Source organism: Prevotella communis, assembly GCF_022024175.1.
GTDB lineage: Bacteria > Bacteroidota > Bacteroidia > Bacteroidales > Bacteroidaceae > Prevotella > Prevotella communis.
The window spans coordinates 1,557,132-1,787,817 of the sequence record NZ_CP091794.1; the positions used below are offsets into that span (position 1 = coordinate 1,557,132).

Here is a 230,686-nt window from a genome sequence, read left to right on the forward strand (position 1 = left end):
TACCAGAACTGAAGCGTGAAGGCGTTTCCTACTATTCAGCCCTTCTCATGCTGGGCGGATGGCTGGAGAGAAATGGCGAGTATGCCAAGGTCCTCAGCCTGTGTGATGATATCATTGCCGACGTGGACAATGAGCGGAAGCAGGGTGGAGGAGAATCCGGCATCAGCGAGGAGGTGGCTTTGCGAGTGAAAAGTCGTGCGCTGACGCTCAAGGGCAGTTGTGAGCTGAGTATGGAGCATCCCGACAAAGCCGAGCAGTATTTCCTGGAGGCTATTGACATCATGATGGACGGTGTGAAGCATACTGACGACTACTGGGTGATGGACGCCATGATTATCGCCGTTGGAGAGGCTACAGAGTTCTATCTTGAGCAGGGGATGCCCCAAAAGGCCCTGTCTCTGGTGGCTAAAGGCGACACGGCCCTGGCCCGACTGGATCGCTGCGGTGAATTGCCCGACCTCGTTCGCCAGATCCGCCACAATAATATAATGATTGGCCAGGCCATGATCTATGCCGCCAACGGTCAGCACGACAAGGCCGAGGCCCTGTATCTGAAGCACCGTGAGGCTGAAAACCGCAAGGTCTATGACATTGGCGCTGATGCCCGCTATCTGTCTATGACTGGTCGCTACGACGAGGCTGTCCGCCTGTTCCGCCAGACCGACTCGCTCTATCTGGCCCAGGGTAGTGCTATCACTACCGAATACATCAAGCACTACATGATGAACCAGTATGAGACCCTGCAGAAAGCCGGACGTAAAGACGAGGCACAGGTTCTTTCAGACCGCATGCGCCAGTTGACCGACTCCATCCGCATACAGGAATGGAAGACAGACGTGGAGCAGCAGCAGGAAATCCGTCAGAAGGAGACCGAGATTGCCAGTCGCCGCCAGTCGCTCATCATCCACCGCATCATCCTCGTTGCCGCCATCCTCATCTGTCTGCTTATCATCTATTTCCTGTGGCGTTCTCATCAGCATAACAAGGCACTCCTTGAGAAAAACCGCCGCCTGCTGGCCGAGATAGAACAGCGTGAGCAGGAGCAGCAGCAGAGCATCGAGCAGTTGAAGGCCGAGCCCCAGGAAAACCTCACTTCCGAGCAGCAGCTCTTCCGTCGTATCTGTGACCTCATGGAGTCGCCGGACCGCATCTATACCGATGCCGACCTGGACCGTAGCCGTCTGGCCCAGCTTCTTGGCACCAACGAGCACTACGTGACCGATGCCATCAGTACCTGTACCAATGGTAAGAGCGTGAACATCTTCCTCAACGAGTACCGTCTGCGCTATGCTACCCGTTTGTTGGCAACCACGAAAGATTCCATTTCGCTGATTGCCGAACTCTCCGGCTTCTCCCGCAGTTCGTTCTTCCGCATCTTCAGCGATGCCTACGGTATGTCGCCCTCGGATTATCGTAAGGCAGCACGAAAATAACAATAATCGTATATATAGGAGTCTGGAAAAATAGAATTAGTCATTAACTGGAAATGAAGCATCGGATATCCCTCACACTTATATGTGCCGTGCTAGCCATGCTGGCATCTTGTTCTCATTGCGGCGATGCGAAGGACGACGCGAAGGCAAAAGCTATGTGGCAGCGGTATTCCGAAGCCTACGATGCCAAGAACCTGAACCGCGCCCTGGCCGTCATCGACAGCATGGAGACAGCGAAGATTGTCTGTACGCCCAAGGCCGATCACCTGCGTGGACTCGTCTACGACCAAGGCTGGCAGATGCGGATAGCGGAGCAATTCTACAGGAAGTCTTATCAAGGCTATGCCTCAGACCCCTCGCAGGATTGGCATACCTATACCGACGCGGGCTATCGCTGGGCATGTCTTCGCTTTCGCCGGGGCGACACAGAGGGAGCCATGGACGTCATCGCCAAGTTACTGCCATTGGCAAAGGAAAACGAGTCGTTCCCCAAACATACAGAGTCTGCTTTGCTGATGCTCATGGCTGAAATCCAACTACAGTTGCACCAGTTCCAGGAAGCACAACTCACGGCACAGAAAGCCTATGAGGCAAAACAAGAGGATACCCAAGATAAGAGCCGGACAGGGTGGGGTATGGCCTGGATCTGTATGAATATATCCACGATTTACCATACATCAGGTGACCTCGAAGGCGCATTGGCATGGCTTGACCGTAGCGCACATGGGCTCGAACGCGCTGAGCAAGAGCACGATGACTCGCTGCTGATTGAGGAATGGAAAGGCCATGTGGCACTGCAGCGTGCGCTGCTCCTACAAGAAACCGGTCATACTGCCGAGGCTTCCGCAACATATGCCGCCATCCCACGTAGCCGACTGATGGAGCCCAATGCCTACAGAGAGGCGGCCGAATATCTGATGGCAGCTGGTCGCTACGACGAGGCGGCCTACTGGTATGAACAACTCGACAGCACCTATCTGGCTACCGATGGCGCCAAGATGACCTTCGACAACATCGCCGACCGTCTTTCTCCCCGCTACACGGCCTACCGCAAGGCTGGTCGCAACGCCGACGCACTGATACTTGCTGACAGTGTCAGCGCTGCCATCGACTCTGCCCTTGTTTGGCAGAAGCAAAACAATGCGGCCGAACTGGCTGTTATCTACCAGAGCCATGAGAAAGAACTGGCCCTGAACGATGCTAAAAGTGAGACCCGCATCCATCGTGTACTGCTTGCCGCTGCCATCCTTGTCATCCTGCTCATTGGCTACTTTCTTGTGCGCGTACGTATATATAATAAGGAGCTCCTTGAGAAAAACCGCCGCCTGCTGACCGAGATAGAGCAGCGCGAACAGGAGGAGCAGCAGACCATCGTGCAGCTGAAAGCGGAACCCCAGGAAAACCTTTCAGCCAATCAGCAACTCTTCTGCCGCATCTGCGACCTCATGGAAGCTCCGGATCATATCTTTACCGATGCCGACCTGGACCGCAACCGCCTGGCTCAGCTCCTTGGTACCAACGAGCGCTATATCACCGATGCCATCCGTCATTGTACCAATGGCAAGAGTATAACTGCCTTCCTCAACGAGTATCGCGTGCGCCATGCCGCCCACCTGTTGGCCACCACAACAGATGCCGTAACTGTCATTGCCGAACTCTCCGGCTTCTCCCGCAGTTCGTTCTTCCGCATCTTCAGCGATGCCTATGGCATGTCGCCCTCGGATTATCGCAAGGTAGCAAGGAAATAACAAAAATTGCCCATTTTATAGGAAAAAGTAAGCCTGGCAGCTCTGTCGGGCTTACTTTTTCACGTTTTGAGACTTTTTTTTCCTTCCGTGGGACTATTGTTTTCTGAAGACAGCCTAATTTTGCAACCGAAATCAAACAAACAATGCGTATGGATATATCACTAATTCTCACAGTTGCCCTGGCCGCCTCCTTCATTGTGGTGGTGCTGGTGCTTGTGGCCATTATCATATACCAGCGTTGGCGTATCGGCGACCAGAACGTCTTCATTGAGCGCTTCATCCGTCAGAACGAAGAGCAGCGCCAGAAATTGAGGAAAGCAGGAATACTTTAACCAGATCAGGACAGTTCAATGATAACTTATTTCAATATCCCTATTCAATAACCATTTAACAAAAGAGAAATCATGCAAAAGATTTTCTACCTGATGGCCGTGGCCATCGTGGCTGTGAGTTTCACAGGCTGTACAGACAACAATGATGACATCAACCTAACACTGGGCCAGGACGGTGCTACAGAAGTAACAATTAATCGTCTCGGTGGCGTAATCGAGGTGCCCATCACCTGTAATGGAACTTGGAAAGCTTCACTACCCGAAGATTGTGATTGGGCAAGGGTTATCACCACAGAAGCTAAAGGATTGGGCAAAATCATAATAACATCCGATTATTATGCACCAGACAACACAGAAGACCGCAGCACGATGCTTACTGTTATTTCTGGAGACAAGACACAGACCATTCGCGTACGCCAGTATCTCGGATTGAAGGACGGTGAAAATGACGGTGCTACCATCCTAACCGATGCTTGGGGCGAAACAGTTCTAGGTTTGGGATGCAATATTATAGTTGACGAGGGGGCTTCAGAGGATAAACTCTTTAAGAAGAATGCCGTAGTTAGCCCTGAGAACGCCAAGTATATTGCTGCAAATAGCATGAAGTATAACCGCGTGTTCGTAAGCAGTTCCAATGCTGCCGATATAGGTGAGGAGGGCACAAAAAAAGAGAATAATGAAAAATGGGATACCCTTGGTATCCGTGCTAGTGTCAGCGTGACCTACGGTCTCTTTAAACTTAAGATTCAGGGACAGTATAAATCTAACGAGAAGGAGGTAAAAAACAAGTTAAACTATCAGACCGAATACCAAGCACCTCGTGCTGTTGCATGGGTGGGTGCTGCTGACTTGGCCTCTCTCGCAACAACAACTATCACACGTAAGAAATATCCTGATGAGGAAGAATATACTAAGATGAGACAACTGCAGGATATAGCTGTCTGCCCCGGATTTGACGATTTAAGAGTAACTATCATGGAACTGTTCGATGAAGAATATGCAGACTCTGACCTCCCTGCAGCTGACAGTACTTGGACAATACCTTCCAAAATCCGTACTAAGCTGGCAAGCCTTGATACTAAATACGGACCAGTGTATGTCTCGAGAGTTCTAATGGGTGGCTCAACTTTCCTGAATCTTGAGTACGACTCAGTGTATGTTGCTGACACACTACAGCTTAGTGGTTCTATTGACCTCGAAATTACCAGCGGTCTCTTGAATGTGAAGGCTGGTGTGCAAGCCGGATACGCCAAGGTTGCTAAAAACATCATGGAGAACTCTAAGTCTACCTTCACTGTTCGCGGAGGTGATAAAGATAAACGTTCTATATTAGCGAACTCGCTGACACTGAAGAGTACAGAGGTTAACAAACAGGTAACAAAGGATCTGGATATAAATGCTGTTCACAATGCACTGAAAGAATGGTCGGCCTCTATCCCTGACGGTGCACCCACTATGGCAAACAGGGATCTTTACGCTCCCATCTCCTACGGCTATAGCCCTGTTTGGGATCTCTTCGGCGATTATGCAGCCTTGGTCAAGGAGTATTTTGTAAGAAAATATAAGAATAAGAACACGATAGTAAATTTGGAAGACATGTAATCCAGTCAGGAGTATGAAACACCAAATGATTATTCTCTCACGGTTCATCGTTATTGTGGCAGTACTGCTCGTTGCAGTAGCCTGTCACGATGATGACGAACCGTCGTCTTGGTCTGGGGACAACGAGCTGAAGTTCAGCGAGACACAGGTTGTTGTCGGTTATAGGGGACGATATTGCACCTTGTCTGTTGCCGGGCTTGCAGAAGATGACAGTATTGTTACCGTCGCCCCATCAGCCGACTGGGTTGAGTATGAGGAGGTGTTTGGCAACAATCTGTTACTGTATATACAGCCCAACGAAACCATGCGCCGGCGTGAGGCTACTGTGACAGTGGTGTCTGCACGTGGGGTGAACAGCACCATCAGTGTGCTTCAGCACAGCAGTACAGAAGACGACACAAATGCTTTGGACGAAGACTCTCTTAGTAGAATAGCCCGTGTGGGATATGGTTATAACTTATTGTACGACTATGCCGACATGAAGAGTGTCAGTGCCGACCCCGTGTTCGACTATCAGGCACTGGTGGCTGCTGAGCGCGACTATGGCACCATCATTGGGCAGGAGCCCAATAATCATATAGACTATAAGTACTACACTTCTTACACCATCTATGAGATGGCTACCCGATTGATGAAGGAACAGACCAGTAGTACTTCGTTTCTGGGACTCAGTAAAAAGGTGAGCCGTTACACCAGTGTTAAGGAGTACGATTCCCAACAGCAGTGCTATGGCTATGCCAAGTTTACCAAGATTGTGGCCTCGCGCTATCTGGACATGGGCAAAGTCGATGAGTTGCTCCGTCAGCCTTCGCGCCTCAAGTTCTTTACGCCTGCCTTTGCTGAATGGGTGAAAAAACTGGAAGAGAATCCTTCAGACCGTGATGCCGTGGCAGCCTTCGTTTCCACATACGGTTCGCATGTCATCATCTATGCCGACCTGGGTGGTCGTTTGGACTATGAAGTGAACTTCATGAAGCATGAAGTGAACCGCGAGGAGATGGAACGCTATATGAAGACTGTATTGGGGCAGGAACGGGTCAGTGAGGCGACCGAAAACACATCCCATTCTGTTGAGAAGGCCGGAAACGTTCATGCTGATGTCTTTGGCGGTGATCCGGCTCTTGGCCAGATGGTGAAGAATCGTATCGTGACTTATGATGTGACCCACGAGCAATTAGATCCTGCAGGTATAGCCGAATGGTCGGCCTCTATCGACATCAACAGTCCGCAATACCTCACAATGGCCAATTGTCGTTTCATCCCCATCTGGCAACTCTTCTCTTCGTTTGCAGCTCAGGATGCCGTTCGCAGACGTATCCTTGATTTGGCCGAAGGTCTTACGAACCAGAAAAGGGAAGAACTGGGACTGAACAATTATATCGCCCTAGGCAACGTGCGGAATCTGCAGGGATTCGATGGCGCAAAGACGCTGGCAAGGGTTGGTTACAACAAGGGGATACCCAAGTTCGAGATTTGCAACGAGTATGTGCCAGAACTGCGGGCTGACCGTCGTGTCACCATCATCTATCCCATTTACAACAAATTGACCAACATCCGTCATGGTATTTTTCCTGGCGATGGAGAGAACACGCCTTCGGAGGTTAGCTTCGATGACAATGGTGGCATCTATGTGCAGCCACTTGAAGAGTGCAAGCCTGGTGATGTGTTGGACTCTCTGTTCTATATCGATGGAGCCATCTATGCCACAAGCTATGGCGTGACAACCAAACCATGTGAACTCACCGTACGTGATGAATGGTTAGAGATCCCCGGACACCCGAACTATCCTGTGGTAAAGATCGGTCCTACGTTTTGGATCCGTCAGAACGTTGCCGACGAGCTAGGCTTCGGCATACTGTATGATGACTACGGCTATGAAGAATGGGAATACCGCGAGTCGGTCTACGATGATTCTGGCAAGAGTGTGCTCTATGCCGAAATATTCAATCCGCTTGACGATAATAAAGTGAACACCTTAAAGGTAGGCAGTGAGGAGGACCGCTGGTATCTGCCTTCGGACGTTGAACTTGAGGCCATGACGCGTTACATCGGAAAGAATCCCAAGGCATTGTTCACTGGCCAGCAAACTGGCTTCGATGCCACTTTCGATGGCTGCGAGATGGATTATGACTTTGTAGACCGTCGCTGGCTGATAGGATTCACACTGCTCTATCGTGGCGAACGATGCTTCATAGCCTTCAAGAGAGACCGCTCGCGAACGGCTAAAGACGGCACCGCACTGATGCTGATGCCCGACTACTCGCTGACAGAGATTCCCATCAATCAGGAATACAACTGTCGCTACCCTGTTCGTTTCTGTCGTTCCTATTTATATAAACATGATAACCTATGATTAGGAGAATAAATTTTCTGATATCCGTCGGCATCATAGCCTTCTGTCTGACAGCCTGTAGCGATGATGACTTTGATCTGCAATCCCCTTCATTGCCGGCAGACAGCATGAATACAGACTATACACGCGCCGTTATGGAAGGCGAGCGGTTGATTTACACGCATGGTGTGGGTTTCAGTTATAACGGCCTTTATGGTGAGTACTGCAACGCGGCCGATGTGCGTTGTCAGGTCATCGACCTCGATTCGCTGCGCAAGTATGACCGCTCGAATATTTATCGTGTCATATACAACTCTGGCGAGCAGGAGGAATACAAGGATGGCTTCAGCCTTACTGAGTATGTGCAGAACACCTATGTTTCTGCCGATGCTGAGGCCGACGTAGCCATTGTCTTTGCCGGTAGTGTTCAGGCCAATTTCAACATCTGGCAACATGGACTCACAAATTCCTATTTCTGCAAGTCGACGGCATCAGTGGGGTTGAAGACGAGTTTTATTGACGAGGAGTCGCTTCCTGTGGTCATCAAACGGTACGACTACGGCGAGCGGTTGCTCACCCGCAACTTTCGCGAAGCACTGGCCAGACTGAAGAAACAACTGGAAGACCCCTCTGTAGACAAGCGCCGCATAGCCATCGACTCGCTGATTGCCCGCTACGGTACCCATGTAGTCACCAGTTCAACGATTGGCGGCAGCATTGAATTGGAAATGCGTATCAATACCGATACCCTGCGCACCATCTATGACAAGAAGCTGATAGCCGACATGACCTTGGCCGTATACAAGAACCGCCAAATGAGCGAAAATGAGCAGAAAACCTATCATGTGCTCAATAGTGCCGACTGCCGACTGACCGTTCGTGGAGGCAACACTTCGCTGATTGACAGCCATGTCATCGGCTTTAAGTGGGGCGAGAATCGACTCAAGGGAGCAGATGTCAGCCAGTGGAAGGAATCTGTTAACGAAAGCACAGCGGCCATGACCTCTATGTCCATGATTCCCATTTGGAAAGTGATTCCTGATCAGGACCTGGCCAAAAGGGTGGAGGCACACATCACTGGTGAGTCAGAACTGCTGCTCGAACTATATGGCTATCAGAACTTCGTCAGTACAAAGTTCCCTGCTCATCCCCAAACGGATAAGGGTGGCTATGGCTGCAACGTTCTGACAGCGGGACGCTATGTGGCAGCCGTCTATCAGGAACGGGTGAATGCTATCAGTCAGGACGAGGATGTCTGGGTAGCCTATCCTGTCTATAATCAGCAGGTGAACCTTGCCTCTGGCCTCTGCATCTATAATGGTGTGGCCTACCGTGTAGGCTGGCAGTTCAACAATTTGCATGTGGAACAACTGAACACCACGGATGTTCCTGCTGATACCATCTACATGAATGGCGGTGTGCTGGAGCCCTTCAGTAAAAAGGGACTGAAATACCTTGGCGGTAAGACTGTAGTGGCCTATGAGTGGCCATCGGCCATCAACACAACAGGAAATGTCAACATAGCGGTTCCTTGGTACTATGTCTATAAGCGGGGCAACTACTTCTATCTGCGCAGTCGCGACGGAATGGAACAGACCGGCATGTTAGGCGGACTACCTAACTGGAGTTATAATACGACCTGGCAGCGCATGGTGCGCAATGGTGATTATTATTATTATTACAACGAAAAAGAAGTTGAAAAACTGTGATAGTATTAAGTATTAAACGAAAATCATTTTTAATATCGAACAAAACAATGAAAACCAAAAGATTCTTTTCACTATTACTGATGGCAGTCGCGCTCTGTTGCTGGACAGGCTGTAGTGATGATAATGACACGGATTCGAAACTGGATAATGACATTAGCAATGCAGCGTCTCGAGCCACTCGCGAGGATTCCGTCCGCATAGCTACACAGCTCGTCTATCAGAGGCTGTGCGTCACAGACACAGCTATGCACATTAAACTGTCATCTGGAGTAGACGAGTTTCAGCCATGCTATGGCGCACAACTCTATGATGTGACCCCCACAGTGCGCTATGTCTCTGCAAACTCTCTGGCCGATGCACGGCAAATGTTTATCACAGAATTTCAGGGAGCCATCACGTACCTTAATGCCGACACCACGGCTGTCACCATCCGTCTGGACTTAGGTCAACAGGGCTACATCTGCTTTCTGCCAGAAGGCAGTGACGGCCATGTGGCAAAGATTGAAGTCAGTTTGAAACAGTTGGACCGTCTGACTGAGGTATGCTTCCTACAGGATGAGGCATGGCCACAGAATGCCGTTAATTCCATAGCTCAGGGAAACACATTCCTTAGTACAGACGGACACAACTTCATCTGCATCAAGAATGCAGAAAATCAGGCCGGTTTGATGGTCACTTTTGACCTCGGATGGGACCGCCTGTTGAACAATGACGGCTATATAGCGCAAAGGCATGACCCGACATTGGGAGAATGGCCTAACGCTCCAGATAACCTTCCGGGCAGGTATCCTTGGCATTCCTATATATTCTTCAGTCACGATGGTATGATTCGCTCCAATCAGTTGTATTATCTGCAGGGCTTTCTCTACGAAGAGGGCAGACAGAAAATCAATTCTAAGAATAGCTTAAAGCGCATCGCAACTGATAGGGTTGTAGACCTGCTTTATGGTGTAGGCAAGGTTTATCTTTGTTCGGATGGCTGTTGGCTTGATACAGGAACTAAACATGAATATGAAGACGTACTCTATTACAGCATGAGAAAAGAGAAGGTGCGCAGAGATGATATAAAAAGAGATTATATCTGGTTTTCTATGAGATTCTTTATTATGCATCCAACAATTGGCGAGTGTCGTTGCGAGGATTGGCAAGCCAATTCTTTTAATATTCGGAAAAACTGGATCACCCAAAGTAATTTTAGGAATGGCTCCACTCCTCAGCCATACAATTGCTTTAACCATGAAACTGAGTATTCATGGAATTACAGGTGTGGTTATGAACTGGACAATTTCATCCGTGTTCGCTGCTTTGAGTTTTATCAGTCATTTGACTACCAATCTGCAGGCCTTGTCAGGACTGATAGGTTTAACAGAAAAACTAACTTTTAAATAAACCTTTTTTATATCGTAAAAATGAAAACGAAGAGATTTCTTTCTTTATTGTTAATGCTCGTTGCACTTTGCTGTTGTTGGACAGCATGCAGCAGTGATGAAACAGGAAACTCTACCCTAGAGGATGGCAACGAATCGTTATCTTTCGTTCCCACCCATCAAGACTCTGTAAGCATTGCCACACAGCTTGTCTATCAGACCTTATGCGTTGCTGACACATCGATTAACACAAAACTGACTACGGGCGTTGGCGATTTCCAACCAAGTTATGGTTCACAACTCTATGATGTGACACCTACTGTACGCTATGTCTCTGCAAACTCTCTGGCCGATGCACGTCACATATTCATCTGCGATTTCCTCTGCCCAATCAACTTCCTCAACGCCGATACCACGGCTACTGTCATTCGCTTGGATTTCGGACAGCAGGGCTACGTCAGTTTTCTGCCAGAAACAGCCAATGGACATGTGGCCAAGATTGAAGTCAACCTGAAACAGTTGGGCGGTCTGACTGAGGTGCGCTTCCTTTTGCAGGAGGCATGGCCACAGAATGCCAGTTCGGTCATTAGGCAGGGCGATACATTTATCAGTCGTGATGGACACAACTTCATTTGTATCAAGGATGCAGAAAATCATGAAGGTATGTTGGTCACTTTCGACCTCGGGTGGGACTGTCTGTTGAACAATGACGGCAATATAGCACAAAGGCACGACCCGACACTGGGAGAATGGCCTAACGCTCCAGATAACCTTCCGGGCAGGTATCCTTGGCATTCCTATATATTCTTCAGTCACGATGGTATGATTCGCTCCAATCAGTTGTATTATCTGCAGGGCTTTCTCTACGAAGAGGGCAGACAAAATAAAAACTCTAAGGAAGCATTGAAGCGTATCGCCACTGATAGGGTCGTAGACTTACTTTATGGTGTAGGTAAGATTTATCTTTGTTCGGATGGCTGTTGGCTTGAAACAGAAACTAAACATAAATATGAAGACGTACTCTATTACAACATGAAAAAAGAGAAGGTGTGCAGAGATGATATAAAAAGAGATTATATCTGTTTTTCTATGAGATTCTTTATTATGCATCCAACAATTGGCGAGTGTCGTTGCGAGGATTGGCAAGCCAATTCTTTTAATATTCGGAAAAACTGGATCACCCAAAGTAATTTTAGGAATGGCTCGACTCCTCAGCCATACAATTGCTTTAACCATGAAACTGAGTATTCATGGAATTACAGGTGCGGTTACGAACTGGACAACTTCATCCGTGCACGTTGTTTTGAGTTCGGTAATGGATTCGATTATGCGACAGTTGGCCTGGTAAAAACTAATAGTTTTAGCAGAAAAACAAATTTTTAAGTATTCGCTAGTTACTTTGGCATAGACCATCCTACGTCGTTAATAGGCTAGCTTATATAACTCATAGGCTAGTCTACATTTTTTATTTTTTCTGAGTTTTTCCAATTATTGACGTATTTTGAATTATCTGTTGTATCTTTGCAGCAAGAAAGCATAATGATGAAGAAAGGACTAATATACACCATATTTGGTTTGCTGCTATTCACAGCATGTAGCAGCGATGATGACAGTACACAGGAGCCTGTTAAACGGCAGGCCACGGTGACTTATCTTGTCACGCCCAACGGCCTGGGTGACAATGGCTATAACGATGATGCCGCTGAGGGGATCTTTGCTTTTGCAAAGGAAACAGGTACAAGACTGCGCCTGATGCTACCAGAAAATGAGGCAGAGGCGGAACAGATGTATCGTCAGTGGCTTACGGATAATGCTGAAAACGACTCTGCCGTGCTCATTCTCGGTAGTTCCTCATACGAAAAGATGGCAAAGGAGCTTTCAAGTTCCAAGTTTCAAGATTCAAGTAAAAAGGGAACTCGTGTGCTTCTTTTCGAGAGTAATGCAGAGATTGACGGGGTGTCCACGGTGATGGTCTCGCACTATGGTGTGAGCTACCTTGCTGGGGTGATGTCGCAAGGATTCGATGCCCTAATCCTTGCAGCCGCAGAGGGAGTCCCTACCCTTGAGGAGTCAATAGCAGGATTTCAGGATGCACGCAACAAATACGCTGGTGAATACTTAGGATTTCCCTGCCAGACCACCCTGCACTACCTGGCAGACGGAGAGGAAGGCTTTGCCATGCCCAACTCAGCCTACCGATACATAACGGAGCGATCTGATAATGCTTTTGACTATAACGAGATGATATATCCGTTAATCGGTGGTTCAATAACGGGGGTGATACGCAGTCTGAACGACAACGATTTCACAACGGCACTGATGATAGGTATGGATGTAGATATGACGGGACGTAGCTCACGCATTCCATTCTCCGTAGTTATTCGTATTGGTGATGTAGTGAAACGATACCTGAACGACTGGATAGCAGGACGTGAGTGGCCAAAACACCAACGGTTTGGCATGAGAGAAGGTGCTACCGATATTGTTATCACCCCACATTTCCTTCAGAACCTGGACCTTTGGGACGAGCGTTATCGGGAACCCGATACGTTTCAGAAACTGTACGAACAATATAAAGAGGAAGCAATGACCTATGAGGACAAAAGATAAAAGAAAACGTGTAATTGTTTATTGGGTGGAACTACTCTTGCTGTTGTTATGCGTATCGTGTACCTCCGATGACTCATCATCTTTATCATCTGGTAATAAGCATATCTACAAAGTTGCTGTCATCATGGAAAGTGGCGAACAGACACGTTGGGAGCGCACAGCCAAGTGGGCAATGGAAAACATTGCAGAGGCACAACGTAACATGCAAGATAAGGTGGAACTGCAACTGACGTTCAAAAGTCAGGATGATGCAGATATCCATCAGTATATGCAACAGATAGCCGAAGACACGACCATCGTAGCCGTCATAGGTCCTACCACATCTGCCTGCGCCGAACAGATGGCTATACAGTTGGGCAAGCGCAAAGCATACAACAAACCAATGATTACACCGTCAGCCACCCAGGTGGAATACCAACGCCGTTTTGCCAACGTTCCCTACGTTTGGAATATGGCCGAGAGTGATATTGCACAATTAGAGGTACTCCTGTCGGACATTGCTAGCACGTTTTATAGTGTGAAGAGACCTGTGATGCTACTCTGTGCTGATGATGGTAATGGTGAGGCCCGCAATGCCTATGCGGAGTGGTTCGGTTTTATAGCCGAGGAATATGGTTTAAAAATAGGCGGCGTTTACCTTTACAAGAACGAGGACGAGTTGCGTCAACATGTACATCAGCTATGCGGCACCGACAGACAAATGAATAACCAATACCTGATTTTCAACCCCTCTTCAACAGGGATGGCCCTTGCCTTCGATGACGAGATAGAGCAGATAAAGAAAGATGTGTCTGCAGGCCAATATGTCTACTCGCCATCTGTTTTCTGTAGTGATGCTTTCGTTTCACAACAGGTAGCTTCAACGGTAAAGAACAATATATACGAGGGCGTTGACCTCTATGCATCTCCGGAATCAGGTTTCAACCAGGCCTATCGTCAGCGTTTTAACGAAGACATCACCAATGGTGAAGCCCAGTTCTACGATGCAATTTGTTTGGTTGCGTATGCAACTGTATTAAAGCAGCACACAGGACAGAGGATCAACGATGCCATTCTTTCCGTTGTAGATGGGCGTAATGGTAAGGGCGGATCATGGCTCCCTGCCGACATGACACAAAACTTCGAGCTATTGTCAAAAGGTTGTACACCTGACATTGACGGTGTTTCCAGCTCTTGGACCTTTGACGAGAAAACTCACGCCAGCATCTGTGGCAGTACCTTCCGTCGTTGGCGACTCTATGGCGGGCAATTTATAACCACCGAGTATATCAGTACCGAAGGCTCACGTCGCAGTTCTTCAACAAAGGCTATTTGGAACTGGACGGCTTCGCACATGCAGTCTTTCAGTGCCGAAGAGGGTAATGGTCTCAGCTACCCCGCCCTCGACGACCGTTGGGCACTGCTCATAGCCGCCTCGAAGGGCTGGGCCAACTACCGTTTCCAGAGTGATGTCTTCGCTATGTACCAGTTGCTGCGGCAGCATGGGTATGCAGACGACCACATCGTGCTTATCTGCGAGGACGATGTGGCCCACCATGCCAACAACCCGCATCCTGGCGAACTGCGCATCAGCGACACGGGGGCTAACGTCTATGACGCGGCAGCCATCGACTACCGTCTTAGCGACCTCAAGCCTGATGACATCGGCGACATCCTCGCTGGTCGCGCCTCCGACCGCCTGCCGCAGGTGCTCCATCCTGATGCTGATGACAACGTCTTCGTATTCTGGAGCAGCCACGGTTCGCCCGGATCGATGGACTTCGGCGGTTCGCAGCGAATGTTTTATCAGACGATGCGCGACATACTTGAGAGTACTCCCCACCGCAAACTGCTCTTCACTATCGAAGCCTGCTATAGCGGCGGTCTGGGTGACTATTGCCAGGGACTGCCAGGCACACTCTTCATCACAGCTGCCAATCCCTACGAGACCAGTCATGCCGATGTATGGAGTGAGGATGTCGGTGTCTATCTATCCAACGGTTTCACCCGTGGTTTCCAGGAAGCCATCGCCCAGAACCCCACCATTTCATTGCGCGACCTCTACTACACGCTGGCCGCCCACACCACAGGTTCCCATGTGAAGGTTTATAACGCTCTACTTTTTGGCAGCGTCTACAGCAACACCATGGCCGAGTATCTGACCACTCGTTGAAGAAAAATCACCCATTTCATCGATATTTTTAAGCCTGGCAGCTCTGTCAGGCTTACTTTTTCCCGTTTTGAGACTTATTTTTCCCACCGTGGGACTATTGTTTTCTGAAGACAGTCTAATTTTGCAACCGAAATCAAACAAACAATGCATATGGATATATCACTTATTTTTCCAGTTGCCTTTGTCGCCTCCTTCATCGTGGTGGTGCTGGTGCTTGTGACCATGATTATATACCAACGTTGGCGTATTGGTGACATCATTAATTCAAGAAAAAAGTATGAAAAGATATTTATGAAAAGAATAGTAAGATAACTAAATGACAAACAAGTAAATAAACCTGTAATTATGAAGCATCTCTGCAACTTTCGAATGGCGATGGCAGCCGCCCTTTGCTGCTGGATGACAACAACCGTATTCACTGCCTGCGGCAACAAAGACAACATTGCAACGGAGGAGGTTCCTGCTGACTCTGCGGCCTTAGTGATTAACCTTGACTCAATCGTCATTAAGCCTTACCTGGCCTTTGGCTCGTCGATAGATGGCGTAGAGAATTATCTCAAGGAGACTTATACCGATTTTGCCGAGTGGGAGACCACGGACTTGGAGCCTTTCGATCAGGACGAGGTTGACCGTTACTACTCAAAGGAGTATACCAAGGGCAACCGCAAGTTGGGCTTCTATTTTGCCAATATCGACGGAACTAGTCTCAGTCTTGTTTCATACGACTTCTTCTTTCCTATGCCGTTAGAACCAGTCATGGCCGAGTTGGAACGTCACGGTTTTGTGAACAAGGGCGAGATCCGCTTCGACGACTTCAACGCCGACATCACCTATATGTTTCTCTCTGCCGACGAGGCCATCGAGGTGCAGGTATCCTCTTGGAAGAAGGACGGTGGCAGCTGGGCCATCAGTTTCCAGCCGTTCGACCAGAACGACCTGAACCATCTTGTAAAGTAACAACATCAACCAATGTCTATAAAGTTATTAAAAATGAAAAAGATTCTATTGACGCTATTTGCCGTCTTTTTCTGCTGGGTGACGATCTACGCCCAACAGTTGACAGAGCAGGAAGCCATGGAGCGCGCCCTGCAGTACATCAACAGCAATAAGTCGTCGGCCAACGCCCGACGGATGGCTGCACCCGCCCTCAAGGGAAAGAAGAAGTTTACCCCTGCTAAAACCGAGGCCAGGAAAATCTATGCCTTCAACATGGAGGGTGGGGGCTACGTCATCGCCTCGGCCGACAGTCGCACCCTGCCTGTTTTGGGCTACAGTACCACTGGCACCATCGACTGGGATCAGATGCCTGAGAACATGCGCTCATGGCTGAAGCAATATGACGAGACTATCGCCACACTGGGCCACCGCATGGACTTTAAGGACGGTGAGATGCGTAAGGCGGATGGAGAGCAGGTCAACAGACGTGCCAGCCGTTCTGCCGTGGAGCCTCTCATCAAGACCCACTGGGATCAGACAGCCCCCTATTGGGACCAGGTGCCTACCTACCAGGGACCGGATTTGAGTCTGCGCGGCAAGCAGTGCTACACGGGCTGTGTGGCTACTGCCATGGCGCAGGTCATGAACTACTGGCAGTGGCCCAATGCGGTGCCCGACGGACTGCCAGACTACAACTATGTTATTAAATATAACAAACAAAAATACACGTGGCATCTCGATGCCCTGTCGCCAACAACGTTCAGATGGGACTTGATGCTCAACGATTACCGGGTGTGGAACGAAGAGACCCAGCAGTACGACCAGTTGGGCACTGACGAACAGCGCAAGGCCGTGGCCACGCTGATGCACTACTGCGGACAGTCTATCAAGATGATGTACAGTCCTGACGGCTCTGGTGCATATACCAGTGATGTTGCAAAGGCACTTTTCAATTACTTCGACTATAACACGCCCCAATACATCAGCCACGCGCGCTTCCCTAGTATTGATGAATGGGAGGAAATTATCTACAGCGAGTTGGCCGCAGGGCGTCCGATGGTCTATTGCGGCGCAAGCGATTTGGGCGGCCATTCCTTCGTGTGCGACGGCTACGACGGCAATGGCCTGTTCCATATCAACTGGGGCTGGGCCGGCCATGATGATGGCTATTTTTCGCTTGCCGTGCTCAATCCCTACAACAACACCAGTGCGGGCAGCGGCAGCAGCGGCATAGGATTCTGTATCGGTGAAGGCGCCGTCATCTATACCGACCCGCACATGGAGCAGCAGCCTTTGCTGCACCACGATTTCGGTAGCAGCTATTATCAGATTACGCCAATCCGTCTTCTCAAGAATAACATCGCAGTGTTTTACTATACATTCGATAAGACCTACAACGAGGTGGCCGACCACGCTTTAGGTGCCATCGACTCCGAAGGCAATCTCCACCCCTTGTTCATGGCCGATCCGAACGACAGCATCGTTTACTCATATATGGTTGAAGATTACAACTACTTCATGGTGGAAATAGACTCTACAATGTTTGCCCCAGGACAGGGCATAATCCTCCATCCCATGTTGCGCTTCCGCCATCCTGGTGAGCAGTGGCAGCTTATTCCCCCGACAGATCTGAGTATCACCGTGGGGCGCGATAAGGATGGGCGCTTCTTCATGCAGCCAAACGATAAAGAGTATAAGTTGCACCCCACTGATGCAGACATCACCAAGGGCACCGGCCGACTGGGTGAGCGCAGCGACCTCACCATCCGCGTCAATAACAACGAGGCATCGGACTACATCGGCAACCTCTATCTTGAACCTGTCTACCTCGGCCGCATTAATCCAGAGGAGTATGGCACCGCTCCCGTTCTCGCAAGGGGTGAGGAAATGACATGTGGTGCCTATATCCCAGCCAATGGCGAGGCCGACGTCACCTTCAGCTTCGTTCCCGAATACGGCGGCATGGTGGCCCTATGTGTTTACACCGATTCTCATTACATCGGCGAGTTGCCGCTCACACTCAACAATGACACGCTGGCCAACTACTTCCCCTATTTGGAGAACAAGAGCTATCTCTCGAAGGAGAACGGCCAGTGGTACTGGAACGTGGAGCTGGCCGACCGCACCGGTGTGAAAATGCCGCACTGGATTCCGTCACCGAATCTGCGCTTGTGTGTACGCCACTTTCTCAATGACAAACAAGTGAAGTTCGACAAAGTAACCGATGGCCTCTACGAATACCTCGCCGCCCTGCCAGACAACATCGGCACTGGCGACTATACCTTCACCTACCAGATGCCTGTTGAGGTAGACCAGCCAGGTGACTACTACTACGACTCCTACCTCGCCGAAGTGTTGAACAATGAGCTGGTCAGCTATTGCTGTGCCAAAGTTCACCGCTTCACCATCGACGATCCTACCAGCATTGAGGACGTGAAGAGCGAGGATGCCGCAGGCCCCGTGTTCGACCTTCAGGGACGTCTGCTCAGCGGTAAACCCACCCGCCGCGGTCTCTATATCCAGGGTAATAAGAAGATATTCGTCCGTTAAAAATAAGAATTTATGCAATCAATAAAAAATTTAAACCCGATGAAAAGAACCATTATTTTTCTGGCACTGATGCTGCCTTCGCTGGCCTTTGCCCAGTGGCGTGTGGGTGCCAACGTAGGAATGTCCTACAACCATCCTACCATTGACAAACAGTACATGACCGACCTGACCTTCAAGGACCGCAGTGGCGTGAACTTCGGTCTGATGGGGCAGTACGACTTCAACGACTGGCTGGGTGTGCGTGCCGAACTGGACTGGACGCAGAAAAACTATCGTCAGACGCGTGTGGTTTACGACCAGCAGGACTACAAGTACACTAACAACTATCTCCTGATGCCCGTCATGGCATCGTTTGGCTTCGGCGGCGAGAAGCTCCGTGGCTTCTGCAACGTGGGTGTGTATGGCGGCTACTGGCTCAACAGCCATCGCAAAGGTACGGATTTTAATAATGTGTCTGACTATACCTACGACTTTGATGAGGATGTGGACTTCGACAACGACCGCGACCAGCGCTGGGACTGCGGCTTCGTGGGCGGTCTGGGACTGGAGTACCATTTTGCCCGTCACTGGGGTGCCCAGGTTGAGGCCCGCTACTACTACAGCACCACCAGCTTCCGCAAGGAGCAGCCTCACTTCAATGACAAGCGCTACCACTCTACGCTGGGACTGCAAGCAGGAGTGATGTACTACTTTTAAGGGAATAGTGAAAAGTGAAAAATTTGCTTCCGCAATTATGAATTACAATATGAAAAACAAGATAATGATTTTAGGAGCTATGCTCCTGCTGGTGATGGTCACCAGCTGTCGCGAAGAGAGCGACGCCCTGCAGAATTATGCCTTCAACGACGGACTGGCATTTGAAAAGGCTCGAAAGAGTTTTGCCGGTAAGTTCAAGGTGCTATGGAAAGCCCTCGACCAGAACTATGGCATCTGGGACTATGAGCGTAGCCAGGGGGTTGACTGGGATGCCGTCTACGATGAGTACTTGCCTAAGTACGAGGCCCTCGACGAGCGTAACGACGTCACGGACGAGGAGCTCCGCAAACTGCTCGATGAGACTGTGGCACCCCTGCACGATGGCCATTTCGTGGCTCAGATGCAGAACCATCTCACGGGTACTTTCGTTGCGGCCAGTCCCAGCTACACACGCAGCAAAGAACGCGATGACTTTGAGGCTACGCAGAATACCACGCACAACCTGAGTGCCTATCTCCCTGCTGCGTTTGGCGGCACGGGCAACCAGATCCTGGACTACAAGGAGGCCGATACCCATACTGCTGATGCGGGTGATTTTGGCATTACCGTGAAGTATGCCCTCTTCAAGGAGAATATTGCCTACCTCTATTTCGACGGTTTCAATCTCTCGCCCTATGTCGTTGACGAGTATCTGCAGGAGTTGTTCGGCCAGAAAGATGCCATCACACAGTTTCTTGCCCTGGGCGTGCAGCAGACATGGAAGGCGTGGTATGACAAGGTGCAGCAGCTCCATGCCAGCGGCCAGCTCAAGGGTGTCATCATCGACCTGCGCAACAATGGCGGCGGCATGCTCAACGACTTCCAGTTCGTCCTGGGCAGCATGTTGCCCAGCGGAGGGTTCCAGGCAGGCTACTCGCGCTTCAAGCGTGGGGTGGGGCGCTACGACTACTCGCCGCTGTCGCCCTTCAAGCTGAAGACCCTTGAAACAGCCCACGAGACCATCACCGAACCGATTGTCGTGCTTGCCAACTGCGCCTCCGTCAGCATGGCCGAGATGACCACCTTGAGCTGTCAGAGCCTGCCCAACGGCACATTTATCGGCAAGCGCACCCATGGCGGCGTCTGCTCGCTCGTCACCGAGCCCTTCGTTTACTATCAGAACTATGCCGGTGTCATTGGCAAGATGAACGAGACTCCCGTCTTCCTCTACATCCCCCAGATGGTCACCTTGACCAAGGATAAGCAGATCCTTGAGGGTGTAGGTGTCACTCCCGACATCGAGGTCGATTTCAATGTCTCCCTCTACACCACCACTGGTCGTGACACGCAGCTGGAGCGTGCCCTCCAGTTCTGCACCACTGGCAACTGATTTTTCTGCATGTAGGTGAAATAAAATATTTAGAGAATGAAGAAGATTTCCTATCTGATGGCAATGGCCATCGTGGTGCTGGGCTTCACCGCCTGCACCGACGACGATACCACGCAGCAGGGGCAGCAGCCGTCGGGCATCGACCTGTCAAACCTCGACACGTCAGTACGTCCTGGCGATGATTTCTATCAGTATGCCTGTGGCGGGTGGATGAAAAATCATCCGCTGCCCGCAGCCTATTCGCGCTACGGCAACTTTGAAAAGTTGTCAGAGGATAACCAGGCACGTCTCAAGACTATCCTTGATGACCTGCAGACAGCTCACTTTGCCGAGGGCTCTACGGAGCAGAAACTGGCCGACCTCTACCGAATGGGCATGGACAGTCAGCGCCGCAACCAGCAGGGCGTGGAGCCGCTGATGGGCATTATCGGTCAGATGGAGCAGGCCACCACGGTGGAGCAGTTGTTCCAGATTCAGTTGCAACTGGTACCGGAGAACCTCTATGCATTCTTCTACACCAATTTTTCTGCCGACCCGAAGAATGCCACGCAGAATATACTGAAGGTGAAACAGGGTGGCATAGGGATGGGGCAGAAAGAGTACTACCTCAACACCGACGCCGCCACCACCGACATCCGCGAGGCCTACAAACAGACCATCGCCAAGATGTTCCAGCACTTCGGATTCACCGAACAGCAGGCTTCACAGAAGATGGAGAACGTGATGCATATGGAGACCGAACTGGCCAAGGTGAGCCGCTCTCAGACCGAACTGCGCGACCCCGAGGCCAACTACAACAAGATGTCGCTGGCTCAGTTTAACGCTGCCTATCCCCATATCCAGCTGGAGAAACTGATGAGAGCCATTGACGTGCCGTCGGCTTATATTCAGGAGCTTGTGGTGGAACAGCCCGACTTCTTTGCCGGTGCCGACCAACTTTTGGCTGCGATGACTGCCGACGAGTACCGCGACTACATGGAGTGGACGGAAATCAAAGACTACGCCCAATGCCTTGACGACACCGCGGAGGCCATCTACTTCGACTTCTTCGGACGTGTGCTCACGGGACGTCAGCAGGACTATCCCCTGTGGCAGCGCGTCTCTTCGCAAATGGATGGCCTGATGGGCGAGGCTATAGGCAAGTTGTTTGTCGAGAAGTTTTTTCCTGCCGCCGCCAAGGAGCGCATGCTTGAGTTGGTCAGCAACCTGCAGGTGGCCCTTGCCCAGCGCATCGACGCACAAGACTGGATGAGTGCTGCCACCAAGGCCGCTGCCAAGGAGAAACTCGCCGCCTTCATCGTGAAGGTGGGCTATCCCGACAAGTGGACCGACATGAGCGCCTTGCACATCGACAACAGCAAGTCGTACGCTGAGAACGTCATGCTGTGTAAACGCTACTGGAATGCGGAGAATGTCAGGCGTAAGGCCGGCAACCCTGTGGATCCCACTGTATGGCAGTTGACGCCACAGACCGTCAACGCCTACTATAACCCCACCACCAACGAGATATGTTTCCCTGCCGGCATCCTGCAGCCGCCCTTCTTCGATTTGGAAGCCGACGATGCTGTCAACTATGGTGCCATCGGCACGATTATCGGTCATGAGATGACCCATGGTTTCGACGACGAGGGACGCCTCTACGACAAGGACGGCAACTTGCGCGACTGGTGGGCACCCGAAGATGCCGCGAAGTTCCGTGAGAAGGCCGATATGTATGCCGACTTCTTCGATGCTATCGAGGTGCTGCCTGGTCTGCATGCCAACGGTCGCATGACGCTGGGTGAGAACCTGGCCGACCATGGTGGCCTGCAGGTGTCATGGACGGCCTACAAGAACGCCGTTAAGACGCTGCCCGCCATCGACGGATTCACTGCCGACCAGCGTTTCTTCTTGTCATACGCCAATGTCTGGGCGCAAAACATCACCGATGCCGGGTTGCGTCACCTCACCGTCATCGATGTTCACTCCCAGGGCCGCTGGCGCATCAATGGTGCCCTGCCTCATATCGACGCCTGGTACGAGGCCTTCGGCATCAAGGAGGGCGACAAGCTCTTCATCCCCAAGGAGAAGCGGTTGCAGTTATGGTAAGTCTATAAAAAAATAATGCATATGAAATTGAGAAAAGTTGGAATACTGTTGGTCACTATCTTCCTGTGCAGCCCTATGGCGATGGCACAGACATCCCAGGCCATCTCATGGAAGCATGCAGACCACTTTCCCAAGCTCCCGCCTTTGACCGTTGAATTTGACATAAGCCTGTATCACCGTTCCAAGCCGCATCTGATGCAGATGTCCTTAGACAGCAAGCAGGATAAGGACACCGCCAGTTGTCAGTCGGTTATTCTTCGTCACAAGGAACAGAAAATGGAGTCTCAATATCATTTCAAGTATCGTCCTGATTACTCGAAGATGGTTGATAACTTTAAGGGCGTGCGTGACAGGATTGTCAGGGAAAGAAGACAGAAAGAGGGGATACCCTTGCCGCCGCCGCATCCTTATCTTATGCGAAACAAATAACATAAATCTTTCATTATATATAACATTCACTGTGAGAGGTGTCTCACTCATTAGCTTAGAAAGAGCGTTCTTCGTGAGAAGGGCGCTCTTTGTTTGATTTTACTGCAGAAAAGAGGTTTAAAAAATGGGAAAAGTGTTAATAAAAAAATAGGGCTGTTACCCGGTTGGTAGCAGCCCTATTTTTTTTATTCATGCCACAGCATTTTTATGTGAGGAATGCCGTCGAGTATGAATGGCTCGATTACAGTTGTTTGAGCAACTCGCGCACAGCGGCTTCCAACTGCAGGTCAACACCCTTGACAACGGTCTCGGGCTTGTTGAGCACGGGCACGTCGGGCTCCAACTGGGTGTTCTCCAGATAGGTGCCGTCGGGCAGCTGATAGCCAATTACAGGCACACCGAAAATGAGCGTGGGGTCTTGCATGGTCTCCCAGTTGACCGAACTCATAGTGCCTGGCACGGGCGCACCCACCAGTTTGCCAATCTTCTGATGACTATATACCCAAGGTGTGCCATGGGCATTACTGTAGTTGCCCTCGGCCTGAAGCATGATGCTAGGGTGATTATAGCGACGGCTGGGCATGTCGCACACCTCACGACCTCTGATAACCTGCGTGAAGTACTTATGACCAGAGAACAGGATTTCGATGTCCTCGTGCAGACGGCCACCACCATTATGACGGGTGTCGATGACGATACCCTCCTTGAGGTTGTACTTGCCCAGAATGTCGGAATAGACATCACGGAAGCTGGCATCGTCCATACCCTCGATATGCACATAGCCCAGGCGACCGTTTGACAGGCGCTCTACCTCGGCAGCACGACTCTTGATCCAGCGCTTGTAGAGTAGGGCAGACTGTTCAGACTGGCTGATAGGCAGTACTACCTCGTCCCAGGTGCCGGCATTGCCCTTGAGACTCACGAGCGTCTTCTTGCCACGACAGAGGTTGAGCAGTTGGGCCAGATCGGTATCCTTGGTCAGAGGCTGTCCGTTGATGGCCGTGACGACATCGCCCACCTTCACCTTGCTGCTGGCCTTGCTGAAGGGACCACCTTCGAGAATGGCCGTAATCTTCAGACCGTCGGTAGCCTCGGTGAGGTCGTAGAGCAGACCCAACTGGGCTGTGGCGTCGCCATTGGCAGCAGGGCGGAAACGGCCACCTGTATGACTCACATTCAGTTCGCCAAGCAACTCGCTGAGCAGCTCGGCAAAGTCGTAGTTGTTAGCAATATGTGGCAAGAAGCGTGCATAGTTTTTCACCATGAGGTCCCAGTCGCAGCCATTATAGTCGGTGCGGAAAATCTTCTTGTTGATTTGCTTGGCCACATGGCGCAACAGATACTCGCGCTCGGCAGCGAGGTCGAGTTTCATCTGCGCATCGTAGGCAATAGTCGTCATCTTGTCGCCCTTCTCAATCTTCTTCATGCTGCTGCCCAAAGAATAGAGGTTGCCGTCCTTATCCATCTGCAGCTCTCCGCTGCCACCTTTGCTCAGCAGTTTTGTCTCGTGCTTTCTCAGGTCCATCTTCCAAAGGTCTGGTGCGCCCTCAAAAGCCGAGAAATAGTATAGGCTCTCGCCATCTTTGCTCACGATGGCATCGCCCAGGCGACTGCTGTTGGGCGTGAGGCGCACGATGCGGTCTTCGATGCCCTCGAACTCAATCTTGAGCGTCTTCACAGAGTCGGCATCAGCCTTCTTGTCGTCCTTCTTGTTCTTACTTTTCTTATCAACTTTCTTGTCGGCATCGGCCTTCTTCTCGGGCTTAGCCTTCTCCAGCTCCTTGAGCAGCGCATAGTCCTCGGGCGACAGGCGATAACGGTCGTAGGCATCCTGTGTGAGGAACGCCAGGAACACGTCCTCCTGACTGCCCCACGAGGCGTGGCTGCGCATGCCGTAGCGCTCGCTTTCGAACATGATAGCCTTGCCATCCATCACCCAACGGGGTCGACCACTCATATAGCCGCTCTGCGTGATGGGGTGGATCTCGCCACCCTCGGCACTCACAATGCCCTGGTCGGTATAGGGGTCGCGCTTGTTGGCTATATAGCTCAGCACGAACCACTTGCCGTCGGGGCTCCATTCGAAGTCGAATCCTCCATCTTGGCGGTACCACTTGCTGCCATCGGTGACCTGCGTCACCTTCTTGGTTTTCAGGTCGACCACCTTCAGTTTGATGCGGTCCTCGATGAATGCCAGTTTTGTGCCGTCGGGGCTATACTTAGGATACTGGCGCTCTACTTGCGAGAAGTCGAGCTTACCATTGAGTTGCAGGGCTGGCAGTTCGGGGAACACGCTCTCTTCTTTAATCAGCGTGGCATTGGCAAAGTTGAGGTCTTCCTTGCGCACGATGCTGGCCGTATAGAGTTGCCAGTTGCCATTGCGCTCGGATGCATAGGCGATGGTGCGTCCATCGGGGGCAAAGTCCACATCGGCCTCGGCTCCTGCTGTCTGCGAGATGCGGCGTGTGGTGGCATATTCGGTGCTAGTTACAAATACCTCGCCACGGGCTATAAAGGCCACCTGCTTACCATCACGGCTCACCACAGCCTGGCGCGCACCACTGGTGAAGGTGAGGTCGGAGATAACGGGTTCGTCGTCGCGTGTCAGCGTGATGCTGAGCTTCTGAGGCTGTGAGCCGTTCTTCTGCGTATAGATCTCACCATTATAGGTATAGCACAGCAATCCATTGCGGGCTGCACTGAGGAAACGCACGGGATGGGTCTTGAAAGTAGTGACGGCAACGGGCTGCTGACCGTTATTTGCACCAGTATTCAGGGCATACACATTCATGCTGCCACCATTGCGCTCGCTGAGAAAATAGAGCGTCTTGCCATCGGCACTGGCCACGGGGTTGCGGTCTTCACCGGCATGGGCCGTGATATTGGTGTGCTGACCGCTCTTGGCATCGTAGAACCACACATCGCGTGTAATAGAAGAGGTGTGGTGTTTGCGCCACTCGTCCTCGTAGCCCTTACGGTCCTGGTAATAGAAGCTCTTGCCATCGGCAGCGAAACTGAGCATCTCAGCAGGGGTGCCCAGCACCTGGAGGGTGCGACCGCCCTTCGCGGGTACCTTATATAATTCGGGCAGGGTGTTGTCGGGGAACATCACACTCGCTGCAGGGTCCTGAATGGCTGCTCCAAAGAGCACCCACTTGCCGTCGGGCGAGAAAGCCTGGGGCACCTCGGCCACACTGTTGTAGGTGAGACGGGTGGCCGAACCGCCATCGGCAGACATGGTGAAGATGTCGAGATTGCCGTGACGGTCGCTGGCAAAGGCTATCTGCTTGCCATCGGCACTCCATACGGGCGAGCATTCATAACTGTCGTGTGTGGTGAGTTGCACGGCTGTGCCACCTTTTGTAGATACTTTGTAGATGTCGCCCTTATAGCAGAACAGCACCTGCTGTCCGTCGGGGCTCACCATCACATCTCGCAACCATAGGGGCGTAAACGCCTGACTCGCACTGGCTTGTACCGACGAGCCTGCCATTACTGCCACCATCATGGCAGTACGCATCCATTTCTTCATTGTCTTTTTCATTTGTATATAGTCTTTTTCGTTTAGTCTCTAAAAAAACTCATCAATCAATGAGACTACAAAATTACATATAATCTGCGACTTTTCTACATGTTTATGCAATTTTTAACATCACAATAGACCACAAAAAAAAGAGCCTTCACCATGGCGGCCTGGCAACGAGGGAGTTGCAGCGCAGGTGAAGGCTCTATTGATAGGGTAATCAGATTAACGGAGTGCTTTGTTCAGCATGTAGTAAACCTCGTTGTTGCGGAGGGTCTGCTTGAAGTCGGCAATATTTGTCTGCTTATTGATTTTCACATACTCAATGCCAAGCATCTCGGCGAAGTCTTCCCAGTACTCCTCGTTGATATCGTAAGAGAAAGCACTGTGGTGAGTACCACCAGCCAGGATCCATGCGGCAGCGCCAACCTCGAAGCTGGGCTGGGGAATCCATAGGGCAGAAGCCACGGGGAGCTTAGGCATGGGCTTGGGCTCGATGCACTCTACCTCCTGAGAAATCAGGCGGAAGCGGTTGCCAAGGTCTACAACGGTGGCCTTGATACCTGCACCGGTCTTTGAGGTGAACACCAGACGGGCAGTCTGCTGCTTGCGGATACCGATGCCGAGGAAGTGAACCTCGAGCTTGGGCTTGTCGGTAGCGATGAGAGGACAAACCTCGAGCATGTGGCTCTGCAGGCATGAGCTCTTGTCGCCGGCGAAGTTGAGGGTGTAGTCCTCCAGGAATGAGCAGCCGGTAGGCATGCCCTGCTGGATGATGTAAAGGGTGCGATAGAGGCAGGCTGTCTTCCAGTCGCCCTCGGCACCAAAACCGATACCCTCGGCCATCAGGCGCTGTGAAGCCAGACCGGGAATCTGGTCGAAGCCGCAGAAGTTGGGATCGTCGATATTGGCATCACCCAGGTCGTCGAAGTTGGTGGTGAAGGCTGTAGCGCCCTCGTCCTTCAGTACGCGGCGCAGGGCAATCTCGGCCTTGGCAGCATTCTTCACCTTCTCCCAGTAAACCTGTTCACCGCTCTCGTCGATCTTGATGGTGTAGAGTTTCTTATACTCCTCAACAAGCTCGTCGGCCTCCTTGTCGGTAACTTGCTTGAAGTACTCCATCAGAGATGATACGGGGTAGTAGTCCACATGGTAGCCCAGGCGCTGCTCGAACTCTACGCGGTCGCCATCGGTCACGGCCACATTGTTCATGTTCATACCGAACATCAGACAGCGTACGTTGTGAGCATCAGCAACACCAGCTGCTACGCGAGCCCATACGGCAATCTGCTTCTGGGCCTTCTCATCCTTCCAGTAACCGCAAACCACCTTGCGGGCTACACGCATGCGAGTGCAGATATGTCCGAACTCGATGTCGCCGTGAGCACTCTGGTTGAGGTTCATGAAGTCCATGTCGATCTCGCTCCAGGGTATCTCGGCGTTATACTGTGTGTGGAAGTGGCACAGGGGCTTCTGCAGCTGCTGCAGACCCTTGATCCACATCTTGGCGGGAGAGAAGGTGTGCATCCATGTGATGATACCTACGCACTTGGCGTCGTTATTGGCAGCGAGCATGATCTGCTCCACCTCCTTAGAACTGTTGGCTGTGCCTTTATACACAATCTTCACGGGGATATTGCCGCTCTTGTTCAGACCGTCTACCATCTCCTTTGAGTGGCCGTCAACAGCTACAACGGCATCGCCTCCGTAGAGAAGCTGAGCACCTGTGACCCACCAAATTTCTAAATTTTCAAATGCTTTCATTTCTTAGTATTGATGTTAGTTATAATTAGTGTTTCTGTCCCTTCTGACCATAGTAGGCATTGGGACCGTGTTTACGCATATAGTGCTTCTCAACCAACAGAGGGTTCATGGTGAGGTTGGGATTCACGCTGAGGGCTACGAAAGCCATCTTGGCGCACTGCTCCATCACCTTGGCGTTGTAAACGGCATTGTCGGGAGAAGTACCCCATGAGAACGGACCGTGGTTCTTCACGAGCACAGCAGGTGTGTGGTCGGGATTAATCTTACGGATGTTCAGGATCTCGTCTACGATGACATTACCGGTCTCCAACTCGTACTGCCCCTTCACCTCGGCCTCGGTCATATCGCGGGTGCAGGGGATATCCTTGTAGAAATAGTCGGCATGGGTGGTGCCGATATTGGGGATGTCCTTACCTGCCTGAGCGAAGGCTGTGGCATAGGTAGAGTGGGTGTGAACCACGCCCTGGATGTTGGGGAATGCCTTATAGAGAACAAGGTGGGTAGGGGTGTCGCTTGAGGGGTTGAGGTCGCCTTCAACAACCTTGCCGCTCTCGAGGTCGACAACAACCATATCCTCTGCCTTCATCTCGTCGTAGCTCACGCCACTGGGTTTGATGACAACGAGACCTTTCTCGCGGTCGATACCAGAGACATTGCCCCAGGTAAAGATAACGAGGCCCTGCTTCACCAGGTCCAGATTGGCCTTGAATACTTTCTGTTTCAGTTCTTCTAACATAGTGATTATAATTTAAAATTAGAGTCTTCGTTGAACGCCTTATTATTAAAGCGGTATAAGGCGGCACCACGTTTCGATGATTTCTTATCAATCAGATTGGTCTTCTCGATGAAGTCCATTTCCTTGATACGCTTGCGGAAGTTGCGCTTGTCGACTTCCTCGCCAACCACAGCTTCATAAAGGGTTTGCAACTGCGTGAGGGTGAACAGCTGAGGCAGTAGACGGAAGCTGATAGGTGCCGTCTTGATCTTCTGACGCATGATGCGCAGAGCCTGGTCCACCATCAGGTTGTGGTCGGAATAGAGGGTGGGGATGCTATTGATGTCAATCCATTCCACACCGTGCTCCTTGCGCACCTTCTCGTCGTAGTCCTTCACGTTAATCAAGGCGTAGTACGCGATAGATATCACACGTTCTCCGGGGTCGCGATCTATACTACCAAAGGCGCCTACCTGACGCATGTACAGGTTGTCGAGGCCTGTGAGATCGCGAAGGGTGCGCTTAGCAGCTTCGTCGATGCTCTCGTCGGCAGAGACGAAGCCTCCGTAGAGGCTCCATTCTCCGCGTCCGGGATCCATCTGGCGACGGCCAACGAGCACCTTCAGCTTCTTCTCGTCGAAACCGAAGATGATGACGTCGACCGACACCCAGACTTTCGAATATTCTTTATAATAGGTCATAGCTAGTTTCTGATTACCACAGGGCAATGTAAAGAATGGTTAAGATAATGATCACACCGAATGCACCGATGTTGAAAGTGCGGTCGGTCTGGAAGATCTTGAGGTCGATAGCTACAAGTTTTGGATCCTGTACCTTGTCCAAAGCATTTGAACGGAGGTAGATACCGATGGTTGCAGTGATGGCTGCAAAGAAGATCATGGCACCCTCGAAGCCCAGCATGTGCATAGTCTCGTTGAAGAAACCACCGATGCAGAGAGCCAGTGAGATGGCTGCAACGATAAACATGACATGGCTCCAGAACAGCTGGGTCTTGACGGTGTGCTCGTCGAGTTCGTCAGCAGGTACAGACTTCTTGCTCTTCAGTGAAATCCATACGAAGAGGATAACCAGTGTGATGAACACAACACCTGAACGTACGAGGAACGGCATGTCGGGGAAGGCAAACTTGTAGATGATAGAGAAGGCGAAGGTTCCGATGGCGCAGACAACGGCAGCTGTACCGCTGGCACGCTTCCACAACAGACCCAAGCCGAAGATAACTACTACACCAGGATATACGAAGGCTGAATACTCCTGGATGAACTGGAAGGCCTGGTCGATACCACCCATCAGGGGATATACGGCAATCAGGGCGATGATCAGAGCGCATACAGAGGTGAGACGTCCAACGGTAACCAACTTCTTCTCAGAGGCAGTCTTGTTGATGAACTGCTTGTAGATATCCATCGTGAAGAGGGTAGAGGTAGAGTTGAACATTGAAGCCAGTGAAGAGATAACGGCTGCGGCAAGAGCTGCGAATGACAGACCCTTGACAACCGTAGGTGTGAAGTTACGGATCAGGAAGGGATATGCATCGTCTGAACGGCCGATAGAACCAGCCAGCGTAGCACGCAGGTCGGCACACTCAGGAGCGTTCATGATATAGAATGCACATACACCGGGGATACATACGATGAAGGGAATCAAAATCTTCAGGAAGGCAGCGAATACCATACCCTTCTTAGCCTCGTCGAGTGACTTGGCAGCCAGACCCTTCTGGATGATGTACTGGTTGAAACCCCAGTAACCCAGGTTGGTGAGCCACAGGGCACCGAAGATCAGCACGATACCAGGATTGGTGAAGAAGGGGTCGTCCTGAACCACAGGATAAGCCTCGGCATTACGCGTCACCACCAGGTTGAAGTGCGTATCTGCAGGATCCTGTGCCAGATAGTCCTTGATATGTACCAGTGTGTCCCAGGCACCACCGATACCCATCTCGCCACCGATGAATGAGAGGGCAGCATAGGCAGTAATCAGACCACCACCAACGAGGAAGGTCACCTGCATCACGTCGGTCCATGCCACAGAAGCCAGACCACCGTAGATAGAGTATACACCGGCAATGATAAACAGAGACAGGATGATGACCATACGAACCTGGTCGATCTCCATGCCTGCTACCATGATGGTCATGTCGGTAGGCAAGCCCAGGATCTGCTGGATAGCCAGTGCACCGAGCCATGCTACTGATGTGAGGTTAACGAATACATAGAGGAACAGCCACAGCAGGGAGAAGGCAAAGCCTACACCCCAGTTGTAGCGCTCGCGCAGGAACTGAGGAATGGTGAAAATCTTCTTCTCAATCATCAGTGGGAGCAGGTACTTACCCACAACGAGCAGTGTGGCAGCAGCCATCAGCTCGTAGGCAGCGGGAGCGATACCAGATGCAAAGGCAGAACCCGACATACCGATGAACTGTTCTGCAGAGATATTTGCTGCAATCAGTGATGCACCGACAGCCCACCATGTCAGGGTGTTACCTGCCAGGAAGTAGTCGGTTGATGATTTCTCTTCGCCTTTCTTGGTACGTGACAGGAACAGTCCCATACCAACAAGGATGATGATGTAGATGACGAAGACCATGTAGTCCTGCCATGCGAAGCCATTGTTGCTTAACGCCTGAATAATCTTATCCATTTGTTGAATGTGTTTTAATTTTTTTTGTTATTAATATGTATTGTTAGTTCTATTATTTCACAGAGAACTTATAGGCAGCGTGGCTGTAGTACTTCTCGCCGGGGTTCAGCACGGGACTGGGCCATTCAGGATGGTTGGGGCTGTCGGGGTACTTCTGGCTCTCCAAGCATACAGAGATGTACTGAGGATAGTGCTTGCCATGCTTGCGAACCACGTTCTCCTCGCCCTGGATGCCCTGGAAGTTGCCAGTGTAAACCTGTACGCCTGGCTCGTTGGTGAACATCTCCATGAAGATGCCGGTCTTAGGACTGTAGAGCGTGGCTGCAACCTTTGTGTCATCACCCTTGGTGTTCAGACACCAGTTGTGGTCGTAACCGCCATTGGCATTAGCCACCTGGTCGTACTCACGATCCAGACCGTCGATGATAGCATGTTCGGTGCGGAGGTCCATCGTGGTACCCTCTACGGCACGAATCTCACCTGTAGGCATGTAAGAGTCGTCGGCCACGGTGAACGAGTCGGCATTCACGCTCAACCACTGGTTCAAACCACCTGCAGGCTCCTCGAAGTCACCAGAGAGGTTGTAGTAGTTGTGGTTGGTCTGATTGATGATGGTGGGTTTGTCGGTGGTAGCCTCCCAAGTGATGTCGAGGGTGTTGCCATTGACAATCTTATAAGTGGTAGTTGCCGTTACGGTGCCGGGGAATCCGTTCTCGCCGTCCTCAGCAACGATGGTCAGCTTCAATGTCTGGTCGTCAATCTGCTCGGCCTTGTAGATCTGGTTCATCCAACCCGTATCACCGCCGCCATGCAGACAGTGGTCACGTCCGTCGTGCTTGTCGTTCTGCTTCAGCTGGATGGTGTCGCCATTGAGGACGAAACGACCCATGTTGATGCGGTTGGCATAGCGGCCAACGCTTGAACCGTAGTCGGTGGTCTTCTCCATGTACTGGGCAATGTTGTCGAAGCCAAGTACTACGTCAACGAGCGAGTCGTTCTTGTCGGGTACCATCATAGACACGATACGAGCACCATAGTTGGTGATGCATACCTCCATGCCCTTGTCGCCCTTGAGGGTGTAAAGACGCACGGTGTCGCCATTGACAACAGTGTCAAACTTAGCAGGGTTAAGGCCCGATGCTGTTAACTCTACAGGTGCTGTTTTGGGGTCACACGACATCATCGTGAGAGCCATGAGTGCACCAAATCCGAATAGTGAAGCCTTGAATGCTTTCATCGTTTTGTTGAATTAAAAAATTAAACTTTTAGTTATTGTTTCGAAATTTGGGTGTAAAGTTACAATATATTTTCTGAACCACCAAACATATTGGCGTGATTTTTTGTTGACAAGTCCTTTTTTTACAGATTTTCATACGTATTTGAAAAAAAAGACGTACCTTTGCACTCTATGAAACAGATTATTGTAAAAGACGCGGATTTAAGTAAAGCAGCAATGGAGGGCATGGATGCCTTCCTGCAAGTCTTTATTGATGCACTGAGAGAGGCCGTGGGAGGAGAGCCTACTGCGGAGAGTCTGCAGGAGTTGAATGCTGACCAGGTGACGCTGCTCTGTTGGGACACCCTTCACCAGGAAGTGATGGATGGCGGCTTCGTGCAACTGATCCATAACGGTTACGGTCCTTTTATCTTCAAGAACCCCTTCGCCAAGGCGCTGAATAAGATGTGGGGCATGCGCGACCTGTCGAAGATGCTGTATGAAGTGCACACGTTGTGGCTGGAGCATCGCGAGGCCCTGGAGGCTGAGTGTACCGATGAGGAGTTCATGGCGCTGTTTGAACAGCATCCGCAGTTTGATGATTATGACGATATGTTCATCGAGAACGAAGAGCGATGGACGGATGAGATTGCCCACTATGTGGACAGGAATATAGAGAAATTTGCTGTAGTAGAATGAATAAACAACAAGAGGAACTCCGTAAGAAGAGTCCTGTACAGATAAAGAACCGCAAGGCCTCATTCGAGTATTTCTTCATTGAGGAATTTACGGCGGGCATTGTGCTTACCGGTACCGAAATCAAGTCGATCAGGGCTGGTAAGGCAAGTCTCGTGGATACTTATTGCACCATCATCCATGGTGAGATGTGGGTGAAGGGCATGTCGATAAGTCCTTATTTCTATGGTTCTTATAATAATCACGAACAGAAGCGTGACCGTAAGTTGCTGCTGACCAGGCGTGAGATAGCCCGACTGGAGAGTGCTACGAAACAGACTGGATACACCATCGTACCAACACTCGTGTTTATCGACGAGAACGGCAGGGCTAAGATGGACCTCGCTCTTTGTAAAGGTAAAAAGGCTTTTGATAAGCGTCAGACGCTGAAGGAAAAAGAAGACCGCCGCGAGATGGATCGCGCCATGAAGGTTTACAAATGATACAACAGGAAATAACTAAACGCATCCTGATTCTCGACGGAGCCATGGGCTCTGTCATTCAGGAGTATGGACTTGATGAAAAAGACTTCCGTGGAGACCGTTTTCAGGATCTGCTAGGACTGATTAAGGGTAACAATGATATCCTGAATCTGACGCGTCCTGACGTGATTGGTGATATCTATGAAAGGTATCTGAAAGCTGGTGCCGACATTATTTCAACCAACACTTTCAATGCACAACGTATCTCACAGAGTGACTACGGGTTATGCGATTTTGTTAGAGAAATAAATGAAACCAGTGCACGACTCGCCAAGAAGGCGGCAGAGAAGTATTCCACACCAGGAAAACCCCGCTTTGTTGCAGGTTCTGTAGGACCTATGAACAAGACTTGTTCGATGTCGCCCGACGTGTCGAACCCGGCCTATCGTGAGCTGACTTACGACCAGGCTCTGGAGGCCTATATGGAGCAGATTGGCGGACTGGTAGACGGTGGTGCGGATGTCATCCTGATTGAGACGGTTTTTGACACGCTCAATGCCAAGGCTGCCATCGATGCGGCCGTGAGGGTCATTGACGGTCGTGACATTCCCATCATGGTGAGTGTGACGATCAGTGACGCTGCCGGACGAACGCTGAGTGGACAGACCTTGGATGCTTTCCTGGCGAGTGTGTCGTCATATCCTATTTTCAGTATTGGCCTGAACTGTTCGTTTGGTGCGCGTCAGATGAAGCCTTATCTCAAGGAACTGAGTCGTCGTGCACCTTATTATATTAGTTGTCATCCGAATGCCGGCTTGCCCAACTCGCTGGGCCTCTATGACGAGACGCCGGAGACGATGGCCCCGCAGATTGCCGAGTTTATCGATGAGAAACTCGTAAATATCGTGGGTGGCTGCTGTGGTACCACACCTGCCTTCATTGAGAAATATGCACCGTTGGTGGTGGGTAAGGAGCCCCATCAGCCTGTGGAGAAACCGACGTCTCTATGGCTGTCGGGCCTGGAACTCCTGAATACCGGCGAGGCTACGTTCGTCAATGTGGGCGAACGCTGTAACGTGGCCGGTTCCCGTAAGTTCTTGCGACTGATTAAGGAGAAGAGCTACGAGGAGGCTTTGCAGATAGCACGCAAACAGGTGGAGGATGGTGCCATGGTCATCGATGTCAATATGGATGACGGACTGCTGGATGCGAAGGCAGAGATGGTGCATTTCCTGAACCTGATAGCTTCTGAGCCTGATATTGCCCGTGTGCCTGTGATGATTGACTCCAGTAAGTGGGATGTGATTATGGCTGGCCTGAAGTGTGTGCAGGGCAAGAGCATCGTGAACTCCATCTCCCTGAAAGAGGGTGAGGAGGTGTTCCTGAGTCATGCACGCGACGTGAAGAGCATGGGTGCTGCCGTGGTGGTGATGTGCTTCGACGAACAGGGACAGGCTACCTCGTATGAGCGCAGGATTGAAATAGCAGAAAGGGCCTACCGACTGTTGGTTGACAAGGTGGGTTTCCTGCCTCAGGATATCATCTTCGACCCCAACGTGCTGGCTATTGCTACGGGTATGGAGGAGCATAATGCCTATGCGCTGGATTTTATCCGTGCTACGGAGTGGATTCATCAGAATCTGCCTGGAGCGCATGTCAGCGGCGGCGTCAGCAACCTGTCGTTCTCGTTCCGTGGCAACAACTACCTACGTGAGTCCATGCATGCCGTGTTCTTGTATCATGCCATACAGGTCGGTATGGACTTTGGTATCGTAAACCCTTCGGCCAAGGTGACTTACGATGACATCCCGCAAGATCACCTGACATTGATAGAGGATGTGGTGCTGAACAGGCATCCGGAGTCGGCGGAGCAACTGATGGAGCTGACGGGGGAGACGGGGAATACTAGTGAAACTAGTCAGACAAGTTCAACTAGTGCTAGCCTGAACCTCGAAGAGCGTCTTCAGGAGGCACTTATCAAGGGCAACGGCGAACATCTGGATGATGACCTGAAGGAGGCATTGGCGAAGTATCCGCGTGCCGTCGATATCATTGAGGGGCCTTTGATGGCTGGCATGAACGAGGTGGGACGCCGCTTCGGAGAAGGAAAGATGTTCCTGCCGCAGGTGGTGAAGACGGCTCGTACGATGAAGCGTGCGGTGGAGATCCTGCAGCCGTTTATTGACTCTGGAAAAACGGAAGGGACGGGAACAACCGGGAATCAGAGGAAGGTGCTTTTGGCTACCGTCAAGGGCGACGTTCATGATATTGGTAAGAATATCGTGGGGGTTATCATGGCTTGTAATGGTTACGAGGTGATTGACCTTGGCGTGATGGTGCCTGCCGACCAGATAGTGGCCCGTGCCAAGGAGGAACATGTGGATATGATTGGTCTCTCGGGATTGATCACGCCCAGTCTGGAAGAGATGGTCAATGTGGCCAGCGAACTGAAGAAGGCCGGACTGGATATACCCATCATGATTGGTGGTGCTACGACCAGCGAACTGCATGTGGCACTGAAGATTGCGCCGGTATATGGCGGTCCGGTGGTATGGCTGAAGGATGCCTCACAGAATCCCCTGGTGGCTCAGCGACTGATGGCGGATGCAGAGGGGTATAACGAGGAACTGAACAGAACTTATGCGCACCTGCGCGAACAATATATTCAAGAACAGCAGCAACTGCTCTCGCTCGACGAGGCACGTCGCCGCAAAACCAAACTATTCGAATGAAAAAACTACTTGTCTTTCTATTGGCTTTCTTGGCCATCAATGTAAGTGCCCAGAAAAAACGTGAGTTTCGTGGTGCTTGGATCCAGTGCGTGAACGGACAGTTCCAGGGCATGGGAACGCAGAAGATGCAGCAGACCCTGACGTATCAGTTGGATGAGCTCCAGAAGGATGGCGTCAATGCGATTATCTTCCAGGTGCGTCCGGAGTGTGATGCACTCTATCAGAGCAGTATCGAACCCTGGAGCCGTTTCCTGACAGGTCAGCAGGGTAAGGCACCATCACCTTATTGGGATCCCTTGCAGTGGATGATTGAACAGTGTCATCAGCGTGGCATGGAGCTGCATGCGTGGATCAATCCTTATCGTGCGAAGACAAAGGGTACAACGGCACTGGCTACCACTCATGTGGCTATTCAGCATCCTGAGAGATGTTTTGACTACGACGGACTGAAGATATTGAATCCTGGTATTCCTGAGAACCGTGACTATATCTGTGAGGTGGCCAAGGATATCGTGGCCCGTTACGATGTGGATGGTATTCATATGGATGACTATTTCTATCCTTATCCTGCAGCAGGACAGATTATTCCTGATGATGCGCAGTATCGTCTTCATAGTAATGGCATCAAGGATCGTGGCGACTGGCGCAGGTATAACGTAGACCTGTTTATCAAGCAGTTCTATGAGACGGTACATGCCGTGAAGCCTTGGGTAAAGGTGGGTATCTCTCCTTTTGGTATCTACCGTAACAAGAAGAATGCTGCTATCGGCAGTAATACCAACGGCTTGCAGAACTATGATGACTTGTATGCTGATGTGCTGATGTGGGTGAATAATGGCTGGCTTGACTATTGTGTGCCTCAGATTTACTGGGAGATTGGCAATAAGGCTGCCGATTACGAGACGCTGATCCGTTGGTGGAACCAGTACGCTGGCGCCCGTCCATTGTTTATCGGTGAGGATATCGAGCGTACGGTGAAGAACAAGGACCTGCAGAATCCCAACCAGCATCAGCAGGCGGCCAAGCATCGTCTGACCCAGCAGATGCAGAATGTGAAGGGTACCGTGCTCTGGTATGCCAAGGCTGCTGTGGATAATACGGGCAACTATGGTACGATGCTGCGTCAGAACTACTGGCGTCATCCTGCCTTGCAGCCTGAGATGTCGTTTATTGATAAAGTAAAGCCAGGGAAGCCCCGTAAGGTGAAGCCCGTATGGACCAGCGATGGCTATATCCTGTTCTGGACTGCTCCAAAGAGTAAGAAATGGAATGACGAAGCCACGAAATATGTGGTCTATCGTTTTGCAAAGGGTGAGAAGGTGAATGTTGAGGATCCTTCAAAGATTGTGACAATCACGTCGAACACCTTCTATAAACTCCCATATACGGATGGACGCACGAAGTATTATTATGTAGTGACAGCCCTGAACCGTTTGCAGAATGAGAGTAAACCCGCCAAGAAATCGGTGAAGCTCTAAGGGAAATCCCCTGGTACAGATAAAGCAGAAGCCCTGTCTCGAAAGACAGGGCTCTGTTGTTTGTTTGGAATAAGTGTTTTTGTTTGTAAGTTGTGTTATGCTTCAGCAGCTTCGGGTATTACTGAAACGATGCTCTTGTTGAACTTACCCTTGTGGAAGTTCACTGTGCCATCAATGAGGGCATAGAGGGTATCGTCTTTACCAATAGCAACACCGTTACCGGGGTTGTGCTTTGTACCACGCTGACGAACGATGATGTTGCCGGCGATACACTTCTGGCCACCCCAGATTTTCACACCAAGTCGCTGAGCTGCACTTTCGCGGCCGTTCTTAGAACTACCTACACCTTTCTTATGTGCCATACTGCTGTTCCTCCTTAAGCGATTACTTGTTTAACTTCTACCTGAGTGAACTGCTCACGATGACCGTTGCGCTTGCGAGAGTCCTTGCGACGCTTCATCTTGAAGACAATCACCTTGTCGCCCTTTACCAGCGGGTTCACTACTTCTACTACTACCTTTGCACCTTCTACGGTGGGTGCGCCAACCTTGACAGCGCCGTCGGCATCTACGAGCAGCACTTTGTCAAACTCAACAGTCTTGCCTGCCTCCACGTCCTTGATGTGGTGCACGAAGAGCTTCTTGCCCTCCTCAACCTTAAACTGCTGACCCTGAATTTCTACAATTGCGTACATTTGATTTTGTTTGTAAATAGGGTTTTTTCCGTAAGGCGGTGCACGTCCGTACACACTTAACCCTGCCTCCACGGACTCATTTCGGGGTGCAAAGGTACTAATTTTCTATTACATAGAACCTATTGCACCGGATATAATGCTAAACTTTTATGTTTTTTTAACCTGTAGGATAGACTTAGAGACCTGCTTTTGTCAGTTCCTCGTCCATCTCCTGTTGCAGTTCGCGGGCTTTGTTGCCTGCCACTTCTGCAAAGTGGTCGTCGTTAGAGGCATAGATAATGCCACGGCTGGAGTTGACCAGCAGACCGCAGTCTTTGTTCATGCCATATTTGCATACTTCCTGCAAAGAACCGCCCTGGGCACCTACGCCAGGCACAAGCAGGAAATGGTCGGGAGCCAGTTTGCGGATGTCCTCGAACATCTTGCCCTGAGTGGCACCTACGACATACATCATGTTGTCGGTGTTGCCCCATTCCTGACTCTTCTTCAGCACTTTCTCAAACAGACGCTCGCCCTGGGCATCCTCCGTGAGCTGGAAGTCGTGCGAACCCTTGTTGCTGGTCAGGGCCAGCAGGATAACCCACTTGCCTTCGTACTGCAGGAAGGGTGTCACGGAATCCTCACCCATATATGGTGCCACGGTCAGTGCGTCGATGTTGTATTCCTCGAAGAACGTGCGGGCATACATCTGACTGGTGTTACCGATATCACCACGCTTGGCATCTGCGATAATCAGATGGTTGGGGTGATTCTCCTTGATATATTCGCAGGTCTTCACGAAAGCTTCCATACCCTTGATACCATAGGCCTCGTAGAAAGCGAGGTTGGGCTTGTAAGCCACACAGTAGGGGGCAGTGGCATCGATGATGGCCTTGTTGAATTCGAAAATGGGGTCGTGCAGGTCGAAGACGCACTGGGGCATCTTCTTAGGGTCTGTATCCAAACCTACGCAGAGGAAACTGCGCTTCTGCTTAATCTGTTGAATGAGTTCTTGACGTGTCATATTCTTTATGGTTGTTTGTTGCTGTACCACAGTAACATACTCAACTGGTTATAATTCGTTTTCTTTCATTCGCTCGGCATTCTCGGCCACGGTGAGGGCGTCGATCATTGCCTGGATGTCACCACCAAGGAATCCCTGCAGGTCGTGAGTCGTATAGCCGATACGGTGGTCGGTCACACGTCCCTGGGGGAAGTTGTACGTGCGGATCTTAGCCGAACGGTCACCGGTAGAGACGAGCGTCTTACGGCGACTGGCTATATCGTCCATGTATTTCTGGTGTTCCTTATCATATATAAAAGTGTACAGGCGCGAGAGGGCACGCTCCTTGTTCTTTGGCTGGTCGCGCGTCTCGGTACACTCGATGAGGATTTCCTCGGTCTCTCCGGTATTGGGGTTCTTCCACATATAGCGCAGGCGAACACCAGACTCCACCTTGTTCACGTTCTGGCCACCGGCACCAGAAGAACGGAAGGTATCCCATTTGATTTCACCTTCGTTGATATGTACCTCGAACTTGTCGGCCTCGGGCAGGACGGCTACCGTTGCTGCTGATGTGTGCATACGGCCCTGGGTCTCCGTGGCAGGCACACGCTGAACGCGGTGTACACCACTCTCGTATTTCAACGTGCCGTATACATCGGCACCGCTCACGGCAAAGTCGATCTCCTTGTAGCCGCCTACAGCACCTTCGCTGACGCTGGTCACAGAGAGTGTCCAACCTTTTGAGTCGCAGAAACTCTTGTACATCTTAAACAAATCGCCGGCAAAGAGACAGGCTTCGTCACCACCTGTTCCGGCGCGAATCTCCATCTGTACATTCTTCGCATCTTCAGGATCTTTCGGAATGAGGGCTATCTTGATTTCCTCTTCCAACTGGGGCTGGAGGGCCTCGTTGGCAGCCAGTTCCTCACGGGCCATCTCCTTCATCTCGGGATCGTCCTCGTTGGCCAGGATATCTTTTGCTTCTTTAATGCTGTTCAGACAGTTGATGTATCGTTTACGTGCATCCATGATGTCGCCCAGGTCCTTGTATTCCTTCGTGAGTTTCACGAAACGGTTCTGGTCGGCAATCACAGCGGGGTCGGTGATGAGTGTTGAAACCTCTTCAAATCGGCTCTCTAATCCGTCAAGTTTCTGTAAAATACTGTTTGTTGTTTCTGCCATAAAAAGTTGTTAATCATAATTTGGGTGCAAAAGTACAAAAAATAATCGACTTTGAGGGCCTATAATAGAAATTTTATCTATCTTTGCACTCTGAAAGCGATATGAAAATGCAAAAAGAAGATTTAAGAATAGTATTTATGGGTACTCCGGAGTTTGCCGTCGAGACCCTGAAAGCACTTGTTGAAAACCATTATAATGTGGTGGCTGTTGTCACCCAGCCAGACAAACCCGTAGGCCGTCATCAGAATGAGCTCCAGCCTTCAGAGGTGAAGAAATACGCGTTGGAGCACAATCTGCCCGTGCTGCAGCCCGTGAAGATGAAAGACCCCGAGTTCGTGGAGACGCTTCGTTCGTATCAAGCCAACCTTCAGGTCGTGGTAGCATTCCGTATGCTGCCTGAGGTGGTATGGGCTATGCCTGAATACGGCACTTTCAATGTCCATGCCGCCTTGCTGCCTCAGTATCGTGGCGCGGCCCCCATTAACTGGGCAGTTATCAATGGTGAGACAGAGACGGGTGTGACAACCTTCTTCCTGGATCATGATATTGATACCGGACGTATTATCATGAAGAAGCATTTTCCTATTCCTGATGACGCCAATGTGGAGTATGTCTATGATGGCCTGATGCATCTGGGCGCAGAGATTTGTATGGAGACACTCGAGGCTATCGTTGCTGCCGACGGACATCCTGCAAGTATTCCCCAGGAAGAGTGTGCCGAGTTGAAAGCGGCTCCGAAGATTTTCAAGGAGACGTGTCAGATAGACTGGAACCAGCCCGCAAAGCGTATCTACGACTTTGTGCGTGGCTTGTCGCCTTATCCCGGTGCATGGACGGTCCTGAAAGACGAAAAGGGTGGGGATACGGTTCTGAAGATATTCCGTGCCACCAAGACAGATAAACAGGTAAATGACAGGGTAGGCACTTTGATGGCTGACAGAAAACATCTGTATATCGCATGTGCAGATGCCTGGCTGCAAATCGATGAGCTGCAGCTGGCTGGAAAAAAACGTATGGATGCGCAGGCTTTCCTCAACGGCATGAAGGAGATAGAAAAATATTCTGCTGTATGATATAATATTTTGCGAGGCATCACGTTACTAATAATGTAAACATATAAAAGGAGATGCCTATGCAGATATTTACTTATGATGAAACGCATCCGAGCGAGAAGACGCTCAAGCTGATTAAAGAAATAGCTTATACCTATCGGGTAGAAAATAAGCAGGCTTATTGCCTCAATTAATTAGGAAAAGAAAAAATGACTTTAGTTTCACCTTCTCTTCTAGCGGCCGATTTCTTGCATCTCGACCAAGATATTCAAATGATTAACCGTTCGGAGGCTGACTGGCTTCACCTGGACGTGATGGATGGTTCGTTTGTGCCCAACATATCGTTTGGCTTCCCCGTATTGGAAGCTGTGGCGAAAGCATGTAAGAAGCCGCTTGATGTTCATTTCATGATTGAGAAACCGGAGCGCTATATTCAGCAGACGGCAAAGCTTGGTGCTATGATGATGAATGTGCACCAGGAGGCCTGCCTGCACCTGCATCGTACTATCCAGGAGATTCATCAGGCTGGTATGAAGGCTGGTGTGACGCTGAATCCGGCAACGCCTGTCTCCGTGCTCGAGGATGTGATCTGTGATGTGGATATGGTGCTTCTGATGAGTGTGAATCCGGGCTTCGGTGGACAGAAGTTCATTGAGAATACGATTCAGAAAGTAAAACGACTGCGTCAGCTCATAAATGAGTCGGGCAGTCGTGCATTGATAGAAGTCGACGGTGGTGTGCAAGGTGAAACAGCACCACGTCTGGTTGCTGCGGGTGTCGACGTGCTTGTCAGTGGAAGCTATGTGTTCAAAGCTTCTAGTCCTGAAGACGTCATCCATCAGTTGAGGAGCCTGTAACCGCGGCTCCTTGCTGATAAGGATTTAGTATTCGCAGAGCGCCAGTTCTATTTTGTTGTCCTTGGCCATCTTCCTGAGATTAATCAGGGCGTAGCGCATACGTCCCAGTGATGTGTTGATGCTGACACCGGTCAGATCGGCAATCTCCTTGAAAGAAAGCTGTTGGAAGTATCGCATATAGACAACCTCACGCTGAGGAGCGGGCAGAGTGTTCATCATCTTCTTGATGTCGATGAGAATCTGCTCATTAATCATCTCGGCCTCCTTATTGGAGTCCATGACAGACGCATTTTTCAGGTTCTGCAGGTCGTTCTCTTCGTTGGCGTCAACGATATGGGCAGATTGCTGCTGGCGGTACCAGTCCATGATGCAGTTGTGCGCAATGCGTGTAATCCAAAACTGGAACTTGCCAGAGTCGGTATACAACCCTTGCTGCAGTTTGGTTATGACCTTGACGAATGTCTCTTGGAAGATGTCGTCAGCAATGTCATGATCGCGAACTACGAACATGATGTAAGTGAACAACTTTGTCTGGGTGCGACTGATTAACTCATCAAACGCACGGTTATCACCTTTTACGTAGAGTAGTGCCAACGCTTCGTCGGATACTCCTTCAAAATTCTTCATATGTCAAGTAATTTTTTATGAAGTAAATTTTGTTTCGATAGGCAATAAATTTTGTTTTTATGAGTTAATAATAAAGGTTTATCGGTGCAAAAGTAGGTAAAAAATATGTAACGACCAAATTTTTCGCATATTTTTTTGCCGTACGTGCTATTTTTTTTAGTACCTTTGCAGTCTCTTTTGGTGATATTTAAACTGAGAGGATTGATAGAAATGAGTGATATATATATATTAGGTATAGAGTCCAGTTGTGACGATACTTCGGCTGCAGTGCTGAAAAATGGCGTCTTACTTTCCAATGTTACTGCTTCGCAGGCGGTGCATGAAGCTTATGGTGGCGTTGTGCCGGAATTGGCTTCCCGTGCCCATCAGCAGAATGTGGTACCTGTTGTAGATCAGGCAATTAAGAAAGCTGGTATCACAAAGGAGCAGTTGACGGCTGTAGCCTTTACCCGTGGACCCGGTTTGATGGGTTCCCTTCTGGTAGGTGTCAGTTTCGCCAAGGGTTTCGCCCGCTCCTTGGGTATTCCCCTGATAGACGTAAACCATCTGCAAGGTCATGTCATGGCCCATTTCATCAAGGAGTCTGAAGATGACCAGCATTGTCCGCCATTACCTTTCATCTGTTTGCTGGTAAGTGGTGGTAATTCACAGATTGTGCTTGTACGTGCCTATAACGATATGGAGGTGCTTGGTCAGACTATCGATGATGCTGCAGGCGAGGCTATAGACAAATGTTCGAAGGTGATGGGACTCGGCTATCCCGGTGGTCCTATTATCGACCGTCTGGCCCGTCAGGGTAATCCAAAGGCCTATCAGTTCTCCGAACCTCAGATTCCTGGCTTCGACTACAGTTTCTCAGGTTTGAAGACCTCCTTCCTTTACAACTTGCGCAAATGGGTGGAGGAAGATCCTGATTTCGTGGAGCATCACAAGGAGGACCTGGCAGCTTCTCTGGAATGGACAATCGTGGATATCCTGATGAAGAAACTGCGTCTGGCTGTGAAGCAGACGGGTATCAAGCATGTTGCCGTTGCCGGCGGTGTCAGCGCAAATAATGGTTTGCGCAATGCTTTCCAGGATCACGCCCGCCGTTATGGCTGGACCATTTATATTCCTAAGTTCAGCTATACCACGGATAATGCAGCAATGATAGGTATCGTGGGTCATTATAAATATCTGGATGGTGAGTTCTGTCCGATAGATGCACCTGCTTTTTCAAAAGTAACATTTAAGTAAAAAGATATGGATTTCGAAGGAAAGATTATAAGCAGAGAGATTAGTCAGCTGCTTTGGGAAAGAGAAAAAACTGTTTCTACTGCAGAGAGTTGTACTGGTGGTCGTATTGCAGAAGCAATTATCTCTGTACCAGGTGCTTCTAAATATTTTAAGGGTGGTATCATCTGCTATGTGAATGAAGTGAAGGAAAACCTGTTGGGAGTTTCACATGATTTGATAGAAGAGAAAACCGCTGTATGTGAAGAGGTTGCTGTTGCGATGGTGAAGGGCGCATGCAAGGTGTTGAACACCGATTATGCTATCGCGGCGACGGGCTTAGCTGGTCCTGGAGGTGGTACAAAAGAAATTCCTGTTGGTACTATCTGGCTGGCATGTGGTACATCGGAAAAAGTGGTTACATGTAAGATAGAAGAAGACAATGGTCGAGACATGAATCTGACCTTTGCTACCAATAAAGCTGTACAGATGTTCTGCGACTTCTTGAAGGCCGAGGATGCAACCAGTGAAGGCGAGGAAAGTTAAAAAACTTTAAGAGTTTAATAATTGTCAATTCTCTATTTTTAATTTCCAATAAAAATTCGTACCTTTGCACCCTGTTTGGAGTAAGTTACTAAAAAGGAACACAATTAAAGTAGATAGCAATGTCTAAAATTTGTCAAATTACAGGAAAGAAGGCACAGATTGGTAATAATGTGTCTCACTCAAAGCACCGCACAAAGCGCAGCTTTGACGTAAACCTGTTCAGCAAGAAGTTCTACTATGTAGAGGAGAATTGCTGGATTCAGTTGAAGATCAGCGCTGCTGGCCTTCGTATGATTAATAAAGTAGGTCTTGACGCCGCTCTGAAGCAGGCTGTAGCCAAAGGCTTCGTGGATTGGAAAGACATTAAAGTAATAGGAGACTAATAGACCATGGCAAGCAAGAAAGCAAAAGGCAATCGCGTTCAGGTTATCCTGGAGTGCACCGAGATGAAGAATAGTGGTCTTCCCGGCACAAGCCGTTACATTACGACCAAGAATCGTAAGAACACAGCTGAGCGTCTGGAGTTGATGAAGTATAACCCCATCCTGAAGAAGATGACTCTTCATAAGGAGATTAAGTAATTGTAAGAAAGAATGGCAAAGAAAACCGTTGCTACCCTCCACGAAGGTTCGAAGGATGGTCGCGCTTACTCTAAGGTTATCAAGATGGTAAAGAGCCCCAAGACTGGTGCTTACATCTTCGATGAGCAGATGGTTCCCAACGAAGCCGTTAAGGACTTCTTCAAGAACTAATCTAGTTAGATTATATTTTTTATCTAAATAATTAAGGCTGTACGCAATCATGTGTACAGCCTTTTTTTTGTGTCTTGATAGTCTTTCTTTTTGGAAAGGGCTGCGTTCTATTTTTTTTTCTATTCAGAATAGATGCGCTCGTACTGCCGGGCCACTTTGATATAGTCGTGATGGCGGCGTACGTACTCTATGCTCTGGCGCTTCAGTTCAGGGATGCGCTCAGGGTGAAGGACGAACTGTTCCAGTTCATCGCGCACGCTCTCGTACGTAGGTTGTACGTTGATGATAGGGCGCAGTTCGTTCTCTCCCAGTATCTTGTAGTTCTCGGGTTCACCGCCACCTATGCAGATAATACCCTTTGACATAGCCAGCAGGGGATTCATGGATGGGGTGTAGCTGTAGAGCTGGTCCAGGATGGCGTCGCTACCGTCCATCAGTTTCTGGTATTCGTTGAACGGGATTCCCTCCGCCTTGATGAGTTTCATCTTATCAGGATGCGCACGCAATACATCCTCGGCAGCCCGTAGCATGATGTCGGTACCCTTGTAGGCGCTTCGTCCCTTGCTGATGCCGATGAAGATGGATGAGGGCTGATGGATGAGGGCTGATGGCTGAGGGATGAGGGATGATGGTTCTTGCGTCCCTTCGGTAGCAAGCGAGCGGAGCTCGAGCGGATGTAAGATGTCTGATTCTGGCATCTTGATGGGCAGGGGGATGAAGTGCGTCTTCTCTTTGAAGTAAGGCTCATAGCACACGTAGTTCTCGTAGAGACCGGCGATGATCTGGTCGCAGTCAACCGCAATAAACTTATTAAGTTTCTCCTTCGTCGTACCCAGCCAGTCGCGCTGTTCCTTCAATGCAGGTTCGTCGGTGCGAAGCTGGTCGCCTATGTTGAAGTCGCTATAGCGCAGAGGCTTCCTGTTCGTACATTCGTTTACCCAGTACCAGTCCATGCCCATGGCGCAGAGCACCACCTTCCTGTTATATCTTCTCAGGTATCTGTATATATGGAATATCCATTCCGCCTTCAGTTCCAGGAACATCGGGTTGATGAGTTGCACCACGTCATACCCCCTCCATCGTGGCAGTTGGCAACAGACCTTTGCCAAGAGCTTCAGTCCCCCCAGTTTTCCAGGTTGCCTGCTGAGGTTAATATCCCTTGGGTAGTTTTTCCAGAAGTCACCATTCGATGCCACTGTGACCTCATGTCCAAGCGTGCGCAGTCCCTCAGCCAGTGTGGCGTGTACGTTGCTATATTCTCCTAGTAGCAGTATCCTCATCTCTCTCTCTTGATTAATGGCAGCGTACGCATCAGGAAGGCCAGTCCTATCTTCGTGTTCGTCAGTCGGCGGAACCACTTGTATTTCTTCGTGTATTCCTTGTCGGCCAGCGGGAACAGTCCTTTCTTGCGCAGCTCCTCCAGTTGTCGGTCCAGGTAATGCCTGTTGCGCGTCTCCACAATCACCTTATAGATATAGTCCATTGTCAGCTGGTGGACCCGTCGCAGCAGCGCCATGCGGTCGCTTCCCGGTATGACGGCAGCAAACTGGTACAGCCGGTAGATAATCGCCTTGAAGTCGTTGAGCCGCTTCACCGTGTTGCGTGCATCCTGACTCGTTGTGATCGAGGCCTCCCTGCTCCTGTAGAAATACGCCTCCGCATCCGTCTGTATAATAGAACCGGCGCGCAGAATCAGCAGCGGCGTAAACTCCTCATCCTCATGATAGATACCCGTGGTGAAGCGCAGGTTACCCAGGATGGTAGCCTTGAACAGATATCCGCATGCCGTAGCCTTGATATTCTGGTGACGCAGCAGATAGCGTCCCGTGGCAGCCTTCTGGTCGGCATATACCTTCTGACTTTGATCCTGCCTGCTGAACTCAAACATCACCATGTCCGGTCCCTTGAAACGGGCGATGTCCAGACAATGCTCGTACTGATTGGTGATGAGCGCATCATCGGCATCCACAAACTGGATATACTGTCCCGTAGCATTCTGCAGACCCCTGTTGCGCGCACATCCCAGTCCGCCGTTCTTCTGACGGATATAGATGATATCGTCCAGGTAGTTGTTGAGCGCACCGAGGGGCGACACCTGCGAGCCATCATCAACGACGATGATTTCCCGTTCCGATTTCCTCAAGGAGAGTCGGATAATACTGTCCAGACATTCGCATAACATCTCCGTGGGGACGTTATAGACCGGTATGATGAAACTTATGAACGGGGTTTCTTCCATTGGTGTATCGCTTTATTGATTTTACAAATTCCGTTGATGCCGAATATATCCAGCAGCAATGCCTTGACACGCAGTCTTGCCGGCAGTCTCTTTGCCAAGGGATTGATGCGCATAAAGGGTAGGGTAGGTGCCTCGCCAGACAGTTCACAGACGTCCATCTGGATATTCAGCACATGCATATAATACAGGGTGTCGTTCCATTGGCGCATCGTATGGATATGACTGTCCAACAGGTTCTTTAACTCCTTCCCGTTTGCTGTGGCTGTGATACCCTTCTCGTTCAGCGTGTAGTAATACAGTCCCTGATTCACCGTGCAGATATTCCTTGCTGTCTGCAGTAATCGGGGCAGGGTTGCAGCATCCTCGAATACCTGACCCTCAGGAAAACGTATATTGTCAAATAGGCTCCGTTTGTATAGCTTATTACAAGCGTAGGTATGACTGTAGCCTTTCGCGTCCAGCCAGTAGCGCTTAGGGTCTGTATAGACCTTATCCGAGAAAGAAATAATCTGTTGACTGGAGGATTGGTGAAATCTGCATACTGGATATTCCACGATATCATGTCTCTCTGCCAGCGCTATGATGCCGCTGTATGTTCCCTCCTTCAGAAAATCGTCAGAGTCCACAAACGTAATCAGTTCGCCAGATGCCTTACAGATACCTGCATTGCGCGCAGCACTCAGTCCGCGGTTCTTCTGATGAATCACGAGGATATGCGCGTCTTTTGCCTGCCATTCATCACAGATTGCCGCACTCTTGTCCCTTGACCCGTCGTCCACCAGTATCACCTCGAAATCGCCGATGCCCTGATGGAGCACACTCTCGATACATCTGTCGAGCGTGTCCTCTACATTATATACAGGTATGACGATACTCAGTTTCATGATGCAAAGATACGAATAACTTTTCTAATCCTCCACCTTTTTGCATTTGTTTTTATACCGTCTGACGATAGCGCGCAGATCCATACGCTTGTTGAGCTGTATGATGCAGTAGCCGATGCAGACGGCGTTGATGATGCCCATGACCGCATATTTCTCCAGTGTGGAGGGAATCTGCGAGCCTGTCAGGCAGATGGCTGCCATCACCGTGGTGATGATTATCAGGTTGATGGTCTTGCGCGTGAAGCGGAAATGGTAGCGCCACGGAATCAGTATCAGACTGACGATGACCTCTACCACCGACACGCACAGCGCCCCATAGCCCAGTCCGTCTAGTCCGAGGAAATAATAGAACACAGCCATGATGACAAATGTCTTCGTACTGCCCCATACGGCCTCCACCCAGAAAATCATCTTGTTGTCCCCCTTGGCGTAGATGATATAGTCGCGCGCAAAACACAGCGCTTTCAGTACCGTGGCCATACCCATGAAGCACACCATCCGCTCAATGCTCAGGAATTCCTCTGTCAGCAGGATGCGTATAGCCAGCGGGGCCGTCAGCATCAGTATCATAGCCAGTGGCGTGATTATCAGCATCGTAATCTCCGTCTGTTGGTTCACCACCCTGAAAGTCTCCTGGATGTTCGTCTTTATCAGACTCGAGAGGTTAGGGTAGTAGTCGGTTGCCATCGCCGTGAATACCAGTCCTGTGTACTGCACCGTAATCACGTTGCAAGCCTGATAGAAACCCACGTCCTCCGTACTGCCTATATTATTGATAAACGCTACCAGTGCATACGTGGTCAGTGTGCCAATCAGCGACCCCAGGGTCATGACGGCGCCAAACTTGATGATGCCGCGTCCCTGTGTCCACATGGTCCTCAGCGAAATCCTCTCCTGCGGCATCTCCTTCTTATGGCGGTAGGACAACAGGCGTATCACGACGAAGTAGATGACGTTGCCCACGATCATGGCCGGCACGATACCCTCGATACCCCATACGAAGTAGATAGGCACGCTCAACATCAGTCCGCACATCGGCGGCACGATAGAGCAGAACGCCAGCATCTTGTATTTCCGCATACCCTGCATCACCGCCATTTCGCCCATGCCCATCACGTTGAAGAATACGGCAACGCTCAGCAGGAGGAAATACGGGATATGCTTCTGGTCGTTGAACGACGTGGCCGACAGCAATGGCGAGAACACCACCGTGATGACCAGACCCAGGAGTGAGGCCATCAGCACGATGCGCCTTACCAGCCTCACGGTGAAGGCCAGCACCTTCGGGTCAGCATCATTGCCGGCCTGCGAGATTGGCGGCACCGCCGACACGTTCAGTCCCATCAGGGAAAACTGCTGAATGGTGTTGGCCGCCGAGTTGAATACCGAGGAAATACCCATACCCGTAGAGTGCAGGATATGGGCCACCAGTTTGGCACGGATGATATTCACGAGAATATTCAGCACCTGAGCACTTCCAAAGATGGCCGTGCTCGACATGATTCTGCGGTATGCGCTGACTTTCCTCTCGTTGGTCATGTCCGTTTAGAATTGTATCGTTTTCAGTTCCTTTCCTCCCACCAGCGATGCCGCATACGGGAATCCGCTCATCATCATGTGCGGCCCCTTCAGCAGGTAGGTTGCGCTGGCCCCTTCGATGATGTAGAAGTCCAGGAAGGTCCTTTCGTAGTATTCGTAGTTGTGCACGCCGTCGTTCCCGATATGCGAGATAGTGCCAGGCGTCGTGTAGATATCGAAGTGCTTCCCTGCCTCTTCGATGAAGGTCGTGCTGTCCGAGCAGATCACCAGCTTGTCGTGTGGATGCTCATCCCTGACAGCCTGCAATCGGGCAATGCAACTATGGAGCAGTTGCTGACGCTCTGTGACCGACAGCGGTTCGCAGTACACCTCCTCGTTGAAATCGTCCAGACAGTTGCAGAAGCGGGCCGATACCGTGACGTAGCTCCCGCCAATCTCCGCCTTGATCTTGTCGATATGCTGCTGCAGCCGTGCCGAGGGCTTGAACAGTTCCCGGAACGACTGCGCAAAGCCGTTGTCATAGCAGAAGGCAGCATTCGTGTAGGCGTGCGTCTGCACGTCCCTGCTGCTGACGAGCGCCTGCTGTATCTGTTTCAGGTGCATCTGCCGTTCCCCTGGCGAGTCATAGACGCTGCTGGCTATCAGCGTGCGTGACTGCATCGGACTGAAGCTTACCTCGTCAGGACTCACGGTCCAGTCGTATGTACCCGGCACCAGATAGTCTGTCAGCAGGAACGGATGCGTGAAGTGCAACTTGAACGCGCGTCCTGTAGCCAGACATTCCTGATACACGCTCACGGCACCCCTCAGACGGTCTATCAGCCCGCCGCTGGGTGCGTTGCCGCAAAACATGCTGATGACGTATGGCTCGTAGCTGTTCAGCGTCTTTCCCTGCAGATAGCTCCTGGCTGTCTCCCTGCACACTTTCTCTTCCTCGCGCTTCCTGGTGTAGGTGTTGGCAAATCCCTCCGGATTCCTGCGCTGCATCACCTTCTCCTTGAGCAGCGCCCGGTTGTATCTCAGGCAGTATAGCGCCAGCACCAGCGGAAAACTCCTCAGGTTCAGGAACTGTATACGTTCTGCCTTGGTCAGCACACTGGCATCCAGACGCTTGAAACAGTCAGACAGGTTCCTTTGTATCTCAGCATCGGCATCCGTCAGTTCCTCGTGATGCTTCACGAACAGCATCATCTTCCAGCGCCAGTCGCAGAATGTGCGACGCATCGTCCTGCGGTATTCCTCGCTGTCCTTGCCGAATTCCCGCTCCATGATGTCGAGCAGTTGCAGGGCCGTCTTCTGCGTATGGAAAACCTTTGGTGAGATGCGTGTCGTGGTCGACGCCTCGTGGTTCTGGTAGTAGTAGCGCGCCTTGGCAAATGCCGCTTTCCCTGCGTGAATCAGGTACAGGCGCTCGTCCACCTCGTCGGAGTTCATCCAGATGGGTTCCTTCTTCTCCGGGTAGCTCATGTTGATCCAGGCACTCTTGCGATACAGTCCGCCGTTGCACCCGATGCGCCATTCCGGCACCGTCTCCTTCACCAGTTCCCTGGCCTCATACACCTTGTCCGTGTCAAATCCCTCTGCGGGCAGCGTCTGCGTGGTCTTTCCCGAGTCCAGGTCCACAAAGAGCATCTGGGGGTAGATGATGTCGGCATCCGTCTGTTGCTGACGCTCCGCCATCCGTTCCAGGTAGTCGTCTGAGAGCTGATCGTCTATGTCGAGGGGCAACACGAATCCGCCCTTCGCCTCATACACGGCATGGTCGCGGGGCTGCTTGGCCGTCCCGCTGTTTTTCTGCTGAAAGAACCGGATGCGCTCGTCTCCTGAGGCCAGGGTCTCCAGACACTTGGCCGTGCCGTCGGTAGAGCCGTCGTCTACCACCACCCATTCCCAGTCCGGGTAGGTCTGGCGGCACAGACAGTCGTAGGCGCTCTTCACAAAGTTCTCACCATTGTACACAGGCGTCACAACTGAAATCAGCATCTTTTCCTCAGGAGAATTTTTCATACTGAAAATATAACGTGAAAAAGTGGCTTTTATTTTATAAATAATGATTAACTTTGCAGACGAATTTTAACGATATGGACAACATACTTTCACAACTCAATGATAGTCAGCGCGAAGCGGTGGAATATTGCGATGGTGCCTCACTTGTAATTGCTGGTGCAGGCTCCGGAAAAACGCGTGTGCTGACCTATAAGATAGCCTATCTGATGGAGCAGGTAGGACTGAAACCCTGGAATATCCTGGCCCTGACGTTTACCAACAAGGCGGCGCGCGAGATGAAGGAGCGTATTGCCCGACTGGTAGGTCAGCATCAGGCCGTCTACCTGCAGATGGGCACGTTCCATTCCGTCTTCTCGCGTATCCTCAGGGCCGAGGCCGAGCGGATAGGGTATAGCTCCAACTTCACGATCTACGATCAGAGTGACGCCCGTTCGCTGGTGAAGAGTATCATCAAGGAGATGGGCCTCGACGACAAGGTATATAAGCCCTCCAGTGTGAGCGACCAGATATCCATGGCCAAGAACCATCTTATCCTGCCCAACGCTTTTGTGAAGTGCTCGCTTTTTGATTCTAAAAAGCCAAAGGTTGCTGAGATATACCTACACTATGCTGAGCGTTGCCGACAGGCCAACGCGATGGACTTCGACGATCTCCTTGTGCAGACCTACCTGCTCTTCGAGAACCACGAGGATGTACGTCGTAAATATGTGGAGCGTTTTCAGTATGTGCTGGTCGATGAGTATCAGGATACCAACTTTGCCCAACAGAAAATTGTGCTTCAACTGACGCGTGAACGACAGCGTGTCTGCGTGGTGGGTGATGATGCTCAAAGTATTTATAGTTTCCGTGGAGCCAATATAGATAATATATTGAGTTTCAGGGAATCATACGATAATGCTATGCTTTTTAAACTGGAGCAGAACTACCGTTCTACGCAACTCATCGTGCGCGCTGCCAACAGTTTGATTCGCAAGAATGAGCGTCAGATTCCCAAGGATGTTTTTAGTCGGAACGACGAAGGCGAGAAACTCCAGTTGAAACCCGCTTATAGCGACAAGGAAGAGGCCATCATCGTGTGCAAGGATATTCGTCGTATCCGTCGTGAGGATGGATGCGAATACAGCGATTTTGCCATCCTCTACCGCACCAATGCCCAGAGCCGTTCCTTTGAGGAACAGATGCGCAAGGACGGTATCCCGTATCGCATCTATGGCGGCCTGAGCTTCTACCAGCGCAAGGAGATCAAGGACGTGATTGCCTATTTCCGTGTGGTGGTCAATCCCAATGATGAGGAGGCCCTGAAGCGTATCATCAACTATCCCACGCGCGGTATTGGTGACACCACGCTTTCCAGGATTGTGGATACGGCTTCTAAGGAAGGCAAGTCGCTCTGGGAGGTGATGACCCAGCCGGCACATCTCGAAGTCAGCAAGGGCACCCTCACCAAGATCAATAATTTCTGTCAGCTGATCGACGGCTGGCGCATGCGCCTCGATGGCGAGGATGCCTACCAGTTGGGCCACGCCATCATCATGGAGAGCGGCATATCTAAAGAAATTTATTCCAGTCGCAACCCCGAGGACCTCTCCCGTCAGGAGAACCTGGAGGAGTTCCTCGCCGCCATGCAGGACTTCGTGGAGAGCCGTCGTGAGGAGGACCAGGGCGACCAGATTGCCCTGAGCGACTTCCTGCAGGAGGTGGCACTGCTCACCGACCTCGACAGCGAGGGCGATGCCGACCAGCCCAAGGTGTCGCTGATGACCATCCATTCCGCCAAGGGACTGGAGTTCCCCACGGTCTTTGTCGTGGGCCTTGAGGAGAATATCTTCCCGTCGCCCATGTGCACCAACAGCATGCGCGAGCTCGAGGAGGAGCGCCGCCTGCTCTATGTGGCCATCACCCGTGCCGAGCGCCATTGCATCCTGACCTGTGCGCAAAACCGTTTCCGCTACGGACGCATGGAGTACGACACGCCCTCACGTTTTATCAAGGATATCGACCCCTCATTGCTGCATGTCGAAGGCTCTATGGGCGCTTTTGATAAGTCTGCCCAGCGCCTGCCTTGGCAGCGCGCCTCCGAGGGTCCTGAGTGGATGCAGAATCCCCGCCCCGTGGCCACTCAGTTCCGTGCCGATCCCAAGCCCCGTCAAGTGGCTCCCCGTCGCCCGGAACCTAAGGTGGACCCCTTCAGTGAGGGCTTCAAGCGCCAGTTAGATATTGCCAGCGGCGGACGCTTCAAACCCGTGGCCAGCACCCGCCAGACCTCAGCCGTCAGCGCTCAGCCCTCATCCGCGCCCCATAGCCTCCACGAGGGGGCTGTCATTGAGCATCAGCGCTTTGGAGTTGGTACGGTGGTGAAGCTCGAAGGTGCCGGCGACAACGAGAAAGCCACGGTCGAGTTCCGTAATGTGGGCACCAAACAGCTGCTCCTGAAGTTCGCCAAGTTCACTATAGTGAAATAGGGCCTGAGGAACATTGATGAATACAAATGATATAAACTACTACAGGATGAAAATGATTCTTGAAGCTTCAGAAAAAGTCTTCCTCTTAGGGATTTGCGCTTTTAGTCTGACGAATTGTTTTAACGGTCATGTAAGAAAAGCTCAGGATGCTAATGCCTCTGTATCGTATATTCCTGAGGCTCCAGATTATGATGACTCTATCATGTGGATTACGGCAGATGGCGACCAGCACGGAACGGGAGCCGATGTGTTTTATGTAGTGTCAACATGGGAAGAGGATTGGATGACGGCTGATAGTATCGTTTGTCACTATGCTGACGTATGGAATCCAAAGCATCGTGAGCGCATGGCTATTGAAATGAATAAGGCTGCTGGTTATATGTCTCCAGGTAACCGATTCTATGCACCTTTCTACCGTCATACAACGATTGATGCGTTTATGATGGAGAGTGAGGATAGTGTGTTGAATCGTGCCCGCATGGCTATGGATGATGTCTGTGCGGCTTTTGATTACTTCCAAGCTCAGCGTGACCAGAGTCGTCCGCTGATTATTGCAGGGTTCAGTCAAGGTGGCATGGCGGTGGTGGAACTGCTGAAGCACATGAGTGACGAGACCTACGGACAGTTGGCTGCTGCTTACGTACTGGGTTATAAGGTGACACCAGAGGATACGTTGCAAACAAAACATATCAAGGCTGCGCAAGGGGCTGACGATACGGGCGTGACTATCTGTTATAATACGGTGAAAGACGTGAAGTACATCAATTCCATTATTGCTGCCTCATGTATAGGCATCAATCCTGTGAACTGGCGTACGGATGCCACGCCTGCTACACTCCATGATACGATTACCGTCACATTAGAACCTGAGCGTCACGTTCTCGTGGTCACAGGCTATAGTGGTTCGGAGTATCATGCCTATAAGAATTTTATCAATGTAGGCGATATCCATAGTTGTGAGCCTTGGCTCTATAGTGAGTGCATAAAGAAGAACATGGCTCTTAGGGCTAAAGCATGGCGTATGAGGAATTGATATAGATAACGAATAATACGTAATAACAAGAACGGCGTACCCATTTGAGTACGTCGTTCTTGTTATATATATGGTCAAAACTCTTATCTTGCTGATACGTACTTGTGCAGTGTCTTACGAACGGCACCTGCACCGGCATACAGTTCCTTCACCATTCCTTCGATCTGCTCGCCCAGACCAGCCTCGTAGAGATCCAGTCCAAACACATCCTTGCGGCTGTAGAGTGTCTTCAGACAGCTCCAGTCCTGATCGGCCTTGCCAATCTCCAGCGGAGCAACAATAGCCTGCAGTTCTGCCAGCATGGGGTCGGGTGAGGGCTCAAAGCTGGTCAGGTCGTCCTTCAGTCCCTTCAGGTAGCGGGCATATCCGGCCAGCGTCAGTGGAATCAGCACCAGGTTGCTCTTGTCCAGTCCGCGGGCAATATACTTCTTCAGCGTCTCACCAAAGCGGATAGGCAACTTCTGTGACGTGTCGCAGGCAATGCGCTGGGGTGCATCCGGCATGAAGGGGTTGGGCAGACGGCGGTTGATCACGGCACCGATAAACTCATAGGGGTTCAGCACACCCGGATCTACCACCACGGGCATCGCCTCCATATAACCAATCTTCTGGATAAAGGCACGCAGGTCCTCATCCTTCATCTCGGCAGAAATCAGCGTGTAGTCCAGCATGCAGCCATAGATACTCATGGCCGTGTGGAGCGGGTTCAGACAGGTAGTCACCTTCATCGTCTCCACCTTGTCCACCGTGTCGCGTGTGGTATAGAGCGCACCGCCCAGGTCGAGTGGGGGACGACCGTTGGTATAGTTGTCCTCGATGACCAGATACTGCACCTCCTCGGCATTCACAAAAGGTGCCGTGAATGTGTGCTTCTCCGTCTCGATATAGTTGTTGTCCTCAAAGCCGTCGGCAGCCAGCAGCTCCTTCACCTTCTCGTGCGGACGTGGCGTAATCTTGTCGATCATTGACCAGGGGAACGTCACCTTCTTCTCGTCCTTCAGGTAAGCCAGGAAGGCAGCAGGCACCAGTCCGTCGCTGACCCAGCGCTCAGCATAGGCCATCACGCCAGCCTTCACCTTGTCGCCATTGTGCGAGCAGTTGTCCATGCTCTGCACCGTCAGGGGCAGCTGTCCGGCGTTAAATCGCTCCAGCAGCAGGGCGCATACCTTACCCATGGCGAATACGGGCTTCAGTCCGCGGGCCAGGTCGGCCTCGTTGTAGGTGTATCCCTTCTCCGTGATGGTGAATGAGATCATCTGCAATGACGGGTTACGGAAAATCTCCACCAGTCTGTTCCAGTCCTCAAACTGGGGGTCGGCCTTCAGGGCCTCCGTCACGCTGGCAATCACCTTCTTCTCTATCGAACCGTCAGAGCAGAGGTTCACGCAGAGCGACAGGTTCTGGTAGGGAGCGTATGCCTTGTCGATCACCTCGAAGTCGAAGGTCTCGGCCACGATGACGCCGCGGTCGTACTTGCCCGTGTTCAGCGCGTCGTTCAGGATAGCTGCGGGGAATGCACGGAAAATGTTGCCACCACCGAAGTGTACCCATGTGGGCTCCTTGGCCGTCTTCTCGCGAAGGGCCTTGATGTCAAACTTAGGAAGCTCGTAGCCCTTGGCTTCCCATTCTGCGGCATTCAACTGGCCGCTCAGTATGTCGTTCAGTTTCATAATATATATAAAAATGATTTTAATTATTCTGTTGGAACTTGGCCGGTGTGGTGCCCGTATACTGCTGGAACACCTGGTGGAAGTATTTCCTGTCGTTAAAGCCGCAGTAGTCGGCCACGCTCTCCACCGACCAGTCGCGATGCTCTATCAGCACGCGCTGTGCCTCCTTGATGCGCAGGCTGCTCACCAGTCCTGCCAGTTTTTTGTATTCCGACTGCCTGAGCCATTCCTGCAGCTGCTTCTGCGGTACCCCCATCTGGCGTGCCACGATGCTCAGCGTCAGGTTATGCTCCCTGTAGTGACCGTTTTCTATCCAGCGGTTAAGGGTAGAGTGAATAGTGAAAAGTGAAAAATTTGCTGCCGCTGCAGAGTCTTCGTTGCTTTCATCTGCGGGAGCAAATTTTTCACTTTTCACTATTCCTTCTTCACTCATTTCCGCCTCTTCCACTCTCTCCACATCCTTACTCACCCCGTAGGTATACAGGCTGATGGTAGAGTAGGAGATTATGAAGAAGAAACTGATGGAGAAGAGTACCAGCGGGGTGCCCTGCATAAAGATGACCAGCGGCACCAGGAATACCATCAGCGCCATGGTCTTCATGCTCAGTCCCATCCAGCCAAACAGGTCGCGGCGACTGCGGTCGTAGTATTCATCTACCGCCGTCTCCAGTCGCATGTAGGCCTTATACTGCATGGAGAAGATATAGGTCTGCATCACCACGTAGAGCACCGAACTCACATATTCCGCTATGCGCAGCGCCATCGACTCCTCCCTGAAGGGCACGCCGTCCAGCACTGCCGTACCTATTAATATACCGGCCGACAGGGCGTAGATGCTGCTGCCTATGAGCCACTCCTTCCAGCTCACCTTTCCCTGACGCTGCATGTAGAGGATAGACATACTGCAGAGCAGCGACGACGGGGTGAAGAACAGCAGGTTGCAACATACGGCCTGTGTGACGCCCATCTGTCGGAATCCGAAGGCATGTTGCAGCAGGAATTGCAGCGCTATGAGTCCCGTGCCTCCTGCCATCATCCAGCGTGCTTTGGCAAAACTGATACGACGGGTGGAGCGCCCCGGAGCACATATCACCAGCATCACCGACAATACCGTCATTGTCAGCATACCGCTAATCTGCATTTCTCCTGTTGTAATCATATAGTTTTAAATTGACCGCAAAATTAAACAAAATCTTTGTAAGATCCGACAAAAAGACAACAAAAATGTCTAAAAAGCGCGTTTTTTAGACACCTCCCCCCTGTTTTTCTGACACCAAAGGCGTTTTTTGGACACCCATTATCACAGATAATTCCTATTTTTGCATCGTCATAATAAAAATTTACTCACCCATTAACCATGACCACTAGCATGCATGAGTTCCTTTCATTGCCATTATGGCTTAGCATACCGCTCGCGGCGATCTACATCGGCCTCGTGGGGTATGTTGTGTATATCCTATGGCAGTATCGGCAGCATGACTAACCTAATCATCATCCCTCAATAGCAAAAAATAACCATTATAAATAATAACAAACAATGAAAAATCTAAGAACTATTTTCCTCAACCGAATCCTCGCCCTGGTGCTGACGATAGTGGCACTCATGACGGGGCAAGAGGCGTGGGCCGAGAGTTCGTGGACTGTCACGAATATCAACGGCAGTAGCAACACGTTTACCATCACGCGTAGTGAGAAGGGCTATGCGCAGACTGTGCACTTCCGCACTGTCAGCCTCAGTGCATACGCTGGGCAGCACTTCACAGCGGTGGATATGGACTACACCTTCCTTGCCAACGAGGACGAGAAGACCGTCACCGTCACAGAGCTCACCCCCAGTGGCTCCTACAAGTACCAGAATGGTACCACCAACCGTAAATACCGCTTCGAGGTGTCTGACCGCGCTGGTTTTATTTTGGCAAGTGCCGACCGCACCATGACCAACGGCACAAGCATCAACAGTAGCGATGCTTTTGCCGAGAAGAGTGTCACTGTGCAGAGCGCAGAGTTCAAGGTCACAGACAAAGGCTATTCCGATGCTACAAATCCCGCACGGAGTGTTAGTTCAAGTGGCTACTACAGCTTGGCTGCTCCCAAAGAGTACCTCGTCTCAGCCGGTGCTGAGTTGCACATGACTCTTGGTCTTGACGTGAAGGAGGTCGATGATGGCTATCAGCATTTGCAGATTCTGGTCGACAATACTAGCACCTGCGATGGCGGTAATAAAAATGGGGAACCGGGCACGCCCAGCCTCTCCCGCTATATGGTGAGTTTCGCACACGATCCGGGCGACAAAAATACTACATATGCCAGTTATACCTTCCCCCTCACCACGGCCTCAGACAACTGTGGTCTTATAAATAATGCTTGGAGCAACGGTGTGACCAATAAGCTCTATAATCAGAAGTTCTACTCAGGCTGCCGTGCAAGTGATGGAAAACTCATATTGCCGACAAATTTCAGTACGCTGGTAGTCCGTTTTGATGCCAGTGGAGACAATGACGATAACTGGTATGCTAAGAACGTCAAGGCCCACATCCAGGCGATCGATGCCACCGCACCTACCAAGCTTGCCGTCAGCGTTGCTCCCGGCCGCCACTCCAAAGGCAATACAATATATGTGAGCGTTGCATTTAGTGAGATAGTAAGCTATTCAGGTACCAAAAAGTTGAATACCAACTGGGGCAACCTGACGTATGTGGATGGCTCTGGCACCAATGTGTTGACCTTCAAGGGTACCATCCCGCAGAATGCTACTGGCGACCTCAATATCACCGGCATTAGCGGTACAATTCAGGACTTGGCAGGCAATAGCCTGAGCGGTGGCGTCACCGCCAGCAACCTCTGCACCCTCGATGCCGACTTTGCCTACACCATTGACGAATTCCAGAAAGACGGCGACAACTACCTTATTAAGACGCATGAAGACCTGATTGGTCTGGCTGGCTATGTTAACGGCGGTGGAGCCACAGAGGGCAAAACCTTCCTGCAGGTGGCCGACATCACCTTCCCCCACACCACTAACTGGAACAACAGCGCCAGCACCGAGATCAACTATACTGCTATCGGATACTACATCGACAAGAGCAACGAAAGCCGTTTTGATGGTACTTACGACGGCGGTGGCCATACCATCAGCGGCATCCGCATCTACAGGGGCGGCGACACCAATAGTGATAGTTATCAGGGCCTCTTTGGCGTGGTCAACCTCGGAAGCATCGTCCGCAATGTTAATCTTGCCGACACCCGCATTACCGGTTACGACTCTACCGGTGGCATTGTGGGCTATAACTATGGCACCATAACAGACTGTACCGTAGCTGCCAACGTCTGCATCCATAGCGTAATTACAAATAGCTATTCCCACGGCGGTATCGTGGGCACAAACAATAAGATTGTGCAACGCAGCGTCAGCAGCGCCATACTTACCGTCAAGAGTGGAACCTCAGGCGTTTATTATGGTGGCATTGCGGGTAAAAACTATAGCAGCACCATCACCGACTGCATCGCCGATGGCGTGGTCATCCCCGACGTCAACGCCCGTGGTGCCATCGTCGGTTACCAGAACAACTACTGCACCTTCACCCGTAACTACTACCACAACTGCAAAGTAGCCAGTGACGCCGTGACCCCCTCCGGCGTAGGTATGGGCACTGAAGACAGTAAGACCACTAGCGACGTTGACGGTGCTCAGCCTCTTTGGGCCATCACTCTGCCGACTCATGCCTCAGTGGTGCGCACGGGTATTGCGCTTCCTGGCACTAACAATATGACCTATGACAACGGTGCTGATATCAATGGTGTGCCTTACGCTAAGGGTCTGTCGGTGGTCAACCTTTCTTACGATTCCGCTACAATCACCGAGGGCTATGATGTGCTGCTTTCTGTCAAGAAGACTTCAGACGACACGGCTGTAAAGTTCACCGATAATGGAGACTACACCTACAGAATTATTATGCCCACTGCCGACATCACCGTCAGCGCCACCGAGATACCTATCATTGCCTATATCGATGCCGACGGCAACCCGCAGAGTCACGCCTGCACCCCCATCGTGGAAGGCACTACCAGCTATCAAACCCTTGGTAGAACCGAGGGATGGTATGTGGTGAATAGTGATGTGACCATCAGCGGTACCCAGGGCGTCAAGTTCCTAGACCAGCAGGTGAACATCATTCTCTGCGACGGCACCACGCTCACCAGCAATGCCACGACGACTGGATGTGATGGCATTGATGCCAACAATGGCTCCCTGGCCATTTACGGACAAAGTCTGGGTACGGGCAGCATCGTGGCCACAGCCAGCGACTATTCTGCCATCAGCTCCAAGACCAGTATAAACCTGAACGGCGGAATTATCAGCGGCATCACAAATAGCGGATATGCCGCCATCACAAACGATAGCAGTAGTGGTGGTAGTATTACCATCCGCCGAGGCAACGTCACCGCAACAGGCTCAACCTTTGGCATCCGTGATCTTGGTAAAAGTAGTGGCATCGTCATTCTTGGAGGCACCGTCAACGCTACCGCTCACAGCACCAGCGGCATTGGCCTCTATAGCGCGTATCGCGACATCAGTATCTTGGGCGGCAATGTCACCGCTACCGTCATCAAAGCCGGAGGCTACGACGCCACTGGCACCATTACCCTCGGCTATACCACCCCCGCCGACCGCATCACTGCCAGCAGCTATGCTTGCGCTACCCTCACTATTGCCGACGGCCAGACGCTTACCGATGGCTACTCTGCCAATACATACACCGGTACCCTCACCGACGAGCAGAAGGCTGCCATTGCAGGCAAGACGATGATGAAGGCTCTGGGCGACGTCAGCTACATCGATGAGAACGGTGAAACTCAGACCTGCAGCAACTACCAAATCCTCTCCGATGGCGTTTTTATCTCGGATAACATAATTGGCAACACACTGCTGGACACCTGGTACGTAGCCAGCGGCAATTATACTTTCAATGCTACTTATCTCCAAACTTACGGACGTGTACATATTATATTATGCGACGGCGCCAGCTTTACCGTCAACGGTAGTGGTAGCTATGGTATTTATGCCTATAATAAACTCAGCATCTACGGCCAGAGTCAGGACACCGGCACGCTTACGGTCAATGTAGCGAATGCGTCGGGTAAGGCTTTATATGTTGATTACGGCAACCTCGTTGTAAACGGTGGCGTCGTCAGCGCACATGGCGGCGATTATGGCATCTATATCAAAAATGGCAACCTGACCGTCAATGGCGGCAGCATCAATTGCTCGGCCAACAAAGGTCTCTATGTGAATGGTGACGCGCTGATGGGATCACCCTTACTTGCCCACCATATGCCTCAATATGATATCAAGGGTTTGCTCAGCGTCAAGCTAACCATGAACAGCATTGGTATCATGACCTACAGTGGTGTGAACTCTCTCGACTTTACCAACGTCAGCGGTCTGAGTGCCTACGTGGCCCTGAGCGATGCTGATGACAAAGGCAATATCACGCTGACACGCACTTATAAGCCCGCGGGCATGACGGGTATGGTGCTCTGCGGCGAGCCCTCTACCTCTTATATCGTTCCTACTGTCAAGGATAAGTATCCAGATGTTTACCAGAACAACCTACTTCGTCATGTGATAGTGGCTACCGAGATTGACAAGTCCGACGGTTATTACACCAACTATATCCTGGCAAAGAAAAACGGCAATGTGGGCTTCTATCCGCTCAGCGGCAAAGGCACCCTGAAACCCTATAGCGCCTACTTGCAGCTGCACAAGGACGCTGGTTCACGCGGTATTGAACTCAACTTCGAGGAAGAGGGCACACCGACAGGAGTAGGTCACACAGAAATCACAGAAGGTTTAGCTCGACGGCCCGCAGGGGAAAGTCAAAGCACGGAAATGGCTGACGCCATCTATGACTTGCAGGGTCGCCGTATAGAGAAGCCAAAGAAGGGCCTGTATATTGTGAATGGTCGAAAAGTAATGATTAAATAATAGAAATTATAGGATTATGAAAAAGATATATATTCAGCCAGAGACCACGGTAGTGAGAATCACTCAGACGCTGCTCCAGTCAGCTAGCAAAGGCGGTGGTTCCAGTCTCACCCTTACCATAGACTCAAAAGAAGAGGCCGATGCCGACGAACAGCTGTCGCGCGCGTTCTCATGGGACGACGAGGACTAACACCCCTTATAACCCCTCCAACGGCTCCCGAAACACCTCCGCTTCGGGAGCCGTTATTTTATTTTTTGTATAGAGAGGTACCAGTCCCCGGCATCATGGAGATGATGATTACTTCTCCGACCCCTTTTTGCGTCCCTTAGAGTTTCAAAATCGTAAAAAGAGTCTCAAAATATACAAATGTTGAAGATAATTGGCCTTATGTTTTGTTGTTTGTGATATTTTAATTATATTTGCAACTGTAACTACATAACCAAGAACATAATTTAAAACAATCTTTAACATGAAAAAGAACCTATTTCTAATGATTGTCCTGCTCTGCGCAGTTGTGCAGGGAGCGTGGGCAGATGGCGGCTGGGAATTGGTCTATAGACAGACGAATACCACCTCAGCGAACTGGACGGCCCTGAATGCGGGTTCCTCTACAGGGTACACGATTGGCACGGCAGGCACCACGACGTACTATTACGCCACGGGCAACCTCAGCTTCACCAATTCCACGGTGGGCGGCAGCGGCCTGACCATCCGGGGCACAGTGTATCTCTACATCCCCTCGGGAAAAACGGTTAGATGCACGGGTGCCAAAGCCAGCGATGCCGGAATCACGGGTGGCGGTGCGGGTGTTGAACTGGCGGCGGGCAACACGCTCTACCTTCTCGGCGACGGCAGGCTGGAGGCCACAGGCGGTGACGGGGCAAGCGGCTACCGTGGCGACCACGGTGAAGATGCCAACTTTGAATACAACACGTATTGCCAGCCCGGCTCGGGTGGCCGCGGCGGTGACGGCGGCGGCGGCGGCGGTGCGGGCATCGGCACACGGGGCGGCAACGGCGGCGTAGGTGGTGCCGGTGGTTCTGCGGAACGGAATAAGAACGAGGGTACGAACAAGGGCGTTGCGGGCTCTCCGGGTAGTAACGGCGACACTGCCGGCAGCATGGGCACTCTCTATGTGTATCAGGGGTGGAGCCTCAGCGTGGTTGCCAAGGGTGGCGGTGCCGGATGGTTTACCACCGCTAAAAGCAATCGCGGTAAAAACGCTGCCGAAGATCCTGGCAACCAGTATGCTGCGTCCGGCGGCGGCGGCGGCGGTACCAGTGGCAACGGCTCTGCTGGCAGCGACATCGGCACCGGCGGTGGTGGCGGCGGCGGCGGCGGCGGCGGTGCCGCTGGCAACAGTACATGGAGAAACACTGGTTCTAATGGTTTCTACAGAGTGGGAGCAGGCGGCGGCAAAGGCGGTGGGAATTACAATGGTGGCTATGCCTCGGATGGTGAAAGTAGTGAACTGTCAAACCCTTACGATGCGGAATTAAAAAATGGTCTCGTAGGCACCTATACGGATTCTGGTTGGGAGGATGATAACGGGGCTGCTGCTGGCGGCAGCGGCGGCACCTGTGGCGCGGCCAGCAAGAGTGGCGCGGCAGTCACCATCAACGTGGTCTTGGACGGCATCTTCAAGGGCAAAGGTACGGAGAGCGCCCCTTACATCATCGGCAGCATAGCCGACTGGGACGTCTTCGCCCTGCTTGTCAGCAACGGCATCAGCTTCAACGGCCTGTTCGTGAAGCTGACGAGCGACATCAGCGTATCGACCATGGTGGGCATTAGCGAGACCAACTCCTTCCAGGGCACTTTCCTGGGTGACAATAAAACGCTGACCTTCACAAAAGGCTCGGCTGAGAGTGCCTTCAACGAGGAATACTGCGCCCCGTTCCGCTACGTCAAGAATGCCGTCATCCGGAACCTGAGGGTGACGGGCGACATCTACACCGCCCGGAAGTTCGCTGCCGGACTTGTGGCACGGTCGTACGGCGAGACAACGTTCACCGACTGCCACGTCACCACCGCCATCCATAGCAGCGTCGGCGGCGAAGGCACACACGGCGGCTTCGTGGCCCTGCCGGAAGGCAACATAAGCTTCACGGGCTGCGTCTATACCGGACGCCTGCTGACCACCAATGGCACTAACAACTGTGGCGGCTTCGTGGCCTGGCACAACAGCAAGACGTTCAACTTTACCCATTCGCTCTATGCCCCTGATACCACTGCACCGGCAGACGGCGAGACAACCATTACTGCCGGCTGTGCCACCTTCGTGCGCGGCGGCAGCCCGGCAAACGGCTCTACCTGCTACTACACCGAGACGATGGGCACAGAACAGGGTTCCAAGGTCATTGTCCTCGCCTCCGCTCCCAGCAACTTCGGCTCGATGGTGCAGGACTACGGCACGGTGAAGGTCTACGACAACGGACTCCTCGTGGCTGGCAGGTACTACGTGGCATGTGACATCGCCGGCACTGGCATCGAGGGCGACCCCTACACCATCGGCAGCACTGGCGACTGGAACACGCTGGCCAGCTACGTCGGCTATGGCCATACCTTCAGCGGCCAGTTCGTGAAACTGGGCGGGGACATCAGCGTCGAGACGATGGTGGGCACAGGCGATACCAACTCGTTCCAGGGCACGTTCGACGGCGGCAGCCACACGCTGACCTTTACGAAAGGTACGGCCCAGAATGTTTTCGATGAAGACCTCTGCGCCCCGTTCCGCCACGTCAAGAATGCCGTCATCAAGAACCTGCACGTCGCTGGCAACATCTACACCAGCGCGAAGAAGGCTGCCGGCATCGTGGGCGAGTCGCATCAGAACCTGAGTATCATCGGCTGCCGCAGTTCGATAGCCATCAACAGTAGCACCGTTACCGGCGACGACAACCACGACGGCACGCACGGCGGACTGGTCAGCACATTGAGTGGTGAAAACAACACCATCATCATCGAAGGCTGTGTGTTCGACGGCTCCTTTGCCACCACCAATGGCACTAACAAATGCGGCGGCTTCATCGGATGGGGGGTCTACAACAAGCCCACCATCAAGAACTCGCTGATGAAGCCCGGCAGCGTAGCCGCAGGCATGCTCAACAGCACCTTCGCCCGCTGGTATACAGGCAACGAAGGCATCTACAAGCCGACCATCGACAACTGCTACTACGTCAGCACCGACAACCTGCCCACCGACCAGGGCACAAATGCCGTCTATAGTGCACGGTGGAGCACGGGCAATCTCGTGCAGGACTACGGCATGCTGAAGGCATACCAGAACGGCATCCTCTATGGCGACATCTACTATGCGGATGCTGACAAGGCGTCTGGTGGCGCTGGCTCAGGCACTGAGGGCGACCCCTACATCATCGGCAGTGCCAACGAATGGAACGCATTCGCCAACTACGTCAGCAACGGCGGCTCTGACTTCAAAGGGCAGTTCGTGAAGCTGACTGCCGACATCAGCGTTTCTGAGATGGTGGGTACAAGCGACCACAGGTTCCAAGGCACCTTCCTCGGCGACGGCGTTCACACGCTGACCTTCACGAAAGGCAGCGCCCAGAATGCTTTTGACGAGCCATACTGCGCCCCGTTCCGCTACACCGATGGTGCCACCATCCAAAACCTGAAGGTGGCGGGCGACATCTACACCGCTCAGAAGTTCGCTGCCGGACTGATTGCCCAGCCTGGCGGCCCGACAACCATCACCAACTGCCACGTCAGCACCGTCATCCATAGCAGTGTCAGCGCCGACGGCGGCGACGGCACCCACGGCGGCTTTACCGCTTACCCGCAGGGCAATGTGAACTTCACCGGCTGTGTGTACACGGGTCGTATGTTTACCACCACTGGCTCCACCAAATGTGGCGGCTTCGTGGGCTGGCACAACGGCAAAACGTGCACCTTCGTCAATTCGCTTTATGCCCCTGACCCCAATATTGCACCGGCAGACAACGAGGTAGCCATTGCTACCAGTTGCGCTACCTTCGTGCGTGGTGGCAGCCCAGCAGAAGGTTCCACCTGTTATTACACCGAGGCGATGGGTACGGCACAGGGCACGCAGGTCTATGCCACTATCCCCGAGAACGAAATCTGCAAGGCAGCAACCATTTGCAACACTGCGTTGTACATAATGCCTGTATGCACCGTCAGCGGCATAGAGGAATCCTACAGTCTGAACAATAATGTTGAAATAACGCCAGTCGTGAAATACAACGAAACGTCCCTCGCATTTGGCACCGACTACACGGCCACACTGGACGGACAGACTGTGGCGTCGTTCCCCGTCAGCCCCAACAAGATGGGCACATATAGGCTCATCCTCAACGGCGCGGGTGACTACGCAGGCTCGAAGAGCTTCTACATCACGTTGATGCCATCTTCCACTGAAGCTGTCACGATGACCGACGGCGACACCTACACCATCGTACAAGACTGCGACGTCGCCTCCGCCACTTACCGCAAGACCACCGACCGAGTGGGCAAGTTCCACTCATGGCTCGTGCCCTTCGACTACACCATTAAGGAGTCCGACACAGAGAAGTTCACGTTCTACAAGATTAACATGATAGCCAACTCGCCCGATCCCAGTCTTGAGGCTTCGGATGATATATGGGTATTTGTGAAGCGGATGAGCAAGAACGACGTGCTGCGTGCCAACATGCCTTATGTATATAAGCCGAGGGAGGCCGTGACCGACTACGACTTCACCACCGAGAACACCGTGTTGAAGGCAAAGAATACAGGCGTAATTGCCAAGACGGAGACGATGGAAGATATCTATAATTTCTATGCTACCTACGGCAACACCTCAGCCACGGCACAAGATCCGTTCTACTATGTAAACATCTATGGTGAACTGAGCTATGGCGATGCAGTGACTGTGGGCGCCTTCCGCTGGATTATTCGTGTGGAGAGCAAGTACGGCAGCAAGCCGGCCTATGCCCGCACCTTGCATTTCTTCGATGGGGAGGAGGAAGAGACCACAGGAATCATTTCAAATGAAAATGGAAAATTGAGAATTGATAATTCGTCTGATGCCTGGTATACCATAGATGGTGTTAAACTCGACGGCAAACCCCATGCGAAGGGTGTGTATTTTCAGAACGGTCGTAAGGTAATCATCAAATAAATGGAGGACACAGATATGAAAAAGACATATATTAAACCAGAGCAGCGCGTGGTGCTACTGCAACACAAGACAATGTTGCTGGCAGGTAGCGTGATAAACCCTGGAGAAAATAATGCCCCTCCGGGTTCCCGCATCAGGGATGATGACTGGGACGACGAGCCGGACGCCCCCGCCGGCGCCCGCGGCTGCGATGACGACTGGGACGACTGGGACGAATAAATTATGGTTAAGGGTTAAGGATTCATGGTTGACTTTCCCCTTCGGGCCGTCGAGCCAAGCCATCATGCCCCGGCAAGCGCCCCTGTAGGCCGGGCATGACTCCTGCCACTGCAACAACGAAACAAAAAACAATGGTATAACATTAAAAAGCAATGAGACAAAAGTTTCTATTCATCCTCGCCCTGCTGCTGACGGCAGTCACGGGCGCGTGGGCCGACACCTACGATTATCCCACGAAGACGAAGCCGGAGTTTCACGCCGAGTATGGCGGGAAGAGCAATGTCGTGGTCATCAACACGGCTGCCGAACTGGCGTACATCACGGAGCACTTCGACGAGAACTCCGAGTTCCCCGTAGAGGATGACGACTGGAGTGAGCTGAACTACTACCTGAACGCCGACATCAACATGGGCAACTCCTACTCGTGGATGCCCCTGGGCCGCGAGTCCTACTGGGTCACCAGGTACAGCGGCACGTTCTGGGGCAACGGCCACACCATCACCTACATGATACGTGGCCTCAACGAAGAGAATCAGGGACTGTTCTCCACCATTCATGAGGACGGCAAGGTGTTCGACGTCAACGTGGTTTGCGACATCTATGCCCAAAGAGATTACGTGGGCGGCATCTGCGGCGATAACTATGGCACGATAGAGAACTGCACGGTGACGGCCAACATCGTGAATGAAGACCATGAATATGTGGGCGGTATCGTCGGCAATAACAGTCCCAGTGGCATCGTGAAAGGCTGCCATGTGATGGGCTTGGTAGAGGGCAAAGGTTCAGCAAAATACGTGGGCGGTATAACTGGCCGCAACGTAAGGGGAGCTAATGATCCCGAAATAGTCAACTGCTGGGTGGAGGCCGATGTCAGCTCTGAACATGACAACGCCGCCACCGGTGCCTACGTGGGCGGCATCGCCGGTATTAATAATTCATTTATAAGGTACTGCTGCATGACGGGCAACGTGACGAACCCGGAGGATAATTGTGTAGGCGGAATTTGTGGCAAAAACTCTGAAGGTGGTCATGCTCACGGCCATGGTTCAGCAGGCGGCACTGTCGAGCACTGCACATTCTATGGTGTGATTGATAACGACCACAGCCGGACCAGCGACTTTATTGGCGAAGGCTATGGGAAAAATCTGTACAGAGAGTTCAGCCAGGCCGAGTACGACGACGCCGTCAGCAAGGGTCACGCCTTGTACGCCTATGCCATCCGCAACGTCTTTGCACTCAGCGTCACCACCACCGGCACCGGCACCGTGACGGTCAGAGATTTTAATGCCGAGACTATAGACTATGATAAGGTGCCCACCGGCCACTGGATCTACGTGAATATCACCTCTGGTGTCGTGTCGAGCTTCATCGTCAAAGATGCCGTCGGCAACGATGTCGAGGTGACCAGGTATCATCAATACGACGACAATTACTATATGTTCCCCATGCCGAGAAGCAATGTCAGCGTCACCGTCAACTTCACGACGCAGCAGGGCGACGGCTCGGAGGAGAACCCGTATGTCATCTCCACCGCCGAGGAATGGGAAGCGTTTGCCAAAAATGTCAATGACAATAATAAATCATACGAGGGAGAATATGTCATGCTGGGCGGCGACCTCGAAGTGAGTACATTTCAGTGTTTGGGAAACAACATTGGCTTCTCCAATGCTTTCAAGGGAACCTTCGACGGCAATGGCCACACGCTGACCTGCGTCTATCCACCTTTTACCCGCGTCATGGACGCCACGATTAAGAACCTGCACGTCATCGGCAATGCCACTGGGTCATGGACTTCTGGCAGCATCGTTGCCTTGTCCAAAGGCACGCTGAACCTCATCAACTGCCGCAGCTCGGTGAACGTGGACTGCGGGAATAGTCAGAGTTATGGCGGACTGGTCGGCACCATGTCCACAGACGCGACTTACGTAGTGTCCCCGAACGCAAACTCGGTCACCATCGAGGGCTGCGTGTTCGACGGCTCCTTCGCCGCTACCAATGGAGCCACCGACTGCAGCGGCTTCGTGGGCGATGCCGGTGAGGGCGGCACCGTCGTCATCCGCAACTCGCTGCTGAAGCCCGCCAGCGTGGGCACGGGCATACTCAGCAACACCTTCGCCAAGATGGGCAACAACGGCACGCTCACCATCGAAAACAGTTACTTCGTGGCCACCGACAACCTGCCCGCCAACCAGGGCACGCAGGCCCGCACCGTCAGTGCTGGCGCGGACGTGACCCTCAGCGGTCTCGGCGAGGCCGCCACCACCTACGGCTCTAACGGCATCACGGCCTACGCCCACGGCATCAGCTACGGCGGCACCAACTACGCCGGCGGCGGCGAGAGCGTCAGCCTCACGCTGAGACACGGCAGCAAGACGGGCTACACCTTCGGTGGCTACACCGCCTCGGCCGGCACCATCAGCGGCACCACCCTCACCATGCCCGACGCCGACGTCACCATCGGCGCCGCCTGGACGAGGTTCCTCGACGGCACAGGTTCTGACGACGACCCCTACATCATCGGCACCACCGACCACTGGAACATCTTCGCCAGCAGCGTCAACAGCGGCACTGGCTTCAGCGGCAAGGTCGTGAAGCTGACCAACAGCATCAGCGTCTCCGAAATGGCGGGCATCAGCTATGACAAAGCGTTCGAGGGCATCTTCGACGGCGACGGCCATACGCTGACCTTCACGAAGGGCACGTCCGCAGAGCCATTCGCCGAGGAATACTGCGCCCCGTTCCGCCACGTCAAGAACGCCGTCATCGGGAACCTGCACGTCGACGGCACCATCTACACCAGCCGGAAGAAAGCCGCTGGCATCGTGGGCGAGTCGCTCAGCGCGCTGGAACTCTATAACTGCCGCAGCTCCATCAGCATCCACAGCAGCGTCAGCGGCGACGGCACCCACGGCGGACTGGTCAGCACGCTGAGCGGCAGCGAGAAAGACATCTACATCGACGGCTGCGTGTTCGACGGCTCCTTTGCCACCACTGCCGGCACCAACAACTGCGGCGGCTTCGTCGGCTGGCCCGTATATAACCGCCCCGTCATCGAGAACTCGCTCATGATTCCCGCCAGCGTGGGCGCAGGAATGCTTGCCAACACCTTCACCCGCGTGTACTCCACCAACGAGCCCACCATCACCAACTGCTACTACGTCGCTGTAGATAACCTGCCCGCCAACCAGGGCACGGCGGCCGCCGTCCTCAACATCACCCCCGCCAACCCTGACTACGACTACGGCATGGTGAAGGCATACAAGAACGGCATCTGGTTCGACGGCAACTTCTACGGCACGCCCGTCAGCATCAGCCTGGCCGACAACGCCGACAACAGCACGACCATCAGTAATGCCAACGGCTACGTGGCCAACGTGACTCTCTCCGGCCGCACCCTCTACAAGGACGGCTACTGGAACACGCTGGTGCTGCCGTTCGACGTGACGATTGCCAGCAGCCCGCTTGCTGGAGATAATGTTGTGGCAAAGGTGCTCAACGAATCATCTAATCTTGTTGGCGGCACGCTGACGCTGAACTTCGATGATGCGCCCGACACGATTCCTGCCGGCACACCATTCATCATCAAATGGGATAATACGGGGGTAAACCTCGTGAACCCTGTGTTCACCGGCGTCACCATCGACAACACCAACCGCGACGTGAACTTCACGGATGGCTCGGGCTCGTTCATGGGTACCTACGCTCCGCTGGAGATCACCGAGGCCAACCGCAGCAAAGTGCTGCTGCTGTCTGGCAACAACAAGCTGGGCTATGCCAAGACGGACCGCACCATCGCTAACAGAAAGGCACTGGGCACCTGCCGCGCATACTTCTATTTCCCCGGCAGCCAGACCGCCCGCAGCTTTGTGATGAACTTCGGCGAGGACGACACGCAGACCACGGGTATAGTTCACACAGAAATCACAGAAAGCACGGAAATGGCTGGCGCCATCTACGACTTGCAGGGTCGCCGTATAGAGAAGCCAAAGAAGGGCCTGTATATCCATGGAGGCAAAAAAGTGTTGGTACATTAAACATTAAAATACTGAAGAGTATTATGAAGAAGATATATATGAAACCGGAGATGCAGACCGTGGTGCTGCAACATCAGGGCCACCTGATGACTACTAGTGGTGAAGCGCAGGCATTGGGAGGTCCCAATGCTGAGAAATTCATCTTAGATCCCGACGACGATTTGAAGGATGATGATGTCCTGAGATAACAGCCCCTTATAACCCCCTCCAACGGCTCCCGAAGCACATCTGCCTCAGGAGCCGTTATTTTATTGTTTTGTATAGTATTTTCAATTCTTATATTTCCTCCTTATAATACCCCTGAAAATTTGAGTTAACTAAAATCATGATTTGATTTAACTCGATTCATGATTTGAGTTAACTCGAACGATTAAATTAGTTAACGGGCCATTTTCGGCCCGTTTTTTTTGTTCACTTTTTTGTCTTACTTGAATTATCCATGGATATTTTTGTCTGCGACGCTACACGAATGACCATAAATGAGCAGTTTCATATTTCATGTTTAATGTTTAATCTTTAATGTTTAATATTTCATGTTTCATGTTTAATGTTTCATGTATTCACACCCCCAAAAACCTCACTCGAGTGAAATCATCGATTGAGCTCAAGTCATGAAATCACCCGAGTGAATTCATGATTTCAGCTATATAGGGTGAATTTTCTGCTTTTTCCTTGGCAAAATGGAGATGGTTACGCTTTTTTCTCGTCACCCAACTTTATCACAGCCACACGCAGAACTGATAAAAAGGAGTTTAACGGGAAGCGATATATCAAAGTACAATAAAAGCTGGCCACACGTGACCAGCTCTATATCTGAGTGAAAGAAATCAAGCGGCCGCTCGAACTTGTTCGCTTGCTACCAAAGGGACGCAAGAAGGTCGAATTGCTCATCATCACGCAGATGCCACCGTTCCGCACATCGTGGCTCTACTTGGTTTCTCCTTTTCACGCTGCAAAGATAGGTATTCTTAGGCGAATAACCAAGCATTCTGCCAATTTTCTTAAGAGGTTCCAGTCCCTAATCCTTCACGAGGGACCGGTGATTGACAGATATCACAGTCTATAATGCTGTACACGACAAGAAATCCTTTAGATGTTTGACGTATTCTTTCCTGTGCTTCAAGTATGACTCTGCATGTTCTGCTCCTTCGGTTATCCAAAGCTCTTTATTCGAGGACTTGGCATCATAAAGGCGGTGCACCATATCTGTAGGCACAAAGGTATCGGCAGCACCATGAATGAATAGCATCGGATAGGGAGACTTGCTAACCTCTTTGATGGGCGATGCCTCTCCAAAACTCCACCCATAGCGCAGTTTGCATATCAGACTTGTTGAGAACATCAATGGGAACTCCGGAAGATTAAACTGATTCTTCAGCTCACCTGAAAATTCATCCCAAACACTTGTATATCCGCAATCGTCTATAAAGCGAAGGTCCTTAATCTGCTCCGGCATTTTCTCGGCGGACATCATCATGGTAGTTGCAGCACCCATTGACACACCATGTACAACCATCGTGTCAGACTGAAACATGGATAACCAGTATAGGGCATCCTTCCTGTCAAGCCATCCCATCTGAATCACGTCACCCTCGCTTAGTCCGTGTGCATGAAGGTCTGGCATCACGACATTGTAATCTAGCTCCTTTTCGTAAATCCGTGCCAGCCACAGGAAGTCGATAGAACAATTACGCCATCCATGCAGTACCATAGCCGTTTTGCTTCCACCTTTTCTTATAAAGAGTGCATGGTGCTTTTCTCCCGTCGGCATGGTAACGAAAGTGTCTCTTAGCGCACCGCTTTTCCTCAAAGAGTCGATCCAAGGTTGTGTCTCTGGATAGGTTTTAAACTGTTCACGGAAACATTGGGCAGTATCAGTCCTTTCAGGATCAGGAGATAGGGAATAGTCAAGCATATAGAAACTGCCTCCGATGATACTAATAATGACTATCACCAGGACTGCTGATATACACCAGACTATAACCTTTTTCATATCTTCTCTATCTAAACTCAAATATCTCTGCAAAGATACGGAATTAAGAGCTTATTTGGGTATTTTTGCTGAGATATTTAAGTGTTTTTAGGTATATGCTTTTTTTTCCTGATATGAGATTGAAAATATTCTTCAAAAAGGTTGGCAGGTACCAGTCCCCTGGCAACCCCTGTATTTTTCTCAATCATTCAGATATCTATAGTTTCTCCCTCTTTCTTGATTTCCCAGAAGGAGATGCCTTTTTCATCTGTGAACTCTTTCATGCGCCAAGCGGATTCAAAGCCGCTGGACACGAAATGCATAGGCACAAAGAGACCAACCTTGAAGCGCTCTATGAACTGTCGGCCTCCAAGGGTATAGCCGTTGCCGATGCGCCCATCAACTGGGAACATCACCACATCAAAACTATCGGTAATCTTGCGGATATCCTTCAGCTCGCCCAAGTATTGCTTTTCATGGGCTATGGGGTCAATCTCTTCGTCAAACTCCTCACTATAGATGGTCTCGCCAGCCACGGCTTCTGGCAGGAACCGCGCATACCAGTTGTTCAAGTCGCCGGCATGGAAGATACTTTTCCCCTCTGTCTCTACTATCCACGAAACACCGCTGTCTGTGCTGCCTAATGCCCATACGGACAAAGTGTCGTCTGACCACGCTCCGCCCTTGGCCAACCATACGTCTGCATCTTCCTTATTGGCTCTCCGATGCTTGTAGATGTCCTTAGAAAGGATATAGGTAATGTTCTCATGTTGCTTTCGCCATTCGAAGATGGCACTATTGAAATGGTCTTCGTGGAAGTGGCTGGAGAAGACATAGACATGCTTATCCTTCTTCAGGAACGGTGGCACAATGCCACTCAGGTCCAACCAGTAGTCGAATATCAGGATGGACTTTTCTGTTTCTAGCACAAAACCGCTATGGAAGATGTAGGTCAGCGTCATTGTTGTAGCATTTCACAGAGTTTATCTTCTCTGATAATTTTAGGAGCTGATTTGCCAGCCAACACCAAAACTTTCTTACCGTTGCGGTAGATATGGAGTTGGCGGGAACGGACTACGGCCGTCAGCTCAGCATCATCCTGCATAGCTATCCAAAGAGGATGATATAAGCCATCCTCTTCAAATAGCTTCTTCTGCAGATGAGAGCACATGTTTCTCGTGTCAATGACCATCATTAACCTTGCTACTCCTTGAACTTACCTTTCAACCATAGTTTCCAGTATTTCCAACCTCCTGTTGTCCAGGACATCAGGGGACAGATACTGTTTTAAAAACCAAACTTTTTGGATTAAAAGTGAGACAATTTAACAATCCTTGTCTATTGATTGCATTTACACGCAGCATTCATGCCCTGTTTTCAATGTAAATTGCGACAGGGCTCTGCTGTGATGTAAGATTCAATGCTTAGCGAGTTCCATAACAACAATCAGTGTATGGCGTTTATCGTCTGCGGCGATGTTTTTCTGATGTTTACGGGTGCAGCCGCACTGGCTCTCCTCAGCAGTGTGCTATGTTTTATGATTATTTCTTTGTTATTTAAAAGGATTTGATTAACTTTGCAGCCATCAAGGGAAGACTGCGTTCTGCGGCTATTCTTCAGCCAATGTTCCAACATCTATCCCGTGAGGCTGGCCTTCAGTGGTTTCAGCCTCTTTCTTTTGCCTATTACATGCAGGCTTGTCACGTGTCGGGTCATACTTCTCTCCACTTTTCCAAAGGCTGTATATGAGCAGTAGTAGCTTGCGCATAGTGGCTGTTACTCCAATCATTTTCGACTGTGTATTCCTGTCACATAGGCGCCCATAGAAATCTTTCATCTGAGGATTACACTGAGTGCTGACAATGGCAGGAAAATAGAGTGCCGTTCTGATGTGTACGTTGCCCTGCTTTGAGATGTGGCGCTTAGGGTCAACAGGTCCTGACTGATGTGCAGGAACGTCAAGCCCTGCATATCTGGCTAACTGCTTACGATTTGTTATCAACGCAAAGCCATTAGTCTCTGCAACCACGGCAACTACAGTCATAAACCCTATGCCGTTGATGGTTGTGATACGGTCAATACGCTCTGACAGTCCGGGCTCCTGCTTGATCTTCTCGCGGATGGCCTTCTGATTACTGTCCAGCTGTTTGTCTATCTCGTTGATAAGTTTGTTATAGTGCTTGACGATGCTCTTCTCCGCTATCTCGCTGTGTGCGAGTGCCTCCAGATGGTTCCTCAACTGTGTCTTGACCTTGTTGATGTCGGCCACGAAACGCGTCATCTGTCGCAGTTCCCTATAGATAGGAGATGGCGGTGCCCAAGGTTTGAGGCGCTTGTCCAAGCACCCAAGCATCCCAAGAGTATAGGCATCCATGTCATCGGTCTTTGTAAGGATGCCTTCGTACTTAGCAAACTCACGGGCCTTATTAGGCAACACAACACAGACGTCCAGGCCGAGTTTACTCAGATGAGCTGCCAGCTGCTCATAATAGACACCAGTGGGTTCCATCACATAGCGCAAAGGATAGCCCTTCAGAGCCTCCTTACGACTCCATTTGACGAACTGGTTGAAACCAGTCTTGTCGTTGTTAAACACTACAGGGTCGGTAGAGCATCCCTGATCGAACTCATACATACACAGGCAGGCCGTGAACGTACCCTTTGCAATGTCGATTCCCACGCACTGCATAAACCACTTGCCAGGTTCGAAATTCGGTTTCATACGGTTTGAATTTTAAGTTAATAATGTTGATGATTATAGCCTCAAATCCTCACCGCCTTTCCTCTTGTATATACTCTGAATCATCCCCTGCCATACCTGAGCGATGTCCTCTGATACTTCGTCCTGGCTCCAAAGATCTGAAAAATGAGGGTGGAAGCTTATTCTGTCCCACGATATAGTCTCTACTTATCTAGGCGAGTGTCTTCTCACCCTCAACGGCATAAATCTCTAGCAAAGCTACAAAACTTAAACCGTATTGCATCCATCTGCAAGAATTATTTCATGAAAATGGAACAATCTCTATAATCGGATGCAAAGGTAAGAGACGAGTGTCTTGCTCCTGATGACCTTTATATAATCTTATCAATAATGAGAAGGTCGTTTCAGAAACATGCTGCCAGCATTTCTTTGCCCAACTTATGGATGTGGGCGAGGATGGCACTCTCACGTTCGGCAGAAGGCTTTTTGAAACCATTGATGTAATTACGTAACAGGGTGGCATTCATGCCCAGGGAACGGGCAAACTCGGCCACATTGATTTCCTTATGGGTAAGGAAGAATCGTTGCAGGGGCGTTGGCTCGTTATCGTCATAAGCGAAACTCTCGAAACTGATGTCTTCGTCAAGTCCACGCCAATGGATACCGTCGAAACCAAAAGTGTAGGCTGCCCTTTCTTCGTCGGTAGCCGTTCGCAACTTAGGATACCAGAGGAGCGACTGGCTGTACTCATGTCCTTCCTCGTCACGGCCGTAAATGTGTTCGGCATCGAACCAAATCTCCTTAATCTTCATAGGCTTGTCCTCCTTTATTTATTGAAATGTTCGTTCCAACGTTTGATTATGATGTCAGCATTCTCGTCAATCACAGTTTTGATTTTGCGAAAATCGTTCGATTTGATGCCCTGCTTCTCGGTAAGAACAAATTCCGTGCCGTTCCACTCGAATTTGGCCATACCTCCATTGCCCTCTACGTGGATGTGCAGCGGCTCATGTTCCTTACTGTAGAAGAAAAACGAGAATCCAAAGAATCTGAATACTTCAGGCATATTTCCTTTGTTTTTTTATTCTTTCGCAAAGATAGGAATTATTTTTGATACCACGAGCGTTTTGGCTAATTTTTTGCTATGATTTAACAATTCAACGATCATGAGAAGGGAACCAATGTACTGATTCATTGCTTCATTACTCTATGGTTTTTAAGTTGTTAACCTATGGTTTACGATGTGTTAACCTATGGTTTACGATGTATAAGTCTGTGGTTTACTAAAAGGATCTGTTCCTAATGAACATTGTCTGGCTTGTATTTCTTCTGTATAGGCTATGCGAATCAGATTCTGATGCAATGAAATTCATGTCACAACTTTTTTGTGTTTTCACTAATTCAGCTTCTAGCCTGCAGAGAGTGACAAGGTTTTCTGTACGATGTAAACGATGTTGACAAGCAATTCAGTTTAACCCGGTGAAAACTGTCAAGTGAGTTTAGGAAAAGGCACAAATTCAGCTTCTAGCCTGCTCTTAGGCAGCAATCACTCTGCTCCTAGGCTGCTCCTAGGCTGCTCCTAGGCTGCTCCGTGGAGCACTCACGAAGCAGGCTAGAGTATGGTTAGAGTATGGCTAGAAGCAGGCTAGAGTATGGCTAGATTATGGCTAGAGTATGGCTAAAGCGATGGAAAAGGTCTGATGTCTGAGGGCTGAGGGCGGATGATGTAAGATGGAAGATGTAAGAGGGAAGAGGGCGGAAGATGGCTGAGGGCTGAGGGATGATGGAAGATTTTCAAAAAAAGTTTCGTAAATATTTTGGTGTGTAACTAAAATTAGTTACTTTTGCGTCTACCTATTTAGACGCAAACGGATATTTAAAGAAAAAGGAGGAATAATTATGGGATTTCTGAAGTACAAAGGTTACACGGGAAGTGTGGAGTATAGTGAAGAAGATAATTGTCTGTTTGGGAAAGTGCAAGGCATGAGCAAGCATACGATTACTTATGAAGGACAAACACTGAATGAGCTGAGACAGGACTTTGAGGGTGCTGTTGAGGATTATTTGGCTTCTTGCGCTGAACGTGGAGTAGAACCATGTAAGCCGTATAGCGGAACGTTTAATGTAAGGGTCTCTCCCGAAATCCATAGTGCGATTGCTGCTATGGCTCAGCAGGCTGGGGTTACAATTAATGCATTTGTACGCCAGGTTTTGGCCAAAGAGGCGAAATTGGCGTATTAAGGCTGAGGGCTGATGGCGGGAGATGTAAGAGGGAAGATGTAAGATGTCTGATGTCTGATGTCTGATGTCTGAAGGCTGAATGCTGAGGGCTGAGGGAAAATGAAGTTGCTTCTAAAAAAATACAACAAGAATCATTGGAATTGATAGAAAAGTATTACTTTTGTAGCAGATTATATAATTTTTACCTTATGAAAGCAGTTTATTACGATTTTCGACAGTTATTTTGCGTCGTCATTCTTTCGCTAGTTTCATTGTCTGTCTATAGCCAGAGTGAGATTAGTTTTACGAACAAGGCTGTGTTCTCGAAAACAGGGAACATGAATGTCACAAGATTAATCACCTTGCTTCCTGCACCTGTTACAAATGAGTATCAGGAGATTAGTATGTTGGAATCAAACTGTGGTACGTTTATTGATGCTAACGCCACTAATAAGGTGTTGTTCTACGATGGCACTTTTGAAGGCAAAAGTCTTAGTGTTTATGAGTCATTCAAATACAAGACAAAAACGGTACAGATAGATTTCAATGACAAGTCGAAAAAGAATATATGTACTGATGTAGATCCGGATGAATATCTCGATAGTGATGGCTACTATATTGATCTTGATAACAATACCATCAAGCAAATTGGGGATCAATTGTGGGGTCAGTCCTCTGACATCCTGGACTATGCGAAGCGCTGTTATGAATATGTGGCCGAAAACTATAGCTATATCAATGGCAGCTGGCGTACACTTGCTGAAATCCTTCGGGCAGGAGGAGGTGAATGTGGAGACTTTTCGACATTGTTTGTCAATCTGATGAGATATAAGGGGATTCCCGCCCGTCATAATATGGGTGTATGGGTGAATGGTGGCTATCATGTGTGGCCAGACTTCTATCATGAAGATTATGGATGGATTCCTACAGACCCGACATTCAAGAATTCCAACCCTAATGGAGATTATTTTGGAAGATATGACGGAAATCTGATTATTCTAAGTCAGGGAATGACTCAATTTTCCAGGGCTGGTATTAATTTGTGGGATAAACCATTGCAGTCCTTCTATTACTGGTATTGGTACAATGAGGGCTCTGGAAACATTACTGCTGAACATAAAACAAGCAAAGACTATCAGGTTAATGAAATTGATAACGTGGAGATATGTGAAAGGAAAACGGAACCAGTCTATAATCTGATGGGGATAAGACAAAAAGGACTTAGCCGCGGTATAAATATAGTGAATGGTAAGAAAGTGCTTATGAAATAACTTCGTAAATTCAAAGGCTTGGGGACAAAAAAAGAGCCTTCACCGAAACTGCATGACAAACAGATGATTGCAGCGATGGTGAAGGCTCATTTTATATAATCGTTTTTTTTATTCGTACATCTTGGCTTTCTGCTCCTTGATGGCCTCGTCGTAGATATAGTCATCAATTTTCTTGCAATTTCGCTGCAAAAGTACGAAAAATCGGGCAGAATTATGTATTTTTGCCCCAGCAAAACCGATTTTCAGTAAAGAAATGGCTTGGAAACTCAAATATCGCTGTAGCCAGTGTGGCTACGAAGCCGAGGTGTACGAAGGCAGAGGACTCTTCCGCCAAGAGATACGTGCCGTGTCGTGTCCCGACTGCAAGAGCATCCAGAACATTGTGGTGGGCGGTATCATTGCAGACGTGGCACCCTCGTACAGAAGCGAGGTCGGCAGGCTCTGTTTACAGTGCGGCAGCGATAATATCCGACTATGGGATGGGCATACTTGTCCTAAGTGCCAGGGTGAAATGCATCAGACCGGAGAAAAAGAGTTTTGGACCTAAAGAACTGACAGAATTTCTTTCCAATGTTTAAGGGAGTTTTAAGGAATGTCAGTCATGTTTAATTGAGTTTAAGGAATTGTCAGCATCGTTTAATCGAGTTTAAAATCCTTGCCATCTTGACAAGATTACGAGCGCTTTTATTCTTGGGCATGTACTTTGCTTATTTGTAGGTGAAAGCCGGAGCGAAAGGCCACGGGTAGGCGAGCTTGCTCGGGAATGAGCCGAGGCGATCAAGATTTAGAGCCCCTTGATAAGGGGCGGCTATAATGCAGGGATTGTTAAACTTTTAAACTTATAAATAGGAGGTATTGATTATGTTACCAGTAATGTTTCAGAACAGTTGGATGCCAACAGTATTTGAGGATTTCTTTAACAATGATTGGATGCCTCGTGCCAACAGTACAGCACCCGCAGTCAATGTCAAGGAGAGTGAAAAGGCCTACACCATGGAACTTGCAGCTCCAGGCATTAAGAAAGAATATTGCCGCGTAGGCATCAACGACGAGGGCAACCTCACCATCGCCATTGAGAACAAACAGGAACACAAGCATGAGGACAGTCACCGCCACTACCTGCACCGTGAGTTCAGCTACTCGAACTACGAGCAGAACTACACACTGCCTGATGATGTGGTCCGCGACAAGATTTCTGCCAAGGTAGAGGACGGCATATTGACTATCACCATGCCAAAGTCCGAGCCGAAGGAGAAAGTCACCAAGGCCATTGAGGTCTCGTAAACAGTTCGTCTTGTTAAATAGTAAATCCCTGACTTGCTGATGCAGGCCAGGGATTCTTGTTAATATATGGAATGGCACTAAGCCATGAAGTGACGGATATGACGGGCTGTTGTCACCTTAGCGTCGTAAATGATGGTCAGTTCACGCTTGCGGGGGTTCCACTTCGTGTCAATCACACCCTTCATATGGTTGGCCTTTTTAGCCAGTTTCTTGTGAGAGTCATGACGTCCAAGAACGAGCGTGCAAGACTTGATTTCTGGACGATAGGCATGTCTGTGATTCCTGTCGAAATGAGATGTCTTCATCTCAACGCGGTCGAAGTGAGAAACCTTCTTATTCTTAGCCGTGGCCGGCGCTGCTGCTGTGATGGTCATTAACATCAGTGCTGCTATCATCTTTATAGTCTTCATAATCAAATCTCCTATACTTTAATTAGACATTTGTTTCTTAATCACAGTGCAAAGATAAGGCGATTTCTTGGGATATGAAAGTGAAAATTCCTAATTGGTAGGGGACTTATCCCTAAATATGCTTAGGGATTTCCCCTTGATGGATATGTCCAGAAATAATATCTTCTGAACATATCTGGTTACTATGTTTCCATTATTCTAGTCCTCTGGCCACGGTTCGAACTCTAGTTCAAGTTCCACCCAACGGGGATCCTCGTGAACAGTTGAAGACTTTTGGTTGGCTACTCCTAGTCCTAACAAACGGATGGGATGCGAATGAAATTCTACATCGCCCATCAGTTGTTTAGCCAATGGAAGAATATCTTCCTTTGTCCTGAGGATATGGTCAACAGTTACGCTGCGTGTGATTTGCTGAAAGTCCTGGAATTTTACTTTGAGTGTCAAGGTATGCCCTTCAAAGTCAGCCTTCTCAATTCGGCGTACTAGCTCCAGGACAGTATGATACAGATGAATGGTGACAGCAGCATTGTCGAAGATATCCTTCTCAAAAGTCCGTTCACAGCTGACCGATTTGCGCTCCCATTCAGATATGACGGGGCGTGTATCAATGCCGTTGGCAAAATCGTGGAACACGCTGCCCATCTTACCAAATTCCTGATTCAAACGAGCAAGTGACACCTTTCTCAAGTCTGCTCCGGTAAAGATGCCCATGCGGTGCATCTTCTCAGCCGTCTTGTTGCCAACACCCCAAATCTTCTCCACCTTCAGTTGAGCGATGAAATCCAAAGCCCGGTCAGGATGGATAACTGTCAAGCCATCCGGTTTACGCCAGTCAGAGGCAATTTTCGCCAGGAACTTGCAGTAACTCACGCCAGCAGAGGCAGTCAGTCCTGTCGTCTCCAAAATACGCTGCTTGATTTCCCTTGCTATCTCAACACCCAAATCGATTCCTTTCTTATTCTCCGTCACATCAAGGAATGCCTCGTCAAGCGAGATTGGTTCGATGAGATCCGTATAATCGTGAAATATTCCATGTAACTGCGCCGACACCTCCTTATACCGCTGGAAATGTGGTTCCACAATGATGAGCTGCGGACAGAGTCTTTTGGCCACCTGTATGGACTGGGCAGAATGAACGCCGAAACGACGTGCCTCATAGCTTGCTGTTGATACCACACCACGCTCTGCATCGTGGCCAACAGCTATTGGCTTGCCTTTCAGTTCTGGATTGTCACGCTGTTCTACAGCTGCAAAGAACTGGTCCATGTCCACATGAATAATCTTCATTGCTGCAAAGGTACAAAACAAAAAGAATAATAGCAGCTACAATCACTTTGGAATGTAGCTGCATTTGCTATAGTGGATAGGGGAATAATATTATTCGTACATCTTGGCTTTCTGCTCCTTGATGGCCTCGTCGTAGATATAGTCATCATAGCTCATGAGCTTGTCGATGGTGCCCTTAGGCGTGAGCTCGATGATGCGGTCGGCCACGGTATTGATGAACTCGTGGTCGTGAGAGGCAAAGAGGATATTGCCCTTGAACTGGATCAGGTTGTTGTTGAAAGCCTGAATAGACTCCAGGTCGAGGTGGTTGGTGGGGGTGTCGAGAATCAGACAGTTGGCATTCTTCAACTGCATGCGGGCAATCATACAACGCATCTTCTCACCACCGCTGAGCACGTTGACATGCTTCAGCACGTCCTCTTCCTTGAAGAGCATACGACCGAGGAACGACTTCATGGTGACTTCGTTGCCGGGTCCCCACTGGCTGAGCCAGTCGACGAGGTTCATCTCGCTCTGGAAGAAATCGGTATTGTCGAGGGGCAGGTAGGCGGTGGTGATGGTAACACCCCACTTATAGGTACCGGCCTGGGCCTCACGGTTGCCATTGATAATCTCGAAGAGGGCGGTCATAGCCTTGGGGTTGTGAGACAGGAACACGGTCTTCTGACCCTTCTCGATGGTGAAGTTCACGTTGTCGAAGAGGACGGTGCCATCGGCATCTACGGCCTTCAGTCCTTCTACCTCGAGAATCTGTGTACCAGGCTCGCGCTCCATCTGGAAGATGATGCCGGGATACTTACGTGTAGAGGGTGTAATCTCCTCAACATTAAGCTTTTCGAGCATCTTCTTTCGAGAAGTGGTTTGCTTTGATTTTGCCACGTTGGCAGAGAAACGACGGATGAATTCCTCGAGCTGCTTGCGCTTCTCCTCGGCCTTCATCTTCTGGTTCTGGGCCTGGCGCAGAGCCAGCTGACTAGACTCGTACCAGAATGAGTAGTTACCTGAGAAGAGGGTCACCTTACCGAAGTCGATATCTACGGTCTGGGTAGATACGGCATCGAGGAAGTGACGGTCGTGAGAGACCACGAGTACACACTGCTCCAGGCCGCTGAGGTACTCCTCAAGCCACTGTACGGTGTCGAGGTCGAGGTCGTTGGTGGGCTCGTCGAGCAACAGGTTGTCGGGGTGACCGAAGAGGGCCTTGGCCAGCATCACACGTACCTTCTCATTATTAGAGATATCTGACATTTGTGCATAGTGCACATCTTCCTTGATACCCAGGTTCTGAAGCAACTGGGCTGCCTCGCTCTCGGCTTCCCAGCCGTTCATCTCGGCAAACGCCATCTCCAGTTCAGCTGCGCGCACGCCATCCTCCTCGCTCATTTCGGGCTTGGCATAGAGGGCCTCGCGCTCCTTCATATTCTCCCACAGTGGTTGATGTCCCATCAGCACCGTGTTCATCACAGAGAATTCATCGTATTTGAAGTGGTCCTGCTCAAGCACACTCATGCGCTCGCCAGGCAGCATCTCGATAGTACCCTTGTTGGGCTCCAGCTCTCCGCTGATAGCACGGAGCAGGGTAGACTTACCGGCACCGTTGGCACCGATGATGCCGTAGATGTTACCACTTGTAAACTTCAGGTTCACGTCCTTGTAGAGAACCTTCTTACCAAATTGAATCGCCAGATTGGTTACTGTAATCATTTCGTTTCTTTTCTACTAACTTTGTTTTTTAATACTTCAAATTTCAGTTCCTCTTTCTCAGGATGCTTGTCGATAGCGATGGTGTCGCCCTGGGAAATGGTGTCGGCAAGGATCAGTTCGCAGATACCGTCCTCGATATAGTTCTGGATGGCACGCTTCAGGGGACGTGCACCAAACTGCACATCATAGCCCTTGGTGGCCACAAATTCCTTAGCGGCATCGCTGAGCTGAATCTGGTAGCCCATGTCGCCGATGCGCTTAAAGACACTTTTCAGTTCGACGTCGATGATACGCTTGATGGCGTCGAGGTCGAGCTGGTCGAAGGTGATGATCTCGTCGAGACGGTTGAGGAACTCGGGCGAGAACTGTTTTGAGAGGGCCTTCTGCACGATGCTGCGGGCGTGCTCGCGGTCTTTCTCGTTCATATTCAGACCAAAGGTGGAGGCGGTGAAGCCGATGCCGTTGCCAAACTCCTTGAGCTGGCGGGTGCCGGCATTGGAGGTCATGATAATCACCGTGTTGCGGAAGTCCACGAAACGGCCGTTGCCATCGGTCAGGCGTCCTTCGTCGAGCACCTGCAACAGGAGGTTGAACACGTTGCCGTGGGCCTTCTCAATCTCGTCGAGCAGCACGATAGAGTAGGGCTTGCGGCGCACGCGCTCGGTGAGCTGTCCGCCCTCCTCATAACCTACATAGCCCGGAGGCGCACCAATGAGGCGCGACACGTTGAAGGACTCGGTATATTCGCTCATGTCCACACGAATCAGGGCATCGGCAGAGCCAAACATCTGTTCGGCCAGTTTCTTGGCGAGGTAGGTCTTACCCACACCCGTAGGACCAAGGAACATGAAGGCGCCGATGGGATGGTTGGGGGCTTTCAGGCCCACACGGTTGCGCTGGATAGCCTTCACCATCTTGTCGATGGCATTATCCTGGGCAATGACGCACGACTTGAGCGTGGGTGCCATATTCTTCAGGCGCACACCCTCGTTCTCGGCCATACGCTGCACGGGGATGCCGGTCATCATCGATACCACGTCAGAGACCTCGGCTTCAGTTACCGTCTGACGTTTCTCGTTATTGTCCTCTGTCCAGGTTCTCTGCACCTCGGCCAACTGCTGTTCCAGTTGCACCTGGTTATCGCGATAGCTGGCTGCCAGTTCGTAGTTCTGATTGACCACAGCCTCGTGCTTCTTGTTTTTCACCTCGTCCAACTGCTTCTCGATAGCCTCGATTTCAGGTGGAATCTGCGCATTCTTTAAATGTACGCGCGCGCCAGTCTCGTCCATGGCGTCGATAGCCTTGTCGGGCTGGGCTCGGTCGGTGATATAACGCTCTGTCAAAGTGACACATGCGCGGATGGCATCATCGGTAAAGGTTACATGATGGTGCTCCTCGTAGCGGTCCTTGACATTATAGAGAATCTGCAGGGTCTGCTCCACATTGGTAGGTTCTACGAGCACCTTCTGGAAACGGCGCTCCAGGGCTCCGTCCTTCTCAATGCTGTTGCGGTACTCGTCGAGCGTGGTGGCACCAATACACTGGATAGTGCCGCGTGCCAGCGCAGGTTTCATGATATTGGCAGCATCCATACTGCCAGGCGTGCTGCCGGCACCGATGATGGTGTGGATCTCGTCGATGAAGACGATGATATTGGGGTTCTGTTCAATCTCCTTGAGCAGGGCACGGATACGCTCCTCGAACTGTCCGCGGTACTTGGTACCTGCCACGACGCCTGTCATGTCGAGGCTCACAATCCGCTTGTTGAAGAACATGGGTGAGCACTTGCGCTGGGCAATGAGCTGGGCCAGTCCCTCCACGATGGCACTCTTGCCCACACCGGGTTCGCCAATCAGGATGGGGTTATTCTTCTTGCGGCGACCCAGAATCTCCATCACGCGCTGTATCTCCTGTTCACGACCGACACATGGGTCGAGCTTGCCGTCGAGGGCAGCCTTCGTCAGGTCGGTAGAGAAATTATCAAGCACGGGAGTCTTTGATTTCTCCTTGGGCTTGTCGGTGGTGGTGTTGGAGGTTCGCTCATTCTTTTTGTACAGAGACTCTTCCTCGTCGTCCTCGGGCAGCATCAGGGCATCCTGGGGCTGGGGCGTCGGAGCAGGCTGTGACGCCTGTGGTGTCTGTGTCGGATTCTGGACATCCTTTGGCTTCAGGATATCCTGCACGTTGTCGTAGTTCATATTGTGCTCTTCCAACACCTTCCTGGCACCGTTGTTACCACGGTCGTGCAGGATAGCCAACAGCACGTGCTGCAGGTCTACAGACTCTACGTGCTGCAGGCGGGCCTCGAGAACGGCCAGCTTCAGGATGTTGGATGCGTTATCGTTGAGCTCCAGATTATCCGGGTTCTCAGGGTGAATGAATCCTTCACTCTGCTGCACATTCATCTCCAGGGAGAATTTGATGTCTTCTTTGTTGATATTCAGTCTTTTGAATACATCGCTCACAGGACCGTCGTTCTGTCGCATCATGCCCAGAAGGAGATGTTCCGGGGTCACGCTGGTGCTTGACAGGCGTGCGGCCTCTTCACGTGAAAAGGCGAGTATCTCTGAGACTTTTGGTGAAAATTGACTTGTCATTTACTTCCTTTCTTTCTGTTGGTTTGAAGGCTTTCCTGCAAATTGCGTGCCAGAGGAATGCCCCTTATGGCCACCTCTATGGGGCTTGCGGGACTTATGGGAGCCGTGCGACTTCTTTGGCTTGTTGCTCTTGTAGGTCGCATAGTCGGGACCTTCGCCCAGTCCCTCGGGCAAGGGGAGCTTCTCGATATCCTTCTGCAGGAAATGCTCGATGGGCTTGAAGAAGCGGAAATCGGCATCGCTCACAAAGGTGATGGCCTCACCATCGCGGGCAGCACGTGCCGTACGACCGATGCGGTGTACGTAGTCCTCGCTATCGTGTGGCACGTCGTAGTTGATAACCATACCGATATCGTCGATGTCAATGCCTCGTGCCACAATGTCGGTTGCCACCAGCACATCCACCTGTCCGGCCTTGAAGCGATACATCACGTCGTCGCGTTCCTGCTGGGTGAGGTCGGAGTGCATCGGGGCACAGTTGATCTTCATCTTCTGAAGGGTGCGGTTGATCTCCTTCACCTTTTCTTTCTTGCCACAGAAGATGATGACGCGCTTCAGGTCGCCCTTCTTGAAGATATCCTCGATGATACGCACCTTCTGGGGTTCGTAACAGATATAGGCCATCTGGTGGATCTTCTCGGCAGGACGGCTCACCTTGAGCTTCACCTCCACGGGATTCTTCAGCAGCGATACGGCCAGCTCGCGGATCTTGTCGGGCATGGTGGCCGAGAACATCACCTTCTGACAGGTGTCGGGCAACAGCTTGTTGATTTGCAGGATGTCCTCCATGAATCCCATGTCGAGCATACGGTCGGCCTCGTCTAATACAAAGAAGGATGTACGCGAGAGGTCGAGGTTGCCCACCTTCAGGTGACTGAGCAGGCGGCCGGGGGTAGCAATGACCACAGGGGCACCGCCACGCAGACTCTTAATCTCCTGGTCGAAACGCGAACCGTCGTTACCGCCATAGACGGCGATGCTGCTCACATTCTCCAGGTAGTAGGAAAAGCCCTCCATCGACTGGTCAATCTGCTGGGCCAGTTCGCGGGTGGGCGACATCACAATACAGTTGATGGCATCCTCGGGGAATCCGCCGTCGTCGAGCATGGAGAGAATAGGCAACAGATAGGCGGCTGTCTTACCAGTACCCGTCTGAGCTACGCCCAGCACGTCGTGACCATCAAGGATTTCGGGGATGCATCGCTCCTGAATGGGTGTCATCTCCTCGAAGTGCATGTCGTACAGCGCATCAAGGATATTATCGTTGAGATATGTTTCTTCAAATGTCATCTAATTGTCAATTTCAATTTTTAATCTGGTGCCAGTCGATAGCAGAAGTATGCTATGACGGCGAAAATCATATTGGGAATCCATGCTGCCAGGAGAGCAGGCATGCCGGCATTGATAGCAAAGGTGGCGCTGATGGTCTGCAAGAGGATATACGAGAACGACAGAGCCAGGCCGATGCCGAGAGAGAGTCCCATGCCGCCCTTGCGCTTGCGGGCAGAGAGGGAGGCACCTATCAAGGTGAGGATAAAGGATGCAAACGAGGTGGCTATGCGCTTGTGGTACTCCACCTCATACTGTATCACATTCTGCGAGCCGCGCTCCTGCTGCTTGGAGATATAGCGTTTCAGTTCGGGCGAGGTGAACGTCTCCTGCTGGTCGGTATTGAATATCAGGTCCATCGGCTCCATCATAATCATCGTGTCGATCTCCGTGCCCGTCTGAATCTTCTCGCGCAGTCCCTTCAGCGTACGAATCTTGTAGTTCAAGGCCTTCCAATGGTATCGGGAATCGGAGATGGTGTCATACTGAATCACGTTGGCCGTCATATGACTCACCAGTTTCTTGTCCTCGAAATGGTCGAGCGAGAAGCCATAGCCGCGGCGGGTGGTATTGTCGTATTGCTGCAGATAGGCAATCACATTGGGTGCCACCTGCAACTGCACATTACTGGCTGAGGTGACACGGCGCTTGTTCTTATACTGCGTCTCGAAATTCAGTCGCACCACGTTGCCATGGGGAATGACGTAGGCGCCCAGGTAGAAGTTGACGGCGGCAATAATAGCAGCAGAGAACATGTAGGGGCGCAACAAGCGCTTGAAACTGGCACCTGCCGAGAGCATGGCGATGATCTCGGAATTGCCGGCCAACTTTGACGTGAAGAAGATGACGGCAATAAAGACAAACAGGGGCGAGAAGAGGTTGGCAAAGTATGGCACGAAGTTGGCATAGTAGTCGAAAACGATAGCCGTCCAAGGTGCGTGATACGTGGCAAACTTGTTTAAGTTCTCGTTGAAGTCGAATACTATACTAATACTGATTATCAGTATGATAGAATAGATATAAGTACCTATGAACTTACTGATAATATAGCGATCCAGTCGCGGAAAGATACGTGCCAATAGATTCTTCATATTCTGCGACCTAAATCATTAATGACTGAACGTTTCCACTGGGTGAAGTCACCCTGCTCAATATGCTGACGGGCATCGGTAACCAGTCGGAGATAGAACGCCAGGTTATGGATACTGGCTATCTGCAGGGCCAGCAGTTCCTGAGCCTTGAAGAGGTGGTGCAGGTAGGCCTTGGTGTGCAGACGGTCGATGTCGCAACCGTCGGGATCGATAGGCGAGAAGTCCTGTTCCCACTTCTTGTTGCGCAGGTTCATCGTGCCCTGATAGGTGAAGAGCATGGCGTTACGGCCATTACGGGTAGGCATCACGCAGTCGAACATATCCACACCGCGCTCAATGGCTTCCAGGATATTCTGGGGTGTGCCCACGCCCATCAGATAGCGGGGACGGTCCTTGGGCAGGATCTCGTTGACCACCTCAATCATCTCGTACATCACCTCGGTAGGTTCGCCAACGGCCAGTCCGCCAATAGAGGCGCCACCACCATCGTTGAGCATACCCAGACGGTCGACCACATGTTTGGCGGCATCCTGTCTGAGGTCCTTATACTTACAGCCCTGAACGATGGGGAAGAGGGTCTGGCGATGACCATAGAGCGGTTCGGTCTCGTTGAAACGCTTGATACAACGGTCGAGCCAGCGCTGGGTCAGTCCCAGGGAGTTCTTGGCATACTGATAGTCGCTCTCGCCCGGAGGACACTCATCGAGCGCCATCATGATATCGGCACCGATGATACGCTCGGTATCCATCACATTCTCAGGGGTGAAGATATGCTTGGAACCGTCGATATGACTACGGAACTCGCATCCCTCCTCGCGCAACTTTCGGATACCGGTCAGGGAGAAGACCTGGAAACCACCCGAGTCGGTCAGGATAGGACGGTCCCATGTGTTGAACTTATGCAGGCCACCGGCCTTACGCAGGGTGTCGAGACCCGGGCGCAGATACAGGTGGTAGGTGTTGCCCAGGATGATCTGTGCCTTCACCTGTTCACGGAGTTCAGAGAAATGAACACCCTTCACGCTACCACAGGTACCAACGGGCATGAAGATTGGCGTCTTGATCTGTCCGTGGTCAGTGGTGATAATGCCTGCGCGGGCACTACTGTATGGGTCTGTATGTTGCAGTTCGAATGTCATTTGCTCTTGTCTTTATCTTTTTCCTCTTCAATCTCAAACTTCAGAGGGTTGTCCACAATCTCGTCGGAGAGTGCGAAATTCCACACGTCCTGTACGTTCTCTACATAGTGGAACTGTACGCCCTTCAGGTACATCTCAGGAATCTCGAGGATATCCTTCTCGTTCTCCTGGCACATCACGATATCGGTAATACCGGCACGCTTGGCGGCCAGGATCTTCTCCTTGATACCACCCACGGGGAGTACCTTGCCGCGAAGGGTTATCTCGCCGGTCATCGCCGTGTTCTTGCGGACCTTACGCTGGGTCAGCGCAGAGGCGATAGAGGTGGCGATGGTGATACCAGCCGAAGGACCATCCTTGGGCGTGGCACCCTCGGGCACGTGGATATGGATGTTCCAGTTATCAAAGATACGATAGTCGATACCCAGCTTGTCGGCATGGGCCTTGACATACTCGAGCGCCAGCACGGCCGACTCCTTCATCACGTCGCCCAGGTTACCAGTCAGCGTCAGCTTGGAACCCTTACCCTTTGAGAGCGAGGTCTCGATGAAGAGAATCTCGCCACCTACGCTGGTCCAGGCCAGTCCTGTGACCACACCGGCATACTCGTTGCCCTGGTAGATATCGCGGTAGAAGGGTGGTTTGCCCAACAGATCCTCCAATGACTCGGGGGTAATCTTCCAGTTCACGAGACTGTCTTCCACCTGACGTTTATAAGCCAGTTTGCGCATGGCTTTGTTGATCTGCTTCTCCAACTGGCGCACGCCGCTCTCGCGAGTGTACTGCTCGATGATCTTCTCGATGGTGGCCTTGCTGAACTTAGGTTTCTCCGACAGGGTCTTCAAACCGGTATTGTCCAGTTCACGGGGAATCAGATGGCGCTTGGCAATCTCAATCTTCTCCTCAGTGATATATCCGCTCACCTCGATAATCTCCATACGGTCGAGCAGTGGACGGGGAATCGTTGAGAGGTTGTTGGCGGTGGCGATGAACATCACCTTCGACAGGTCATAGTCCACATCCAGATAGTTATCATGGAAAGCCGTGTTCTGCTCGGGGTCGAGTACTTCGAGGAGGGCAGAAGAGGGGTCGCCATTGATGGTGTTCTGTGTCACCTTGTCGATCTCGTCGAGAATGAAGACGGGGTTGCTGGAACCGGCCTTCTGAATGCTCTTGATGATACGGCCGGGCATGGCACCGATATAGGTGCGACGGTGGCCACGGATCTCGGCCTCATCGTGCAGACCGCCCAGCGATACGCGCACATACTTGCGCTTCATGGCCTCGGCAATAGACTTTCCAAGAGAGGTCTTACCAACTCCCGGAGGGCCATAGAGACAGAGGATAGGACTCTTCAGGTCGCCACGCAGGGAGAGTACGGCCATATATTCCAGGATGCGCTCCTTCACCTTCTCCATGCCGTAGTGGTCGTGGTCCAGGATCTTCTGGGCACGCTGCAGGTTCAGGTCGTCCTTGGTATATTCACCCCAAGGCAGCGATACAAACGTCTGCAGATAGTTCAACTGCACGTTGAAATCAGGGCTCTGGGGCTGGAAGTTGTCCAGCTTGTCGGCCTCTTTGTAGAAAATGCGTGCTATCTCGTCAGGCCATTTCTTGTTCCTGGCCTTACGTAAAAGTTCTGCTTTCTCTGGCTGCTGCTGGTTGCCCATCTCGGCCTGCAGGTTCTTGATCTGCTGCTGGAGGAAGTAGTTTTTCTGCTGCTCGTCGATATCCTCGCGGGTTTTGTTGCGGATGTCGGTCTTCAACTTCTGCAGGTTGATCTCGCGGTTCAGGGCCTTCATGGCGCCAAAGAGGCGCTCCTTGACGGTCTCCACGCCAAGCAACTTGATTTTCTCCTGGATAGTGAAAGGCATATTGGCGCAGACGAAACTCAGCATCATCTCGTCGTTGTGGATGTTGCGGATGGCAAAAGTAGCCTCATCGCTCATCTCGTCAACCATCGAGATATATTCCTCGGCCATGCGGCGCAGGTCGTCAACGGCAGTCTTCCACTCGCGGTCGTGCTTGTCGGGATGCAGGTCTGGCATAGGGGTCACTTCTCCTTTGAGGAAAGGCTTCTCCTTGGTCAGTCTGTCCAGATGGAAACGGCTCTGGGCCTGCACGATGACGGTGGTGTTGCCACCAGGCAGGGTGAACTGCTTCACAATCTTTGCAGATACGCCATATTCATACAGGTCGTCATAGGTGGGCACCTCAATATCCGGATCACGCTGGCACACCACACCGATGACCTCGCCATTCTTCTCGGCCTGACGAGCCAGTTTCATGCTTGAAGCACGTCCAAGCAGGATGGGCCATACGACACCAGGGAATAAAACGATATTTCTAACGGGAAGTATAGGTAATTCCGAAGGCATTTCGGTGTTTATCATGTCTGTAAAATCACCTTCAATATCGGCTATCATCGAGATAGACTTATTGCTAAACTGATTGTCACTCATCTTAATTTTAAACTCCATAATTCGTTTGCAAAGGTACGAATTAAAATTGATATTTTAAGTAAGGATGGTGGATAATTAACAAAAAATGTATAACTTTGTGCCCTAAATATGGCAAACGACTATTTTAAGTTCAAAAAATTTACTGTTTTCCAAGGGAAATGTGCGATGAAAGTGGGTACGGACGGTACGCTGCTTGGAGCATGGGCGGATGGTGGCCGGCGGATTCTGGATATCGGTACTGGAACGGGACTGATAGCCATCATGATGGCACAGCGTTTTCCGGATGCCCAGGTAACGGGGATTGACATCGTACCGTCGGCCGTAGAACAGGCCCGCGAGAATGTCATGGCGTCGCCGTTTGTCGACAGGATCACTATCCTGGAAGCGGATGTGTGCCAGTTTGAGGGACAATACGACTGTATCGTATCTAATCCGCCTTTCTTTGAACAGTCGCTGACGTGTCCTGACAACTTGCGCTCGCAGGCACGTCACGACACAAGTCTGTCGTATGCCAGCTTGTTTAAGGCCGTCAAATCACTCCTGACAGAACGGGGGATCTTCTCTCTTGTAGTGCCTTACGATTATAGAAACAGGGTATTTGAGGAGGCTGCCATGAATGGTTTCTTCCTGCACAGAGAATGGTCGGTCCAGACAACGCCTCGCAAGCAGCCAAAGCGTCTTCTCTTAACTTTTGCTCTTCATAGTTGTGAGTCGATAGACACAGGAGTTGGTCTTATAGAAGACGCTCCCGGCCTACGCTCTTCATGGTACGCAGATTTAACTGCTCCTTTCTACCTCCATTAAATCAGAGGTGGTTCACCACAACGGCTGCAATCACCATGATGGCTGCAATCACGCAGAGGATTCTGAATGCCCATTTTGCAATCAGTTTTTTCATGCGGATGGAGTTCAGCGCTTCTCTTTTGAAACGTGTTGCATCATCTTCCTTATGATGGTGGTGATGATGGTGGTGATGTTCATTGCTGTTTTCTGACATGATATTTAATATTTAATAATTGCTACGTTTGAGTGAAGGCCACTTTCTACGGGAGCCCACTCGTCGTATGTTGTTTTCTTGTAATTGATATCCACGACATTGATCTCTTCCATCTTGCGCCATTTCACGCCCTTCTTGTCGAGGTCGCTGATACGGTTGGCGGGCAGATTGGTCACCTCAATACGAATCAGGTTGTCGCCCTCTTTCAGCACGTTGCTGCAGTTGAGCACATAGGGCACACTCCAGGCGCAACCAACAAACTGATTGTTGATATAGACGCGAGCCGACTCACGAACATCGCCCAAATCGATGGTCCATGCATGGGCATCTGCAAGGTCCTTTTTCTTGAGGTTGAGATGCGTGGTATAAACACCGGTACCCATCGTGACGCGTGTCTTCTCGTCCAGGGTCTCCCATGTCTGGAGTTTGTCCAGTTGGTAGGTCTTTCCTACGGCAGGTGCCTCGTCAACGAACGAGAGTGTCCATTTGCCGTTCAGGTCGTAGGTCTTCACTGGTACTTTAGCTTCATCCTCCAGACGGGGCACTTGTTGGAAGTGGCTTTTCTTGTTGAAGGTCTGCAGAATCATGGATTCACCACTACGCAGACTGATGAGAATCTGACGGCCATCCTGTCTGGCGGCATAACGTTCGCCGTTGAGCGGATTGAACCAAATGGCTTCTTCGTAATCTACTGGTAATGAGACGTATTCACAGACATCCTTTGGACTCAGGTTGGCGATGAAATAATGGTAACCGTTGGCATTCTTGCGTCGGATAGCTTTCAGGCCCAGCTGGGTCTTCATGGCTTCTGCCTTCGCCGCTTTGCCCATCTCTTTCTCGTTGATGCCATAGATGATATGGGCACCCTGAGCCTTGAGCTGTTCGATGTGCTGTCTGACGTTCTCGGGCATCTTTCCGCTGCCGGGGATAATCAGTCCCTTATAGCTTGTGCCGCCCTGCGTGATGAGTTGTCCGTTCTCACACCTGGTATCCATCAGCAGTCGTTCTGAGATATAGTCACAGTCATACCCGGCCTTGTCGATAGCCAGGATACTCTTGATGAAATCGGGAGCCAGTTTGCCCATGGCATGAATAGAAAACTGCATCAGGAGTTTGCCCGTATTTTTCTGCCACATATCACGTACGGGCAGATAAACGAGGAAGTCGTTATCGGGTTGTCCCATCTGCAGAAAACTCTGACAGCGAGACACATAGTCCATGAAGTAGGGGGCATCGCGCCAGATACTGTTTGTAGGACTCATGTCGATGGAGGCGTAAAACTTCCACCCTGGCCACTCGTCGTTCTTGGGTGAGTAGCAGGTGCCGTGGAAGAACATATGGTTGACGCCTGCACAGAACATCAGGTCGATGTCGGGCTTGAGTTGCGACAACGATGTGCGGAAATGTTCCGTGAGCCAGGTGAAGGTCTCGCTGGAGGTGTAGGGCTTGCCACAGATATGTGCAGCCGACGGTGCATATTTCAACATTGAGAAATCGGAGTCGTTCTTGCGCGTCTTACCCTTGTCCTGACGCAGGCCCTTGATACCAAACTCACTCAGGCCGAAGCCTTCTATCTCAGGGATATCCACCGCAGCATAGCAGTCGATGAGGTTGGCAGGAGAACCGTGGGCCTGATTGCGCGTGATAGCCCCATGCTTGTGGGCCCATGCCGTCCATTGGTTGGTGAAATTCTCGAGCAACAGGTCACCCAGTGTTTCGCGATAGTCGCTCAGCACCTTGGGTTCATAGGCTATCAGTTCCGGCAGATGTTCCTCCAGTTTGTAGCCGCGACGTTTCTCGAATTCTTGCAGGAGCGTTGGCGTCCAAGTGGCATCTGCCACCTCGTAGGAGTCGTTGAAGAAGGTGTGAGGGTAGGGCGTCTTCGTACGTTCGAAGGCTTCCTCGATATGCTTCAGGTAATTGGCCACGGCTGTCTTGTCGAAATGGTCGATGACCAATCCCTCACCGCCAGGCGCAGCTCGTTTTACGCGCATCACGCCGTATTTGATATACACAGCCACCAACTTGGCCTGTTGCGATGTGCGATAGGTCAGGTTGCTGCCGGTAACTTGCTGGGTGACGTCACGAGCCTGTCCGTTTTCATAGAGCATCACCTTTTCCAGGAAGGCGTTCTTGGCGTCTTTCTCGGATGGCGACAAGTCGATTGTGCCCGTTCCGTTGATGTCTTTTTCTACGAAGACCACCCGGCAAGCCGACTCTTTCAAGGGTACCCACGGACCACCGAAAGGCCATCCCGTACCGGTCGTCATATCCACCTCAATACCGTTGCGCTCTGCCTGCGTCATCGTATAGCGCAGCATGCTCATCCATTTGTCAGAGAGGTAGGGGATATTATTCTGCTGATTACCCTGAACACCGTAGAGTGGGGTTATCTCGATGGCTCCGATGCCATGTTTGCCATATTCAGAGAGATTCCATTTGAGGTTCTCCTGGTCGACGGCAGATCCTAGCCACCACCAGCGTGTGCCAGGCTTGGCCTCTGGTGTGACCGTAGGCCACGACTGTGCATTGATGGTCAGCGCCAGTGAGGCCAGGGCGATAGAAGAAACAATTCTTTTCATATCCTTAATTGCCGTCAGGTTTTACATTTTCAGAAATACGTGATGGTGCCCATTTGAAGGTCTTCCAGTCATCAGGCTGCGCAGGGTTGAAGTCCTGCCAGTCGGCACGCAGGTACTGCACAACAGGCAGGTTCAGCTGCTTCATACCCATCACCACACACTTGGCCACCTCGTAGGCACCATAAGGGTTGAAGTGGGTATTGTCTGCCAGTTCGCGTCCGTACATCTCCTTGGGATAATGTACCAGCGCGCGTTTTGAGTCCTCGTAGCCCAATGTCTCGAAGAATGTCTTCGTCAGACTGTTCAGGTCTATCAGGGGCACATTCTCCTTCTCGGCTACCATCTTCATGGCTGCGGGGAAGTCGCCGTGCGTATTCATCAGCGTCTTCTTGTCATCATTGAAGGCTCGGCGTTGTGTGGGGGTGCAGAACACAATGTCTGCGCCCTTCTTGCGTACCTGGTCAACGAATATCTTCAGTTGATACTGGTAGTGGTACCAGGCACCGTCGCCGGGCTTCTTTTCTTTCTCGTCATTATGACCGAACTCCACGAAGACATAGTCGCCTTTCTTGAGTGTGGTCAGGATTTTGTCCAGACGATTCGAGGCGATAAACGTGCGTGCGGTGAGTCCGCTTTCCGCGTGGTTGCTGATAGCGACCTCAGGACCGAACCAGCGGGTAATCATCTGTCCCCATGAGGCCCAGGGCTCGTAGTTCTGGTCCACAACGGTAGAATTGCCGCAGAGGTAGATGGTGGGCACGTCTGCCTTCTCAATGTGAATATGTTTTACCGCAGGCATGTCGCCATTGAACTCCAGCGTCAGTTTGTCGTCCCAGGTGAAATATGCCTTCTCGCGGTCCTTAATCTTTACGCGGTTCTTCTCGTCAATCAGCGGTGTGCGCTTGTTGACTGTGAAAGACACTTCCTGCGTGTCCTTGGCCCTCTTGGTGGTGATGTTGTCCATCATCAGCCGGCGACCTTCAGCACGTACTGTAGTGTTTGAATTTTTCTTACCACCCAGCACCACTTTTACCAGGTAATTGCCATCAGGTACCTTCACGCTGAAATAGAAAGGTTCCGCAGGCTTCTTCTTGTCGGGTGCAGGCAGTACGTCGTAACCGTATCCCTGTGAATCGCTATACACAGGCTGCTGCTTTGTCATGTCAAAGTCATATGTCTGGGCATTTAAAGCCACAGGCATCAGGGTCATCAAGACCAGAATAGTTTTACGCATAAAGTAGTTGTTTATTTGATTGAATTATTTTAGACGTTGCAAAATTACATTTTTTTTTCCGATATGCCAAATTATTCAATGAATTTCGTGTAAATAGGCTATTTGCTATGGCTCTTTTTGCATGAACGACATGATTCTTTAACTGAAATCATAGTCCATTTCGTAATGATCGAAGGCCAATCCTTCGGTATTGTCAAATGATGTCTTGCTGCTGACGGGGTGACAGTTTGTTCTCTCCATGATGATAACGGTAATAGGGGCCGTTACCCCAACTGAAGTAGCTCTTCACCCTCCGACGCGCTTCTGCCTTCTGATAATTTGGCACGTTGTTATAGATATTACTGAAGCCCCATGCTTTCTTCATCAGTTCCGTTTCGCTGTAGCGCTGACATTGAAGGGAAACAGCAGATACAAGAAATTGTACTTTATAATCTTGATGTCATAACACGGCTTGGATAGCAAGGGAAATATTGTAAAAAAAACTTTCCATCAAAATTGAATGGAAAGTTTTTTATTTAGAAGAACGAATGAGAATCGAGGGGTGTTATTCGCTAAACATCTCCTTTAAGATATCTTGTTTAATATCAGTTGGTATGTTTTTTGTCTTGCAGCAGTCAACGATGTATTTTACCGTCTTGTCAGAGAGAGGGGCTCTTTTCCATACGTCCAGATGATTCTGCCATCTTCCTTTAAAGGTGTTCTTGTCTGTGAGATTTAAACCGTCATTGGTAGCTTTTCGGCCCATTTCAGAATACCAACCGTCTTTGAAAGTGTATTCACCATATTCTTGTGGTGTGATTTCCAGACCGATTAACACCCTGCCCTTCATTCTTAATGAGATTCCGGCAGCAGCATATTCGCCCTTGGGGCCGTAATACTTGAACTGGCGGTAGCCCTGTTTCAGACCAAAGGCAATGGTCTTCCCGTTATCATAAAGCATAGAATCCATCATCCATGCACCAACGAGTTCTTTTTCGGACACTTTTTCTTGAGCATCCACTTGCATAGCACTGATAAGCGCTACAGCCATCAAAATGATTAATTTTTTCATAAGTTTTGGTTGTTTTGTTTAGTAATTATTTTGTATGTTGTATTGCCTCTTTCATGTCTGTCAGGCATTTCTTTATCATGGGGTCTGTTAGCATGGAGTCTTTGTGGCTTACGTTGCCCTTCATGACAGCTTCTGACAGTTCATTGGTAAACGATACAAATGGATTCTTTGCGTTAGGGGCTGTCACCTTCAACTCACCAAGGGGAAATTCGTATTTCATGTCACACTGCAAAAATGCCTTTTTCTTTCCACAACTGACGACATCCAACCACATGCTTTTCAAATCCTGTGCCTGTCTATCGGTAATGGGCATGGAATATGTCTTTACTTTAATCCCTTTACACTTCTTGGGATGCTTGCGCAGATCTGATAAGAATCTATTTTTGTCAATTCTCTTTTTCTTAAACAGGGCTTTGAACGTGACTTGCCAGATGTTCTTCTTGGCTTCCTTGTAGATGAGGGCATGAGCAATGGAGTCATAATATAATATCCACTCATTTGCTTGCGAATGTTCACAACTCATACCAAATGCCATATTCTTAGGCTTCAAAAGTCGTGCTTTTTCTTTGTAGTAGAATGCTATTCGCTGATGCTTTTTCTGCCAAGCCTCCGATGCACTGTCCGTATGGATAGATAATTGCTCTGCAAGTCTTTTCCCATCCTCGTAGTTCGTTATGGAAACGAGGTTGCCAACAGAATCTAACCCTACAAAAACTACTTCGGCAAGCCTGTTAGTTTCATGCTGCTTGATGGGTTGTTCTTGTGACTTTTTGCTTTCGTCTTTTACATCATCTGATTCTAGTACGACACGCTCTGCCACATGGAGAACAACCTCTTTGTCCGTATTCTTTTCTTCTCGTTGGCCTTGTAAGGTGATTTTCGGATGACGAACATCCGTCTTTTGTACAATCTTTTCCCCTTCGCTTTTTCTCGTTTCTTCCTCTGCCTTTGCTGTAATTTGCTTTTCCGTTTTAGAGATAGCCTTCTGACCTGCATCTGCCTGCAATTGACGAGGCTCCTTAGAATTGGGTGCAAAAAGGAAGAATCCAGTTAAAAGCAAAACTGAGGCAGCAATAGCGACACTCCAAAAGAGAGGTTTCCTCGACCTTGGCTTTTTGCCTATCACTTCGCGTTCGAATTTTGTCCACTTTGCATCGATGTCGATGGGTTGGCAGGACAGTTTTCTGCGACTGCTGCGTTTCGCCTCTACCATTAAACGATATACCTCACGAGTGTCATCATCACAGTTGATGATGTCGTGGATCTCCTCTTTGGAGTATGCTGCGGGGTTATCTAGCATCTCGAGAAGTTTGCGGATATTGTCATTACTAGTTTCCATTGCAATTGTCGTTTAACGATATAACTTTGAACGAATTTTCAGAATGCTCTGTTGCAGATACTTGTAGACCGTGTTCTGGTTCATATTGAGACGCAGAGCGATTTCCTTCAGGGTTAGATCCTCGTCAAAGCGCAGACGAAAGATGCTGTGGTGGGGTTCCTCAAGGCTATCAATGTATGATTGAATAGTTTCCAACTGCTCTGATAATTTGTCTGTAGGCTGCAAGTCGGTTGTCTCGTCCACAGGGTATAAGTTTTCTATTTGTTTGCGGAGAGAGGTCCTTCGGATGATGTTTAAACAGCCGTGATGTACGGAGGTCATCAGGTAGGCTCTAATTTTATCTTCTGATGGTATGATGTCCCGTTTCATCAGTTGTACAAATACATCCTGAACAATGTCTTCAGCTTCTTTGTCTTCGCCCAACAATGTCCTGGCCAAGTAATACATGTCGCTGTAGTACTTGCGGAATAGTTGTTCAAGAATCTCTTTTTCAAGCATGTCAGTCATTGTTGCTTAATATCAGATTGTTTTTATCTATAAGACAATCTAAGCTCATCTTTTTTTACGGAAACTCAATTTATTTTGAAAAATATGATTTCTGATTGCAAAGGTACGAAAAATTTTGGAGATGATTGCTTTTCCTTTCTTTTTGTTTGGTGGCTTCGAAAATTATCCGTAACTTTGCGAAGAATATGAAAGACGTAAATATTAATAAGGTATTAGAGAAACTGAACATCGATTCGCTGAATGCGATGCAGCAGGAATCACAAGAATGCATGTTGAGAGGACGCAATGACGTGGTGGTCCTCTCGCCAACAGGTTCTGGTAAGACGCTGGCCTATCTGCTTCCCCTTGTACAGATGCTTGATGCTGAGAGTGATGAGGTGCAGGCGCTGGTTGTGGTGCCAGGTCGTGAACTGGCTATGCAGTCAAATGCTGTGCTTAAGAGTATGGGCACGGGTATCCGCTCGCAGGCCTGCTATGGCGGACGTGCTGCTATGGATGAGCATCGCGTGCTGAAGCAGAATCGTCCTCATGTGGTATTTGGTACACCAGGTCGATTGAACGACCACTTGGATAAAGGAAACATAGATTCTTACCATATTAAATATATAATAATAGACGAGTTCGACAAATGTCTGGAGATGGGATTTCTGAATGAAATGTCGCGACTGGTGGGGAAACTCACGAATCTGCAGCGTCGTTTTCTGCTCTCTGCAACTGATGCGGAACAGATTCCGCAGTTTGTAGAGATGCGTCGCACAGACCGCTTGGATTATCTCATAGATGATGAGCCTATAAATGATAGGGTAGAGGTCTTTCGTGTAGATAGTCCTGAGAAGGACAAACTGGCAACCCTTTCACGTCTGCTCCTAACATTGGGGGACACCCAGAGCATCGTATTCCTTAACTATCGAGACTCCGTGGAGCGTACTGACGAGTATCTGCGCAAGCAGGGATTCGTGACCAGTGCTTTTCATGGTGGATTAGAACAGCGCCAGCGTGAAGATGCCTTGTACAAATTCTCTAATGGCTCTTCCACGGTTTTGGTATCCACAGACTTAGCCTCTCGCGGTCTTGATATTCCCCATATCGATAATATCATTCATTACCATTTGCCTAACACTGAGGATGCACTCGTACATCGCGTGGGACGTACAGCCCGTTGGGACCAGTTGGGTAAAACATTCTTTTTGATAGGACCAGAGGAACATCTGCCTGAGTTCGTAGAAGCCGAACCATTCTCTGTAGATGAGATAGACAATAATGTCCCCATACCACGCCCGCGTATGGCCACATTATATATAGGTAAAGGTAAGAAGGACAAGATATCGAAAGGCGATATTGTGGGCTATCTCTGCAAGAAAGGTGGACTGGAGCCTTCTGATATAGGAAAAATAGACGTCAACGACCGTTATGCCTATGCTGCCGTCAGTTGTAAAATGGTACAACAAGTGCTTCGACTGACACGTGGCGAGAAAATCAAGGGAATACGTACAGTCGTAGAACTAGTGAGATAGAATTTGTCACTTTCAGATTGCAAAATGTTACGAAATATACCCTTTTACATTATTTTTTGCTAAAATATTTGCCCAATTCAAATAAAAAGTGTAATTTCGCACCCAAATTTCGAAACCATTATAAAACCTATTAGTAAATTATGAAGAAGTACAACTTTAATGCAGGTCCATCAATGCTTCCCCGTGAGGTCATTGAGGCAACCGCCAAACAGTGTCTCGATTTCAACGGTTCTGGTCTTTCTCTGATGGAAATCAGTCACCGTGCAAAGGATTTTCAGCCTGTAGTAGACGAGGCTGTAGCACTTGTTAAGGAACTCCTTGACGTTCCTGAGGGTTATTCAGTAATCTTCCTTGGTGGTGGTGCATCCCTGGAGTTCTGCATGATTCCTTTCAACTTCCTGGTTAAGAAAGCTGCTTACCTGAACACTGGTGTTTGGGCAAAGAAGGCTATGAAGGAAGCAAAGCTTTTCGGTGAAGTAGTAGAAGTGGCTTCTTCTGCAGATGCTAACTATACCTTCATTCCCAAGGACTTCGCTGTTCCTGCTGATGCTGACTACCTGCACATCACAACCAACAATACAATCTATGGTACTGAGCTCCGTAAGGACCTCGATGTTAACGTACCTCTGATTGCCGATATGTCATCTGACTTCATGAGCCGTCCTGTTGACGTAAGCAAGTACAACGCTATCTATGCTGGTGCCCAGAAGAACCTGTCAATGGCTGGTGTGACTATCGTTATCGTGAAGGACGACGCTCTGGGTAAGGCTCCCCGTGAGATTCCTACCATGCTCGACTATCGCACACACGTATCTAAGGGTTCTATGTTCAATACTCCTCCTGTGGTGCCCATCTACTGCGCTCTTGAGAACCTGCGCTGGGTTAAGAAGCAGGGTGGCGTAGAGGCTATGGACAAGTTGGCTAAGCAGCGTGCCGAGATCGTTTACGGTGAGATTGACCGCAACAAGTTGTTCGTAGGTACCGCTAAGGAAGAGGACCGCTCTCTGATGAACCTCTGCTTCGTGATGGCTCCCGAGTACAAGGAGCTGGAGAAGGAATTCCTCGACTTCGCCGTATCAAAGGGTATGGTTGGCGTAAAGGGTCACCGCGACGTAGGTGGTTTCCGCGCTTCTTGCTACAACGCACAGACCATCGAAGGCTGCAACGCTCTCGTAGCTTGCATGAAGGAGTTCGAGGCTAAACATTAATGATTAAATATTAAAGATTAAACATTCTTGGCGGAGCCAAGCGGCAAAGCCGAGCGAAAGATTAAACATTAAATCTTTATGAAAGTATTAGTTGCAACAGAGAAACCTTTCGCAGCAGCTGCTGTGAATGGTATCAAGGCAGAGATTGAAGCAGCAGGTAATGAACTGGCCCTGCTGGAGAAATATACAGAGAAAGCACAGTTGCTTGACGCAGTAAAGGATGCTGATGCGCTGATTATCCGTAGTGATAAGGTTGACGCAGAAGTACTGGATGCTGCCAAGCAGTTGAAGATTGTGGTACGTGCCGGTGCAGGTTATGATAACATCGACCTTGCTGCAGCTACTGCTCACAATGTGGTGGCCGAGAATACTCCTGGTCAGAATGCCAACGCTGTGGCTGAGCTCGTATTCGGTCTGCTGGTTTTCGCCGTTCGTAATTTCTACAACGGAAAGGCCGGTACAGAGTTGATGGGTAAGAAACTGGGTATCCTGGCATTCGGTAACGTTGGTCGCAACGTGGCTCGTATTGCCAAGGGCTTTGGTATGGATGTTTATGCTTACGATGCTTTCTGCCCCGCAGAGGTTATCGAGAAGGCTGGTGTTCATGCTGTTGCTAATCAGGAGGCTCTGTTCGAGACTTGCGATGTTGTGTCACTCCATATCCCCGCTACTCCTGAGACCAAGCAGAGCATCAACTATGCACTTGTTGGTAAGATGAAGAAGGGTGGTATCCTGGTGAATACTGCTCGTAAGGAGGTTATCAATGAGCCTGAGTTGCTGAAGCTGATGGCTGAGCGTGAGGACCTGAAGTTCGTTACAGACATTATGCCTGATGCTAATGCTGACTTCCAGAAATTCGAGGGTCGCTATTTCTCTACTCCTAAGAAGATGGGTGCTCAGACAGCTGAAGCTAATACCAATGCCGGTATTGCTGCTGCCAAGCAGATCAATGCCTTCTTCAAGGATGGTGACACTAAATTCCAGGTGAACAAATAATAACTAAATTAATAAATCTTTTTCAAGGGGCATCCGAGTCTTGTATTTGGGTGCCCCCTTTTTTACGGAACAAACGTCTTTTCATGAAGAAATACTTCTTTCTTTTCTCTTTGATGTTCTGCACACTACAGTTGGTTGCAGCTACTCCTCAGGATACACCCAATAAGGCACGTCAGGAATTTGAAAAAATATATAACATGGTGTTTGGACCGCAAGGTTCCACGTTGCGCTATGATGTTAATATCATTGGTATCTACAAGACTCATGGCACTATTTGGTATAAGGGCAACAAACAATGCTTCTCTGATGAACGTGTCAATACGTGGAACGATGGTGTGACGGCCTACATGGTGTTTAAGAAGAAGAAGACCATTGAGATTCATGATGCAAAATCTGATAAGAAAGATAAATATTCGGGAAAGTTCAAATTCTCACTTGATGACTTCAGGTATTCTATGAAGAATAGCGGTGAGGATATCATCTTTACGCTGAAACAGCAGAAGGGTGCAAAGGGTACAGTGAAAGAGGTCCGTGCGCAAGTAGATGCAAAGACCTATACACCAAAGAGTCTGAAACTGAAGGTGGCATTCTTCTGGGTAAAGATAAAAATCAGTAATTTCCGTTCTGGTGGTGTGCCCGATGCCCAGTTTGTTTTTCCTGCCGATCGTTATAAAGAAGGGTATAAGTACGTAGATAAACGTAACGATTAACCTCTATGATTCCGGTGGTGTCCATGAGCGTTTCTGGTTCAAACAAACATCACATTGTCCACAGTCCTCCGTATTCGTCTCACCGAAATATCTGAGCAGCATCCTGCTACGACAGATATTTCCGCTGTTGGCATATTCCAGCATCTTTTCTATTCGTTCGGCAAAGCGTATTTTCAAATCGTCGTAGATAGACTTGGAAATAACCAGTCGCTCAGACTCTTCACGTCGCTGGGTGTAACGGATAAAGGGAATATGCTTCTGGGGAATGAAATCCAGGATATGCTTCTGGGTGAGTGCGCGCAGAGTCATGTACACCTGTGGTTGCGTGAGACCACATTGCTCTGCTATCACACCCTCGTCGATATACTGATATCCCTGGAACAGACCTGTATAGTTTCTGAGTAATGCCACGATGACAGCATCTTCCTGTGGTTCATTGCCACGTAGCTTGTACAGATCGTCGCGCTCTACGCTGAACATCACGCGTGCCTGCATGTCGTCCTCTTCCTTGAAATCAATATAGCCGGCACGTGTCAGGATATTGAGGGCTGAAACTGTAGGTATGGGGAAATGTTTGTAGATCCTGCAGAACCGTTCCAAGGGGAATTCAAAACAAGCATTATATCCGGAGCCAACGCCTATCTGGTAGAAATAGGCCAGTTGGTCATATACCTGACGGATAAAATCCTTATCAGGGAATGTGTCAACAACACGACGCTGGAGCTTGGCCCTGTCGCTATTGTCATAGAGCAGTACGGCGTATGATTTCTTGCCATCGCGACCAGCACGTCCGGCCTCCTGGAAGTAAGCCTCCAGGCAGTCGGGGCAGTCGATATGTATCACCACACGTACATCGGGCTTGTCGATACCCATGCCAAAGGCATTCGTAGCTACCATGACACGTACCTTATCCTCTTGCCATGCTTTCTGACGCTGGTCTTTCTCCTGATTGTCCAATCCGGCATGATAGAATGTGGCGCTAATACCACTCGTGTTTAGGAGTTCAGCATATTCCTTTGTACGTTTTCTGCTTCTCACATAGACGATGGCCGACCCCTGTACGTGATTCAGAATATGAATGAGCTGGCCTGTTTTGTTGGATGTGTGACGTACAACGTAGGCGAGGTTCTTACGGGCGAAACTCATCTTATACACACACTTCTCACGGAAATGCAGACGTTCCTGTATGTCGTCGATGACCTCTGGCGTTGCCGTAGCAGTAAGGGCCAAGACGGGTGTGTCGGGCAGTTCCTTGCGAATATCTGCGATGGAGAGATAAGACGGACGGAAGTCGTAACCCCATTGGCTGATGCAATGGGCCTCGTCCACACAGATAAAGCTCACCTTCATGTGGCGCAACTTCTCTAAGAATAAAGAGGTGGATATGCGTTCGGGCGATATATACAGTATCTTCACACCACCAAACACCGCATTCTCAAGTGTCATGAGAATACTGTCGTGCTTCATGCCCGAATAGATGGCTGATGCCTGGATTCCACGACGGCGCAGATTGCTCACCTGATCCTTCATCAAGGCGATGAGCGGGGTAATGACAATACACACGCCCTCATGTGCTAATGCCGGTACCTGGAATGTGATGCTCTTGCCACCACCGGTGGGCATAAGTCCCAGTGTATCCTTGCCAGCACCAATGGACTCGATGATTTCCTTTTGAATGCCTCGGAAATCATCGTAGCCCCAGTATTTCTTCAATAATGATTGATAATTGACAATTGATAATTGACAATTATTTGGTGCGTTGTTCTCATTATCCATTATCAATCATTCATTATCCATTATCAGAGTCGCTTGGCTTGATATCTTCAATCTGTAATTGTACTTCGCCGCGTTTGTAGATATTTTCCTCTATGGTGTAGCAGATGTCGAACGAACGTTTCGACTTGATATAACGGGCTGCCTGACTCTGTCCGAAGGCAATGCCGTTCATGACGTTGCTGGAACGTGAATCCACCAGTTCAAGTTTGATATGTTCCTGCTGCTTGCCCACAACCTTTGATGTTCCATAGTCGTAAACGCCGCGCGTACAGAATAATGGTTTTGGATTCTCGGGGCCATAAGGAGCGAATTTCTTCAGGTCGTTGAGCAGTTTCTTGGTGATATCCTTGAAATCTACCTCTGCCTCAATATCGATGGAAGCTTCCGTTTGACGTGTACCGATATGTTCGCTGACATATTGCTGGAAACGGCGACGGAACTCTGGAATATTCTCAACACGCAAGGTCAGACCTACCGCATAGGTGTGACCACCGAAGTTCTCCAGCAAATCACGACAGCTCTTGATAGCGTCGTATACGTCGTAACCGGCTACGCTACGTGCTGAACCAGAGGCTATTCCGTCGTTGCATGAAAGTACGACTGTAGGTCGGAAATACATATCCGTCATGCGTGAAGCTACGATACCTACGACACCTTTCTTCCAGCCTTCGCCGTAAAGGACGATAGCAGACTGATGTTCCTGACTCTCCAGACGAGCTACAATTTGGTTGGCTTCTTCTGTCATCTGCTTGTCGATATCACGGCGCTGGTCGTTATACTCATTGATATGAATAGCCTCGGCCAATGCCTTCTGCATGTCTTTCTCTACAAGCAGGTCAACGGTCTCGGTACCATTCTGGACGCGTCCACTGGCATTGATACGAGGACCTATCTTGAAGATGATATCGCTCATGGTGAGCTCGCGTCCTGTCAGACCGCAAATCTCGATAATTGCTTTCAGGCCTACCGACGGATTCTGATTCAGTTGTTTCAGACCGTGGAAAGCCATGATGCGGTTCTCACCCGTTACAGGTACGATATCTGCTGCGATACTCACGGCACAGAAATCGAGTAGGGGAATGAGCTGGGAAAAGGGAATACCATTGTTCTTGGCAAAAGCCTGCATAAACTTAAAGCCTACGCCACACCCGCAGAGGTGCTTGAAAGGATAGGTGGAATCCTGACGCTTGGGATTCAGGATAGCCACGGCGCAAGGCAACTCGTCGTCGGGTACGTGGTGGTCGCAGATGATAAAGTCAATACCCAGCGATTTGGCATAAGCAATCTCATCGATAGCTTTGATGCCACAATCAAGCACGATAATCAGTTTGACACCTGTTTCTGCTGCATAGTCCAAACCTTTACGACTGATGCCGTAACCTTCCTCGTAGCGATCGGGTATGTAATACTCGATGTTAGAATAGAACTGCAACAGGAATTTATAGACCAATGCGACAGCTGTACAGCCATCCACATCATAGTCGCCATAAATCATGATGCGCTCTTTTCGCCCCATTGCATCGTTCAGTCGGTCAACGGCGACATCCATATCGTTCATCAGGAACGGGTCTATCAGTTCGTTGAGCATCGGCCTGAAGAATCGCTTGGCGGCACTCTCGGTCTTGATGCCGCGCTGGATAAGCAGTTCGGCCAGTATAGGGCTCATGCTTATCTTCTCGGCCAGTTCCTTAGCCTGCTGCTTGCGTTCGGGTGTTGGCGGTTCGTAATTCCATTTAAAATTCATTATATTGTATTTTTTTTATTTTCGCGCTTTAGGTGCAAAATTCGCCTATTACGGCAAATTAGCATACAAAGTTAGCGAAAAAAACTGAAATGCGTGTTCTTCTTCCAATAGTTTTAACGAATATTTAAACAGAAAGAAGCCCAGCTCTTTTCAGAACCGGGCTTCTGCTATGTTTGGATGTAGATGCGAATTACTCGCCCTTCTCCATCTGAGCCTTCAGATTAGCCAGAACGTCGAGGTCACCCAGAGTGGTGCTAGCTGCAACATTCTCAATCTTAGGAGCGTCGCTCTTCTTAGGAGCGGCAGCCTTACGTGTAGCACGCTTCTCCTCACGCTGTGCATCCTCGAATGTACGGCTGTGGCTGAGGATAATACGTTTGCTGTCCTTATTGAACTCGATCACCTTGAACTCCAGCTCCTCGCCCTGCTGAGCCTGTGAGCCGTCCTCCTTAACGAGGTGCTTAGGAGTAGCGAAGCCCTCAACGTTCTCCTCGAGAGAAACAACGGCGCCCTTCTCCAGAACCTCTGTGATCTTACCGGTGTGAACAGAACCTACAGTGTACTTCTCCTCGAAAGCGTCCCAAGGATTGTCCTCGAGCTGCTTGTGACCGAGAGAGAGACGACGGTTCTCCTTGTCGATATCGAGTACAACAACGTCGATCTGCTCGCCAACCTTTGTGAACTCAGAAGGATGCTTAACCTTCTTGGTCCAGCTCAGGTCGCTGATGTGGATCAGACCATCAACACCCTCCTCGAGCTCTACAAATACACCGAAGTTGGTGAAGTTGCGAACTTTAGCGGTGTGCTTGCTGCCAACGGGGTACTTAACCTCGATAGCCTCCCATGGGTCTTCCTTCAGCTGCTTGATACCCAGTGACATCTTGCGCTCCTCGCGATCCAGAGTCAGGATAACAGCCTCAACCTCGTCGCCAACCTTCAGGAACTCCTGAGCTGAGCGCAGGTGCTGGCTCCATGACATCTCAGAAACGTGGATCAGACCCTCAACACCGGGCTGAACCTCAACGAATGCACCGTAATCAGCGATAACAACAACCTTACCCTTGATGTGGTCACCAACCTTGAGGTTAGCGTCCAGAGCATCCCAAGGATGAGGAGTGAGCTGCTTCAGACCGAGAGCGATACGCTTCTTCTCCTCGTCGAAGTCGAGGATAACAACGTTGATCTTCTGGTCGAGCTCAACAACCTTCTTAGGATCGTCGATTCGGCCCCAAGACAGGTCTGTGATGTGAATCAGTCCGTCAACACCACCGAGGTCAACAAACACACCGTAAGAGGTGATGTTCTTGACAGTACCCTCGAGGATCTGACCCTTCTCCAGGCGAGAGATAATCTCCTGCTTCTGAGCCTCGAGCTCCTGCTCGATGAGGGCCTTGTGGCTTACAACTACGTTGCGGAACTCCTGGTTGATCTTCACGATCTTGAACTCCATAGTCTTGCCAACGAACTGGTCGTAGTCGCGTATGGGATGAACGTCGATCTGACTGCCGGGCAGGAAGGCCTCAATGCCAAATACGTCTACAATCATACCACCCTTTGTGCGGCACTTGATGTAGCCCTGTACAATCTCCTGTGCCTCGAGAGCCTCATTAACGCGGTCCCAAGCCTGGCTCAGGCGAGCCTTCTTGTGAGAAAGTACCAGCTGACCCTTCTTGTCCTCAGCGGTCTCCACATAGACTTCTACTACGTCACCCTCTTTCAGGTCGGGGTTGTAGCGGAACTCACCAGCGGGGATGATACCGTCGCTCTTGTAGCCAATGTTAACGACTACTTCCTTCTTGTCAACTGAGATGACCTTACCCTCAACTACCTGATGATCGGCAACTTTGTTCAGGGTCTCATCGTAAGCCTTGTCAAGCTCTTCCTTGCTGATGTTGGCTACGGTGCCATTTTCAAACTCGTCCCAGTTGAAGTCCTGCAACGGCTGAACGTTCTTTGTTAATTCTGACATAAATTTAATTGTCGCCCTTTAGTGGGCATTATTGTTTGTCTGAACAGACGTTTATCAGACAATTTTAATTGGTTAATATTATATAGGTGTCGGCGCCTGTTCCGGCTCCTATCGACCCAGTATGAGTCAAAATTGGGTGCAAAGGTACTCAAATTATTTGAAAATGAGACCATTGCACCCAATTATGCTTAAAAAATTAATTTTCTTTAACTGTATCGCTGTACGTATCGTTTGACTTTATTTTAACTCCCATCCGATAGCCGATGCACCAAGAACGGCAGCAGAGGCACCGTCAAGGCCGCTGACAAGGAACTGTGCCTTGCCGCGGAAAGGTTTCATGACATGTGCTTCGTAAGCTTCGCGAATAGGCTTCATAATGAGCTCTCCGGCTTTGGTCATGCCTCCAAAGAAGATGAAGGCCTCGGGTGATGAGAAGGCTGCGAAATCGGCACATGCCTCCCCCAGCATCTTTCCGGTGAAATCATATATTTCTTTAGCTAATTCGTCACCTTTCTCGGCAGCAATACTCACGTCAAGAGAAGTGATGCTTTCGGAGTCTAGTTCTCGTAGAAGTGATGGGCGATCGGTGTTTTGAAGCAGTTCACGAGCCGTACGTGCTACACCGGTTGCAGAACAATAAGTCTCCAGGCAGCCTGTACGTCCGCAGCCGCAGAGACGTCCCTCAGCACCACGCACCATGGTGACATGCCCCAGTTCTCCGGCAAATCCGTCGTGACCGTATACTACCTGTCCGTTGACCACGATACCTGAGCCGACGCCTGTACCCAATGTGATAACGATGAAGTCCTTCATGCCGCGAGCAACGCCGTAAACCATCTCGCCCATTGCTGCAGCATTGGCATCATTGGTCAGTCCTACGGGAATGCCTCCCAGTCGTTCTGAGAACATTTGTGCCAGGGGTACCACAGTGTCATGAGCCCATGGCAGGTTGGGGGCAAACTCGATGGTACCGTTATAATAGTTGCCATTGGGAGCTCCGATGCCCATAGCCTTGATTTTGTCAAGGCCGCCTACCTGTTCGATAACGGGAAGGAGAACCTCCATGCAGGCATCCACATAAGATTCCGGTGTGGTGTGGCCGCCGGTCTTGATGGCAGTTGTAGCCTTGATGTCTCCTCGGGCGTCGACAATACCGAAAACAGAATTAGTACCTCCTAGGTCAAGTCCGATGACATAGGGCTTTTGTATCATTTGTTCGTTCATTTCTGGTGTAAATTATCCTTGTGTTATATGAGTTTTCATGCAAAGGTAAGAAGATTACGGGTAAAAACAAGCGCCTTTAACTCCTTTTAACTGCCTACACTGCTTGTAGTGCCCAAAAAAGTAGTACCTTTGCAGACACTATGACATTCGATGTAAACACTATACCAAATTTGTTAGATATTGTCTTTAAGGGACTCTTGATAGGCATCATTGCTTCTGCGCCTATGGGTCCTGTAGGTGTGCTATGTGTTCAGCGCACATTGAACAAGGGCAGATGGTATGGCTTTGTAACAGGTTGCGGCGCTGCCCTGAGTGACATTATCTATGCTGGTATTACCGGCTTGGGAATGGGTATGGTGGTAGAGCTTGTAAGTAATGATACCAATCGTTTCTACCTGCAGATAGTTGGTAGCCTGATGCTCTTGGCATTTGGCGTTTTTACATATCGCACAGACCCTACGAAGAATCTGCGAAAGCCTGGACAGAATAAAGGCACGTTGACACATAATGGTATTACGGCTTTCCTCGTAACGTTGAGCAATCCGCTTATCGTTTTCCTCTTTATGGCGCTCTATGCACAGTTCTCATTTGGTCTGCAGATTGATAAGCCCATTGAGTTGGTTGCCGGATTCATCAGTATCATCGGTGGTGCCTTGCTGTGGTGGTGGGGCCTGACATGGCTGGTAGACGTGATACGTCTGAAGTTCGACAATAACGGCATACGTATTATTAATAGGATTATTGGTACGCTGGTTATTATTGGTAGTATCATTGTGTTGCTCACCACGCTATTCAGTTTGCATCTATATAATATTTTCTAATTACAAGATATGTTTATCGCACAGGAATTACGTAAGAAGAATATTGCGGAATACCTGCTTTACATGTGGCAGGTAGAGGATACAATCCGTGCCTTCGACTGCTCGCTGGCACGTATTCGCCGCGAATATATTGACCGATTTGATTACAATGAAGAACAGAAGGAGGAGGAAGCCGACTGGTTTGGTAATCTGATTCGCATGATGAATACCGAGGGCTGTCGCCAGCAGGGTCACCTGCAAATCAATAAAGTGACGTTGCAGATGATGACAGAGTTGCATCAGCAGTTGCTCTCGTCGTCTAAGTTCCCTTTCTACAACGCAGAATACTATAAGGTATTGCCCTTTATCGTAGAATTGCGTAATCGTGGCGCCAATAAGGAAGAGGGTGAGGTGGAAACCTGTCTGAACCTGCTCTATGGCGTTATGATGCTGCGTTTGCAGAAGAAAGAGATTACGCCTAATACGCAGCACGCCCTGAAAGAGGTGTCTACGTTTGTAGGTATGCTGAGTGATTATTACAAGAAAGACAAAGAAGAACCATTGGAGTTTTAACTAAAAAAGATGAACATACTAATAACAGGCTGTAACGGACAGTTGGGCAACGAGATGCAACTGTTGGAAAAGAAGAATCTGCAGCACACCTATTTTAATACGGATGTACAGGAACTGGATATCACCAATCAGGATGCTATCGAGGCTTTTCTTGATGAGCATGCCATAGATGGTATCGTGAACTGTGCCGCTTTTACGGCTGTTGACAACGCAGAAGTAAACGAAGCCCTGTGTCAGAAGCTTAATGCCGAGGCACCTGCTTTCCTGGCACATGCCATTGAGCGTCGTGGTGGTTGGATGATTCATATATCTACTGACTATGTGTTCGACGGCACCAACTGCACACCTTATACCGAGGATGAGGACACGTGTCCTAATAGCGTTTACGGACGTACCAAACTGGTGGGTGAACTGAATGTGCAGAAACTCTGTCAGAAATCCATGATTATCCGTACGGCCTGGCTGTATTCATCGTTTGGCAATAACTTCGTGAAGACGATGGTTCGTCTGGGACGTGAGCGTCAGGAACTGGGTGTTATCTTCGACCAAATAGGCACACCCACATATGCCCGCGATCTGGCAGTCGCTATTTTCTCTGCCATCAATAAGGGTATTGTTCCGGGGGTGTATCATTTCAGTAACGAAGGCGTTACCTCATGGTATGATTTCACAAAAGCCATCCACCGGCTTGCTGGCATCGTGACCTGTAAGGTGCGCCCGCTTCATACTTCTGAGTATCCCACACCAGCAGCCCGTCCGCACTATAGCGTACTTGACAAGACTAAGATTAAGCAAACATACGGTATAGAGATACCTTATTGGGAAGACTCCCTTGCAGAATGTATTAAGAAATTATGAATCAAGAGATAGAAAGAAGAAGAACGTTTGCGATTATTTCGCATCCTGATGCCGGTAAGACCACGCTGACCGAGAAGTTCCTGCTTTTTGGCGGACAGATTCAGGTGGCCGGTGCCGTGAAGAGTAACAAAATCAAGAAGACAGCCACGAGCGACTGGATGGAGATCGAGAAGCAGCGTGGTATCTCGGTGTCAACCTCTGTGATGGAGTTTGACTATACGCCTGATGGCAAGAATATTGAGTATAAGGTGAATATCCTCGATACTCCTGGTCACCAGGATTTCGCTGAGGATACCTTCCGTACGCTGACAGCTGTTGATTCTGTCATCATCGTCGTTGACGGAGCCAAAGGTGTGGAGACACAGACGCGTAAACTGATGACCGTGTGTCGTATGCGCAAGACGCCCGTGATTATCTTCGTGAACAAGATGGACCGCGAGGGTCGTGACCCCTTTGACTTGCTCGACGAGTTGGAGAAGGAACTTGAAATCAAGGTGCGTCCTCTGTCTTGGCCTATCAACCAGGGTGCCAAGTTCAAGGGCGTGTATAATATCTATGAACAGAAACTGGACCTCTTTACGCCTGATAAGCAGCGCGTTACAGAGAAGGTTGAAGTGGAAATTGATTCTGAAGAGCTCGATAAGCGCGTTGGCGAGCAGGATGCTGAGAAGCTCCGTGAAGACCTCGAACTTGTTGACGGAGTCTATCCGGAATTCGATGTGGAGACCTATCGCTCTGCAGAGGTGGCTCCCGTATTCTTTGGTTCTGCGCTTAATAATTTTGGTGTGCAGGAACTGCTGAACTGCTTCGTGGAGATTGCGCCCAGCCCCCGTCCTACAAAGGCTGAGGAGCGTGAGGTACAACCCGAGGAACAGAAGTTTACAGGTTTTATCTTCAAGATTACGGCCAATATCGATCCCAACCACCGTTCATGTATTGCTTTCTGCAAGGTCTGCTCAGGCAAGTTCCAGCGCAACCAGCCCTACCTGCACGTACGTCAGGGAAAGACCATGCGTTTCACCTCGCCCACACAGTTCATGGCGCAGCGTAAGTCTACTATTGACGAGGCATGGCCAGGAGATATCGTAGGTCTGCCTGATACAGGAGGCATCTTTAAGATCGGTGATACGATTACTGAAGGCGAACAGCTGCATTTCCGCGGATTGCCTTCGTTCTCGCCTGAACTCTTCAAGTATATTGAGAATGATGACCCCATGAAGGCCAAGCAACTACAGAAAGGTATTGACCAGTTGATGGACGAAGGTGTGGCACAATTGTTTGTCAACCAGTTTAACAACCGTAAGATTATCGGTACCGTTGGTCAGCTGCAGTTTGAGGTTATCCAGTATCGTCTGGAGAACGAATACAACGCAAAATGCCGTTGGGAACCCGTACATCTTTATAAGGCTTGTTGGATTTCCAGCGATGACGAGAAAGAGTTGGAAAACTTCAAGAAACGCAAGTACCAGTATATGGCAAAGGATAAAGAGGGTAGGGATGTGTTCCTGGCCGACTCAGGCTACGTGCTCCAGATGGCACAGCAGGACTTTGAGCATATCCAGTTCCACTTTACCAGTGAGTTCTAAGACGAATAAGACTAAGGAATTATCTCTTAGATTTTATTGATATCCACGTATCCGTGCATCACCGCGTAGATGGTGAGCGCGGATACGCTTTTCATACCCAGTTTCTCCATGATATTCTTGCGGTGGGTAATCACCGTGGCCAGTCCGATATTCAGCTTGTCGGCTATCTCCTTATTGATATAGCCCTGCACAATCAGCGACATGACCTCTATCTCACGGTCCGACAGGATTTTCTGTTGCAGGATTTTGGGCATCTCGGGCATGTTGCGTCCGTTGGCATGCCCCCTATGCTGCAACGTCAGTAGTGAGCGCACAAGCTCAGACTCGGGTACGTTGATGCAGAGTGAATGAAATTCCGTTAGCGTATTACCGCTGTTGAGCGAGAGGGTCAGCACAATCGTCTTACGTTGACGTTCCGTAAAGAAGGACTTGTTTTCCAGTACGATGTTCATCGAAACAAAATAGTGCATATACTGCTCAGGATTGTTGGCCATCAGTTCTGCCATCGAACCATAAGTATCGATGGTGGCTATGGGCATCACGTTTTGTAGTAACTGCTTCAATCCGAGCACTGCCAGGGTGTTGGGATCGATGATGGCAATATGTGGTCGACCTTCTTTATTCATAACGGGTTGCAAAGTTACAAACAATTTACAAATATACCAAAGTGTTAGGATGTACTTAGGTTAATAAAGTTTAAATATTGGAATTATTTTGGGTGGAGTGTTGTTTATTTGAGAAAATAATCCTAAATTTGCAGCGTGTTTTTCATGGTATTAGATTATTAAGGTTAATTATCGAAGATTGATTGTCGCGAGACAAACAATCTTCCCCCAAAGCAATTACGATTTGTAATTGCTAAACGAAAAAGGGAGCCTGTGAAGGTTCCCTTTTCTCGTATCTATACCCAAGGCATTCATGTTCTCGTATCGTTTTTCTTGTCTGCTGGTGATTATAGGGTATAAAAAAATGAAGACCGAAGTCTTCATCTTTCAGTAGGAACATTGGGACTCGAACCCAAGACCTCTTCAATGTGACTGAAGCGCTCTAAACCAACTGAGCTATGCTCCTGTGCTTTGTGAACCCGAAGGGATTCAAACCCTTGACCTTCAGAACCGGAATCTGACGCTCTATTCAGCTAAGCTACGGGTCCCTTTGTGTTCGTTAGCGGGTGCAAAAGTACACATTTTTTTCTAAAGGTGCAAATTTTTTTTCATTTATTTGCAACGATTGATAGAATTCTTTGTAACTTTGCACCTCGAAAGTAAGCATAGAACAAACTGATGGAAAAAAGAACGCTGATTCTTGGTATCGTAATGGTTTTAATCCTGACTTGTTGCAAGGATTTAAAACCTCAAAAATCTGATGACTCAACACTGGATGAAGACTCTTTGGAGTTGGCTGATTCGCTAACGGGAGAAGAGAGTATGGACGAGTTGATTTCGGAAGCACCTATGCCTGTGGCGGCAGAGGAGTTGTTTGATGATTTCCTGTTTAACTTCGCGTCTAACAAGCGTCTCCAGATGGAGCGTGTGAAATTCCCGATTATTGTGAGTTCGGAGGCTAAGGCCGACACACTTGATAGGAAGGAATGGCAGATGGAACATTTCTTCATGCATCATGGGGAATATACGCTGATATTCGATAGTGAGGCACAGATGGAGTCCGTTTCAGATACCTCCGTGAATCACGCCATCGTTGAGAAAATCTTCCTGGACCAGGGGTTTGTGTGCCAGTATCAGTTCGACCGTAAGAACGGACGCTGGATGCTCGACAGGATGAACAAGCAGACAATGTCTCATAATCCCAACGCTTCTTTCCTCTCATTCTATCGTCGCTTTGCCACCGATTCCGTTTTCCGTCAGCAGAGTCTGGCACAGGAGATAGCCTTCAGTGGTCCTGATCCTGATAATGACTTTGAACAGATGGAGGGCGTCATTACGCCTGATTTCTGGGACGCCTTTGCACCTGAACTCCCTCACGGTACCATTTATAACATTGTGTATGGCCATCCTCACACACATTCTAATGTCAAGATATTCCTGTTGAGAGGCATTGCCAACGGTATGGAGGTAGCACTGACCTTCCGCCGTGAGCACAACGAATGGAAACTCACAAAACTGTCTGAATGATGAGAGATGAAGTTAACTATAGTCTGTTAGCCCACAACACCTTCGGCATCGACGCCAGGTGTTTTCGCTTTCTGGAATATGCTGACATTGAGGATGCCCAGATAGTTGCTAAAATGTTGCGTGGTATATCGACGCCCCCGCTTATTATCGGTGGTGGAAGTAACCTATTGCTTACGGGTGACTATGACAGTTATGTGGTTCACTCTGCCATCAAAGGACATGAGGTACTTCCTGCTGATGATGCTGATCACCTGCTGCTGCGTGTAGGTAGTGGTGAGGTATGGGACGATGTGGTGGCTCTATGTGTGAAGAATGGTTGGCAGGGTGCTGAAAACCTCTCGTTGATACCAGGTGAGGTGGGGGCATCTGCCGTTCAGAATATCGGTGCCTACGGTAGTGAGGCCAGCCATATTATATATAAGGTGGAAGCCGTTGAAATCTCTACAGGTCAGCTCCGTGAGTTTAAGGCCGAAGATTGTCAGTACGGCTATCGCCAGAGTCGTTTTAAGACAGAGTGGAAAAACCGGTTCCTGATTACCCACGTCACCTACCGTCTTTCAAAGCAGACAGGCAACCTCAATATCGAGTATGGTAATATCCGTGCCGAACTGGAACGCAGACATATAGATAATCCCACGTTGCAGCAGTTGCGCGACGTGATTATTGATATCCGTAACAATAAACTGCCCGACCCCAAAGTCCTGGGGAATGCTGGCAGTTTCTTCATGAATCCTGTGGTGGGTCGTGAGCAGTACGAACAGCTCTTGGCGCAATATCCCCAGATGCCTCATTACCATATTGACGAGCAGCACGAGAAGATTCCTGCCGGCTGGCTCATCGAACAGGCTGGCTGGAAGGGGCGGTCTATAGGCCCCGCTGGCGTACATGACCGTCAGGCATTGGTGCTGGTGAATCGTGGTGGAGCGAGAGGTGCTGACATTGTGTACCTCTGTCAACAGATTCAGAAGGATGTCCTTGATCGCTTCGGCATTCAGATAAATCCAGAGGTGAATATCATATGAGAATCACATTCCTCGGCACAGGCACATCGTGTGGCGTACCCGTGATAGGTTGCCAGTGTAAGGTTTGTCAGAGCACAGACCCCAAGGACAAGCGTCTGCGCTGTTCTATTCTGGTAGAGACCGACAACACCCGTATCCTCGTTGATGCCGGTCCCGATTTCCGTCAGCAGATCCTGCCACAGCCCTTCCGTCGCATCGACGCCATTCTGGTCACCCATTCCCATTACGACCACATGGGCGGTATGGACGATATCCGTCCTTATTGTCAGTTTGGCGAGATGAATGTTTATGCCGATGCCATCGCCCGTAGAGGGATGCTCGAGATGCTGCCTTACTGTTTTGTAGAGAACCGTTACCCAGGTGTGCCTCAGATAGGTCTGCACGAGATCAGTGCCGGCAGTCCCTTCACCATTGGCGATATCCCCGTGATGCCCATCCGCGTGATGCATGGCAAGTTGCCCATTCTCGGTTTCCGTTTCGACACTTTCGCCTATATCACGGATATGAAGTATATTGAGGACGACCAGTTGCCCTTGCTCGAAGGTGTGGAGACGCTATGCGTCAACGCTTTGCGTTTCGATAAGCCCCACCACTCCCATCAGTTGGTAGATGATGCCATCGCCTTTGCCAGAAGAGTAGGGGCCAGGCGCACCCTCCTTACCCACATGTGTCATGATGTAGGTCTGCACGAAGAGGTCAACAAGATACTACCTGAAGGTTTTGAGTTGGCTTTCGATGGTCAGGTATTAGAAATAAAATGAGTCTCAGCAATTACTGAGACTCTTTTTTTTCTTTAGCGTCGGAAAATATTCAGGATACTGCCGTAGTTGCGCTTCAGTTTATGCAGCATCATCACGCCGTCGTAGGCCATGAAGCCGTATTTCACGTATTTCAGAATCTGTTCGCTGCGCGACAGGTCTTCCTCCTTCTCCATCAGTTTGCCCCATAACTGCTTAATCTCCTCGTTTTCCAACTCGATGACTTCGTCCAACTGCTCTTTGCGCATCTGGATTTCCTCTATTGAGTGATACGGTCTTACACGTCTCTTCTTTGCCATAGTCAGTAAAAAGCGTTAGTTAAGCAACATTCTTGACAGGTATTTCACCAGCGGACGCTCAATCCATGACTTACGTGAGCCATAGACCATCAGCAACAGGAGCAGATAAATACCGGCTACAATCACCAGCGACAGGACGAGCCCCGTGAATTGCGACAACCATACGGCAAAAGCTGCCGACAGGAAGAATAGCGAGATAGACAGAATAACGGCCAGTGTCACAGCCAGTGCTATGGCACTCAATAGGCGCACTACCTTCTCTACAACATCCAGTTTCGCATATTCCTTGCGAAGCTCGAAGTTGTGCTTCACCATCTCAACGAGTTGGGTGATAGTCTCTATATTCTTATCGCTTGACAGCATTTCCTAATTTACAATTGTCAATTTTCAATTATCAATTGTCAATTCCCTTAATCCGCAGCTTCATCCAGGTCGTCAATCAGATCGCCCACATCCTTGCGGTTCAGTTTGATGTTGTGCTTTTTCAGAAATTCATCCACGGTGTTTGATATTTTCTCGCGTGTGTTGCTGCCTTTGTCGGGAGCCACGAGAATACCGATGGCTGCACCAGCTAATGCCCCACCAAGGAAAGCTCCCAGATAACCTAAACCTTTCATAACTAATAAATGATAAGTGAATAAATAAATTTTCTGCGAGCAAATTTACACAAAAATATAGAAAAGACAAGTGTTTTGCGTGGATTTTTTTGTTAAATAGCCCATATTTTGTCCATTTAACAAAGTTTATGCACCTTTTTGGTCCATATTTCGACGATATTTTGTAATTTCGCACGGTAAAAAATTGAATTATTCAAGAATAATAAATAAAAGAATTATGAAGAAGTACATCGTTTTGTGCGCAGGCCTTTGCCTGGCTATGTCATTTACCGGTTGTAAATCTAGTGAGAGTGCCTACAAGAAGGCTTACGAGAAAGCCCAGGCTCAGGCTCAGACCACACAGCAGGAAACACCAGTAGTTCAGGAGACTCCCGTAGTGACGCCTGTTGTCACAAAGCCCGTTACCGAGACAAAGGTTGTTGACAATCTGGATAACGTCACCGTTCGTCAGGAGCGCGTGTCTGTTGTCAACGGTGCTGGTCTGAAGGACTTCAGCGTTGTCGTTGGTTCTTTCTCTGTGATTGCAAATGCCGAGGGTCTGCAGCAGCGTCTGAAGAATGCCGGTTATGCAGCTCAGATTGTAAAGAACGATGAGCGTAACATGTATCGTGTTATCGCTTCTACCTTCGCTACAAAGGCAGAGGCTGTTCAGAGCCGCGATCAGCTGCGAGCTACCTATCCCGATGCATGGTTGCTGTTCTACACTCGCTAAGCATCAATACGATTGGCAAGAATACTTTCTATCGACTACGGTCGTAAACGAACAGGTTTAGCAGTCACCGATCCGCTTCAGATTATTGCTGGCGGATTGGCGACTGTTGCTACATCAGAGCTCTTTGAGTGGCTGCAGGCTTATATAGCCCGTGAACCTGTGGAGCGTATTGTGATTGGCGAACCGCGTCAGCCTAATGGTGAACCCAGCGAGAACCTGGCACGTGTGCAGCAGTTTGTGAACCGTTGGCGCAAAGCCGTGCCCAACATTCCCATTGAGTATTACGACGAGCGCTTCACGTCGGTATTGGCGCATCAGGCCATGATTGACGGCGGTCTGCGCAAGAAGGCGCGTCAGAACAAGGGACTGGTTGACGAGATTAGTGCTACGATTATCCTTGAGGACTATATGCGTAGCCGTAAGTTTTAATGTTAAATATTTAATCTTTAATCTAAAGTGATTTTACCTATTTATATTTACGGACAGCCCGTGCTGCGTAAGGTTGCAGAAGACATTACGCCCGACTATCCTGAGTTGAAGACACTCATTTCTAATATGTGGGAGACACTGGCCGATTCAGAAGGTATCGGATTGGCAGCGCCTCAGGTCGGACTTGATATTCGTTTGGTAGTCATTGACTTAGACCCATTGTCTGAAGATTTACCTGAATACAAGGATTTCCGTCAGGTATATATTAATGCTCATATCGTGGAGTACGACGAAACCAATACCGACGCTTCTGAGGAAGGCTGTCTGTCGTTGCCTGCTATCCACGAGAAGGTGATTCGTCCCACGCGTATCCGTGTGCAGTGGATGGACGAGAACTTCCAGGCTCATGACGAGTGGATTGAGGGTTACCTGGCACGTGTGATGCAGCACGAGTTCGACCACCTGGACGGAAAGATGTTCATTGACCGTATCTCTCCTCTTCGCAAGCAACTCATCAAGAGTAAGTTGAAAGCGCTTACTCAGGGTCGCTATCGTTGTGGCTACAAGACCAAGCCCGTCAGGAGATAAGAAATGATAGGTGAGAGATGAAAGATATGATTAGTTCTTTCACGAGAGGATTGTGCTTTGGGAATAAACTGGGCTGCGTTTCTCGTATTTCCTTTGTAATCATATCTCTCATCTTTCATTTTTCACCTGTTTTTGCCCAGTTCAACACTGACCGTCTCATTGCCATAGGCCGTTCTGCGCTCTACTATGAGGACTACGTGTTGTCTATCCAGTATTTCAATCAGGCCGTTATAGCCAAACCTTACCTCTATGAACCTTGGTTCTACAGGGGTATAGCCAAGTATTACCTCGACGATTATGCTGGTGCCGAGAACGATTGTTCGGAGGCTATCAAACGTAATCCTTATGTCACCAACCTTTACGAGCTGCGCGGACTGACGCGCATCCAGCAGGAGAAGTTCTCCGAGGCCATCGACGACTATACGCGGGCGTTGAAGTATGCCCCCGACAACCGTGGCCTGTGGCACAACCGCGTGCTTTGTCGTATGCACGATAAGCAGTACGACGAGGCCCTGCTTGAACTTGATACCATGCAGAGTCGCTGGAGCCAGTATGCCCGTGCCTACGTGATGCGTGCTGATGTGTATATGCAGATGAAGGATACCGTGCAGGCCCTCTCGGCACTCGATAAAAGTATTGAGATTGACCCCTATGACGGACAGGCTTGGGCGGCGCGCAGCATCATCTATCTCTCCCGTGAGGAGTGGGATTCAGCAGTGGTCCAACTGGACCGTGCCATCCACCTGATGCCGCGTCATGCAGGCTGTTATATCAATCGCGCCCTGGCTCGCATTCATCTGAATAATCTGCGTGGGGCCATGGCCGACTATGACATGGCGCTGGATCTGGAGCCCAATAATTTCCTGGGGCATTATAACCGCGGACTGCTCCGTGCGCAGGTGGGCGATGATAACCGTGCTATTACCGACTTCGACTTCGTATTGAAACTGGAACCAGATAATATGCTGGCGCTGTTTAATCGTGCCGTGCTGCTCGATAAGACGGGCGACCTGAAGGCTGCTATCCGCGACTATTCCAAGGTGATTGATGAGTTCCCCAATTTCTGGACCGGACTGGAATTCCGTGCGGCCTGCTATCGTAAGTTGGGTATGACCAAGCAGGCCGAGGCCGACGAGTTCACCGTCTATAAGGCGCGCCTCTATAAGCATCTCTACGGCACCCAGCCACGCATGGATCCCAGTCAGATACGTAAGCGTAGCGATGCTGATGTGGAGAAATATAACCAGTTGGTGATGGAAGACGAGCAGGAACAGGAGCAGGAGTACGAGAACGAGTATCGTGGTCACGTGCAGAACCGTCGTGTGGAGATGGATTTCCAGCCGATGTTTGCCCTGTCGTATGTGCCTCAGCAGCACGAGGTGAACAGTCGTAATCCATATGACGAACAGGTGGAAAAGGCGAATGCTCAGTTGAAGAATCGTCAGTTCTATATCAGCAACACCCACACGTCGCTCGATGATGCGCAGTCGGCTGTCTATTTCCAGCTCATTGACACACTCTCGCAGGGCATTGAGAATACATCATCTACTGTAAGTGCTGCCAACTTGTTGCTGCAGCGTGCTGTGGCTTACTCTATGCTCCAGAATTTCGAGGCCGCCATTGAGGACCTTTCTACTTATCTCTATATCGACTCCACCTCCGTGCTTGCCCTTTGGCAACGCGCTGTGTGCCAGATGCGTATCAATCGTTTCCAGGCTTCTCAGGGCACCAATGTGCAGTTGCAGAATGCCAGTGTGCGTGGCGACTTGACGCATGCCCTCGAACTGAGTCCTGAGTCACCTTGGCTGTTATATAACCTGGGAACCATGGCTGCCTTCCAGCAGGATTATGCCGTTGCCGTGGATTATTTCACTGCAGCCCTCCGTCATGACCCCTCGTTTGCCGAGGCTTATTTCAACCGCGGACTGTGCCGCCTCTATCTGAAGCAGCAACAAGAAGCCGTGCTCGACCTCAGTAAGGCGGGCGAACTGGGACTTTATCATGCCTATAGCCTGATAAAGAAGAATAATAAGTGATTTAGAATTTCCCGAAACTTTCGTTGTCTATAGCCTTCACAGCTATGCACTCCATCTCGATGAGCCAGTCAGGACGACATACTGCTGCCCTCACGATGACCAGTGGCTTATTGGGGAAACGCTCCTGAAACAGTTCCTTCACTACCGCATAGTCGCTTCCGTCGCGCAGGTACACGATCATCTGGGCTACGTCGTCGAAGGTGCATTCTGCCTCGTTGAGCAGGGCCTCCACGTTCTCCCACATCCTGTGCGTCTGCTTTACCACGTCCTTCTGATGCACCACCATACCCTTGTTGTTGATGCTCGCCGTACCTGATATCAGTACGTGGCGACGGTCACCGTAGTCCACGCGTGTGCCGCGCTCGAAACTCACGCCATAGTCGCTGGTGCGGTTCAGGTGCGTAGGTGCATAGAGATACGTTATCTGCTCTTTCTTGATACCATCCACAGCATAGTTGTCCATCATTGTCAGCACGTTGGGATCGTGCATACGTCCACCGATGCCCGTCGAGGCAATGAAGTGCGTGCTGTTGGTCAGTCCCTGCGTGAAGAATACCTGGTTGCGAGCCCTCACCATGCCACCGTAGTTCAGGTCTATATCGTTGACAAACAGCCACGTACGCAGGCAGTTGGCCTCTAGTGTACATCCCTCCTGAGCCAGCTGCATCACATACTCGTTGAAGAGCAGTCGCATCTGATATTCCGAGTTGGCCGCCATGTTGTGAGCACTGGCGTTCCACAAGTGACGATAGGCTCCATGACGTACCTCAAAGAGTTCACTTGCCAATGGACGCGTCTCCACATCCGTCAGCAGATACACCCATAAGGCAATCTTCGTACCGTCCAGCGGTGCCTGTTCCACGATACTCTTGGCACAGTCGCTCGAATCGGCCACTGCCACCTCGTCGGCCTGGTTAGCCGCATCACTCAGGAAGTAGCGCTTAAACACGGCCACCGTTCCCTTCAGTTCCCCATCTATCAACTGCTGATACGCATTCATCAGCGCATCCAGTTGTGTGTGGAAAGTCAGACGGCAGTCTGTCACGTGCATAATAGCATGGTATTCTTTTACTCCTTCGCCGCGATCAAAGGCGAAGACGTCAGCATTTGCGTTAGTGTAATCGATATGTTGTATCATAGGTTTTTATTTTGGGATACAAAGTTAATTAATAAAATCGACAATTGAAAATGTATCGTGGAAAATTTGCCCTGCATACCTAAAAAAGGGGAAAGCCCCTGAGGCATTGTGCTTCAGGAGCTCTTTTTCTTATTTATGAACGCGCTAATTGCGTTTCTCCTTGATGATACCATGTCGATAAGCGTAGAGCAAGTCTTTCAGTTCTGATATCTGACTGCGCAGCTCTTCGCCTTTATCTGTGTCTGCAACGAGCATACGATGGGCCGACATCTCTACAATCTGGGTTGATGACTTGATATCCGTGCCTCGTAAAATGGCATCCTGGGCACTGGTGAACGGCTCGTGTTGTACCAAGACGAAACCGCGACTATGATATACCAATGTGTAGCCGGCAATACCTGTCTCACTATGATAGGCCTCAGAGAAGCCGCCGTCAATCACCATCAGTTTACCACCTGCCTTAATAGGATTCTCACCCTTTGATGCGTGTACAGGCACATGACCATTGATGATATGGCGGTTGGCACCAGTCACCTCAAAGGCATCAAGAATACGGTCACAGACATCCTCGGAATTACGCAGTTTGAAATAGTTGCCCTTTTCCTCCTGATAGGTTGATTTGTCCGTCAGGAAATAGCGCTCGAAGGTAGCCATCTTTGACTTGTCAAATAGGGGAGATTCCTTTCCACACCACAGATATAGGAAATAATCCTTGGCATATTCCTTTAAGTCGGCCGGGGTATCACTTTGGAAAGCAGCGCGCACCAACTGTCCTATATATGACATCAGTTCCTTACCTGCATATGACTTTCCCAGAATCTCTACATTTTTCAAGGTTCCATCGTCGTTGAGCGGTATGGAAGCATGAAACAGCAGATTCTGGTTGCAGATGGTGTACATACAGCCATGACTCAGAATGGTACGAATATGTTTACGTAGTTTCTCAGACACACGGAAAGAATGATGCAGCTTCTTCATCAAGGTATCTTCCTCGGGCGTTAATGCATTGGGATTATCAGCTGAGATGGTTGGGAAGTGGCACGATTTCATAGCATATTCCTTTCCATCAATAGTACAGGTCTGATTAGTGAAATCTATATGTTCCAAGAGGTTACGGTCGTTCATCTGCCACTCTGGTCGACGATTGAAGATAGCAGCCTCAGTCTTGAACTGTATCACAGCAATGGCTTTGTGCATCTTAGCAATCAGATGGCGCGTCTTTTCATCGAGACGTCCGTCGTCCTTCAGGAGCTTAGGGATAAACTCCTCACATGGATCATCACCATAGACCTCAAGGGCAAAGGTGGCCAACGGTACCATGTTAATACCGTATCCTTCCTCTAACGTAGCCAGATTAGCATAGCGCAGACTCAGGCGCAATACATTACAAATACAGGCATCGTTACCTGCTGCAGCTCCCATCCAAAGGATATCATGATTACCCCATTGGATATCCCACGAATGATATTGACGAAGCGTATCCAGTATAATATGGGCACCAGGACCGCGGTCGTAGATATCACCCAGAATATGCAGTTGGTCAATAGCCAGGCGCTGAATCACATTACAGATGGCAACAATGAAATCGTCGGCACGTCCTGTAGAGATGACGGTATCAACGATAACAGCCACATAAGCTGCCTTATCCTGATCGTCAGTACGTTCATGTAGCAGTTCCTCAATGATATACGAAAACTCCTCTGGCAGATTCTTGCGTACCTTTGAACGCGTGTATTTGCTGGACACATCACGACAGACACGTACCAGCTGATGAATCGTGATGCGATACCAGTCGTCCAGATCCTCTTCTGCAGCTTTAATCAGTTCAAGTTTCTGTTCTGGGTAATAAATCAGCGTGCATAACTCTTTCTTCTCAGTTTCGCGTATGGTATTACCGAAGATTTCACCCACTTTACGTTTGATATTACCAGAGGCATTTTTCAATACATGAATAAAGGCTTCATGTTCGCCGTGAAGGTCTGCCAGAAAATGTTCTGTACTTTTCGGCAGATTCTGGATAGCCTCAAGGTTAATGATTTCACTGGCTGCATCAGCAACCGTGGGGTAGGTATTTGACAGTAGATGGAGATAACGTAAATCGGTGTTCATAGTCTTAAATGGTTTTGAAGGTCATCCCGAAGTCTTCGGGTGTTATTATTATCTTCTGGTGGGCAAGGGAAATAGCCCTCGTCAAGATGTAACTGTTCTTTTAAAATCTGTAATACACTTACAAACAGTGCATTATAATCATTTTCTTCAATTAGTTCAAGAAGTTTTTCGTCATCATGACTATCACTAATCAGTGCTTTGTAGATATTAACAAGACGGATTAAAGTGATACCATTACGCTGAATATCATCAAGCATACCAATGATATTGGTGCCCGTTATACTCGATGGAACGGTATAATTTTCAGGCAGATAGCACTCAAAAGCGTCATGTGCCGGTTGTTCCATGCCTAAGACAGAAAGCCCTTTTTCAAGCAAAGAATTGATGCCTTCGAGTGAAGAATAGATATACAATAAACGAGGTTGCTGTATCGATGGAATGGGAATTTCCTGTTCAACCCACCTTTTGTCGCCATGAATAGCAGCCTTCAAAATCACAGGAAGAGCATCCTTCGTAGCCTCTTCCATTAAAGCAAGAGGATTAGAATTCATCACTTTCTGATAGACCTGCATCATCTTTTGTGCCGTTTCATCGATATCCACCTGTTTGGTAACCAGTGGATTCATGATAACCTCGATGCGCTTGGCACCAAGGGCACGCAAAGTCTCAGCTTCCAAAGAACTTCTTGCTACAACAGCATAGTAGTCGTCGAAAGTTGACCGAAGGCCGTTGGGCGATACAACCCATCTTGCGTCTGCCTGCCATTTCACATCCACAGAACCATGCTGATGAATGATATCCGGTTGCCATTCCCGGCATAATCGCTTAAACTCATCAGCATTATCCGTTGCTTTCGACTCGATTTTATCCATCAGGAGATGGATAAACCGAGCCGTCAACGAATCGTTCTTTGGGTAGACATGCAAGACTTTAATCATATGTCATCACTGGTGTATGCTTGCGGAAGCTGGCGACAGTTATACTGTGACGCCATAATCTCACCATAGGCACCCGCAGAACGGATAGCGATGAGATCGCCTCTTTTAGCTTTATTCAAATCAATCTGTTTGGCAAAGACGTCGCTGGATTCACAGATAGGACCAACCACATCATATGCCTCCATAGGTTCATCACTTGAGATATTCTCAATCTTATGATAGGCCTGATAAAGGGCAGGACGAATAAGGTCGGTCATACCAGCATCGACAATACAGAATTTCTTTTTTGCACCTTCCTTAATATATAAGGTACGCGCGAGCAGGCTACCCATCTGAGCTACGACAGCACGTCCCAACTCAAAATGCAATTCCTGACCTGGACGAAGTTTCAATTTCGTGGCATAGGTATCAAAGTAAGACTTGAAATCAGGGATAGACAGTCGGTTAGGATGCTGATAGTCGACACCCAGACCACCGCCTACATTGATGCTCTTAACGATGATACGATGAGATTCCAACTGATTCTGTAATTCGTTGATACGATTACAAAGTGCCTGGAAGTCGGCCATGTCAAGAATCTGCGAACCAATATGGAAATGCAATCCAATAAAACGGATATTTTTCATCGACAAAGCCAGTTCAATAACACTTTCCATATCGCGCATGGCAATACCAAACTTATTCTCAGCCAGACCTGTTGTGATATTGGCATGAGTATGTGCACCCACATCAGGATTGATGCGGAAAGCTACCTGGGCAATGGTATTCTGCTGGGCTGCAAGTTCATTGATAACCTCCAACTCTGGGATACTCTCCACGTTGAAACAGTGGATGCCTGCTTTAAGACCAAGGTTAATTTCCCAATCACTTTTACCAACTCCTGCAAACACAATCTTTTCGGCAGAGAAACCAGCTTTCAGAGCTGCCTCTATCTCACCGCCACTGACACAATCTACACCAAGACCTGCCTGCTTGATACAGCGGAGCACACTTGGATTAGCATTGGCCTTTACGGCATAATGCACGATAAAGCCCTCGTGCTTACCGGCTTCCTGGTTGATAGAAGCCAGCGTTTCACGCAGCAAATCCATGTCGTAGTAGTAGAAGGGTGTCCTCAGTGACTGAAACTTTTCTATAGGAAATATACCTTTCATCTTTACTTGGGGGAATTTTTAATGGAAGAGATTATCGCTCAGATTCTGAAGAGCACGCTTCTTGTCTTCCTCACGAATCAGGAATGAGATGTTGTAGTTGCTACCACCATAGGAAATCATGCGTACGGGGATGTCCTTCATAGCATCCATCACCTTTGTCTCGAAACCGATATTAGACCAGTCCAGATCACCAACGACACAGATGATACACATATTGGTGTCAACCGTAACGGTGCCATACTTCTTCAGTTCATCCATGATGCCACCCAAGTTGGCCGAGTTGTCAATACTCATAGACACGCCAACCTCTGAGGTACATACCATATCGATTGGCGTCTGATAGCTCTCAAAGATCTCAAACACCTTACGCAGGAAACCTGTAGCCAACAGCATGCGTGATGACTTAATCTTAATGGCCGTGATATTATCCTTGGCAGCAACAGCCTTAATCTTGCCGTACTCGGTAGCATTGGAAATCGTTGTACCCTCAGCATCAGGATCCATTGTGTTCAAGAGGCGAACAGGTATACCAGCATACTTGGCAGGCTGCACACAGGTGGGGTGCAGAATCTTAGCACCGAAATAGGCCAGCTCTGCAGCCTCCTCAAAGTGCAACTGATGAACGGGTTCAGTCTTGTCAACGACACGTGGGTCATTATTATGCATACCGTCAATATCAGTCCAAATCTGAATCTCTTCAGCATTCAAGGCTGCACCAATCAGAGAAGCAGTATAGTCAGAACCACCACGCTGCAGGTTGTCAATCTCACCATAAGCGTTACGACAGATAAAACCCTGAGTGACATAAACCTGTGCACCAGCATTCTTCTCCATCAATGCACCCAGTTTCTCCTTGATATATACAGGATCTGGCTCTGCATTCTTATCGGTACGCATGAAATCGAGCGCATTCAGCAATACAGCATTGATGCCATTCTCCTTCATATAGTTGACAACCATATTCGTGGACATCATCTCGCCCTGAGCCACAATGCTCTTCTCTTCAAATGAAGTAAATAATTCCTTTGTGAAAGAGCGCAGATAATCGAACTCCTCACTCAGGAAGTCCTTTGTCAGCGTCTGATATTCCTCTGTGGTATAGAGCTCTGGCAGATGACGGTAATACTTCTGCTCCAGCGCATTGATTACCTCATTGGCTCCATCAGGATTCTTTTTGTAGAGATAGTCAGAAATCTCAACGAGGGAATTGGTAGTACCAGACATGGCAGAAAGTACTACAAACACGGGCTCACCAGACTTTGTAACCAGTGCGGTTACCTCTTTCATTCTCTGTGGGGTACCAACTGAAGTACCACCGAATTTCATTACTTTCATAGGTATATGTTTTTTGTGTTTGTGATTCAGTATTTAATCATCCTCAATCTTCATCTTGTTGAAGTCGTTGGTAACCTCCTCAAGATGTTCATCGAAGCAACGATACACGATGCCAGGATACTTATCGAGAAGCGGCATGTTATGCGTTGACATAATAACAGCCGTACCTGTCTGTGATATCTGACGCATCAGCTGCATGATACCATCAGCCGTCTCCGGGTCAAGATTAGCCGTAGGTTCGTCGGCCACGATGAGCTTGGGAGAATTCAGGATAGCCCGGGCAATAGCAATACGCTGTTTCTCGCCACCCGACAACTCATGGGGCATCTTGTTGATCTTTTCAGACATGCCCACATCACTGAGCACCTTTTCGATGCGTTCCTGCATCTCCTTCTTGTCCTTCCAACCAGTAGCCTTCAAGACAAACTGCAGATTCTTCAGCACGCTACGGTCGGCCAGAAGCTGAAAATCCTGGAAAACGACACCCAGCTGGCGACGGATGGCAGGCACCTGCTTGAGTTTCAATGTCAGCATATCCTGGTCCAGCACCTTTGCCTCTTCACCCTCGTCAATGAACAGTTCGGCATAGATGGTTTTCAGCAGCGAACTCTTACCAGAGCCCACCTTACCTATAATATATACAAACTCTCCATTACTCACATGGAAGTCAACATCCTTAAGGACGGGAATACCATCCTTTTGGCAAACTGTTACTTTTTTATATTCTATCAACATCTATTTGAAGATTTTTCAGTCACAGAAAATAATTATTTCATCTCGCCTGCAGCCTTAGCCTTACGACGTTTGGCATCCCATTCAGGATCATGACGGCGATGTAATTCTTCTGCGATATTTTCTATACGTAAGCCCTTGCTTGTCAGGAGCACCAGCAGATGATAAATCATATCAGATGCCTCATAGACCAGATGTTCATCATCACCGTTTGTTGCCTCGATAACAGTCTCAAGAGCCTCTTCGCCCACCTTCTGAGCCATCTTGTTCACACCATCACGGAATAGTTTTGTGGTGTAACTTCCCTCAGGCATCTCCTGATAGCGCTTCTCGATAAAGTCCTGTAATTCAGACAAGAAACTGATGGCAGGTTTCTGATTGGTCTCTCCCCAGCAGGTATCCGTACCTTTATGACAGGTAGGACCAATAGGGTGCACCTTCACAAGTAATGTGTCATTATCGCAGTCAATATCCATACTGACCAGATTCAGGAAGTTTCCACTTGTCTCACCCTTAGTCCAGAGAGTCTGACGGGTGCGACTCCAGAAAGTGACCTTTCCTGTTTCCACAGTCTTCTTATAGGCCTCCTCATTCATGAAGCCCAGCATCAACACATTCTTTGTGTCAGCATCTTGTATGATGGCAGGAACCAAGCCCCCCATCTTCTCAAAATCTATTGTCATAGTCTTACGTTTATTCCTTCTTGTGTCAAATATTGTTTTAATTCTGGTATGGGTATCTCACCGAAATGGAAGACACTTGCAGCTAATGCCGCATCAGCATGTCCTTGTTGGAACACATCCCTGAAATGTTCTTTCTTACCTGCGCCGCCACTGGCAATGATGGGGATATCAAGATTATCGGCCAGTTGCGCCAGTGCCTCATTGGCATATCCATTCTTCACGCCATCATGATTCATACTCGTGAAAAGAATCTCGCCAGCACCACGCTCCTGAACCTCATGGGCCCATTCAAACAGGCCACGTTCCGTTCTCTCGCGTCCACCTTTCAGGTAGCAATGCCAGCCATCAGCATCCAGTCGGGCATCGATAGCCACCACACACACCTGAGAACCGAAACGGTTGGCTACCTCTTCTATCAGATGAGGATTGCGCAAGGCGGCACTATTGATGCTCACCTTGTCTGCACCGGCATACAACATGCGTTCTACGTCAGCCAGTTCATTGATACCACCGCCAACCGTAAACGGGATATTGAGTTGCTGGGCCACCTTGGTGACCATCTCCGTAAAGGTCTTTCGTCCCTCAAAACTAGCCGTGATATCCAGGAATACCAATTCATCGGCACCAGCCTCGCTATAGGCCTTGCCGAGCTCTACAGGGTCTCCTGCACTTCTCAGTTGTACAAAATTTATTCCCTTGACGGTCTCACCGTCCTTCACATCTAAGCAAGGGATGATTCGTTTTGCCAGTCCCATAGTTCTTTCAAATTGATTCTTCCCTCATAAATAGCTTTCCCGAATACCACCGAGGGGATGCCAGCAGCATCAAGTTCCTTAATATCATCAATAGAGCTAACCCCACCACTTGCAATGAGATGCAAATGAGGATACGTCTCCATCACCTTTTTATATAAAGGTATAGCCGGTCCTGACAAAGTTCCGTCTTTAGAGATTTCGGTACACAGGACATTCACGACACCCATGTCAACATAATGTTTCAGGAAGGGAAGGAGTTCCTGTTCCGAGTCATCTTTCCAACCATTGATGCTGATACGGCCATTACGTACATCAGCACCCAAGATGATGCGCTCCGGACCATACTTCACCAACCAGCGCTCCAGCAGTTCCGGATGGGTGACTGCAACAGAGCCGATAGTCACCATTGATGCACCGGCTTCAAAAGCCTTGCCGATATCATCATCTGTCTTGATGCCACCGCCAAAGTCAATCTTCAGCGATGTCTCTTCGGCCAGTCGGCTCAGAACCTTGCTGTTAACGATATGACGCGACTTCGCTCCGTCAAGATCAACCACATGAAGACGGGTATAGCCAATCTCTTCAAACTGGCGGGCCATCTCCAGAGGTTCGCCATAAACAGTTTTCTGTTCATAGTCGCCCTTGGTCAGTCTGACGCAGTGTCCTTCGATAATATCTATTGCAGGAATCAGTTCAATCATAGTTCTAAGAAATTTCTAATGATTCGTTCACCAACACTTCCACTCTTTTCCGGATGAAACTGTGTTGCGTAGAAGTTATCCTTATGCAATGCAGCGGAATAAGGCTGAATGTAGTCGGCTGTAGCAATGGTCTCAGGACAAGAAGGCACATAGAAGCTATGTACGAAATAGACAAACTGTCCCTCAACGCCTGTCATCAGCTCTGACTTGGTGTCGTAGATTTTGTTCCATCCCATGCAGGGCACCTTGTCCTCATGTCGGGTAGGGGAGAAACGCTTCACCTCCGCATCAAAGATGCCCAGACAATCCACATTACCTTCTTCCGAATGGCGACAGAGCAACTGCTGGCCAATACAAATACCCAGTACAGGCTGAGTCAGCGAGCGGATCACCTGATCCAACCCATGTTCACGCAAATAAGCCATAGCGCCACTTGCCTCTCCCTGACCAGGGAAAAGCACGCGGTCTGCCTGCCTCAGCTGTTGGGCATCATCAGTGAGCAACGGTTCCACACCCAGTCGCTTCAATGCATTCATGACTGAGTAAATGTTGCCCGCGTTATATTTGACGACTGCTACTTGCATATCTATCAACTAAAGATAATTGTTTTGTTCTTATAGGTAAGCACCTTGCGCTGGATATGCTTGGACACGGCCCTTGACAGCACTATCTTTTCCAGATCCTTTCCCTTGAGCACCAGACTCTCAGGTGTATCCTTATGGGTGATACGTGTCACGTCCTGTTCAATGATAGGACCGGCATCCAGTTCCGCAGTAACATAATGGCTGGTGGCACCGATAATCTTCACGCCACGCTCCCATGCCTGATGATAGGGCTTTGCACCTACGAAGGCAGGCAAGAACGAGTGGTGGATATTAATAATATGATGTGGATAAGCGGCAATCATCGCATCGCTGATAATCTGCATGTAACGAGCCAGTACGATGAAGGTTATTCCATTCTCCTTGAGCAGCTTCATCTCCGCCTCCTCGACCTCAGCCTTGTTGGAGTGGTCTTTCTTGATTGACCACACATAATATGGAATGCCAAACTGGTCGGCTACATAGCGCAAGTCCTCATGATTACTGATAATGCAGGGAATGTCGCATGCAAACTCTCCAGCTTTCCATCGTGCCAGCAAGTCGTACAGGCAATGGCTCATCTTCGAGACGAAAATTGCCATGCGGGGACGTTGGTCACTAAAATACAAACTGAATTCAATCTGATAGCGTTGCTTGTAGAGCGTCTCAATATATTCCTTGATTTTCTCACGTGGAATCAGGAAGGAATCAAGTTCCCACTGAACACGCATAAAGAACATTCCGTCTTGATGATCTACATACTGGTCTAAGTCAACAATGTTACCTTTGTTGTCTGTAATGAATTTTGTGACTTCTGATATAATACCCTGTTGGTCTGGGCAGTGCAGAAGTAAAATTGCGGTTGGTTTCATTTCTGTCTTAAAAAATCTCTTTTTCAATGTGCAAAGATACAAAAAAATATCTTTTTTTGCAGAGATTTGCGGACTTTTTTAATATTTCTCGCAAAAAGTTATCCGAGATATGAAAAAAAATTGTATATTTGCAGAAAATTTAAGTGACATTCGCTTAATCCAACTTATGAAGGATGCCGTTATGACGAAGTACAACATTATTGAAAAACAAGAAAGAGAGGCCGCTTATCGCAGTTTGGTAAGCCCTGCATTGATGGATGATCTTAAAGAAAAAATCCTCAATGTGATTGTGATGCAGAAGAAGTACAAGGACAAGAATTATTCTGCCAAGCACTTGGCAATTGACCTTGGAACAAACACGCGTTACATTTCGGCCGTGGTGAACGTACGTTTTCACATGAATTACACATCATTTGTTAACAAGTATCGTATTGAAGAGGCTATGTCCATCCTTGTCGACAAGCGCTACCAACACCTGCGCATCGAGGAGGTAAGTGATATGGTAGGCTTTGCAAACAGACAGTCGTTCTATGCATCGTTCTACAAGATCACTGGCATTACACCTAAAGAGTACAAGGTGCAGCATCTTGCCTCGGCTGCAGCCGCTATGGTGAAAAAGAAAAGCAAATGACATTAGCACCATTTAATTTTAGTGACGAGCGTTTCGCTGACTTGCAGATGTTACGATACCGGCTTAACGGTTTCGAGAAATTAACACTCAATCAGAAACGTCTCGTCTACTTCCTCGTGAAAGCAACTCTGTATGGCAGAGACATCACGTTTGACCAGTTCGGAAAACACAACTTACGTATTCGCAAGACACTGGAGGTGATATATAGCGACCTTCGCATTCCCAGGGACAATGATGATTTCCGTGCATTGCAGGTATATCTGAAACGTGTCTGGTTCTCGAATGGTATCTATCACCATTATGGTTGTGAGAAATTCAAGCCAGGCTTCAGTGCCGATTACCTGAAGACGTGTATGAATATTGTTGATGCCCAGCGTCTGCCGTTAAGGGAAGGCCAGAGTGTCAACGATTTCTTTGAGGAGATAGCCCCAGTCATATTCGACGAAAAAGTGTTAACAAAGCGCGTCAATAAAGTTGACGGTGAGGATCTGGTGGCTACTTCCGCGTGCAACTTCTACCAGGACGTCACCCAGGAAGAAGCCGAGAAATACTATGCTTCACTCAAGCAGTCCGACAACCCCGAACCTCCTTCCTATGGCCTTAACACGACCCTGGTGAAGGAAAATGGTGTTATAAAAGAAGAGATTTGGTCTGCCAACGGGAAATACGCGAACGCCATCCGGCATATCGTCTACTGGCTGACGAAAGCTGCTGAAGTTGCAGAAAACGAAGACCAGAAGGAAACCATCGAACTACTGATAAAATACTATCAGACTGGCGATTTGAAAGTCTTTGACGAGTATTCCATCAAATGGCTGCAGACCACCGGTACTAAGATTGACTTCATCAATGGCTTCATCGAAGTCTATGGCGACCCCTTAGGACTGAAAGGTTCCTGGGAGGGACTTGTGGAATATATCGACGAGGAGGCTACCTCGCGCACGCGTACTATTAGTAATAATGCGCAATGGTTCGAGGACCATTCGCCCGTAGATCCCCGTTTCAAGAAGAAGGTGGTGAAAGGCGTATCGGCCAATGTTATCTGTGCTGCGATGCTGGGTGGCGATGAATATCCATCTACAGCTATAGGTATCAACCTGCCCAACGCTGACTGGATCCGGGCTAACTATGGCTCAAAGAGTATCACTATCAGCAACATCACTGAAGCCTATAGCAAGGCAGCTCATGGGAATGGTTTCCGTGAGGAATTTGTCAAGGACCCTCAGACACTTGAGCTCATTGACAAATACGATGACGTGTGCGACAATCTGCATACCGACCTGCATGAGTGTCTGGGTCACGGAAGTGGTCAGCTATTACCTGGTACCGACCCTGATGCCTTGAAGGCTTACGGCAACACAATAGAGGAGGCGAGGGCCGACCTGTTTGGTCTCTACTACATGGCAGATGAGAAGTTAGTCGAGTTAGGTTTACTACCTAATAATGAGGCATATAAAGCACATTACTTCACGTATATGTTAAATGGTCTGCTTACCCAGTTGGTACGCATTCAGCCAGGCCAGCAGATCGAGGAGGCCCACATGCGTAACCGTGCCCTGATAGCCAGATGGTGCCTGGCTCATGCCAAACATATGAGACTCACTCGCGAGAAGGGTTTCTATGAGTTGGTCATTGACGACTACGAGGAGTTGAGAGGACTCATCGCCCAGTTGCTTGCCGAGATACAGCGCATCAAGAGCGAGGGCGACTTTGACGCTGCCCGCCAGCTGGTTGAGGACTATGCCGTACGGATTGACCAGGACATGCACCAGGAAGTGCTGGAGCGTTACAAGAAACTGAACCTTGCTCCTTACAAGGGATTCATTAACCCCTGGCTCTTGCCGGTGCTTGACGAAAATGGTGAAATAGCAGACATTCAGGTAAACTATTCGGAATCATACGATCATCAGATGATGCGTTATAGCACAGAGTATGGTACATTAATATGAGTACACAGGAACAGATCAAGGAAATCAAGCAGTCGTTCCGTCAGATGATGGATGGCTCTATCGCACAGTCCATGCGTGACAAAGGTGTCAACTACCATCTGAACTGGGGAGCCACCTTGCCGCGCCTGAAAGAGAAGGCTGACGAGATAGGCAAGGATTACGACCTGGCCATTGCCCTGTGGAAGGAGAATGTCAGGGAATGCAAGATCCTGGCCACCATGATCATGCCGGCAGAACAGATGTTGCCTGAAGTGGTGGACATCTGGATGGAGCAGACCGACAGTCTTGAAATTGCCGAACAGGCAGCCTTCAACCTGTATCAGCACCTGCCCTTTGCCGCCGACAAAGCCTTTCTGTGGCTGGCCTCGCCCGACGATATTCCGCAGATATGCGGCTACCACATCCTGTCGCGCCTGTTTATGAACAAGCAAGAGCCCAACGAGCGGGGCATCAATGAGTTCATAGATCAGGCACTCGTGGCCCTCCAATCCCCCTCTGTTCCTGTAAGGAAAGCAGCGATGCAAGCACTTATCCGATTCTCGGAACTAGGACTGATGTATCAGCGTTTGGCACATTCGGCAATAAGCAGTATCGGTTTAGATTTTATTTAGAAAAAAATGGCAAAACACCTTTGCCATTTTCTTTTTTTTTCATACCTTTGCAACACCATTTGAATTAAAAACATAACTTTAAATATAAAATAAACAACTATGTCACAAATTACAGGACGCATTTCCCAGATTATTGGTCCCGTTATTGACGTGTATTTTGACACGAAGGGACTGGATGCCGAGAAAGTGCTGCCAAAAATTCATGAAGCTCTTCGTATTGACCGTGGCAATGGACAGAAACTTATCGTAGAGGTGCAGCAGCACATCGGTGAGGATACTGTCCGTTGTGTAGCTATGGACAATACTGACGGTTTGCAGCGTGGATTGGAGGCCGTTCCAATGGGCTCACCAATCCTGATGCCCTCAGGTGAACAAATCAAGGGCCGTATGCTTAATGTGATAGGCAGTCCTATCGACGGCATGAAAGACCTTGATATGACAGGAGCTTATCCTATTCACCGCGAAGCACCAACCTTCGAGGAGTTGTCAACCAAGAAAGAGATTCTTTCTACCGGTATCAAGGTCATCGACCTGCTGGAGCCTTACATGAAGGGTGGTAAGATTGGACTTTTCGGTGGTGCCGGTGTAGGTAAGACCGTGCTTATCATGGAGCTTATCAACAATATCGCCAAGGGTCACAACGGATTCTCTGTATTCGCCGGAGTAGGAGAGCGTACTCGTGAAGGTAACGACCTGATCCGCGAGATGATTGAGTCAGGCGTTATCCGCTATGGCGAGAAGTTCAAGGAAGCTATGGCCGAAGGTAAGTGGGACCTCTCGCTGGTTGATCCGGAGGAGATGAAGAAGAGTCAGGCTACCCTTGTCTATGGTCAGATGAACGAGCCCCCTGGTGCACGTGCCTCTGTAGCCCTCTCAGGTCTTACCGTTGCCGAAGGATTCCGTGATGCAGGCGGCAAGGACGGTGGTGCAGCCGATATCCTGTTCTTTATCGACAATATCTTCCGTTTCACCCAGGCCGGTTCTGAGGTATCAGCCCTGCTGGGACGTATGCCGTCAGCCGTAGGTTATCAGCCCACGCTGGCATCAGAGATGGGTGCCATGCAGGAACGCATCACTTCTACGAAGAAGGGCTCTATCACCTCTGTACAGGCCGTTTATGTGCCTGCCGACGACTTGACCGACCCTGCTCCTGCTACCACCTTTACCCACCTGGATGCTACCACGGTGCTCGACCGTAAGATTGCCGAGTTGGGTATCTATCCTGCTGTGGATCCTCTGGGCAGTACCTCTCGTATCCTTGACCCGCTGATTGTCGGCAAGGCTCACTACGAGTGTGCCCAGCGCGTGAAGGAGATTCTGCAGCGCTACAAGGAGTTGCAGGATATCATTGCCATTCTGGGTATGGACGAACTCTCTGACGAGGATAAGCTGACCGTGAACCGTGCACGTCGTGTACAGCGTTTCCTCAGTCAGCCATTCTCTGTGGCCGAGCAGTTTACCGGTCTGCCAGGCGTGATGGTGCCCATCGAGGATACCATCAAGGGCTTCAACGCCATCCTCGACGGTGAGGTTGACGACCTGCCCGAGCAGGCATTCCTCAACGTGGGTACTATCGACGATGCAAAGGCTAAGGCCCAGAAACTGCTTGAGGCAGCGAAGGGCTAATCTTAATTTAGAATTAAGAATTTAGAATTAAGATTTATGCTGAGACTGAAAATTGTATCGCCCGAGAGAATCGAATTCGAAGGAGAAGTGACGAGTGTCAAGGTACCGGGTATGGCTGGTAACTTTGAGATACTTACTGACCACGCACCCATTATCTCATCACTCGAAACAGGAGTGGCTGAATATACGGAGGCATCTGGCCAGAAGACCACGCTGAACATCCTTGGTGGATTCGTTGAGGTTCAGAAAAACGAAGTAAGTTTGTGTGTAGAGATTAACAAGTAAGCAGCTATGACTAAGCAAGATATCAGCAAACTGAGCATCCTGTATCTGGTGCAGGGCATTGTCCTGACCATCATTGCCACGATAGGCACACTCCTGGTGGAGCAATTCACCAGTGTGGGCGACCTGCGCGTGCCAGTGATGTTCGGCTGTGGGTTCTCGCTGGCCATTGTGCTTGCAGAAGGAAATATCTGGCGACTTGTGGCCACGAACCATCCAGACAGTCTGACGACATTCTTCACAGCCCTTTCAGGTTTCAGGATGTTGCTGGCACTGGCCACGATGTTTGTCTATTATCTCATTGCAGGACGCGAGGCCATGCTGCCATTCTTCCTGGTATTCATGGTGTTCTACGTGCTGCTGCTCATTCATCATTCAGTCTTCTTCGCGAAAGTCTCTAACCGTTCGTGATAATACATTAATAATAATGAAACATTTCAAGTCTATAATACTCCTGTTGGTGGCATTCCTGCTTGTCCCTGTCCAGCACATCCATGCTGAAGAGGCAGAAAGCAAGGAACTGGACATCCCTGAGATTGTGCTGGAGCACCTGGCCGATGCCTATGAGTGGCATATCGCCTCGTACGAAGGCAAGCATCTCAGTGTGCCCCTGCCCATCATCGTCAGGAGCGAGAATACAGGCGAGTGGCATTTCTGCACAGCCCACACCCTGCCAGAGCCCTTTTTCTTCAGTGAAGAGCATCATGGCAAGATCTATGAGCGTGTAGGAGGCGAAGAGGTGCGCCCCATAGACCTGAGCATCACCAAGACCGTTGCCCAGATATGGATTGTAGTCATCGTGCTCATCACCATCTTCCTGTCGTGTGCCCGCTGGTATAAGCGCCACGATGCCCATAGCGAAGCGCCCAAGGGATTTGTGGGAGCCATAGAGATGGTGGTGATGATGATCCATGACGATCTGATTAAGTCGTCCATCGGCGAGAAGCACTACAAGCCCTATGCGCCCTATCTGCTCACCGTGTTCTTCTTTATCCTGACCACCAACCTGATTGGCCTGATTCCCATCTTCCCTGCAGGTGCCAACGTGACTGGTAATATCAACATCACGTTCTTCCTGGCATTCTGCACGATGCTGGCTATCAATATCTTTGCCAACAAAGAGTACTGGAAGGAAATCTTCTGGCCAGAGGTGCCTCTGTTCCTGAAGGCCTATCCCGCGCCCATCATGCCCGTCATCGAGCTCTTTGGTGTCATCACCAAGCCCTTTGCCCTGATGATTCGTCTTTTTGCCAACATGATGGCCGGTCACGCCGTGATCCTCTCTTTCACCTGCGTGATATTCCTGGGTTGGTCCATGGGCGTAGGCTATGGTATCGGTCTGAACACGTTCAGTATCATCATGCTGCTCTTCATGAACTGCCTGGAGCTGCTGGTAGCCTTTGTTCAGGCTTATGTCTTCACGATGCTCAGTGCCGTGTTTATCGGACTGGCCCATAAGGAGCATCACGCTGAGTAAATCATTCAACGAGAAACAATTAAAGATAAAATTAAGTAATAACAATTAAAACATTAACGACTATGATTATTTCTATTTTGGCCGCTGAAGGTCTGGCACAGCTGGGCTGCGGTATTGGTGCTGGTATTGCAACAATTGGTGCAGGTTTGGGTATTGGTAAGATCGGTGGTAGCGCTATGGACGCTATTGCACGTCAGCCCGAGGCAACAGGTAAGATTCAGACCAACATGATTCTGACCTCAGCATTCGTGGAGGGTTGTGCTCTGTTTGCTATTGCTGCTTGTGCATTCCTTATCAAATAAAAAAATAACGATCGCTAATGGATTTCACTAAATTGCCATCAATCCTGACGCCCGATCTCGGACTCTTGTTCTGGATGCTCATCGCGTTCCTGGTGGTCTTCTTTGTGCTCGCAAAGTACGGCTTTCCCGCTATCATCAATATGGTAGACGAGCGTAAGCGGTATATCGACGAGAGTCTGCAGAAGGCACACGAGGCATCAGAGCGCCTTGAGAATATCAAGCAAGAAGGTGAAGCCATTCTTCAGGAAGCACGCGAAAAGCAGGCCCAGATGCTGAAGGAGGCTGCTGAGACACGCGATGCCATTGTAGAGAAAGCCCAGGAAAAGGCCCGTGAGGAGAGTGCCCGTTTGCTCAATGACGCCAAGGTTGAGATTGAGCAGCAGAAGCAGGCCGCTATAGCCGATATCCGCGAGCAAGTAGCTACATTAAGTGTAGAAATCGCCGAGAAGGTTCTGAAGCAGAACCTGAAGGACGATAAGTCGCAGATGGATCTCATCGACCGTATGCTGGATGATGTATCTTCTAATAAATAATAAGGTGTAAACGTATGGATATAGGAGTAATATCGGTTAGATATGCGCGTGCGCTCTTGAAGAGTGCCACCGATGCGAAGCAGGAAAGCGTGGTCTATCAGGAGATGATGCTCTTGGCAAAGAGTTTCATTGACGTGCCCGCCCTTCGCCACACGATAGACAACCCGATGCTCGCCAAGGAGAAGAAGCAGATGTTGCTCGAGACCGCCGTTGGTGGCAGTGAGTCGTCGGCTCTCTCTAAAGCTTTCATAGCCCTGGTGCTCAAGGAAGGTCGCGAGAACATGATTCAGTTCATGGCCAATTCTTACGTCACGCTCTATCGTCAGCAGAAGAATATCATCCTTGGAAAACTGACCACCGCTACCCGTGTGTCGGCTGCCACCGAGCAGAAGATGCGCCAGATGGTGGAAGCTAAGACTCATGGCACAGTGGAGTTTGAGACGCAGGTTAATCCTGACATTATCGGAGGTTTCGTGCTTGAATACGACACCTTCCGCATGGATGCCAGTGTGAAGTCGCGCCTTAACGCCATTCTACAAACACTAAAGAAATAAAAGAAAGAAAACAATGTCAGATAAAATTAAACCAAGCGAAGTCTCTCAGGTGCTGCTCGAACAGTTGAACGGCCTCTCAAACAGTGCCCAGTTCGACGAGGTGGGTACTGTGCTTCAGGTCTCTGACGGTGTGGCTCGTATCTATGGTCTGCGCAATGCCGAGGCCAACGAGCTGCTGGAGTTCGAGAACGGCACGATGGCCATCGTGATGAACCTCGAGGAAGACAACGTGGGTTGTGTGCTTCTGGGCGCCACGTCGGGCATCAAGGAGGGTATGGTCGTGAAGCGTACCAAGCGCATTGCCTCTATCCGCGTGAACGACAATATGCTGGGCCGCGTCATCAACCCACTGGGTCAGGCCATCGACGGCAAGGGCGAGATCGACCTGAAAGACTCGTTCGAGATGCCCCTGGACCGTAAGGCACCAGGCGTTATCTATCGTCAGCCCGTGAAGGAGCCCCTGCAGACAGGTTTGAAGGCCGTTGACTCGATGATTCCTATCGGTCGTGGCCAGCGTGAGTTGATTATTGGTGACCGTCAGACGGGTAAGACCGCCATTGCCGTGGATACCATCATCAACCAGAAGAGCTTCTACGAGGCAGGCAAACCCGTATATTGTATCTATGTGGCTATCGGTCAGAAAGCCTCTACAGTGGCTGCCCTGGTGCAGACCCTGAAGGAGCACGGTGCCATGCCTTATACCATCATCGTGGCCGCTACAGCTGCCGATCCCGCTGCTATGCAGTACTACGCACCCTTCGCCGGTGCCGCTATCGGTGAGTATTTCCGCGACCGTGGTCTGCCCGCACTGGTGGTCTACGACGACCTGTCAAAGCAGGCCGTGGCCTATCGTGAGGTATCGCTGATCCTGCGCCGTCCCTCTGGTCGTGAGGCCTATCCTGGCGACGTGTTCTACCTGCACTCCCGTTTGCTGGAGCGTGCAGCCAAGATGAACGAGCAGCAGGAGGTTGCCGAGCAGATGAACGACCTGCCCGAGTGTATGAAGGGCCATGTGAAGGGTGGTGGTTCGCTCACCGCTCTGCCTATCATTGAGACCCAGGCTGGCGACGTGTCGGCATATATCCCCACCAACGTGATTTCAATCACCGATGGTCAGATATTCCTGGAGTCCGACCTCTTCAATCAGGGCTTCCGTCCTGCCATCAACGTAGGTATCTCTGTATCCCGTGTGGGTGGTTCGGCACAGATCAAGTCTATGAAGAAAGTGGCTGGTACACTGAAGATTGACCAGGCTCAGTATCGCGAGCTCGAGGCCTTCTCTAAGTTCTCCAGCGATATGGATGCCGTGACGGCGATGACCCTCGACCGTGGTCGTAAGAACAATCAGTTGCTCATTCAGCCTCAGTACAGTCCTATGCCCGTAGGCGAGCAGGTGGCCATCCTTTATTGCGGTGTGCACGGCCTGATGCGCCAGGTGCCCATCGACAAGGTACGCCAGTGTCAGGACCAGTTCCTCGACAAACTGCGTTCTGCTCATCCCGAGGTTATCGAGACGCTGGCCAGCGGCAAGATTGACAACGAGACAACCGACACCATCGAGGCTGTGATGGCTGATATCGCAGGAACCTTTAAATAAGGTAAGAGTGAATAGTGATAAGTGAATAATTTGCTACCGCTATGCCAAGTTTAAAAGAAATCAAAGGACGAATCTCCTCTGTCAACTCAACACGCAAGATTACCAGTGCGATGAAGATGGTTGCTTCATCGAAGCTGCATCATGCGCAGGTAGCTATCCAGAATATGCTGCCCTACGAGACGATGCTGGAGCATATCCTGAAGTCGTTCCTGGCAGCCGAGGCAGGTGCTCAGACCATCTATGACCAGGAGCGCCCCGTGAAGCGTGTGGCGCTTGTGGTCTTCAGCAGCAACTCGTCGCTGTGCGGTGCTTTCAATGGCAATATCATCAAGGTGATGATGAAGGCTGTGAATGCACTCTCAGAAGAACTGGGCAAGGAGAATGTGGAGGTTTACCCCATTGGCCGTAAGGTGGCCGAGAAGGCCCGCAAGCTGGGTTACAACGTGAAGTGCGACCTGGCCGACCTTGTAGACCATCCCAACGTGAAGCAGTGTATCGACCTGGCCATGGAGCTGGGCGATCGCTTTGCCAAGGGCGAGATCGACAAGGTAGAGCTGATCTATCACCACTTCAAGAGTGCCGGTTCGCAGATTCTGACGCATAAGACGTTTCTGCCCATCGACCTGGAGTCTGAACTGAATGCCGACCACGAGCGCGACCTGACGTCGAACGTGGTGACCAAGCAGGCGCAGGACTATCTGAAGAAGAAGGGTCGCAAGAAGGAGGTGAAGGAGAACGAGGTGGCACCGCTGAATGATAACTTCATCGTGGAGCCCGATATGCACACCGTGCTGTCGCAGCTCATCCCCAAGATGGGTCATCTGATGCTCTATACCGCCTTGCTCGACAACGTTGCCTCTGAGCATGCCGCCCGTATGGTGGCCATGCAGACGGCTACGGATAATGCCGACGAACTGCTACGCCAGTTGAACCTGCAGTACAACAAGAGTCGTCAGCAGGCTATCACCAGCGAGTTGCTCGATATAGTAGGAGGTTCCGTGAACAACTAAGAATAAATGCCCCCTGTAACTGTCATCGCTGTAAGCGTCAGCAGTTTCAGCGCATAAACATCAAGCAAGCCCAGTCGCCATCGTGCTGCTGGGTTTGTTTTTTCAGTCCCAGTGAGGCCGCTTTCTCTTCCAGCATGGGGATATCCTGCTCGTAGAATCCGCTGAGCAGAAGGATAGAGTGGGGTGCCATCTTCCCTACGAAGGCTTCCATATCGTTCAGCAGGATATTACGGTTGATATTGGCCAGGACGACGTCAAACTTTCCACTTACCTCTTTTAATATAGAGGCATCGCCAAGGAGCGACGTAAACTGACCATCCACCATGTTGATCACCGCATTATGACGCGCATTGTCGGCACTCCATTCATCGATGTCGTAGCCCACAGCCTCGCGTGCACCCAGTTTCAAGGCCGCGATACCCAGGATGCCCGTACCCGTGCCGCAATCCAGCACGCGCTTGTCCGTTAGGTCCAGCCCCATCAGCTGACCTACCATCATACGGGTGGTCTCGTGAGTACCTGTGCCGAAAGCCAGGTGGGCGTCAATCTCGATGGAGATTTGAGGTTTGAGGTTTGAGGTTTGAGGTTTAAGGTTTGAGATTTGAGGCAGATGGCGTCCGTCGTGAATCACGAGGGTGTCGTTGACCACTATCGGCTCAAAGCCCTGCTGCTCCCATTGTTCGTTCCAGTCCTTGTCCTCGGCCTCGCTCACCGTATACGCGACGGTGCACGAGGGTAGGGGGAAGTCGGCTATCAGTGCCCTCAGCAACGCCTCGTCAAACAGTCCCTGCTGCACGTAGCCCTTGACGCCTTCGTCCGTATCCTCAAACGTCTCGAAACCTGCCTCTCCAGCCAGTGCCGAGAGGATATCGCGTGCGTCCTGCATCAGTTCGGCAGGCGCCTCAATGGTGAAATTCACTTCGTAGTACTTCATAGCCTTGTTAAATTTACCTGCAAAATTAATAAAAATAGGGAAAATCCTATCACGTTTTAGGGTTTTTCCCTATCTTTGCATGAAAATAAGATGTATTTTTGCATCGTGAAAGAATAACTAAACGATTAGAGATATGAAAAATTGGTTCTATTTATCAATGGCTTTCGCTCTGCTGCCACTCTCAATGATGGCACAGGACGACGATATGTATTTCGGCTCCGCCAAGAAGCAGAAGAGTACTTATCGCAACGCTTCCAGCTGGGAGCCTGTCAGCCCTGCACCTGTCTACCATACCGGTTCCAAGCGCGGTGTCGACGAGTATAACCGACGCGGAGGCAATTACGATGTGCAGCCTCAGGATAGCGACATCATCGATTTCTCAGCCGTTGAGGGCGTCTATCCCGACTCTACAGCCGACTACAGCCTGACCAAGAAGATGGCACGCTGGGAGGGTTACACACCCAAGCAGGCCTACTGGGAGGGCTACTATGACGGCACGCACGACACGTGGTACTGGCATTCGCCCTGGTACTATACCTCTTTCTATCCCTGGTACGACTCCTGGTACTATCCCTATGGCTGGCACTACAGCTGGTACTACGATCCCTGGTACTACGACTACTACAGTTGGCATTGGGGCTATTATCCTTACCATTATTATTCTTACTATGACGGTCCTTACATCGGCTATTACCACGGTGGCTCCCGCTACTATGGAACAGGCAATACCGGCACGCTGAGTCGCAACGGCAACTATAGTCGCTCTACCACCGGCGGACGCGTGGCCAACTATACCAGCAGTGCCCGTTTCGACGGTGCCCGCAACCGAGCCTATAACAGTGGTAGCGGACGCAGCACGGTGTCAGGCAATACCAGCCGTTCTACGACGCGCTCTACGACACGTGCCGTCGAACGTTCAACCAATCGCACCGCTACTCGTGCTACGTCGGGCAGCTACAGCAGCTCCAGCAATTACGATGCAGGCCGTGCAGCTACCTTCCAGAGTGGCAACGGCGGCAGTTTCTCAAGCAGCAGTAGTAGTAGCTTCGGCGGCAATCGCTCCAGCGGTGGCTTCAGCAGCGGTGGTGGCACACGCTCTGTAGGCGGCGGTGGAGGCCGTAGCGGAGGAGGAAGAAGGTAAAAAGGTAGAGTGAAAAGTGAAAAATTTGCTACCGCTATAATATTAATCAGTCATCATAATCAGAAAATATGAAAAAGATTGTTTCCCTCGCAGTCTTTACGCTAGCCATGTTGCCAGCGGCTGCACAAGATACGTACGAGAATGCCCGTTTGCTGGGCGCTGATCTCAACGGCACAGCCCGCTATGTGGGTATGGGTGGTGCGCTCGATGCCCTGGGCGCTGATATCTCTACCATCGGCACCAATCCTGCTGCCATCGGTGTGTTCCGTCATAGCACCGCCAGTGTCTCCATGGGCATTGTGTCTCAGGAAGATACGAAGCGGTTCGACCAGGTGGGCAAGACCAATTTCAGTTTTGATCAGGCTGGTTTCGTATATTCTACGCAGACCGACCGCAACTCGTTCCTGAACTTCGCGTTCAACTATCACAAGAGTCGTAACTTCGACCAGATTCTCTCGGCTGCCAACTCGCTCAACCATGCCTCTCTTGGCAAACTGGCCTATGGCAAAAGCTGTCAGTTGGACGAGCGTCAGGGCGGCTACTATCTGGAAGAGAATACGAATGGGGTAGCGGAGGGCTGGTACGACCGCTCGAGCAACAACCGCGCCTACACCTATACGCAGTGGGACCATGTCTATACCAACGGCGTGAACTGGGATCAGGACAATTTTGACCCCAGCGAGCCCTACAAGAACGTGTTCCTCGAGGCCGAGGGCTATGAGTTCGACCGTGCGCATAGTGGTTATATAGCCAACTTTGATTTCAATCTCTCGGGCAACATCAATAATAAGTTGTTCCTGGGTGTCACACTGGGCGTCAAACAGGTTGACTATAAGGGCTATAGCGAGTATCTGGAGCGCGTCGTAGATGGTAGCGACCGCTATATCGGCAACACCGTTTTGGCCGACGAGCGTAAGATTACAGGTACGGGTGTTGACCTCGCTTTTGGTGCCATCTACCGTCCAATCGATGAGTCGCCATTCCGCGTAGGACTCACCATCACCACGCCAACATGGTACAACCTGAAGTCACGCAATGCCACGGTGCTTTTCAACGCCACCGACTATAATAAACTGAATCCAGGCCTTCGCAACTGGGGCTATGATGAGTTCTCAAGCGGTGAGACCTATGAGTTCAGATACTACACGCCGTGGAAGTTTGGCTTGAGTGCCGGCCATACCTTTGGCAACTACCTGGCACTGGGTGCCGGATGGGAATATGCCGACTATGGTTGCGCTGACAACCGCATCAACGACGGAACCTACGACGAATACGGCAATCCTGATTCCTATAGCGACGACGTGATGAACCGCCACACGGAGAATACATTAAGGGGCGTTTCTACACTTAAAGCTGGTCTGGAATTCAAGCCCGATCCAAGTGTTGCCGTACGCTTTGGCTACAACTACGTGTCGCCCATGTATCAGGAGAATGGGGTACGAGACACCCGTCTGGGCAGCATCGGCAACTGGTATTCCAGCACGGCCGACTATACCAACTGGAAATCTACCAACCGCATCACCTGCGGACTGGGTTTCAAGCACGAGGGCTGGAATTTTGACCTGGCATATCAGTACAGCGCCACAAAGGGACAATTTTTCCCGTTCCAGAGCATGAACTTCACAGATATCGTGCCAAACGACGACGGCTCTTACAATTATGAGATAAACGCCAGCACACCAAGCGACGTCAAGTTCAATCGTCATCAGCTGCTGTTCACCGTGGGCTATACGTTCTGAATCTTAAGGAAAAATAAACAAACGGCGTATCTTTCACTGAGAGATACGCCGTTTTGTTTAATTATAAAGTTTACGCCATTTTTTGCTTAAAGAGGATAGACTATATTATCCTCTCAAAATATCTATTTATCATAATGCCGATTCTCGTTAGGAATAGGCAAAGAAAAATAGAAAGGTTCTTTTCATCATTCTCGAGCCATTTTCCAGCCGCGGTACATTTCGCTCATTGCTAGTTTACAATGCGTAGTGCAGAAAAACTTACTCACTTACAACTTACTCACTTCGGACATTTAGGTTTTCCTAAATCGGATTGGATATGGAAAAGGAATAAATGGATAAATTAAGAAGTAATATACTAAAATATATCTTATATTATAATATTAATATATTAATATTATAATATAAAAATTCTGTTTAGAGATAATCTCAGAATACAGATGTCCGAAGTGAGTAAGTTGTAAGTGAGTAACCTGACATGATCTAAGATTTGAAATTATCATACCTTTTGCGTCAAGATGTAAAACAGATAAAGCATATGGAATTTGCGACATGGCTAAAGAGAAAATTTTTCATAGTGCACAAGGAAGTTCTGTATAGCTTAGAAGTAAAAACAAGGATTAAGGAAAAGGTTTTAAGAAATAGGAATATTATTTACAACCTTTAAAATATTTAACAATTTTACTACTCTCTACCCTATCAACTTTTTCCTTAGCATCTTATACAGGTTTAAATACAAAATATTACATTACTGAACTTTCGCAAGTGAATATTCATTCATCAAGCGACTAATTTATACATTTGATATAGCTTATGGAACTTAGGATTGGCATCAATAACCGCAGAAAGCAGTTCACTGGCATCGGCAGAGATCATCTCTGCGATTTCCAGGATGGTGTCCAATATAAGTTCCCATATCCTGTCCGAAGCGGACAGCTCCAGAGTACCAGCAGTGGCTTCACGGAAGAGTTCTCCGACGGTCTCGTAGGCCTCAAACCGCTTCACCGTGCAAAGTATGTTGTACTGCATCATGATCAGCGTAAAGCTGGCAATCTGTGCAGAGAAGTGTACGCTCTGACATCTGCCGAAGTCGAGCAGTTGCTTCTGGTCGTGATAAGCCACCTCGGTAGTCCAGCGGATAGCGTACGTCCTGTATGCTTTGAGAAAACTAAGCGAGAGGTCCGTAGTGAGCAATCCATTCCAAAGCCCATTCCTGCCTCGTTTCGAGAAGAACAAACGCACGGTGGTACCTGCAAACTTCACATCGATGGTGCAGTAGGTACATCTGAGTGTCCTGTTATGTTTGGTGAGGCCCTGCTTCTGGAGCTTCTTGATAATCTGCTTAGCAGTCAAATCACCCCACTGGGTGTGGTATTTGGTCTTGCCCAGCTTGATCATGCCTATCAGATGACACTTGATGTGGCGGCTGGTAATCAGGCGAACGAAGTCTGCACTGGTAAACCAACTGTCAACCAGCAGATAGTCGAAACGTATTCCACGCTTGATAGCGTACTTCACCATCTCGATTGCCTTGTCAGTCTTCTTCATGGTGTATTCTTTTATGCGCTCCTCAACACATTGCCCCGTATAGTCGGCAGAGAAACGCTCACTGCGTTGCTTGTCCGTCAACCCTTGCTTCTTGTCAGGATTACTGCCTTCTTCACCATGAAGCGAGAAATCGAGAAACAATTGGCTCATGCCATCGCACAGAAGCAGCGTCAGACATTTGTAGCCGAGGATGCTCTTATGTCGGATATGAGAGAAAACCTTGCCGATAAGTTCACTCTTGCGACCACTCTTTGGAGCGTCTGTGTCATCGATAATCAGGCAGACAGGCTTGTCATGCTCAGCCTCGGTGCTACGGCTGATCTTACGCAGCAGCTGGAGGTTCATCGCATACAGCAGTTTGCGCCACTTGATATCACCATCATTCATAAAACGATAGAACATGTCCTTCTCACAACAGAACAAGCGGCTTAATGAAGAGCCAGAGTACCGGTATGCATTCCTGACGACGAAGAAAGGGAACAGCATCAAAAGATTAAGGACCTGCACGTTCGTGAACTTGCAGTTCTCTTTCTTCTCTGTCCCTATCTGCTCCGGACGTATGTTTATGCACTCCATCACTCTCATAATCGCATTAATTGCACGGTTATTCTCATTTTCTGAGAAAAAGCTTCTCAAATCTGAAATAATTGTTGTACCTTTGCTCACGGCTTCTAAGTTTGAACTTTATTGTTTGGCGACTATAAAGTTACTCATTTTCAGTGAGTTGAGCAAACTTCGAAGCCATTTTTATTCCTATTTTATGTTAAATTATGCAGGTGCGCCATCACTTGCGAAACTTTAGTTACATTATTTATTGGTACTTTCAATAAAAAACTGTACCTTTGCGGTATGTCAAGAAGTCGTGAAGAAGCCGAGAAAGCAGGCATACAAATTAAAGAGATACATCATAACATGAAGCGACGTTTCCCTTGTCATAATTATAGCGATAAGGGTACGTATATGATAACCTTGGTCGTGGAAGGACGCAAGCCACTTTTCGGCAGATTGCAAGGCGACGGTCTGGCCTCAATGGGTAGCGAAAACGAGCCTAAGGTGGTCCTATCGCCTCTAGGCAAGGCTATCCAGAACTTCGAGATACAGAAAATTCCTACCTTTTATCCGATGGTAGAGGTTTGGAAGCTCTGCATCATGCCAGATCATCTGCATATCATCATCAGAGTAAAGGAAAAGATGCCCGATGGAAAGAACCTGGGACAGGTGGTGCGCGGATTCAAAACTGGGTGCACAAGGGCTTGGTGGGTACTCAGCGAAAGAGAAAAGACCTTCGGAGAAGCGAAGGGGACAGGAGCTGCTGATGCCGCACGCGGAGAAATGAAGAGAACGGGAGATGCTGACGCAGTGCGTGTTCCAGCTGGTTCTCCAGCGGGCCTTCGTCCTCTCCTCTTTGAGAAAGGATACTGCGACAAAGTTCTGCTACGCCCTGGGCAGCTTGACAACTGGAAGCGATATCTGGATGATAACCCACGACGACTGGCCATTAAACGCCAGCACCCCGACTACTTCACTATTATGCATCAAGTAAACATAGGGAAATGGCGGTGCAAGGCAGTAGGTAACCGTTTCCTTCTCAATAATCCAGAAAAAGCGGCGGTGGTCGTTCATAGTGCCTATAATGACGCAGAGTTTGCTGAACTGAAAGCCAAATGGCTCGCCCTTGCTGAAAACGGCGGTATTCTGATAAGTGCTGCTATCGCTAAAAGGGAAAAGGAGGTGATGCGTGAGGCGATGGACCGCGGTTATTGCCTAATCTATCTTCGCGAGAACGGTTTCCCTGATTATTATAAGCCGTCTGGTGAGTCTTTCACCGCCTGTTCCGAAGGCCGACTGTTACAGATAAGTCCGTGGGATTACCACATGCAGCGTAAGACTATCTCGCGAGAACAATGCCTAATGCTTAACCGACTGGCAGAAGAGATAGCCAATACGCCCTACTTCCCATTTGTTTCATAACCTTCAGTACTTACAAAATACAAAAAATGGGGTTGGCGCATTGCCAACCCCTATTTTTATATAAGATAGTTTGTTTTTTATTTGATTACGACTTTGCGGCCGTTGATGATGTAGAGGCCACTCTTAGGATTGGTTACCTTCTGGCCATTCAGGTTGTAAATGGCTGAGGTCTGCTTGGTGGCCTGAGGTGCGGTCTCGATACCGGTCTGAACCATGGTATCCACCACAACTACCTCGTCAAGGAAGAAACGCTTGGCGGGAGTGAACACCAGCTTGACATCGCCAGTACCTGAGATGGTGGCGGTGAAGGTGGTCCACTCGCTGCTCTTCATCGTGAACTCTGAGGGCTCGATGAGTACGGTGGCACCAGTAGCTGAGAGCTTCAGGCCGGTACCGTCGTTGCCCCAGCTTGCTGCCTTGAAGGTCAAGGTGTGAGTATTGCCGGCGAGCGTGATAGTGGGAGATGTAGCAACGCCGCTCTTCTTACTGCTTCCGAAGCGTGCACACTGATAGCCACCATAGAGGGCTTCAGCATCCCATCCGTCGTTGTCGGCTGCGAACGTTGAACTTGCTACAGAGCTACCCCAATTGTCATCGTTGGCGCCCGTTCCTGCACAATCATTGAATGACTCGTAGAACACGGCTCCCTCGGGCACATCGGTAGTTGTACCGCCGTTGCCACCGGTGCTGGTGTATTCAGCCACATAATTGAATGAGATAGTGCCATTGGCATTGAGGGTGATATCCTCGACAGAAGAGTCAATCCAGTTGGTGCCGTTGGTATTCTTGTTAAAGAACTGGGCAGCCTTCTTGGCAATCTTGTCAGAGGTCTTGAAGTCCTTGTTAAAGGCTGTCACATTGGTCAGGGGGAACACATCATTCTCTTCGGTGAAATAGGTCTCACCCATATATGTTTCCTTCTGGCAACGGCCGTCGGCAGGAACAACCACCATGCGCTGGTGGTCAGGATCATCGTTAGGACCATTATTGTACCATACATCCTTATCGTAGTCGCAGTGTACAATCAGCAGACCTGCATCGTAAAGTGAGGCATCCCAGCCCTCCAGCTGACGGTTCTCCAGCATGAGGAACTCGTTCTTATTACCTTTATTATAGATGATATAGCTCTGGCCGCCATTCTGCAGCGACTTCATGTTCTGCACCTGCACATCCTCAGCATCCAGTTCGATGGGCTCGAGCCATCCGGCCATCCACATCTCGTAACTGGTATAACCGGCAGGCTGGTAGCCGTCGCCATTATAGGAACCAGCGCACATCAGGTCCCAAGAGCCCATGCCCTGACCGCCACTGTAGTCGATGTCGTAGAAGTCGGGATATCCCAGACAGTGAGAGAACTCATGGCAGATAGTGCCCAGACCGTCGATTTCCCGACTGCCATTGAGCTCAGAGCCACATGCATAATTATCGACTTTAAGATTCTGAGCTACTGTAACAGCACTGGTTTCACCGCCATAAGACAAAGAATACGCATGGGGCCAGATGGTATTCTCTGCGCCACCGTCGGCCTCACCCATACCGGCATAGATCACATAGACCTGATCCACCTCGCCATCGTTGTTCCAGTCATACTGTTTCCAGTTGGTCACCTCGTTCTTTGCCAGGTTGACAGCCTCGAAAACCATCTGTTCAGGATGCTGGTCGTAACCTTCTGAGTCGTTGCTGCCGTAATAGCTGGCTTTATGACTGACCGTCACAGGACCTACGATGTCGAAGTCGAGCTCAAACTGTCCGCGGCTCTGAGCCTTGAAATAGTCGGCCATAGAGCCCTTGAACTTACCCTCAGAGAAGCCCTCCTCGTTGGCAATACGCGTAAACAGTTCATTAGTATGCTCAGCCTGGAATGTCTCGTCCTGGAAGTTGACCAGGATAATCAGTCCCTTTTTCTGACCTGTATAATGGGTGGCAGCGTCTGTTGGCATGCGTCGGACACGTCGGGCATTTTCCTGCTGTCGGAGCGATCGGGCACGCTTTAGTGTGACCTGAGCGTCGATGGCCTGATAGAAGTCACCCTTCAAGGTGTAGGCCTTGCCGTCCTCACCCTTCCAGATGTGACCAAACTCGTCACCTACGAGCATCGCTTTAACCTCTGTGCCGTCGACCAGCTTCAGCGTTTTCCATTGTCCGCGCTTGGCAGGGACAGCTATTGCCGATGAGGTGATAATCCCCAAGGCAATTGTCATCAATAGTTTCTTAATCATTCGTTTGTTTGTAAAATATATTTTAATGGGTTAACAAAAATCGCTTTTTAAAAGCGTACAAAGGTACGTATTTTCCTGTATAAAACAAAAAAATTGTCCTAAAAAAGAATACCTAACGATACCAACAGGCCGTAAATGAAGATGTTGCGCGCCGTTGCACCCAGACAATTGTTCAGTTCCCTACCCTTCCAGATGCGCTTCATCTTCAGATAGGTGAGCACATGCAGCACCAGGTAGATGAACGGCAGGCCGAACGCCCACCAACGGCCGTTGAGCCCGAAGACAAGGCCCATCAGACAGGCCACGATGCCTACCATCAGATAGAGCATGATAGCCGCCTTCTCGCCCACATGGACCACGAGGGTATTCTTGCCAGCCTGCTTGTCGGTATCGCGGTCGCGGAAATTATTGACCAGCAGCAGTCCGTCAATGACAATGCCGCATGCCAGCGAGGCCGTGAGGACCTCAACGGTGGTGGTATGCAACTGGATATAGTACGTGATGCTGACAGGGATGAGTCCGAAAAATACCAGCACCAGCACGTCGCCAAGTCCCATATACGAGAGGTGCGTGGTATAGAGGAAACAGAACACCACGCAGAGCACGCCGATAAGTACCATCTCCAGACCGCCAAACCACACGAGGGGCAGTCCGACGAGGCAGGCCAGGACGGTGGTGGCAGCAATGGCATGACGCATCCGCTCGATGCTCACCCACCCCTGTGTACAGGCTCGCTCAGGCCCCAGACGCGTCTCACGGTCGTCGGTGCCCTTGGCGTAGTCCACGAAGTCGTTGATGAAATTGGCATCTATCTGCATGATAAAGGCAAAGAGCAGGCAGAGCGCAGCCGCCCACCAGTTGAACACATCGCCAGCATACTGCTGTGCGTCCTTCCAGGCCAGCGACAAACCTATCATCACGGGTACGGCGGCACCCGTCAGAGTCTTTGGTCGTGCGGCCAGAAACCATGCCTTAAATGAGTCTTTCTTTACGTCCATCTCAATTTTTTCTGAAAACGCTTGCAAAAGTAAATAAAATCTTGTATATTTGCAAACCAAACCTTGAAAAAGTTATGATAAAAAACACTGCCAGTCTTGACCTCGTAGAGTTTATTGAGACGCAGATACTGCCCCAATACGCTAATTTTGACCGTGCACACAACATGGAGCACGTGACGCGTGTGATTCGCCGTTCGCTTGAATTAGCCAACCGCACAGGTGCCGACATCGATATGGTTTACACCATTGCCGCCTACCACGACGTGGGCATGTCGGGCCCCCGTGCCGTGCATCACATCACGGGCGGAAAAATCCTGCAAAGTGATGCCCGCCTGAAGAAATGGTTCTCGGCCGAGCAGATTAAGATTATGAAGGAAGCCATTGAGGACCACCGGGCTTCGGCCTCGCGCGCCCCACGCAGTCTGTATGGAAAGATTGTGGCCGAGGCCGACCGTGACATCGTGCCCGAGGTGGTGTTCCAGCGTACGGTGCAGTTCGGACTGGCCAACTACCCCGAGCTGGACAAGGAGCATCACTGGCTGCGCTTCAAGGAGCATATGGACCAGAAATACTCGGCCAACGGCTATATACGCCTGTGGATTCCGGGCTCGCCTAATGAAGAGAAACTGACGGAACTGCGTAACATCATTGCGAATACGCCCCTGTTGCGTGAGAAGTTCAATCAATATTATGAATTAGAAACTAAATCCGAAGAAGTATGACAAACAAGGAATTGATGCGACGTGCCATCGAACTCTCCAAGATGAGTGTCCAGAATGGCGGAGGTCCCTTCGGGGCCGTGATAGCCTGTAACGGCAAGATTGTTGCCGAAGGGTCAAACTGTGTAACGTTAGACTGCGACCCCACGGCCCATGCCGAGGTGTCGACCATTCGCAAGGCCTGCAAGGCCCTGAAGACATTCGACCTGAGCGGTTGCGAGATCTATACCTCGTGCGAGCCTTGTCCGATGTGCTTCGGTGCTATCTACTGGGCACACCTCGACAAGATATACATGGGCAACGACCGTAAGGATGCAGCCAAGATCGGATTCGATGATGACTTCATCTACCAGGAGATTGCGCTCAGCCCAGAGCAGCGCGAGAAGCCCTCGGAAATCCTGTTGCGCGACGAGGCGCTGGAGGCTTTCCGTATGTGGGAAGAGAAAGATGATAAGACGGAATACTAAGACAGGTAGAAGTATCCGGCTCCTAAAGCGGCCAGTAGCACGATGAAAACGATGATTTTCAGCATGCAGCTGGCTACTTTTTTTATCATATATGCTGCTGCGATGATGACCAGCAGCGCTACGGCATAGAATATCCAGTTCTCAAACATGTGTGTTTCCTGATTTTATTTGAACAGTTGACGGAAGGCTGTGGGTACAGGGGTCTCAAACTCCATGGGTTCGCCCGTGCGGGGGTGCGAGAAGCACAGGAGCCAGGCATGGAGGCACAGACGGTGAATGGGGTCGTCGCCATTACCGTATTTGGTATCGCCGCATACGGGATGGCCCATGTCGGCAGAATGTACGCGAATCTGGTTCTTGCGACCCGTCTCCAGCTTATATTCCACAAGCGAATGTTCGGTAGTGCGGTCCAGTACATGGAAATGCGTGATAGCCAGTTTGCCACCATTGTCCACAGGCGATGAATAGGTGACGTAGGCCTTGTTGTCCTTCAGCCAGTTCTGGATAGTACCCTCGTCCTGCTCCATCTCACCGCTCACCACGGCCACATAACGGCGGTCGTAGACAATCTGGTGCCAGTTGTGCTCCAGTATCTGCTCGGTCTCCATATCTTTGGCATAGACCATCAGGCCACTGGTGTCGCGGTCCAGGCGGTGCACCACATGAGCCGTACACTTCTGGCGACTCTTCTTGAAGTAATCGTCAAGCACGGACTTCACGTTGAGCGAGGAATGACCTGCAGCCATCGACAGAATACCGATATTTTTCTCTACGACGATGAGCCACTGGTCCTCATACACAATCTTGACGTAGCGGCTCTTGAACGACTGTTGGTTGCGCTTGGTCTTGCTGACGGCCACCTTCATGCCACGTTCCAGCTGGAAGTCAAACTGTGTCACGGTCTTGCCGTTGACCTTGATACCACGTCCCTGCAGCGTCGCCTTGATCTTGGTGCGACTCTCCTTGACGTTTTCCAACAGCCATTCCAGCAACGGCTTTTGTTCGTTCACTACATAGTGATCATACTCACCCATGCGGTTATATCCAGTATTCATTCTCATTGTTCACAAACTGTATATAAGTAATTCTTGTCTATTCTCTCTGTCGTCGTAAACCACTCTGCCTTAGCGTTTTTCAGAGTTTCCTTCATGTTGTCATTGATGCCTTCGCCAGTCAGTTTCAGCAGGCTCTCCTTCATGGTCCACAATCGGATGAAGGCCAGTCCGGGATTACCCGACTGATGAATCTGCTGCATTTCGTCATCGCTCATGGCATAGCGTGCTACCGACTCACTGTAGCGTCCGATGCTTTCCACGTCAATCCCAACGGGTCTGCGGCTCAGTACGCAAACGGCAGCCTCCTTGCAATGACTCAGACTGAAATAGAGTTCAGGGTGACCAACGATGGAAGGTTTTCCGTGTTCTCCATATTCGAATATAGGATTTTCCAGGATGCCCTCCTGTTCGCGCAACGCCTGTTTCAGCAGCATATAGGCAGCCACACAGAGGCGCTGGCCCTGTTCAAACTTAAACTGAAGGGCCTGCTCTCGTCTCTGACTGCTGATGCTTTGCAGGGCCAGTTGCAAGTCGAAATCTCCTATATGGTCGTTGATATATACCTTCATTCGTGTGAAAAGGTACGAAATGGACTCCCGAAGTGCTTCGAGAGCCCATTCTTAAGTATCATGATTGCGGATTATTTATCGTCGCGCTCAATCCAAGCCAGCACGTCGCCCTTGCGGACCTTGGCACCCTGCTTGGCGCTTACCTCAACGAGCTTACCACCGAGGGCAGCAGGCACGGGAACAATCTCGCCCCATTTCTCCATGAGGTAGCAGAAGGTCTGACCTTCTTGGTACTTCTGACCGATGAACGGCTCCAGACAGGGAGCACACTCACCCTCGCCATTGAACTCGTAGAAAATCTGTCCGGCAGAGGGAGCTACCAGGGCATCAGCCTTAGCATGCTTGAAGGCAGAGAGTTCCTCGGCACTCAGTTTTGAACCGAGTTTGGCATCCTTGGCTTTCTGGAGGTCGGCCAGGAACTGCTTCTTAGCCTGCCCGCTCTTGAAGGCACGATACTGCTCGGGGTGCATAGCCAGTTCGAAGAGTTCCTCATTGTCCTTACCGTAGTCCCAACCGTTCTCGTCCATCTCCTTCTTAAAGCCGTCGAGGGCATTCTCAAGAAGTGTGTGGGGATCAACATCTGTAAACTCGCGGTTTTGTTTCTTAGCCAACTCAACAAGCTCGGGGTCGATAGTTCCAGGAATCTTTCCGCTCTTACCAAGTATCATGCCCCACATAGCGTCGTCCATCATCACGAAGCGACCCTTACCCTGCTCGATGGTGAGGAGGTTCATCAGGGCGATATTCTTGGTGTACTGAGAGAACGGTGTCACCAATGGGGGATAACCTACACGTGGCCATACGTACTCTACCTCGTTGAACAGCTTCACCAGCATGTCGTCCATGGTCAACTCGGGCTCGCCTTTCTGAACGCGAATCTTGTTGATCATGGTCTGGATGCCACCAAGGTCGGCCATCATGGAGCCCATCATGCCACCAGGCAGTCCGCAACCCAGCAGGAGTGAAGACATGTGCTTGTTGGCAGGATTGATGAAGTAGCCCAGCCACTCGTCGATGAACTCCTGAGTGAGCGTACGGGCCTGCATATAGGCATTCATATTGATTTCAGGTACATCGAAGCCCTCGTTCTTCAGCATAGACTGAACAGAGATGATATCGGGATGAACCTTACCCCATGACAGAGGCTCGATAGCGGTATCGATGATGTCGGCACCATTGTTACATACCTCAAGGATAGAGGCCATAGACAGACCGGGACCTGAGTGACCGTGATACTGGATGATGATCTCAGGGTGCTTGGTCTTGATAGCCTTGGTCAGGGCACCCAGCATAGCGGGCTGACCAATACCGGCCATATCCTTCAGGCAGATTTCCTCGGCACCAGCGGCGATAACTTCGTCGGCAATGTTTGAATAGTAGTCAACGGTATGAACGGGTGAGTTGGTGATACAAAGGGTGGCCTGGGGAATCATGCCTGCAGCCTTGGCCCACTTGATAGAAGGGATGATATTACGTGTGTCGTTCAAACCGCAGAAGATACGGGGGATGTCCACACCCTGAGCCTTCTTGACCTTATACATCAGCTCGCGCACATCATCGGGAACGGGATACATGCGGAGAGCGTTGAGACCACGGTCCAGCATGTGGGTCTGGATGCCGGCCTCATTGAAGGGCTTACAGAATGCGCGTACAGCATCGTTAGGATTCTCACCTGCCATGAGGTTCACCTGCTCAAAGGCACCACCATTGGTTTCTACACGTGAGAAACAGCCCATCTCAATGATCACAGGGGCGATACGCTCCAACTGATCCTTGCGTGGCTGGAATTTTCCAGACGACTGCCACATATCGCGGTAGACGAGACTAAACTTGATTTTCTTCTTTGTTGCCATAATATACTATGTTTATATCTAAATTCTCAAATTGGATGCAAAGGTACGAAATAAATGAGAATTATTAATTAAGAATTAAGAATTATTTCGTATCTTTGCCGCAAATTACAGACAATTATGAAAATTAATTCATTATTTTTTACGATAGCCGCCGTGATGCTTGTAGCGTGCGGTGCAAAACAGGAAACAGAGAAAAATAAAGAAATCCTGACAACAGAGGTTAACGATGACCAGACCATCTACGGATTGGCTTGCGACGGATGCAACGATACTGTGGTGGTGTTTCTGCGTCTGCCTTACAATGGCAGCGATCCTGATACGCTCTATATCCTGGATGCGGTGAAGCAGCGACATATCATGGGAAAGATACGTATAGGCGACAAGTTGGCTATCATGCAAAATGAAGCTGACTCGACGGTGGCCGACCTCGTGATTGTCACCGAACAGCTCATGGGACAATGGCGCCACCTGGTATACCCCACCCTGCACGAGCGTGCCGACATGGAGGGAAACACCGAGCGACAGAAGATAGCTCAGTTGCCCGACTCCATCAAGGCGCTGCTGGCTATCCCCAAGGAATACGGACTGGACATCCTGCATGACAACATGATGTATGTGCCCGGCTCTCACGTCAAACATGTGACGTCAGACGAAGAATCGCCCGTGGAATATCCCATCGCGCAATTCTACAACGAATGGAAAATATTCAACGGACGATTTGTGATGCTTCACTGCGCAGCCGACTCGCTGGGCGAGATGCAGACGCTGGCTTCTGATACCGCAGACGTGGTGCTGCTGGAAGCCGACTCGCTGATGCTGCGCTTCAAGGATGGCGTGCGCAGCTACTACCGGAAGGTAGAGGAGCCAAAGGAATAAAGGCGCTGCTCTGCCATCTTTTCATACTTAGTGCCTGGCCGGCCGTAGTTGGCATAAGGATAGATACTGATGCCGCCACGGGGCGTGAACAGGCCGATAACCTCAATATACTTTGGGTCCATCAGCTTCACAAGGTCTTTCATAATGACGTTGACACAGTCTTCATGGAAGTCGCCATGATTGCGGAAGGAGAAGAGATAGAGCTTCAGGCTCTTTGACTCCACCATGCGCTCGTCGGGGATATACAGGATTTTGATTTCTGCAAAGTCGGGCTGACCGGTGATAGGACACAGCGAGGTGAACTCGGGACAGTTGAACTGCACCCAATAGTCGTTCTCGGGGTGCTTATTCTGGAAAGTCTCCAGCACCTCAGGGGCATAGTCCATCTTGTATTCGGTCTTACGTCCAAGCGTTTGCAGACCTTCGTTTTCTCTTGAACTCATAACGTATTAATAATTAAATGTATATGTAATGGTTTCGTCGTCACGCCTTACCATCAGCTGATGGATGCTCTTGTCGGCATTCAGCGTTGCGGAAACCTGAATATTCTCTTTATCATTCTTCGCCTCGGCAATGATACTGGTGTTGCGGGCATAGCGGAAGAGCGAAGCCAGCAGGTAGGGATCGCACGCCTCTACACCAAGCAGCAGCTGGTTGGCATCAACAGTCTGGTGACGGTTGTCCTGTTCGCCATAGCTCAGGGCCAGTTTGCGTGTCAGCTTCTGGTTGTCGTAATAGAAGATGCTGTCGCAATTGTGCAGGCTGTCGGGGTTGAGCGAGTATTTGCCATAGGTAAAACGGTATGTGACGCAGGAAGAAGTGAGCGCGCCACGATGTTCGAAGTTGAAGATATAGTTGGCTGGAGCTACAACCATACTACTGTAAAAGCGGTTGAAATAGCCCACGGTATCGCCACTATTGATAAGTAGCTGAGGCTGGTAGTCTTTGTCGCAGTCCACACTGTAGGTGATGCCTTTTTTGACATCCTTCACCGTCATCTGCTTCTTACCATAGGTAATCTGCAGGTTGCTCAATGTCTGTTCGGCTTTCTGAATCTTCACCAGCGTAGGACGGTGCAGCGTGTCATATTCGAGTGTGATGTTACTGTCGTCAGAACCTGTGATAGACTTCACGTCGGCAGCAGAGCCCAGTGAACCGTCGCCACGGGTGGCATACTGGATAAAGGCCAGTGAGATATGGGCCTCGCCAGGATGATTGGTATCACGAATCTGGATAGCAGCAGTACGCGACAGGTCGGTGGTGTTCTGCTTGAAGCCCAACTCCTGACTGTAGAGCACACTACCCTTTCCAGTACGGATGGGCACCGTAATCCAGGAGTTGTCGTAACCACTCAGGTCAATGAGGTCCCAGTTGCCATAACCATAGAAAATCAAAGAGTCTGATACGTTGTTGGCATAGTAATACGAGATATTACTTGAAGGGCTATCTATGCCAAAACCTGCCCTAAAATTACCCTCGTCATTCACGCATGATGTCAGCATTGTTGCTGCTACTAACACCCCAAATAAAGTCTTTTTAGTTTCCATAATAACCTATTGATTTTTAATTAAATATCGTCATCCTCGTCATCGTCCCAACTGTCGAAATCAAACCCACCGAATCCTTCGAGCGAGGGAGCTACGAAGGCATCCATCTGACGGCGATCTTTCTTCGTGGGACGACCGGTGCCGCGAGCGCGGTCAACAAATCCGCTGATGCGGTTCATCTCCAGCAGTTCATACTGGTCCTGCGGTGTCACGTTCTCATAAATCTCAGGAAGCAGTTTGGCGCCTACGCGCTGCTCTATGGGCTTCTGAATCTTGAACGAATAAGTCACGGGCGGCTTGCGTACACTGATGGTATCGCCCTCTTTCACCATACGCGAGGGCTTCACATTGACGCCGTTGACTGCCACGCGTCCGTTCTTACAGGCATCCGAGGCAATAGAGCGTGTCTTGAATATACGCGCTGCCCAAAGCCATTTATCTATACGTGCTTCACTCATGTGGTAGCAAATTTTTCACTATTCACTTTTCACTTTTCCCTTACCCAGCTTATTGTATTGGTTCATGGTAATATCAATACCTGCCAAAACAAAACTCTTGATGATATCCACAGCCAGGTCGATGGAGGGTTGCAATGCTTTCTGTTCCTCCTCACTATAGCGCCCCAGCACCCAGTCTATCTGTCCGCCACGCGGATACTCGTTACCAATACCCATACGTAAGCGTGCATAATCCTGACCAATGAGTTGCTGGATATGCCCCAGTCCGTTATGACCGCCATTAGAACCGTTGGCCTTCAAACGAAAGGCACCCAACGGCAGTGCGACATCATCAGATATCACTAACAGGTGTTTTTGGTCAATATTCTCCTTGTTGAGCCAATATCTCACAGCATTGCCACTCAGATTCATATAGGTCGATGGTTTCAAGAGGAAAACCTTGCGGCCCTTTAACGATGTCTCGGCCACAAAGCCATAACGACGGTCGTCAAAAACGATATTGGACGCCTTAGCAAAAGCGTCCAATACCATAAATCCAGTATTGTGGCGGGTCAATTCGTATTCAGAGCCTACGTTGCCCAAGCCTACAATCAAATACTTTTCCATCTCACGTCTGATTACTCAGCAGCAGCGGCAGCAGCCTTTGACGCACGAGTCTCCTTAACTGAGCATACTACAACCTGTGCAGGAGTAGCAAGCTTCAGACCGTCGAAGCTCAGCTCACCAACCTTGATAGCCTTACCCAGACCGAGGTTAGTAACGTCAATATTCAGAATCTCAGGAATCTGCTTATAAGGAGCGGTAACGTCAATCTTACGGATAGAGAGGTTCAGCTTACCACCATCACGTACACCCTGTGCCAAGCCATTGAGCTTAACGGGAATACCTACGGTGATTTCCTTCTCCTCGTTCACCTCGTAGAAGTCAGCGTGAAGCAGAGCGTCTGTTGTGGGGTGGAACTGAAGCTCCTTGATGATTGCCTTGTGCTCCTTGCCATCGATGTTGAGGTTTACAACGAATACGTGAGGTGTGTAAACAGCCTTACGCAGCTCAGCGAATGAAGCGGTGAATGACATTGCCTCGGGCAGACCATTCTCACCCTTCTTCTCACCATACAGGTTACAGGGAACAAGACCCTCCTTGCGAAGCTCCTTAGAAGCCTTCTTGCCAGTCAACTCACGCTTCTGGCCATTGATTGCGATTTCTTTCATAACGTTTGTGTTACTCTAAATTAAGTTGTTAATACATAAAATTGTTTGACTTAATTCGCCATCACACGAAAAAAGCGGGTGCAAAGGTACGAAGAAAAATTGATATAGACAATCGATTGTGGAAAAATTTCTAAAAAAAGTACCTTTTTCTTGTGTAATCGCAGAAAAATGCCTAAATTTGCATCCGATAAAAGAGTTTACACGTATGATTAATAGAGAAATCATTAGAATTAAGATTGTTCAGTTAACCTACGCATACTATCAAAATGGTAACAAGAACATTGATACCGCAGAGAAAGAGCTGTTCTTCAGCCTCTCTAAAGCCTATGACTTGTACAACCAACTTTTGTCTTTGATAGTTGCTATTACAAGGGAAGCACAGCGCCGTCAGGAGGTGCTGCAAGCGAAGGCCCTGCGCGAAGGGTCGAAAATGCCATCAGCCAAATTCACAAGCAACCGTTTCGCCCTGCAGTTGGAGAGTAATATCCAGTTGGGAGAGTTTATGGAAACACAGAAACGTACATGGGCTGACTATCCTGAATTCATCGGAAAAATGTTTGAACAGATTGAGCAGAGTCAGATTTATCAGGACTACATGAATGATAAGGAAGACAGCTATGCTGCTGACCGCGAGTTGTGGCGCAAGCTCTATCGCACCTTCGTTCAGGAAAATGAAGACCTCGACTCACTTCTGGAAGAGCAGAGCCTCTACTGGAATGACGACAAGGATGTGGTAGACACCTTCGTACTGAAGACCATCAAGCGCTTCGACGAGAAAAACGGCGACAAGCAGGAACTGCTCCCCGAATATGACTCAGAAGAGGAAAAGGATTACGCACGCAAGCTCTTCCGGGCCACCATCCTCAATGCAAACGACTATCAGCATATGATGACTGAGGCTTCACAGAACTGGGATTTCTCCCGTCTGGCCTACATGGATGTCATCATCATGCAGATTGCCATTGCCGAGATGCTCACATTCCCCAGCATCCCCCTCAGCGTCACCATCAATGAGTTCGTAGAGCTGGCTAAGTTCTACTCTACCCCTCGCAGCGCCGGCTATATCAACGGCATGCTCGACACCATTGCCCGTCACCTTATTAATACTGGCAGACTGCTGAAGCAGATGGATAAGAAAGACAATAATTAATAACTAAAATACAAATTATACAAGATGATTAATTTCCTTTTACAAGCAGCCCCCAACGGAGGCGGAAACCTGATGATGACTGTCATCATGTTTGGTGCGATCTTTGCCATTATGTATTTCTTCATGATTCGTCCTCAGCAGAAACAGCGCAAGGAGATTCAGAAGTTCCAGAACGAACTGACAGAAGGAACCTCTGTTGTAACAGGTGGCGGTATCTATGGCACCGTTCAGAAGATTGACCTCGCCAAGGGCACTGTTGACGTGAAGATTGCACGCGATGTTGTCGTCACGGTCGACAAGAGCTATGTGTTCAAGGATATGTCAAGCATGGGCTTGCAGAAATAAACCAGGTCTTGAGAAATGACCTTCAGGCCCACTGACACACTGCATACCATCAGAGATTTCCTGTTTAGCAAAACAAACAGGGAATTTCTGATTTTTTTGTTGTTCCTCCTGCTCTCGGGCATCTTCTGGCTGATGATGACTTTCAACGAGACCTACGAGAAGGAGATTGTACTGCCCGTGCGTTATGTCAACGTACCCCAGAGTGCAGTGCTCACCTCAGGCGAGTCTGACAGTATCCATGTGAACATCAGCGACAAGGGATTCAGTCTCTTTGCCTTTATCTATTCACGGGACAGTCACACCATCGACATTGACTTCACGAAATATGCCCTGCCCGACGGTATCGGATCTGTACCGGCTATCGACCTGCAGCATATGATAGAACAGCTGTTGCCCACATCAGCAAAGATTACGAGTCTGAAGACGGAGAAACTGGTGTTCTATTATAATAATGGTGAGAAGAAGAAGGTACCTGTGAGATGGAGAGGTCATCTGAAGACAGACCCGCATTATTTCATTGCCAAGACGCTCATAGAGCCCGACAGCGTCACCATCTTTGCCTCACGCGAGAAGCTGGACAGTATCCATTATGTATATACGCGCGAGCTCAACTATTCCGACATTCACGATACGCTCATCGTAACGAGCGAACTGCAACGTATGCAGGGTGTGAAGATTGTGCCCAACAGGGTGAAGATAAACATCCAGACTGACGTGCTCACAGAGGAGACCATCGACAGCATTCCCGTTGTAGGCATCAACATGCCGAAGGGGAAAGTATTGCGTACCTTCCCTTCAAGGGTTTCGGTCAAGATTGTCACAGGCATGAAAAACTATAAGGCTATCATGCCGTCCGACATCCTCGTGGTGGCTGACTATGAGCAGTTCAAGGATGAAACTTCCGACAAATGCACCCTGCAGGTGAAAAAAGTACCTGAGGGTGTGTCACGGGCAACGCTGAACGTCAAGCAGGTGGACTATCTGATAGAGGAACAATAAGTACGCATCATGAAGATAGCTATCACCGGTGGTATAGGGAGCGGCAAGAGTTATGTATGCCAACTGCTCACGCAACATGGCATCAGCATCTACGACTGTGACTCGGCAGCAAAGCGACTGATGCGCACTTCGCCAGTACTGCGTCAGCAACTCACGGAACTGATAGGTCCTGACACGTATGATGCGGAGGGTCAGCTCAACAAGGCCGAAGTGGCCCGATACCTGTTGCTCTCAGAACAGAACGCACAGGCCATCAATGCCATCGTGCATCCTGCCGTAGCGCAGGACTTCCAGGAGAGCGGGTACCAGTGGATGGAATGTGCCATACTCTATGAGTCTGGTTTCGAACAACTGGTTGACAAGGTCATCGCTGTTACGGCTCCTGAGGATATCCGCATCCATCGCATCATGCAGCGCGACGGCATCACACGCGAGAAGGCGCTTGAATGGATTCACCGCCAATGGTCGCAGGACAAGGTGCGCAGCCGGTCTGACTTTGAAATCATCAACGACGGGCGTCCCCTGGAACCACAGATAGAAGGAATCATCAAAAAGATCATGTCGTGATCATGTCGTGATAACGTCATAACAAGATAACGTAATAACGAAAATAAAAAAAGAATTTAAAACAAAATGAAAGAAACAATTTTAGCAATCGCCGGCAAACCCGGACTTTACAAACTTGTATCACACGGTAAGAACAACCTCATCGTTGAAGCACTCGACGCTACACACCGTCGTCAGCCTGCTTTCGGTTCTGACCGCATCACCTCTCTGAACGATATCGCTATGTTCACCGACGAGGACGACGTGCCCCTGACTGACGTACTGGAGAGCATGAAGAATGTGGAAGGTGGCAAGAAGTCAAGCGTTGACTACAAGAAGGCCAGTGGCGATGAGCTCCGCGAATACTTCGCAAAGATTCTGCCCAACTTCGACCGCGACCGCGTGCAGAACAGCCACATCAAGAAGCTGATCCAGTGGTACAACATCCTCATTGAGAATGGTATCAGCGAATTCAAGGATGCTGAAGCCGAAACAGCAGAAGAGGCAAAGGAAGCTTAAACTGATCTGCAAAGACAAAACGATATGGACTCCCGGAATACTTCGGGAGTCCTTTTTATATATAATAAGGTGTAGATTGAATGTACATAATACAACCTCTTGACATAAGTCAACTATTTACGTAACAATGTGTCAAAAAGATAGTTTTTCGATAAAAAAGTTGATAAAATGTTTGGTATTTCAATTTTTTGCTTTACCTTTGCAACCGCAATTTGAAACAAACCATTAGTTCAACAATTAATTTTAAAGGTAAAAGATTATGAATGCAGCACAAGTTGTAGAGCAGCTGAAACAGCGCTTTCCTAACGAGCCCGAGTACATTCAGGCCGTAAGTCAGGTACTTCCCACTATTGAGGAAGAGTACAACAAGCACCCCGAGTTTGAAAAGAGCAACCTCATCGAGCGTCTTTGCATCCCCGATCGCGTGATTGAGTTCCGTGTTACATGGACCGACGATAAGGGCAATGTTCAGACAAACATGGGTTATCGCATTCAGCACAACAACGCTATTGGTCCGTACAAAGGCGGTATCCGTTTTCACAAGTCTGTAAACCTGGGTATCCTGAAGTTCTTGGCTTTCGAGCAGACATTCAAGAACTCACTGACAACTCTGCCTATGGGCGGTGCTAAGGGTGGTTCTGACTTCTCTCCACGCGGCAAGAGCGATGCAGAAGTTATGCGTTTCTGCCAGGCCTTCATGAACGAGCTCTATCGTCATATTGGTCCCGATGAGGACGTTCCTGCTGGTGACATCGGCGTAGGTGGTCGTGAGGTTGGCTACATGTTCGGTCAGTACAAGAAGTTGACACATCAGTTCCAGGGTGTTCTCACAGGTAAGGGAATCCAGTTCGGTGGTTCACTCATCCGTCCTGAGGCAACTGGTTATGGTACAGTATATTTCCTCGTTTCAATGTTGCAGACTCGCGGCATCGAACTGAAGGGTAAGAAAGTCCTGATTTCTGGTGCTGGTAACGTAGCACAGTATGCTGCAGAGAAGTGCTTGCAGCTTGGCGCTATCCCCATGACCATGTCAGACTCTGACGGTTACATCTACGATCCAGATGGAATCACTCGCGAGAAGCTTGACTATATCATGCAGCTGAAGAACGTTGAGCGCGGACGTATTAAGGAGTATGTTGAGGAGTATCCTACAGCTAAATATTACGAGGGCAAGCGTCCTTGGTTCGAGAAGGCTGACATTGCTCTGCCTTGCGCTACTCAGAACGAAATTAACGGTGAGCAGGCTCAGGCTCTCGTAGACAATGGTGTTATCGCTGTTGCTGAGGGTGCTAACATGCCTTCACTCCCTGAGGCAATCAAGATCTTCCAGGATGCAAAGATTCTGTACGCTCCTGGTAAGGCTTCTAACGCCGGTGGTGTATCTGTATCAGGTCTTGAGATGAGTCAGAACTCTGAGCGTCTGAGCTGGACTGCCAAGGAGGTTGACGACTATCTGAAGCGCATCATGAACGACATTCACGAGAACTGCGTGAAGTACGGTACACAGGCTGACGGCTACATCAACTACGTGAAGGGTGCTAACGTAGCAGGCTTCATGAAGGTTGCTAAGGCTATGATGGCTCAGGGCATCGTATAAGCTAGACGAAGTCAAGGTTATTTACGATGATGATAAGTCATCGTATAAGTAATGACAACACAAAAACAGTTACTATAAAAAGAGACTCGCCTCCGAAATGGAAGCGAGTCTTTTATTATTAATAGTTAGTCTATCGTCTTAACTCCTTAACTACTTTCTGATAATCACCACCTGTCCGTCGGCCGACAGTTTGATGATGCTTGAAGGCTGATGAGGCTGATGCTCTTGTCGGCGTGTCCAACAAACATAATCCACTTTCTCAAGGATACGCGGATCAATATCACGGTAATTCTGGGCAGCGGGTTCACCACTAATATTTGCAGATGTTGATACTATCGCCTTTTGGAAGCGGAAACAAAGTTCCTGAGAGAATGCCTCCTTTGTAATACGAATGCCGATAGAGCCATCTTCTGCAATCAGATTGGGTGCTAAATTAACTGCTCCATCAAGAATCAACGTTGTAGGTTTCTCTACACAGTCAATAAGCTGCCAGGCCACATCGGGCACATTTCTCACATAGCGCTGCAGACGGGCGTCGCTGTCAACCAGGCAGATAAGCGCCTTGGAATCATCACGCTGCTTGATTTCATACACACGTTTCACGGCCTCCGCATTGGTAGCATCACAACCGATTCCCCAAACGGTATCCGTAGGATAGAGAATCACCCCACCCTTTCTCATTGCCTCAATGGCATTCTTAATATCCTGTTCCTGTGTCATAATATTCTGATTTTGCGGGTGCAAAGTTACACATTATTATAATAAAAAAACGACATTTTACTGAAAAAATCCTTAAACGCGTTATAAACTATTGGAGGAAAGAAAAAAACTTAGTAACTTTGCATCATCGATTAATAAACTAAAAAGATGAAAAAAATACTGATTGCAATGATGCTGTCGATGCCGTTAGTCATCTCAGCTCAGGACAACACATGGGAACAGGTACAACAGAACAACCTTGACCAGAAATACTTGGTAGGAGCAGTGCCTGAAGTTGATGGACACGTTGTATTCTCAACTACAATCAACGCACCTGGCAAGAGTGCCCAGCAGATTTATGACGTGCTTCATGACGAACTGCTGAAAATGACCAAGGAACCCAATCAGATTGAGCAGAGTCGTATTACGCTCGATGACAAAGACGCCCACAAACTGGTAGCCAGTTATCAGGAATGGCTGGTTTTCAAGAACAAGCCCCTGAACCTGGACCGTACACGATTCCTTTACCAGATTATAGCAGACTGCAAGGACGGACAGGCTGATATCAAGCTGAACCGTATCGTCTATATCTACGACGAGGAGCGTGACATGACAACCTATAAGGCTGAGGAATGGATTACCGATCAGTATGGTCTGAACAAGAAGAAGAACAAGCTGGCCCGTGTCAGCGGAAAGTTCCGTCGTAAGACCGTTGACCGTGTTGACTACCTCTTCAACCGTTTCAAAATGTTGCTTCAGAAATAAAATATGTCAGAACAAGAATCGCTGCTGCCACCAGAAGAGCGCGACAAGGTGGAGCATCCAAAACGCCACAACCTGGAACCCTTCCGGGATTCCAGCAGGACACGAGAGCTGAGATTCTGGCTGAATATCCTCTTTATGATAGGTGCCATTGCAGGCTTAGTGGTCTATTTCTATGCCAGTCAGCCGGTGGCCATGTGGATCTTAGCAATATCGTGTGGTTTTAAATTCATAGAATTAGCATTGCGCATACTGAAAATATGAGAAAAAAGCAGTATCTGCTTCTTACAATGATGGCCGTCAGTTTGCTGAACGGCCACTATTTGTTGGCACAGACGCAAAGATCGTCCAACAGCTTTGACAGTTTTGACAGTGATGATCAGAACGGTCGTACATTCAATCCCTTTGACAACGACTCCACCAAGCAGCATAAAGAGATTCCGAAGGGAATCTACGTATGGACCGTTGACCAGAAATTCGGTGATATCAAGAGAGTTGACGTAGACACGATGCCGCATCTCTACCCCCAGACCACATTGGCCATGGGACGACAGATGCAGTATAACACATTGGGTAATAACTACACCGCCCGCCAGAACCGTATCTTCATAGACCGCAAGGAGAAACAGCAGTTTGCCTTCACCGAGGTCTATGATATGGTACTCAAACAGCCCGGCGACTTCCATTTCACCAATACCCTCTCGCCCATCACCAACCTGAGTTATGACAACTGCGGCAACAAGACCAATGGTGAGGATCACCTGCAGGCTAAGTTTGCTACGAATGCAGGCAAGCGCATAGGCCTGGGTATGGACCTGAACTATTCCTATGCCCGCGGCTATTTCCAGAACCAGAGCATCAGCCATTTCGGGGCCACGTTCTATGCCAGTTACCTGGGCGACCAGTATCAGTTGCACGCCCTCTACTCCACCAATCACCAGAAAGCTACAGAGAATGGCGGCGTGACCAATGATGACTATATCAGGCATCCGGAACTCACGGAGCAGTCGTACTCTGCCAACGAGATTCCCGTTATCCTCCAGCAGAACTGGAACCGTAATGACCACCAGCACCTGTTCCTTACACACCGCTACAGCCTGGGCTTCTATCAGGATGTGCCCATGACCGAGGAAGAGAGAAAAGCGAAGGAGTTTGCCCTGGCATCAGCACTCGACAATAAGAAAGACAGTATCGACGCATCTGACGGGACTGTTAAGCCCGACTCTGCTATGCTGTTTATGAAACGCGAGTTCAAACCCGTGACCAGTTTCATCCACACCGCAGAACTGGGCAGTTATGAGCGCAGATACCAGGCCTACCAGACGCCAGCCAACTATTACGGCAATACCTATTATAACCGTTATAATGGCACCTATGCCAACGACTCCGTCTTCGACCTGACCAACTATTTCAGTCTGAAGAACACCCTTGCCATCGCCCTGATGGAAGGATTCAACAAATATGCGATGGCAGGCTTGAAAGTCTTCGCATCCCATGAGCTGCGCCGCGCCAAGATGCCAATGGATATTGCCAATGACAATGCGACGATGGGCACCATCAATGAACATAGTGTCAGCATTGGCGGACAACTGCAACGTACGCAGGGACACACCCTCCATTATGACGTCCTGGCAGAGACATGGGTGGCCGGCGAGGATATGGGTCAGTTGAAGCTCGACGGACAGGCCGACCTGAACTTCGCCTTCCTGGGAGACACCGTACGACTGGTTGCCAAAGGCTATTTCCACAGGCTGAACCCCACGATGTATGAGCGCAAATTCCACGCCAAGCATTTCTGGTGGGACAATAACCTGGACAAGGAGACACGTACACGCGTGGAGGGTAACTTCACCTACGAGAAGACCAGGACGACGCTGCGTGTGGCTGTGGAAGAGATTCAGAACTACACCTACTACGGCATGTCCTACACGCGTGCCAACGATACCAATACGCTGCTCACGGCTGGTGTCCGTCAGCATGGCGGCAACCTGAATATCCTCACCGCCCAACTGGACCAGAAGTTGCAGCTGGGTCCCCTTCATTGGGATAATGTGCTGACCTATCAGTCATCATCCAATGAGGACGTGCTCCCTCTGCCCACGCTTAACGCCTTCTCCAACCTCTACCTGGAGTTTATGATTGCCGGTGTGCTGCGCGTAGAACTGGGCGGTGCCGCTACCTGGTTCACCAAGTATAATGCGCCCGACTTCTGTCCTGGCATCAACCAGTTTGCCGTACAGGAAAATGGCCAGACCCGTACAGAACTTGGCAACTTCCCCTTCGTTGACGTCTATGCCAACCTGCACCTGAAGCACGCACGCTTCTTCCTGATGATGCAGAATGCCACAGCATCATCATTCAACAAGAATTATTTCCTGACGCCACACTACGCACAAAATGAGGCAACTATTCATTTCGGCGTATCGTGGAACTTCTTCAACTAAGATTTTTCTTAAGAGTAAATAAGTACTTCACACCATAGGATGGCTAAACCCAAAAGCCATCCTATGAGTACTTTTAGCGTGATGTTCTTGATGTACCAGCTCAGGTGGATATGCTCCAGTTTCATCAGGGCCAGGCCACAGACGCTGCCTACGCTGAGCAGACAGCCGCCTACTGCCGTACAATAGGCAATCACCTTCCAGTAGGTACCGTTCTGGGCATAGTCACCGGCATTCCATACGTCGTACATAAAGATATCGCTGGCAGCAATCGTGAACGAGTCCACCAGACTACTGAGGATACCCGACAGGATACCCACAACCCACAGATTACCAATCGTCGCGTCAATCCAGTCGGCCACCTCCGTGAAGACACCCGTTTCACTCACCACGCCAAGACCCAGCATGATACCCATCACAAAGAGCATCTGCTGGATGGCCTCATACTGAATGACACGGGGAATACGGCGCTGCGACGTCTGGTCGGCATTCATCAGCTTACGGTTGAAAGCCTCGTTGACGACCCACAGCAGGGCCAGTACCACCAAGGCGCCAAGGAAAGCAGGCAGACGCGTGATACTCAGGAAGGTAGGCACAAACCACAGGCCGCCGATACCAACCAGGAACATCAGCATGCGCTGCCAACGGTTCAGTCGGGTATCATCGCCGCGGAAAGGCGCTACGCCCCATTCGATATCCAGGCGGGAAGGCAACTGGCGTCCGATGAGATAGGTAGGCACCACCCATGCTGCAAGCGCAGGCCAGGCCAGATAGCTGGAGAAGTCGGAAGCCGTCACAGCCTCGTTGGCCCACAGCATCAGACCCGTAGGATCACCAATCACGGTAAAGCAGCCGCCACAGACAGCGGCTAGCACGATAGCAGAACCGATAAACATGCGCTGTGCACGACTCTTCACGATATTATGCATGATAACCAGCATCACAATCGTGGTGGTCAGGTTATCCAGATTGGCTGAAAGGATAAAGGTAGCCAGCGTGATGGTCCAAAGCAGGCGCTTTGTCTCGCGTGTACGAATCCACTCACTGATAAAGTCGAAACAGCCATTGGTGTTCAGGATTTCAATGATGGACATCGTTGCCAGCAGATACATGACGATGGCCGCAGCCTTACCTACATACTTCAGGAAAATACTGTCGTAGATAAAGTTCTTCACCTGCTCGCTGGAAGCAGCATTGCCATCGAGGAAAGCCTCATAGGCCCCAGGATGCATATCCATTACAAAGTCATTACCCCAAATGATATAGACTACCCATCCGATAGCAGCAAGGAAGATGCTGATAGCTGCCTTGTTCACACCCGTAAGGTGAGTCGTAGCAATCAAAAGATAACTAAGCAGCAGCAATAAAATAATAATCAATGTCATTGGTAAAGACGTTTATAATGGATATACTCTGGGTGATATAAATGACTTACTTCGTCTTCGTAGAGTCAGAAGCAGTCATCTTCTTGTAGCGACGGTTCATGCCGTTCACCACATCAGTAGTGATATCGAAGCGCTTGTCAGCATAGAGCACAGCAGCCTTGTTGACAATCATATCATACTTCTTGTCCTTGTTATAGTCGGCCAGGAAGTTATCGAGACTGTCCTGGAAAGCCTGCAGGAATTTCTGCTGCTCGTTGGCCAGCTCGTTCTCCAGACGCTGCTGCAGGGCCACGATGTTCTGCTGCTCGCGCTGCAGGTTAGCCTGAGCGGCCTCGGCCTGCTCACGTGATGTGAAGCCATTGCTCTGGAGCTTCTGCTGAAAAGCCTGTGCATTCTTATCCAACTGAGCCGTCTTGGCCTGGATGGTATTACGGGCATTGGTACCCTTCTTCTCTAATTCGAGTGACTTCTCCTTAGCAAACTCATACTGAGCTGTCAAAGTGTCAATTTCAATGTAGGCGATACGCATACCCTCACCAGTTGTTGTTGCTACTGCCTCGGGCTCTTCGTCCATCTTAGGGGCAGAGTTGTTACAAGCTGAGGTAAGACCAACGAGGGTCAGAAGTGCAAAAGCACGGATAAAGTTTTTTTTCATTTGTTGTTATTGATATTATTAATTATTTCTTTCATTGACTGCCAGGCTGCTCCTTCTGCGCTGTTCACGATCCTGATCCATCACACAGTGGATACCACGCTGACGCATGGCCTTTGAATCGTGGATATGCTGCGACGAGAAGCGCCCATTCTTACGAAAAACCAGTTTAATGCACAAAAATGCCATCGAGATAGCAATTATTAACGTGCTGATTGCAATTATTTCAACCATTTTTACTAACTTTGCGGTTGCAAAGGTAATAATTAAATATTAAACATTAAACAATAAAACATTAAAAATGAATAAAAGCACACTAAAACCTGCTTCTGTATTTGAACAGTTTGCTAAAATAAACGAAATTCCCCGTCCTTCCAAACGTGAAGAAAAGATGATTGAATACCTCAAGAACTGGGGCGAGAGCCATGGTCTTGAGACAAAAGTCGACGAGACGGGTAATGTGCTGATCCGCAAACCAGCCACCAAGGGATACGAGAACAAGAAGACCGTGATCCTGCAGAGCCATATGGATATGGTATGCGACAAGCTGGTGGATGTTGACTTCGATTTCGACAAGGACGCCATCCAGACCTATGTTGACGGCGACTGGCTGAAGGCCAAGGGTACCACACTGGGTGCCGACGACGGTATCGGTTGCGCTATCGAACTGGCTATCCTTGAGGCCCAGGATATCGAGCATGGTCCCCTGGAGTGCGTGTTCACCCGCGACGAGGAGACAGGTCTTAGCGGTGCCGAGGGCATGAAGTCAGGCTTCATGACCGGCGACTACCTCATCAACCTCGATTCTGAGGACGAGGGCGAGATGTTCGTATCATGCGCCGGTGGTCGCAACACGCAGGCCAAGTTCACCTTCAAGCGTGAGGAGGCTCCTGCCGGTTCATTCTTCCTGCGTGCCCAACTGAAAGGCCTGACGGGTGGTCACTCTGGTGATGATATCAACAAGAAGCGTGCCAACGCCATCAAACTGCTGGGCCGCTTCCTCTTCCAGACCATGAACCGCTACGAGGGCGTACGCCTGGCACAGTTCCATTCCGGCAAGCTCCACAATGCCATTCCCCGCGACGGTATGTTTGTCATCGCCGTTCCCCATGATATCAAGGAGAACGTGAAGGCCGACTGGAACGTCTTCTCTGCCCAGGTAGAGGACGAGTTCCACGTGACCGATACCCAGATGGTGTGGTCGATGGAGAGCACAGAGGCAGAGCCAGTTATCGAGGCTCAGGTAGCCCGCAATTTCGTATGGGCACTGCAGGCTGTGGACAATGGTATCTACGCTATCTGTCAGGATCCTGAGCTCAACGGTATGGTTGAGACCTCTTCCAACATTGCCGCTATCCACTCTACCGAGACAGAGATCACCATTCTCTCATCACAGCGTTCTAACGTGATGTCCAACCTCGACAATATGTGTGCCACCATCGTAGCCACCTTCCAGCTGGCTGGTGCCGAGGCCCACAGCAGCGACGGCTATCCCGCCTGGAAGATGAGAGCTGAGAGCAAGTTGCGCGATACTGTCGTTGAGACCTACAAGGAACTGTTTGGCAAGGAGCCCGTGGTACGTGGTATCCATGCCGGTCTGGAGTGCGGTCTGTTCTCAGAGCGCTATCCCAATATCGACATGATCTCGTTCGGTCCCACGCTGCGTGATGTTCACACACCTGATGAGCGCCTGTATATCCCCACCGTCCAGATGGTATGGGATCACCTGTTGCTCGTTTTGAAACGCATCTAATATAATAAGGTGAGTCAAGAATACATAGAAATCAAGGGTGCACGCGTCAATAATCTCAAGAATATTGACGTGCGCATCCCTCGTAATAAGTTTGTTGTCATATCTGGTGTATCAGGTTCCGGCAAATCATCGTTGGCTTTCGACACGCTGTATGCCGAGGGTCAGCGCCGCTATGTGGAGAGCCTGAGCAGTTATGCCCGCCAGTTCCTGGGACGAATGAACAAGCCCGAGTGCGACTTCATCCGTGGTATCCCGCCTGCCATCGCCATCGAACAGAAGGTGATAGCGCGCAATCCACGAAGCACCGTAGGCACGTCCACAGAGATTTACGAATACCTGCGCCTGCTCTTTGCCCGCATCGGCCGCACCTATTCTCCCATCAGCGGTGAAGAGGTGAAGAAACATTCCACGGAGGATGTGGTTCAGAAGATGCTGGAGTTCTCCGAAGGCACCAAGTTCGTTGTGATGGCACCTATCAAGGTACCTGAAGGCCGTACTCTGGAGCAACAACTCAAGGCCTGTATCCTCCAGGGCTACAGCAGGATGACGTCACCAGGAACGCCCGATGGCGAACAGTTTATCCGCATCGACGACTACCTGGAGTCCAATCCCGAATCAGAGCCCGCCGAGATGCCATATCTCGTCATCGACCGCCTGTCGTCTTCTGATAACAAGGAGACCATCAGCCGACTCGTTGACTCTGCCGAGACAGCCTTCTTCGAGGGTCACGGCGAGATGCGCCTCATGGTGCTGCCCTCAGGGTTGAGCTATGATTTCTCCACCCGTTTCGAGGCCGACGGCATCACGTTCGAGGAGCCTACCGACCAGCTGTTCTCATTCAACTCACCCGCAGGTGCCTGTCCTGAGTGCCAGGGCTTTGGCAAGGTGATGGGTATCGACGAGCATCTGGTCATCCCCGACACAGGTCTGTCGGTCTATGATGGTTGCGTGGTTTGCTGGCACGGTGAGAAGATGGGCGAATGGAAGAACTGGTTCATCCGTCATGCGGCCAACGACGACTTCCCTATCTTCGAACCTTATTACAACCTGACCCAACAGCAGAAAGACTGGCTGTGGCACGGTCTGCCCTCTGACCGCGGTGCCAAGGAGAAACCCTGTATTGACGCTTTCTTCCAGATGGTGAAAGAGAATCAGTACAAGATTCAGTATCGTGTGATGCTGGCGCGCTATCGTGGAAAGACCACCTGTCCTACCTGTCACGGCACGCGTCTGAAGCCAGAGGCTGAGTATGTGAAAATCAATGGACGAAGCATCACGGATCTCGTACAGATGCCCGTTATCCGCCTGAAGGACTGGTTCGCCCAGTTGCAACTCCCTGAGCATGATGCCGAGGTGGGTAAGCGCCTCTTGCTGGAGATTACCTCACGCCTGCAATTCCTTCTGGATGTGGGACTTGGCTATCTGACGCTCAACCGTTTGTCCAACTCTCTTTCTGGTGGTGAGAGTCAGCGTATCAACCTCTGCACATCGCTTGGAAGCAGTCTGGTTGGTTCACTTTATATCCTTGACGAACCCAGCATTGGATTGCACTCCCGCGACACCGACCGCCTGATTCATGTCCTCAAGGAACTGCAGGCGCTGGGCAATACCGTCGTTGTGGTGGAGCACGACGAGGAGATTATCCGTGCTGCCGACTATATCATCGACATCGGTCCTGACGCAGGACGACTGGGAGGAGAGGTCGTTTATGCTGGGGAACCCAGTACTACTAGTGCGACTAGTAAAACTAGTAAAACTAGCAAGCCTAGTACCCCTAGCCGCTCCTACACCCTCCAGTACCTCTCTGGCGAGGAGACCATCCCCGTGCCGGCGAGCCGCCGCCCCTGGAATCGCCATATCGATATCAAGGGCGCCCGCATGAACAACCTGCGCGGCATCAATGTAGAGATACCGCTCAACGTGCTCACGGTGGTGACGGGCGTATCGGGTTCCGGCAAATCCAGCCTTATCAAGGGTATCCTCTACCCTGCCCTCAAGCGCCATATGGGCGACGTCTGCGATGCCCCTGGCGAATACAGCGGACTGGCGGGCGACCTCGACGCTATCCGTCGTGTGGAGTTCGTGGACCAGAATCCTATCGGCAAGTCCTCGCGCTCCAATCCCGCTACCTATGTCAAGGCCTACGATGCCATTCGCGACCTCTATGCCGACCAGCCCCTGTCGCAACAGATGGGCTTCACGCCGCAGTATTTCTCATTCAATGCCGATGGCGGACGCTGCGACGAGTGTAAGGGTGCCGGCACTATCACCGTCGAGATGCAGTTCATGGCCGACCTCGTGCTGGAGTGCGAAGCCTGTCACGGCAAGCGTTTCAAGCACGATATCCTGGACGTGAAATACGAGGGCAAGAATATCGACGATATCCTGAATATGACCATCACCGAGGCCATCGAGTTCTTCAAGGCCAACGGACAGAAGACCATCGTCAACCGTCTGAAGCCCCTGGAGGATGTTGGTCTGGGCTATATCAAACTGGGACAGAACTCCAGCACGCTCTCCGGTGGTGAGAACCAGCGCGTCAAACTGGCCTATTTCATCGGTCAGGAGAAGCAGGAGCCTACGCTCTTCATCTTCGACGAGCCCACCACGGGTCTGCATTTCCACGATATCAAGCGCCTCATGTCGTCACTCGACGCCCTGATAGCGCGCGGACATACCGTGCTGATTATCGAGCACAACATGGACGTCATCAAACTGGCCGACCATGTCATAGACCTCGGTCCTGACGGTGGCGACAAGGGTGGCAACCTCGTTATCGCAGGTACCCCTGAAGAAGTGGCAAAATGTAAGAACAGTATAACCGGTCAATACTTAAAGCTAAAAATATGAAAGAACTGAAATTAAAACCCGTCATCATGGAATGTCAGATGGAGGAGCTCACCAACGACGAGCAGTTCCTTCTGCAGAAAGCCATTGAGTCTACGAACAACAGTTACGCGAAGTATTCCCACTTCCACGTAGGCGCAGCCATACAGTTGTCCAACGGTGTTGTGATACCCGGATGTAATCAGGAGAATGCCGCCTTCCCCGCAGGCATCTGTGCTGAGCGCTCTGCCATCTTTGCTGCCGGAGCCCAGTATCCTGACGAGGCTGTCGAGGTGATTGCCATTGCTGCCCGCGAGCCCGGAGGCGAACTCACCAGCGAGCCTGTCAGTCCCTGTGGCACCTGTCGTCAGGTCATCATCGAGACCGAGACCCGTTTTTCCAAGCCCATGCGCATCCTGCTCTACGGCAAGAACCGTATCTACGTGATGGATGGTATCAAGAACCTGATGCCCCTGTCGTTTACGGAGTTTTAATAGCATCCCCACCCCTGGACGGGTGAGATAGAATCCAAGTGAAAGTCGTACTTCAAATTATCCTCATCGATCAGTTTGAAGTGCTTCTTTCCTTGAATAGAGTCTTTGGGTGATTCCCATTTCACATTTCTGAAAAGCAGCGTGTCCACGCCTTCCTCGTAGGGTGTGCGAAGCAGCGTGTTCGAGAACTGGAAGTTGTAGGTCTTCAGCGTGTCCACCACGACACCCATCACCACATCCTCGTCATAGCCCGTCACAATACTGCTGTCGCAGTTCATGCCGTAGAGCGGCAGTATGTTGCTGAACCGTAGTGCAGCACCGCGTCCGCCTACAAAGGGATAGAACTGCGCAAACGTACATCTGTTGACGTCGGCCTTTCCGCCATACACCGCCAGACAGTCGCCCTGCGTGTTTGACAACTGACAGTAGCGCAGCCGGATATTCGCGTTATAGCTCACCACGCCAGCCCCCTTGCAGTTATGTACGATGCAATGGTCCATATCCAGGCGCCTCACGTTCTCCGTATAGGCTGTTGAGTCGCAGCAGATGCCATACTTCCCTGCATTACGTATCTCCGTATTCCTGAGCACGTTGCGTGTTGATGAACTGCGGAACACCACACCGCCATCCTTTCCCCACTGACCACTCACACGGTCGTAAGGCAGGTAGTCAAACATATGGTCCAGCCTGTCGCCACGCATCACCACACTGTCCGTCAGCAATCGTCCATAGACCTCCAGTCCCGGACCCTCATGGAAATACAGCGTCGTGTTACGTATCGTCAGCGTCGCCGCACTGTCCACCTTCAGTCCGCCATACACAATAATCGGCTTCTTGCTCTCTATCAGCGAGTCCTGATGCACCACCACGTTGCGCATCTCCACGGCATCCCAGGTATGTCCCTGCAACACCAGCTGCTGCTCCACGCCGCTCTCCAGCCTGAACACCAGCTTATCCTCCACCAGCTGAGGCTCCAGCGCCCCATTCTCAGGTGCCGTCAGTTCCACGAACACGCGGATGCTGTCGCCCTCTCTCACCTCCAGATCGGTGACCACCGAGCCCAGCGAGTTATCCAGGTACGTCCCGTCCACGTTCACACGGAAGCCCGTCTGGTTGCCCTGAGCCAGTCTGACGCTCTGCAACCTGACGCCGTCACTATTTCGGTTATACACCCAGAAATCATACGTTCTCGACCCCACGGTAGAAAACACCGTGTCCATCTTCAGCGAGTCAATCGAAAACGACAACCTGGCCGACGTACTCGTCGTAAACGAGTCGTTGTCCCCACAGCCCACCAGGGCCATCAATATAGCGAAGAAAAATAAAATCCGACGTATCATAACAATAATACAACGTATTTTTTCCTGTTTTATTTTTTATATAACTATGCAAAAGACAGAAAAAGTTATCTGACAATTATTCAGACCAATATTTAACTGAGTTTAAAGGATTGTCAGCATAGTTTAAGCGAGTTTAAATTCCGTGCCAGAATGACAAGCACGACAGTCAGTATTTTCGCAGGCACGTACTTTGCACAAGTGTTAGTGAAAGCCGAAGCAAACAGGCCGAGGCGATCATAGAACAATAAGTTAAACTAAAAGTATAATTAGGAGGTATTAATTATGTTACCAGTAATGTTTCAGAACAGTTGGATGCCAACAGTATTTGAGGATTTCTTTAACAATGATTGGATGCCTCGTGCCAACAGTACAGCACCCGCAGTCAATGTCAAGGAGAGTGAAAAGGCCTACACCATGGAACTTGCAGCTCCAGGCATTAAGAAAGAATATTGCCGCGTAGGCATCAACGACGAGGGCAACCTCACCATCGCCATCGAGAACAAACAGGAACACAAGCATGAGGACAGTCACCGCCACTATCTGCGCCGTGAGTTCAGCTACTCGAACTACGAGCAGAACTACACACTGCCTGATGATGTGGTCCGCGACAAGATTTCTGCCAAGGTGGAGGACGGCATCCTGACCATCACCATGCCGAAGACCGAACCGAAGGAGAAAGTGACCAAGGCCATTGAGGTGTCATAACACAGCCCATTCAAGCAAGTAAATAATCCCTGACCTGCAATTGAGCAAGTCAGGGATTCTTCGTATCCGTTCACTTGTCCTCAGACATCAGACCTCTTCCTTCAGCCCTCAGCCCTCTGCATCAGACCCCTTCCCTCTTCAGTTCCAAGCCTAAGCTATATACAAAAACTTCAATTTGTCGGGCCGAAAGTTCACCGATACGCTTGAATTTCATGAGATCATCTCTGCTATATTTTAGAAGGTCCCCTATACATTTGATACCAACAATATCAAATGACTTGGAAATTCTGATAGGCATATCAGGCCACATCTCTTTTACAGGCACTCTATCGATTTTCTTTCTTACTTGATCCTTATTATTCTTCTTCTTTGACAACCGTACCATGGTCTCTCTGATTTGCTCTATCTTCTCCCCATCCACGTGCATATTTCCCACGGTCTTGTCCAGCATGATGATCCTCATTGTATTCTCTTTTACATCACTGCTAATCAGCCCCATCCGTTTGTTAATTTTCATTCTTGACAAACTAATAACAGATTCCTGCATCCTTACAGTTCTTTGCAGTTTGTCCAAAGCCTGCTGCTGACTACGCACCTGCTTAGTCAACTCGTCTAATCTCTTTCTTAGCTCTTCCAGCTCTTTTCTTTTCGAAAGTCCAAACATATTCTTAGTTGTTTATGGTTGATATCATTCAGGTGTCATCACTCTGATTATTCGTAATTTGCTGCAAAGATATAAAAAAATCCGCTTAGTCAAGCTAAACGGATTATTTTTTTGATATTCTAGTCTAACATACATATTCAATAGAACCCTTTGGTATTTATGTTACATTCACTTGAGCGGGCCACCGCCGTTGCTTGTGGGATTGCCCCAAAGCATTTGCTGGTTGGTGCGCAGCCAGTTGCCCCATCCCGTCAGTTTGTGGAATGTGGTCTGCTCGTAGCCTTGGTCGAAATTGCACAAGAAGTCATTAGGATATGATTTGATGAAATCTGCCGTGTAGAGTTTGTCGTGGGCCAGGCAGACGCTCAGCGTGTAGTGGTCCAGATGCTGTTCGTTCGTGCTGACGTCAACATAGTGGACGAAGGCCTCGCGGAAGGCTTTGTCCAGATCGGCAGAGATGGCAGCCATTTCTGCGTCGCCAGTCTCCTTTGTCAACAAATGGGCATAGTCAGCCAAATCGAAAAAGGGAAACATGTAGGTGAATACGATACTCTTTTCGGGGGACTGTTTATTTTGAATATAGGTGTTGAACCGATACACCTCCTTGGTGGCCTTGTCGATGGCTTCCCTTTGCGTGGGGTAGAGAGCGAGGAGCCTGTCGGCGAGGCGCTTGGCGGCACTGATGATGGCATCGAGCTTGGCGGTGCGGATGAGTTTGTAGTCACCATTTTTCCAGGACTCCACTATTTGCCCATTATCTTCTTCAATGTCGTGATAGGATTGGTCCCATGCCGGACGCACGCGCTCAAACATCTGTGCGACGGCATCCTCGGTATTCCCCTTCTCCAGCAGTCCGCGGACGTATTCCGTGAGCAGTTCGCCTCCACTTGAGAGCAAGTGTGCCGAGGCCACGATATAGTCGGACAGGCCGCGCAGTTCTGTCAGCGTCTCCATGTTGCCCATCAGGCAGTTGTGGAAGAAGATGGTGTTCAGCCGGTTCAAGCCTGCGGAACGGATGGCGGTACTCAGCTCATACATATCAAGTTCCTCACTCTCATTCCACTCATCGGCAATGACCCCTCGGGTGGCAGATGCAGCGGCGGGGTCTTCGTATTTGCCAGGGACATCGTTCATTGGGTTCAGTCCAGTGCCATGCCCCCAGATGCTGAACACATACTGCTCGGCAGGACACACCAGACTGCTGATCTGGATGAACGCGCTGACGGTCTTGGGGTCGCACAGTTTCATTGCCTTGGCCTCCTTTTCATACCCATATGCCTGAAGTCCTCCGTTACGAATATTCTCCAGGTTGGTCGTGTCGTTCAGCTCGAACCATACGATGTCGCCCGGGTCGGCATACTTACCTGGATGGGAGTTTTTCTCATCAGACGGTTTCTTGCCATATTTGTAGAAGCAGACCACACGGACGTTGCCCGGGTCCTTGAGCAGCGGCTGTATCTTCTCCCAGAAGCCGTACTCAATAATTGCGTCCATGGTGCCTCCCGCATTGCCATAGACAAAGACGGTGTAGCGGGCGGGCTGCGGCACATTGACCAGGTTGTCCTTCCTGTTCCACGCATCAAAGTCCTTAGCCTTCGCGTCATCCATCTTCTGCATGGCCAGTTGGTGGTCACCCTCCGTCAACGTCAGCTTGCCGTCGCTCACGGTATATCTGGCAGTGGTCTTGGTGTTCCTCTCCGCGATGTCCATCGTCAGCACACCCTCCTTGGCTGTATAGGTGAACGAATAGCGCTCACGGCCCACGGCGTCGTCGTTGTTAAGGTAATAAATGTTGGTGACGCCTGTGCCGTCGGCCTTCAGTTCTGTCTGCTGCCAAGCCTTGCCGTATGTCCAGGCGGCGTAAGTATTCCCCGACACGTCGGAATACCATTGACCAACAAGTTCGCTGTTCGCTCCTGATTCAGGAGAAGGATTGTCGTCGTTGTCCGACGAACACGATGTGAATACACTTGCGCCGCAGATAAGGGTGGCGGCGAGCACCCATGTTAATTCATGTAACTTTCTCATCGTCGTTGTGTTTGATGAAACATTACTAATCTTAATTATCAGTCAGCACTTCAGTGATTCGCGGCACTATCTGCTTGCGTGAGAGATCCTCGGATGTATAGCAGACACCCTCACGCAATGACGGACCGAAGACGCCCTCGGCCACCTGCTTGGCACCTTCACCATAATATATAAAATAGGTGCCATTCTCCACGTAAGGCCGTTCGGCACGGTCGTCGCCCGTGTTCTCCACCATGTTGTCAATCTTGGCAACGAGCATCTGCCGCCCACGCTGCCCCATCACTTCGGGCATGACTGCCAGCATGCGGTCGATGAAGGCATCCATCTGGCTCTGCTTGTAGACGAGGCTGCCGAAGCCAAGCAGATGGCCGCCAATCTCGTATTCCTTGTAGTCGGAGAGGAAAATCTCGGCATCGGTCATGCCGGTATAGTCGGTGGCTGCATCCTCCATGCTACGGTTCAGACGAGCCACGGAGTCGGGGCTGATGGCCAACTGTGCGGTCAGAGCCTGCAATGCCGTGGAGTCGATGGCCTGCGTGGTGGTTTTCGAAAGGTTGCGCGTGTCGCTGATGATGCCTGCCAGCATAATGCGGGCGGTCTCGTCGTCGATGGTGATGCCCTGTTCCTTATACATCTCGTAGATGATGGTGTTGGTGGAGCCAACCATCTCGCGGCGCACAAAGGGGATGCCGCTGTCTGCAATGTCGCCCTCCACATGGTGGTCTATCTTCTGCAGGACAACGGCTTCGCGGGCACCCTCCACGCACTGCGCATAGTCGGTGTGGTCGGTCAGGATGAGCCGTGTCTGCGGCACCACGCTCGACTTCAGTTCGGGCAGCGCGAAGCCGAACACGTGGGCGATATAGGCCGTCTCGCGGTTCATCCCGCTCGACACCTTGGCCTTGCAGTTGTAGCCCATCAGCCGCATCAGCCTGGCATACGACAAGGCCGAGGTGACGGCATCCACATCGGGTGTCTTGTGACCATAGACGAAGCATGTGTCCGTGCCCCAGTCCAGTGTCTTCAGCAGTGCGCCGAACTCCGTTTCATGGCCGGGCTGCGGAATCACCGCATTGTCATCGTTCGAACAGGATGTCCATACAAAGAGGCTGCTTGTCAGGGTGGCAGCCACCATCCATTGCATGATTTTTCTCATCATCTTTCTTACTTTTAAATTATTTACTTCTTGAATAACTGCTCAAATAAGGAATACTGTTCAATTTAGATTATTAGTAATATTCTGCAAAGATACAAAAAAATCCGTTTAGTCCAACCAAACGGATATCTTTTTTTATATTCTAGTCCAAGAAAGGGAGTCTGTCTTCTGTCCCTCATCGGTTTTCCCTCAGCAATTCCTCGGCCAGCGCTTTCACTCGTTGTTCTGTGATAGGCTCTTCTGAAGAATACAATGCCTGCGTCCGTGGACTATTCATCACCAATCCTGCAGCATCCCTTGGCTCTATGTCGTATTCAGATACCAGATAGGCCGCAAGATCAGCCATCAAATTCTCAAATTTGAAATACCTCTCTTCCATATCGCCTTCTGGAATTTCTCGCGGTTTCTATTACATACTTTATCGAGGTCACTCAGCAAGGTCTCGCGTGGCAAAGTCTGCTCATAGGCATAATTCTCTTCCAAGAACTGAATGCCTTTGTATATCAGCAGATAACGATAGGCGTCAGCAAACGCCATCTTCTTGCTATGAGCATACCACATTACGCCTATTGTCACAAAGCGCACACGCTCCACCCGTTTCTCGTCAGGTTCCTTCATACCCATTACCTGGATACTGATTTTCTCGCCCATCGCATCCATCAATAGCGAGGCATCCTCAAACGAGATGTGTGTCAGCCCCTTCTCAATCTTGCTGATGCTGCTCTTTGGCAATCCGACACGCTTACCCAGTTCCTCCTGAGTAATCATCTTGGCTTTTCTCACCTGTTGGATAGTTGCCCCCAACAAGCTGCCGTTCTCTTGAGTCTCGAACTTATTCTTCATTTCTCAGTCCTCCTTTCACATTATTTACAGCGCAAAGGTATGAAAAATTTTCGAAACGAGAAACTTTTAGCCTATTTTTTTGCTTTTCCCCACGTTTTTACTGTTGGAGAAGCAAAAACATCAGCCATCTTACATCTTCCCTCTTCCTTCAGCCCTCAGCCATCAGCCCTCTTTATCTCGTTTTATACGATTTCAACTCAAACTGCACATTGTATTTACGGTCTGGGGCTTTTATTCTTCAGCTGCTCTATTTCCTCACGCAACTGCTTCACCTCATTTTGCAGAGCATTCCATTCCTCTTCCGAGACCACGAATCCACCTTCATCCTCAGCACTATTATCATCCACATACGTAGTTTGACTTTGAGTTGGGGCATTGCTCCTATCACTTTGAGCCTCCTTCATTTTGGATATAAAACTCCAACCTGCTATTCCCACAGCCACAAACATGACTACCAAGATAGTCAAAAAGACGAAAATGAATTTCTTCGTTCCGTTTTGGTTTTCGTATTCAAATTCTCGCATAGCGTATTCGTTTAGACATCAGATTAGATGCTGCAAAAATACAAAAAATCCGCTTAGTCAAGCTAAACGGATAATTTATTTTGATATTCTAGTCAAACTTACAAATTCAATAGCGTCTTGACGAACCGCCTTGCGCATCACCTCTTGTCTCAAGATGCTTGTAGTTTACTGACATGCCAGAAGAAACTTCATGATTACCGAAAGACATATTCTCAGAGCCCAACAAGAACATGTAAGGAGCCTCGAAGAAAATGGTGCCACAGACAGCCCTCTCTCTACCTGTAATAACTATTGATTGACATCCCTTGACATAAAGATCTCCGCCAACGCCATAGATACCGTTTAACTCTACGTAACCATTATATACTGTAAGATTTCCATGTACGGCATAACTACGGCTATTTACATTTAATATACCGCCATTAACTGTTACATTACCATTTACGCCATTATAGTCGTCATACCGAATACTATTGATGGTAATCTGAGGTTTTTTCTCAGAGTATTCGCTCTGAGCATAGATATAAATATTCTCCCTGCCTGTCTGACCGATAATAGTCCCCTGTACATCCATCCTGGCGCCGTCGGCTAGAATCAGGTGAATATCGCCTAATACGTTGATAAAGCCATGCATTTCGACATAATCTTCTACATAATACCAGCCACCAGGTATGGTTTCAGAATCGATAAATCTTTCTAACGTATCAATGTGTTCTGTGTAGTATTTCTTCACGAGTTTATTCTCTGCATCGTCCCATGCAAAGTATGGTATGCCTTCCGGTTCAGGAGGTAAAGGTTGCTCACTATCATCGTCGCCGCAAGATGAGAAAACGGTCGCACCCATCATGAGGGCAACAAAAAGGGTAAGATAATAAAAAGACTTTTTCATAATTGTTATTGTTTATAGTTTAATAGACACTGTCTTTATTTTTTCGCATGCAAAGATATAAAAAAATCCGCTTAGTCAAGCTAAACGGATTATTTTTTTTATATTCTAGTCCAAGAAAGGGAGTCTGTCTTCTATCTCATCATGACAAATGAAGCAGTCGGGCTGAAGGGATTCGGCCTTGACGATGTCTGGAATCTTTCTCTTGAAAGTGGCAAACGTCTTGGGATTCTCAATCTCTTCACGACGAGCCCTGCTGATGCCTGCGAACACATCTTCCTTTTCTATACCCAGGTAACGACGCCCCAGCAGATTGGCTGCAATACCCGTTGTTGACGAACCTGCAAACGGGTCAAGTATCCAGGCACCAGGCTTTGTGGATGCCATGATGACACGACTCAGCAGACCCAGAGGCTTCTGCGTAGGATGCTTCGTGCACGACTTCTCCCAAGGCGCAATAGCAGAAAGGCGCCACACATCTGTCATCTGTCTATTGTCATTAATGTGCTTCATCAACTCATAATTATAATAATGTGCCACCTTCGCTTTCTTACGGGCCCAGATAACAAACTCGGTTGAATACGTGAAGTAGCGGCAAGAGACATTAGGCGGCGGATTAGTCTTTGCCCATGTGATGACATTGAGAATCTTGTAGCCAAGTTTCGTCAGACAGTTGGCCACAGAAAAGATATTGTGGTATGTGCCGGAAATCCAGATGGTGCCATTGTCCTTCAGTTTCTCCCTACACAACGCCAGCCACTTCATGTTAAAGGCATCAATCTCCTCCTGCGACATACTTTTATCCCAGTCGCCTTTATCCACACAAACCACCTTGCCGTTCTGCACGCTGATGCCGCCACTCGACAGGAAATAAGGTGGGTCGGCAAATATCATGTCGAACTTGAAGTTGAACTGCGGCAGCAACTCAAACGTATCGCCATGAAGCAGGTTGAAATCGTGGTTGGGAGATTTATAATAAGCGTGAATCATTATTTCAAACCATCAATAAACTCGGTAATATTCGTCAGATTATACACGCTGGGTATTGTTTTATACGCTTCTTCTAGTTTATTGCGAGCAGACACCCATCCGACACCATCAGTAATCCATACGAATTCATAACCGTTTACAGAATTAACCTTAGGAGCCAATTCTGTATAGGCACGAGCAACCTCATTCAATTTAGATCCTCCTCCGCTATAGAAGTTCACTTCGATTAAGTATTTCCTAGAATCAGTTTCAACGAAGAAATCAAAACGCTTCTTATCCGTACCTAGCACAGTCAGTTCTGGGAATTCAGTTGAATAAACCTCTTGACGGAATGTGACATCGTTGTCCCTGAATATCTTTGCTACAGTATTCTCCATAATGTGGCCGCTTCGGTTCTTGCGGGCATTCGTATCAAGTCCTGTCTCAATACCAAACACATAATCTACGAGGTTCTTGATGCGACGAGACTTGAATATCTCCGAAAGTCCAGTTCCTTCGAGGAATTCCACGACCTTAGCAGGAGACTCGAAATAGGTATTCAGCAGAACTACATTACCCTCACCATCAACTACAGGTTTGTTTCCTTCGTCTCTTATGGCAATCAAGATACCCATCACTTCAAAAGCCTTTGCATCACGCTTCCAAATATCTTCTACTCCTTTTGCCAAATCATCCTTGCCAATCAGGTAGTTAAGCGTGTTCAAACTCATTTCTACATCAGCAACATTTGCTGCTATCTTATCGAAGTCACAGAAAAAGTCCAATGTCTGGTTGGTCTCTTGTAGTTGAGACATAAACAAATCAAAATCCTTATTCATAGTTCTTGATCAATAGTTCGGTTAGTTTACCACGCTTCTCTGGGTTCGCATTAATGGCACGAGAGGCATAGACCCGATGAATGTGGAAAGGAGCATAGATGTCCTCAAAGAATGTGTCCTCAGGATTCTTTGCAGAACAATCGGAATTGCTAAGCATCCACCTGACATTGGGCTGTTCGTTGAGGCGAGCACAGAAATCTCGCAGACGAATCTGCTCATCGTCGTTGAACTCCTCTTTAGCATAAGAGTTGAAGCTGGAGGTGGCATTCAGCGGACGATATGGAGGGTCAAAATAGAAGAAGACAGGTCCTTCTTGCATTTCATCGGCAGTCCGTTCAAAGTCGCCATTCAGTATCGTCACATCAGCGCGATTCAATACCTCACTGTCAGCCAGGATAGTATCAACGTTGCAGATTGTAGGATGAGAATTGCGACCAAAGGGCACGTTGAACTTGCCTTTGCTGTTGACACGATACAAACCATTGAAACAGGTACGATTCAGGAACATCAGATACTTTGTACGATCAACGTCATCCAGTACCGTTTCATTGAAGATATTCCTCACGTTAAGGAAATAATCCTTCTTTGCCTCTTCATCCGACTGCGAGAAGTATTCCTGCTCCAAAGCAGAGAGCCGGCGTATCAATTCATCAGGCTGCTGCTTGATGACGCGATAAGCCGTAACCAGATGCGGATTGATGTCGTTGATGACTGCATGCGTGATATTGGGAAACTTGCGGAGCATGTGAAATAACATTGCTCCACCACCCACAAAAGGCTCAATATAAGTAAACGCCTGCCCTTGCAATTCACCAGGCAGATGTTCGTCAAGTTGTGATAAAAGTTGTCCTTTGCCTCCAGCCCATTTCAAGAAAGGCTTTGCTTCTGTACTCATCGTTCTTTTTGCCGTTTTGGCGTGGACAAAAAGAAAGCGCACCACCTTCGTTTTCCAACTCCAGACAAAGGCAGTCCACCACAGAAGCCCATACAGAGAGAAGGAAAGGAAGGGGTACGCCTATACAGAATAGGCGTATCCGCATTCCCCGAGCCCCTCTGTATAAAATGTTTGGTGGACTTTTTATGTCTGAGGTCTCTTCGAATTTAGATACTGCTATCTAATTTCCACGATGTCATTTTGCGCTCCTGATGAGTATCAAAAGCGGTGCAAAGATAGTCATTTTCTTTTGAAAACTATCAGCACTTACTCTGATTTTTCATCTTTCACGCTGAATTCTGTTTCTTTGTAGTCAGAATCATCCAGCACAATCTCGCATTTTCGATACTTTTGCCTCACCTGTTTGATGGCGCCCTCTTCGTCTGAGGCCTCCACTTCCACGATACGGCTTAGCACCTCCAATACTTCTATGCTGTACTTCTTCATACGAGGCACAAAATTACCACAAATACAGGAGATTTTCGCGATTAGATCAAAACTTAACAAAATAGATCAAAATTGATCAAATCGATTTGTTCATCTCCTCAAGATCTCTTACCTTCGCAGCAAAAAAGATGGAAAAGAAATGGGTTAAGACAGAAGAGATGCTCGAGGCATTGAGAAGAGAGGCGGATACGGAACAGCAATATTGCCATTACCTTGGTGGTATGTTGCGTTCCACACATTGGCTCGAGTATTCATCAAAGCGTCAAAAGTTTGGGGATTCCACAAATTGGTTTGACTACACATGGTATACAGAATCAGAATTCCTGGAAGTTTATGCCAACCAGTGGTGGATGAGGGAAGTATAAACAGTAATCGCCCCAACAAGGAGGATTTCCCTCCTCGTTGAGGCGTTGTCCCTACTCTCTCGCCAAGGCCCAGCCATCGAGCAAGGCAATCCAATCCAGTCCTTCCGCACCACATTCTTGGACGCACATCGCAGCACCCAACTTCATCCAGCGGGATGGCTTATCTGAGGGGATACCCAGGGGCTCGTCGGCTCCGATGCCCGTGAACCTGCATACATTCTCGATGTACCGCTTCGTATTGTTCTCATTAGGCGGCGCCCAGCGGTTGATTATCGCCCTGATGGTGTAGAGCCGGTACGTGTGGTAGTACGTGCGTGTCAGCATCACGAAGGCTGCACGCCAGCCATACGGCATTGTTTCAAACTGACAGAACTGAGCGTCTGTCTGCAAGGGCTTCAAGCCCTGCCACTTATCCTTTGAACGACGAATGTTCAATGGGTTGTTATTACGAATTCCTCTTGCAATCATTTTTCAGAATTTTAATGTTTCATGTTTAATGTTTCATGTTTAATGTTTCATGTTTAATGTTTCATGTTTAATGTTTACCACAAATGTCCGAAGTGAGTAAGTTGTAAGTGAGTAAGTGAGAGCCTTAAGGCAACTCACTCACCATTTTCTTATATACACCATACTTCACCACTTCAACTATCCCGTCATTGCGGAATCGGGTGATGGCACGTGAAGCAGCTTGCTGAGAGCAGCCGAACACCTCCATATACTGCGACGTCTTGAACTCCTCGGGCAACTTCCTGAAGCACTCGCTGTAGCGGGTGCTACGCTTACGTACCACGAACTCCTTGTTCTGGTCAGCAAAATAGTTATAGGCCATCTCGCCAAAGAAGAACTGCTGGCACTTGTACTGGATTTCCATTGCCAGGCGGCACAGGCGCTTATCCATGTCGTCCATCGTCAGGGTTCTCGACTCCTGCCACTCATCCCAATGGCGCATCAGGATAAAGGGCAACGAGATGCCAATACCGTAGTACGGAATACGCTTCAGCAGGGTACGGTCCGCCTTGTCGCCGTTGAACTCCGCAATCTCCAGATGACTTGACTGCCAGTCGTAGGTCTCGTCGTTCAAGGGTTCAATGGGCAGTTCGCCCTCTACCCTATCCAGACGGTAAGCCCACGTCTTCAGCGTCTCGTTGGCATCAGGATCTACCTGCTGGTGACGCTTCGCCAGACCCTTATCGGGTAAGGGGATCACAGCCAGTCGGGTGCTCATACCCGTACCGAAATTCCTTTGGTTCACTTTGCGGTGCAGGGCATACGGCGTACCGGTATAGATGAAGTTCCAATAGACGTTGAACATGCCCGTGACGCTTTCCTGGTTGGCATACATCTGACCGTCCTCCTCGTTGTGGAAAGCCTTTAGTTCCAGGATTTCGCGGTCCTTCCAGTCGCCACCCTTGTTGTTCTTGTTGACGTTGTCCAGTTCGGCATCAAACGAGAACATGTGCAGGTTCAGCTTCCTGTCTTGGATGTTTACCACGGCGGCATTCATGTGGCGGATAAACTCACCCGTAGCCGTGCGGGCAGGATGGACTCGGATGCCTACCACAGGACGTTTCAAGGCTTCGCCCTTTTGAGCCTTTGTCGAAGTGGAACGCTCCGTGCGCCCCTCCTTGTAGCGGTTTACCGCATCAATCAGGCACGAGTCGGCCTGAATCATCGGGTCGGCAATCTTCTTGTAGAACTTCTCTATCACGTTCTTACCAGCACCCGGGTCACCAATGATGAAGATGCAGTAGTTCAGTCGGCGCACCAGTTCAGGCTCAAACCAGAAGTGGTACCACGCCCGTGTCATCAGGGTGCCGAAGAGGGCTGCCGACGAGAACAGCACGGCAGGCAACTTATACGGATGCACATTCAGGAACAGTTCCTTCATGCAGGGGTAATGCTCTGCCATTTGCTGCAGTTCCTCAGCCCATTTTGCAAGGGGTAAGGCATCGTAGACGTCGTCCTCGTTGGGAGAGGTCTGAGGGCTGACGTCAGAGGGTTGAGACGATTCCGTAGCTCCGGTAGCCTCCAGAGCCTTCTGCATCCTACGAGGTATGCCTTTCAGGAATTCATAGTCCTGCGCACTCTTCACCGTCTGGGCCACATTCTCGTTGCGTTCCTCAACGATATCTTTCACGAATGGTGTCTCACGCAGAATCCGCTCTATCAGCACGGGGTCGTTGTCCGTGATATACCGCAGGTGGTCTGCCAACACCAGTGAGGTGCGGTGTCTGTCGCCAGGCTCCACCTTCTTATCACCAAGCCACGCCGCCACTATCTTGCTGTAGGGCACGCCGTGATAAAGGAGACCCTCCCCCGTCCCCTCCCTGTGAGGGATGGGCGTAGATAGTTCAGCTACTTGTGATTGCCCCTGAGTCTGACCACCCCCCTCGCTCACAGAGAGGGGCTGGGGGTGAGTCTGTATCGTTGCCTGCGACTTCCCTTCGTGGTACGCCTCATTGTATTTCTCGCCAAATTCCGGATTCTCGTAGTCGAAGATGCGTTCATCCAGCAGGATGATATCCTCCTCCGTAGTCAGGAATGCCCCGCGACTGCCATCCTTGCAGCTCTCGTCGGGATCCAATCCCAGCTTCTGCGAGAACACTATCTGGTTGTCAATCAGGTTGCCCACATTGACATCAGCCATGAAGACCACCTTCAAGCCGTGCCCGGATGGCGTAACGAACACAAAGAGGATTCTTGCCTTATCCGCATCGCTGAGTCTGGCGTAGGCCTCCTCCCAAACCTTGCGGACATCGCCCTCGATGTGGTCAAAGTCGATGACGCACAAGCCATTCAGTCGGCAGTACTTCTGATTCCTCCACAGACCCCTGCGTGTGGTTTTCTCGCCAGTCTGCTTATTCTCGAACTCCTTGTCCGACTCATCATACGTGGCAATGAATATCACAAAGGGCAGGCCCTTTTTCTTGCTGTCGTAGGTATTCTTGTCGCCTTTTGCCAGAGCCTCGCGAGCCTCCTTCACTTTCTTGGAAGTTTCAGGCGCCATGATAAGCGCCCGAAACTGTTCCTTGGTAATTACTTCTGTTGGCAGACCGAAGTTTCGTTGATAACAAAACATTTGTCAATCTCACTTGTAAGTTGGTACAACTGCTTCCTTACGTCCAATACTCCTTCAACCTCGAATGTGAGCCAGGCCATCAACTGGGGATGCTCCCCCTTTACAAGACACACCTTCAGGCTGTCTTTGTTGACCAGAAACTCGCCATCAGGCAACTGGGGTTTCTCAATCTCCATGTCTTTAGTCAGCTTTGCCAGTTCCTTGTGGAAAAAGGCAGCCTTATCGACCACGTCCTCCGGACATTTCAGTTCGATACACGTCAGCGGGTTCTTGCCAGTGGTAGCGTAACGCTTCGACCTGCCCACCTTCTTCACATCTTTCTGAGAGGGCACGCCCCTTTCTTGCGGTGTCACCTCGATAGAGTCATCATCAAACACGCGGGTATTCGACTTGAAGCTCCTGATGCACTTTCTGCGTGCCGAATTCTTTAATTCTTCCATTTTTGCATTTTTACATTTTTCAATGTCTTCCATCAGCTCTAAATATTCAAGCGTCATACCATGTTTATCTTGTCCACATAAATCGTTGTGGCCTGCATAGCCTCGCCCGTCTGCTGAGAGTTCCACTCACGTACCACCATTGAGCACTGCACCTTATAGATGTACTGCGGGTCGTACTTCGGACAGTTCACCGCCCTCTCTCCGGTAATCTCACCGAGGAAGGTGTCCGTGCCGTCGGTCAACTTCAGCACTACCGAGTTAATCACTTTCTGGTCGCCTGTCTTGCGATCCATGTACTGACGGGTCTGCAGCCCGCTCTGATTCAGAATTCTAACAATTCTTTCCATTGCTTTTAATTGTCAATTATCAATTGTCAATATCCTTTTCACATTTTCCTTATATCTTATTTCCTTAACATAAACAACAAATAGTCTTTCGTCTCAGCCAGCAACTCGATTCCCAACTGAAAGTACTCTTTTTCGGGGTCGAGACTCAAGAGTTCAATGAGGCGGTTGGCCAGCTCTGCATTGTTGAACTGCAGGCTGTTGGAACCCGCCTTGAACTTCACATCAACACCTCGTGTCCGGTTGAACATCAGCACCACATCGGTAGTCTGACGGCTCCTGGTCAGCAGCATATGGGTTGATAGTTTCTTGGCTATCATCCGCGAGTGTTCCTGATTCAGCGTCAGTCGTTTGCCGCCTCTCAGACTCAGCGAACAAGTATTCTTGGGAAGTCCCATACAGTTGATCCTCGGCTTGACGTCGATAATCTCCAAGTCCAGGCTGTCCAGTTGTGCCGCTTCGCTGTTGTCGACTCGCTGCCCTCCTATTTTTTCTAACCATTCCTCATGGATAGCCAGCCAGAAGTCCTTGCCGAAAATCGACTTCGGATAGACGAATGCCTGGGGTATCACACTTTCGACCTTGGCTTTTTCCAGATAGGCCTCCAAGGTGGGAGGATTCACTGAGAGATGATTCTGATGATAAATCTGTGAAAACATCATGTAGATGTTACGTACGTGTAGGAATCTCTTGAATTCCTGTATCTCTGTTCTTGTCATAATAAAAAGCTTGTTTTACGTCGCTTCCTTTCAGGCGACCTTTATAGTGAATAAATAATGTTCGTGCGTATGTGTGGGGTATGCATGTGGCATGCAATGGAGAAATGTAGCAGTAAGTTAAAGAGCACTTGCAAACCGGTTCTGAGCGTCCTCTGGTTTGCGAGTGCAAAAGTAGATACAAAAAATGAATGGGAGACAGTTTCAGGCAGCACCTGCCCTTACTATCCCCCAATTGCCCTTAATTGCCCTCGATAGCCCTTAATTGCCCTTGGCTATTTTCTTAAATAATGGTTTCTGAAGTGTTTCTCACTGTATCCTTCACCTGTAGGCATGCCCAGTCTCACCAGCTCGGCATAAGCAGTAGAAGGATTAGGTGGCAGCAGTATTTTTTCTTCACGAGCCATCCGCTGCAGATACTCACATATCATCTGCACGCCATACCGTCTCACCAGGCGTACCACCTCCTCTTGAATCAGCAGTCCCTCTTCATCGCCTATCTTTGGATGTATAAACCTAAACAGCTCCTGTTCAGATGCTTCTGTGCGGGGCGTCTGCTTCTCCAAGTCTTTCAGTTCAGGTTTCAGCTTCATCATGTCCTCATGGATCATCCTCAGCTGCACGTCGTACTCGTAGAGGACTATGCGCTGTTTCTCTGTAAACTTCTCAAAACAATGGGAAAAAAGATAGATATAGATCTCGTGGTAGTTTATCATGAACATGTGTTTGCCTTTCCAATAGGAATAGCGTTTCAGTTTGGCACATTCTTCAATAAAATTCTCTGGCAGCTGCTGCCCGTGCCTGAGGCATCTCCTTACCAGCTCCAGTTTCACCTCTGCTATCTCGTCGCCGGAAGCATGCTCGTCATACTCCAGGATACCGGCTATCAGCATGTCGGCGGTCAGTTGCACCTGCTGCCGCTCCAGCTGTTCCATCGTGGGGTGCGGATGCTGTACTTTCCATTTTTTATAGTCTAGGATGTTGGTTGATTTTTTCAGTCGTGCCGCCATCCGCTTGAACACCTGCTCGGCATATTCCGCATCCACCTGTAATATCTTCATTTGCAGCATCTGCAGCATGTCAACCAGCTGCAATATCTTCTGCCTCAGGGGTTCGCTACGCTCTGAAAGAGCCTCGCAAAACAACTTGCTCTTCAGCCAATAGTCCGGATTTGTCATCTTCTCAAAGTCGATCACCAGCGGAATCCTGCAGCTCCGTATCTCAGGCTTATCCAACTGTCTCTGCACGGCCTCGATACTTCTGTTCGCCAGATCATTCACGCACTTGCTGCAATACATGAAAACGCAGTCGTCAGTCAGGTCATGCTCATCACAAATCTCCAGCACACTAGCCAGGCGCAGTAACTTCTCATTACGTCTCATCTTAACAACCACCTCCTTTCTGGCTAAAGATTTTACACTCTGTTTTTACTCGGGAACACTTCACGCAGAAGGTTCCCTCACGTTGGAGCCAGTTAGCTCCGACTTTTAGGTTTGGTATCATGATTTTTTTAATAGTTAATGTGTTTGGGCATATGCCCTAATATCTATAGTCTAAGTAAAACAGACGCAAAGGTACAAAATAAATTCTACACTTCAGTGAAGTACAGGAGGAACTTACTCACTTACAACTTACTCACTTCGGACATTTAGGTTTTTCAATATGGATGGGAATAGTAACAAATTACAGAATAATTATCTATATTATTATATAATATATATATATTATATAATAATATAAAATTCTTCATTCAAAATTCTCTGAATGCAGATGTCCGAAGTGAGTAAGTTGTAAGTGAGTAACCTGACATGATAGAAAATTTCTCAAAAATAGTTGCATAAAAGCTTGCATATCTCGTAAAAAATTCGTACCTTTGCATTACGATACAAAACGGATAAAGTATCTAGAATTTGCGGCATGGCTATAGAGAAAATTTTTCTTAGTGCACGAGGAAGTTCTGCATGGCTTAGCTACAAAAACAACGATTAAGGAATAGGTTTTAAGGAATAGGAAAGATTTTTACAACCCTTAAAATTTATAACATTTATGCCACTTAGAGTAAAAGCAGTAGAGAGACTGCTGAAGTTTGACAAGGAATCAGCGGGTAAGTACCGCTATGTGATGAAACCCGAGATGTACTCCACCCTGCCCCAGGCTAAGGTCATCAAAGAGGCTGCACTGCGCAGCGGTGTGAGCCAGGGTGTGATGAAGGCCTGCTGGGATGCAGCTGGCGAAGTGATTAAGGCATGGGCTACAGAAGGCCACTCGGTTGCCCTGCCCGGACTGGGAAGCATGCGCTTCGGACTGCGCAGTAAGTCTGTGGAGAATGTGAACGATGTAAAGGCCGGCCTTATCAGTAGCCGCCGCATCATCTTCACGCCCAGCGTAGACCTGAAAGAGGAACTGGCCAGTGCCGCCATCCAGATTACCTGCATCGACAGGGACGGCAAGGAAGTGAAGCGAGTCACCTCAACCTCTGGCGAGGTAGAAGACCCGGAGGATCCTGAGAACGGCGGAGGCGGAAACACGGAGAATGGAGCCACGGAGTCAGGGAATAACGGAGGCACGGAGAGCGGCGGCGAAAGCGGAGGCCCAGTGAACCCTTAAGGATTAAACATGAAACATTAAAATTCTGAATGATGAAGAACAAGACATTTTGGAAATTCGCAATCCAGACAGCCATTAGTGTGCTGTCGGCCATTGCAACGGCACTCGGAGTGACCAGCTGCATGGCGTAAAAAAAAAGAGTGAGCTCGGCAAATTGCCGGGCTCACTTTATTTATGTCTACGGACTTCAAGGACCAGGACGCCTGGGGACTGGTACCTGTCAGCTTCATTATTATTTATTTGCGATATACTGCTTGATCTTCTCAATAAGTAATCGCGTAGGTGCTGGAGCTTTTTTCACTAAGACTCATAAAGCACCTCCTTTTCTTCTTCTACGTTGTAATAAAACATAGCATGAGGTCCGTTGAACCATTCGTCCTTTGTGTATGCGTGCGGACGAACGTCGGCTCCCAAATTCCAGCCCATCAGTACGAATGGATAGGAATAAATGTCGAAGTCCTCGTGTACAAGTTTGGTGTTGTCATGTTTTTAATCTCGCTGCAAATATACAAAAGATTACGAAAATGATGCTTTTCAAGCAGAAAAAGATATGATAGACTCGATTTTTCTTGGATAAATTGTTTTGTGAATTCGGAATTATTATTTATTTTTGCAGTCAGAAACAATAAAAATTGAGTATATGAATACCAATGTTTTAGTATCACCTTCATCGATTAGCGCCAAATATTGGTCAGAATTGAAGGATTTGAGCGACAATGTTAAACTGGAGCTCATAACGCTTCTTAGCAGTTCAATGACTCGTCCAGAGGAGGAAAAGAAAGAACCTCGCAAGGGATGGGCCAGCCGTTTTGCTGGTAAGTGGAAGGATAGCCGTTCGGCAGAAGAAATCATGGAAGAAATACGTACTGCAAGGACAAATAACACATTTGACGCTGAACTATGAACGGATATCTGCTCGACACAAGTACATGTATTTTTCTGCTTAGAGGAAATCGTAACGTTGAAAATAAACTCAACGATATTGAAGAAAGTAGCTGCTACATTACAGATATTGTTGTAGCAGAACTCGTTTTTGGTGCATATTACAGTGATCGAATCGAAGACAATCTCAAACAGGTAGAAGAGTTTGTTGCCGAAATGAATGTGATTCCCTTCGACCAGACCATCCATACTTTTGCGCAGGAAAGAGCTAAACTTTGGAAATCAGGTAAGAAAATTGAAGACTTCGACTTATTGATTGGCTGCGCTGCTAAGGCTAAGGATCTGATAGTCGTAACCCATAACCGCAAGCACTTTGAGCATATAGAAGGCTTGAAGATTGAGGACTGGGCAGTATAAAATATACGACACCTAAACCTTACAATCTTACATTCTTACAATCTTACATTTGGCATAAAAATGAGGGAAGAAAATTAAGTAATATAATAATATTATAATATTATTATATTACTTAAACTCTACCACTACAAAAAATATATGAAATGTAAGAATGTAAGATTGTAAGATATTCATGTTTTCATATTTCTTGACAAAGAATATTTGTAGGTATCGCTTTTTATGAGTACCTTTGCATTGTCAATAAGGGATAAATATTGCGCCCTAATTAGCGAAAAAAAATTTCCTAGTGCACGAGGAAGTTTGGAAGCACGAAGGCACTCTAGAGACCCGAAATTGACAAAGGTAAAAAGATTAAACATTAATAATTAAACATTAAAATTTTAGTAACCATTTAAAACACATTTAGATTATGTCAATGAAAGTAAAAGCAAAAGAACAGTTGCAGAAGGTAGGCACCTACGCTGGTAAGTATCGCTACGTGATGATGCCTGAGTTGTACACTGCCCTCACACAGGACAAGGTAATTAAGGAGGCTGCACTGCGCAGCGGTGTGAGCCAGGGTGTGATGAAGGCCTGCTGGGATGCAGCTGGCGAAGTGATTAAGGCATGGGCTACAGAAGGCCACTCGGTTGCCCTGCCCGGACTGGGAAGCATACGCTTCGGACTGCGCAGTAAGTCTGTGGAGAATGTGAACGATGTAAAGGCCGGTCTTATCAGTAGCCGCCGCATTATCTTCACCCCCAGCGTAGACCTGAAAGAGGAACTGGCCAGTGCCGCCATCCAGATCACCTGCATCGACAGGGACGGCAAGGAGGTGAAGCGAGTCACCTCAACCTCTGGCGAGGTAGAAGACCCGGAGGATCCTGAGAACGGCGGAGGCGGAAACACGGAGAATGGAGCCACGGAGTCAGGGAACAACGGAGGCACGGAGAACGGCGGAGGCGAAAGCGGCGGCCCAGTAAATCCTTAAGGATTAAACATTAAACATGAAACATTAAACATTAAAATTCTGAACCATGAAGAACAAAACATTTTGGAAATTCGCAATTCAAACAGCCATTAGTGTGCTGTCGGCCATTGCAACGGCACTGGGCGTGACCTCGTGCATGGCGTGAAGAAAAGGTAAAAAAGTAAAAAGGTAAAAAAGTAAAAAGAGTGAGCTCGGCAAAACGCCGGGCTCACTTCATTAATCCACTTTCAATCTATCCAATCGCGAAGCAATAAGCTCTGCATACGCCTGTTTATTTCCCTCGCTGAGGAAGGAATCCTGTATGAGCTGCTGCCATTTGGGCTGCGCCTTATGGAGACTCTTGATGAGACGCTGCACCACGTTCTCCTCCAGCCCCATCGTCTTTGCCGCAGTCAGGAAGTCGTTCATAGTAAGTTTTGATTTCTTTCCACAAAGCGTAAGCGCCAGTTCCTCCTTGTCCTTCGGATTAGCAATAGCCACATTCAGGAGGTCATAAGCCGGTGTCAGCTGATAGTCTGCGGCCGGTCGGTAGAGCGAGAAGTTCTTCAGGTGCATGTCATTGTTGCCAGTGACAAAACAGAAGAGCAGCAACTGCATGTAATTCGTCAGGTCGAGTTTTGGCGTGTTGCTGTACTGCAAGATGGTCCTGGCAATCTGTTCGTGCGAACCTTTGTATTTGTATTCTGTGGGGTGCAACGTCAACTGACACATATCCTCCATGTCTATCTTCCTGCCATTCTTAGTGCGGTCAATACGTTTGGTGATATACCCCAGTTTTCCGTCAGCCAGTCGGATCAGGCTGTGGGGCACCACACTAATCTTTGCGGCCTCTGCCAAGTGCATCGTCAGGTCCTCGTTTTCAGGCAGCTGTCCGTAACTCTCTGTCTGAGGCTTGAATATATAGTCGCCCCATAGTCCTACGATGGTCAGGCGGCTGCACCCATCGTGCCTGCTGAGATTCAGCGACAGCTTAGGTTGCACACCCGTCAGAGATGTCTGTGCACGGATTATCTGCTCGGCCAGTTGGTCGAGGTCTTCATGCTTATAGTCCAGCAAGGGCACATCCTTTGACCCGAAGAATTTTCGTGCGCATCCTGGATGAAAGTCTTTCTGGCCTTCTTCCAGTTCTTTGTAGCAATACAAGCATTTACACATGGGCGCCTCCTTCCTTATCTATGGGTACAACACTGACGGAACCTATACACTCCTTACAGCACAAAAGCAGGAGCGACATGCGGTCAAGAACGCTGATATCGGTATTGCGAAGAGCCACGTCAAGCAACCATCCTTCGGGTATCAGTCCGTCAAAAAACGGGAACAGTACGGGACTCACGAATGCTTCCGCCTGCAATGGGAGCGTCAAACTAACAGGCTGCGCATCTTCACGTGCAAGATACGCCTCACCATAACAGAAACGGTATTCACCACCATCTTCAGTCAGGACACCCGCAAGGATGTCCTTCCGATATATCTCAGCCTGTCTCATTGCCTTTTAGTTGCTGTCAGTTCGTAGTTAAACAAGTCAAGTAGCTGGTTGACCTTATCCATCCTAAGAGTAGACTTTCCTTGCTCCAGATTGCGTACAAAGCAAAGACCTACACCCGACTTCATAGCCAGGTCTTCCTGTGTAAGGCCATATTCCTTGCGCAGAGCCTTCACCACTACCGATAATTTTGTCTTTTCCATACAAATTATATTATTTCGCATGCAAAAATATATAATTATTCGCAAACTACATCATTTCTAATATAAAATGTATCATTTTTAACATTTTTATATGGTTTCGGCTATAGTTTTTCTAAACAAAGTTAAAAATAGTAATGTTTTGAACAGAAAACAAAGAAAATATTTGTTTTTTGTACGAAATATAACTATATTTGCACCGTGTAAGCACTAAATCTATTTAGATGACACCGTTTGAGAACATAGGCAACATCCCCTTTGACGTTAATGTGCTAAGTGCGGTTTTTCCGAACCATAAGCATATTACCGAGAAGGCACGTGCGCTCGAAAAGAATGGCCAGATTATACGCTTAAAGAAAGGTATGTACGTGGCCAGCAAAATGGAAACCGGTAAGGAACTGTCGAAGGAACTGATAGCCAATCATATTTACGGGCCATCGTATGTGGGCTGTGAATATGCCATGCGCCATTATGGTTTGATACCAGAAAGGGTGTATCAGGTAACATCGGTTACCACCAAGCACTCCAGGGATTTTGAGAATGCCGTAGGCCGTTTCAGTTATCAGAACTGCTCGCCAGAATACTTCGCAGTTGGCGTAAGGATAGAGCATGCAGATGGTGTTAACTTCTTGATAGCTACCCCCGAGAAGGCACTCTGCGATGTGATCAACTTTAGCAAGTGCCTGAATCTACGTTTCATGAAGGATGTAGAGACTTATCTTGAGGAAGACATCCGTTTTGACACTGACGCACTTGAGGGCTTCGATATCAAACTTCTTGAACGATGTGCATTAGCAAGTCGCAAGCAATCGAGTATTAACATGTTAATAAAGTATATAAAGCATGTCAGACATCTTTGAACAAATGATAGCGCAGCATACTATCGCAGGCGATAACGATAGGAAGAATGCCCTCTACGAGGTGATGCAGCAGGTGGTGCTGAGCGGTCTTTACCGTGGCGGTTTCTTTAAAGAGGCAGCCTTCTACGGTGGCACGTGTCTCAGGATATTTCACGGATTAAGGCGATATTCTGAAGATATGGATTTCTCTTTACTGGCAAAGAATCCGGATTTTACGCTCGAACCCTATTTTCCTGCCATTATCGAAGAGGCTCGAATCTTAGGGCGAACGGTTACTATTACAAAGAAGGATAAGCGTACCTTTGGCAAGGTGGAATCAGCTTTCCTGAAGGATAATACAGATGTGTACAACCTGACGTTTCAGACCGAAAAAGCATTGAAGATAAAGATAGAGGTAGATGTCAATCCTCCTCTTGAGTTTTCTACGGAGCAGAAGCTACTTATGCAGCCTTTCTCGTTTACCACGCGTTGCTTTACCCTGCCCGATCTGTATGCCGGCAAGATGCATGCTCTTACTTTTCGTGCTTGGAAGAATCGTATCAAGGGACGCGACTGGTACGATTTCGAATGGTATGTGCGAAATCGTGTGGCATTGGATTTTGAACATCTAAAGGTCAGGACAAAGGAGTTTAATGATATTGACCTTACCAAGGAACTCTTTTTGGAGCTTCTAAAGGAACGTATTTCCAAAGCGGACATTGATGTGGTAAAGGCCGATGTCATCCCTTATATCATTGACAAGCGAGAGCTCGATATCTGGAGCAACGACTACTTCCTGCAATTGGCCGACATGATTGTGTTTAAGTGAATTTTATAATTGTCTACGGACTTCAAGGACTTATAGGACTTGCCGCCAAGGCGGCGCTGGCGCTGCCACTATCCCTTTAGTCCCAAGAATCCGTAGACTGAATATTCAGGGCTGTTATCTCAGGTCCTCATCTTCCCTTTACTGCAAATGCTTATAGTTGAATATGGTGAATAAAAAAACTGCTCCCATACCAGTCGTATAGGAACAGTTGTAATTATTTATTATTCATTTCAGTCTTCTTCGCCGTCCCATATGCCGTTTGCTTTTCGGCCACTGGGCTCGTCGTCATCGAGTACGAACTCGCGGGCACCCAGCCAGTCGTCGTAGTCTTTAGCGTCAGGTTTTTGCTCTCCACTTGCCTGAAGCAGACATGTACGATATTGTAGTTCGACAACTGTCATTGTGGGTTTCTCGTATGTTTTCTTTTTCATTGCTTTATAATTTTTAAATAGCCCTACCCCCTCCCTCGGGAGGGTAAAGGGTGGGGGCGCCTTTATTTAATTACTACTTTACGTCCATTATTAATATACAGTCCCTTCTTGCTTGGCTTGCCACTCAGACGCACACCGTCGAGCGTGTACCATGCCTCGCTGTCGAAGGTCATCTCGCCCGTTTCAGTATCGAGCGTGCCGATGGCGGTTGTCTCGCCATTGCTGCCTACCAGGCGCACGATGATGCTCTGTGGCAGTTCCTCGTCCTTAGCTGCTGCACCACGTGTGAAGGAACGCGCATTAGCCGCATTCGGCATGTCGTTCCACAGCAGGTATGCTCTCATCGGGCGAATCTTGGCGCCGCTGGCTACCCTTACGAAGTCACCCACATTAATGCCATCTTTCGCCACACCGGCAAAGCCGTAGGCACGGCCTATCTCTTCAGCGTCGTTATAATCGTTGGAATTCCATTCTTTAAATCTGTATGTTCCCTTAAACGTCCAGTGACTGCCAGGGGCAGCCGTCTCGCAGTTGCCGCCGCCATTGGTGTTGAGCGTCACAGTATTATTGTTGAGATCGAAGGTCACTTTGGCGTCTGTCAGTTTATTGTCTGGCATCAGCAGATACGGAGTGTTTGCCTGTAGCGTCGTCGTTTCGGTCATCGTAGCCTCCCACTTGCCTGTCGTTTCATTCTTCGTAACACCCGAGAACTTATAGAGCTTGCCGCCCGTCAGCGTCTGTCCTTCGCCAAGCGAGAACGGCAACATCACAGTGGATGGCTTGCCCTCGGTAAATGCGCGGTTGTAGGTCACGCTAGTTACATTGACATCCACAGGGATGCTCACCGTCGTCTCCGATGAGCCGTTGAATGTGGCGGAGACGTTATTGCCATCCTTCGTCAGCGCCACGCCCGTAACAGGTCGCAGTGTCTGGTTGTGGATGCTCTGGATCTCATCATTACTGAGCGTTCCACTCCAAATGTTTCCATTTCCGTCAACCAGCGTCTGGTCGTCGGCAATCTTAACCTCGCCGGCAAAACTCTCGCCGCAGTAGTTGTATATACTGTTGGTGCTAACAAAGTCGCTTGCCTTTGAGTAGCCAAGTGTCAGCACACCGGGTAAACTACAGTCACAAATGCCTAATCCGCCAAAGTTTGTGCCCGTGGCAGTTACCTGTCCGCCCAGTATGTCGAAGTGTCCGCCCTCGCAGTAGATGCCAAAATTGTTACCCGAGGCCGTTACCTGTCCGCCATCGATAACGATGCCGCCGGCATCAGTTTCGCACTGCACTAGGATACCGTTGCCACTGGCGTACTCTGTCGAAGCCGATACCACACCGCCGTGGATGCCAAGCAGACTTGTAGCTTTTTGATTAATCAACAAACAGATTGCAGCATCGCCTCCAACAGCCGTAGCCGTCAGGGCACCCGTGCCCTGGCTCTGTCCGTAGATGTGTAGCGTCTTCTCATCACCATAGATGGCACGATCCTTTACGTCCGTTCCCGTGTTCGTCACAGTCATCGTCTTGCCGTCGCCGAGAATCAGCGTCACGTCGCCGCTGAGTGTCACGGTGCCCGTATAGGCCACGTCGCTGTTCACCACATAGGTGCCCGCCGGCAGTGTTGTCATGGCATTGATTAGCGGGATGGCGACAACATTCTCGTGCAGTGTGCCGTCGGCCTCGACATACGACGTGGTGACGGTGGGATAGACAATAGTGAACGTCGCCTCTCTTGAGCCCGTGTAGTTGCCCTTGCCGGTAATGGTAGCAGTGGCTGTACCCACATTCACATTGGCAGAATACCCGATGGTATAATCTGTTCCAAGCGTGAGGGTTTTTTCTCCATCGGTTACGGTCACGGCAGGTTCGATGGCAGAGCCGGTGTAGGTCTGGTCAGCGATGGCGGCAATAGTGATGCCATCATTGGTCATGGACTTTACAATAGTGAACGTTGCTGCGCTCTCGCCCGAGTAGTTGCCCTTGCCGGTGATGGTGACTGTGGCTGTTCCTGCGTTGACGTTATTGCTGTAAGCCACCTCGTAATCCGTGCCAAGAGTGAGCGTTGTTTCTCCATCTTTAACGGTCACGTCAGGTTCGATTGCCGAGCCCGTATAGACCTGGGTGGGTATAGATGCCACGTCGCAGTTCAGCATAGACTTCAATATCGACACAAACCAACTTTCACCGCCCTTGTCCGTCAGAGTGAACACATAGAATCCGCTTTGAGCAACACTAAACTCACTTGCGTAATTGCCGAATGTGGATTCTCCGCCGGTGTAAGGCACATTGATATCTGGATTAGAACCCCAATAATTGTAAAAGTTATCGGAAATAACATATCTTTCCGTCGTCGTTTTGTCGAGCCAGACAATGCTCTCGCCTTCGTAGAGGATGCTCACAGGCTCAGGACTGCCGCCTTGAACAAGATAGAATGTCGTTTTTACTTCGCCCCATTTCGCATAAAACGTCATATCCTCGGTTGCCGTGGCTGGAATGGAGTAATAACGGCTGCCTGTGAAGTCCTCCGTCGTGTACCAGCCCTCGAACGAAGCACCGACCTTCGTCACATATGTGGGAAGTACCGTTGTTTCTCCCTCAATGTAATGGTCGATTTCTCCGCTTCGGATTGTGCCGCCACCAAGGACAAACGACACAGCGTGACTTCTTTCAAATTTCGCCCAATATTCTTTGTCGTCGGTTTCGGAAGAAGAAATGCTTGTAACGGCATCGCCTTCAAGGTCAGCATTGTCGTACCAGCCAAAGAATGTGTAACCCTCACGCTCTACGTTTACGGGCAGCGGCGTGGTATTCCCGACAATGTATTTTGACGAATACGTCTTAGTGTCGCCAGTGAAGGTGTGCAAGGTGATGTTGGCTGTCGGAACGCTCACGCCGTCAATCGTGCCGGAGAAATTCGTCTTGCCACCACTCAGACCAAACATCGAGCCGTCGGCAAGAGCGTCCTGATAATAATGCAGAGCCGCAGCCACCGTGCCGTCGGAAAGTTGCTCTGCCGTAACCGATGTGCCATATTGCGAAGTACCGAGGACAAAAGCGTTGCACACAGTGAGAGTGGACCTGTCAAAATCGCCCGCCACAAGATCGTCGTGGTGAGTGCCGTAGGCCCAATTTGCACTTGTCTTTCCTGCAAAATAGGAATTGACGACAGAGACGGAGCCATCGCCACCGCCCGCAAGCCCGCCAATCCAGTTGTCGCCCTTTACGGTACTTGTGCTATACACATTGGCGAGAGTAACGGAAGAGTTATTAGCGACTCCACCTACTATCGAACCAAGGAAGTTGTTGGAACTGCTGAAATACGAATCCACAATGCCGAGGTTCTTGACGACGGCTGAACCGCTTACTGCACCAACAAGTCCGACACGCCAGCTACTGCCGCTGACATAGAGTCCGCTGACGGTGTGTCCCTGCCCATCGAATGTGCCGGAATAAACCTTGCCCTCAAAATAATCATTTCCTATCGGTGTCCATTGCACAAAGTCGCCGGTGTTGGCTTCTCCGTTGGCGTCCAACACGTTTTCATTGACCACAATGTCAGCGGTCAGTTTAGCGTTGGCTGAAGCATTGCCATTGTTGACAAGCTCAGCAAAGCCGTAAAGTTCTGCGGCAGAGCCGATGCTGTAAAAGCCGTCACCATCCTGCGAGGGGGTGGTTGGCGTAATTGTGGTTTGTGCCCATGCCGTTGCAGTCGTGAGCATCATCACAAGCAGCAGCATGGCTGCCCGTCGCGTTGCGCCCAGCCCCGAGGCTAAGGGCGCGAAAAAGTCTTTCTTAATACTCATTGTTATTGTTTATTATTGATTATTTAATTGTCTCGTAGGGTATAAATATGACCTCAAACTTTCTCATCGTTGAAAAATCCCAAAAAACGCCCGCAAAGGTACACATTTTTTTTATAATAAGGTGTTTAAAATTCCAAGTAGGTGTTTAAAATTACGGAATTAGGTGTTAAAATTCCGCGAATTCTAACACCTAATTCCGATGAAATCGTCTAAAAACCTTCTCCGGCTCCCCTACTCCTTAGAATTTTAATGTCTACAGACATGTAAAAAAGAGTGAGCCCGGCAATTTTGCCGAGCTCGCTTTCAATATATATTTTCAGATAATACTTACTTGCCGAAATAGCGCTTCAGCAGACCAGCGAAGCCGGCACCATGACGGGCCTCGTCCTTGGCCATTTCGTGTACGGTGTCGTGGATGGCATCGAAACCGGCAGCCTTGGCGTTCTTGGCAATACGGAACTTATCCTCGCAGGCACCTGCCTCGGCAGCAGCACGCTTCTCAAGGTTGGTCTTGGTGTCCCATACAACCTCGCCCAGCAGCTCAGCAAAACGAGAGGCATGGTCGGCCTCTTCGAAAGCGTAGCGCTTGAAGGCCTCGGCAATCTCGGGATAACCCTCACGATCGGCCTGACGAGCCATTGCCAGATACATACCAACCTCACCACACTCACCATTGAAGTGTGCACGCAGGTCGTTGATCATTTCCTCACTAACTCCCTCGGGCTTGCCGTCACCAATCTTATGAACGGTAGCATAAGTCATATCAGCATCATCCTCCAGTTCAGAGAACTTTGAGGCAGGAGCCTTACAGATGGGACACTTCTCGGGAGCTTCATCGCCTTCGTAGATATATCCACAAACGGCGCAGATAAACTTCTTTTTCATAATCTAAAACTTAGTATTTGGTTAGTAATAGGGTTATATGTTTGCAAAGATAAGGATAAAAAATAAATCCTGCAAGTTTTTTGCAGGATTTTATGTGGTTATTTTTTCTTCGTGCGATATTTGCTCAGCACGGGAATCTCTTCACACAGGGCATCGGCCAGCAGACCAGCCACTACATGGGCACCATAGACGTTATAGTGGGTGTTGTCCTGCTTACCCTTGGGTTCGCTGGGCTCCTCGCCCGGGCGGTACCACATGTGGAGCTTCTTGGATGCCTCGCGCCCCAGACCCTGTTCCAGGTCGTGCGTAATCTTGTTGGCATCGACGAAGTGCACATTCATGCGCTTAGCCACATCACGCGGTGCCACACGATAGAGGCCGTGGGTATCAATCAGGGAGTCGCCCTCCACCATCTTCACACCATCCTTGAAGGTGGTGGTACGTAGCAGTTCGTCGTCCTCGATTTGGGGTGCCTCGACAAAGAAGTTGCGGCGCACCACGCTGTTCATCAGTACGGGGATGCCACCATGCTCGCGCGTCTCGCGCACATAGCGTGCCAACATATAGTCGAACGTAGAGCCGGGGTCGGTGTGGCGGTCGGCCTTGGGCTTCTCGTCATTATGTCCGAACTGGATGATGACATAGTCGCCGGGCTTCATCTTCTGCAGCACCTTTTCCCAGCGACCCTCGTTGTGAAACGAGAGCGACGAGCGTCCGTTAACTGCATGATTGTCAACGACTATATACTCTTCGTCAAAGTATTCCTGCAAGGCCATCCCCCACCCTCGCTCTTGCTTGCCTTTAGAGAGATCTTTCTGTGCGGCGGTAGAATCACCTATAATAAATATTGTTGTAGTTTTCTGTTTGGTGGCCGAGGTGCAGAGAAGCACCAAGGCCAACAATACAGTAAGTAGTTTGATTTGTTTCATTGATTTGTTTTTATAATGGGTTTACGACAGCTTCGCAATGAGCTCCTCGGGCGAAACGAGTGTCTGTTCACCCGTCTCCATATTCTTCAGCGTCACCTTGCCCTCAGCCATCTCGTTGTCGCCAGCCAGCACCACGAAAGGAATCTGCTTGGCATTGGCGTACGACATCTGCTTCTTCATCTTCGTGCTGTCGGGGAAAATCTCGGCACGGATGCCAGCCTGGCGCACCTTAGCAACGACAGGCAGACAGTAGGCCGTCTCCTTCTCACCAAAATTGATGAAGAGCACCTGAGTGGTCTGCAGCGAGTCCTTGGGATAGAGGTCAAGGGCATTGAGCACGTCGTAGATACGATCCACGCCAAACGAGATACCTACACCTGAAAGACCAGGCATGCCGAAGATACCCGTGAGGTTGTCGTAACGACCACCACCTGAGATAGAGCCCATAGGTGTGTCGAGCGCCTTCACCTCGAAGATAGCACCGGTATAGTAGCTCAGGCCACGAGCCAGGGTCAGGTCGAGCTGAATCTCATTGTTGAGTGAAGTCAGGAAACTCAGGATATAACGGGTTTCCTCGACGCCCTTCAAGCCGGTCTCACTGGAAGCGAGCACCTGGGCGATGGTCTCGAGTTTCTGCTCGTTAGTACCCTCGAGCATGATGATAGGCTGCAGCTTCTCAATCTGCTCGTCGGTGAGACCATCCTCACGCAGTTCGGCATTCACATTATCGATACCAATCTTGTCGAGCTTATCGATAGCCACGGTGATATCCACGATCTTATCGGCAGCACCGATCACCTCGGCGATACCAGTCAGGATCTTGCGGTTGTTGATCTTGATCTGCACACGCACACCGAAACGGGTGAACACGGTGTCGACGATCTGCATCAGTTCCACCTCGTTGAGCAGCGAGTCAGAGCCCACCACATCGCCATCGAACTGATAGAACTCACGATAGCGGCCCTTCTGGGGACGGTCGGCACGCCACACGGGCTGCACCTGATAGCGCTTGAAAGGCAACTGCAGTTCCTCGCGGTGCATCACCACATAGCGGGCGAAAGGCACGGTGAGGTCGTAGCGCAGACCCTTTTCGCAGATTTTGGAAGCCAGACGGAGCGTGTTGCGCTCGGTCAGTTCGCTATCCTCAATCTTCGACAGGTAGTCGCCAGAGTTCAGAATCTTGAAGAGCAGTTTGTCGCCCTCCTCGCCATACTTACCCATCAGCGTCTGAAGGGTTTCCTGCGCAGGAGTCTCAATCTGCTGGAATCCGTAGAGCTCGTACACGCTACGGATGGTATTAAAGATATAGTTGCGCTTGGCCATCTCTACAGGGCCGAAGTCGCGAGTACCTTTGGGAATACTTGGTTTGTTTGCCATTTATTTTCTAACAATAGTTTGTTCACGGTCAGGACCGATTGAAATAATCGTGATAGGAGTTTCGAGTTCTTTCTCGAGGAACTTGATGTAGTCAGAGAACTGCTTGGGGAACTGACTCTCAGAAGTAAACTTCGTCATGTCGGTCTTCCAACCGGGCAGTTCTACATAGACAGGTTCGATACCCTCCTCGATGTTGTAGGGGAAGTCGCGCGTCTCCACGCCATTCACCTTATAAGAAGTGCAGGCCTTGATGGTGTCGAAGCCATCGAGCACGTCGCTCTTCATCATGATAAGCTGGGTAACACCGTTGACCATGATAGAATAGCGCAGGGCTACGAGGTCGATCCAGCCACAACGGCGCTCACGACCAGTCACGGCACCATACTCATGACCCAGGTCACGAATCTTCTTGCCAGTCTCATCGAAGAGCTCTGTGGGGAAAGGACCGGCACCAACACGGGTGCAGTAAGCCTTCATGATACCAAACACCTCGCCAATCTTGTTGGGACCGATACCCAGACCGGTGCAGGCACCAGCACAGATGGTGTTGGAAGAAGTAACGAAGGGATAGCTACCGAAGTCCACATCGAGCATAGTGCCCTGGGCACCCTCGCACAGCACACTCTTGCCAGAACGCAGGATCTGGTTGATCTCGTGCTCAGAATCAACGATGGGGAACTGACGCAGGTACTCGATACCCTCCAGCCATTTTTTCTCTACCTCCGTGATGTCGTAGTCAAAGTTGAGCGACTTCAGGATAGCCTCGTGGCGAGCCTTTGCAGCAGCATACTTCTCGGGGAAATTCTCGAGGATATCGCCAACACGCAGACCCGTGCGACTAACCTTGTCGGTATAAGTAGGACCAATGCCCTTACCGGTGGTGCCCACCTTATTCTTACCCTTCTGAGCCTCATAGGCTGCATCGAGCACACGGTGGGTAGGCATGATGAGGTGAGCCTTCTTTGAGATATGAAGACGCTCTCTCAGGGGATGGCCAGTGGCCTCGAGTGCCTTTGCCTCCTCCATGAAGAGATCGGGAGCCAGCACAACGCCATTACCGATGATGTTTACCTTGCCACCCTGGAAAATACCTGAAGGGATAGAACGGAGTACATACTTCTCGCCGTTGAACTCCAACGTATGGCCAGCGTTAGGACCACCCTGGAAACGGGCTACCACATCGTAATGGGGAGTCAGCACGTCAACAACCTTTCCTTTACCTTCGTCGCCCCACTGCAAACCCAGCAGGACATCAACCTTACCTTGTTTCATTGTCTTTATGTTTTTGTATTCTAATTATTTCTCTTTTTACTTTTCCTTGTGAGTGCACCCTGACACACAGAACAGATGCCGTAGATATAAAGGGAGAAGCCATCCTTGCGGAAGCGCTTCAGGTGCATGTCCTCTATGGCCTCTACCACCTCGGGAGCCTTGATCTCGGTCACCTTGCCACACACGGTACATATCTGGTGGCAATGGTTATTGTCAGAACGGCATGCCTCGTATTTCGTAGTGCCCTGAAAACGGTGACGGATTACCAGGCGCAACTCCATGAAGAGATTCAGCGTATTATAAAGCGTGGCACGGGAGACGGGGAATTTATCATTCTCTGCCAGTTTCGCGCCCAGTTCATCAATGGTGAAATGCCCATCCATACTATAAACCGCACGAAGAATCGCATAACGCTCGGGCGTTTTGCGATGATTATTCATTTCCAGATAATTATCCAGAATCCGTACTACAGCAGCATATGTTCCTTCTATTTTATCAATAGTCTTCATAAACCGACCGCAAAGTTACAAAATTATATTGAATATCAGGTATAAAAGGAATAAAAAAATACGCTATACGAATAAATATGCAGGCGGCTGTTAATTAGACGCAGTCAAAAATACCCGTAGGCTTGGTGCGTTTCAGCACTTCCAGTTCGAAATCCTTGCCGGCCACGATGCCATAGGAGCGCAGGATGGTCTCGATGGTCTTGCGTGCCAGTTCGGGGTGGTTGTTCTCCTCCGAGAGATGGCAAAGCCATACGTGACGCAGGTGCTCGCACATGTTTGTGGCAATAGCCTGACCGCACGCCTCGTTGTTCAGATGACCGAAGCCATTGGCAATACGTTCCTTCAGATACTGGGGATAGGGTCCCTGCTGCAACATCTCGCAATCATGATTGGCCTCGATGACCAGGTGCTGGGCACGACCGATATACTGTGCCATCTCGTCGGTCACACGGCCGGCATCGGTAATGATGCAGAACGTGGTGTCCTGGACCTCAATCATATAGCCCACGTTATCACTACTGTCGTGGGGCACGGTGAACGGGGTTACGGCGAACTCGCCCAACTGTACCGTGACGCCTGGCTCCACGTAATGACGCAGTTCGGCACCGACCTTACGTACCACACAGAAATTACGGTCAATACCCTCGTGGACGGTACGGGTGGCAAAGACGGGCAGTTGGTAATCATGACTCAGGCTGCCCACACACTTGATATGGTCGGCATGATCATGCGTAATCAGGATGCGATGCACCTTGTAGATGTCCAGTCCGTAGTCACGAAAATACTTCTTCAACGAACGGATGCCTACACCGGCATCAATAATGAGACTATCCGTCTCTGTGTATAGATAATAGCAGTTACCACTGCTTCCGCTTCCAAATGATATAAATCTCAGCATTTAATATATATGGTTTCCAATAATTCTTACTCGGCGAAGCCGACACCTCTTACCTCTTACATCTTACATCTTACATCTTAGAACGGCATTCCCACGGCGAAATGGAAGGCATAGTCGCGCTTGAAGTTAGGATGAAGCACAGGATAGTGCTCGTCGTCCTCGGCCTCGTAAGCCGGGTTGACCGCCTTCATACCCAGGTCGAAACGCAGGATGAAATAGTCGAAGTTCAGGCGCAGGCCCAGTCCATAGCTGACTGCCAGCTGACGGGGAAAATCCTTGAAGCTGAACTGTCCGCCGGGCTGTTCGTCGTACTGGCGGATGGTCCAGATATTACCGGCATCCACGAAGAGGGCTCCGTTGAATTTCCAGAACAGGTACGTGCGATACTCGGCATTCAGGTCGAGCTTCATGTCACCCGTCTGGTTGATGAAGTTGATACGTCCGTCCTGTTCCTTATACTGTCCCGGTCCCAAAGAACGCACGGTCCATCCACGCACACTATTGGCACCACCGGAGAAATAGCGTTTTTCAAAGGGCATCACGGTGGAGTTGCCATAGGGATAGGCCACGCCAAGACCAGCATGGAAAACCAGTTGGTTGTTCTTATCAATCATCAGGACATGACTCAGATCCAAATCGCACTTCACATACTGCGCAAAGGCGATGTTAAACACCTGATAATGACCCAGTTCGTCTTTCTTGGCATTCCACATGCGAGACGCCAGTGAGAGCAGGTTACCCGAGGTCTCGATATTCGACTTAAACGCCGTATTGCCCTTGGTGACGGAATAACCGAAACCAATCTTGGTGATAAACAGATCCTCGTAGTTATAACGCAGGATGGCGTTACGGTTGTTGTCATTTCTCAGATACTCATTATGAAACGTCTCTGATATCCAGGGCATGAAGACATAGTTGAGGTCGAGCACATCCACCTGGAACTTATCCTTGCGATGCGGGAAGCTCCACTTATAGCGCCAGGCAGCAGAGAGGAGCCGGCGGTGGAACTCAGGACGGTCCTGCATATCGTAAAGCAGGGACACCTCGCTGGTGGCATTGACCAGCCGACGGATTCGCCGGTTGACAAAGGGCGAGATGAATCGGGGGAACTGCAACTTGGCCTCGGCGCTATATTCCACGAAGTTCTGATTGGAGTAGCCCTCCAGACCGCGGATGGCCTCGTAGGCACCACGCAACTGGACGCTCAGCACCTCGCTACCACGAAACAGGTTGCGGTTCTGGTAAGTCAGCGAGGCCGCAGCGCCCAGGTCGCCCGCCGTATTCGTACCTTCAGGCTGGAAACTCAGCGTAGAGGGCTTGTTGTTCTGCAGGAGGATCTGACAATCCAGCGAGTCGGCATCCGGCACCTGCTTAAAGGTGATATTCGTATATTTTACGGCCTGCAGGCGTCCGAAGTGGTTATACGTATTCTGCAAACCGGAGGCGGAATAAGGACTGCCAGAATGCAGGTGCGTGCACTCCTGGAGCACATGCTGGCGGAGGTGAATCTGGTTATCACCGGGGCTGCCGCTACCGTAATTGATATGACGCATCCAGTAACGCGTATGAGGCACATATTCCTCGTTGGGCAACTGATAAGGCGCCAGATGCAACGTCAGGTTGATGAGTCGCGAATGGGATATGGAATCAGCCTGATAGGTGATATAGTCCTTATGAAAACGGTAATAGCCGGAATCTGAGAGGAGCGTGCTGATACGCTTGCGCTCGGCATCCAGTTTGGACACGTCAAACTTCATACCCTTGTATAACAGACTGGCCGACGCACCCTGCCGGGACAAGATACGGGCGATGGTGGTATCCTGAATCGCATAGCCGATACTATCCACGAAATAGGGTTCGCCGGGTTGCAGGAGATATTCGACCTTCGCCTTGCGTCCTTTCGTGGATACCTGCAGCCTGACCTGTGCGTCAAGGAAGCCCTCGTTCTTCAACTGCTGGGCCAGGTCGGCACAAGTCTGTACGGAAGAAAGACTGTCGAACACGACAGGAGCCTCGCCCATCGACTTCAACGTGCGGTTGATCCACTTCGTGCTGTCCCTGCCCGACAGGGAATAGACGGCAAGGGGAAGCTTATAGAGCGAGAACCATCGGCTATTGGGCATCTGTCTGACATAATTGCGCAGAGCCAACGTATTGATATCATGATAGTTACTTTCCGACTTTACCTTCACGCTTTTCAGCAGATACTGGTCTTTTGGTACATATTTTGTGCTGGAGCACGATGAGAAAAAGACCATCGCACCCAGAAAAAAAGAGGTCAGAAAGTATACGTTTCGCATAATCAGATGCAAAGGTACTAATTAAATAAGAAAATCTGACGGTATTATAAAAAAATTTAGTAATTTTGCAATATGATTAGCAAAAACCAGATAAAATTTGTGCGCCAACTGGAGCAAAAGAAATACCGCAAGAAGGAAGGTCTCTTCGTGGCAGAAGGACCAAAGGTGGTTGGCGACCTGCTGCGTGCAGGATTCAAGGCTCACACCATATTTGCCACAAGCGAATGGGAAAGTCAGGGGCAGACCTTCCAGGAGGTCAGCGATGAGGAACTGCGCCGGGTGAGTTTCCTGCAGCATCCACAAAGGGTTCTGGCGCTGTTTTTCATCCCTACAGAATCGGTACCATCGGTTTCCAGTCTGTCACTGGCCCTTGACGACGTGCAAGACCCGGGCAACCTGGGTACGATCATCAGGATAGCCGACTGGTTTGGTATTGACACCATCTACTGTTCGGAGAATACGGCGGATGCATGGAGTCCCAAGGTGGTACAGGCTACGATGGGCAGTATTGCGCGCGTGAACATTATCTATACAGACTTACAGGAACTGATCAGTAAAGCACAGGTACCTGTCTACGGCACGCTGCTCGACGGACAGGATATCTACACGCAGGAACTGAGCAAGGAGGGTATCATCGTGATGGGCAACGAGGGAAATGGCATCTCGGCACCTATCCGGAAGCTGATTAACCGCAAGCTGCTGATACCACAGTTTCACGAAGGTCCGGAAAGTCTTAATGTGGCTATTGCCACAGCTATCACCTGTTCGGAATTCAGGCGTCGCTATCCCCTATAACAGGCGTTGCAGGACGATGGCGTCGTGATAGGTTTTTCCATCGAAAAGCCAGTCACTCAGGCTGCCTGTCTGGCGATAGCCCATTCCCTGGAACAGGTGCAGAGAGGCTTCGTTCTCCACGGCAACAACGGCATACAACTGGTGCAGATGAAGGGTGTCGTGGGCATATTGATGCAGGCGCTCTACAGCTGCTTTTGCATAACCCTGACAGCGACAGGACTTACAGATAATGATGCCTATCTCTGCTTTCTGGTTCTTGGGGTCGAACTTCATGATATCGGCCAGTCCGATGGGCTGGTGCCGGTCATCCTCGACAATCAGGCGGACTTGTTTGTCGGTATAGATATCGCCGGTGGTATCTGACATGAACTCGTGCAACACAAAACGGGAGTATGGCACGTTGGTGAGACTCATGCCCCACATAGACTCGTCGTTCTCTATACGATAGAGCAAATCCAGGTCTTCAGGCTCCATCGCCCTGAGTGATATCTGCTGAACCTGTTTCATCCTACTATCTCCATCGGGGTTATAATCACGTTGCTCTCCTTGGTATATGTGCCCAGGATATGACCAGGATTCGCGGCCATATCGGATATGATATCCTCATAGGATATGGTGCTCGTATCATAAACAAAACAGCCATTTCCACCTGTTGCAGTGGTCAGTCCCTTACGCTTGACGATAGCATTGAAGCGCGACCGCACCCTCTTGCTGCCTTTATAGATATAGACAATGTCGTATCGGCGTTTGGGGAAGAAACCCAGCGACTTACGCAAGCGCATATACAACATCTGTATCAGGGCTATCAGCGCACGGAAATAGATAGCCACCTTGATGGGCAGTGTGACCAGCAGACTGAGGTGACCATAGTGCTTACGGAAGAAAATCAGCATGGCCTGATAGAAAACGTGGACATAACGGAAGCTGGACTTCTGCGTAGACTCGCCCTTGTAATGAACGATACGGCCCGGCACATACCAGTTCTCGTAACCTGCCTTCAGGATTCTGTATGACAGGTCGATATCCTCGCCATACATGAAGAAATCCTCGTCCAGGAGACCAATCTTATCGAGTGCCTCACGACGCAGCATCATGAAAGCGCCACTCACCACCTCAATCTGGCCCGGTTCGTCCCATGACAGATGACTCATGTAATAGCGTCGGGTGAAGCCCAGCATCTTCAGGAAGGAGACGAAGGGTGTGGGGAGACCGCGGCGCGACTCACGGGCCACATGTCCGGCACCATCGTACATCTTCACACCTGCCCCACCCGCCTGTGGATGGGCATCCATGAAATCCAGAACCTCACGGATACACTTCTCGCCAACAATCGTATCAGGATTCAACAGAAGCACATATTCACCTTCCGACTGTCGGATAGCAATATTATTGGCCTTGGCAAAACCCTGGTTATGACTGCATTCTATCAGGTTGATACTATCCTTGAAGCGCTTCTTGAGATATCTGATGGAATCATCACTGGAGTGATTGTCAACCACGAAGATCTCGTACTCCAGGCCCTCGGCAGCACGCTGCACGCTGTAGATACACTGTTCAAGATAGTAGCGTACGTTATAGTTGACTATGATAACTGACAGTTTCATGCTTCTTCTGGTTCTGTTTCTTCTTTTGTCTCTGCAGGTTCTTCTGTCTCAGCCTTGCAACGTCCCATGGTGGGGAGCACGAAAGGCATGGTCAGCATCACCATCACGGCCAGATAGCCGTAGGTGGGTTCGAAACCGTATACATAATATAATAAGGTGTTGGCAAACAGAAGCAGACCCAGGATCAGGACGCGGAGACCGCCCCACTTCATCAGGGCCTTGGCCGGATGGGCCAGCAGGGAGGCATGGATGCTCCTGAACTTAAACAGGCGCAGAGCCAGGGGGACGAGACCGAGTGTCAGGAGTATCATCACCATCTGGACATAATAGCCTGTATGACGGGCCTCGTCGGAAGCGAGGACTGCCATGTCAAACTCCAGATAGTCGCCACAGACATAGATGATGGCAGCAGCCAGGAGTTGCAGCCAATAGACGAACATCAGTATATTTCGTGTCTTCTTCATCACTATATGTTTTATTTGCCATCGAAGGGGGTCCGGTTCAGGATAGAGCGTCCTAACGTCACCTCATCGGTATATTCTAACTCGTTGCCCACGGCAATACCACGGGCGATAATGGATATCTTCACATCATAAGGGGCCAGCTTGCGGAAAATATAGAAATTGGTGGTGTCGCCTTCCATGGTGGAACTCAACGCCAGGATCACTTCCTTCACATGACCCTCGGAAACGCGCGACACCAGCGACTCTATCTCCAGGTCGGCGGGGCCAATGCCGTCCATCGGCGAGATGAGTCCGCCAAGGACATGATACAGGCCGGTGAACTGTTGGGTATTCTCTACTGCCATCACGTCCTGGATATTCTCTACCACACAGATAGTAGAACTGTCACGACGGTCGTTGGAACAGATAGGACAGACGTCCTGGTCGCTGATGTTATGGCAGACCTTGCAGAATTTCACTTCTTCCTTCATCCGGCTGATGGCATCGGTAAACTGAAACACATCATCGGCATCCTGACGCAAGAGGTGGAGCACCAGTCGCAAGGCGGTCTTGCGTCCGATGCCCGGCAGTTGGGAGAACTCCTGTACTGCCCGCTCCAATAGTCGTGAAGGATATTGTTGTATCATGCTAACTCACTTAGTTCTAACCAGCGCATGGACTTCTCGTCCAACTCGTCATTCAACAATGGCAGACGTTTGCTCATCTGCGTTATCTCGTCAACAGAAAGGGTGCCGGAACTGAGGGCATCCTCAATCTGCTTCTTCTCGTCCTCCAGGGTGGCGATATCTTTCTCCAGCTGCTCGAACTCACGCTTTTCCTTGAACGACATCTTGCGCTTCGTCTCGCGCTCGCTCCTTGTATCGGTGGTCACCTTGGCAGGTTTCTGGGCGGCAAATGCGGATTCCTTAGGCTGGAGGGCCTGCCACTCGCGATACTGGGTATAGTTGCCGGGGAAGTCCTTGATCTCGCCCTGTCCCTTGAAGACCAGCAGGTGGTCAACGACCTTGTCCATGAAATAGCGGTCGTGACTGACCACAATCACACAACCGGGGAAATCCTGCAGGTATTCCTCCAGGATCTGAAGGGTCACGATATCCAGGTCGTTGGTAGGCTCGTCGAGTACCAGGAAGTTGGGGTTTCGCATCAATACCGTACAGAGGTAGAGCTTGCGTTTCTCACCACCCGAGAGTTTATAGACATAGTTGTGCTGCTGTTCGGGGGTGAAGAGGAAATGCTGCAGGAACTGGCTGGCCGACAGGCGGCGTCCGCTTCCCAGGTCAACCTCTTCAGCAATATCACGGACCACATCGATCACTTTCTGCTGCTCGTCAAATTTCAGGCCTTCCTGTGAGAAATAGCCGAAGCGTACCGTCTCGCCAATAACGATGCGGCCTTCATCGGGCTGCTGTTGTCCTAACAGCATCTTCAGGAACGTAGATTTTCCCGTGCCGTTATTGCCGACGATACCCATCTTCTCGAAGCGCGAGAAATTATAGTAGAAGTCCTTCATGATAATGGTATCATCAAAGGCCTTCGAGATATACTGGCATTCGAAAATCTTGGAACCGATATAGACGTTGGAGGCTTTCAGGCGGATGGCACGTTCCTCGATACGCGACTTGGCCAGACGTTCCAGGTCGTAGAAAGCATCCTCTCGGTATTTGGCCTTATGACCACGAGCCTGAGGCTGGCGGCGCATCCAGTCCAGTTCGGTACGATACAGATTATTGGCGCGTGCTATCTCTGCCCTGCGATTATCGATGCGCTCCTGTCGTTTCTCAAGATAATAGGAATAGTTGCCACGATAGGTATAGATGGTGCGGTCGTCGATCTCAAGAATCACGGAACATACGCGGTCCAGGAAATAACGGTCGTGGGTAACCATCAGCAGCGTCTTATTGCCACGGTTCAGGAATCCTTCCAGCCATTCAATCATCTCCAGGTCCAGATGGTTGGTGGGCTCGTCGAGAATCAGCAGGTCGGGTTCGGTAATCAGCACATTGGCCAGGGCCACACGCTTCTGCTGTCCGCCACTCAACTGCCTCATGGGCTGATGCAAGTCGCGAATCTTCAGTTGGGTCAGAATCTGCTTGGCCTTCAGCACCTTCTCGTCGTCACCCTGATGATTGAAACAGGCATCCAGCACGGAGTCGTCGGGGTCGAACACAGGCGACTGTTCCAGGAATCCTACCTTCAGATCACGCTTGTAGATGATGTCACCCGTATCATAACCGTCCTTACCCGACAGTAATGACAAGAGCGTAGACTTACCTGTGCCGTTCTTGGCAATCAGTCCTACGCGCTGACGTTCGGCAATAGAAAAGCTGATATTCTCAAAAAGGACCAGCGAACCAAACGATTTCGTCAGGTTCTGTACTTCCAAGTATGGTATTTCCTTGGCCATCTATTACAGGGACTTATTGATTTGGTCAATATAGTCTAATACCTCATCACGTCCACGGGCTTTTTCTGATGACGTGACGAAATATGGGGGCATCTCTTCCCATGTCTCCAGCATCTTCCTGACATAAGCGTCAACACTGGCCTTCACCTTTCCTTCTGAAAGTTTATCGGCCTTCGTGAAGATGATGGCAAAGGGAATAGACGACAATCCCAGCCAATTGATAAATTCCAAGTCAATCTTCTGGGGTTCCAACCGGATATCTACCAGGACAAACACGTTCACCAGCTGCTCGCGCTCCAGGATATAGCCACGGATCATCTGGTCGAGTTTGGCTACTTCAGTCTTGGAACGCTTGGCATAGCCATAGCCGGGAAGGTCTACCAGATACCACTCGCGATTAATCAGGAAATGGTTAATCAGGAGCGTTTTACCCGGAGTGGATGATGTCTTCGCCAACTTCTTGTTGCGCGACAACATATTGATCAGGCTCGACTTTCCTACATTTGAACGGCCTATGAATGCATACTCGGGTTTTGTGTCGTTAGGACACATGGAAACCCTGGGGGCTGAAAGTGTGAATTCTGCGGTCTTGATATCCATACGGTTGAGGACAAAAGAAGGGGCGACTCGCCATTTTCCTGTGCTCGACGCCCCTCAATAAAATATTTCTGATTATCTAATCCTATCGAGCGATTTTACCAGCTTCTCGTCTTTCAGGATTCCTTTTCTGGCAAGGAACAGGAAGAGAACTGCCACCATCGGCATAGCGGCAAACCACTCAAGTAATGGCTGCATCACAGCCAACGCTACATAATAGACGATACCTATTCCCATAAGAACAGAACAGATATTTGCTTGGTATGTACGGTTCTTATACATGAACACCACAAGCAAAGTAAGGAGAGCCATGCTTCCCGTGAGACCCTTATTATAGCCCATCGGCTCAAAGATACACCCCACCACTAAAGCGATTGCTGCCAGCAAGAGGTATACGGTCTGGATACGCTGGATCATGCCTCTGCAGTCTGTGACTCCTTAGCGGGGTCGCGCCAATAAACCTTACCTTCAATAAACTCCTGTGTAGCAAGCAGAGAGGGCTTGGGCAGTTTCTCGTAGTAACGTGATATCTCGATTTGCTCGCGATTCTCGAAAACCTCCTCCAAAGATTCGTTATAAGAGGCAAACTCTGCCAACTTCTTTGAGAGATCTTCCTTAATCTGAACTGAAATCTGATTAGCGCGCTTAGCAATAATAGCTACACTTTCGTAAATGTTTCCAGTCTCATCGCAGAGATCCATAATGTTTCGAGTCACGGTATTAACCGGTGCTTTTGATTTCTTGTAATCCATCTTTGTATTATAAAATTAATCTTTCGTTATTTTCTTGCATTTCTCAATATACTTCTCAGCCAAGGCCTTGTCCTTGGACTCAGGATACTCATTCAGGAATCCATAGCATTCATCCTCAGCATCCTGATAGCGCTCCAGTTTCCTGTCTGCGCTGGAATTCTCGGCCAGTTCGAACTTACTCTTCATAATCAGCAGCGAGAATTCCTCGCGGTGATTGGAATAAGGGTATGTCTTCAGGGCATTCTGAGCGACAATGATGCTTGAGCTGTAATTGCTCTCGCTATTGGAGTTGATATTTCCGAAATAGCCACCCAGGTTGTAGTAGAGCTGGGCAGACAGGAGCTCTTTCATGACCAGCTTGTCCTGCAACTCAAAGAGCCTGTCCTGAGCACGTTCACGCAACTGGGAGTTGGGATAGAAATCCAGGAACTGCTGATAGGCGTTGATGGCACCAATGGTAGGCGTCTGGTCCAGACGGGGCTCCGGAGCGCTCTCATAAAGCGACTGGCCTACATAGAACATAGCCTGCTCAGCATAAAAACCCTTGGGGTAAGAAGAGAAGTACTTCCTGAACGTGGCTGCAGCTGACTCAAAGTCGTGGTTCATATACTGCGACATGGCCAACATATAGAGGGCTTCCTCTGCCTCGTCAGTACCCTTCTTCAAAGTTATCAGGTCCTGCAGCAATATTTCTGCACGGCCAAACTTGCCTTCTGCAAAACATTGCTTGGCATATTCGTAACGATAATCATAGTCGCTACTCTTGATAACCCTGTTAAACTCGCCTGCGCATCCCGTCATCATGGCTGCGACGGAGCACAATATGATGGTTCTGATTTTCATTAATTACAGATTTTGGACTGCAAAATTACAAATTTCCCCTCAAAATACAAAGCGTTTACATATTTTTTAACCGCAGATTATACACATTTCACAGAATATTAGTAACTTTGCAGGTTGAAATGGACTTTAAACTGACTTCTAAATACAAACCTACTGGTGATCAGCCAGAGGCAATTCGAGAACTGACCGACGGTGTAAACCGCGGTGACCGGGCCCAGGTATTGCTGGGTGTTACCGGATCAGGAAAAACATTTACGATGGCAAACGTGATTGCCAACGTGAACCGCCCTACCCTGATTCTTAGTCACAACAAGACCCTTGCAGCCCAGTTGTACGATGAGATGCGGGGCTTTTTCCCTGATAACGCCGTTGAGTATTATGTCAGCTATTATGACTACTACCAACCGGAGGCTTACCTGCCATCCAGTGATACGTATATCGAAAAGGACCTGGCTATCAACGAGGAGATAGACCGCCTGCGCCTTTCGGCCGTAAGCAGTTTGCTTTCAGGACGAAAAGATGTGGTCGTTGTATCTTCTGTTTCATGCATCTACGGCATGGGAAGTCCTAATGCCTTGTCAGAAAACGTGATAGAAATCCGCCAGGGGCAGAACATCGAGCGTAATGCTTTGTTAAGAAAATTAGTGCAGTCTCTCTACGTCAGGAACGACCTGGCGCTGGAACGTGGAAACTTCCGTGTGAAGGGTGATACCGTAGATATCTACATGGCCTACAGCGAGAAGATCCTGCGTATCAATTTCTGGGATGACGAGATTGACACGATCGAGGAATTGGAACCTGTCACCATGCTGCGTATGGGTCGCTATGCGGAGTATAAGATATACCCTGCCAACCTCTTTATGACTACGCAGGAGCAAACCAACAAGGCCATACATGATATTCAGGATGACCTCACCAAACAGGTGGCTTTCTTTGAGGAACTGGGCGACGGAATCAAGGCACAGCGCATCAAGGAACGCGTGGAATATGACATGGAGATGATCAAGGAACTGGGACACTGTTCCGGCATCGAGAACTATTCACGCTATTTTGACGGGCGTCAGCCTGGCGAGCGTCCATATTGCCTGCTGGATTTCTTCCCTGATGACTTCCTGCTCTTCATTGACGAGAGCCATGTGTCTGTACCCCAGATAGGTGCCATGTATGGTGGCGACCGTGCACGCAAGACGAACCTGGTGGAATACGGTTTCCGTCTGCCTGCGGCGTTCGACAACCGTCCGCTGACATTCGACGAGTTCCAGAAGGAGGTCAACCAGGTGATATATGTGAGTGCTACGCCTGCTGACTTTGAGCTGGAAGAGTCGGAAGGCGTTGTCGTAGAACAGGTGATCCGTCCTACCGGTCTTCTTGACCCTGAGATTGAGGTGCGTCCCAGCGAGCATCAGATTGACGACTTGCTGGAGGAGATCCGCATCCGTATAGAGCGTCAGGAACGTGTGCTGGTAACAACGCTGACAAAACGCATGGCGGAGGAACTGTCGGAATTCCTGTTGAACCACGGCGTGAACACAGCCTATATCCATAGTGATGTGGCCACACTGGACCGTGTGCAGATTCTGGAAAAACTGCGTCAGGGAGAATATGATGTGCTGGTGGGTGTCAACCTGCTGCGTGAAGGACTGGACCTGCCTGAGGTGTCGTTGGTGGCAATTCTCGATGCCGACAAGGAAGGATTCCTTCGCAGTCGCCGTTCGTTGGTTCAGACGGCCGGCCGTGCAGCCCGAAACATCAATGGCAGGGTGATTATGTATGCCGATACCATCACGCGCTCCATGCAGGAAACGATCGACGAGACCAACCGTCGCCGTATGAAACAGTTGCGCTATAACGAGGAACATCATATCACGCCAAAACAGGTGCAGAAGTCCTTGAAGAGTTCGCTGTCGCGCGACGACCGTCCGGATATCAAGGAACTCAAGCTGACTGCCACGACAAGCCAGCCTGCCAGCATGGCTGCAGACCCTATCGTAGAACGGATGACACGTCCGCAGATAGAGAAGCTCATTGCCGAGACAACCAAACGCATGAAGGAGGCTGCCAAGCAGTTGGACTTCCTGCAAGCGGCCCAGTATCGCGACGAGATTATCCGTCTGCAGAAGGAAATAGAACTGAAATAACGCAAGGAAATCCGTGTCTTGGTTGTATCTTGGCACGGATTTTGCTTTTAGGCATATCGGACAATTCTAAATATTAAAGATATGCAAAAAGGCAATATCGGGGTTACGACCGAGAACATTTTCCCCGTCATCAAAAAGTTTCTCTATAGCGATCAGGAGATTTTCCTTCGTGAGATGGTGTCTAACGCTGTGGATGCCACACAGAAATTAAAGACTCTCAAAGAGAAGGGTGAATATACTGGTGAACTGGATGACCTGACCGTACGCGTCAGCCTGGATACCGAAAAAGGTACCATCACCATCAGCGACCACGGTATCGGCATGACCGAGGAGGAGATTGACAAGTATATCAATCAGATAGCCTTCTCAGGCGTAACCGATTTCCTTGAGAAATATAAGGATAATGCCAACAATATCATTGGTCACTTCGGTCTGGGTTTCTACTCTTCATTCATGGTTTCCAAGAAGGTGGAGATTATCACCAAGTCATGGAAAGAGGGTTCAAAGGCCGTGAAATGGAGCTGCGACGGTTCGCCAGCCTATGAGATTGATGATGCTGAGCGCGAGGCTCACGGTTCCGACATCATCCTCTATGTCGATGATGACTCCAAGGAATTCCTCGATAAGTTCAAGCTTGAGGGACTGCTGAACAAGTATTGCAAGTTCCTGCCCGTTCCCGTGGCTTTTGGTA

215 protein-coding genes, 2 tRNA genes and 2 pseudogenes (2 of these 219 only partly in view) are annotated in these 230,686 nt (G+C 49.7%); 100 read left to right on the top strand and 119 right to left on the bottom strand.

Annotated elements, in window-relative coordinates:
• The 17 genes from L6466_RS06320 to L6466_RS06400 form a co-directional block, all read left to right on the top strand.
• Positions 1 to 1,433: the 3' portion of a helix-turn-helix domain-containing protein gene (locus L6466_RS06320; protein ID WP_237803437.1), read on the top strand. It extends 226 nt beyond the left edge of the window; only the last 1,433 of its 1,659 coding nucleotides appear in the window; its start codon lies off the left edge, out of view; it ends in the stop codon at positions 1,431 to 1,433.
• 53 nt (positions 1,434 to 1,486) lie between these two features.
• On the top strand, positions 1,487 to 3,181 hold the full coding sequence (locus tag L6466_RS06325) for a helix-turn-helix domain-containing protein (RefSeq protein WP_237803435.1): 1,695 nt from the start codon (positions 1,487 to 1,489) through the stop codon (positions 3,179 to 3,181).
• Positions 3,182 to 3,330: 149 nt separating this feature from the next.
• A complete protein-coding gene (locus L6466_RS06330; RefSeq protein WP_143010149.1) occupies positions 3,331 to 3,513 on the top strand; it encodes a hypothetical protein in 183 nt (60 codons plus the stop codon).
• 72 nt (positions 3,514 to 3,585) lie between these two features.
• Entirely contained in the window at positions 3,586 to 5,115 is a 1,530-nt protein-coding gene (locus L6466_RS06335) for a BACON domain-containing protein (RefSeq protein WP_237803434.1), read from the top strand.
• A gap of 13 nt (positions 5,116 to 5,128) precedes the next feature.
• Positions 5,129 to 7,468, top strand: a complete 2,340-nt coding sequence (locus tag L6466_RS06340; protein ID WP_237813100.1) for an MAC/perforin domain-containing protein — start codon at positions 5,129 to 5,131, stop codon at positions 7,466 to 7,468.
• Positions 7,465 to 9,156, top strand: coding sequence for an MAC/perforin domain-containing protein (locus L6466_RS06345; protein ID WP_237803432.1), 1,692 nt, complete (start codon positions 7,465 to 7,467; stop codon positions 9,154 to 9,156). Before L6466_RS06340 ends, L6466_RS06345 begins: the two co-directional genes overlap by 4 nt.
• 47 nt (positions 9,157 to 9,203) lie before the next feature.
• Positions 9,204 to 10,541 (top strand): hypothetical protein, encoded by a 1,338-nt coding sequence (locus L6466_RS06350; RefSeq protein WP_237803431.1) that lies wholly within the window; start codon positions 9,204 to 9,206, stop codon positions 10,539 to 10,541.
• A gap of 24 nt (positions 10,542 to 10,565) precedes the next feature.
• Entirely contained in the window at positions 10,566 to 11,906 is a 1,341-nt protein-coding gene (locus L6466_RS06355; RefSeq protein WP_237803430.1) for a hypothetical protein, read from the top strand.
• A 159-nt stretch (positions 11,907 to 12,065) separates the two neighbouring features.
• A complete protein-coding gene (locus tag L6466_RS06360; RefSeq protein WP_237813102.1) occupies positions 12,066 to 13,133 on the top strand; it encodes a type 1 periplasmic-binding domain-containing protein in 1,068 nt (355 codons plus the stop codon).
• A complete protein-coding gene (locus tag L6466_RS06365) occupies positions 13,117 to 15,285 on the top strand; it encodes a C13 family peptidase (protein ID WP_237813104.1) in 2,169 nt (722 codons plus the stop codon). Before L6466_RS06360 ends, L6466_RS06365 begins: the two co-directional genes overlap by 17 nt.
• Before the next feature lie 150 nt (positions 15,286 to 15,435).
• A complete protein-coding gene (locus tag L6466_RS06370) occupies positions 15,436 to 15,597 on the top strand; it encodes a hypothetical protein (RefSeq protein WP_176944311.1) in 162 nt (53 codons plus the stop codon).
• A gap of 33 nt (positions 15,598 to 15,630) precedes the next feature.
• A complete protein-coding gene (locus tag L6466_RS06375) occupies positions 15,631 to 16,242 on the top strand; it encodes a hypothetical protein (protein ID WP_237803426.1) in 612 nt (203 codons plus the stop codon).
• A 33-nt stretch (positions 16,243 to 16,275) separates the two neighbouring features.
• Entirely contained in the window at positions 16,276 to 18,771 is a 2,496-nt protein-coding gene (locus tag L6466_RS06380) for a C10 family peptidase (protein WP_237803425.1), read from the top strand.
• Positions 18,772 to 18,810: 39 nt separating this feature from the next.
• On the top strand, positions 18,811 to 19,467 hold the full coding sequence (locus L6466_RS06385) for a porin family protein (RefSeq protein WP_237803424.1): 657 nt from the start codon (positions 18,811 to 18,813) through the stop codon (positions 19,465 to 19,467).
• A gap of 49 nt (positions 19,468 to 19,516) precedes the next feature.
• Entirely contained in the window at positions 19,517 to 20,836 is a 1,320-nt protein-coding gene (locus L6466_RS06390; RefSeq protein ID WP_237803423.1) for a S41 family peptidase, read from the top strand.
• A 36-nt stretch (positions 20,837 to 20,872) separates the two neighbouring features.
• On the top strand, positions 20,873 to 22,924 hold the full coding sequence (locus tag L6466_RS06395; RefSeq protein WP_237803422.1) for a M13 family metallopeptidase: 2,052 nt from the start codon (positions 20,873 to 20,875) through the stop codon (positions 22,922 to 22,924).
• A 27-nt stretch (positions 22,925 to 22,951) separates the two neighbouring features.
• A complete protein-coding gene (locus L6466_RS06400; protein WP_237803420.1) occupies positions 22,952 to 23,353 on the top strand; it encodes a hypothetical protein in 402 nt (133 codons plus the stop codon).
• A 241-nt stretch (positions 23,354 to 23,594) separates the two neighbouring features.
• Here L6466_RS06400 and L6466_RS06405 read toward each other — a convergent pair whose 3' ends face one another.
• The 6 genes from L6466_RS06405 to L6466_RS06430 form a co-directional block, all read right to left on the bottom strand.
• Positions 23,595 to 26,885 carry a S41 family peptidase gene (locus L6466_RS06405; protein ID WP_237803557.1) on the bottom strand — a complete coding sequence of 1,097 codons (3,291 nt, stop codon included), beginning with the start codon at positions 26,883 to 26,885 and terminating at the stop codon, positions 23,595 to 23,597.
• A gap of 216 nt (positions 26,886 to 27,101) precedes the next feature.
• Positions 27,102 to 28,640 carry an L-arabinose isomerase gene (araA, locus tag L6466_RS06410; protein ID WP_237803419.1) on the bottom strand — a complete coding sequence of 513 codons (1,539 nt, stop codon included), beginning with the start codon at positions 28,638 to 28,640 and terminating at the stop codon, positions 27,102 to 27,104.
• A 25-nt stretch (positions 28,641 to 28,665) separates the two neighbouring features.
• Positions 28,666 to 29,376 (bottom strand): L-ribulose-5-phosphate 4-epimerase, encoded by a 711-nt coding sequence (locus L6466_RS06415; RefSeq protein ID WP_091818298.1) that lies wholly within the window; start codon positions 29,374 to 29,376, stop codon positions 28,666 to 28,668.
• 5 nt (positions 29,377 to 29,381) lie between these two features.
• On the bottom strand, positions 29,382 to 30,056 hold the full coding sequence (locus tag L6466_RS06420) for an NUDIX hydrolase (protein WP_091818297.1): 675 nt from the start codon (positions 30,054 to 30,056) through the stop codon (positions 29,382 to 29,384).
• Positions 30,057 to 30,069: 13 nt separating this feature from the next.
• Complete coding sequence (locus L6466_RS06425) at positions 30,070 to 32,016, bottom strand: sodium:solute symporter family transporter (protein WP_091818294.1); 1,947 nt, start codon at positions 32,014 to 32,016, stop codon at positions 30,070 to 30,072.
• A 52-nt stretch (positions 32,017 to 32,068) separates the two neighbouring features.
• Positions 32,069 to 33,253 carry an aldose epimerase family protein gene (locus L6466_RS06430; RefSeq protein ID WP_091818292.1) on the bottom strand — a complete coding sequence of 395 codons (1,185 nt, stop codon included), beginning with the start codon at positions 33,251 to 33,253 and terminating at the stop codon, positions 32,069 to 32,071.
• Between the two features lie 171 nt (positions 33,254 to 33,424).
• Between L6466_RS06430 and L6466_RS06435 the strand changes: the two genes are divergently transcribed.
• The 4 genes from L6466_RS06435 to L6466_RS06450 are packed head-to-tail and all read left to right on the top strand — an operon-like array spanning position 33,425 to position 38,599.
• Positions 33,425 to 33,931 carry a DMP19 family protein gene (locus L6466_RS06435; protein WP_091818290.1) on the top strand — a complete coding sequence of 169 codons (507 nt, stop codon included), beginning with the start codon at positions 33,425 to 33,427 and terminating at the stop codon, positions 33,929 to 33,931.
• The gene (gene smpB / locus L6466_RS06440) at positions 33,928 to 34,410 is read left to right on the top strand and encodes an SsrA-binding protein SmpB (protein ID WP_091818288.1); all 483 of its coding nucleotides are present in this window, start codon (positions 33,928 to 33,930) and stop codon (positions 34,408 to 34,410) included. Before L6466_RS06435 ends, smpB begins: the two co-directional genes overlap by 4 nt.
• Positions 34,407 to 37,121 carry a methionine synthase gene (metH, locus tag L6466_RS06445; protein ID WP_237792861.1) on the top strand — a complete coding sequence of 905 codons (2,715 nt, stop codon included), beginning with the start codon at positions 34,407 to 34,409 and terminating at the stop codon, positions 37,119 to 37,121. Before smpB ends, metH begins: the two co-directional genes overlap by 4 nt.
• Positions 37,118 to 38,599: a glycoside hydrolase family 10-like protein gene (locus tag L6466_RS06450; protein ID WP_091818284.1), complete on the top strand. Its 1,482-nt coding sequence runs from the start codon at positions 37,118 to 37,120 to the stop codon at positions 38,597 to 38,599. The genes metH and L6466_RS06450 overlap by 4 nt, the downstream gene beginning before the upstream one ends.
• A 95-nt stretch (positions 38,600 to 38,694) precedes the next feature.
• Here L6466_RS06450 and rpmA read toward each other — a convergent pair whose 3' ends face one another.
• The 4 genes from rpmA to prfA all read right to left on the bottom strand — a co-directional run bounded on the left by rpmA (position 38,695) and on the right by prfA (position 41,460).
• Entirely contained in the window at positions 38,695 to 38,961 is a 267-nt protein-coding gene (gene rpmA, locus L6466_RS06455) for a 50S ribosomal protein L27 (RefSeq protein WP_091818282.1), read from the bottom strand.
• A 14-nt stretch (positions 38,962 to 38,975) separates the two neighbouring features.
• Positions 38,976 to 39,293 carry a 50S ribosomal protein L21 gene (gene rplU / locus L6466_RS06460; RefSeq protein ID WP_091818280.1) on the bottom strand — a complete coding sequence of 106 codons (318 nt, stop codon included), beginning with the start codon at positions 39,291 to 39,293 and terminating at the stop codon, positions 38,976 to 38,978.
• Between the two features lie 175 nt (positions 39,294 to 39,468).
• Positions 39,469 to 40,296, bottom strand: a complete 828-nt coding sequence (gene pyrF, locus L6466_RS06465) for an orotidine-5'-phosphate decarboxylase (protein ID WP_091854129.1) — start codon at positions 40,294 to 40,296, stop codon at positions 39,469 to 39,471.
• A 48-nt stretch (positions 40,297 to 40,344) separates the two neighbouring features.
• Positions 40,345 to 41,460, bottom strand: a complete 1,116-nt coding sequence (gene prfA, locus L6466_RS06470) for a peptide chain release factor 1 (RefSeq protein ID WP_091818276.1) — start codon at positions 41,458 to 41,460, stop codon at positions 40,345 to 40,347.
• A 107-nt stretch (positions 41,461 to 41,567) separates the two neighbouring features.
• On the opposite strand from prfA, the gene fmt reads away from it, so the two are divergent.
• Together fmt and rpe are read left to right on the top strand one after the other, a co-directional pair.
• Positions 41,568 to 42,533 (top strand): methionyl-tRNA formyltransferase, encoded by a 966-nt coding sequence (gene fmt / locus L6466_RS06475; protein WP_237796660.1) that lies wholly within the window; start codon positions 41,568 to 41,570, stop codon positions 42,531 to 42,533.
• A gap of 188 nt (positions 42,534 to 42,721) precedes the next feature.
• Positions 42,722 to 43,369 (top strand): ribulose-phosphate 3-epimerase, encoded by a 648-nt coding sequence (rpe, locus tag L6466_RS06480; RefSeq protein ID WP_237792859.1) that lies wholly within the window; start codon positions 42,722 to 42,724, stop codon positions 43,367 to 43,369.
• Positions 43,370 to 43,393: 24 nt separating this feature from the next.
• On the opposite strand, the gene L6466_RS06485 is transcribed toward rpe, so the two are convergent.
• Positions 43,394 to 43,996 carry a sigma-70 family RNA polymerase sigma factor gene (locus L6466_RS06485; RefSeq protein WP_237792858.1) on the bottom strand — a complete coding sequence of 201 codons (603 nt, stop codon included), beginning with the start codon at positions 43,994 to 43,996 and terminating at the stop codon, positions 43,394 to 43,396.
• A 210-nt stretch (positions 43,997 to 44,206) separates the two neighbouring features.
• On the opposite strand from L6466_RS06485, the gene tsaD reads away from it, so the two are divergent.
• From tsaD to L6466_RS06510, 5 genes are all read left to right on the top strand, one after another.
• On the top strand, positions 44,207 to 45,232 hold the full coding sequence (gene tsaD, locus L6466_RS06490) for a tRNA (adenosine(37)-N6)-threonylcarbamoyltransferase complex transferase subunit TsaD (RefSeq protein WP_091818390.1): 1,026 nt from the start codon (positions 44,207 to 44,209) through the stop codon (positions 45,230 to 45,232).
• 6 nt (positions 45,233 to 45,238) lie between these two features.
• Positions 45,239 to 45,754, top strand: coding sequence for a CinA family protein (locus L6466_RS06495; RefSeq protein ID WP_091854137.1), 516 nt, complete (start codon positions 45,239 to 45,241; stop codon positions 45,752 to 45,754).
• 119 nt (positions 45,755 to 45,873) lie between these two features.
• Positions 45,874 to 46,137: a 50S ribosomal protein L28 gene (gene rpmB / locus L6466_RS06500; protein ID WP_091818266.1), complete on the top strand. Its 264-nt coding sequence runs from the start codon at positions 45,874 to 45,876 to the stop codon at positions 46,135 to 46,137.
• Positions 46,138 to 46,143: 6 nt separating this feature from the next.
• A complete protein-coding gene (rpmG, locus tag L6466_RS06505) occupies positions 46,144 to 46,335 on the top strand; it encodes a 50S ribosomal protein L33 (protein ID WP_091818264.1) in 192 nt (63 codons plus the stop codon).
• A 12-nt stretch (positions 46,336 to 46,347) separates the two neighbouring features.
• Positions 46,348 to 46,506, top strand: coding sequence for a DUF4295 domain-containing protein (locus L6466_RS06510; RefSeq protein WP_091818262.1), 159 nt, complete (start codon positions 46,348 to 46,350; stop codon positions 46,504 to 46,506).
• 119 nt (positions 46,507 to 46,625) lie between these two features.
• Here L6466_RS06510 and L6466_RS06515 read toward each other — a convergent pair whose 3' ends face one another.
• The 5 genes from L6466_RS06515 to L6466_RS06535 are packed head-to-tail and all read right to left on the bottom strand — an operon-like array spanning position 46,626 to position 53,175.
• Entirely contained in the window at positions 46,626 to 47,786 is a 1,161-nt protein-coding gene (locus tag L6466_RS06515) for a glycosyltransferase family protein (RefSeq protein WP_237803418.1), read from the bottom strand.
• Positions 47,783 to 48,745 carry a glycosyltransferase family 2 protein gene (locus L6466_RS06520; RefSeq protein WP_237803417.1) on the bottom strand — a complete coding sequence of 321 codons (963 nt, stop codon included), beginning with the start codon at positions 48,743 to 48,745 and terminating at the stop codon, positions 47,783 to 47,785. Before L6466_RS06520 ends, L6466_RS06515 begins: the two co-directional genes overlap by 4 nt.
• Positions 48,724 to 49,629 (bottom strand): glycosyltransferase family 2 protein, encoded by a 906-nt coding sequence (locus L6466_RS06525; RefSeq protein WP_237803416.1) that lies wholly within the window; start codon positions 49,627 to 49,629, stop codon positions 48,724 to 48,726. Before L6466_RS06525 ends, L6466_RS06520 begins: the two co-directional genes overlap by 22 nt.
• 24 nt (positions 49,630 to 49,653) lie before the next feature.
• Positions 49,654 to 51,168, bottom strand: coding sequence for an oligosaccharide flippase family protein (locus L6466_RS06530; RefSeq protein ID WP_237803415.1), 1,515 nt, complete (start codon positions 51,166 to 51,168; stop codon positions 49,654 to 49,656).
• 6 nt (positions 51,169 to 51,174) lie between these two features.
• Entirely contained in the window at positions 51,175 to 53,175 is a 2,001-nt protein-coding gene (locus L6466_RS06535; RefSeq protein ID WP_237803413.1) for a glycosyltransferase family 2 protein, read from the bottom strand.
• Positions 53,176 to 53,249: 74 nt separating this feature from the next.
• Between L6466_RS06535 and L6466_RS06540 the strand changes: the two genes are divergently transcribed.
• Complete coding sequence (locus L6466_RS06540; RefSeq protein WP_237803411.1) at positions 53,250 to 55,637, top strand: ATP-dependent helicase; 2,388 nt, start codon at positions 53,250 to 53,252, stop codon at positions 55,635 to 55,637.
• Positions 55,638 to 55,683: 46 nt separating this feature from the next.
• A complete protein-coding gene (locus L6466_RS06545) occupies positions 55,684 to 56,670 on the top strand; it encodes a DUF3089 domain-containing protein (RefSeq protein WP_237803409.1) in 987 nt (328 codons plus the stop codon).
• An 83-nt stretch (positions 56,671 to 56,753) separates the two neighbouring features.
• Here the strand turns inward: L6466_RS06545 and L6466_RS06550 are convergent, their stop codons facing one another.
• Together L6466_RS06550 and L6466_RS06555 are read right to left on the bottom strand one after the other, a co-directional pair.
• Complete coding sequence (locus L6466_RS06550; RefSeq protein ID WP_237803408.1) at positions 56,754 to 58,340, bottom strand: mannitol dehydrogenase family protein; 1,587 nt, start codon at positions 58,338 to 58,340, stop codon at positions 56,754 to 56,756.
• A 19-nt stretch (positions 58,341 to 58,359) separates the two neighbouring features.
• Positions 58,360 to 59,499: a helix-turn-helix transcriptional regulator gene (locus L6466_RS06555; protein ID WP_237803407.1), complete on the bottom strand. Its 1,140-nt coding sequence runs from the start codon at positions 59,497 to 59,499 to the stop codon at positions 58,360 to 58,362.
• A gap of 378 nt (positions 59,500 to 59,877) precedes the next feature.
• Here L6466_RS06555 and L6466_RS06560 point away from each other — a divergent pair, with 378 nt between their 5' ends.
• The 4 genes from L6466_RS06560 to L6466_RS06575 all read left to right on the top strand — a co-directional run bounded on the left by L6466_RS06560 (position 59,878) and on the right by L6466_RS06575 (position 69,686).
• The gene (locus L6466_RS06560; protein WP_237803406.1) at positions 59,878 to 64,326 is read left to right on the top strand and encodes a hypothetical protein; all 4,449 of its coding nucleotides are present in this window, start codon (positions 59,878 to 59,880) and stop codon (positions 64,324 to 64,326) included.
• A gap of 16 nt (positions 64,327 to 64,342) precedes the next feature.
• A complete protein-coding gene (locus L6466_RS06565; protein ID WP_237803405.1) occupies positions 64,343 to 64,516 on the top strand; it encodes a hypothetical protein in 174 nt (57 codons plus the stop codon).
• A 280-nt stretch (positions 64,517 to 64,796) separates the two neighbouring features.
• Positions 64,797 to 69,467, top strand: a complete 4,671-nt coding sequence (locus tag L6466_RS06570; RefSeq protein WP_237803404.1) for a hypothetical protein — start codon at positions 64,797 to 64,799, stop codon at positions 69,465 to 69,467.
• Positions 69,468 to 69,482: 15 nt separating this feature from the next.
• Entirely contained in the window at positions 69,483 to 69,686 is a 204-nt protein-coding gene (locus L6466_RS06575) for a hypothetical protein (protein ID WP_143005836.1), read from the top strand.
• A gap of 167 nt (positions 69,687 to 69,853) precedes the next feature.
• On the opposite strand, the gene L6466_RS06580 is transcribed toward L6466_RS06575, so the two are convergent.
• Entirely contained in the window at positions 69,854 to 70,441 is a 588-nt protein-coding gene (locus L6466_RS06580) for a hypothetical protein (RefSeq protein ID WP_237803403.1), read from the bottom strand.
• 291 nt (positions 70,442 to 70,732) lie between these two features.
• Positions 70,733 to 71,101, bottom strand: a complete 369-nt coding sequence (locus L6466_RS06585; RefSeq protein ID WP_237803401.1) for a hypothetical protein — start codon at positions 71,099 to 71,101, stop codon at positions 70,733 to 70,735.
• A gap of 705 nt (positions 71,102 to 71,806) precedes the next feature.
• Between L6466_RS06585 and L6466_RS14330 the strand changes: the two are divergent.
• The 3 genes and pseudogenes from L6466_RS14330 to L6466_RS06600 form a co-directional block, all read left to right on the top strand.
• Positions 71,807 to 72,103: pseudogene (locus tag L6466_RS14330) on the top strand (hypothetical protein); the annotation flags it as partial.
• A 405-nt stretch (positions 72,104 to 72,508) separates the two neighbouring features.
• The gene (locus L6466_RS06595; protein ID WP_237803397.1) at positions 72,509 to 73,720 is read left to right on the top strand and encodes a hypothetical protein; all 1,212 of its coding nucleotides are present in this window, start codon (positions 72,509 to 72,511) and stop codon (positions 73,718 to 73,720) included.
• A gap of 23 nt (positions 73,721 to 73,743) precedes the next feature.
• Positions 73,744 to 73,908: a hypothetical protein gene (locus L6466_RS06600; RefSeq protein ID WP_237803396.1), complete on the top strand. Its 165-nt coding sequence runs from the start codon at positions 73,744 to 73,746 to the stop codon at positions 73,906 to 73,908.
• A gap of 872 nt (positions 73,909 to 74,780) precedes the next feature.
• Here the strand turns inward: L6466_RS06600 and L6466_RS06605 are convergent.
• From L6466_RS06605 to L6466_RS06630, 6 genes are all read right to left on the bottom strand, one after another.
• Positions 74,781 to 75,713, bottom strand: a complete 933-nt coding sequence (locus L6466_RS06605; protein WP_091854317.1) for an alpha/beta hydrolase — start codon at positions 75,711 to 75,713, stop codon at positions 74,781 to 74,783.
• A gap of 188 nt (positions 75,714 to 75,901) precedes the next feature.
• Positions 75,902 to 76,654, bottom strand: a complete 753-nt coding sequence (locus tag L6466_RS06610; protein ID WP_237803395.1) for an MBL fold metallo-hydrolase — start codon at positions 76,652 to 76,654, stop codon at positions 75,902 to 75,904.
• Positions 76,651 to 76,884, bottom strand: coding sequence for a CBS domain-containing protein (locus L6466_RS06615; RefSeq protein WP_237796659.1), 234 nt, complete (start codon positions 76,882 to 76,884; stop codon positions 76,651 to 76,653). The genes L6466_RS06610 and L6466_RS06615 overlap by 4 nt, the downstream gene beginning before the upstream one ends.
• A 417-nt stretch (positions 76,885 to 77,301) precedes the next feature.
• A complete protein-coding gene (locus L6466_RS06620; protein ID WP_237802039.1) occupies positions 77,302 to 78,414 on the bottom strand; it encodes an IS110 family RNA-guided transposase in 1,113 nt (370 codons plus the stop codon).
• Between the two features lie 383 nt (positions 78,415 to 78,797).
• Complete coding sequence (locus tag L6466_RS06625) at positions 78,798 to 79,205, bottom strand: DUF2442 domain-containing protein (protein ID WP_091819315.1); 408 nt, start codon at positions 79,203 to 79,205, stop codon at positions 78,798 to 78,800.
• Between the two features lie 14 nt (positions 79,206 to 79,219).
• Positions 79,220 to 79,459: a DUF4160 domain-containing protein gene (locus L6466_RS06630; RefSeq protein ID WP_237803394.1), complete on the bottom strand. Its 240-nt coding sequence runs from the start codon at positions 79,457 to 79,459 to the stop codon at positions 79,220 to 79,222.
• An 833-nt stretch (positions 79,460 to 80,292) separates the two neighbouring features.
• Here L6466_RS06630 and L6466_RS06635 point away from each other — a divergent pair.
• The 4 genes from L6466_RS06635 (at position 80,293) to L6466_RS06650 (ending at position 83,168) form a co-directional block, all read left to right on the top strand.
• A complete protein-coding gene (locus L6466_RS06635) occupies positions 80,293 to 80,634 on the top strand; it encodes a type II toxin-antitoxin system HicB family antitoxin (RefSeq protein WP_237803393.1) in 342 nt (113 codons plus the stop codon).
• Between the two features lie 188 nt (positions 80,635 to 80,822).
• Entirely contained in the window at positions 80,823 to 81,884 is a 1,062-nt protein-coding gene (locus L6466_RS06640; RefSeq protein ID WP_237813106.1) for a transglutaminase-like domain-containing protein, read from the top strand.
• A gap of 253 nt (positions 81,885 to 82,137) precedes the next feature.
• A complete protein-coding gene (locus tag L6466_RS06645) occupies positions 82,138 to 82,431 on the top strand; it encodes a hypothetical protein (RefSeq protein WP_237803391.1) in 294 nt (97 codons plus the stop codon).
• Between the two features lie 314 nt (positions 82,432 to 82,745).
• Entirely contained in the window at positions 82,746 to 83,168 is a 423-nt protein-coding gene (locus L6466_RS06650) for an Hsp20/alpha crystallin family protein (RefSeq protein ID WP_431356515.1), read from the top strand.
• Positions 83,169 to 83,245: 77 nt separating this feature from the next.
• Here the strand turns inward: L6466_RS06650 and L6466_RS06655 are convergent, their stop codons facing one another.
• The 8 genes from L6466_RS06655 to lon form a co-directional block, all read right to left on the bottom strand.
• Positions 83,246 to 83,578: a hypothetical protein gene (locus L6466_RS06655; protein ID WP_237803389.1), complete on the bottom strand. Its 333-nt coding sequence runs from the start codon at positions 83,576 to 83,578 to the stop codon at positions 83,246 to 83,248.
• Between the two features lie 198 nt (positions 83,579 to 83,776).
• The gene (gene dinB / locus L6466_RS06660) at positions 83,777 to 84,865 is read right to left on the bottom strand and encodes a DNA polymerase IV (protein ID WP_237803388.1); all 1,089 of its coding nucleotides are present in this window, start codon (positions 84,863 to 84,865) and stop codon (positions 83,777 to 83,779) included.
• Between the two features lie 90 nt (positions 84,866 to 84,955).
• Positions 84,956 to 86,569, bottom strand: a complete 1,614-nt coding sequence (locus tag L6466_RS06665; protein WP_091818615.1) for an ABC-F family ATP-binding cassette domain-containing protein — start codon at positions 86,567 to 86,569, stop codon at positions 84,956 to 84,958.
• Positions 86,566 to 89,166 carry an ATP-dependent Clp protease ATP-binding subunit gene (locus L6466_RS06670; RefSeq protein WP_237792823.1) on the bottom strand — a complete coding sequence of 867 codons (2,601 nt, stop codon included), beginning with the start codon at positions 89,164 to 89,166 and terminating at the stop codon, positions 86,566 to 86,568. Before L6466_RS06670 ends, L6466_RS06665 begins: the two co-directional genes overlap by 4 nt.
• A complete protein-coding gene (locus L6466_RS06675) occupies positions 89,167 to 90,456 on the bottom strand; it encodes a DEAD/DEAH box helicase (RefSeq protein ID WP_237792822.1) in 1,290 nt (429 codons plus the stop codon). It lies immediately after the preceding gene.
• A 20-nt stretch (positions 90,457 to 90,476) separates the two neighbouring features.
• Entirely contained in the window at positions 90,477 to 91,586 is a 1,110-nt protein-coding gene (locus tag L6466_RS06680; RefSeq protein WP_091818618.1) for an LptF/LptG family permease, read from the bottom strand.
• Positions 91,583 to 92,725 (bottom strand): tRNA guanosine(34) transglycosylase Tgt, encoded by a 1,143-nt coding sequence (gene tgt, locus L6466_RS06685; RefSeq protein ID WP_091818619.1) that lies wholly within the window; start codon positions 92,723 to 92,725, stop codon positions 91,583 to 91,585. The genes L6466_RS06680 and tgt overlap by 4 nt, the downstream gene beginning before the upstream one ends.
• The gene (gene lon, locus L6466_RS06690) at positions 92,722 to 95,205 is read right to left on the bottom strand and encodes an endopeptidase La (protein WP_237792821.1); all 2,484 of its coding nucleotides are present in this window, start codon (positions 95,203 to 95,205) and stop codon (positions 92,722 to 92,724) included. Before lon ends, tgt begins: the two co-directional genes overlap by 4 nt.
• 90 nt (positions 95,206 to 95,295) lie before the next feature.
• Between lon and L6466_RS06695 the strand changes: the two genes are divergently transcribed.
• A complete protein-coding gene (locus L6466_RS06695) occupies positions 95,296 to 95,991 on the top strand; it encodes a tRNA1(Val) (adenine(37)-N6)-methyltransferase (protein WP_237792820.1) in 696 nt (231 codons plus the stop codon).
• A gap of 1 nt (position 95,992) precedes the next feature.
• Here the strand turns inward: L6466_RS06695 and L6466_RS06700 are convergent, their stop codons facing one another.
• The 7 genes and pseudogenes from L6466_RS06700 to L6466_RS06730 all read right to left on the bottom strand — a co-directional run bounded on the left by L6466_RS06700 (position 95,993) and on the right by L6466_RS06730 (position 102,897).
• Positions 95,993 to 96,184, bottom strand: coding sequence for a hypothetical protein (locus tag L6466_RS06700; RefSeq protein ID WP_091818621.1), 192 nt, complete (start codon positions 96,182 to 96,184; stop codon positions 95,993 to 95,995).
• 5 nt (positions 96,185 to 96,189) lie between these two features.
• Entirely contained in the window at positions 96,190 to 98,766 is a 2,577-nt protein-coding gene (locus tag L6466_RS06705) for a glycosyl hydrolase (RefSeq protein WP_237792819.1), read from the bottom strand.
• Positions 98,767 to 98,770: 4 nt separating this feature from the next.
• Positions 98,771 to 100,000, bottom strand: a complete 1,230-nt coding sequence (locus L6466_RS06710; protein ID WP_091818623.1) for a rhamnogalacturonan acetylesterase — start codon at positions 99,998 to 100,000, stop codon at positions 98,771 to 98,773.
• A 193-nt stretch (positions 100,001 to 100,193) separates the two neighbouring features.
• Positions 100,194 to 100,388, bottom strand: a pseudogene (locus L6466_RS06715) (DUF6078 family protein); the annotation flags it as partial.
• Between the two features lie 156 nt (positions 100,389 to 100,544).
• A complete protein-coding gene (locus L6466_RS06720; RefSeq protein ID WP_237792817.1) occupies positions 100,545 to 101,051 on the bottom strand; it encodes a hypothetical protein in 507 nt (168 codons plus the stop codon).
• Between the two features lie 25 nt (positions 101,052 to 101,076).
• Positions 101,077 to 102,390, bottom strand: coding sequence for a hypothetical protein (locus L6466_RS06725; protein ID WP_237803387.1), 1,314 nt, complete (start codon positions 102,388 to 102,390; stop codon positions 101,077 to 101,079).
• A gap of 12 nt (positions 102,391 to 102,402) precedes the next feature.
• Positions 102,403 to 102,897, bottom strand: a complete 495-nt coding sequence (locus L6466_RS06730) for an RNA polymerase sigma factor (protein ID WP_237792815.1) — start codon at positions 102,895 to 102,897, stop codon at positions 102,403 to 102,405.
• 185 nt (positions 102,898 to 103,082) lie between these two features.
• On the opposite strand from L6466_RS06730, the gene L6466_RS06735 reads away from it, so the two are divergent.
• The 4 genes from L6466_RS06735 to L6466_RS06750 all read left to right on the top strand — a co-directional run bounded on the left by L6466_RS06735 (position 103,083) and on the right by L6466_RS06750 (position 107,325).
• A complete protein-coding gene (locus tag L6466_RS06735; RefSeq protein WP_237792814.1) occupies positions 103,083 to 104,411 on the top strand; it encodes a DEAD/DEAH box helicase in 1,329 nt (442 codons plus the stop codon).
• A gap of 140 nt (positions 104,412 to 104,551) precedes the next feature.
• A complete protein-coding gene (gene serC / locus L6466_RS06740; protein WP_237792813.1) occupies positions 104,552 to 105,619 on the top strand; it encodes a 3-phosphoserine/phosphohydroxythreonine transaminase in 1,068 nt (355 codons plus the stop codon).
• Positions 105,620 to 105,697: 78 nt separating this feature from the next.
• Positions 105,698 to 106,615, top strand: coding sequence for a 3-phosphoglycerate dehydrogenase (locus tag L6466_RS06745; RefSeq protein ID WP_091818625.1), 918 nt, complete (start codon positions 105,698 to 105,700; stop codon positions 106,613 to 106,615).
• An 83-nt stretch (positions 106,616 to 106,698) separates the two neighbouring features.
• Positions 106,699 to 107,325 carry a LolA-like protein gene (locus L6466_RS06750; protein ID WP_237792812.1) on the top strand — a complete coding sequence of 209 codons (627 nt, stop codon included), beginning with the start codon at positions 106,699 to 106,701 and terminating at the stop codon, positions 107,323 to 107,325.
• A gap of 3 nt (positions 107,326 to 107,328) precedes the next feature.
• Here L6466_RS06750 and L6466_RS06755 read toward each other — a convergent pair whose 3' ends face one another.
• From L6466_RS06755 to L6466_RS06770, 4 genes are all read right to left on the bottom strand, one after another.
• The gene (locus L6466_RS06755) at positions 107,329 to 109,101 is read right to left on the bottom strand and encodes a RecQ family ATP-dependent DNA helicase (protein ID WP_091854339.1); all 1,773 of its coding nucleotides are present in this window, start codon (positions 109,099 to 109,101) and stop codon (positions 107,329 to 107,331) included.
• Positions 109,102 to 109,114: 13 nt separating this feature from the next.
• Positions 109,115 to 110,845 carry a single-stranded-DNA-specific exonuclease RecJ gene (recJ, locus tag L6466_RS06760; protein ID WP_091818628.1) on the bottom strand — a complete coding sequence of 577 codons (1,731 nt, stop codon included), beginning with the start codon at positions 110,843 to 110,845 and terminating at the stop codon, positions 109,115 to 109,117.
• Between the two features lie 190 nt (positions 110,846 to 111,035).
• The gene (gene rpsA / locus L6466_RS06765; RefSeq protein ID WP_091818629.1) at positions 111,036 to 112,814 is read right to left on the bottom strand and encodes a 30S ribosomal protein S1; all 1,779 of its coding nucleotides are present in this window, start codon (positions 112,812 to 112,814) and stop codon (positions 111,036 to 111,038) included.
• A gap of 237 nt (positions 112,815 to 113,051) precedes the next feature.
• The gene (locus L6466_RS06770) at positions 113,052 to 114,038 is read right to left on the bottom strand and encodes an ROK family protein (RefSeq protein ID WP_237803386.1); all 987 of its coding nucleotides are present in this window, start codon (positions 114,036 to 114,038) and stop codon (positions 113,052 to 113,054) included.
• Positions 114,039 to 114,178: 140 nt separating this feature from the next.
• Between L6466_RS06770 and L6466_RS06775 the strand changes: the two genes are divergently transcribed.
• From L6466_RS06775 to L6466_RS06790, 4 genes are read left to right on the top strand one after another with little or no spacing between them, the layout of a single operon-like run.
• Positions 114,179 to 114,859, top strand: a complete 681-nt coding sequence (locus L6466_RS06775; RefSeq protein ID WP_091818631.1) for a LysE family translocator — start codon at positions 114,179 to 114,181, stop codon at positions 114,857 to 114,859.
• 9 nt (positions 114,860 to 114,868) lie between these two features.
• Positions 114,869 to 115,411 (top strand): DUF4924 family protein, encoded by a 543-nt coding sequence (locus L6466_RS06780; protein ID WP_091854341.1) that lies wholly within the window; start codon positions 114,869 to 114,871, stop codon positions 115,409 to 115,411.
• A 9-nt stretch (positions 115,412 to 115,420) separates the two neighbouring features.
• Positions 115,421 to 116,269 (top strand): dTDP-4-dehydrorhamnose reductase, encoded by an 849-nt coding sequence (gene rfbD, locus L6466_RS06785; RefSeq protein ID WP_091818633.1) that lies wholly within the window; start codon positions 115,421 to 115,423, stop codon positions 116,267 to 116,269.
• Positions 116,266 to 117,855 (top strand): peptide chain release factor 3, encoded by a 1,590-nt coding sequence (locus L6466_RS06790; protein ID WP_091818634.1) that lies wholly within the window; start codon positions 116,266 to 116,268, stop codon positions 117,853 to 117,855. The genes rfbD and L6466_RS06790 overlap by 4 nt, the downstream gene beginning before the upstream one ends.
• Positions 117,856 to 117,881: 26 nt before the next feature.
• Here L6466_RS06790 and L6466_RS06795 read toward each other — a convergent pair whose 3' ends face one another.
• The 3 genes from L6466_RS06795 to L6466_RS06805 form a co-directional block, all read right to left on the bottom strand.
• A complete protein-coding gene (locus L6466_RS06795) occupies positions 117,882 to 118,481 on the bottom strand; it encodes a response regulator transcription factor (RefSeq protein ID WP_091818635.1) in 600 nt (199 codons plus the stop codon).
• 370 nt (positions 118,482 to 118,851) lie between these two features.
• Positions 118,852 to 118,926, bottom strand: a tRNA-Val gene (locus tag L6466_RS06800).
• An 8-nt stretch (positions 118,927 to 118,934) separates the two neighbouring features.
• Positions 118,935 to 119,008: transfer RNA gene (locus L6466_RS06805), tRNA-Arg, on the bottom strand.
• 130 nt (positions 119,009 to 119,138) lie between these two features.
• On the opposite strand from L6466_RS06805, the gene L6466_RS06810 reads away from it, so the two are divergent.
• Genes L6466_RS06810 through L6466_RS06820 form a run of 3 tightly spaced genes read left to right on the top strand, consistent with a single transcriptional unit; the run spans position 119,139 to position 121,770 of the window.
• Positions 119,139 to 119,987: a DUF4348 domain-containing protein gene (locus tag L6466_RS06810; RefSeq protein ID WP_091818636.1), complete on the top strand. Its 849-nt coding sequence runs from the start codon at positions 119,139 to 119,141 to the stop codon at positions 119,985 to 119,987.
• Positions 119,987 to 121,009, top strand: a complete 1,023-nt coding sequence (gene murB, locus L6466_RS06815; RefSeq protein ID WP_237803556.1) for a UDP-N-acetylmuramate dehydrogenase — start codon at positions 119,987 to 119,989, stop codon at positions 121,007 to 121,009. The genes L6466_RS06810 and murB overlap by 1 nt, the downstream gene beginning before the upstream one ends.
• Positions 121,006 to 121,770, top strand: a complete 765-nt coding sequence (locus L6466_RS06820; RefSeq protein ID WP_091818637.1) for an MBL fold metallo-hydrolase — start codon at positions 121,006 to 121,008, stop codon at positions 121,768 to 121,770. The genes murB and L6466_RS06820 overlap by 4 nt, the downstream gene beginning before the upstream one ends.
• A 32-nt stretch (positions 121,771 to 121,802) precedes the next feature.
• Here L6466_RS06820 and L6466_RS06825 read toward each other — a convergent pair whose 3' ends face one another.
• Genes L6466_RS06825 through L6466_RS06835 form a run of 3 tightly spaced genes read right to left on the bottom strand, consistent with a single transcriptional unit; the run spans position 121,803 to position 122,683 of the window.
• Complete coding sequence (locus tag L6466_RS06825; protein WP_091854346.1) at positions 121,803 to 122,066, bottom strand: hypothetical protein; 264 nt, start codon at positions 122,064 to 122,066, stop codon at positions 121,803 to 121,805.
• A gap of 15 nt (positions 122,067 to 122,081) precedes the next feature.
• Positions 122,082 to 122,429 (bottom strand): phage holin family protein, encoded by a 348-nt coding sequence (locus L6466_RS06830; RefSeq protein ID WP_091818639.1) that lies wholly within the window; start codon positions 122,427 to 122,429, stop codon positions 122,082 to 122,084.
• 47 nt (positions 122,430 to 122,476) lie between these two features.
• Complete coding sequence (locus L6466_RS06835) at positions 122,477 to 122,683, bottom strand: YtxH domain-containing protein (protein WP_091818640.1); 207 nt, start codon at positions 122,681 to 122,683, stop codon at positions 122,477 to 122,479.
• A gap of 217 nt (positions 122,684 to 122,900) precedes the next feature.
• Here L6466_RS06835 and L6466_RS06840 point away from each other — a divergent pair, with 217 nt between their 5' ends.
• From L6466_RS06840 to L6466_RS06855, 4 genes are read left to right on the top strand one after another with little or no spacing between them, the layout of a single operon-like run.
• Positions 122,901 to 123,395, top strand: a complete 495-nt coding sequence (locus tag L6466_RS06840) for an SPOR domain-containing protein (protein ID WP_091818641.1) — start codon at positions 122,901 to 122,903, stop codon at positions 123,393 to 123,395.
• A gap of 12 nt (positions 123,396 to 123,407) precedes the next feature.
• Positions 123,408 to 123,824 carry a Holliday junction resolvase RuvX gene (ruvX, locus tag L6466_RS06845; RefSeq protein WP_091818642.1) on the top strand — a complete coding sequence of 139 codons (417 nt, stop codon included), beginning with the start codon at positions 123,408 to 123,410 and terminating at the stop codon, positions 123,822 to 123,824.
• Between the two features lie 27 nt (positions 123,825 to 123,851).
• On the top strand, positions 123,852 to 124,412 hold the full coding sequence (gene def, locus L6466_RS06850) for a peptide deformylase (RefSeq protein WP_237792807.1): 561 nt from the start codon (positions 123,852 to 123,854) through the stop codon (positions 124,410 to 124,412).
• A gap of 26 nt (positions 124,413 to 124,438) precedes the next feature.
• Positions 124,439 to 126,448 carry a tetratricopeptide repeat protein gene (locus tag L6466_RS06855; RefSeq protein WP_091818707.1) on the top strand — a complete coding sequence of 670 codons (2,010 nt, stop codon included), beginning with the start codon at positions 124,439 to 124,441 and terminating at the stop codon, positions 126,446 to 126,448.
• Position 126,449: 1 nt separating this feature from the next.
• Here the strand turns inward: L6466_RS06855 and L6466_RS06860 are convergent, their stop codons facing one another.
• From L6466_RS06860 to purU, 11 genes are all read right to left on the bottom strand, one after another.
• Positions 126,450 to 127,586: a Rid family hydrolase gene (locus L6466_RS06860; RefSeq protein ID WP_237803384.1), complete on the bottom strand. Its 1,137-nt coding sequence runs from the start codon at positions 127,584 to 127,586 to the stop codon at positions 126,450 to 126,452.
• A gap of 144 nt (positions 127,587 to 127,730) precedes the next feature.
• Positions 127,731 to 129,695 (bottom strand): fructose-1,6-bisphosphatase, encoded by a 1,965-nt coding sequence (locus L6466_RS06865; RefSeq protein WP_091818645.1) that lies wholly within the window; start codon positions 129,693 to 129,695, stop codon positions 127,731 to 127,733.
• Positions 129,692 to 130,633, bottom strand: a complete 942-nt coding sequence (locus L6466_RS06870) for a glycosyltransferase (protein WP_237803383.1) — start codon at positions 130,631 to 130,633, stop codon at positions 129,692 to 129,694. Before L6466_RS06870 ends, L6466_RS06865 begins: the two co-directional genes overlap by 4 nt.
• Positions 130,630 to 131,787, bottom strand: coding sequence for a diaminopimelate decarboxylase (gene lysA / locus L6466_RS06875; RefSeq protein ID WP_091818647.1), 1,158 nt, complete (start codon positions 131,785 to 131,787; stop codon positions 130,630 to 130,632). Before lysA ends, L6466_RS06870 begins: the two co-directional genes overlap by 4 nt.
• An 18-nt stretch (positions 131,788 to 131,805) precedes the next feature.
• Complete coding sequence (locus L6466_RS06880; protein WP_091818648.1) at positions 131,806 to 133,122, bottom strand: aspartate kinase; 1,317 nt, start codon at positions 133,120 to 133,122, stop codon at positions 131,806 to 131,808.
• 33 nt (positions 133,123 to 133,155) lie between these two features.
• Positions 133,156 to 133,857 (bottom strand): cell division ATP-binding protein FtsE, encoded by a 702-nt coding sequence (locus tag L6466_RS06885; RefSeq protein ID WP_091818649.1) that lies wholly within the window; start codon positions 133,855 to 133,857, stop codon positions 133,156 to 133,158.
• A gap of 32 nt (positions 133,858 to 133,889) precedes the next feature.
• Positions 133,890 to 134,537, bottom strand: a complete 648-nt coding sequence (gene hisIE, locus L6466_RS06890; RefSeq protein ID WP_091818650.1) for a bifunctional phosphoribosyl-AMP cyclohydrolase/phosphoribosyl-ATP diphosphatase HisIE — start codon at positions 134,535 to 134,537, stop codon at positions 133,890 to 133,892.
• On the bottom strand, positions 134,534 to 135,292 hold the full coding sequence (hisF, locus tag L6466_RS06895; RefSeq protein ID WP_091818651.1) for an imidazole glycerol phosphate synthase subunit HisF: 759 nt from the start codon (positions 135,290 to 135,292) through the stop codon (positions 134,534 to 134,536). The genes hisIE and hisF overlap by 4 nt, the downstream gene beginning before the upstream one ends.
• The gene (gene hisA, locus L6466_RS06900; RefSeq protein WP_237792803.1) at positions 135,259 to 135,993 is read right to left on the bottom strand and encodes a 1-(5-phosphoribosyl)-5-[(5-phosphoribosylamino)methylideneamino]imidazole-4-carboxamide isomerase; all 735 of its coding nucleotides are present in this window, start codon (positions 135,991 to 135,993) and stop codon (positions 135,259 to 135,261) included. Before hisA ends, hisF begins: the two co-directional genes overlap by 34 nt.
• On the bottom strand, positions 135,990 to 136,577 hold the full coding sequence (gene hisH, locus L6466_RS06905) for an imidazole glycerol phosphate synthase subunit HisH (RefSeq protein ID WP_237792802.1): 588 nt from the start codon (positions 136,575 to 136,577) through the stop codon (positions 135,990 to 135,992). Before hisH ends, hisA begins: the two co-directional genes overlap by 4 nt.
• A gap of 5 nt (positions 136,578 to 136,582) precedes the next feature.
• Positions 136,583 to 137,446 (bottom strand): formyltetrahydrofolate deformylase, encoded by an 864-nt coding sequence (gene purU / locus L6466_RS06910; RefSeq protein ID WP_091818654.1) that lies wholly within the window; start codon positions 137,444 to 137,446, stop codon positions 136,583 to 136,585.
• Positions 137,447 to 137,627: 181 nt separating this feature from the next.
• On the opposite strand from purU, the gene L6466_RS06915 reads away from it, so the two are divergent.
• The 12 genes from L6466_RS06915 (at position 137,628) to L6466_RS06970 (ending at position 148,018) form a co-directional block, all read left to right on the top strand.
• Positions 137,628 to 138,077, top strand: coding sequence for a helix-turn-helix domain-containing protein (locus L6466_RS06915; protein ID WP_091818708.1), 450 nt, complete (start codon positions 137,628 to 137,630; stop codon positions 138,075 to 138,077).
• Positions 138,074 to 140,026 (top strand): dipeptidyl peptidase 3, encoded by a 1,953-nt coding sequence (locus L6466_RS06920; protein ID WP_237803382.1) that lies wholly within the window; start codon positions 138,074 to 138,076, stop codon positions 140,024 to 140,026. The genes L6466_RS06915 and L6466_RS06920 overlap by 4 nt, the downstream gene beginning before the upstream one ends.
• A complete protein-coding gene (locus L6466_RS06925) occupies positions 140,023 to 140,637 on the top strand; it encodes a DNA alkylation repair protein (protein ID WP_237792800.1) in 615 nt (204 codons plus the stop codon). Before L6466_RS06920 ends, L6466_RS06925 begins: the two co-directional genes overlap by 4 nt.
• 99 nt (positions 140,638 to 140,736) lie before the next feature.
• Positions 140,737 to 142,263 (top strand): F0F1 ATP synthase subunit beta, encoded by a 1,527-nt coding sequence (atpD, locus tag L6466_RS06930; RefSeq protein WP_091818657.1) that lies wholly within the window; start codon positions 140,737 to 140,739, stop codon positions 142,261 to 142,263.
• A gap of 36 nt (positions 142,264 to 142,299) precedes the next feature.
• Positions 142,300 to 142,548: an ATP synthase F1 subunit epsilon gene (gene atpC / locus L6466_RS06935; protein WP_091818658.1), complete on the top strand. Its 249-nt coding sequence runs from the start codon at positions 142,300 to 142,302 to the stop codon at positions 142,546 to 142,548.
• A 6-nt stretch (positions 142,549 to 142,554) separates the two neighbouring features.
• Entirely contained in the window at positions 142,555 to 142,956 is a 402-nt protein-coding gene (locus tag L6466_RS06940) for a hypothetical protein (RefSeq protein WP_091818659.1), read from the top strand.
• A gap of 16 nt (positions 142,957 to 142,972) precedes the next feature.
• Positions 142,973 to 144,022 carry a F0F1 ATP synthase subunit A gene (atpB, locus tag L6466_RS06945; protein WP_091818660.1) on the top strand — a complete coding sequence of 350 codons (1,050 nt, stop codon included), beginning with the start codon at positions 142,973 to 142,975 and terminating at the stop codon, positions 144,020 to 144,022.
• Positions 144,023 to 144,084: 62 nt separating this feature from the next.
• Positions 144,085 to 144,324 carry an ATP synthase F0 subunit C gene (gene atpE, locus L6466_RS06950; protein ID WP_091818661.1) on the top strand — a complete coding sequence of 80 codons (240 nt, stop codon included), beginning with the start codon at positions 144,085 to 144,087 and terminating at the stop codon, positions 144,322 to 144,324.
• A 17-nt stretch (positions 144,325 to 144,341) separates the two neighbouring features.
• A complete protein-coding gene (gene atpF / locus L6466_RS06955; protein WP_091818662.1) occupies positions 144,342 to 144,857 on the top strand; it encodes a F0F1 ATP synthase subunit B in 516 nt (171 codons plus the stop codon).
• Positions 144,858 to 144,871: 14 nt separating this feature from the next.
• The gene (locus L6466_RS06960; protein ID WP_091818663.1) at positions 144,872 to 145,411 is read left to right on the top strand and encodes a F0F1 ATP synthase subunit delta; all 540 of its coding nucleotides are present in this window, start codon (positions 144,872 to 144,874) and stop codon (positions 145,409 to 145,411) included.
• A 13-nt stretch (positions 145,412 to 145,424) separates the two neighbouring features.
• Positions 145,425 to 147,008 (top strand): F0F1 ATP synthase subunit alpha, encoded by a 1,584-nt coding sequence (gene atpA / locus L6466_RS06965; protein ID WP_237803381.1) that lies wholly within the window; start codon positions 145,425 to 145,427, stop codon positions 147,006 to 147,008.
• A gap of 41 nt (positions 147,009 to 147,049) precedes the next feature.
• Positions 147,050 to 148,018 carry a F0F1 ATP synthase subunit gamma gene (locus L6466_RS06970; RefSeq protein ID WP_237803380.1) on the top strand — a complete coding sequence of 323 codons (969 nt, stop codon included), beginning with the start codon at positions 147,050 to 147,052 and terminating at the stop codon, positions 148,016 to 148,018.
• A gap of 46 nt (positions 148,019 to 148,064) precedes the next feature.
• Here the strand turns inward: L6466_RS06970 and prmA are convergent, their stop codons facing one another.
• Positions 148,065 to 148,952 carry a 50S ribosomal protein L11 methyltransferase gene (gene prmA, locus L6466_RS06975; RefSeq protein ID WP_237803379.1) on the bottom strand — a complete coding sequence of 296 codons (888 nt, stop codon included), beginning with the start codon at positions 148,950 to 148,952 and terminating at the stop codon, positions 148,065 to 148,067.
• Between the two features lie 133 nt (positions 148,953 to 149,085).
• Between prmA and L6466_RS06980 the strand changes: the two genes are divergently transcribed.
• Together L6466_RS06980 and L6466_RS06985 are read left to right on the top strand one after the other, a co-directional pair.
• A complete protein-coding gene (locus L6466_RS06980) occupies positions 149,086 to 150,093 on the top strand; it encodes a hypothetical protein (RefSeq protein ID WP_237803378.1) in 1,008 nt (335 codons plus the stop codon).
• A 68-nt stretch (positions 150,094 to 150,161) separates the two neighbouring features.
• Positions 150,162 to 151,832 carry a hemin receptor gene (locus tag L6466_RS06985; RefSeq protein ID WP_237803376.1) on the top strand — a complete coding sequence of 557 codons (1,671 nt, stop codon included), beginning with the start codon at positions 150,162 to 150,164 and terminating at the stop codon, positions 151,830 to 151,832.
• Between the two features lie 777 nt (positions 151,833 to 152,609).
• Here the strand turns inward: L6466_RS06985 and L6466_RS06990 are convergent.
• On the bottom strand, positions 152,610 to 154,043 hold the full coding sequence (locus L6466_RS06990) for an IS4 family transposase (RefSeq protein WP_431356516.1): 1,434 nt from the start codon (positions 154,041 to 154,043) through the stop codon (positions 152,610 to 152,612).
• A gap of 183 nt (positions 154,044 to 154,226) precedes the next feature.
• Here L6466_RS06990 and L6466_RS06995 point away from each other — a divergent pair, with 183 nt between their 5' ends.
• On the top strand, positions 154,227 to 155,348 hold the full coding sequence (locus L6466_RS06995) for a hypothetical protein (protein WP_237803373.1): 1,122 nt from the start codon (positions 154,227 to 154,229) through the stop codon (positions 155,346 to 155,348).
• Positions 155,349 to 155,425: 77 nt separating this feature from the next.
• Here the strand turns inward: L6466_RS06995 and L6466_RS07000 are convergent, their stop codons facing one another.
• Both L6466_RS07000 and menA read right to left on the bottom strand, forming a co-directional pair.
• Entirely contained in the window at positions 155,426 to 157,567 is a 2,142-nt protein-coding gene (locus L6466_RS07000; RefSeq protein WP_237803372.1) for a M6 family metalloprotease domain-containing protein, read from the bottom strand.
• A gap of 98 nt (positions 157,568 to 157,665) precedes the next feature.
• A complete protein-coding gene (gene menA / locus L6466_RS07005) occupies positions 157,666 to 158,565 on the bottom strand; it encodes a 1,4-dihydroxy-2-naphthoate octaprenyltransferase (protein WP_091818671.1) in 900 nt (299 codons plus the stop codon).
• 74 nt (positions 158,566 to 158,639) lie between these two features.
• Between menA and L6466_RS07010 the strand changes: the two genes are divergently transcribed.
• Positions 158,640 to 159,287, top strand: coding sequence for an HD domain-containing protein (locus L6466_RS07010; RefSeq protein ID WP_091818672.1), 648 nt, complete (start codon positions 158,640 to 158,642; stop codon positions 159,285 to 159,287).
• On the top strand, positions 159,284 to 159,751 hold the full coding sequence (locus L6466_RS07015; protein ID WP_237803371.1) for a nucleoside deaminase: 468 nt from the start codon (positions 159,284 to 159,286) through the stop codon (positions 159,749 to 159,751). Before L6466_RS07010 ends, L6466_RS07015 begins: the two co-directional genes overlap by 4 nt.
• Here the strand turns inward: L6466_RS07015 and L6466_RS07020 are convergent.
• The 4 genes from L6466_RS07020 to L6466_RS07035 form a co-directional block, all read right to left on the bottom strand.
• Positions 159,748 to 159,900: a hypothetical protein gene (locus tag L6466_RS07020; RefSeq protein ID WP_176757049.1), complete on the bottom strand. Its 153-nt coding sequence runs from the start codon at positions 159,898 to 159,900 to the stop codon at positions 159,748 to 159,750. The two genes, L6466_RS07015 and L6466_RS07020, sit on opposite strands and share 4 nt — an antisense overlap.
• Positions 159,901 to 159,915: 15 nt before the next feature.
• The gene (locus L6466_RS07025) at positions 159,916 to 160,806 is read right to left on the bottom strand and encodes an RluA family pseudouridine synthase (protein ID WP_237803370.1); all 891 of its coding nucleotides are present in this window, start codon (positions 160,804 to 160,806) and stop codon (positions 159,916 to 159,918) included.
• A gap of 2 nt (positions 160,807 to 160,808) precedes the next feature.
• Complete coding sequence (locus L6466_RS07030) at positions 160,809 to 161,375, bottom strand: 4'-phosphopantetheinyl transferase family protein (RefSeq protein WP_237803369.1); 567 nt, start codon at positions 161,373 to 161,375, stop codon at positions 160,809 to 160,811.
• A gap of 71 nt (positions 161,376 to 161,446) precedes the next feature.
• Positions 161,447 to 163,228 (bottom strand): oxaloacetate decarboxylase, encoded by a 1,782-nt coding sequence (locus tag L6466_RS07035; RefSeq protein WP_237803367.1) that lies wholly within the window; start codon positions 163,226 to 163,228, stop codon positions 161,447 to 161,449.
• A 117-nt stretch (positions 163,229 to 163,345) separates the two neighbouring features.
• Here L6466_RS07035 and L6466_RS07040 point away from each other — a divergent pair, with 117 nt between their 5' ends.
• Positions 163,346 to 164,104: a lipocalin family protein gene (locus tag L6466_RS07040; RefSeq protein WP_237803366.1), complete on the top strand. Its 759-nt coding sequence runs from the start codon at positions 163,346 to 163,348 to the stop codon at positions 164,102 to 164,104.
• On the opposite strand, the gene queF is transcribed toward L6466_RS07040, so the two are convergent.
• Genes queF through L6466_RS07065 form a run of 5 tightly spaced genes read right to left on the bottom strand, consistent with a single transcriptional unit; the run spans position 164,074 to position 167,320 of the window.
• Positions 164,074 to 164,547, bottom strand: coding sequence for a preQ(1) synthase (gene queF / locus L6466_RS07045; RefSeq protein WP_237803365.1), 474 nt, complete (start codon positions 164,545 to 164,547; stop codon positions 164,074 to 164,076). The genes L6466_RS07040 and queF overlap by 31 nt on opposite strands.
• Positions 164,548 to 164,553: 6 nt before the next feature.
• Positions 164,554 to 165,651, bottom strand: coding sequence for a hypothetical protein (locus L6466_RS07050; protein WP_237803364.1), 1,098 nt, complete (start codon positions 165,649 to 165,651; stop codon positions 164,554 to 164,556).
• Between the two features lie 20 nt (positions 165,652 to 165,671).
• The gene (locus tag L6466_RS07055) at positions 165,672 to 166,109 is read right to left on the bottom strand and encodes an RNA-binding S4 domain-containing protein (RefSeq protein ID WP_237803363.1); all 438 of its coding nucleotides are present in this window, start codon (positions 166,107 to 166,109) and stop codon (positions 165,672 to 165,674) included.
• A gap of 18 nt (positions 166,110 to 166,127) precedes the next feature.
• Positions 166,128 to 166,715, bottom strand: a complete 588-nt coding sequence (gene pth, locus L6466_RS07060; RefSeq protein ID WP_237803362.1) for an aminoacyl-tRNA hydrolase — start codon at positions 166,713 to 166,715, stop codon at positions 166,128 to 166,130.
• An 11-nt stretch (positions 166,716 to 166,726) separates the two neighbouring features.
• Positions 166,727 to 167,320 (bottom strand): 50S ribosomal protein L25/general stress protein Ctc, encoded by a 594-nt coding sequence (locus tag L6466_RS07065; RefSeq protein ID WP_091818687.1) that lies wholly within the window; start codon positions 167,318 to 167,320, stop codon positions 166,727 to 166,729.
• A 205-nt stretch (positions 167,321 to 167,525) separates the two neighbouring features.
• Between L6466_RS07065 and nusB the strand changes: the two genes are divergently transcribed.
• The 6 genes from nusB (at position 167,526) to L6466_RS07095 (ending at position 172,476) form a co-directional block, all read left to right on the top strand.
• On the top strand, positions 167,526 to 168,470 hold the full coding sequence (nusB, locus tag L6466_RS07070) for a transcription antitermination factor NusB (protein WP_237803361.1): 945 nt from the start codon (positions 167,526 to 167,528) through the stop codon (positions 168,468 to 168,470).
• A gap of 24 nt (positions 168,471 to 168,494) precedes the next feature.
• Positions 168,495 to 168,815, top strand: a complete 321-nt coding sequence (yajC, locus tag L6466_RS07075) for a preprotein translocase subunit YajC (protein ID WP_237792781.1) — start codon at positions 168,495 to 168,497, stop codon at positions 168,813 to 168,815.
• Between the two features lie 15 nt (positions 168,816 to 168,830).
• Positions 168,831 to 169,814: a CdaR family protein gene (locus L6466_RS07080; protein WP_091854915.1), complete on the top strand. Its 984-nt coding sequence runs from the start codon at positions 168,831 to 168,833 to the stop codon at positions 169,812 to 169,814.
• A 9-nt stretch (positions 169,815 to 169,823) separates the two neighbouring features.
• A complete protein-coding gene (coaE, locus tag L6466_RS07085; protein ID WP_237803360.1) occupies positions 169,824 to 170,381 on the top strand; it encodes a dephospho-CoA kinase in 558 nt (185 codons plus the stop codon).
• A gap of 66 nt (positions 170,382 to 170,447) precedes the next feature.
• A complete protein-coding gene (locus tag L6466_RS07090; RefSeq protein WP_091818692.1) occupies positions 170,448 to 170,879 on the top strand; it encodes a DUF5606 family protein in 432 nt (143 codons plus the stop codon).
• A 259-nt stretch (positions 170,880 to 171,138) separates the two neighbouring features.
• Positions 171,139 to 172,476, top strand: coding sequence for an NADP-specific glutamate dehydrogenase (locus L6466_RS07095; protein ID WP_091818693.1), 1,338 nt, complete (start codon positions 171,139 to 171,141; stop codon positions 172,474 to 172,476).
• A gap of 150 nt (positions 172,477 to 172,626) precedes the next feature.
• Here L6466_RS07095 and L6466_RS07100 read toward each other — a convergent pair whose 3' ends face one another.
• Positions 172,627 to 173,196 (bottom strand): L-threonylcarbamoyladenylate synthase, encoded by a 570-nt coding sequence (locus tag L6466_RS07100; protein ID WP_237803359.1) that lies wholly within the window; start codon positions 173,194 to 173,196, stop codon positions 172,627 to 172,629.
• Positions 173,197 to 173,343: 147 nt separating this feature from the next.
• Here L6466_RS07100 and L6466_RS07105 point away from each other — a divergent pair, with 147 nt between their 5' ends.
• From L6466_RS07105 to L6466_RS07115, 3 genes are read left to right on the top strand one after another with little or no spacing between them, the layout of a single operon-like run.
• Entirely contained in the window at positions 173,344 to 173,940 is a 597-nt protein-coding gene (locus L6466_RS07105; RefSeq protein ID WP_091854918.1) for a DUF4468 domain-containing protein, read from the top strand.
• A gap of 3 nt (positions 173,941 to 173,943) precedes the next feature.
• A complete protein-coding gene (locus tag L6466_RS07110) occupies positions 173,944 to 174,201 on the top strand; it encodes a hypothetical protein (RefSeq protein WP_091854919.1) in 258 nt (85 codons plus the stop codon).
• The gene (locus L6466_RS07115) at positions 174,198 to 176,381 is read left to right on the top strand and encodes a putative porin (RefSeq protein ID WP_237803357.1); all 2,184 of its coding nucleotides are present in this window, start codon (positions 174,198 to 174,200) and stop codon (positions 176,379 to 176,381) included. The genes L6466_RS07110 and L6466_RS07115 overlap by 4 nt, the downstream gene beginning before the upstream one ends.
• An 8-nt stretch (positions 176,382 to 176,389) precedes the next feature.
• Here L6466_RS07115 and L6466_RS07120 read toward each other — a convergent pair whose 3' ends face one another.
• Genes L6466_RS07120 through L6466_RS07130 form a run of 3 tightly spaced genes read right to left on the bottom strand, consistent with a single transcriptional unit; the run spans position 176,390 to position 178,649 of the window.
• The gene (locus L6466_RS07120) at positions 176,390 to 177,763 is read right to left on the bottom strand and encodes an SLC13 family permease (protein ID WP_091818697.1); all 1,374 of its coding nucleotides are present in this window, start codon (positions 177,761 to 177,763) and stop codon (positions 176,390 to 176,392) included.
• Positions 177,764 to 177,809: 46 nt separating this feature from the next.
• Positions 177,810 to 178,418, bottom strand: a complete 609-nt coding sequence (locus L6466_RS07125; protein WP_091854923.1) for an OmpH/Skp family outer membrane protein — start codon at positions 178,416 to 178,418, stop codon at positions 177,810 to 177,812.
• 18 nt (positions 178,419 to 178,436) lie between these two features.
• On the bottom strand, positions 178,437 to 178,649 hold the full coding sequence (locus L6466_RS07130; RefSeq protein ID WP_091818699.1) for a hypothetical protein: 213 nt from the start codon (positions 178,647 to 178,649) through the stop codon (positions 178,437 to 178,439).
• A 67-nt stretch (positions 178,650 to 178,716) separates the two neighbouring features.
• Here L6466_RS07130 and L6466_RS07135 point away from each other — a divergent pair, with 67 nt between their 5' ends.
• The 3 genes from L6466_RS07135 to L6466_RS07145 are packed head-to-tail and all read left to right on the top strand — an operon-like array spanning position 178,717 to position 183,488.
• Positions 178,717 to 180,168 (top strand): aminoacyl-histidine dipeptidase, encoded by a 1,452-nt coding sequence (locus L6466_RS07135; protein WP_237803356.1) that lies wholly within the window; start codon positions 178,717 to 178,719, stop codon positions 180,166 to 180,168.
• A gap of 9 nt (positions 180,169 to 180,177) precedes the next feature.
• Entirely contained in the window at positions 180,178 to 183,018 is a 2,841-nt protein-coding gene (gene uvrA, locus L6466_RS07140) for an excinuclease ABC subunit UvrA (protein ID WP_237803355.1), read from the top strand.
• Complete coding sequence (locus L6466_RS07145; RefSeq protein ID WP_091818702.1) at positions 183,015 to 183,488, top strand: cytidine deaminase; 474 nt, start codon at positions 183,015 to 183,017, stop codon at positions 183,486 to 183,488. The genes uvrA and L6466_RS07145 overlap by 4 nt, the downstream gene beginning before the upstream one ends.
• Here the strand turns inward: L6466_RS07145 and L6466_RS07150 are convergent.
• Entirely contained in the window at positions 183,485 to 184,828 is a 1,344-nt protein-coding gene (locus tag L6466_RS07150) for a right-handed parallel beta-helix repeat-containing protein (RefSeq protein WP_237803354.1), read from the bottom strand. The genes L6466_RS07145 and L6466_RS07150 overlap by 4 nt on opposite strands.
• A gap of 282 nt (positions 184,829 to 185,110) precedes the next feature.
• On the opposite strand from L6466_RS07150, the gene L6466_RS07155 reads away from it, so the two are divergent.
• Complete coding sequence (locus L6466_RS07155) at positions 185,111 to 185,533, top strand: Hsp20/alpha crystallin family protein (RefSeq protein ID WP_176944353.1); 423 nt, start codon at positions 185,111 to 185,113, stop codon at positions 185,531 to 185,533.
• Positions 185,534 to 185,654: 121 nt separating this feature from the next.
• On the opposite strand, the gene L6466_RS07160 is transcribed toward L6466_RS07155, so the two are convergent.
• The 11 genes from L6466_RS07160 to L6466_RS07210 form a co-directional block, all read right to left on the bottom strand.
• Positions 185,655 to 186,197, bottom strand: a complete 543-nt coding sequence (locus L6466_RS07160) for a DNA-directed RNA polymerase subunit alpha C-terminal domain-containing protein (protein WP_237803353.1) — start codon at positions 186,195 to 186,197, stop codon at positions 185,655 to 185,657.
• Positions 186,198 to 186,365: 168 nt separating this feature from the next.
• Positions 186,366 to 188,225: a clostripain-related cysteine peptidase gene (locus tag L6466_RS07165; protein ID WP_237803352.1), complete on the bottom strand. Its 1,860-nt coding sequence runs from the start codon at positions 188,223 to 188,225 to the stop codon at positions 186,366 to 186,368.
• Positions 188,226 to 188,256: 31 nt separating this feature from the next.
• Entirely contained in the window at positions 188,257 to 189,384 is a 1,128-nt protein-coding gene (locus tag L6466_RS07170) for a DHH family phosphoesterase (protein WP_237803350.1), read from the bottom strand.
• 172 nt (positions 189,385 to 189,556) lie between these two features.
• Complete coding sequence (locus L6466_RS07175) at positions 189,557 to 189,727, bottom strand: hypothetical protein (protein ID WP_237803349.1); 171 nt, start codon at positions 189,725 to 189,727, stop codon at positions 189,557 to 189,559.
• The gene (locus L6466_RS07180) at positions 189,727 to 190,224 is read right to left on the bottom strand and encodes a helix-turn-helix domain-containing protein (RefSeq protein ID WP_237803348.1); all 498 of its coding nucleotides are present in this window, start codon (positions 190,222 to 190,224) and stop codon (positions 189,727 to 189,729) included. Before L6466_RS07180 ends, L6466_RS07175 begins: the two co-directional genes overlap by 1 nt.
• Positions 190,225 to 190,439: 215 nt before the next feature.
• Positions 190,440 to 190,748: a hypothetical protein gene (locus tag L6466_RS07185; RefSeq protein WP_237803347.1), complete on the bottom strand. Its 309-nt coding sequence runs from the start codon at positions 190,746 to 190,748 to the stop codon at positions 190,440 to 190,442.
• A gap of 106 nt (positions 190,749 to 190,854) precedes the next feature.
• Entirely contained in the window at positions 190,855 to 191,637 is a 783-nt protein-coding gene (locus L6466_RS07190; protein ID WP_237803346.1) for a hypothetical protein, read from the bottom strand.
• 105 nt (positions 191,638 to 191,742) lie between these two features.
• Positions 191,743 to 192,624, bottom strand: coding sequence for a DNA-methyltransferase (locus L6466_RS07195; RefSeq protein WP_237803345.1), 882 nt, complete (start codon positions 192,622 to 192,624; stop codon positions 191,743 to 191,745).
• Positions 192,624 to 193,442, bottom strand: coding sequence for a type II restriction endonuclease (locus tag L6466_RS07200; RefSeq protein ID WP_237803344.1), 819 nt, complete (start codon positions 193,440 to 193,442; stop codon positions 192,624 to 192,626). The genes L6466_RS07195 and L6466_RS07200 overlap by 1 nt, the downstream gene beginning before the upstream one ends.
• Positions 193,435 to 194,337 (bottom strand): DNA adenine methylase, encoded by a 903-nt coding sequence (locus L6466_RS07205; protein ID WP_237803342.1) that lies wholly within the window; start codon positions 194,335 to 194,337, stop codon positions 193,435 to 193,437. Before L6466_RS07205 ends, L6466_RS07200 begins: the two co-directional genes overlap by 8 nt.
• Before the next feature lie 306 nt (positions 194,338 to 194,643).
• Positions 194,644 to 194,823 (bottom strand): DpnD/PcfM family protein, encoded by a 180-nt coding sequence (locus tag L6466_RS07210; RefSeq protein WP_237803340.1) that lies wholly within the window; start codon positions 194,821 to 194,823, stop codon positions 194,644 to 194,646.
• A 128-nt stretch (positions 194,824 to 194,951) separates the two neighbouring features.
• Here L6466_RS07210 and L6466_RS07215 point away from each other — a divergent pair, with 128 nt between their 5' ends.
• Positions 194,952 to 195,188 (top strand): hypothetical protein, encoded by a 237-nt coding sequence (locus L6466_RS07215; protein ID WP_237803338.1) that lies wholly within the window; start codon positions 194,952 to 194,954, stop codon positions 195,186 to 195,188.
• A gap of 51 nt (positions 195,189 to 195,239) precedes the next feature.
• Here L6466_RS07215 and L6466_RS07220 read toward each other — a convergent pair whose 3' ends face one another.
• The 6 genes from L6466_RS07220 to L6466_RS07245 all read right to left on the bottom strand — a co-directional run bounded on the left by L6466_RS07220 (position 195,240) and on the right by L6466_RS07245 (position 201,149).
• Positions 195,240 to 195,656, bottom strand: coding sequence for a hypothetical protein (locus tag L6466_RS07220; RefSeq protein ID WP_237803336.1), 417 nt, complete (start codon positions 195,654 to 195,656; stop codon positions 195,240 to 195,242).
• A gap of 124 nt (positions 195,657 to 195,780) precedes the next feature.
• A complete protein-coding gene (locus L6466_RS07225) occupies positions 195,781 to 198,267 on the bottom strand; it encodes a BT4734/BF3469 family protein (RefSeq protein WP_237803334.1) in 2,487 nt (828 codons plus the stop codon).
• Complete coding sequence (locus L6466_RS07230; protein ID WP_237803333.1) at positions 198,225 to 198,707, bottom strand: hypothetical protein; 483 nt, start codon at positions 198,705 to 198,707, stop codon at positions 198,225 to 198,227. Before L6466_RS07230 ends, L6466_RS07225 begins: the two co-directional genes overlap by 43 nt.
• Before the next feature lie 53 nt (positions 198,708 to 198,760).
• On the bottom strand, positions 198,761 to 199,054 hold the full coding sequence (locus L6466_RS07235) for a hypothetical protein (RefSeq protein WP_237803332.1): 294 nt from the start codon (positions 199,052 to 199,054) through the stop codon (positions 198,761 to 198,763).
• Positions 199,055 to 199,110: 56 nt separating this feature from the next.
• The gene (locus tag L6466_RS07240; RefSeq protein WP_237803331.1) at positions 199,111 to 199,770 is read right to left on the bottom strand and encodes a hypothetical protein; all 660 of its coding nucleotides are present in this window, start codon (positions 199,768 to 199,770) and stop codon (positions 199,111 to 199,113) included.
• 272 nt (positions 199,771 to 200,042) lie between these two features.
• Positions 200,043 to 201,149, bottom strand: coding sequence for a hypothetical protein (locus L6466_RS07245; protein WP_237803330.1), 1,107 nt, complete (start codon positions 201,147 to 201,149; stop codon positions 200,043 to 200,045).
• Positions 201,150 to 201,813: 664 nt separating this feature from the next.
• Between L6466_RS07245 and L6466_RS07250 the strand changes: the two genes are divergently transcribed.
• Complete coding sequence (locus L6466_RS07250; RefSeq protein ID WP_237803329.1) at positions 201,814 to 202,374, top strand: HU family DNA-binding protein; 561 nt, start codon at positions 201,814 to 201,816, stop codon at positions 202,372 to 202,374.
• Between the two features lie 29 nt (positions 202,375 to 202,403).
• Entirely contained in the window at positions 202,404 to 202,505 is a 102-nt protein-coding gene (locus L6466_RS07255) for a smalltalk protein (protein WP_237793115.1), read from the top strand.
• Positions 202,506 to 202,674: 169 nt separating this feature from the next.
• Here L6466_RS07255 and L6466_RS14240 read toward each other — a convergent pair whose 3' ends face one another.
• Complete coding sequence (locus tag L6466_RS14240) at positions 202,675 to 202,800, bottom strand: hypothetical protein (protein WP_255780989.1); 126 nt, start codon at positions 202,798 to 202,800, stop codon at positions 202,675 to 202,677.
• A 214-nt stretch (positions 202,801 to 203,014) separates the two neighbouring features.
• On the opposite strand from L6466_RS14240, the gene L6466_RS07260 reads away from it, so the two are divergent.
• From L6466_RS07260 to L6466_RS07275, 4 genes are all read left to right on the top strand, one after another.
• A complete protein-coding gene (locus tag L6466_RS07260; protein ID WP_237792764.1) occupies positions 203,015 to 203,278 on the top strand; it encodes a hypothetical protein in 264 nt (87 codons plus the stop codon).
• Complete coding sequence (locus tag L6466_RS07265) at positions 203,275 to 203,673, top strand: PIN domain-containing protein (protein ID WP_237803328.1); 399 nt, start codon at positions 203,275 to 203,277, stop codon at positions 203,671 to 203,673. Before L6466_RS07260 ends, L6466_RS07265 begins: the two co-directional genes overlap by 4 nt.
• Before the next feature lie 409 nt (positions 203,674 to 204,082).
• On the top strand, positions 204,083 to 204,643 hold the full coding sequence (locus L6466_RS07270) for an HU family DNA-binding protein (RefSeq protein WP_237803327.1): 561 nt from the start codon (positions 204,083 to 204,085) through the stop codon (positions 204,641 to 204,643).
• A 46-nt stretch (positions 204,644 to 204,689) separates the two neighbouring features.
• Positions 204,690 to 204,788, top strand: a complete 99-nt coding sequence (locus L6466_RS07275) for a smalltalk protein (protein ID WP_176756895.1) — start codon at positions 204,690 to 204,692, stop codon at positions 204,786 to 204,788.
• Between the two features lie 71 nt (positions 204,789 to 204,859).
• On the opposite strand, the gene L6466_RS07280 is transcribed toward L6466_RS07275, so the two are convergent.
• From L6466_RS07280 to L6466_RS07290, 3 genes are read right to left on the bottom strand one after another with little or no spacing between them, the layout of a single operon-like run.
• On the bottom strand, positions 204,860 to 205,798 hold the full coding sequence (locus tag L6466_RS07280; protein ID WP_237803325.1) for a HipA domain-containing protein: 939 nt from the start codon (positions 205,796 to 205,798) through the stop codon (positions 204,860 to 204,862).
• On the bottom strand, positions 205,791 to 206,129 hold the full coding sequence (locus tag L6466_RS07285) for a HipA N-terminal domain-containing protein (RefSeq protein WP_091818520.1): 339 nt from the start codon (positions 206,127 to 206,129) through the stop codon (positions 205,791 to 205,793). The genes L6466_RS07280 and L6466_RS07285 overlap by 8 nt, the downstream gene beginning before the upstream one ends.
• Positions 206,126 to 206,329: a helix-turn-helix transcriptional regulator gene (locus L6466_RS07290; protein WP_091818521.1), complete on the bottom strand. Its 204-nt coding sequence runs from the start codon at positions 206,327 to 206,329 to the stop codon at positions 206,126 to 206,128. Before L6466_RS07290 ends, L6466_RS07285 begins: the two co-directional genes overlap by 4 nt.
• 221 nt (positions 206,330 to 206,550) lie before the next feature.
• Between L6466_RS07290 and L6466_RS07295 the strand changes: the two genes are divergently transcribed.
• Both L6466_RS07295 and L6466_RS07300 read left to right on the top strand, forming a co-directional pair.
• Positions 206,551 to 207,186, top strand: coding sequence for a type IV toxin-antitoxin system AbiEi family antitoxin domain-containing protein (locus L6466_RS07295; RefSeq protein WP_237803324.1), 636 nt, complete (start codon positions 206,551 to 206,553; stop codon positions 207,184 to 207,186).
• Positions 207,170 to 207,994, top strand: a complete 825-nt coding sequence (locus L6466_RS07300; RefSeq protein ID WP_237803323.1) for a nucleotidyl transferase AbiEii/AbiGii toxin family protein — start codon at positions 207,170 to 207,172, stop codon at positions 207,992 to 207,994. The genes L6466_RS07295 and L6466_RS07300 overlap by 17 nt, the downstream gene beginning before the upstream one ends.
• 230 nt (positions 207,995 to 208,224) lie before the next feature.
• Here the strand turns inward: L6466_RS07300 and L6466_RS07305 are convergent, their stop codons facing one another.
• From L6466_RS07305 to tamL, 9 genes are all read right to left on the bottom strand, one after another.
• Positions 208,225 to 208,425, bottom strand: a complete 201-nt coding sequence (locus L6466_RS07305; RefSeq protein ID WP_237792758.1) for a hypothetical protein — start codon at positions 208,423 to 208,425, stop codon at positions 208,225 to 208,227.
• 62 nt (positions 208,426 to 208,487) lie between these two features.
• Positions 208,488 to 212,228, bottom strand: a complete 3,741-nt coding sequence (locus tag L6466_RS07310; RefSeq protein ID WP_237803322.1) for an InlB B-repeat-containing protein — start codon at positions 212,226 to 212,228, stop codon at positions 208,488 to 208,490.
• A 327-nt stretch (positions 212,229 to 212,555) separates the two neighbouring features.
• Positions 212,556 to 213,113: an NADH peroxidase gene (locus L6466_RS07315; RefSeq protein ID WP_237803321.1), complete on the bottom strand. Its 558-nt coding sequence runs from the start codon at positions 213,111 to 213,113 to the stop codon at positions 212,556 to 212,558.
• Between the two features lie 98 nt (positions 213,114 to 213,211).
• Complete coding sequence (locus L6466_RS07320) at positions 213,212 to 214,042, bottom strand: rhamnogalacturonan acetylesterase (protein ID WP_237803320.1); 831 nt, start codon at positions 214,040 to 214,042, stop codon at positions 213,212 to 213,214.
• 21 nt (positions 214,043 to 214,063) lie between these two features.
• Positions 214,064 to 215,419 carry a histidine--tRNA ligase gene (gene hisS, locus L6466_RS07325; RefSeq protein WP_237803319.1) on the bottom strand — a complete coding sequence of 452 codons (1,356 nt, stop codon included), beginning with the start codon at positions 215,417 to 215,419 and terminating at the stop codon, positions 214,064 to 214,066.
• The gene (locus tag L6466_RS07330; protein WP_091854701.1) at positions 215,420 to 216,691 is read right to left on the bottom strand and encodes an adenylosuccinate synthase; all 1,272 of its coding nucleotides are present in this window, start codon (positions 216,689 to 216,691) and stop codon (positions 215,420 to 215,422) included. It abuts the gene before it with no gap.
• Positions 216,692 to 216,711: 20 nt separating this feature from the next.
• Positions 216,712 to 217,200, bottom strand: coding sequence for a Fur family transcriptional regulator (locus L6466_RS07335; RefSeq protein WP_091818530.1), 489 nt, complete (start codon positions 217,198 to 217,200; stop codon positions 216,712 to 216,714).
• A 94-nt stretch (positions 217,201 to 217,294) separates the two neighbouring features.
• Complete coding sequence (locus L6466_RS07340; protein ID WP_237792751.1) at positions 217,295 to 218,098, bottom strand: MBL fold metallo-hydrolase; 804 nt, start codon at positions 218,096 to 218,098, stop codon at positions 217,295 to 217,297.
• Between the two features lie 77 nt (positions 218,099 to 218,175).
• Positions 218,176 to 220,398 carry a translocation and assembly module lipoprotein TamL gene (tamL, locus tag L6466_RS07345; RefSeq protein WP_237803318.1) on the bottom strand — a complete coding sequence of 741 codons (2,223 nt, stop codon included), beginning with the start codon at positions 220,396 to 220,398 and terminating at the stop codon, positions 218,176 to 218,178.
• 72 nt (positions 220,399 to 220,470) lie between these two features.
• Here tamL and L6466_RS07350 point away from each other — a divergent pair, with 72 nt between their 5' ends.
• On the top strand, positions 220,471 to 221,193 hold the full coding sequence (locus L6466_RS07350) for a TrmH family RNA methyltransferase (RefSeq protein WP_091854697.1): 723 nt from the start codon (positions 220,471 to 220,473) through the stop codon (positions 221,191 to 221,193).
• Here the strand turns inward: L6466_RS07350 and L6466_RS07355 are convergent.
• The 9 genes from L6466_RS07355 to L6466_RS07395 all read right to left on the bottom strand — a co-directional run bounded on the left by L6466_RS07355 (position 221,188) and on the right by L6466_RS07395 (position 227,857).
• Entirely contained in the window at positions 221,188 to 221,700 is a 513-nt protein-coding gene (locus tag L6466_RS07355) for a GNAT family N-acetyltransferase (protein ID WP_091854695.1), read from the bottom strand. The two genes, L6466_RS07350 and L6466_RS07355, sit on opposite strands and share 6 nt — an antisense overlap.
• Positions 221,697 to 222,797, bottom strand: a complete 1,101-nt coding sequence (locus L6466_RS07360) for a glycosyltransferase family 2 protein (protein ID WP_091818535.1) — start codon at positions 222,795 to 222,797, stop codon at positions 221,697 to 221,699. The genes L6466_RS07355 and L6466_RS07360 overlap by 4 nt, the downstream gene beginning before the upstream one ends.
• On the bottom strand, positions 222,794 to 223,261 hold the full coding sequence (locus L6466_RS07365; RefSeq protein ID WP_237792747.1) for a hypothetical protein: 468 nt from the start codon (positions 223,259 to 223,261) through the stop codon (positions 222,794 to 222,796). The genes L6466_RS07360 and L6466_RS07365 overlap by 4 nt, the downstream gene beginning before the upstream one ends.
• An 11-nt stretch (positions 223,262 to 223,272) precedes the next feature.
• Positions 223,273 to 223,884, bottom strand: a complete 612-nt coding sequence (gene recR / locus L6466_RS07370) for a recombination mediator RecR (protein ID WP_091854717.1) — start codon at positions 223,882 to 223,884, stop codon at positions 223,273 to 223,275.
• Positions 223,884 to 225,665, bottom strand: coding sequence for an ABC-F family ATP-binding cassette domain-containing protein (locus L6466_RS07375; RefSeq protein WP_237803317.1), 1,782 nt, complete (start codon positions 225,663 to 225,665; stop codon positions 223,884 to 223,886). The genes recR and L6466_RS07375 overlap by 1 nt, the downstream gene beginning before the upstream one ends.
• A 3-nt stretch (positions 225,666 to 225,668) precedes the next feature.
• The gene (gene yihA / locus L6466_RS07380; protein WP_091818538.1) at positions 225,669 to 226,265 is read right to left on the bottom strand and encodes a ribosome biogenesis GTP-binding protein YihA/YsxC; all 597 of its coding nucleotides are present in this window, start codon (positions 226,263 to 226,265) and stop codon (positions 225,669 to 225,671) included.
• 72 nt (positions 226,266 to 226,337) lie between these two features.
• Entirely contained in the window at positions 226,338 to 226,679 is a 342-nt protein-coding gene (locus L6466_RS07385) for a DUF4293 domain-containing protein (RefSeq protein ID WP_237803316.1), read from the bottom strand.
• Positions 226,676 to 227,014: a DNA-directed RNA polymerase subunit omega gene (locus L6466_RS07390; RefSeq protein WP_091818540.1), complete on the bottom strand. Its 339-nt coding sequence runs from the start codon at positions 227,012 to 227,014 to the stop codon at positions 226,676 to 226,678. Before L6466_RS07390 ends, L6466_RS07385 begins: the two co-directional genes overlap by 4 nt.
• Positions 227,015 to 227,029: 15 nt before the next feature.
• Positions 227,030 to 227,857: an outer membrane protein assembly factor BamD gene (locus tag L6466_RS07395; RefSeq protein ID WP_091818541.1), complete on the bottom strand. Its 828-nt coding sequence runs from the start codon at positions 227,855 to 227,857 to the stop codon at positions 227,030 to 227,032.
• Positions 227,858 to 227,976: 119 nt separating this feature from the next.
• On the opposite strand from L6466_RS07395, the gene uvrB reads away from it, so the two are divergent.
• Entirely contained in the window at positions 227,977 to 229,995 is a 2,019-nt protein-coding gene (uvrB, locus tag L6466_RS07400) for an excinuclease ABC subunit UvrB (RefSeq protein WP_091818542.1), read from the top strand.
• An 81-nt stretch (positions 229,996 to 230,076) separates the two neighbouring features.
• On the top strand, positions 230,077 to 230,686 hold the 5' end (the start) of the coding sequence (gene htpG, locus L6466_RS07405; protein WP_091818543.1) for a molecular chaperone HtpG. The gene runs 1,445 nt beyond the window's last position; 610 of the gene's 2,055 nt are visible here — the first part of the coding sequence; the start codon lies at positions 230,077 to 230,079; the stop codon falls past the right edge of the window.

Bases quoted from the DNA above. Each gene is read 5' to 3' on its own strand.
- L6466_RS06510 (WP_091818262.1), top strand. From the start codon at position 46,348: ATGGCAAAGAAAACCGTTGCTACCCTCCACGAAGGTTCGAAGGATGGT.
- L6466_RS06915 (WP_091818708.1), top strand. From the start codon at position 137,628: ATGACGAAGTACAACATTATTGAAAAACAAGAAAGAGAGGCCGCTTAT.
- L6466_RS06880 (WP_091818648.1), bottom strand. From the start codon at position 133,122: ATGAAAGTAATGAAATTCGGTGGTACTTCAGTTGGTACCCCACAGAGA.
- L6466_RS06940 (WP_091818659.1), top strand. From the start codon at position 142,555: ATGACTAAGCAAGATATCAGCAAACTGAGCATCCTGTATCTGGTGCAG.
- L6466_RS07155 (WP_176944353.1), top strand. From the start codon at position 185,111: ATGTTACCAGTAATGTTTCAGAACAGTTGGATGCCAACAGTATTTGAG.
- L6466_RS07015 (WP_237803371.1), top strand. From the start codon at position 159,284: ATGACAAACAAGGAATTGATGCGACGTGCCATCGAACTCTCCAAGATG.
- L6466_RS07315 (WP_237803321.1), bottom strand. From the start codon at position 213,113: ATGAAAAAGAAGTTTATCTGCGCCGTTTGTGGATATATCTACGAAGGC.
- L6466_RS07160 (WP_237803353.1), bottom strand. From the start codon at position 186,197: ATGTTTGGACTTTCGAAAAGAAAAGAGCTGGAAGAGCTAAGAAAGAGA.
- L6466_RS06720 (WP_237792817.1), bottom strand. From the start codon at position 101,051: ATGAAAAAATTAATCATTTTGATGGCTGTAGCGCTTATCAGTGCTATG.
- L6466_RS07105 (WP_091854918.1), top strand. From the start codon at position 173,344: ATGAAAAAAATACTGATTGCAATGATGCTGTCGATGCCGTTAGTCATC.
- hisF (WP_091818651.1), bottom strand. From the start codon at position 135,292: ATGGGACTGGCAAAACGAATCATCCCTTGCTTAGATGTGAAGGACGGT.
- atpB (WP_091818660.1), top strand. From the start codon at position 142,973: ATGAAACATTTCAAGTCTATAATACTCCTGTTGGTGGCATTCCTGCTT.
- pyrF (WP_091854129.1), bottom strand. From the start codon at position 40,296: ATGACACGTCAAGAACTCATTCAACAGATTAAGCAGAAGCGCAGTTTC.
- L6466_RS07095 (WP_091818693.1), top strand. From the start codon at position 171,139: ATGAATGCAGCACAAGTTGTAGAGCAGCTGAAACAGCGCTTTCCTAAC.
- smpB (WP_091818288.1), top strand. From the start codon at position 33,928: ATGAATAAACAACAAGAGGAACTCCGTAAGAAGAGTCCTGTACAGATA.
- L6466_RS07205 (WP_237803342.1), bottom strand. From the start codon at position 194,337: ATGAGTACAGAAGCAAAGCCTTTCTTGAAATGGGCTGGAGGCAAAGGA.
- L6466_RS07295 (WP_237803324.1), top strand. From the start codon at position 206,551: ATGACACCGTTTGAGAACATAGGCAACATCCCCTTTGACGTTAATGTG.
- L6466_RS07255 (WP_237793115.1), top strand. From the start codon at position 202,404: ATGATGAAGAACAAGACATTTTGGAAATTCGCAATCCAGACAGCCATT.
- L6466_RS07035 (WP_237803367.1), bottom strand. From the start codon at position 163,228: ATGGCAACAAAGAAGAAAATCAAGTTTAGTCTCGTCTACCGCGATATG.
- tsaD (WP_091818390.1), top strand. From the start codon at position 44,207: ATGAGTGATATATATATATTAGGTATAGAGTCCAGTTGTGACGATACT.
- L6466_RS06675 (WP_237792822.1), bottom strand. From the start codon at position 90,456: ATGACATTTGAAGAAACATATCTCAACGATAATATCCTTGATGCGCTG.
- L6466_RS07135 (WP_237803356.1), top strand. From the start codon at position 178,717: ATGAATAAAAGCACACTAAAACCTGCTTCTGTATTTGAACAGTTTGCT.
- L6466_RS06925 (WP_237792800.1), top strand. From the start codon at position 140,023: ATGAGTACACAGGAACAGATCAAGGAAATCAAGCAGTCGTTCCGTCAG.
- L6466_RS06725 (WP_237803387.1), bottom strand. From the start codon at position 102,390: ATGGAAACTAGTAATGACAATATCCGCAAACTTCTCGAGATGCTAGAT.
- rpsA (WP_091818629.1), bottom strand. From the start codon at position 112,814: ATGTCAGAATTAACAAAGAACGTTCAGCCGTTGCAGGACTTCAACTGG.
- L6466_RS07340 (WP_237792751.1), bottom strand. From the start codon at position 218,098: ATGCTGAGATTTATATCATTTGGAAGCGGAAGCAGTGGTAACTGCTAT.
- L6466_RS07030 (WP_237803369.1), bottom strand. From the start codon at position 161,375: ATGAAGGTATATATCAACGACCATATAGGAGATTTCGACTTGCAACTG.
- L6466_RS06390 (WP_237803423.1), top strand. From the start codon at position 19,517: ATGAAAAACAAGATAATGATTTTAGGAGCTATGCTCCTGCTGGTGATG.
- L6466_RS07235 (WP_237803332.1), bottom strand. From the start codon at position 199,054: ATGGAAAGAATTGTTAGAATTCTGAATCAGAGCGGGCTGCAGACCCGT.
- L6466_RS07290 (WP_091818521.1), bottom strand. From the start codon at position 206,329: ATGGAAAAGACAAAATTATCGGTAGTGGTGAAGGCTCTGCGCAAGGAA.
- uvrB (WP_091818542.1), top strand. From the start codon at position 227,977: ATGGACTTTAAACTGACTTCTAAATACAAACCTACTGGTGATCAGCCA.
- L6466_RS06420 (WP_091818297.1), bottom strand. From the start codon at position 30,056: ATGACCTATTATAAAGAATATTCGAAAGTCTGGGTGTCGGTCGACGTC.
- L6466_RS07090 (WP_091818692.1), top strand. From the start codon at position 170,448: ATGAAAGAAACAATTTTAGCAATCGCCGGCAAACCCGGACTTTACAAA.
- L6466_RS06550 (WP_237803408.1), bottom strand. From the start codon at position 58,340: ATGAAACTGAACGACATACTGAGCGGCCAGTTGAATGCCGCAGAATGG.
- L6466_RS07305 (WP_237792758.1), bottom strand. From the start codon at position 208,425: ATGAAAAAGAAAACATACGAGAAACCCACAATGACAGTTGTCGAACTA.
- L6466_RS06405 (WP_237803557.1), bottom strand. From the start codon at position 26,885: ATGAAGAAATGGATGCGTACTGCCATGATGGTGGCAGTAATGGCAGGC.
- L6466_RS06560 (WP_237803406.1), top strand. From the start codon at position 59,878: ATGAAAAATCTAAGAACTATTTTCCTCAACCGAATCCTCGCCCTGGTG.
- L6466_RS07230 (WP_237803333.1), bottom strand. From the start codon at position 198,707: ATGGAAGAATTAAAGAATTCGGCACGCAGAAAGTGCATCAGGAGCTTC.
- L6466_RS07040 (WP_237803366.1), top strand. From the start codon at position 163,346: ATGAAAATTAATTCATTATTTTTTACGATAGCCGCCGTGATGCTTGTA.
- purU (WP_091818654.1), bottom strand. From the start codon at position 137,446: ATGAAACCAACCGCAATTTTACTTCTGCACTGCCCAGACCAACAGGGT.
- L6466_RS07080 (WP_091854915.1), top strand. From the start codon at position 168,831: ATGACCTTCAGGCCCACTGACACACTGCATACCATCAGAGATTTCCTG.
- yihA (WP_091818538.1), bottom strand. From the start codon at position 226,265: ATGGATATCAAGACCGCAGAATTCACACTTTCAGCCCCCAGGGTTTCC.
- L6466_RS06865 (WP_091818645.1), bottom strand. From the start codon at position 129,695: ATGAACACCGATTTACGTTATCTCCATCTACTGTCAAATACCTACCCC.
- L6466_RS06335 (WP_237803434.1), top strand. From the start codon at position 3,586: ATGCAAAAGATTTTCTACCTGATGGCCGTGGCCATCGTGGCTGTGAGT.
- L6466_RS07275 (WP_176756895.1), top strand. From the start codon at position 204,690: ATGAAGAACAAAACATTTTGGAAATTCGCAATTCAAACAGCCATTAGT.
- lon (WP_237792821.1), bottom strand. From the start codon at position 95,205: ATGGAGTTTAAAATTAAGATGAGTGACAATCAGTTTAGCAATAAGTCT.
- L6466_RS07150 (WP_237803354.1), bottom strand. From the start codon at position 184,828: ATGATACGTCGGATTTTATTTTTCTTCGCTATATTGATGGCCCTGGTG.
- L6466_RS07365 (WP_237792747.1), bottom strand. From the start codon at position 223,261: ATGAAGAAGACACGAAATATACTGATGTTCGTCTATTGGCTGCAACTC.
- L6466_RS07215 (WP_237803338.1), top strand. From the start codon at position 194,952: ATGGAAAAGAAATGGGTTAAGACAGAAGAGATGCTCGAGGCATTGAGA.
- L6466_RS07180 (WP_237803348.1), bottom strand. From the start codon at position 190,224: ATGAAGAATAAGTTCGAGACTCAAGAGAACGGCAGCTTGTTGGGGGCA.
- L6466_RS06565 (WP_237803405.1), top strand. From the start codon at position 64,343: ATGAAAAAGATATATATTCAGCCAGAGACCACGGTAGTGAGAATCACT.
- L6466_RS06600 (WP_237803396.1), top strand. From the start codon at position 73,744: ATGAAGAAGATATATATGAAACCGGAGATGCAGACCGTGGTGCTGCAA.
- L6466_RS06580 (WP_237803403.1), bottom strand. From the start codon at position 70,441: ATGGCAGCCTTTCACGATGCCACTGGGACTGTTATTGCCGACGATACC.
- L6466_RS07265 (WP_237803328.1), top strand. From the start codon at position 203,275: ATGAACGGATATCTGCTCGACACAAGTACATGTATTTTTCTGCTTAGA.
- L6466_RS07375 (WP_237803317.1), bottom strand. From the start codon at position 225,665: ATGGCCAAGGAAATACCATACTTGGAAGTACAGAACCTGACGAAATCG.
- L6466_RS06450 (WP_091818284.1), top strand. From the start codon at position 37,118: ATGAAAAAACTACTTGTCTTTCTATTGGCTTTCTTGGCCATCAATGTA.
- L6466_RS07335 (WP_091818530.1), bottom strand. From the start codon at position 217,200: ATGAAGACTATTGATAAAATAGAAGGAACATATGCTGCTGTAGTACGG.
- L6466_RS06790 (WP_091818634.1), top strand. From the start codon at position 116,266: ATGAATCAAGAGATAGAAAGAAGAAGAACGTTTGCGATTATTTCGCAT.
- metH (WP_237792861.1), top strand. From the start codon at position 34,407: ATGATACAACAGGAAATAACTAAACGCATCCTGATTCTCGACGGAGCC.
- L6466_RS06575 (WP_143005836.1), top strand. From the start codon at position 69,483: ATGAAAAAGACATATATTAAACCAGAGCAGCGCGTGGTGCTACTGCAA.
- L6466_RS06435 (WP_091818290.1), top strand. From the start codon at position 33,425: ATGAAACAGATTATTGTAAAAGACGCGGATTTAAGTAAAGCAGCAATG.
- coaE (WP_237803360.1), top strand. From the start codon at position 169,824: ATGAAGATAGCTATCACCGGTGGTATAGGGAGCGGCAAGAGTTATGTA.
- L6466_RS06415 (WP_091818298.1), bottom strand. From the start codon at position 29,376: ATGTTAGAAGAACTGAAACAGAAAGTATTCAAGGCCAATCTGGACCTG.
- L6466_RS06515 (WP_237803418.1), bottom strand. From the start codon at position 47,786: ATGAGGATACTGCTACTAGGAGAATATAGCAACGTACACGCCACACTG.
- atpD (WP_091818657.1), top strand. From the start codon at position 140,737: ATGTCACAAATTACAGGACGCATTTCCCAGATTATTGGTCCCGTTATT.
- L6466_RS06615 (WP_237796659.1), bottom strand. From the start codon at position 76,884: ATGGTCATTGACACGAGAAACATGTGCTCTCATCTGCAGAAGAAGCTA.
- L6466_RS07390 (WP_091818540.1), bottom strand. From the start codon at position 227,014: ATGGATTACAAGAAATCAAAAGCACCGGTTAATACCGTGACTCGAAAC.
- L6466_RS06830 (WP_091818639.1), bottom strand. From the start codon at position 122,429: ATGCTGTCAAGCGATAAGAATATAGAGACTATCACCCAACTCGTTGAG.
- L6466_RS06485 (WP_237792858.1), bottom strand. From the start codon at position 43,996: ATGAAGAATTTTGAAGGAGTATCCGACGAAGCGTTGGCACTACTCTAC.
- L6466_RS06345 (WP_237803432.1), top strand. From the start codon at position 7,465: ATGATTAGGAGAATAAATTTTCTGATATCCGTCGGCATCATAGCCTTC.
- atpE (WP_091818661.1), top strand. From the start codon at position 144,085: ATGATTATTTCTATTTTGGCCGCTGAAGGTCTGGCACAGCTGGGCTGC.
- L6466_RS07300 (WP_237803323.1), top strand. From the start codon at position 207,170: ATGTCAGACATCTTTGAACAAATGATAGCGCAGCATACTATCGCAGGC.
- L6466_RS07190 (WP_237803346.1), bottom strand. From the start codon at position 191,637: ATGAAAAAGTCTTTTTATTATCTTACCCTTTTTGTTGCCCTCATGATG.
- L6466_RS07310 (WP_237803322.1), bottom strand. From the start codon at position 212,228: ATGAGTATTAAGAAAGACTTTTTCGCGCCCTTAGCCTCGGGGCTGGGC.
- L6466_RS06360 (WP_237813102.1), top strand. From the start codon at position 12,066: ATGAAGAAAGGACTAATATACACCATATTTGGTTTGCTGCTATTCACA.
- hisS (WP_237803319.1), bottom strand. From the start codon at position 215,419: ATGGCAAACAAACCAAGTATTCCCAAAGGTACTCGCGACTTCGGCCCT.
- menA (WP_091818671.1), bottom strand. From the start codon at position 158,565: ATGGACGTAAAGAAAGACTCATTTAAGGCATGGTTTCTGGCCGCACGA.
- rpmA (WP_091818282.1), bottom strand. From the start codon at position 38,961: ATGGCACATAAGAAAGGTGTAGGTAGTTCTAAGAACGGCCGCGAAAGT.
- L6466_RS07360 (WP_091818535.1), bottom strand. From the start codon at position 222,797: ATGAAACTGTCAGTTATCATAGTCAACTATAACGTACGCTACTATCTT.
- L6466_RS06665 (WP_091818615.1), bottom strand. From the start codon at position 86,569: ATGATTACAGTAACCAATCTGGCGATTCAATTTGGTAAGAAGGTTCTC.
- L6466_RS06655 (WP_237803389.1), bottom strand. From the start codon at position 83,578: ATGAAGACTATAAAGATGATAGCAGCACTGATGTTAATGACCATCACA.
- L6466_RS06650 (WP_431356515.1), top strand. From the start codon at position 82,746: ATGTTACCAGTAATGTTTCAGAACAGTTGGATGCCAACAGTATTTGAG.
- L6466_RS07240 (WP_237803331.1), bottom strand. From the start codon at position 199,770: ATGACAAGAACAGAGATACAGGAATTCAAGAGATTCCTACACGTACGT.
- serC (WP_237792813.1), top strand. From the start codon at position 104,552: ATGAAGAAGTACAACTTTAATGCAGGTCCATCAATGCTTCCCCGTGAG.
- L6466_RS06870 (WP_237803383.1), bottom strand. From the start codon at position 130,633: ATGATTAAAGTCTTGCATGTCTACCCAAAGAACGATTCGTTGACGGCT.
- L6466_RS06860 (WP_237803384.1), bottom strand. From the start codon at position 127,586: ATGATACAACATATCGATTACACTAACGCAAATGCTGACGTCTTCGCC.
- dinB (WP_237803388.1), bottom strand. From the start codon at position 84,865: ATGAAGATTATTCATGTGGACATGGACCAGTTCTTTGCAGCTGTAGAA.
- L6466_RS07330 (WP_091854701.1), bottom strand. From the start codon at position 216,691: ATGAAACAAGGTAAGGTTGATGTCCTGCTGGGTTTGCAGTGGGGCGAC.
- L6466_RS14240 (WP_255780989.1), bottom strand. From the start codon at position 202,800: ATGGGCTGGAATTTGGGAGCCGACGTTCGTCCGCACGCATACACAAAG.
- L6466_RS06545 (WP_237803409.1), top strand. From the start codon at position 55,684: ATGAAAATGATTCTTGAAGCTTCAGAAAAAGTCTTCCTCTTAGGGATT.
- L6466_RS07000 (WP_237803372.1), bottom strand. From the start codon at position 157,567: ATGATTAAGAAACTATTGATGACAATTGCCTTGGGGATTATCACCTCA.
- L6466_RS07055 (WP_237803363.1), bottom strand. From the start codon at position 166,109: ATGAGTGAAGCACGTATAGATAAATGGCTTTGGGCAGCGCGTATATTC.
- L6466_RS06775 (WP_091818631.1), top strand. From the start codon at position 114,179: ATGACATTCGATGTAAACACTATACCAAATTTGTTAGATATTGTCTTT.
- L6466_RS07220 (WP_237803336.1), bottom strand. From the start codon at position 195,656: ATGATTGCAAGAGGAATTCGTAATAACAACCCATTGAACATTCGTCGT.
- L6466_RS06605 (WP_091854317.1), bottom strand. From the start codon at position 75,713: ATGAAAAAGGTTATAGTCTGGTGTATATCAGCAGTCCTGGTGATAGTC.
- L6466_RS07165 (WP_237803352.1), bottom strand. From the start codon at position 188,225: ATGAGAAAGTTACATGAATTAACATGGGTGCTCGCCGCCACCCTTATC.
- L6466_RS07225 (WP_237803334.1), bottom strand. From the start codon at position 198,267: ATGTTTTGTTATCAACGAAACTTCGGTCTGCCAACAGAAGTAATTACC.
- L6466_RS06980 (WP_237803378.1), top strand. From the start codon at position 149,086: ATGAAAAATTGGTTCTATTTATCAATGGCTTTCGCTCTGCTGCCACTC.
- L6466_RS06530 (WP_237803415.1), bottom strand. From the start codon at position 51,168: ATGACCAACGAGAGGAAAGTCAGCGCATACCGCAGAATCATGTCGAGC.
- L6466_RS07195 (WP_237803345.1), bottom strand. From the start codon at position 192,624: ATGATTCACGCTTATTATAAATCTCCCAACCACGATTTCAACCTGCTT.
- L6466_RS07285 (WP_091818520.1), bottom strand. From the start codon at position 206,129: ATGAGACAGGCTGAGATATATCGGAAGGACATCCTTGCGGGTGTCCTG.
- L6466_RS06750 (WP_237792812.1), top strand. From the start codon at position 106,699: ATGAAGAAATACTTCTTTCTTTTCTCTTTGATGTTCTGCACACTACAG.
- L6466_RS06695 (WP_237792820.1), top strand. From the start codon at position 95,296: ATGGCAAACGACTATTTTAAGTTCAAAAAATTTACTGTTTTCCAAGGG.
- yajC (WP_237792781.1), top strand. From the start codon at position 168,495: ATGATTAATTTCCTTTTACAAGCAGCCCCCAACGGAGGCGGAAACCTG.
- L6466_RS07100 (WP_237803359.1), bottom strand. From the start codon at position 173,196: ATGACACAGGAACAGGATATTAAGAATGCCATTGAGGCAATGAGAAAG.
- L6466_RS07385 (WP_237803316.1), bottom strand. From the start codon at position 226,679: ATGATCCAGCGTATCCAGACCGTATACCTCTTGCTGGCAGCAATCGCT.
- L6466_RS06630 (WP_237803394.1), bottom strand. From the start codon at position 79,459: ATGCCTGAAGTATTCAGATTCTTTGGATTCTCGTTTTTCTTCTACAGT.
- L6466_RS07020 (WP_176757049.1), bottom strand. From the start codon at position 159,900: ATGTTTGAGAACTGGATATTCTATGCCGTAGCGCTGCTGGTCATCATC.
- L6466_RS06885 (WP_091818649.1), bottom strand. From the start codon at position 133,857: ATGTTGATAGAATATAAAAAAGTAACAGTTTGCCAAAAGGATGGTATT.
- L6466_RS06835 (WP_091818640.1), bottom strand. From the start codon at position 122,683: ATGAAAGGTTTAGGTTATCTGGGAGCTTTCCTTGGTGGGGCATTAGCT.
- L6466_RS06820 (WP_091818637.1), top strand. From the start codon at position 121,006: ATGAGAATCACATTCCTCGGCACAGGCACATCGTGTGGCGTACCCGTG.
- L6466_RS06825 (WP_091854346.1), bottom strand. From the start codon at position 122,066: ATGGCAAAGAAGAGACGTGTAAGACCGTATCACTCAATAGAGGAAATC.
- L6466_RS06730 (WP_237792815.1), bottom strand. From the start codon at position 102,897: ATGACTGACATGCTTGAAAAAGAGATTCTTGAACAACTATTCCGCAAG.
- L6466_RS07245 (WP_237803330.1), bottom strand. From the start codon at position 201,149: ATGAGACGTAATGAGAAGTTACTGCGCCTGGCTAGTGTGCTGGAGATT.
- L6466_RS06645 (WP_237803391.1), top strand. From the start codon at position 82,138: ATGGCTTGGAAACTCAAATATCGCTGTAGCCAGTGTGGCTACGAAGCC.
- L6466_RS06795 (WP_091818635.1), bottom strand. From the start codon at position 118,481: ATGAATAAAGAAGGTCGACCACATATTGCCATCATCGATCCCAACACC.
- L6466_RS06555 (WP_237803407.1), bottom strand. From the start codon at position 59,499: ATGATTACAACAGGAGAAATGCAGATTAGCGGTATGCTGACAATGACG.
- L6466_RS07320 (WP_237803320.1), bottom strand. From the start codon at position 214,042: ATGAAACAAATCAAACTACTTACTGTATTGTTGGCCTTGGTGCTTCTC.
- L6466_RS06700 (WP_091818621.1), bottom strand. From the start codon at position 96,184: ATGTCAGAAAACAGCAATGAACATCACCACCATCATCACCACCATCAT.
- L6466_RS07010 (WP_091818672.1), top strand. From the start codon at position 158,640: ATGATAAAAAACACTGCCAGTCTTGACCTCGTAGAGTTTATTGAGACG.
- rpmG (WP_091818264.1), top strand. From the start codon at position 46,144: ATGGCAAGCAAGAAAGCAAAAGGCAATCGCGTTCAGGTTATCCTGGAG.
- L6466_RS07115 (WP_237803357.1), top strand. From the start codon at position 174,198: ATGAGAAAAAAGCAGTATCTGCTTCTTACAATGATGGCCGTCAGTTTG.
- L6466_RS06855 (WP_091818707.1), top strand. From the start codon at position 124,439: ATGATTAGTTCTTTCACGAGAGGATTGTGCTTTGGGAATAAACTGGGC.
- atpA (WP_237803381.1), top strand. From the start codon at position 145,425: ATGTCAGATAAAATTAAACCAAGCGAAGTCTCTCAGGTGCTGCTCGAA.
- L6466_RS06325 (WP_237803435.1), top strand. From the start codon at position 1,487: ATGAAGCATCGGATATCCCTCACACTTATATGTGCCGTGCTAGCCATG.
- L6466_RS06710 (WP_091818623.1), bottom strand. From the start codon at position 100,000: ATGCGTAAAACTATTCTGGTCTTGATGACCCTGATGCCTGTGGCTTTA.
- murB (WP_237803556.1), top strand. From the start codon at position 119,987: ATGAGAGATGAAGTTAACTATAGTCTGTTAGCCCACAACACCTTCGGC.
- L6466_RS06755 (WP_091854339.1), bottom strand. From the start codon at position 109,101: ATGGATAATGAGAACAACGCACCAAATAATTGTCAATTATCAATTGTC.
- L6466_RS07050 (WP_237803364.1), bottom strand. From the start codon at position 165,651: ATGGAAACTAAAAAGACTTTATTTGGGGTGTTAGTAGCAGCAACAATG.
- L6466_RS07065 (WP_091818687.1), bottom strand. From the start codon at position 167,320: ATGAAAGAAATCGCAATCAATGGCCAGAAGCGTGAGTTGACTGGCAAG.
- L6466_RS06635 (WP_237803393.1), top strand. From the start codon at position 80,293: ATGGGATTTCTGAAGTACAAAGGTTACACGGGAAGTGTGGAGTATAGT.
- L6466_RS06585 (WP_237803401.1), bottom strand. From the start codon at position 71,101: ATGATACCTGGTCACCTCGACATCGTTGCCGACGGCATCTTTGACGAT.
- L6466_RS06745 (WP_091818625.1), top strand. From the start codon at position 105,698: ATGAAAGTATTAGTTGCAACAGAGAAACCTTTCGCAGCAGCTGCTGTG.
- L6466_RS07270 (WP_237803327.1), top strand. From the start codon at position 204,083: ATGTCAATGAAAGTAAAAGCAAAAGAACAGTTGCAGAAGGTAGGCACC.
- atpF (WP_091818662.1), top strand. From the start codon at position 144,342: ATGGATTTCACTAAATTGCCATCAATCCTGACGCCCGATCTCGGACTC.
- L6466_RS06540 (WP_237803411.1), top strand. From the start codon at position 53,250: ATGGACAACATACTTTCACAACTCAATGATAGTCAGCGCGAAGCGGTG.
- rpe (WP_237792859.1), top strand. From the start codon at position 42,722: ATGACTTTAGTTTCACCTTCTCTTCTAGCGGCCGATTTCTTGCATCTC.
- L6466_RS07120 (WP_091818697.1), bottom strand. From the start codon at position 177,763: ATGACATTGATTATTATTTTATTGCTGCTGCTTAGTTATCTTTTGATT.
- L6466_RS06840 (WP_091818641.1), top strand. From the start codon at position 122,901: ATGAAGAAGTACATCGTTTTGTGCGCAGGCCTTTGCCTGGCTATGTCA.
- L6466_RS07280 (WP_237803325.1), bottom strand. From the start codon at position 205,798: ATGTGTAAATGCTTGTATTGCTACAAAGAACTGGAAGAAGGCCAGAAA.
- tamL (WP_237803318.1), bottom strand. From the start codon at position 220,398: ATGCGAAACGTATACTTTCTGACCTCTTTTTTTCTGGGTGCGATGGTC.
- hisIE (WP_091818650.1), bottom strand. From the start codon at position 134,537: ATGACAATAGATTTTGAGAAGATGGGGGGCTTGGTTCCTGCCATCATA.
- L6466_RS06570 (WP_237803404.1), top strand. From the start codon at position 64,797: ATGAAAAAGAACCTATTTCTAATGATTGTCCTGCTCTGCGCAGTTGTG.
- L6466_RS07185 (WP_237803347.1), bottom strand. From the start codon at position 190,748: ATGCGAGAATTTGAATACGAAAACCAAAACGGAACGAAGAAATTCATT.
- rfbD (WP_091818633.1), top strand. From the start codon at position 115,421: ATGAACATACTAATAACAGGCTGTAACGGACAGTTGGGCAACGAGATG.
- prmA (WP_237803379.1), bottom strand. From the start codon at position 148,952: ATGAAGTACTACGAAGTGAATTTCACCATTGAGGCGCCTGCCGAACTG.
- L6466_RS06370 (WP_176944311.1), top strand. From the start codon at position 15,436: ATGGATATATCACTTATTTTTCCAGTTGCCTTTGTCGCCTCCTTCATC.
- L6466_RS06920 (WP_237803382.1), top strand. From the start codon at position 138,074: ATGACATTAGCACCATTTAATTTTAGTGACGAGCGTTTCGCTGACTTG.
- atpC (WP_091818658.1), top strand. From the start codon at position 142,300: ATGCTGAGACTGAAAATTGTATCGCCCGAGAGAATCGAATTCGAAGGA.
- araA (WP_237803419.1), bottom strand. From the start codon at position 28,640: ATGAAAGCATTTGAAAATTTAGAAATTTGGTGGGTCACAGGTGCTCAG.
- L6466_RS06385 (WP_237803424.1), top strand. From the start codon at position 18,811: ATGAAAAGAACCATTATTTTTCTGGCACTGATGCTGCCTTCGCTGGCC.
- L6466_RS07250 (WP_237803329.1), top strand. From the start codon at position 201,814: ATGCCACTTAGAGTAAAAGCAGTAGAGAGACTGCTGAAGTTTGACAAG.
- L6466_RS06780 (WP_091854341.1), top strand. From the start codon at position 114,869: ATGTTTATCGCACAGGAATTACGTAAGAAGAATATTGCGGAATACCTG.
- L6466_RS06960 (WP_091818663.1), top strand. From the start codon at position 144,872: ATGGATATAGGAGTAATATCGGTTAGATATGCGCGTGCGCTCTTGAAG.
- L6466_RS06610 (WP_237803395.1), bottom strand. From the start codon at position 76,654: ATGACGCTGACCTACATCTTCCATAGCGGTTTTGTGCTAGAAACAGAA.
- L6466_RS06735 (WP_237792814.1), top strand. From the start codon at position 103,083: ATGAAAGACGTAAATATTAATAAGGTATTAGAGAAACTGAACATCGAT.
- L6466_RS07395 (WP_091818541.1), bottom strand. From the start codon at position 227,857: ATGAAAATCAGAACCATCATATTGTGCTCCGTCGCAGCCATGATGACG.
- tgt (WP_091818619.1), bottom strand. From the start codon at position 92,725: ATGACATTCGAACTGCAACATACAGACCCATACAGTAGTGCCCGCGCA.
- L6466_RS06365 (WP_237813104.1), top strand. From the start codon at position 13,117: ATGAGGACAAAAGATAAAAGAAAACGTGTAATTGTTTATTGGGTGGAA.
- L6466_RS06525 (WP_237803416.1), bottom strand. From the start codon at position 49,629: ATGAAACTGAGTATCGTCATACCTGTATATAATGTAGAGGACACGCTC.
- L6466_RS07110 (WP_091854919.1), top strand. From the start codon at position 173,944: ATGTCAGAACAAGAATCGCTGCTGCCACCAGAAGAGCGCGACAAGGTG.
- L6466_RS07125 (WP_091854923.1), bottom strand. From the start codon at position 178,418: ATGAAAAAAAACTTTATCCGTGCTTTTGCACTTCTGACCCTCGTTGGT.
- prfA (WP_091818276.1), bottom strand. From the start codon at position 41,460: ATGGCAGAAACAACAAACAGTATTTTACAGAAACTTGACGGATTAGAG.
- L6466_RS06995 (WP_237803373.1), top strand. From the start codon at position 154,227: ATGTCAAGAAGTCGTGAAGAAGCCGAGAAAGCAGGCATACAAATTAAA.
- L6466_RS06355 (WP_237803430.1), top strand. From the start codon at position 10,566: ATGAAAACGAAGAGATTTCTTTCTTTATTGTTAATGCTCGTTGCACTT.
- hisA (WP_237792803.1), bottom strand. From the start codon at position 135,993: ATGATTGAACTGATTCCTGCAATAGATATTATCGAAGGACACTGCGTC.
- L6466_RS07145 (WP_091818702.1), top strand. From the start codon at position 183,015: ATGAAAGAACTGAAATTAAAACCCGTCATCATGGAATGTCAGATGGAG.
- L6466_RS07175 (WP_237803349.1), bottom strand. From the start codon at position 189,727: ATGGCTGATCTTGCGGCCTATCTGGTATCTGAATACGACATAGAGCCA.
- L6466_RS06350 (WP_237803431.1), top strand. From the start codon at position 9,204: ATGAAAACCAAAAGATTCTTTTCACTATTACTGATGGCAGTCGCGCTC.
- L6466_RS06430 (WP_091818292.1), bottom strand. From the start codon at position 33,253: ATGAAAGCATTCAAGGCTTCACTATTCGGATTTGGTGCACTCATGGCT.
- recJ (WP_091818628.1), bottom strand. From the start codon at position 110,845: ATGAATTTTAAATGGAATTACGAACCGCCAACACCCGAACGCAAGCAG.
- L6466_RS06535 (WP_237803413.1), bottom strand. From the start codon at position 53,175: ATGAAAAATTCTCCTGAGGAAAAGATGCTGATTTCAGTTGTGACGCCT.
- L6466_RS06340 (WP_237813100.1), top strand. From the start codon at position 5,129: ATGAAACACCAAATGATTATTCTCTCACGGTTCATCGTTATTGTGGCA.
- L6466_RS06640 (WP_237813106.1), top strand. From the start codon at position 80,823: ATGAAAGCAGTTTATTACGATTTTCGACAGTTATTTTGCGTCGTCATT.
- L6466_RS06625 (WP_091819315.1), bottom strand. From the start codon at position 79,205: ATGAAGATTAAGGAGATTTGGTTCGATGCCGAACACATTTACGGCCGT.
- L6466_RS06375 (WP_237803426.1), top strand. From the start codon at position 15,631: ATGAAGCATCTCTGCAACTTTCGAATGGCGATGGCAGCCGCCCTTTGC.
- L6466_RS07355 (WP_091854695.1), bottom strand. From the start codon at position 221,700: ATGAAACAGGTTCAGCAGATATCACTCAGGGCGATGGAGCCTGAAGAC.
- L6466_RS06380 (WP_237803425.1), top strand. From the start codon at position 16,276: ATGAAAAAGATTCTATTGACGCTATTTGCCGTCTTTTTCTGCTGGGTG.
- L6466_RS07350 (WP_091854697.1), top strand. From the start codon at position 220,471: ATGATTAGCAAAAACCAGATAAAATTTGTGCGCCAACTGGAGCAAAAG.
- L6466_RS07260 (WP_237792764.1), top strand. From the start codon at position 203,015: ATGAATACCAATGTTTTAGTATCACCTTCATCGATTAGCGCCAAATAT.
- queF (WP_237803365.1), bottom strand. From the start codon at position 164,547: ATGAGTTCAAGAGAAAACGAAGGTCTGCAAACGCTTGGACGTAAGACC.
- L6466_RS07200 (WP_237803344.1), bottom strand. From the start codon at position 193,442: ATGAATAAGGATTTTGATTTGTTTATGTCTCAACTACAAGAGACCAAC.
- L6466_RS06970 (WP_237803380.1), top strand. From the start codon at position 147,050: ATGCCAAGTTTAAAAGAAATCAAAGGACGAATCTCCTCTGTCAACTCA.
- L6466_RS06810 (WP_091818636.1), top strand. From the start codon at position 119,139: ATGGAAAAAAGAACGCTGATTCTTGGTATCGTAATGGTTTTAATCCTG.
- L6466_RS06495 (WP_091854137.1), top strand. From the start codon at position 45,239: ATGGATTTCGAAGGAAAGATTATAAGCAGAGAGATTAGTCAGCTGCTT.
- L6466_RS06520 (WP_237803417.1), bottom strand. From the start codon at position 48,745: ATGGAAGAAACCCCGTTCATAAGTTTCATCATACCGGTCTATAACGTC.
- L6466_RS07025 (WP_237803370.1), bottom strand. From the start codon at position 160,806: ATGAATACTGGATATAACCGCATGGGTGAGTATGATCACTATGTAGTG.
- pth (WP_237803362.1), bottom strand. From the start codon at position 166,715: ATGGAAAAGTATTTGATTGTAGGCTTGGGCAACGTAGGCTCTGAATAC.
- L6466_RS06395 (WP_237803422.1), top strand. From the start codon at position 20,873: ATGAAGAAGATTTCCTATCTGATGGCAATGGCCATCGTGGTGCTGGGC.
- hisH (WP_237792802.1), bottom strand. From the start codon at position 136,577: ATGCAAGTAGCAGTCGTCAAATATAACGCGGGCAACATTTACTCAGTC.
- L6466_RS07130 (WP_091818699.1), bottom strand. From the start codon at position 178,649: ATGGTTGAAATAATTGCAATCAGCACGTTAATAATTGCTATCTCGATG.
- L6466_RS06770 (WP_237803386.1), bottom strand. From the start codon at position 114,038: ATGAACGAACAAATGATACAAAAGCCCTATGTCATCGGACTTGACCTA.
- L6466_RS07210 (WP_237803340.1), bottom strand. From the start codon at position 194,823: ATGAAGAAGTACAGCATAGAAGTATTGGAGGTGCTAAGCCGTATCGTG.
- L6466_RS06680 (WP_091818618.1), bottom strand. From the start codon at position 91,586: ATGAAGAATCTATTGGCACGTATCTTTCCGCGACTGGATCGCTATATT.
- L6466_RS07170 (WP_237803350.1), bottom strand. From the start codon at position 189,384: ATGATGAGAAAAATCATGCAATGGATGGTGGCTGCCACCCTGACAAGC.
- lysA (WP_091818647.1), bottom strand. From the start codon at position 131,787: ATGAAAGGTATATTTCCTATAGAAAAGTTTCAGTCACTGAGGACACCC.
- rplU (WP_091818280.1), bottom strand. From the start codon at position 39,293: ATGTACGCAATTGTAGAAATTCAGGGTCAGCAGTTTAAGGTTGAGGAG.
- rpmB (WP_091818266.1), top strand. From the start codon at position 45,874: ATGTCTAAAATTTGTCAAATTACAGGAAAGAAGGCACAGATTGGTAAT.
- nusB (WP_237803361.1), top strand. From the start codon at position 167,526: ATGATTAATAGAGAAATCATTAGAATTAAGATTGTTCAGTTAACCTAC.
- L6466_RS06425 (WP_091818294.1), bottom strand. From the start codon at position 32,016: ATGGATAAGATTATTCAGGCGTTAAGCAACAATGGCTTCGCATGGCAG.
- fmt (WP_237796660.1), top strand. From the start codon at position 41,568: ATGCAAAAAGAAGATTTAAGAATAGTATTTATGGGTACTCCGGAGTTT.
- L6466_RS06330 (WP_143010149.1), top strand. From the start codon at position 3,331: ATGGATATATCACTAATTCTCACAGTTGCCCTGGCCGCCTCCTTCATT.
- L6466_RS06985 (WP_237803376.1), top strand. From the start codon at position 150,162: ATGAAAAAGATTGTTTCCCTCGCAGTCTTTACGCTAGCCATGTTGCCA.
- L6466_RS06705 (WP_237792819.1), bottom strand. From the start codon at position 98,766: ATGAAAAGAATTGTTTCTTCTATCGCCCTGGCCTCACTGGCGCTGACC.
- L6466_RS06620 (WP_237802039.1), bottom strand. From the start codon at position 78,414: ATGAAACCGAATTTCGAACCTGGCAAGTGGTTTATGCAGTGCGTGGGA.
- L6466_RS06670 (WP_237792823.1), bottom strand. From the start codon at position 89,166: ATGACAAGTCAATTTTCACCAAAAGTCTCAGAGATACTCGCCTTTTCA.